At 57.5% G+C, this 230,686-nt stretch carries 216 protein-coding genes, 8 tRNA genes and 1 pseudogene (1 of these 225 cut by a window edge); 112 read left to right on the forward strand and 113 right to left on the reverse strand.

Translation table 11 applies throughout. The features are described from left to right. The 4 genes from OHL20_RS11710 to thiL all read right to left on the reverse strand — a co-directional run. Positions 1–1,342: the 5' portion of a M28 family peptidase gene (locus OHL20_RS11710; RefSeq protein ID WP_263383365.1), read on the reverse strand. Its footprint begins 284 nt before the window's first position; only the first 1,342 of its 1,626 coding nucleotides appear in the window; the start codon lies at positions 1,340–1,342; the stop codon falls past the left edge of the window. A gap of 67 nt (positions 1,343–1,409) precedes the next feature. Further along, positions 1,410–1,973 carry a hypothetical protein gene (locus OHL20_RS11715; RefSeq protein WP_263383366.1) on the reverse strand — a complete coding sequence of 188 codons (564 nt, stop codon included), beginning with the start codon at positions 1,971–1,973 and terminating at the stop codon, positions 1,410–1,412. Further along, on the reverse strand, positions 1,973–3,088 hold the full coding sequence (locus tag OHL20_RS11720; protein ID WP_263383367.1) for a cystathionine gamma-lyase: 1,116 nt from the start codon (positions 3,086–3,088) through the stop codon (positions 1,973–1,975). The genes OHL20_RS11715 and OHL20_RS11720 overlap by 1 nt, the downstream gene beginning before the upstream one ends. 23 nt (positions 3,089–3,111) lie before the next feature. Further along, complete coding sequence (thiL, locus tag OHL20_RS11725) at positions 3,112–4,110, reverse strand: thiamine-phosphate kinase (protein ID WP_263383368.1); 999 nt, start codon at positions 4,108–4,110, stop codon at positions 3,112–3,114. A 198-nt stretch (positions 4,111–4,308) separates the two neighbouring features. Here thiL and OHL20_RS11730 point away from each other — a divergent pair, with 198 nt between their 5' ends. Continuing rightward, positions 4,309–5,319 carry a M23 family metallopeptidase gene (locus OHL20_RS11730; protein WP_263383369.1) on the forward strand — a complete coding sequence of 337 codons (1,011 nt, stop codon included), beginning with the start codon at positions 4,309–4,311 and terminating at the stop codon, positions 5,317–5,319. Positions 5,320–5,384: 65 nt separating this feature from the next. On the opposite strand, the gene OHL20_RS11735 is transcribed toward OHL20_RS11730, so the two are convergent. The 3 genes from OHL20_RS11735 to OHL20_RS11745 form a co-directional block, all read right to left on the reverse strand. Continuing rightward, positions 5,385–6,743 carry a PQQ-dependent sugar dehydrogenase gene (locus tag OHL20_RS11735; RefSeq protein WP_263383370.1) on the reverse strand — a complete coding sequence of 453 codons (1,359 nt, stop codon included), beginning with the start codon at positions 6,741–6,743 and terminating at the stop codon, positions 5,385–5,387. A gap of 23 nt (positions 6,744–6,766) precedes the next feature. Then, complete coding sequence (locus OHL20_RS11740; protein ID WP_263383371.1) at positions 6,767–7,786, reverse strand: hypothetical protein; 1,020 nt, start codon at positions 7,784–7,786, stop codon at positions 6,767–6,769. A 109-nt stretch (positions 7,787–7,895) separates the two neighbouring features. Next, entirely contained in the window at positions 7,896–9,437 is a 1,542-nt protein-coding gene (locus OHL20_RS11745) for a two-component system sensor histidine kinase NtrB (RefSeq protein WP_263383372.1), read from the reverse strand. A 302-nt stretch (positions 9,438–9,739) separates the two neighbouring features. Here OHL20_RS11745 and OHL20_RS11750 point away from each other — a divergent pair. The 11 genes from OHL20_RS11750 to rplK all read left to right on the forward strand — a co-directional run bounded on the left by OHL20_RS11750 (position 9,740) and on the right by rplK (position 14,072). Next, positions 9,740–9,815: transfer RNA gene (locus tag OHL20_RS11750), tRNA-Thr, on the forward strand. A gap of 178 nt (positions 9,816–9,993) precedes the next feature. Next, positions 9,994–10,080: transfer RNA gene (locus tag OHL20_RS11755), tRNA-Tyr, on the forward strand. A gap of 283 nt (positions 10,081–10,363) precedes the next feature. Beyond that, a tRNA-Thr gene (locus tag OHL20_RS11760) sits at positions 10,364–10,438 on the forward strand. Positions 10,439–10,456: 18 nt separating this feature from the next. Continuing rightward, positions 10,457–10,531: transfer RNA gene (locus tag OHL20_RS11765), tRNA-Gly, on the forward strand. Positions 10,532–10,585: 54 nt separating this feature from the next. Beyond that, positions 10,586–10,894, forward strand: a complete 309-nt coding sequence (locus tag OHL20_RS11770; RefSeq protein ID WP_263385001.1) for a hypothetical protein — start codon at positions 10,586–10,588, stop codon at positions 10,892–10,894. Between the two features lie 69 nt (positions 10,895–10,963). Continuing rightward, positions 10,964–12,151: an elongation factor Tu gene (tuf, locus tag OHL20_RS11775; RefSeq protein ID WP_263383289.1), complete on the forward strand. Its 1,188-nt coding sequence runs from the start codon at positions 10,964–10,966 to the stop codon at positions 12,149–12,151. Between the two features lie 111 nt (positions 12,152–12,262). Then, complete coding sequence (gene rpmG, locus OHL20_RS11780; protein WP_013579310.1) at positions 12,263–12,412, forward strand: 50S ribosomal protein L33; 150 nt, start codon at positions 12,263–12,265, stop codon at positions 12,410–12,412. A gap of 59 nt (positions 12,413–12,471) precedes the next feature. Further along, positions 12,472–12,547: transfer RNA gene (locus tag OHL20_RS11785), tRNA-Trp, on the forward strand. 78 nt (positions 12,548–12,625) lie between these two features. Beyond that, positions 12,626–12,886: a preprotein translocase subunit SecE gene (gene secE, locus OHL20_RS11790; RefSeq protein ID WP_263383373.1), complete on the forward strand. Its 261-nt coding sequence runs from the start codon at positions 12,626–12,628 to the stop codon at positions 12,884–12,886. A 50-nt stretch (positions 12,887–12,936) separates the two neighbouring features. Next, complete coding sequence (nusG, locus tag OHL20_RS11795; RefSeq protein ID WP_396272558.1) at positions 12,937–13,554, forward strand: transcription termination/antitermination protein NusG; 618 nt, start codon at positions 12,937–12,939, stop codon at positions 13,552–13,554. Positions 13,555–13,637: 83 nt separating this feature from the next. After that, entirely contained in the window at positions 13,638–14,072 is a 435-nt protein-coding gene (gene rplK, locus OHL20_RS11800) for a 50S ribosomal protein L11 (RefSeq protein ID WP_263383375.1), read from the forward strand. 94 nt (positions 14,073–14,166) lie between these two features. Here the strand turns inward: rplK and OHL20_RS11805 are convergent, their stop codons facing one another. Beyond that, positions 14,167–15,240, reverse strand: a complete 1,074-nt coding sequence (locus tag OHL20_RS11805; protein WP_263383376.1) for an SPL family radical SAM protein — start codon at positions 15,238–15,240, stop codon at positions 14,167–14,169. Between the two features lie 80 nt (positions 15,241–15,320). Between OHL20_RS11805 and OHL20_RS11810 the strand changes: the two genes are divergently transcribed. The 6 genes from OHL20_RS11810 (at position 15,321) to rpoC (ending at position 27,604) form a co-directional block, all read left to right on the forward strand. Further along, on the forward strand, positions 15,321–15,917 hold the full coding sequence (locus OHL20_RS11810) for a Uma2 family endonuclease (protein WP_263383377.1): 597 nt from the start codon (positions 15,321–15,323) through the stop codon (positions 15,915–15,917). A gap of 132 nt (positions 15,918–16,049) precedes the next feature. After that, positions 16,050–16,760, forward strand: a complete 711-nt coding sequence (gene rplA, locus OHL20_RS11815; RefSeq protein WP_263383378.1) for a 50S ribosomal protein L1 — start codon at positions 16,050–16,052, stop codon at positions 16,758–16,760. 88 nt (positions 16,761–16,848) lie between these two features. Further along, positions 16,849–17,598, forward strand: coding sequence for a 50S ribosomal protein L10 (gene rplJ, locus OHL20_RS11820; protein WP_263383379.1), 750 nt, complete (start codon positions 16,849–16,851; stop codon positions 17,596–17,598). Between the two features lie 134 nt (positions 17,599–17,732). Beyond that, positions 17,733–18,107: a 50S ribosomal protein L7/L12 gene (rplL, locus tag OHL20_RS11825; RefSeq protein ID WP_263383380.1), complete on the forward strand. Its 375-nt coding sequence runs from the start codon at positions 17,733–17,735 to the stop codon at positions 18,105–18,107. 599 nt (positions 18,108–18,706) lie between these two features. Then, on the forward strand, positions 18,707–23,182 hold the full coding sequence (rpoB, locus tag OHL20_RS11830) for a DNA-directed RNA polymerase subunit beta (protein WP_263383381.1): 4,476 nt from the start codon (positions 18,707–18,709) through the stop codon (positions 23,180–23,182). A gap of 231 nt (positions 23,183–23,413) precedes the next feature. Further along, positions 23,414–27,604 (forward strand): DNA-directed RNA polymerase subunit beta', encoded by a 4,191-nt coding sequence (rpoC, locus tag OHL20_RS11835; protein WP_263383382.1) that lies wholly within the window; start codon positions 23,414–23,416, stop codon positions 27,602–27,604. Between the two features lie 102 nt (positions 27,605–27,706). On the opposite strand, the gene OHL20_RS11840 is transcribed toward rpoC, so the two are convergent. Next, entirely contained in the window at positions 27,707–28,780 is a 1,074-nt protein-coding gene (locus tag OHL20_RS11840; RefSeq protein WP_263383383.1) for a toll/interleukin-1 receptor domain-containing protein, read from the reverse strand. A gap of 375 nt (positions 28,781–29,155) precedes the next feature. On the opposite strand from OHL20_RS11840, the gene OHL20_RS11845 reads away from it, so the two are divergent. The 3 genes from OHL20_RS11845 (at position 29,156) to OHL20_RS11855 (ending at position 30,127) form a co-directional block, all read left to right on the forward strand. Continuing rightward, positions 29,156–29,494 carry a hypothetical protein gene (locus OHL20_RS11845; RefSeq protein WP_263383384.1) on the forward strand — a complete coding sequence of 113 codons (339 nt, stop codon included), beginning with the start codon at positions 29,156–29,158 and terminating at the stop codon, positions 29,492–29,494. A 105-nt stretch (positions 29,495–29,599) separates the two neighbouring features. Further along, entirely contained in the window at positions 29,600–29,800 is a 201-nt protein-coding gene (locus OHL20_RS11850) for a hypothetical protein (RefSeq protein WP_263383385.1), read from the forward strand. A gap of 96 nt (positions 29,801–29,896) precedes the next feature. Next, the gene (locus OHL20_RS11855; protein ID WP_263383386.1) at positions 29,897–30,127 is read left to right on the forward strand and encodes a DUF2171 domain-containing protein; all 231 of its coding nucleotides are present in this window, start codon (positions 29,897–29,899) and stop codon (positions 30,125–30,127) included. 66 nt (positions 30,128–30,193) lie between these two features. Here OHL20_RS11855 and OHL20_RS11860 read toward each other — a convergent pair whose 3' ends face one another. Further along, on the reverse strand, positions 30,194–30,949 hold the full coding sequence (locus tag OHL20_RS11860; protein WP_263383387.1) for an endonuclease/exonuclease/phosphatase family protein: 756 nt from the start codon (positions 30,947–30,949) through the stop codon (positions 30,194–30,196). Between the two features lie 198 nt (positions 30,950–31,147). On the opposite strand from OHL20_RS11860, the gene OHL20_RS11865 reads away from it, so the two are divergent. Continuing rightward, positions 31,148–31,405, forward strand: coding sequence for a GlsB/YeaQ/YmgE family stress response membrane protein (locus OHL20_RS11865; protein ID WP_263383388.1), 258 nt, complete (start codon positions 31,148–31,150; stop codon positions 31,403–31,405). Between the two features lie 59 nt (positions 31,406–31,464). Here the strand turns inward: OHL20_RS11865 and OHL20_RS11870 are convergent, their stop codons facing one another. The 11 genes from OHL20_RS11870 to OHL20_RS11920 all read right to left on the reverse strand — a co-directional run bounded on the left by OHL20_RS11870 (position 31,465) and on the right by OHL20_RS11920 (position 41,887). Next, positions 31,465–32,745: an aminopeptidase gene (locus tag OHL20_RS11870; protein ID WP_263383389.1), complete on the reverse strand. Its 1,281-nt coding sequence runs from the start codon at positions 32,743–32,745 to the stop codon at positions 31,465–31,467. Between the two features lie 45 nt (positions 32,746–32,790). Next, positions 32,791–33,486: a 4-hydroxy-tetrahydrodipicolinate reductase gene (locus OHL20_RS11875; protein WP_263383390.1), complete on the reverse strand. Its 696-nt coding sequence runs from the start codon at positions 33,484–33,486 to the stop codon at positions 32,791–32,793. A gap of 10 nt (positions 33,487–33,496) precedes the next feature. Then, a complete protein-coding gene (gene lysC, locus OHL20_RS11880) occupies positions 33,497–34,930 on the reverse strand; it encodes a lysine-sensitive aspartokinase 3 (RefSeq protein WP_263383391.1) in 1,434 nt (477 codons plus the stop codon). Continuing rightward, complete coding sequence (gene asd / locus OHL20_RS11885) at positions 34,927–36,009, reverse strand: aspartate-semialdehyde dehydrogenase (RefSeq protein ID WP_263383392.1); 1,083 nt, start codon at positions 36,007–36,009, stop codon at positions 34,927–34,929. The genes lysC and asd overlap by 4 nt, the downstream gene beginning before the upstream one ends. Before the next feature lie 110 nt (positions 36,010–36,119). Then, entirely contained in the window at positions 36,120–36,407 is a 288-nt protein-coding gene (locus OHL20_RS11890; RefSeq protein WP_263383393.1) for a hypothetical protein, read from the reverse strand. 37 nt (positions 36,408–36,444) lie between these two features. After that, on the reverse strand, positions 36,445–37,215 hold the full coding sequence (locus OHL20_RS11895; protein WP_263383394.1) for a hypothetical protein: 771 nt from the start codon (positions 37,213–37,215) through the stop codon (positions 36,445–36,447). A gap of 23 nt (positions 37,216–37,238) precedes the next feature. Continuing rightward, the gene (locus tag OHL20_RS11900; RefSeq protein ID WP_263383395.1) at positions 37,239–38,267 is read right to left on the reverse strand and encodes an isocitrate/isopropylmalate dehydrogenase family protein; all 1,029 of its coding nucleotides are present in this window, start codon (positions 38,265–38,267) and stop codon (positions 37,239–37,241) included. A gap of 11 nt (positions 38,268–38,278) precedes the next feature. Continuing rightward, positions 38,279–38,776: a transcriptional regulator NrdR gene (gene nrdR / locus OHL20_RS11905; RefSeq protein ID WP_263383396.1), complete on the reverse strand. Its 498-nt coding sequence runs from the start codon at positions 38,774–38,776 to the stop codon at positions 38,279–38,281. Between the two features lie 55 nt (positions 38,777–38,831). Then, on the reverse strand, positions 38,832–39,872 hold the full coding sequence (locus OHL20_RS11910; protein ID WP_263383397.1) for a lysylphosphatidylglycerol synthase transmembrane domain-containing protein: 1,041 nt from the start codon (positions 39,870–39,872) through the stop codon (positions 38,832–38,834). Positions 39,873–39,931: 59 nt separating this feature from the next. Next, entirely contained in the window at positions 39,932–40,648 is a 717-nt protein-coding gene (locus OHL20_RS11915) for a lytic transglycosylase domain-containing protein (RefSeq protein WP_317890957.1), read from the reverse strand. Between the two features lie 255 nt (positions 40,649–40,903). Then, entirely contained in the window at positions 40,904–41,887 is a 984-nt protein-coding gene (locus OHL20_RS11920) for an HAD-IIB family hydrolase (RefSeq protein ID WP_263383398.1), read from the reverse strand. Positions 41,888–41,998: 111 nt separating this feature from the next. Between OHL20_RS11920 and OHL20_RS11925 the strand changes: the two genes are divergently transcribed. From OHL20_RS11925 to OHL20_RS11935, 3 genes are all read left to right on the forward strand, one after another. Continuing rightward, on the forward strand, positions 41,999–42,382 hold the full coding sequence (locus OHL20_RS11925; RefSeq protein ID WP_263383399.1) for a hypothetical protein: 384 nt from the start codon (positions 41,999–42,001) through the stop codon (positions 42,380–42,382). Between the two features lie 242 nt (positions 42,383–42,624). Continuing rightward, positions 42,625–43,926, forward strand: coding sequence for a nicotinate phosphoribosyltransferase (gene pncB, locus OHL20_RS11930; protein WP_263383400.1), 1,302 nt, complete (start codon positions 42,625–42,627; stop codon positions 43,924–43,926). A 3-nt stretch (positions 43,927–43,929) separates the two neighbouring features. Then, positions 43,930–44,898 carry a phospholipase C/P1 nuclease family protein gene (locus OHL20_RS11935; RefSeq protein ID WP_263383401.1) on the forward strand — a complete coding sequence of 323 codons (969 nt, stop codon included), beginning with the start codon at positions 43,930–43,932 and terminating at the stop codon, positions 44,896–44,898. On the opposite strand, the gene OHL20_RS11940 is transcribed toward OHL20_RS11935, so the two are convergent. Then, positions 44,895–45,413, reverse strand: a complete 519-nt coding sequence (locus OHL20_RS11940; protein WP_263383402.1) for a DUF2062 domain-containing protein — start codon at positions 45,411–45,413, stop codon at positions 44,895–44,897. The two genes, OHL20_RS11935 and OHL20_RS11940, sit on opposite strands and share 4 nt — an antisense overlap. A gap of 162 nt (positions 45,414–45,575) precedes the next feature. Between OHL20_RS11940 and OHL20_RS11945 the strand changes: the two genes are divergently transcribed. From OHL20_RS11945 to OHL20_RS11955, 3 genes are all read left to right on the forward strand, one after another. Next, positions 45,576–46,289, forward strand: a complete 714-nt coding sequence (locus OHL20_RS11945) for a lysophospholipid acyltransferase family protein (protein ID WP_263383403.1) — start codon at positions 45,576–45,578, stop codon at positions 46,287–46,289. A gap of 137 nt (positions 46,290–46,426) precedes the next feature. After that, a complete protein-coding gene (locus tag OHL20_RS11950; protein ID WP_263383404.1) occupies positions 46,427–47,263 on the forward strand; it encodes a GNAT family N-acetyltransferase in 837 nt (278 codons plus the stop codon). A gap of 21 nt (positions 47,264–47,284) precedes the next feature. After that, positions 47,285–48,136 (forward strand): lysophospholipid acyltransferase family protein, encoded by an 852-nt coding sequence (locus tag OHL20_RS11955; protein WP_263383405.1) that lies wholly within the window; start codon positions 47,285–47,287, stop codon positions 48,134–48,136. 117 nt (positions 48,137–48,253) lie between these two features. On the opposite strand, the gene udk is transcribed toward OHL20_RS11955, so the two are convergent. From udk to cdd, 5 genes are all read right to left on the reverse strand, one after another. Next, a complete protein-coding gene (udk, locus tag OHL20_RS11960; protein ID WP_263383406.1) occupies positions 48,254–48,895 on the reverse strand; it encodes a uridine kinase in 642 nt (213 codons plus the stop codon). 2 nt (positions 48,896–48,897) lie between these two features. Further along, a complete protein-coding gene (locus OHL20_RS11965; RefSeq protein WP_263383407.1) occupies positions 48,898–49,755 on the reverse strand; it encodes a purine-nucleoside phosphorylase in 858 nt (285 codons plus the stop codon). A gap of 12 nt (positions 49,756–49,767) precedes the next feature. Next, positions 49,768–51,006: a NupC/NupG family nucleoside CNT transporter gene (locus OHL20_RS11970; protein ID WP_263383408.1), complete on the reverse strand. Its 1,239-nt coding sequence runs from the start codon at positions 51,004–51,006 to the stop codon at positions 49,768–49,770. A gap of 83 nt (positions 51,007–51,089) precedes the next feature. Further along, a complete protein-coding gene (locus tag OHL20_RS11975; RefSeq protein ID WP_263383409.1) occupies positions 51,090–52,448 on the reverse strand; it encodes a thymidine phosphorylase in 1,359 nt (452 codons plus the stop codon). Positions 52,449–52,452: 4 nt separating this feature from the next. Then, a complete protein-coding gene (gene cdd / locus OHL20_RS11980) occupies positions 52,453–52,887 on the reverse strand; it encodes a cytidine deaminase (RefSeq protein ID WP_263383410.1) in 435 nt (144 codons plus the stop codon). A 125-nt stretch (positions 52,888–53,012) separates the two neighbouring features. On the opposite strand from cdd, the gene OHL20_RS11985 reads away from it, so the two are divergent. Further along, the gene (locus tag OHL20_RS11985) at positions 53,013–57,872 is read left to right on the forward strand and encodes an Lhr family helicase (protein WP_263383411.1); all 4,860 of its coding nucleotides are present in this window, start codon (positions 53,013–53,015) and stop codon (positions 57,870–57,872) included. Then, positions 57,865–58,818, forward strand: a complete 954-nt coding sequence (locus tag OHL20_RS11990; RefSeq protein WP_263383412.1) for an Fpg/Nei family DNA glycosylase — start codon at positions 57,865–57,867, stop codon at positions 58,816–58,818. The genes OHL20_RS11985 and OHL20_RS11990 overlap by 8 nt, the downstream gene beginning before the upstream one ends. 3 nt (positions 58,819–58,821) lie before the next feature. On the opposite strand, the gene OHL20_RS11995 is transcribed toward OHL20_RS11990, so the two are convergent. After that, complete coding sequence (locus OHL20_RS11995) at positions 58,822–61,437, reverse strand: PBP1A family penicillin-binding protein (protein WP_263383413.1); 2,616 nt, start codon at positions 61,435–61,437, stop codon at positions 58,822–58,824. 45 nt (positions 61,438–61,482) lie between these two features. Continuing rightward, on the reverse strand, positions 61,483–63,246 hold the full coding sequence (locus tag OHL20_RS12000) for a proline--tRNA ligase (RefSeq protein WP_263383414.1): 1,764 nt from the start codon (positions 63,244–63,246) through the stop codon (positions 61,483–61,485). 372 nt (positions 63,247–63,618) lie between these two features. On the opposite strand from OHL20_RS12000, the gene OHL20_RS12005 reads away from it, so the two are divergent. From OHL20_RS12005 to alaC, 4 genes are all read left to right on the forward strand, one after another. Beyond that, positions 63,619–64,347 (forward strand): Crp/Fnr family transcriptional regulator, encoded by a 729-nt coding sequence (locus tag OHL20_RS12005; RefSeq protein WP_263383415.1) that lies wholly within the window; start codon positions 63,619–63,621, stop codon positions 64,345–64,347. A gap of 81 nt (positions 64,348–64,428) precedes the next feature. After that, positions 64,429–65,070, forward strand: coding sequence for a redoxin domain-containing protein (locus OHL20_RS12010; protein ID WP_263383416.1), 642 nt, complete (start codon positions 64,429–64,431; stop codon positions 65,068–65,070). Next, positions 65,070–65,543 (forward strand): protein-disulfide reductase DsbD N-terminal domain-containing protein, encoded by a 474-nt coding sequence (locus OHL20_RS12015; RefSeq protein ID WP_263383417.1) that lies wholly within the window; start codon positions 65,070–65,072, stop codon positions 65,541–65,543. The genes OHL20_RS12010 and OHL20_RS12015 overlap by 1 nt, the downstream gene beginning before the upstream one ends. Positions 65,544–65,573: 30 nt before the next feature. Beyond that, positions 65,574–66,764 carry an alanine transaminase gene (gene alaC, locus OHL20_RS12020; RefSeq protein WP_263383418.1) on the forward strand — a complete coding sequence of 397 codons (1,191 nt, stop codon included), beginning with the start codon at positions 65,574–65,576 and terminating at the stop codon, positions 66,762–66,764. Between the two features lie 27 nt (positions 66,765–66,791). On the opposite strand, the gene OHL20_RS12025 is transcribed toward alaC, so the two are convergent. Further along, positions 66,792–68,384, reverse strand: coding sequence for a DHA2 family efflux MFS transporter permease subunit (locus tag OHL20_RS12025; protein ID WP_263383419.1), 1,593 nt, complete (start codon positions 68,382–68,384; stop codon positions 66,792–66,794). Between the two features lie 33 nt (positions 68,385–68,417). On the opposite strand from OHL20_RS12025, the gene OHL20_RS12030 reads away from it, so the two are divergent. Further along, complete coding sequence (locus tag OHL20_RS12030; RefSeq protein WP_263383420.1) at positions 68,418–68,873, forward strand: MarR family winged helix-turn-helix transcriptional regulator; 456 nt, start codon at positions 68,418–68,420, stop codon at positions 68,871–68,873. Positions 68,874–68,880: 7 nt separating this feature from the next. Here OHL20_RS12030 and gltX read toward each other — a convergent pair whose 3' ends face one another. Beyond that, a complete protein-coding gene (gltX, locus tag OHL20_RS12035) occupies positions 68,881–70,383 on the reverse strand; it encodes a glutamate--tRNA ligase (RefSeq protein ID WP_263383421.1) in 1,503 nt (500 codons plus the stop codon). 117 nt (positions 70,384–70,500) lie between these two features. Between gltX and OHL20_RS12040 the strand changes: the two genes are divergently transcribed. Beyond that, a complete protein-coding gene (locus OHL20_RS12040; protein WP_263383422.1) occupies positions 70,501–71,385 on the forward strand; it encodes a Nif3-like dinuclear metal center hexameric protein in 885 nt (294 codons plus the stop codon). Here OHL20_RS12040 and OHL20_RS12045 read toward each other — a convergent pair. From OHL20_RS12045 to OHL20_RS12085, 9 genes are all read right to left on the reverse strand, one after another. Next, positions 71,382–72,434, reverse strand: a complete 1,053-nt coding sequence (locus tag OHL20_RS12045; RefSeq protein ID WP_263383423.1) for an AI-2E family transporter — start codon at positions 72,432–72,434, stop codon at positions 71,382–71,384. The two genes, OHL20_RS12040 and OHL20_RS12045, sit on opposite strands and share 4 nt — an antisense overlap. A 124-nt stretch (positions 72,435–72,558) precedes the next feature. Continuing rightward, positions 72,559–72,786, reverse strand: a complete 228-nt coding sequence (locus tag OHL20_RS12050) for a hypothetical protein (RefSeq protein ID WP_263383424.1) — start codon at positions 72,784–72,786, stop codon at positions 72,559–72,561. Further along, positions 72,787–73,407: a 30S ribosomal protein S4 gene (rpsD, locus tag OHL20_RS12055; protein WP_263383425.1), complete on the reverse strand. Its 621-nt coding sequence runs from the start codon at positions 73,405–73,407 to the stop codon at positions 72,787–72,789. Between the two features lie 204 nt (positions 73,408–73,611). Next, entirely contained in the window at positions 73,612–74,787 is a 1,176-nt protein-coding gene (gene holA, locus OHL20_RS12060) for a DNA polymerase III subunit delta (protein WP_263383426.1), read from the reverse strand. Then, a complete protein-coding gene (lptE, locus tag OHL20_RS12065) occupies positions 74,788–75,294 on the reverse strand; it encodes an LPS assembly lipoprotein LptE (RefSeq protein WP_263383427.1) in 507 nt (168 codons plus the stop codon). 139 nt (positions 75,295–75,433) lie between these two features. Further along, positions 75,434–77,350 (reverse strand): ATP-dependent zinc metalloprotease FtsH, encoded by a 1,917-nt coding sequence (gene ftsH / locus OHL20_RS12070; RefSeq protein ID WP_263385003.1) that lies wholly within the window; start codon positions 77,348–77,350, stop codon positions 75,434–75,436. 267 nt (positions 77,351–77,617) lie between these two features. After that, the gene (tilS, locus tag OHL20_RS12075; RefSeq protein WP_263383428.1) at positions 77,618–78,649 is read right to left on the reverse strand and encodes a tRNA lysidine(34) synthetase TilS; all 1,032 of its coding nucleotides are present in this window, start codon (positions 78,647–78,649) and stop codon (positions 77,618–77,620) included. Between the two features lie 104 nt (positions 78,650–78,753). Next, the gene (locus OHL20_RS12080) at positions 78,754–79,305 is read right to left on the reverse strand and encodes a GNAT family N-acetyltransferase (protein WP_263383429.1); all 552 of its coding nucleotides are present in this window, start codon (positions 79,303–79,305) and stop codon (positions 78,754–78,756) included. Positions 79,306–79,475: 170 nt separating this feature from the next. Beyond that, on the reverse strand, positions 79,476–79,637 hold the full coding sequence (locus OHL20_RS12085) for a hypothetical protein (protein ID WP_263383430.1): 162 nt from the start codon (positions 79,635–79,637) through the stop codon (positions 79,476–79,478). Positions 79,638–79,763: 126 nt separating this feature from the next. Between OHL20_RS12085 and ispD the strand changes: the two genes are divergently transcribed. The 5 genes from ispD (at position 79,764) to OHL20_RS12110 (ending at position 85,617) form a co-directional block, all read left to right on the forward strand. Further along, a complete protein-coding gene (ispD, locus tag OHL20_RS12090) occupies positions 79,764–80,483 on the forward strand; it encodes a 2-C-methyl-D-erythritol 4-phosphate cytidylyltransferase (RefSeq protein ID WP_263385004.1) in 720 nt (239 codons plus the stop codon). Further along, the gene (locus OHL20_RS12095; RefSeq protein WP_263383431.1) at positions 80,480–81,010 is read left to right on the forward strand and encodes a GxxExxY protein; all 531 of its coding nucleotides are present in this window, start codon (positions 80,480–80,482) and stop codon (positions 81,008–81,010) included. The genes ispD and OHL20_RS12095 overlap by 4 nt, the downstream gene beginning before the upstream one ends. Next, complete coding sequence (gene ispF, locus OHL20_RS12100) at positions 81,007–81,636, forward strand: 2-C-methyl-D-erythritol 2,4-cyclodiphosphate synthase (RefSeq protein WP_263383432.1); 630 nt, start codon at positions 81,007–81,009, stop codon at positions 81,634–81,636. Before OHL20_RS12095 ends, ispF begins: the two co-directional genes overlap by 4 nt. A 99-nt stretch (positions 81,637–81,735) precedes the next feature. Beyond that, positions 81,736–83,613, forward strand: coding sequence for a M14 family metallopeptidase (locus OHL20_RS12105; protein ID WP_263383433.1), 1,878 nt, complete (start codon positions 81,736–81,738; stop codon positions 83,611–83,613). A 72-nt stretch (positions 83,614–83,685) separates the two neighbouring features. Then, positions 83,686–85,617: a CocE/NonD family hydrolase gene (locus OHL20_RS12110; protein ID WP_263383434.1), complete on the forward strand. Its 1,932-nt coding sequence runs from the start codon at positions 83,686–83,688 to the stop codon at positions 85,615–85,617. A gap of 54 nt (positions 85,618–85,671) precedes the next feature. Here the strand turns inward: OHL20_RS12110 and OHL20_RS12115 are convergent, their stop codons facing one another. The 7 genes from OHL20_RS12115 to OHL20_RS12145 all read right to left on the reverse strand — a co-directional run bounded on the left by OHL20_RS12115 (position 85,672) and on the right by OHL20_RS12145 (position 93,047). Next, positions 85,672–86,364, reverse strand: coding sequence for a hypothetical protein (locus OHL20_RS12115; RefSeq protein ID WP_263383435.1), 693 nt, complete (start codon positions 86,362–86,364; stop codon positions 85,672–85,674). A 592-nt stretch (positions 86,365–86,956) separates the two neighbouring features. Further along, positions 86,957–87,319 (reverse strand): hypothetical protein, encoded by a 363-nt coding sequence (locus OHL20_RS12120; RefSeq protein ID WP_263383436.1) that lies wholly within the window; start codon positions 87,317–87,319, stop codon positions 86,957–86,959. A gap of 934 nt (positions 87,320–88,253) precedes the next feature. After that, the gene (locus OHL20_RS12125) at positions 88,254–88,940 is read right to left on the reverse strand and encodes a carboxypeptidase-like regulatory domain-containing protein (protein ID WP_263383437.1); all 687 of its coding nucleotides are present in this window, start codon (positions 88,938–88,940) and stop codon (positions 88,254–88,256) included. Between the two features lie 314 nt (positions 88,941–89,254). Beyond that, positions 89,255–89,779: a hypothetical protein gene (locus OHL20_RS12130; protein WP_263383438.1), complete on the reverse strand. Its 525-nt coding sequence runs from the start codon at positions 89,777–89,779 to the stop codon at positions 89,255–89,257. A 505-nt stretch (positions 89,780–90,284) separates the two neighbouring features. Beyond that, positions 90,285–91,823 carry a glycoside hydrolase family 1 protein gene (locus OHL20_RS12135; RefSeq protein ID WP_263383439.1) on the reverse strand — a complete coding sequence of 513 codons (1,539 nt, stop codon included), beginning with the start codon at positions 91,821–91,823 and terminating at the stop codon, positions 90,285–90,287. Between the two features lie 348 nt (positions 91,824–92,171). Continuing rightward, complete coding sequence (locus tag OHL20_RS12140; RefSeq protein ID WP_263383440.1) at positions 92,172–92,573, reverse strand: DoxX family protein; 402 nt, start codon at positions 92,571–92,573, stop codon at positions 92,172–92,174. Between the two features lie 87 nt (positions 92,574–92,660). Further along, a complete protein-coding gene (locus OHL20_RS12145) occupies positions 92,661–93,047 on the reverse strand; it encodes a DoxX family protein (protein WP_263383441.1) in 387 nt (128 codons plus the stop codon). Positions 93,048–93,197: 150 nt separating this feature from the next. Between OHL20_RS12145 and OHL20_RS12150 the strand changes: the two genes are divergently transcribed. Further along, a complete protein-coding gene (locus OHL20_RS12150; protein WP_263383442.1) occupies positions 93,198–93,764 on the forward strand; it encodes a TetR/AcrR family transcriptional regulator in 567 nt (188 codons plus the stop codon). 40 nt (positions 93,765–93,804) lie between these two features. Further along, positions 93,805–94,839 (forward strand): SDR family oxidoreductase, encoded by a 1,035-nt coding sequence (locus tag OHL20_RS12155; protein ID WP_263383443.1) that lies wholly within the window; start codon positions 93,805–93,807, stop codon positions 94,837–94,839. Between the two features lie 107 nt (positions 94,840–94,946). On the opposite strand, the gene OHL20_RS12160 is transcribed toward OHL20_RS12155, so the two are convergent. Beyond that, positions 94,947–95,510, reverse strand: coding sequence for a TetR/AcrR family transcriptional regulator (locus tag OHL20_RS12160; protein ID WP_263383444.1), 564 nt, complete (start codon positions 95,508–95,510; stop codon positions 94,947–94,949). Positions 95,511–95,729: 219 nt separating this feature from the next. Between OHL20_RS12160 and OHL20_RS12165 the strand changes: the two genes are divergently transcribed. Beyond that, positions 95,730–96,104, forward strand: a complete 375-nt coding sequence (locus tag OHL20_RS12165; RefSeq protein WP_263383445.1) for a tautomerase family protein — start codon at positions 95,730–95,732, stop codon at positions 96,102–96,104. A gap of 148 nt (positions 96,105–96,252) precedes the next feature. Here OHL20_RS12165 and OHL20_RS12170 read toward each other — a convergent pair whose 3' ends face one another. Beyond that, positions 96,253–97,554 carry a M24 family metallopeptidase gene (locus OHL20_RS12170; RefSeq protein WP_263383446.1) on the reverse strand — a complete coding sequence of 434 codons (1,302 nt, stop codon included), beginning with the start codon at positions 97,552–97,554 and terminating at the stop codon, positions 96,253–96,255. A gap of 127 nt (positions 97,555–97,681) precedes the next feature. Between OHL20_RS12170 and fbp the strand changes: the two genes are divergently transcribed. From fbp to OHL20_RS12185, 3 genes are all read left to right on the forward strand, one after another. Further along, the gene (fbp, locus tag OHL20_RS12175) at positions 97,682–98,656 is read left to right on the forward strand and encodes a class 1 fructose-bisphosphatase (RefSeq protein ID WP_263383447.1); all 975 of its coding nucleotides are present in this window, start codon (positions 97,682–97,684) and stop codon (positions 98,654–98,656) included. Then, entirely contained in the window at positions 98,656–98,943 is a 288-nt protein-coding gene (locus OHL20_RS12180; protein ID WP_263385005.1) for a hypothetical protein, read from the forward strand. The genes fbp and OHL20_RS12180 overlap by 1 nt, the downstream gene beginning before the upstream one ends. A gap of 114 nt (positions 98,944–99,057) precedes the next feature. Then, a tRNA-Ala gene (locus OHL20_RS12185) sits at positions 99,058–99,133 on the forward strand. A 414-nt stretch (positions 99,134–99,547) separates the two neighbouring features. On the opposite strand, the gene OHL20_RS12190 is transcribed toward OHL20_RS12185, so the two are convergent. The 6 genes from OHL20_RS12190 to OHL20_RS12215 form a co-directional block, all read right to left on the reverse strand. Next, positions 99,548–102,124: a SpoIIE family protein phosphatase gene (locus tag OHL20_RS12190; protein WP_263383448.1), complete on the reverse strand. Its 2,577-nt coding sequence runs from the start codon at positions 102,122–102,124 to the stop codon at positions 99,548–99,550. A 154-nt stretch (positions 102,125–102,278) separates the two neighbouring features. Next, positions 102,279–103,250 carry a zinc-dependent alcohol dehydrogenase family protein gene (locus OHL20_RS12195; protein ID WP_263383449.1) on the reverse strand — a complete coding sequence of 324 codons (972 nt, stop codon included), beginning with the start codon at positions 103,248–103,250 and terminating at the stop codon, positions 102,279–102,281. Positions 103,251–103,307: 57 nt separating this feature from the next. Then, positions 103,308–104,081, reverse strand: a complete 774-nt coding sequence (locus OHL20_RS12200; protein ID WP_263383450.1) for a haloacid dehalogenase type II — start codon at positions 104,079–104,081, stop codon at positions 103,308–103,310. A 50-nt stretch (positions 104,082–104,131) separates the two neighbouring features. Further along, positions 104,132–105,556 (reverse strand): FAD-dependent oxidoreductase, encoded by a 1,425-nt coding sequence (locus tag OHL20_RS12205; RefSeq protein ID WP_263383451.1) that lies wholly within the window; start codon positions 105,554–105,556, stop codon positions 104,132–104,134. Between the two features lie 14 nt (positions 105,557–105,570). Beyond that, entirely contained in the window at positions 105,571–106,182 is a 612-nt protein-coding gene (locus OHL20_RS12210) for a protoglobin domain-containing protein (RefSeq protein ID WP_263383452.1), read from the reverse strand. 8 nt (positions 106,183–106,190) lie between these two features. Beyond that, positions 106,191–106,373 carry a hypothetical protein gene (locus OHL20_RS12215; RefSeq protein WP_263383453.1) on the reverse strand — a complete coding sequence of 61 codons (183 nt, stop codon included), beginning with the start codon at positions 106,371–106,373 and terminating at the stop codon, positions 106,191–106,193. Between the two features lie 439 nt (positions 106,374–106,812). Between OHL20_RS12215 and OHL20_RS12220 the strand changes: the two genes are divergently transcribed. Beyond that, entirely contained in the window at positions 106,813–108,129 is a 1,317-nt protein-coding gene (locus OHL20_RS12220) for an alpha-L-fucosidase (protein ID WP_263383454.1), read from the forward strand. Positions 108,130–108,424: 295 nt separating this feature from the next. Here the strand turns inward: OHL20_RS12220 and OHL20_RS12225 are convergent, their stop codons facing one another. Together OHL20_RS12225 and OHL20_RS12230 are read right to left on the reverse strand one after the other, a co-directional pair. Next, entirely contained in the window at positions 108,425–109,348 is a 924-nt protein-coding gene (locus tag OHL20_RS12225; protein ID WP_263383455.1) for an N-acetylglucosamine kinase, read from the reverse strand. Positions 109,349–109,354: 6 nt separating this feature from the next. Then, positions 109,355–110,491 (reverse strand): SIS domain-containing protein, encoded by a 1,137-nt coding sequence (locus OHL20_RS12230; RefSeq protein WP_263383456.1) that lies wholly within the window; start codon positions 110,489–110,491, stop codon positions 109,355–109,357. A 76-nt stretch (positions 110,492–110,567) separates the two neighbouring features. Between OHL20_RS12230 and OHL20_RS12235 the strand changes: the two genes are divergently transcribed. The 4 genes from OHL20_RS12235 to OHL20_RS12250 all read left to right on the forward strand — a co-directional run bounded on the left by OHL20_RS12235 (position 110,568) and on the right by OHL20_RS12250 (position 113,040). Continuing rightward, positions 110,568–110,642, forward strand: a tRNA-Gly gene (locus OHL20_RS12235). 579 nt (positions 110,643–111,221) lie between these two features. Further along, a complete protein-coding gene (locus OHL20_RS12240) occupies positions 111,222–111,953 on the forward strand; it encodes an SDR family oxidoreductase (RefSeq protein ID WP_263383457.1) in 732 nt (243 codons plus the stop codon). A gap of 437 nt (positions 111,954–112,390) precedes the next feature. After that, positions 112,391–112,816, forward strand: coding sequence for a hypothetical protein (locus OHL20_RS12245; protein WP_263383458.1), 426 nt, complete (start codon positions 112,391–112,393; stop codon positions 112,814–112,816). Then, the gene (locus tag OHL20_RS12250) at positions 112,816–113,040 is read left to right on the forward strand and encodes a helix-turn-helix transcriptional regulator (protein ID WP_263383459.1); all 225 of its coding nucleotides are present in this window, start codon (positions 112,816–112,818) and stop codon (positions 113,038–113,040) included. Before OHL20_RS12245 ends, OHL20_RS12250 begins: the two co-directional genes overlap by 1 nt. Before the next feature lie 27 nt (positions 113,041–113,067). Here the strand turns inward: OHL20_RS12250 and OHL20_RS12255 are convergent, their stop codons facing one another. Continuing rightward, positions 113,068–114,375 (reverse strand): S41 family peptidase, encoded by a 1,308-nt coding sequence (locus tag OHL20_RS12255; RefSeq protein WP_263383460.1) that lies wholly within the window; start codon positions 114,373–114,375, stop codon positions 113,068–113,070. Between the two features lie 240 nt (positions 114,376–114,615). Between OHL20_RS12255 and OHL20_RS12260 the strand changes: the two genes are divergently transcribed. From OHL20_RS12260 to OHL20_RS12285, 6 genes are read left to right on the forward strand one after another with little or no spacing between them, the layout of a single operon-like run. Then, on the forward strand, positions 114,616–117,057 hold the full coding sequence (locus OHL20_RS12260; RefSeq protein WP_263383461.1) for a glycoside hydrolase family 78 protein: 2,442 nt from the start codon (positions 114,616–114,618) through the stop codon (positions 117,055–117,057). Between the two features lie 40 nt (positions 117,058–117,097). Further along, positions 117,098–118,414 (forward strand): ABC transporter substrate-binding protein, encoded by a 1,317-nt coding sequence (locus OHL20_RS12265; RefSeq protein WP_263383462.1) that lies wholly within the window; start codon positions 117,098–117,100, stop codon positions 118,412–118,414. 23 nt (positions 118,415–118,437) lie between these two features. Further along, positions 118,438–119,307, forward strand: coding sequence for a carbohydrate ABC transporter permease (locus OHL20_RS12270; RefSeq protein WP_263383463.1), 870 nt, complete (start codon positions 118,438–118,440; stop codon positions 119,305–119,307). A gap of 2 nt (positions 119,308–119,309) precedes the next feature. Beyond that, positions 119,310–120,134, forward strand: coding sequence for a carbohydrate ABC transporter permease (locus OHL20_RS12275; protein WP_263383464.1), 825 nt, complete (start codon positions 119,310–119,312; stop codon positions 120,132–120,134). A gap of 11 nt (positions 120,135–120,145) precedes the next feature. Next, complete coding sequence (locus OHL20_RS12280) at positions 120,146–121,213, forward strand: ABC transporter ATP-binding protein (RefSeq protein WP_263383465.1); 1,068 nt, start codon at positions 120,146–120,148, stop codon at positions 121,211–121,213. A gap of 26 nt (positions 121,214–121,239) precedes the next feature. Then, a complete protein-coding gene (locus OHL20_RS12285) occupies positions 121,240–122,727 on the forward strand; it encodes a mannitol dehydrogenase family protein (protein WP_263383466.1) in 1,488 nt (495 codons plus the stop codon). Positions 122,728–122,808: 81 nt separating this feature from the next. Here the strand turns inward: OHL20_RS12285 and OHL20_RS12290 are convergent, their stop codons facing one another. Beyond that, a complete protein-coding gene (locus OHL20_RS12290; protein WP_263383467.1) occupies positions 122,809–124,410 on the reverse strand; it encodes a S41 family peptidase in 1,602 nt (533 codons plus the stop codon). A gap of 556 nt (positions 124,411–124,966) precedes the next feature. Between OHL20_RS12290 and OHL20_RS12295 the strand changes: the two genes are divergently transcribed. The 7 genes from OHL20_RS12295 (at position 124,967) to OHL20_RS12325 (ending at position 132,796) form a co-directional block, all read left to right on the forward strand. Continuing rightward, complete coding sequence (locus tag OHL20_RS12295; RefSeq protein ID WP_263383468.1) at positions 124,967–127,036, forward strand: peptidylprolyl isomerase; 2,070 nt, start codon at positions 124,967–124,969, stop codon at positions 127,034–127,036. Positions 127,037–127,127: 91 nt separating this feature from the next. Continuing rightward, a complete protein-coding gene (locus OHL20_RS12300; protein WP_263383469.1) occupies positions 127,128–128,108 on the forward strand; it encodes a 3'-5' exoribonuclease YhaM family protein in 981 nt (326 codons plus the stop codon). A gap of 8 nt (positions 128,109–128,116) precedes the next feature. Continuing rightward, a complete protein-coding gene (locus tag OHL20_RS12305; RefSeq protein WP_263383470.1) occupies positions 128,117–128,755 on the forward strand; it encodes an FMN-binding negative transcriptional regulator in 639 nt (212 codons plus the stop codon). Between the two features lie 80 nt (positions 128,756–128,835). Next, the gene (gene aroC / locus OHL20_RS12310) at positions 128,836–130,008 is read left to right on the forward strand and encodes a chorismate synthase (protein WP_263383471.1); all 1,173 of its coding nucleotides are present in this window, start codon (positions 128,836–128,838) and stop codon (positions 130,006–130,008) included. After that, positions 130,009–130,542, forward strand: a complete 534-nt coding sequence (gene def / locus OHL20_RS12315) for a peptide deformylase (RefSeq protein ID WP_263383472.1) — start codon at positions 130,009–130,011, stop codon at positions 130,540–130,542. Positions 130,543–130,544: 2 nt separating this feature from the next. Then, positions 130,545–131,480, forward strand: coding sequence for a methionyl-tRNA formyltransferase (gene fmt, locus OHL20_RS12320; RefSeq protein WP_263383473.1), 936 nt, complete (start codon positions 130,545–130,547; stop codon positions 131,478–131,480). Next, positions 131,477–132,796 carry a transcription antitermination factor NusB gene (locus OHL20_RS12325; RefSeq protein ID WP_263383474.1) on the forward strand — a complete coding sequence of 440 codons (1,320 nt, stop codon included), beginning with the start codon at positions 131,477–131,479 and terminating at the stop codon, positions 132,794–132,796. The genes fmt and OHL20_RS12325 overlap by 4 nt, the downstream gene beginning before the upstream one ends. Positions 132,797–132,832: 36 nt before the next feature. Here the strand turns inward: OHL20_RS12325 and OHL20_RS12330 are convergent, their stop codons facing one another. Genes OHL20_RS12330 through aroB form a run of 4 tightly spaced genes read right to left on the reverse strand, consistent with a single transcriptional unit; the run spans position 132,833 to position 136,969 of the window. Beyond that, on the reverse strand, positions 132,833–133,615 hold the full coding sequence (locus OHL20_RS12330; protein ID WP_263383475.1) for a PASTA domain-containing protein: 783 nt from the start codon (positions 133,613–133,615) through the stop codon (positions 132,833–132,835). After that, positions 133,612–135,057, reverse strand: a complete 1,446-nt coding sequence (locus OHL20_RS12335; protein ID WP_263383476.1) for a cation-efflux pump — start codon at positions 135,055–135,057, stop codon at positions 133,612–133,614. The genes OHL20_RS12330 and OHL20_RS12335 overlap by 4 nt, the downstream gene beginning before the upstream one ends. 44 nt (positions 135,058–135,101) lie before the next feature. Next, the gene (locus OHL20_RS12340) at positions 135,102–135,872 is read right to left on the reverse strand and encodes a ubiquinone/menaquinone biosynthesis methyltransferase (protein ID WP_263383477.1); all 771 of its coding nucleotides are present in this window, start codon (positions 135,870–135,872) and stop codon (positions 135,102–135,104) included. Further along, on the reverse strand, positions 135,869–136,969 hold the full coding sequence (gene aroB, locus OHL20_RS12345) for a 3-dehydroquinate synthase (RefSeq protein ID WP_263383478.1): 1,101 nt from the start codon (positions 136,967–136,969) through the stop codon (positions 135,869–135,871). Before aroB ends, OHL20_RS12340 begins: the two co-directional genes overlap by 4 nt. Before the next feature lie 56 nt (positions 136,970–137,025). Here aroB and nadB point away from each other — a divergent pair, with 56 nt between their 5' ends. After that, positions 137,026–138,600: an L-aspartate oxidase gene (gene nadB / locus OHL20_RS12350; RefSeq protein WP_263383479.1), complete on the forward strand. Its 1,575-nt coding sequence runs from the start codon at positions 137,026–137,028 to the stop codon at positions 138,598–138,600. Here the strand turns inward: nadB and OHL20_RS12355 are convergent, their stop codons facing one another. Beyond that, positions 138,601–139,137 carry a PepSY domain-containing protein gene (locus OHL20_RS12355; protein WP_263383480.1) on the reverse strand — a complete coding sequence of 179 codons (537 nt, stop codon included), beginning with the start codon at positions 139,135–139,137 and terminating at the stop codon, positions 138,601–138,603. A gap of 36 nt (positions 139,138–139,173) precedes the next feature. Next, complete coding sequence (locus OHL20_RS12360; RefSeq protein WP_263383481.1) at positions 139,174–140,100, reverse strand: TerC/Alx family metal homeostasis membrane protein; 927 nt, start codon at positions 140,098–140,100, stop codon at positions 139,174–139,176. A 139-nt stretch (positions 140,101–140,239) separates the two neighbouring features. Here OHL20_RS12360 and OHL20_RS12365 point away from each other — a divergent pair, with 139 nt between their 5' ends. Beyond that, entirely contained in the window at positions 140,240–140,656 is a 417-nt protein-coding gene (locus tag OHL20_RS12365; RefSeq protein ID WP_263383482.1) for a hypothetical protein, read from the forward strand. A gap of 277 nt (positions 140,657–140,933) precedes the next feature. Here OHL20_RS12365 and OHL20_RS12370 read toward each other — a convergent pair whose 3' ends face one another. The 3 genes from OHL20_RS12370 to OHL20_RS12380 are packed head-to-tail and all read right to left on the reverse strand — an operon-like array spanning position 140,934 to position 143,258. Then, positions 140,934–141,917, reverse strand: a complete 984-nt coding sequence (locus OHL20_RS12370) for a M28 family peptidase (RefSeq protein WP_263383483.1) — start codon at positions 141,915–141,917, stop codon at positions 140,934–140,936. Beyond that, complete coding sequence (tatC, locus tag OHL20_RS12375) at positions 141,914–142,705, reverse strand: twin-arginine translocase subunit TatC (protein WP_263383484.1); 792 nt, start codon at positions 142,703–142,705, stop codon at positions 141,914–141,916. The genes OHL20_RS12370 and tatC overlap by 4 nt, the downstream gene beginning before the upstream one ends. Next, complete coding sequence (locus tag OHL20_RS12380; protein WP_263383485.1) at positions 142,698–143,258, reverse strand: Sec-independent protein translocase subunit TatA/TatB; 561 nt, start codon at positions 143,256–143,258, stop codon at positions 142,698–142,700. The genes tatC and OHL20_RS12380 overlap by 8 nt, the downstream gene beginning before the upstream one ends. A gap of 342 nt (positions 143,259–143,600) precedes the next feature. On the opposite strand from OHL20_RS12380, the gene nadA reads away from it, so the two are divergent. Further along, complete coding sequence (gene nadA, locus OHL20_RS12385) at positions 143,601–144,761, forward strand: quinolinate synthase NadA (protein WP_263383486.1); 1,161 nt, start codon at positions 143,601–143,603, stop codon at positions 144,759–144,761. Beyond that, positions 144,758–145,207 (forward strand): DUF2203 domain-containing protein, encoded by a 450-nt coding sequence (locus OHL20_RS12390; RefSeq protein ID WP_263383487.1) that lies wholly within the window; start codon positions 144,758–144,760, stop codon positions 145,205–145,207. The genes nadA and OHL20_RS12390 overlap by 4 nt, the downstream gene beginning before the upstream one ends. Positions 145,208–145,276: 69 nt before the next feature. On the opposite strand, the gene OHL20_RS12395 is transcribed toward OHL20_RS12390, so the two are convergent. Continuing rightward, a complete protein-coding gene (locus OHL20_RS12395) occupies positions 145,277–147,223 on the reverse strand; it encodes an alpha-L-arabinofuranosidase C-terminal domain-containing protein (protein ID WP_263383488.1) in 1,947 nt (648 codons plus the stop codon). 277 nt (positions 147,224–147,500) lie between these two features. On the opposite strand from OHL20_RS12395, the gene OHL20_RS12400 reads away from it, so the two are divergent. Both OHL20_RS12400 and OHL20_RS12405 read left to right on the forward strand, forming a co-directional pair. After that, positions 147,501–147,920 carry a Fur family transcriptional regulator gene (locus OHL20_RS12400; protein ID WP_263383489.1) on the forward strand — a complete coding sequence of 140 codons (420 nt, stop codon included), beginning with the start codon at positions 147,501–147,503 and terminating at the stop codon, positions 147,918–147,920. Between the two features lie 29 nt (positions 147,921–147,949). After that, the gene (locus OHL20_RS12405; RefSeq protein WP_317890958.1) at positions 147,950–149,473 is read left to right on the forward strand and encodes a catalase; all 1,524 of its coding nucleotides are present in this window, start codon (positions 147,950–147,952) and stop codon (positions 149,471–149,473) included. 56 nt (positions 149,474–149,529) lie between these two features. Here OHL20_RS12405 and OHL20_RS12410 read toward each other — a convergent pair whose 3' ends face one another. Continuing rightward, the gene (locus OHL20_RS12410; RefSeq protein WP_263383490.1) at positions 149,530–150,627 is read right to left on the reverse strand and encodes a M20/M25/M40 family metallo-hydrolase; all 1,098 of its coding nucleotides are present in this window, start codon (positions 150,625–150,627) and stop codon (positions 149,530–149,532) included. Positions 150,628–150,714: 87 nt separating this feature from the next. Between OHL20_RS12410 and OHL20_RS12415 the strand changes: the two genes are divergently transcribed. Both OHL20_RS12415 and OHL20_RS12420 read left to right on the forward strand, forming a co-directional pair. Beyond that, positions 150,715–151,902 carry a lactonase family protein gene (locus OHL20_RS12415; protein WP_263383491.1) on the forward strand — a complete coding sequence of 396 codons (1,188 nt, stop codon included), beginning with the start codon at positions 150,715–150,717 and terminating at the stop codon, positions 151,900–151,902. 265 nt (positions 151,903–152,167) lie between these two features. Continuing rightward, entirely contained in the window at positions 152,168–153,214 is a 1,047-nt protein-coding gene (locus OHL20_RS12420; RefSeq protein WP_263383492.1) for an SH3 domain-containing protein, read from the forward strand. On the opposite strand, the gene OHL20_RS12425 is transcribed toward OHL20_RS12420, so the two are convergent. Together OHL20_RS12425 and OHL20_RS12430 are read right to left on the reverse strand one after the other, a co-directional pair. Continuing rightward, positions 153,215–153,823 (reverse strand): hypothetical protein, encoded by a 609-nt coding sequence (locus OHL20_RS12425; protein WP_263383493.1) that lies wholly within the window; start codon positions 153,821–153,823, stop codon positions 153,215–153,217. A 70-nt stretch (positions 153,824–153,893) separates the two neighbouring features. After that, positions 153,894–155,096, reverse strand: a complete 1,203-nt coding sequence (locus OHL20_RS12430) for a DegT/DnrJ/EryC1/StrS family aminotransferase (protein ID WP_317890959.1) — start codon at positions 155,094–155,096, stop codon at positions 153,894–153,896. A 277-nt stretch (positions 155,097–155,373) separates the two neighbouring features. Here OHL20_RS12430 and hfq point away from each other — a divergent pair, with 277 nt between their 5' ends. The 8 genes from hfq (at position 155,374) to atpC (ending at position 162,468) form a co-directional block, all read left to right on the forward strand. Further along, entirely contained in the window at positions 155,374–155,715 is a 342-nt protein-coding gene (gene hfq / locus OHL20_RS12435; protein WP_263383494.1) for an RNA chaperone Hfq, read from the forward strand. 423 nt (positions 155,716–156,138) lie between these two features. Then, a complete protein-coding gene (locus OHL20_RS12440; RefSeq protein WP_263383495.1) occupies positions 156,139–156,552 on the forward strand; it encodes an ATP synthase F0 subunit B in 414 nt (137 codons plus the stop codon). After that, positions 156,549–157,274: a F0F1 ATP synthase subunit B family protein gene (locus OHL20_RS12445; RefSeq protein WP_263383496.1), complete on the forward strand. Its 726-nt coding sequence runs from the start codon at positions 156,549–156,551 to the stop codon at positions 157,272–157,274. The genes OHL20_RS12440 and OHL20_RS12445 overlap by 4 nt, the downstream gene beginning before the upstream one ends. Continuing rightward, entirely contained in the window at positions 157,274–157,813 is a 540-nt protein-coding gene (atpH, locus tag OHL20_RS12450; protein ID WP_263383497.1) for an ATP synthase F1 subunit delta, read from the forward strand. Before OHL20_RS12445 ends, atpH begins: the two co-directional genes overlap by 1 nt. Before the next feature lie 53 nt (positions 157,814–157,866). Further along, positions 157,867–159,462: a F0F1 ATP synthase subunit alpha gene (gene atpA / locus OHL20_RS12455; RefSeq protein ID WP_263383498.1), complete on the forward strand. Its 1,596-nt coding sequence runs from the start codon at positions 157,867–157,869 to the stop codon at positions 159,460–159,462. A 3-nt stretch (positions 159,463–159,465) separates the two neighbouring features. Continuing rightward, on the forward strand, positions 159,466–160,557 hold the full coding sequence (locus OHL20_RS12460; RefSeq protein ID WP_263383499.1) for a F0F1 ATP synthase subunit gamma: 1,092 nt from the start codon (positions 159,466–159,468) through the stop codon (positions 160,555–160,557). A gap of 26 nt (positions 160,558–160,583) precedes the next feature. After that, entirely contained in the window at positions 160,584–162,029 is a 1,446-nt protein-coding gene (gene atpD, locus OHL20_RS12465; protein ID WP_263383500.1) for a F0F1 ATP synthase subunit beta, read from the forward strand. A gap of 4 nt (positions 162,030–162,033) precedes the next feature. Continuing rightward, a complete protein-coding gene (gene atpC, locus OHL20_RS12470; RefSeq protein ID WP_263383501.1) occupies positions 162,034–162,468 on the forward strand; it encodes an ATP synthase F1 subunit epsilon in 435 nt (144 codons plus the stop codon). A 60-nt stretch (positions 162,469–162,528) separates the two neighbouring features. On the opposite strand, the gene aroE is transcribed toward atpC, so the two are convergent. Then, the gene (gene aroE / locus OHL20_RS12475) at positions 162,529–164,121 is read right to left on the reverse strand and encodes a shikimate dehydrogenase (protein ID WP_263383503.1); all 1,593 of its coding nucleotides are present in this window, start codon (positions 164,119–164,121) and stop codon (positions 162,529–162,531) included. A gap of 255 nt (positions 164,122–164,376) precedes the next feature. Between aroE and pgeF the strand changes: the two genes are divergently transcribed. After that, positions 164,377–165,168, forward strand: a complete 792-nt coding sequence (gene pgeF, locus OHL20_RS12480) for a peptidoglycan editing factor PgeF (protein ID WP_263383504.1) — start codon at positions 164,377–164,379, stop codon at positions 165,166–165,168. Positions 165,169–165,170: 2 nt separating this feature from the next. Here the strand turns inward: pgeF and OHL20_RS12485 are convergent, their stop codons facing one another. From OHL20_RS12485 to sppA, 5 genes are all read right to left on the reverse strand, one after another. Further along, entirely contained in the window at positions 165,171–166,805 is a 1,635-nt protein-coding gene (locus OHL20_RS12485) for an amidase (protein ID WP_263383505.1), read from the reverse strand. A gap of 58 nt (positions 166,806–166,863) precedes the next feature. Beyond that, positions 166,864–167,205: an HU family DNA-binding protein gene (locus tag OHL20_RS12490; RefSeq protein ID WP_263383506.1), complete on the reverse strand. Its 342-nt coding sequence runs from the start codon at positions 167,203–167,205 to the stop codon at positions 166,864–166,866. A gap of 162 nt (positions 167,206–167,367) precedes the next feature. After that, complete coding sequence (locus tag OHL20_RS12495) at positions 167,368–169,323, reverse strand: NHL repeat-containing protein (protein ID WP_263383507.1); 1,956 nt, start codon at positions 169,321–169,323, stop codon at positions 167,368–167,370. 156 nt (positions 169,324–169,479) lie between these two features. Continuing rightward, complete coding sequence (locus OHL20_RS12500) at positions 169,480–171,498, reverse strand: NHL repeat-containing protein (RefSeq protein WP_263383508.1); 2,019 nt, start codon at positions 171,496–171,498, stop codon at positions 169,480–169,482. Positions 171,499–171,663: 165 nt separating this feature from the next. After that, the gene (gene sppA / locus OHL20_RS12505) at positions 171,664–172,644 is read right to left on the reverse strand and encodes a signal peptide peptidase SppA (RefSeq protein ID WP_263383509.1); all 981 of its coding nucleotides are present in this window, start codon (positions 172,642–172,644) and stop codon (positions 171,664–171,666) included. 185 nt (positions 172,645–172,829) lie between these two features. Here sppA and OHL20_RS12510 point away from each other — a divergent pair, with 185 nt between their 5' ends. Both OHL20_RS12510 and OHL20_RS12515 read left to right on the forward strand, forming a co-directional pair. Next, complete coding sequence (locus OHL20_RS12510; protein WP_263383510.1) at positions 172,830–173,672, forward strand: dolichyl-phosphate beta-glucosyltransferase; 843 nt, start codon at positions 172,830–172,832, stop codon at positions 173,670–173,672. A 269-nt stretch (positions 173,673–173,941) separates the two neighbouring features. Then, entirely contained in the window at positions 173,942–174,820 is an 879-nt protein-coding gene (locus tag OHL20_RS12515) for a proline dehydrogenase family protein (protein ID WP_263383511.1), read from the forward strand. A 243-nt stretch (positions 174,821–175,063) separates the two neighbouring features. Here the strand turns inward: OHL20_RS12515 and OHL20_RS12520 are convergent, their stop codons facing one another. Then, complete coding sequence (locus OHL20_RS12520; RefSeq protein WP_263383512.1) at positions 175,064–176,311, reverse strand: peroxiredoxin family protein; 1,248 nt, start codon at positions 176,309–176,311, stop codon at positions 175,064–175,066. Between the two features lie 428 nt (positions 176,312–176,739). Between OHL20_RS12520 and OHL20_RS12525 the strand changes: the two genes are divergently transcribed. Next, on the forward strand, positions 176,740–178,341 hold the full coding sequence (locus tag OHL20_RS12525) for a B12-binding domain-containing radical SAM protein (RefSeq protein ID WP_263383513.1): 1,602 nt from the start codon (positions 176,740–176,742) through the stop codon (positions 178,339–178,341). A 35-nt stretch (positions 178,342–178,376) separates the two neighbouring features. Here OHL20_RS12525 and OHL20_RS12530 read toward each other — a convergent pair whose 3' ends face one another. From OHL20_RS12530 to OHL20_RS12540, 3 genes are all read right to left on the reverse strand, one after another. Further along, complete coding sequence (locus OHL20_RS12530) at positions 178,377–179,009, reverse strand: DUF3106 domain-containing protein (protein WP_263383514.1); 633 nt, start codon at positions 179,007–179,009, stop codon at positions 178,377–178,379. Between the two features lie 126 nt (positions 179,010–179,135). Beyond that, positions 179,136–179,612: a hypothetical protein gene (locus tag OHL20_RS12535; RefSeq protein WP_263383515.1), complete on the reverse strand. Its 477-nt coding sequence runs from the start codon at positions 179,610–179,612 to the stop codon at positions 179,136–179,138. Between the two features lie 89 nt (positions 179,613–179,701). Continuing rightward, the gene (locus OHL20_RS12540) at positions 179,702–180,484 is read right to left on the reverse strand and encodes an RNA polymerase sigma factor (protein WP_263383516.1); all 783 of its coding nucleotides are present in this window, start codon (positions 180,482–180,484) and stop codon (positions 179,702–179,704) included. Between the two features lie 131 nt (positions 180,485–180,615). On the opposite strand from OHL20_RS12540, the gene OHL20_RS12545 reads away from it, so the two are divergent. Beyond that, a tRNA-Val gene (locus OHL20_RS12545) sits at positions 180,616–180,690 on the forward strand. A 159-nt stretch (positions 180,691–180,849) separates the two neighbouring features. Here the strand turns inward: OHL20_RS12545 and OHL20_RS12550 are convergent. Both OHL20_RS12550 and OHL20_RS25210 read right to left on the reverse strand, forming a co-directional pair. Then, positions 180,850–181,593 carry a tyrosine-type recombinase/integrase gene (locus OHL20_RS12550; protein WP_263383517.1) on the reverse strand — a complete coding sequence of 248 codons (744 nt, stop codon included), beginning with the start codon at positions 181,591–181,593 and terminating at the stop codon, positions 180,850–180,852. 446 nt (positions 181,594–182,039) lie between these two features. Beyond that, positions 182,040–182,390, reverse strand: coding sequence for a helix-turn-helix domain-containing protein (locus OHL20_RS25210; RefSeq protein WP_396272047.1), 351 nt, complete (start codon positions 182,388–182,390; stop codon positions 182,040–182,042). Between the two features lie 1,320 nt (positions 182,391–183,710). Between OHL20_RS25210 and OHL20_RS12555 the strand changes: the two genes are divergently transcribed. Both OHL20_RS12555 and OHL20_RS12560 read left to right on the forward strand, forming a co-directional pair. Continuing rightward, on the forward strand, positions 183,711–183,974 hold the full coding sequence (locus OHL20_RS12555) for a phospholipase D-like domain-containing protein (RefSeq protein ID WP_263383518.1): 264 nt from the start codon (positions 183,711–183,713) through the stop codon (positions 183,972–183,974). A 317-nt stretch (positions 183,975–184,291) separates the two neighbouring features. After that, complete coding sequence (locus tag OHL20_RS12560) at positions 184,292–185,467, forward strand: alpha/beta fold hydrolase (protein WP_263383519.1); 1,176 nt, start codon at positions 184,292–184,294, stop codon at positions 185,465–185,467. 259 nt (positions 185,468–185,726) lie between these two features. On the opposite strand, the gene OHL20_RS12565 is transcribed toward OHL20_RS12560, so the two are convergent. Next, entirely contained in the window at positions 185,727–187,070 is a 1,344-nt protein-coding gene (locus OHL20_RS12565) for a hypothetical protein (RefSeq protein ID WP_263383520.1), read from the reverse strand. An 82-nt stretch (positions 187,071–187,152) separates the two neighbouring features. Here OHL20_RS12565 and OHL20_RS12570 point away from each other — a divergent pair, with 82 nt between their 5' ends. Continuing rightward, positions 187,153–187,296: a hypothetical protein gene (locus tag OHL20_RS12570; protein ID WP_263383521.1), complete on the forward strand. Its 144-nt coding sequence runs from the start codon at positions 187,153–187,155 to the stop codon at positions 187,294–187,296. 1,262 nt (positions 187,297–188,558) lie between these two features. Further along, positions 188,559–189,500: a hypothetical protein gene (locus OHL20_RS12575; protein ID WP_263383522.1), complete on the forward strand. Its 942-nt coding sequence runs from the start codon at positions 188,559–188,561 to the stop codon at positions 189,498–189,500. Positions 189,501–189,668: 168 nt separating this feature from the next. Here the strand turns inward: OHL20_RS12575 and OHL20_RS25215 are convergent. Together OHL20_RS25215 and OHL20_RS12580 are read right to left on the reverse strand one after the other, a co-directional pair. Next, a pseudogene (locus tag OHL20_RS25215) lies at positions 189,669–190,426 on the reverse strand (SOS response-associated peptidase). An 18-nt stretch (positions 190,427–190,444) separates the two neighbouring features. Further along, entirely contained in the window at positions 190,445–190,696 is a 252-nt protein-coding gene (locus OHL20_RS12580; protein WP_263383523.1) for a hypothetical protein, read from the reverse strand. Between the two features lie 88 nt (positions 190,697–190,784). Between OHL20_RS12580 and OHL20_RS12585 the strand changes: the two genes are divergently transcribed. The 3 genes from OHL20_RS12585 to OHL20_RS12595 all read left to right on the forward strand — a co-directional run bounded on the left by OHL20_RS12585 (position 190,785) and on the right by OHL20_RS12595 (position 193,634). After that, entirely contained in the window at positions 190,785–191,210 is a 426-nt protein-coding gene (locus OHL20_RS12585) for a LexA family protein (RefSeq protein WP_263383524.1), read from the forward strand. A gap of 4 nt (positions 191,211–191,214) precedes the next feature. Then, positions 191,215–192,486, forward strand: a complete 1,272-nt coding sequence (locus OHL20_RS12590; RefSeq protein WP_263383525.1) for a Y-family DNA polymerase — start codon at positions 191,215–191,217, stop codon at positions 192,484–192,486. Positions 192,487–192,848: 362 nt separating this feature from the next. Further along, positions 192,849–193,634 (forward strand): Crp/Fnr family transcriptional regulator, encoded by a 786-nt coding sequence (locus OHL20_RS12595; RefSeq protein ID WP_263383526.1) that lies wholly within the window; start codon positions 192,849–192,851, stop codon positions 193,632–193,634. A gap of 22 nt (positions 193,635–193,656) precedes the next feature. On the opposite strand, the gene OHL20_RS12600 is transcribed toward OHL20_RS12595, so the two are convergent. Together OHL20_RS12600 and OHL20_RS12605 are read right to left on the reverse strand one after the other, a co-directional pair. After that, on the reverse strand, positions 193,657–194,502 hold the full coding sequence (locus OHL20_RS12600; protein ID WP_263383527.1) for a response regulator: 846 nt from the start codon (positions 194,500–194,502) through the stop codon (positions 193,657–193,659). Between the two features lie 175 nt (positions 194,503–194,677). Then, positions 194,678–195,196 carry a Crp/Fnr family transcriptional regulator gene (locus OHL20_RS12605; protein ID WP_263383528.1) on the reverse strand — a complete coding sequence of 173 codons (519 nt, stop codon included), beginning with the start codon at positions 195,194–195,196 and terminating at the stop codon, positions 194,678–194,680. A gap of 286 nt (positions 195,197–195,482) precedes the next feature. Here OHL20_RS12605 and OHL20_RS12610 point away from each other — a divergent pair, with 286 nt between their 5' ends. Next, entirely contained in the window at positions 195,483–196,082 is a 600-nt protein-coding gene (locus tag OHL20_RS12610; protein WP_263383529.1) for a YciE/YciF ferroxidase family protein, read from the forward strand. A gap of 56 nt (positions 196,083–196,138) precedes the next feature. Here the strand turns inward: OHL20_RS12610 and OHL20_RS12615 are convergent, their stop codons facing one another. Continuing rightward, entirely contained in the window at positions 196,139–196,906 is a 768-nt protein-coding gene (locus OHL20_RS12615; protein ID WP_263383530.1) for a hypothetical protein, read from the reverse strand. A 277-nt stretch (positions 196,907–197,183) separates the two neighbouring features. Here OHL20_RS12615 and OHL20_RS12620 point away from each other — a divergent pair, with 277 nt between their 5' ends. After that, the gene (locus OHL20_RS12620) at positions 197,184–197,954 is read left to right on the forward strand and encodes a BON domain-containing protein (RefSeq protein ID WP_263383531.1); all 771 of its coding nucleotides are present in this window, start codon (positions 197,184–197,186) and stop codon (positions 197,952–197,954) included. A 95-nt stretch (positions 197,955–198,049) separates the two neighbouring features. Here OHL20_RS12620 and OHL20_RS12625 read toward each other — a convergent pair whose 3' ends face one another. Continuing rightward, positions 198,050–198,562 (reverse strand): YciE/YciF ferroxidase family protein, encoded by a 513-nt coding sequence (locus tag OHL20_RS12625; RefSeq protein WP_263383532.1) that lies wholly within the window; start codon positions 198,560–198,562, stop codon positions 198,050–198,052. A 180-nt stretch (positions 198,563–198,742) separates the two neighbouring features. Here OHL20_RS12625 and OHL20_RS12630 point away from each other — a divergent pair, with 180 nt between their 5' ends. From OHL20_RS12630 to OHL20_RS12640, 3 genes are all read left to right on the forward strand, one after another. Next, complete coding sequence (locus OHL20_RS12630; RefSeq protein ID WP_263383533.1) at positions 198,743–198,961, forward strand: hypothetical protein; 219 nt, start codon at positions 198,743–198,745, stop codon at positions 198,959–198,961. A gap of 329 nt (positions 198,962–199,290) precedes the next feature. Then, on the forward strand, positions 199,291–199,491 hold the full coding sequence (locus OHL20_RS12635) for a cold-shock protein (protein ID WP_263383534.1): 201 nt from the start codon (positions 199,291–199,293) through the stop codon (positions 199,489–199,491). Positions 199,492–200,290: 799 nt separating this feature from the next. After that, positions 200,291–201,319, forward strand: coding sequence for a PIN domain-containing protein (locus tag OHL20_RS12640; RefSeq protein WP_263383535.1), 1,029 nt, complete (start codon positions 200,291–200,293; stop codon positions 201,317–201,319). Positions 201,320–201,403: 84 nt separating this feature from the next. Here OHL20_RS12640 and OHL20_RS12645 read toward each other — a convergent pair whose 3' ends face one another. Genes OHL20_RS12645 through OHL20_RS12655 form a run of 3 tightly spaced genes read right to left on the reverse strand, consistent with a single transcriptional unit; the run spans position 201,404 to position 203,230 of the window. Further along, positions 201,404–201,886, reverse strand: a complete 483-nt coding sequence (locus tag OHL20_RS12645) for a hypothetical protein (RefSeq protein ID WP_263383536.1) — start codon at positions 201,884–201,886, stop codon at positions 201,404–201,406. Then, positions 201,886–202,269, reverse strand: coding sequence for a hypothetical protein (locus OHL20_RS12650; protein WP_263383537.1), 384 nt, complete (start codon positions 202,267–202,269; stop codon positions 201,886–201,888). The genes OHL20_RS12645 and OHL20_RS12650 overlap by 1 nt, the downstream gene beginning before the upstream one ends. Continuing rightward, positions 202,241–203,230 carry a hypothetical protein gene (locus tag OHL20_RS12655; RefSeq protein WP_263383538.1) on the reverse strand — a complete coding sequence of 330 codons (990 nt, stop codon included), beginning with the start codon at positions 203,228–203,230 and terminating at the stop codon, positions 202,241–202,243. Before OHL20_RS12655 ends, OHL20_RS12650 begins: the two co-directional genes overlap by 29 nt. A 260-nt stretch (positions 203,231–203,490) precedes the next feature. Here OHL20_RS12655 and OHL20_RS12660 point away from each other — a divergent pair, with 260 nt between their 5' ends. Next, positions 203,491–204,171, forward strand: coding sequence for a recombinase family protein (locus tag OHL20_RS12660; protein ID WP_263383539.1), 681 nt, complete (start codon positions 203,491–203,493; stop codon positions 204,169–204,171). Positions 204,172–204,242: 71 nt separating this feature from the next. Here OHL20_RS12660 and OHL20_RS12665 read toward each other — a convergent pair whose 3' ends face one another. Then, complete coding sequence (locus OHL20_RS12665) at positions 204,243–204,554, reverse strand: hypothetical protein (protein WP_263383540.1); 312 nt, start codon at positions 204,552–204,554, stop codon at positions 204,243–204,245. A 170-nt stretch (positions 204,555–204,724) separates the two neighbouring features. Here OHL20_RS12665 and OHL20_RS12670 point away from each other — a divergent pair, with 170 nt between their 5' ends. From OHL20_RS12670 to OHL20_RS12680, 3 genes are all read left to right on the forward strand, one after another. After that, entirely contained in the window at positions 204,725–204,946 is a 222-nt protein-coding gene (locus OHL20_RS12670) for a hypothetical protein (RefSeq protein WP_263383541.1), read from the forward strand. 138 nt (positions 204,947–205,084) lie between these two features. After that, positions 205,085–206,245, forward strand: coding sequence for a DUF3500 domain-containing protein (locus tag OHL20_RS12675; RefSeq protein ID WP_263383542.1), 1,161 nt, complete (start codon positions 205,085–205,087; stop codon positions 206,243–206,245). Positions 206,246–206,376: 131 nt separating this feature from the next. Continuing rightward, on the forward strand, positions 206,377–207,612 hold the full coding sequence (locus tag OHL20_RS12680; protein WP_263383543.1) for a HupE/UreJ family protein: 1,236 nt from the start codon (positions 206,377–206,379) through the stop codon (positions 207,610–207,612). Positions 207,613–207,988: 376 nt separating this feature from the next. On the opposite strand, the gene OHL20_RS12685 is transcribed toward OHL20_RS12680, so the two are convergent. Together OHL20_RS12685 and OHL20_RS12690 are read right to left on the reverse strand one after the other, a co-directional pair. Then, positions 207,989–208,336: a YidB family protein gene (locus tag OHL20_RS12685; RefSeq protein ID WP_263383544.1), complete on the reverse strand. Its 348-nt coding sequence runs from the start codon at positions 208,334–208,336 to the stop codon at positions 207,989–207,991. Between the two features lie 74 nt (positions 208,337–208,410). Further along, the gene (locus OHL20_RS12690; RefSeq protein ID WP_263383545.1) at positions 208,411–208,896 is read right to left on the reverse strand and encodes a hypothetical protein; all 486 of its coding nucleotides are present in this window, start codon (positions 208,894–208,896) and stop codon (positions 208,411–208,413) included. Between the two features lie 79 nt (positions 208,897–208,975). Here OHL20_RS12690 and OHL20_RS12695 point away from each other — a divergent pair, with 79 nt between their 5' ends. Next, the gene (locus tag OHL20_RS12695; RefSeq protein WP_263383546.1) at positions 208,976–209,101 is read left to right on the forward strand and encodes a hypothetical protein; all 126 of its coding nucleotides are present in this window, start codon (positions 208,976–208,978) and stop codon (positions 209,099–209,101) included. Positions 209,102–209,316: 215 nt separating this feature from the next. Here the strand turns inward: OHL20_RS12695 and OHL20_RS12700 are convergent, their stop codons facing one another. Next, entirely contained in the window at positions 209,317–209,739 is a 423-nt protein-coding gene (locus tag OHL20_RS12700) for a response regulator (RefSeq protein WP_263383547.1), read from the reverse strand. 183 nt (positions 209,740–209,922) lie between these two features. Continuing rightward, positions 209,923–210,639, reverse strand: coding sequence for a Crp/Fnr family transcriptional regulator (locus OHL20_RS12705; protein ID WP_263383548.1), 717 nt, complete (start codon positions 210,637–210,639; stop codon positions 209,923–209,925). Positions 210,640–210,848: 209 nt separating this feature from the next. Between OHL20_RS12705 and OHL20_RS12710 the strand changes: the two genes are divergently transcribed. After that, complete coding sequence (locus OHL20_RS12710) at positions 210,849–211,064, forward strand: cold shock domain-containing protein (protein WP_263383549.1); 216 nt, start codon at positions 210,849–210,851, stop codon at positions 211,062–211,064. Between the two features lie 76 nt (positions 211,065–211,140). Here the strand turns inward: OHL20_RS12710 and OHL20_RS12715 are convergent, their stop codons facing one another. Next, on the reverse strand, positions 211,141–212,907 hold the full coding sequence (locus tag OHL20_RS12715; RefSeq protein ID WP_263383550.1) for a putative bifunctional diguanylate cyclase/phosphodiesterase: 1,767 nt from the start codon (positions 212,905–212,907) through the stop codon (positions 211,141–211,143). A gap of 382 nt (positions 212,908–213,289) precedes the next feature. Next, entirely contained in the window at positions 213,290–213,619 is a 330-nt protein-coding gene (locus tag OHL20_RS12720; RefSeq protein ID WP_396272561.1) for an HPF/RaiA family ribosome-associated protein, read from the reverse strand. 179 nt (positions 213,620–213,798) lie between these two features. Between OHL20_RS12720 and OHL20_RS12725 the strand changes: the two genes are divergently transcribed. Further along, positions 213,799–214,116, forward strand: a complete 318-nt coding sequence (locus OHL20_RS12725) for a hypothetical protein (RefSeq protein ID WP_263383552.1) — start codon at positions 213,799–213,801, stop codon at positions 214,114–214,116. A gap of 12 nt (positions 214,117–214,128) precedes the next feature. Here OHL20_RS12725 and OHL20_RS12730 read toward each other — a convergent pair whose 3' ends face one another. The 4 genes from OHL20_RS12730 to OHL20_RS12745 form a co-directional block, all read right to left on the reverse strand. Continuing rightward, positions 214,129–214,914: a sensor histidine kinase gene (locus OHL20_RS12730; RefSeq protein ID WP_263383553.1), complete on the reverse strand. Its 786-nt coding sequence runs from the start codon at positions 214,912–214,914 to the stop codon at positions 214,129–214,131. Positions 214,915–214,971: 57 nt separating this feature from the next. After that, entirely contained in the window at positions 214,972–215,403 is a 432-nt protein-coding gene (locus OHL20_RS12735) for a hypothetical protein (protein WP_263383554.1), read from the reverse strand. Between the two features lie 6 nt (positions 215,404–215,409). Continuing rightward, positions 215,410–215,583, reverse strand: coding sequence for a hypothetical protein (locus tag OHL20_RS12740; protein WP_263383555.1), 174 nt, complete (start codon positions 215,581–215,583; stop codon positions 215,410–215,412). Between the two features lie 66 nt (positions 215,584–215,649). Beyond that, on the reverse strand, positions 215,650–216,057 hold the full coding sequence (locus tag OHL20_RS12745; protein WP_263383556.1) for a response regulator: 408 nt from the start codon (positions 216,055–216,057) through the stop codon (positions 215,650–215,652). Between the two features lie 1,277 nt (positions 216,058–217,334). Here OHL20_RS12745 and OHL20_RS12750 point away from each other — a divergent pair. Further along, positions 217,335–218,228 (forward strand): ferritin-like domain-containing protein, encoded by an 894-nt coding sequence (locus OHL20_RS12750; protein WP_263383557.1) that lies wholly within the window; start codon positions 217,335–217,337, stop codon positions 218,226–218,228. An 89-nt stretch (positions 218,229–218,317) separates the two neighbouring features. After that, positions 218,318–219,250 carry a ferritin-like domain-containing protein gene (locus OHL20_RS12755; protein WP_263383558.1) on the forward strand — a complete coding sequence of 311 codons (933 nt, stop codon included), beginning with the start codon at positions 218,318–218,320 and terminating at the stop codon, positions 219,248–219,250. A 179-nt stretch (positions 219,251–219,429) separates the two neighbouring features. Here the strand turns inward: OHL20_RS12755 and OHL20_RS12760 are convergent, their stop codons facing one another. Genes OHL20_RS12760 through OHL20_RS12775 form a run of 4 tightly spaced genes read right to left on the reverse strand, consistent with a single transcriptional unit; the run spans position 219,430 to position 222,495 of the window. Continuing rightward, positions 219,430–220,671, reverse strand: coding sequence for a zinc-dependent alcohol dehydrogenase (locus OHL20_RS12760; RefSeq protein ID WP_263383559.1), 1,242 nt, complete (start codon positions 220,669–220,671; stop codon positions 219,430–219,432). 39 nt (positions 220,672–220,710) lie between these two features. Then, positions 220,711–221,373: an SRPBCC family protein gene (locus OHL20_RS12765; RefSeq protein ID WP_263383560.1), complete on the reverse strand. Its 663-nt coding sequence runs from the start codon at positions 221,371–221,373 to the stop codon at positions 220,711–220,713. Between the two features lie 34 nt (positions 221,374–221,407). Next, positions 221,408–221,671: an SDR family oxidoreductase gene (locus tag OHL20_RS12770; protein ID WP_263383561.1), complete on the reverse strand. Its 264-nt coding sequence runs from the start codon at positions 221,669–221,671 to the stop codon at positions 221,408–221,410. Beyond that, positions 221,668–222,495, reverse strand: a complete 828-nt coding sequence (locus tag OHL20_RS12775; RefSeq protein ID WP_263383562.1) for an SDR family NAD(P)-dependent oxidoreductase — start codon at positions 222,493–222,495, stop codon at positions 221,668–221,670. The genes OHL20_RS12770 and OHL20_RS12775 overlap by 4 nt, the downstream gene beginning before the upstream one ends. Before the next feature lie 292 nt (positions 222,496–222,787). Between OHL20_RS12775 and OHL20_RS12780 the strand changes: the two genes are divergently transcribed. The 4 genes from OHL20_RS12780 to OHL20_RS12795 all read left to right on the forward strand — a co-directional run bounded on the left by OHL20_RS12780 (position 222,788) and on the right by OHL20_RS12795 (position 225,686). Continuing rightward, complete coding sequence (locus tag OHL20_RS12780; RefSeq protein ID WP_263383563.1) at positions 222,788–223,231, forward strand: DUF421 domain-containing protein; 444 nt, start codon at positions 222,788–222,790, stop codon at positions 223,229–223,231. Beyond that, positions 223,228–223,761: a hypothetical protein gene (locus OHL20_RS12785; RefSeq protein WP_263383564.1), complete on the forward strand. Its 534-nt coding sequence runs from the start codon at positions 223,228–223,230 to the stop codon at positions 223,759–223,761. The genes OHL20_RS12780 and OHL20_RS12785 overlap by 4 nt, the downstream gene beginning before the upstream one ends. Before the next feature lie 120 nt (positions 223,762–223,881). Then, positions 223,882–224,250, forward strand: a complete 369-nt coding sequence (locus OHL20_RS12790; protein WP_263383565.1) for a DUF421 domain-containing protein — start codon at positions 223,882–223,884, stop codon at positions 224,248–224,250. After that, a complete protein-coding gene (locus OHL20_RS12795; protein WP_263383566.1) occupies positions 224,247–225,686 on the forward strand; it encodes an MFS transporter in 1,440 nt (479 codons plus the stop codon). The genes OHL20_RS12790 and OHL20_RS12795 overlap by 4 nt, the downstream gene beginning before the upstream one ends. Before the next feature lie 114 nt (positions 225,687–225,800). On the opposite strand, the gene OHL20_RS12800 is transcribed toward OHL20_RS12795, so the two are convergent. From OHL20_RS12800 to OHL20_RS12810, 3 genes are all read right to left on the reverse strand, one after another. Further along, on the reverse strand, positions 225,801–226,118 hold the full coding sequence (locus OHL20_RS12800; RefSeq protein WP_263383567.1) for an HAD family hydrolase: 318 nt from the start codon (positions 226,116–226,118) through the stop codon (positions 225,801–225,803). A gap of 163 nt (positions 226,119–226,281) precedes the next feature. Beyond that, positions 226,282–228,450, reverse strand: coding sequence for a catalase (locus tag OHL20_RS12805; RefSeq protein ID WP_263383568.1), 2,169 nt, complete (start codon positions 228,448–228,450; stop codon positions 226,282–226,284). 101 nt (positions 228,451–228,551) lie between these two features. Continuing rightward, positions 228,552–228,995: a ferritin-like domain-containing protein gene (locus OHL20_RS12810; protein ID WP_263383569.1), complete on the reverse strand. Its 444-nt coding sequence runs from the start codon at positions 228,993–228,995 to the stop codon at positions 228,552–228,554. A gap of 161 nt (positions 228,996–229,156) precedes the next feature. Between OHL20_RS12810 and OHL20_RS12815 the strand changes: the two genes are divergently transcribed. Then, positions 229,157–229,435 carry a hypothetical protein gene (locus OHL20_RS12815; protein ID WP_263383570.1) on the forward strand — a complete coding sequence of 93 codons (279 nt, stop codon included), beginning with the start codon at positions 229,157–229,159 and terminating at the stop codon, positions 229,433–229,435. A 165-nt stretch (positions 229,436–229,600) separates the two neighbouring features. Here OHL20_RS12815 and OHL20_RS12820 read toward each other — a convergent pair whose 3' ends face one another. Next, on the reverse strand, positions 229,601–230,044 hold the full coding sequence (locus OHL20_RS12820) for an Hcp family type VI secretion system effector (RefSeq protein ID WP_263383571.1): 444 nt from the start codon (positions 230,042–230,044) through the stop codon (positions 229,601–229,603). Positions 230,045–230,686: the final 642 nt, after the last annotated feature.

The raw sequence follows: 230,686 nt of genomic DNA on the forward strand, positions 1-230,686 counted from the left end.
GCTGCTTTTCAAACTGCACCTCAACATCATTCAATTGACCCACAGCTCGCGCATCGTTGCCCAGCGTCGACTCGCCAAGCCCCTGCACCTCAAGGTAGCGCAGCGGAAATAGGGGCAAAAACATATCCATGTTCAGGTCGGCGACAACATGCGCCTTATCGACCGTCGGCTTGGTCGCGAAGTAGGCCGAACCAAGCTCGCCCATCTCCTCGCCCGTAAGCGCGATGAAGAGAATCGATCGCTTCGGACGCGGCCCGGCAGCAATCAGCTTCGCCGTCTCGATCACCGACGCAACGCCAGAGGCGTTGTCCATCGCCCCGTTGTAGATTGCATCGCCCTTCACCGGCCGCCCCACGCCAAGATGATCAAGGTGCGCGCTGATGACGATGTACTCATGCTTGAGCTTCGAGTCCGAACCCTCAAGCTCACCGACCACGTTATGGGTATCAATCGCAGGATTCTGCTCGGTAGCCGTCATCGCATGGATCGTCGCATTCATTGCAAAGGTCGGCAGCGGCTTGCCCGCATCGATCAGCGGCTGCAGCTCCGCCATAGTGTGGCCGGAAACGCTCAGCAGCTTGTCCGCATCCTTCGGCAGCATCGTCGCATTCAGGCGCATGCCCTCAAGCGTGTCCATCGACGAGTCCGCAAACAGAATCGTCGGACGAGCCGCTGGGCGAGGAGTTGCTGGAGCAGCCGCCGGAGTCGCACCGGGAACCGGAGCCGGTCCAGGCAGCGGTCGTGGCGGATTGATTGCAATCATCCCGATCACGCCCGCAGCCTTCAGGGCCTTCCATCGCTGTCCCGGCATCCGGGAGTAAGCCCGCAGCGGCCCTTGCAGCCGTGCAGGCGCACCGTTGTAGAGCACGACGACCTTACCGCGCAGATCAAGTCCGGGATAGTCGTCCATGCGCTTGTTCGGAAGCCGCAAGCCATAGCCGATAAACACCAGCGGAGCGTCCACCGCGGCTGTGCCTGAAACATGAGCACTCAAGTTGATCTCTTCGCCGATAGCCAGCTTCATCTTCTTGCCTGCCGCCTCTATCTCGACGCTCGACTTTGCCGTATCGATCTTCTCAGACAGGAATTTTATCGGCTGCAGATAACCGTCACCGCCAGCGGGCTTCAGCCCAATCGCCTTGAACTGCGCGACAACATATTGCGTCGCGAGCTCGAACCCGGGCGTTCCCGGCAGCCTGCCCTTCAGATCATCGCTGGCAAGATATTGCACATGCGCCCACCACTTCGCGCCTGCGGCATCCCAATCCGTCTGGGCTGGCGTCTGGGCAACAAGAGGGAGCGAGAGCAGCAGGGCGGTGGCGAACGGACGCTTCAACGTCATGAAAGTCTCCAGGCAAAGTTTTGATTGAAAACCGATCATACCTCTTCACCGCAGCCCCTCCGCACAACTACGGATACCCGCCGCCAACGTGCTTTCCGGTCTGCAGGTCAACCGTAAACCCAACATCTTTGTCTGTCATCAGGTTCCAGCCGGAACCATGCAGCAATCCGTTCTCGATCGCCCCAAGCTGAAGCCCTTCCCAACTTAGCCGGTCCGTCTGCCACGCCAAACCATTCTCGCCCCAAGCGATAAGCGCGTGGAAACCGACAAACAGCAGTAGCCCCTCAGCCTCAAGCACTCGCACCTCGGTCACTGGCTTCAACGAAAGATGCGTACAGCCCGCGGGAGCAAGTGTGTCGACAACATAGGCATAGCCGCCAGCGACCGCGCACATCTCGTCAGGCTTTGGACACGCGAACACGCCGGTAGGCATTGAAGCGCTAGTGAAACCCAGCGCGCAAGTCGCCAGAAACGTTTCACCAACCGCAGGTTTGACCATCAGCAACAGCGCCCCGCGCGCGAGTGCATCTTCTTCTCCAGCTACCTGCAGCGGATACGTAAATTGCCGAGCCGGAGCAATCATCGGCGGCTGCGCGAGCATCTCGGCGCTCCAGGTTGACGCAAACGCCATCAGTCAATCGCCTCGAGCGCCTGCTCCAGATCTTCGAGCAGATCCTCAATCGCCTCACATCCGGCGCTCATGCGGATAAACCCTCCAGGAACATCGTCCGAACCCCATCGTGCCCGCCGCTCTGCCGTCGTCGTTACGCCGCCAAAGCTTGTCGCCTCCGTTACCAGCTTCGCCCGCGTCAGAAAGGTCTCTGCTGCCGCCTTATCGCGCAGCGTAAAGCAAAGCACCGGCCCAAAGTACCGCATTTGCCCAGCCGCAATCGCATGTCCCGGATGGGTCTTCAGCCCCGGATACAAGACACTCTCCACCTCGCGCCGTGCATCCAGAAACGTGGCCAGCGCCAGCGCATTGGCCGCCGACCGCTCCAGCCGCAGCGGCAGTGTTGCCAGCGACCGCAGCGCCAGCCACGCTTCCATCGGTCCAACGATACCGCCTGTCATCGTTCGCCACCGGTCGATCTTCGCCAGCAGCCCTGCATCCTTCACCGCTACATGACCAAGCAGCAGGTCGCTGTGCCCGGACATCGACTTCGCATCGGACGCCACCGAAAAATCCGCACCGAAGCTCAGCGGCTTCTGCGCCAGCGGCGTTGCCGTCGTGTTGTCGACCGCAACCAGGACGCCAGCCTCGTGCGCTGCCTCGCAGAGCGCCGCAATATCGCAGATCTCCATCGTTGGGTTGCTCGGCGTCTCAAGCCACAATAGCCGCGCACCCTCCATTAATTCAGCCTGAGCCGCTCCCGCGGGAGCCATCCGGAGCGTCACGCCCATCGCGACAAAGTAGTCCTGCACCAGTACCCGCGCCATAAAGTACGCATTCGACGGAAGCACCACCACGTCGCCCGGCCGCAGCACGGCGCCGAACACTGCCGCACAAGCCGCCATTCCCGAGCCAAATACCCGCACTTGCGCCTCATGTCCGGGCCCGGACTCAAGCAGTGCAATCGCAGCCTCGAGCGCCGTCCACGTCGGATTGTGCGACCGTGCATAGCTGTACGTATCGGTAGGGTCGCCCGGCGCATGGAACGGTCCCGCAAACACCGGTCCGGCGTGAAGCGGTTCGCCGGCCTTCACCGGCGTCAAAGTCGCCCGAAGTATCTTCGTCTCATCGCGCATACCCTTATCTTCGCAGGTCGCCGCTAACTCTTGAAGTGCTCCCAGCCGCCAGGTCGCAGCGGCTTTCTGGTCCCATCATCGCCAGTCAAAGTCAAACCCTTTCGCCTGCTGACAATTCGTCCGACAGCAGTGATCGCCACTCCGGCAATCCGACGCGGCATCTTCATCGTTGCCGGAGCCGTGAATAGCAACTCGTAATCCTCGCCGCCATCGAGCGCAAGTCGCAAAGCCTCCTCGTTCGGGAGACCTGCCGCCAGGCCATGAATCGGCAGTCTCGCCGCGTCGACCTCCGCACCGACGCCGGATGCCAGGCAAAGATGAGCCAGATCGGTCGATAGTCCGTCGCTCAAATCAATACAAGCTGTCGCCAGCCCCTTCCTCAGCAGAGACTGCCCCGCAGCAAGCCGAGGCTCCGGAAACATCTGCGGATGTTGCTTCGAAGATCCCGTCCGAATCAGGCGAACCTTACCAGTTCGCATCCGTTCCAATTCCGCAGCCGCCCCGCCTAGCGCTCCGCTCACATAAAGCAGATCGCCTGCCCGCGCCCCACTCCGCCGCAGTGCTCGTCCAGCAGGAGCAGCCCCGACCAGCACGATGTCCGCAACAACCATCTCCGCTGGAGACTGAGCCGTATCTCCGCCTGCCAATGGGACAGCATGAACGTCGGCCAGCGCACGGAAGCCGTGCAGAAATCGCCGAGTCCAGGTGCCCCGCAATTCCAGAGGCAGCGCAAGCGACAGAAATGCAGCCATCGGGGTCGCCCCCATCGCAGCCAGATCGCTCAGGCCCCTCGCGAGGCAGCGATGCCCGATTGACTCTGGCGAATGCCAGTCCCTCCGAAAGTGCCGTCCCTCAAGACTAAAGTCGGTTGTGATCAGGATCTCGCAGCCCGCAGGTGGTCTCAGAATGGCGCAATCGTCTCCGATCCCGAGCCGCACCACGGAGCTACGTCGTCCGGCAAACTCCCGCCGAATGCTTTCGATCAGTGCAAGTTCCCCGACCTGTCGCGTCTGTTTCTTCATCCTCGATGGAGCATACAGGCAGACTTCATCTGCAAGCGCTACAGTTTGCAAGGCTCTAAGCCCTTTGATAGCATAAGGAGGTTGCACCCAAGGGATTCGTGCATCTCGAATGACGATTGCTAATCCTCATTCATCCGAGAGCAACACAAGTCCTCGTGCCGCCGATACTCGCGGTCAAATCCGGGCTAAGGTCTCCATTTGAGTCTCAAGAAGCGCCATTACATTCTCTTCGTCACGCGCGATTCTGACGGCAGCCTCCGTAAGGTTCCAGTCCCGCTCTACTACGCCTACGTGTTTGTGGCGGTCGCTGGCATTGGTCTTTTCAGCATTGCCGGCCTGGCTGGCTCGTACTCGCGCATGCTCATCAAGACTTCGCATTTCAACGACTTACGCCGTGATCACGACTCGCTCCGCAAGGATTACGCTTCGCTCCAGAAGCAGGAGCACGAGATGACCGTTCAGGCCGCCTCGCTCGGTTCGCTCGCCAGCGAAGTCTCCGCCCTCTACGGCCTCACAACCAGCAAGCTCGCGATCCCGATGGGCAAGCTGACTTCGCGTCAGAAGAGCGCCAAGGTGGAGGCAGCGGTGACGGCTCCTCTTGCCGGCACGACCGGGAGCTTCAACGATGAGAGCTACTTCAAGTCGCTGGACTCCTTCTACGCTCTGCGCACCTCCGCGATGAGCGGCATTGCAGCACGCGGCTTCTCAAATGCTATCGGCGTCCCGAACAGCCTCGGCGGTATCTCAGGCTTCAACGATCTGGATGCGGGCTCAGAAGGTCCATCCATCTGGCCGGTCATCGGGCCGATCACGAGCAGCTTTGGCCAGCGTGAAGACCCCGTTCTCGGTAACGGCGAAGGTGAGTTCCACCCCGGTATCGACATCGGCGCTCCAAACGGCACACCCATTATCGCCACAGCAGACGGCGTAGTTCGCTCCGCTGAGATGGCGAACGGCTACGGTCGCGAGGTCATCATCGACCACGGCCATGGCATAGCAACCCTCTTCGGACACATGTCCGCCTTTGCGGTAATGGCGGGTCAGAACGTTACCCGCGGTCAGGTCATCGGCTACGTTGGTCACAGCGGCCGCACGACGGGTGCGCATCTTCACTACGAAGTGCGTATCCGCAATACGCCGATCAATCCGCACAAGTATCTTCGGATGACCCTCGCAGAGGCTAGCAGCAACGTGCACACCGGCTCCTAGTCACTTCAGTAGACGAAGAAACGCCCGCAAGTGAGTCTCGCTTGCGGGCGTTTTCTTGCTCGTACTTATTCACCCTTAGCTGAAGTGGGTCCGCCGCCTACGTAGCTCACGTGCCAGATGATCTTCGAGCCATCATCCGATACGAACAGCGAGCCATCCCTGGCGACCGTCACGCCCACGGGTCGACCCCAGACGCCGCCATCTGCTGTTACAAAGCCGGTCAGAAAGTCCTCATACTCACCCGTCGCGTGGCCGTTTTTCATCGGAACGCGAATGACCTCATAGCCTCCGCGACGTGCGCGATTCCAGCTGCCATGCTCCGCCGCAAAACCATCCCCCATGTAGCTGGACGGGAACTGCTTGCCCTCGTAGAACGCCAGTTCGAGCGATGCCATGTGCGGCTGCACCAGCACGTCCGGCGTGATCACCTTCGACTTCAACTCAGGATGCTTGCCAGCCAGCCGCGGATCCTGGTGCTGTCCCATGTAATACCAAGGCCATCCGTAAAACCCATCTTCCTTTACGCTTGTAATGTAGTCCGGAACCAGGTTGTTGCCGAGTCGATCGCGCTCATTGGTCGAGCACCAAAGCTGACCAGTGGTCGGGTTGATCGCTTCACCGACACAGTTCCGGATGCCACTCGCATACACCTTGACGAATTTGCCTTCGGGCGTAAATTCCAACACGTCGGCTCGATGGAACTCGTTCGGATGCGTGTCGGGGTCGTCGGCGTTTGAGCCAGATCCGACCGAAACCAGCATCTTCTTCTGGTCAGGCGAGAAGACGATATCGCGCGTCCAATGGCCGCCGCCGCGTAGCTGCGCAAAGCCCGGCAACTGTGCCACAACCTTTTCCGCCGCACCCGTAGCTGCCAGATCGCCGGACTTATAGGGGAAGCGGACGACAGAGTCCGTGTTGCCGACATAAACCCACTTCGGATTTGGGCCAGCAGGATAGAAAGCGATGCCGAACGGCAGGCTCAATCCAGTAGCAAAGGTTGAGACCTTCTCCGCCTTACCGTCAGCACCGACGCCGCGTAACACCCAGATCTTGTCGCCGTGCGAGTCTGCCAGAAAGATGTCGCCGTTGGGTGCCGTTCGCATCAGGCGAGGTTCCTTAAAACCATCGGCGTACATCTCCACCTTGAAGCCTGCGGGAGCAACTGGCATCGCGCCATCGGGCCGAGGAACGAGGCTCGGGCCGTTATCGACCGACTCATCCTCTTGTGGCTCCGGCAGATCGGCCACAGTGATCTTGCGTCGAACTCCTGGCTTCTGCTGGGTGTAGTCCGCAAACGCCGCCTGACCTGTGATTGTCTGAGCGGTCGAAGCCGTCTGAGCTTGAACAACAGGCGCAGCAAACACCAAGAGGGGAAGCACTGTGAGCAAAGTGGGAACGGGCAGTCTTCGAGAGTGGAATGTCATAAAAATCTTCTCCGTTAAAGCTCTTATTTGGATGCGGGCCGAGAATCAAGTAATGCCTGCGGTTCAGGCGTTGCAAGCTCACGCAGCAAGTCGACGGGAATGTTTGCCGTCACGATGGTTCGTTCGTGACTCTGATCGACCTTGATGGAGTCGACCATCTGTCGCATCGACGCGTCGGTTGCCATGCCACTGCCCTGGAACTGTTGTATCGACCTGAAAAGATTGAGAACAGCGGACAAGGCCTGTGCAGACTGCGTCGCTTCGACCTTACTAGGCGAAAGCTCCTCGATCCGCAGCTTGACGACTCCAAGGTAACGAAGGCTCGCCACCAGCGTCGTATCTTCATGCAGCGGCAGGCGTAGGCCGAAGAGCGTGATATAGCCTCCCTCAGAGAAGGGCAGGCCGATATGCCCGATTGCCCACGCGCTTGAAAGCACCGGCACGTCTCCATACCGTTCCGAGAGCAGGGAAGAACCTGCAAACGGTGACGCCGCCGCGCGATGCCGGTCGAGTACCGCATGGATCTGCTCCGTTGTCGGCATATTGCTTGCGGCAATCGTGTCGTAGCCAAGCTGGGTCACGCGCAACTGTCTGGTGCGCGAACCTTTGATCTCGCCCACGGGAATCATAAAGATCTCGTGTCCTGCGTAACTTTCCTTTGAAGTAGCAATGCTCGCCAGGTAGCGCGCCAGCCGGTCTCCATCAAAGCGCCCCTCGAACACCTCGGAGTACGCCACAGGCCCGTTAGGACCATTGGGATCGTCCATCCGGTGCAGGGCGAAGGCGACCGCATCAAGGTCGCGCTCAGGCACGATGCCCGTTGCATCGATGAACTGCTGGAAATCAGGGCTGCGCGTCACGACTGTTTTGTCGAAGTGCGTCGCCGTTCGCAGAGGCTTCAGATTCGCGTAGACGATCGCATCGCACTCGGGCAGTAATCGCGCTACTTCAGGTGGCGCCTTGGCACGCAACAGCAGCGCTCCGGCAAGCGCAGCTACCAGCGCCAGCGCCAGCAGCAAGGAGTAGCGCGTTGATTTACGCACAGCGCACCCACTCATCAAGAGCTACGAAAATGGTTAGCAGAGCCTTGCACCTTGCACATTCAACATAGCCCACCCAGCATAGCCGATTCGCGCCAACCTCGCGTGACGACTACGGCGTCAAGCCCTGGTATGGAAGGAATAACTGAAATACCGTCCAGCTATTGCCCTTCTCCTGGCTACTCCGCACCCGCAACCGCCCGCCGTGTCGGACGATGATCTCGGTACTTACCCACAACCCCAGGCCGGTTCCGTTGATGCCTTTTGTAGTGAAGAACGCCTTGCCTAGCTGCTTCATCGTGTCCCGACTGATTCCGCTGCCAGTATCGGCAATCGTTATCAGAACGCCGCATAGTCCGGAACGCGTGTTCGTAGCTTCTCGCGTCCTGATGCGGAGCTTGCCACCTGTACCGTACATGGCGTCAATGGCATTTCTAATGAGATTGCTCAGGACCTGCCTGATCTCGCTCTCAAGGCACATAATGGACTGCGTTCTCCGTTCCCGCCATTCGACCGTTACGTGGGCACTGTCCAGCTTGCTTTGGTACAGATCAACGACTGAGTGAAGTAGTTCACTGGCGCGTATCGCCTGCGGATTTGTCGATTGCTTGTAGAAGCGCAGCGACTGCGACGTGATCAGCGCGACCCGCTGCAATTCCTTGTCTGCCTGGCCAAGAAACGATCGCGTCTCGTCAATGCCGTTCGAGTGCTCTGCTAGATAGAGCAAATTCATTACCGATTCAAGGGGGTTGTTGATTTCATGCGCAATGGAGGCTGCGAGACGTCCAACTGCCGCAAGCTTCTCACTCTCGCGCAGTGCCGCTTCAAACTCCACCCGAGCCGTAACGTCCATCTGGATGCCGACAAAGTGAGTCAACTCGCCATCGCGATTACGGATTGGCGAGATGGACAACTCGTTCCAGAACGGGCTGCCATCCTTGCGAAAATTTTTTATGACTGCAACAACCTCTCGTTGCTCCTTCATCGCCTCGCGGATAAGCGATAAGCCAGGTTGCTGCGTCTCGCCACCTTGGAGGAAGCGGCAATTCTTTCCTTGAACGTCCTCCAGGCTGTAGCCCGTCATCACCTCAAAGGCAGGATTGACGTAAGTTAGTGGGACATCTGGAAGCGTGGCATCTGCGACTGTGATCCCATTCGTCACAGACCGGAAGATTCTCCGGTTCAGATGCAACTCATCAAGTGCCGACTGGTAGCGACGAGCAAAGGCGCGATGCGCGTAGAGAAAAAGGCTGAGTTGCGCCAGTGCTGCAGCCGGATCCTGCGGAAGAATCAAAACTCCGTCGTGCTGTTCTCCGTCGCCTGCCCGCCCACGGTCAGAAGACTCAGTGCTTCTCGATCGAACAACGATGATCGCAGGATTTAGTCCGTCGGCCTGCGCCTCCTCTGTCCGCAAAGCAGATCGGATCTGCTTTGCGAACTTTTCGTCCGTGATGATCATTTCAAAACTTTGAAAGTTAGTCGCTCCCGGGGAGACTAAATTGAGCAGGCTTGGAACCAGGTCAAGCTGTAAGGATAGGCTCTCGATGAGCCTCTGATTCGTGGAATCCTCTACCAGAATGCCTAGTCCTGTCCCAAAGCCCGCCTGGTCGGCGGTCGGCTCATTGGTGGCTTTTATGCCAATCTCTTGAGTCATATCTTTCATCCCTGGGAGTACCCTTCTTCAAATGTGCAATCAGCGATGAGCCGTACGCAGCTCTCAACGCTGAGACGCTGTAGCAAAATTTAGGTAGAAAGAGCTCTGCCCACCTTGTAAAGATGGATGCACAGTTTGCCCGAGTAATTGCCCGTCCACACCATCAACCGCTTGATCTCATAACTGCAATTGCAGCCGCGGGCTGGCTATGCTAAAGTTTGATCTTGCGGCGCACTCTGCGCGGACACGGTGGCACGCTTCAAGTCCGGCTTGGCAGAGGGCAAAGTAAAGACTGTTTTCGGGCTGGCGTAGCTCAGCTGGTAGAGCTCCTGATTTGTAATCAGGCGGTCGGGGGTTCAAGTCCCTTCGCCAGCTCCAGTTCTATCCAGTTGCAGTACAAGGCACGACGGATTTGGTTGTACTGCGGCCGTTCTGGCACGCAGGCCTGCTGCCACTCCATCAAGAGTATTGCCACCCGCACGATCCGCGGTACAGGGATCGTCTGCGGAGCTTGACGGAACGTACAGACTTGCACAAAGGAACGTCACAGGAACGTGCACAGGTGGCCGAGTGGTTAATGGCAGCAGACTGTAAATCTGCCACTCTTCGAGTTACGGAGGTTCGAATCCTCCCCTGTGCACCATTTATTTGTAGTTGCTTTAGATGAGATCGCAGCAAGCAAGACTGGAGAACACGTGGACTTCAGCCCTGCCAGTACCGGACGCATGGTTGTCGCGTTCGCTGTTCTGGGAGCCTTGGCAGCAAGCGCCTGGTTCACGATGGAGCCCGGAAAGTACCGTGCACTCTGCTTCGTCTTGCTAGGGTTTTTTGCTTTTCGGGTTTTTCTCGGGCGAATGCGTTCCCGGTAAATGGCCGTAGGCGTTTACAGGAAGTTTTTGGTAGGCTTGTAAGGTTGGTTGTAACGCGCTGGCGTAGCTCAGTGGTAGAGCACTCCCTTGGTAAGGGAGAGGTCGAGAGTTCAAGCCTCTCCGTCAGCTCCAGATTTTAGAGGTCGTAACGCGGGAGTAACTCAGTGGTAGAGTCACAGCCTTCCAAGCTGTTGGTCGCGGGTCCGATTCCCGTCTCCCGCTCCATCATGTTGCAGGCAGGTTCCAGGGCGGTTCCGCAGGAGATTGGTGTTGAGCACGATGTATGAGCAGGCAGTTCTTTCGGTAGAGGATCCTCAACGCTTCGGTGCGGTCCATGCAGCCATCGAGTCATCCTTCTCATCGAGTCGGGTCGCCGGTTTCATGAAGTCCTTGCAGCGTCACAGCCTGCGTATTCGTGACTTCGAGACTGTTCTTCGCAGGAAAATGCTCGGCGAACCTGCTATTGCTGAGTATGAGCAGCTCGGCAACTCCGATCAGGGCCAGATTCGCGAATTCTATCTCGCCAGCCTGGAGCAGGTTGATCCTGAACTGCGGCAGAAGTTTTTCAAACTGTACGCGTACTACTGAATCCTCCAAATCTTCTGTTTCTTTCTTTATCCCGGTTATGTGCCGGCCAACACTTAGGAGACGAGCATCATGGGCAAGGAAAAGTTTGACCGGTCGAAGCCGCACGTAAACATTGGGACGATTGGTCACATTGATCATGGCAAGACGACGCTGACGGCGGCGATCACGAAGGTGTTGTCGAAGCATAATCCGAAGAACACGTTCCGTTCGTTTGACACGATTGACAACGCACCGGAAGAGCGCGAGCGCGGTATTACGATTGCGACGTCGCACGTGGAGTATGAGACGCCGAACCGGCACTACGCGCACGTGGATTGCCCGGGTCACGCGGATTACATCAAGAACATGATCACGGGCGCAGCGCAGATGGACGGCGCGATCCTGGTGGTTGCAGCGACCGACGGCCCGATGCCCCAGACCAAGGAGCATGTGCTCCTGGCCCGCCAGGTGGGCGTCCCGTTCATCGTGGTGTTCCTGAACAAGTGCGATGCGGTTGAGGACGAAGAGCTGATCGAGCTGGTCGAGATGGAGGTCCGTGAGCTCCTGTCGAAGTACGACTACCCGGGCGACGACACCCCGATCATCCGCGGCTCCGCCCTGGGCGCGCTGAATGGCGAAGCCCAGTGGGAGCTCAAGGTGGACGAGTTGATGGCGGCTGTCGATGCGTTCATCCCGCAGCCGGAGCGCGCTGTGGATCTTCCGTTCCTGATGCCGATCGAGGATATCTTCTCGATCTCGGGTCGTGGCACGGTGGTGACGGGCCGTATCGAGCGTGGCAAGATCAAGGTGGGCGAGCCCTGCGAGATCGTCGGCTTCCGCGAGACGCGTGCAACGGTCTGTACGGGCGTGGAGATGTTCAAGAAGCAGCTGGATGAGGGTCTGGCCGGCGACAATGCCGGTCTCCTGCTCCGCGGCATCGCAAAGGAAGATGTGGAGCGCGGCATGGTGCTGGCGAAGATCGGTTCGATCAAGCCGCACACGCAGTTCAAGGGCGAGATCTACGTCCTGAGCAAGGAAGAGGGCGGCCGTCACACGCCGTTCTTCAACGGCTACCGCCCACAGTTCTACTTCCGCACCACGGACGTGACCGGATCGGCGAAGCTGCCGGAGGGCACCGAGATGGTGATGCCGGGCGATAACACGCAACTCGAGATCACGCTGCACACCCCCGTCGCGATGGAAAAGGGACTTCGGTTCGCCATCCGCGAAGGCGGACGCACCGTCGGAGCCGGTACCATCTCCGAAATCATCAAGTAACTGCTCTGCAAGCCGGAATAGGGCGACCTGTTCCGGCGGCTTTACAATAGAATTAGGATCATGGTTTTTGCGGAGGTGTAAGGATTCCGCGAAATCGGTTAGGATAAAGAGATGCGCGAAATTATTACATTGCAGTGCCCCGAGTGCAAAAACAGGAACTACTCGACGACGAAGAACAAGAAGACCACCACTGGCCGCCTTGAGTTCTCGAAGTTTTGCAACACCTGCCGCAAGCACACGGATCACAAGGAAACGAAGTAACAGGGGCTCGGGCTTAAGGATCGGTGCAATCCGGTTGACGAGCCCACCTCCTGTAATCCGGGGGAATAAGCTCAACGGTTAAACTGTCGGTCTCCAAAACCGAACTTCTCGGTTCGAATCCGAGTTCCCCCGCCAGTTCCACTCCGCTGAGACATCGAGACCGGAATCGGTCGCAGTAGAACCATCAGCTCAGAAGAGTTTTGAGGCAGCATTATGGCGAAGGCGATAGCAGTAGCGGACGAGCAGAATACCGGAATGCAGCGCTTCAAAGCGCAGCCAGAAAAGCTGGTCTCCTTTCTCAAGGATGTCCGCAGCGAGATGCGCAAGGTGGTCTCCCCGACACGCGCCGAAGTCCAGTCGACGACCATCATCGTTCTCGTCACGGTCTTCCTCTTTGCTGCATACTTCTGGCTCGTGGATAACATCATCGGACGCGGTATCGAAGCGCTCCTCCACAAGCTCAGCACCCACTAGGTTTTGATGTGCAGGATTTGAAGCAGATGAAGCACGAAGAAGGCATAACGATGGCGGCAGAAGAGCAGAATCCGGAAGAGCTGAATCCCGAAGGCGCAGAGCCCACCGAGACGCTTGCCCCACCGGTTAACGAGAATTTCAAGTGGTACATCATCCATGCCTACTCCGGCTTTGAGCGTAAAGTCCGTGAGTCGCTTGAGAGCCGCATTCAGGCCTTTGGTCTGCAGAACCGCATCGGCCGCATCATGATTCCGACCGAGCCGGTAACCGAGCTTCGCAACGGGAAGAAGTACACCATTGAGCGTGTCTTCCTCCCTGGCTATGTCCTTGTCGAGATGGAACTCGACAACGATCTCTGGCATGTCATTAAGAACACGCCCCGCGTCACTGGGTTCCTAGGAACCGGCGACAATCCGGTCGCGCTGTCCGAGCAGGAAGTAAGCTCCATCCTCTTCCGTTCTGACGTCTCGAAGGACAAACCTTCGATGAAGGTCAAGTTTTCCAAGGGAGAGCAGGTCCGCATCAACGAGGGTGCTTTCGCCAACTTCAACGGTGCCGTCGACGATGTCAACGAAGACAAGCAAACCCTCAAGGTTATGGTCAGTATCTTCGGTCGTCCTACGCCCGTCGAACTCACCTTCTCCGAGGTCGAGAAGCTCGAAGAGTAGTCCCTGCGCCGCAGGAAGATTTAGAAACATCATTAAGTAGCGGGCCAAGCCTGCCGCTGGAAGCATAAAGAGGATTTACCGCAATGGCACCGAAGAAAATCACTGGATACGTCAAGCTTCAGATCATGGCCGGCAAGGCCACTCCTGCTCCCCCGGTCGGCCCCGCGCTCGGCCAGGCTCAGGTCAACATCATGGAGTTCTGCAAGCAGTTCAACGAGCGCACCAAGGCTCCTGACATGGCCGGACTCACCATCCCCGTCGTCATCACTGTCTATGCAGATCGCACCTTCTCCTTCATCACCAAGACGCCTCCTGCGGCTGTCCTCCTGCTCAAGGCAGCCGGCATCCCCAAGGGCTCCGGCACTCCCAACAAGGAGAAGCTCGGCAAGGTAACGGAGAAGCAGATCATCGAGATCGCGACCCAGAAGATGCCCGACCTGAATTCGACCACCGTCGAAGCTGCAGCGAAGAGCATCCGCGGCACCGCCCGCTCCATGGGTATCGAAGTAGTAGCCTAGTCGATCAACTTTACCCAGACATCAGCCGCGAAGGGCATGCCAGAGCATCGGCAAGCTCATCGCGGTATTTTCGCGTCGAGAGTGGCACCGATGGTTAAGCAAACAGTCTTTGTTGTGCATCAGGACGAACACTCGCTGGCGTTCTCCGGCCACAATCCCTTGTCAGAAGTGCGTCGCTTGACCGCTCCTGCAAACCGTGGCGCTTGCACACGTCTTCTACCAGCGTAGCCAGTCGTCGCCGGTAAGGCCCGGCCGCAAAGTCCGCGGTAGCGAATCTCTCTCGATATTCGGGTAAGAGTGCAGGGAAGTGCTCCTCAACAAATTTGAGATACGTTGGTCGCGAGCATGACTTCAGAAAGAGTGGTTGCGCAGCAAAGAAGCTGGCGCCTACTGCTGCAGCACGCCGTGCCATCCCATCGAGAGCCTCCGAATGATCTGTAATGCCCGGCAAAAGAGGAGAACACAGCACGCCCGTTGTGATGCCAGCCGCTCGCAGTCGCCGCACAGCCTCAAATCGCAGATCCGGCCGAGGAGCGCGAGGCTCCAGTAGGCGGGCAAGCTCTACATCCGCCGTCGTAATCGTCAGGTGAACCACAAGCGTATTACGCCTTCCGATCTGTGCCAGTAGATCGATGTCCCGTTCGATCAGCCGCGACTTGGTCACAATTCCCAATCGGTAGCCTGACTTACGCGCGAAGACCTCCAGCAAGCTCCGCGTCACCCGGGCTCGCCGTTCAATCGGCTGGTATGGGTCGGTAGCCGTACCCAGAGCAATCTCCTCTGCTGGATCGATCTTCCTCAATTCCTGCTCCAAAAGCCAGGCTGCATTTTCCTTGATGAAGATCAGCCGCTCAAAGATTTCCGGATCGTGAAAGTCAACCTGGGTCTTGTTCTCGCTGGGCACTGCAGCACCCGTTTTCGGAGCGAGGAACTCATGCGTGTACCGCGCATAGCAGTACCTGCAACCGAATTCACACCCCCGGTACGGGTTAATGCTATATGCGAGCGAAAGCTGTCGCTTCGACACGGACTTGTTCAAGATACTGCGAACTTCCATTCTTTTGAACTCGACCAGATGCCCGCCATCCGCATGTTCCGCCTCCGCTGCCAGGCGGGCGACGCCGGTAGCTCGAGGCTGAAGTATTGGAAAAAGGGTCGTTTTAGTCATATTCGCTTTTTATTCGCCTCAGGTGTTACTCTAGGCCCCATCGGAAGATCCGTCAAGAGATCATTCAGTACAATTCACCCATGAACCTCTCCCTCGTGGGTGTGCCGCTCCCGCTACGTCTCAAGCCCGAGACGCCGATGAGCGATGAGCAACTCATGACCTTCTGCGCCGCAAACGAGATCCTGCGCGTGGAGCGAGATGCAAACGGAGAAGTGATCGTGATGACCCCGACGGGAGCTGCCAGCGGCGGCAGAAATATGGATATCAGCACGGATCTCAATATCTGGGCCCGACTCAACGGCACAGGCAAGGCCTTTGATTCGAGCACCGGTTTCACCCTTCCGGACGGCTCCATGCGGTCGGCAGACGTCGCATGGCTCCTGCTATCCCGCTGGTCGGCCCTGTCGAAAGAGCAGCAGCGCGGGTTCGCCCCACTCTGCCCCGACTTCGTAATCGAGTTGCGATCCTCGACGGATAGCTTGGCAGACCTAAGAACCAAGATGAAGCTGTGGATTGCCAACGGTGTTCAACTCGCCTGGCTCATCGACCCAGATCATCAAGCCGTGACCATCTACCGCCCCAACCACGAGCCCGAACTTCTACATCATCCCACTTCTGTGCAGGGCGACGGCGTCATGACAGGCTTCGAACTGCCGATGGCACGGATCTGGTGCTGATTTTTACGAGAAAGTTTGCGAAAACTGCGGTCATGGGGCATACTTCTAAGAGTGCCTGAACTCCAGTTGAGGCAGTCGAACCACGCCGGTGCAGATTAGAGCGTCGCGGGTGGCAGATAAGGAAAGAAACTCATGGCACAAAAAGTATCCAAGAATTTGACGAAGGCCCGCGCTCTCGTAGAGCCGCGCCCTTACGCCCTGGCAGATGCAGTTCCCCTTCTTCAGAAGGCCAAGTATGCGAAGTTTGACGAGACCGTCGATCTGACCCTTCGCCTTGGTGTCGACCCCAAACACGCAGATCAGATGGTTCGCGGCACGGTCGTTCTTCCGCACGGCCTGGGTAAGTCCAAGATCGTCGCGGTTATCGCGTCGGGCGACAAGATCAAGGATGCAGAGGCTGCCGGCGCTGAGTTTTTCGGCGGCGAAGAGCTCGTAGAGAAGATTCAGAAAGAAGGCTGGACCGCTTTCGACGCCCTGATCGCCACGCCCGACATGATGAAGTCCGTCGGCCGTCTCGGTAAGGTCCTCGGACCTCGTGGCCTCATGCCAAACCCTAAGACCGGCACCGTCACGACGGACGTTGTCTCCGCTATTCGCGAGATCAAGGCTGGTAAGGTTGAGTTCCGCACAGACAAGACGGCGTTGGTTCACGTTCCCGTGGGCAAGCTCTCCTTCGATCCGCAAAAGCTAGTCGAGAATGCCATCACGGTGATCTCGAGCGTTGTCAAGGCCAAGCCTTCGGCTGCCAAGGGTAAGTACATCAAGGGCATCACGCTTAGCTCCACGATGGGCCCCGGCATCCAGTTGGATAATGCCGTTGCCGAAGCCGCAGGCCGTGCCTAAGCCTGAACGTTCGCAGGATGTTTCGCAGTAAAGCCCCTCTGGCCGCGAGAAGCGAGGAGGGTGTGATGAAAGTCAAGAGGATTCAGTTATGGCATTGAGCAGAGCATCAAAGGTCACGAAAGTCGAGAAGCTGACAGGGGAGCTCGAGCACTCGACCTCCGCCATCGTCGGCACATTTTCCGGCCTTACCGCGTCGAAGGACTTCGAACTCCGCAAGGCAGTTCGTAACGCCGGCGGCAGCTATCACGTCGTCAAGAACAAGCTCGTTGCTCGCGCCTCCAAGGGCTCGCAGATTGAAGCTGCACTCCAGGGTCTCAAAGGCGTCTCGTCCGTGGCGTACACCTCGGGGGACCCGGTAGCCCTCGCCAAGGCGCTCTCTGCCTGGGTCAAGGACAACTCGGAGTTCACCTTTAAGCTCGGCATCGTCGAAGGCAAGGTCATCACCGTTGAGGAGATCACCGCACTCGCCACCATGCCGGGCAAGGAAGAGCTCTTCTCGAAGCTCCTCTTCCTCATCCAGTCTCCCGCGCAGCGTCTCGCAACGGTCATCAATGCGACCGGCCGCGATCTCGCTGTCGTCATCAACCAGGGCGTCGAGAAGGGCAAGTTTGCCGGTCCCGCTGCCGCACCTGCAGCCGAGGACAGCGCGCCTGAGGCCGAGGCTGCTGCGACGACCGAAGTTCCTGCCGCTGAAGCAGCTTCCGCAGAAAACGCAGAGCTTGTAGCCGAAGCGCACATTGCTGAGGCTCCCGCATTGGAGGCTGACGCCGTCCAGCCCGAGAACGGCACCGCCTCCCAGGCTGGCGAAGCTGCCACCACGGAGCCGGTCGAAGGCTAATCCACTTTCGCCTTGTTCTTCGGGTGCGCTGGTCTGGGCGCAACGGAAACCCGAAGGGCGATGGCAGCCGAAGCGCTGTAAGGCTTCGTAGACGTACTTAGTAGCTAAGTTCAGATTCGAATTGGAGAAATAACATGGCAGACATCCAGCAGTTAGAAGATCAGATCGTTAGCCTCAGCCTCTTGGAAGCATCGGCTCTGGTAAAGAAGCTCGAAGAGCGTCTCGGCGTTTCAGCAGCAGCAGCAGCAGCGGCTCCCGCAGCAGGCGGCGGCGCAGCAGCGGCAGCGGTCGTTGAAGAGAAGACCGAGTTCACCGTCATCCTCAAGGATGCCGGCGCGAACAAGATCAGCACCATCAAGGCTGTACGCGAAGTCACGGCTCTCGGCTTGAAAGAAGCTAAGGATCTCGTAGACGGCGCTCCCAAGCCCTTGAAGGAGAACGTTTCGAAGGAAGATGCCGCAGCCATCGCCAAGAAGTTTGATGGTATCGCGACCGTCGAAATCAAGTAGCTTACACCTCGCACTTGCACGAAGAGGCAGAACGCGTTATCCTCGGATATTGAGGAGATGCGTTCTGCCTCTGCGTCACGTTCGGCGAACGATCTCGCTCACCACATTTCAGCGGTACCCCGGTTCATCCTGCATGTCAGGCTAAGGAGCCGGCCACCATACGTCTCGGGCGGCGGATACGTACGGTGCAATTGGCTATAGCGAGCGGCAGCAAACCTTGGGGCAAGGCGAGCCTCAAAGGGCGGCAGGTATTTACTTTATCCAGTCTGAACTAGTGCACAAGTCGACTTTTGCGCTCACGGGATGTGCTGTCCCTGTGGGTGCTTTTCTGCGTTTCCCGCAATAAAGCATACGCGGTGTTTATAGCAGGTAATCGCCGCTGTTGTAGATCAAAATTTGAGTCAGAAGCGGGAGAGTTTCCCGATACGACATTTTCTGCGTAGGAATCGACCACACCGAGGGTGGACGTCTTCCGGCCTTTATACGCGCTAAGTACCAACCCGGAGGGCTAACCCAGCCCTCCACCTCTCAAGGCTGATCCTGTCTACGATGCAGACGGGAAGTGGCGAGAGGCCTCGAAGAAGTTTCCAGGAGAGAGCATGCCCAGCGAAATGCGCGCGATCCGCAGCCGTCTAGATTTTTCCAAGATCCCAACATCCATCCAGATTCCGAACCTCATCGAGGTTCAGCGCCGTAGCTACGAGCGCTTCCTGCAGATGGACAAGCTTCCCCAGGAGCGCGAAGACAACGGCCTCCAGTCGGTCTTCACCTCTGTTTTCCCCATTACCGACTTCCGCAACGTCTCTGAACTCGAGTTCGTCGACTTCTCCATCGGCAACTGGGAGTGCAAGTGCGGTTACCTCAAAGGTCTAAACCACCTGCGCACGGCCTGTACCCATTGCGGTCACATGGTTATCACCGACCCGTTCCATCCGGGCGACGTTCTTTGTAACTTCTGCGGAACCTACAACAAGAACACCCCCGACTTCTGCACCAAGTGCGGCGATCCCGTCGGCTTGCAGCTGAAGTACGATCAGGCTGAGTGCGAAGAGCGTGGCATGACCTACTCCGCACCGCTCAAGGTCACGATCCGCCTGAAGATCTACGACAAGGACCCTGAGACCGGCGTTAAGAGCCTCCGCGATATGAAGGAGCAGGAAGTCTTCTTCGGCGACATTCCGCTCATGTCGCAGAACGGCACCTTCATCGTGAACGGTACCGAGCGCGTTATCGTGTCGCAGCTTCATCGTTCGCCCGGCGTCTTTTTTGAGACTGCTGCGAACCGGACCTACTTCCTCGGCAAGATCATCCCGTACCGTGGCAGCTGGGTTGAGTTCGAGTACGACCAGAAGAACACCCTCTACGTCCGCATCGACCGCAAGCGCAAGTTCCTCGGCACCATCTTCCTGCGCGCCCTCGGCCTCCGCACGGATGAGGAGATCCTCAAGACCTTCTACACCGTCGACACCATCAAGGTCGTCGAAGGCAAGCTGAACTGGACCGTCGCTGCCGAAGGCAAGCCGACCAACCTCCAGGGCACGCGTCCGGCTGTGGCAGTAAACGCCAAGGGCGAGGAAGTCGCCGTAGCTACCCGCAAGATCTCCGCCAACACGCTCAAGGGTCTCCGCGCGAACAACGTCGAGACCGTTGAAGTCGAGACCAGCGAGTTCGATGGCGCGATGACCGCCTCGGACGTTGTCGATCTCTCCACCGGCGAGCTGCTCTATGAAGCGAATCAGGAGCTCACCGCCGACAAGCTGCACAAGATCATCCAGTCGGGCGTTGCGACCTTCGAGGTTTTCTTCCCAGAGCGCGACGACGTGGGCAACATCATCACCAATACACTCCGCCGCGACTCCGTGCGCAAGCCCGAGGAAGCTCTGATCGAGATCTACCGTAAGCTGCGTCCAGGCGACCCACCGACCCTCGACACTGCGACCGCGCTCTTCGAGGGCATGTTCTTCGATCCGCGCAAGTACGACTTCTCCCGCGTAGGCCGCTTGAAGTTCAACATCAAGCTCTACGAGGATCAGGATCCGTCCGGTCTCGACAAGCGCACCCTCACCCCTGAGGACTTCTACGGAACCATCCGTTACCTCCTCAAGCTGCGCAAGAACATCGGTAGCGTCGACGATATCGATCACCTTGGCAACCGCCGCGTCCGCGCCGTTGGCGAGTTGATGGAGAACCAGTTCCGCATCGGCCTCGTCCGTATGGAGCGCGCCATCAAGGAGAAGATGTCGGTCTACCAGGAGATGTCGACCGCGATGCCGCACGACCTCATCAACGCCAAGCCAGTTATGGCCGCGATTCGTGAGTTCTTCGGCTCCTCGCAGCTCTCGCAGTTCATGGACCAGACCAACCCCCTGTCGGAGATCACGCATAAGCGTCGCCTCTCCGCCCTTGGACCCGGTGGTCTCTCGCGCGAGCGCGCCGGCTTCGAAGTCCGCGACGTACATCCAACCCACTACGGCCGCATCTGCCCGATCGAAACGCCGGAAGGTCCAAACATCGGCCTGATCAGCTCGCTCTCGTGCTTCGCGCGCATCAATGAGTACGGCTTCATTGAGTCGCCATACCGTCGCGTCAAGGACGGCCGTGCCCTTGACTACGTAGCCGTCACCAACGCCGGCGAGTCCGGTCTCCGCCAGGGCGACTACCTCGAGATCGATGACGCCCATGCTCAGAACGAGCAGCTCAAGAAGGACGGCAAGCGCACCATGGATCTTGAGCCGTTCTCCTTCTATCTCTCCGCATGGGAAGAGGATCGCCACACGATCGCACAGGCCAACGTCGAGCTCGACGAGAAGCTCAACATCGTGCAGGACATCGTCGATGCCCGTCGTCAGGGCAACTTCGTCCTCGTCAACAAGGCCGATGTAGATTACGTAGACGTCTCACCGAAGCAGCTTGTTTCGGTAGCCGCCTCGCTCGTTCCGTTCCTTGAGCATGACGACGCAAACCGCGCTCTCATGGGCGCCAACATGCAGCGTCAGTCTGTGCCGCTCCTCGTTGCCGAAGCCCCCTTCGTCGGCACCGGTATGGAAGGTGTTACCGCCCGCGACTCGGGCGCCGTCATTCTCGCCAAGCGCAATGGCATCATCGATTCGGTCGACTCTGAACGTATTATCGTCCGCGTAGAAGGAGAGCATCACCCCACGCAACTCTCGCGTGAGGTCGGCTCGGACATCTATCAGCTCACGAAGTTCAAGCGCTCGAACCAGAACACCTGCATCAACCAGAAGCCGATCGTTCGCAAGGGCGATCGCGTGATCAAGGGTCAGGTTATTGCTGATGGTCCATGCACGGAGCAGGGCGAGCTCGGCCTCGGCCGCAACGTCCTGGTTGCCTTCATGCCATGGCGCGGTTACAACTTCGAGGACGCCATTCTCATCTCCGAGAAGCTCGTTCGCGACGATTACTACACCTCGATTCACATCGAGGAGTTCGAGATCGAAGCGCGCGATACCAAGCTCGGACCAGAAGAGATCACCCGCGATATCCCCAACGTCTCCGAGCACGCCCTGCGCGATCTCGACGACTCGGGCATCATTCGCATCGGCGCCAAGATCGGCCATAATGACATCCTCGTTGGCAAGGTAACTCCCAAGGGCGAAACGCAGTTGACCCCTGAAGAGAAGCTCCTTCGCGCCATCTTCGGCGAAAAGGCCGGTGATGTTCGTGACGCCTCGCTGACGTGCCCTCCGGGTATCGAAGGCACCGTCGTTGACGTCCGCATCTTCTCCCGCAAGGGTCAGGAAAAGGATGAGCGCGCCAAGCAGATCGAGCAGGAGATGGTTGAGAAGCTCGAGCGTAACCTCGCCGATGAGATTCGTATTCTCACCGACGAACGTCTCAAGCGCCTCGAAGCCATTCTCGGCACCAAGGAAGTCCTGGCCGACCTCCACGACGAGCGCACCAACAAGAAGCTGCTCAACAAGGGCGATATCCTCGACCGCGACACCATCGAGCTCATCTCCACCCGTAACCTCAAGCGCATCCGCTACGCCGACAAGGACCCCCGCGTCAACGAGCAGATCGATGAGATCGAAGAGATGACCTCGCGTCAGATCGATGTTCTCCGCAAGATCACCAACGAGAAGATCGGCAAGATGCAGAAGGGCGACGAGCTTTCGCCCGGCGTCATCAAGATGGTCAAGGTCTACATCGCCATGAAGCGCAAGCTTTCGGTCGGTGACAAGATGGCTGGACGCCACGGCAACAAGGGTGTCATCGCCCGCATTCTGCCGGAAGAGGATATGCCGTACCTCCCCGACGGAACGCCGGTCGAGATCGTCCTCAACCCGCTTGGTGTGCCTTCCCGTATGAACGTTGGACAGATCCTCGAAACGCACCTCGGTTGGGCCGCTCATACCCTGGGCGCACAGATCGCCGAAGCTGCCTCGAAGATGGAGTCGGCCAACGAAGTCCGCGAGCTCTTCAAGGCGCGCTTCGCCGGTACCGCCGCTCTCAACCAGCTTCTTGACCTCGACGACGAGCAGACCATGCGCGTTGCCGCCGGCATGAAGCGTGGCATCTGGTTCGGCACGGCTGTCTTCGACGGCGCACGCGAGACGGAGATCAAGGCGCTCCTCAAGGCCGCTGGTCTCCCCAGCTCGGGCAAGACGCAGCTCTACGATGGCATGCTCGGCGATCCATTCGAGCAGCCCGCCACCGTCGGCTACATCTACATGCTCAAGCTGTCGCACCTTGTCGACGACAAGATCCATGCACGCTCGATCGGACCATACTCCCTCATCACCCAGCAGCCGCTTGGTGGTAAGGCTCAGTTCGGCGGACAGCGCTTCGGTGAGATGGAGGTCTGGGCCCTTGAAGCATACGGCGCAGCCTACATCCTGCAGGAGCTCCTCACCGCCAAGTCCGACGACGTCTTCGGCCGTACTAAGATCTACGAGGCCATCGTCAAGGGTGAGGCTGCTATTGAGCCTGGTGTTCCCGAGTCGTTCAACGTGCTCATCCGCGAGCTGCAGTCGCTCTGCCTTGACGTCGAACTCATCAAGCAGGCCGACCAGAAGAAGGCAGTAGCCTTGCCCTCGATCGCCGCAGCCGACTAAGTGAAGTGCAGTTTGTTGTAAGTAGTCTTTAGTACCGCCGGACTTTGGCACGGCTTCCCTGAGCAAGGCAAACGCTCAATGCTCACGGAAGCCGGCCGCAAAGATCCCGGCACCGAATAGAAGCAGGTGATGGCCTACCCTCCATCGCCCGGCAGAATGCAAGCAGTGCAACCAGCAGCTGAGCTGATAGCAAACCGCTAAAGGCAAGAGCTGCACCGGAGACGCAAACATATGTTCCGCTCCAGCCCCTTTGAACTCACCGGCCCCATCGCCGACTTCGACGCCATCAAGATCCAGCTCGCCTCCCCCGAGAAGATCCGCAGCTGGTCGCATGGCGAAGTCACCAAGCCCGAGACCATCAACTACCGCACCTTCAAGCCCGAACGCGACGGCCTCTTCTGCGCCCGCATCTTTGGACCCATCACAGACTGGGAGTGCCTCTGCGGCAAGTACAAGCGCATGAAGCACCGCGGCGTTATCTGCGACAAATGCGGCGTCGAAGTCACCCTCTCGAAGGTCCGTCGCGAACGCCTCGGCCACATCGAGCTCGCCTCCCCTTGCTCGCACGTCTGGTTTTTCAAGGGCCTCCCGTCGCGCATCGGCCACCTGCTCGACATCTCTCTCCGTGAGCTCGAAGCGGTCCTCTACTTCGAGTCCTACGTAGTCGTCGATCCAGGCGACGCGCCCGTCAAGGAGCGCGAGGTTATTAAGGACGAGACCCGCTTCCGCGAGCTCGATGCTCAGTACCGTCCCGGCGGCTTCAAGGCCATGATGGGCGCCGAGGCCATCAAGGAGCTTCTCAAGCGCGTTGAAATTCCGGAGCTCGCCATTGAACTTCGCGAGCGCATGAAGACCGAGACCTCGCTCCAGAAGAAGCTTAAATACTCTAAGCGCCTCAAGATCGTCGAGGCCTTCCGGAAGTCGGACAATCTTCCTCAGTGGATGATTCTCGACGTGATCCCTGTGATCCCGCCGGAACTCCGCCCCCTCGTCCCGCTTGATGGCGGCCGCTTCGCCACGTCCGATCTCAACGACCTCTACCGTCGCGTGATCAACCGCAACAACCGCCTCAAGAAGCTCATGGATCTCCATGCGCCCGAGGTCATCGTCCGCAACGAGAAGCGCATGCTCCAGGAGGCCGTCGACGCTTTGTTCGACAACGGTCGCCGTGGCCGCGTTCTTCGTGGCGCGAACAACCGCCCCCTCAAGTCGCTCTCCGACACCCTCAAGGGCAAGCAGGGCCGCTTCCGTCAGAATCTCCTCGGCAAGCGCGTCGACTACTCTGGCCGTTCGGTCATCGTCGTCGGTCCCGAGCTGAAGCTGCACCAGTGCGGTCTCCCCAAGAAGATGGCGCTTGAGCTCTTCAAGCCGTTCATCTACCACCGCCTCGAGCAGACCGGTCACTGCACCACCATCAAGCAAGCCAAAGAGATGGTCGAGATGCAGGAGCCCATCGTCTGGGACATCCTCGAAGAGGTCATCAAGGATCACCCGGTCCTGCTCAACCGCGCTCCGACTCTTCACCGTCTCGGCATCCAGGCCTTCGAGCCCGTGCTCGTAGAAGGTAAGGCGATCAAGATCCATCCGCTCGTCTGCACCGCCTTCAACGCGGACTTCGACGGCGACCAGATGGCCGTCCACATCCCGCTCTCGCCCGAGGCCCAGATCGAAGCCAGCGTACTCATGCTTGCTTCGCACAACATCCTCTCGCCCGCCAGCGGCCAGCCGATCACGGTCCCGACGCAGGATCTCGTGCTGGGTCTTTACTACCTCACGAAGGCCAAGGTCAACGCCATCGGCGAAGGCCGCGTCTTCGCGAACATTGAAGAGATCTACATGGCCATCGAGGCCAAGCAGGTTGAGACCCTTACCCCGATTCGTCTGCGCTACACCGGCATGGTGCTCGACATGACCACTGCTTACGACGATCAGGACCTCAACCACACCGAGCCGGTCGAGTACAACAAGCAGTTCATCTCGACCACCGTCGGTCGCGCCATCCTCAACGATGCGCTCCCCGAGGGCATGCCGTTCGTCAATGGCCTTCTCAAGAAGAAGGGCATCGGCCAGCTCATCAACTACTGCTACCTGAACCTGGGCCTCGAAGTCACCGTCAAGACCCTCGATCGCGTCAAGGATCTCGGCTTCACCTATGCGACCCGCTCCGGCCTCTCGGTCGGACTGGACGACATGGTCATCCCGGACTCCAAGTACACCCTCGTTGGCGATGCCGAGAAGACCGTCCTCGCGATGCAGCAGCAGTATCTTGATGGTGCCATCACCAACGGTGAGCGCTCCAACAAGGTCATCCAGATGTGGTCGGGTGTTACCGAGCGCGTTGCCGATGAGATGTTCAACAACATGAAGCGGGCTGATAAAGAAGGGGCGATGAACCCCATCTACATCATGGCCGACTCCGGTGCTCGTGGATCGAAGCAGCAGATTCGTCAGCTGTCTGGTATGCGTGGATTGATGGCCAAGCCTTCTGGCGAAATCATCGAGACCCCCATCACGGCGAACTTCCGCGAAGGCCTCACGGTTCTGCAGTACTTCATCTCGACCCACGGAGCCCGTAAGGGTCTCGCGGATACGGCGTTGAAGACGGCTGACTCAGGTTACCTCACGCGTCGTCTCGTCGACGTTGCGCAGGATGTCATCATCTCGCACAACGATTGCGGCACGGTCGAAGGCATCTACGTCACCCCGATCATCGAAGCCGGTGAGACCATCGAGCCCCTTCGCGACCGCATCATTGGCCGCGTCTCGCTCGAAAAGCTCAAGGACTTCGAGGGCAAGACCATCGTCGAGATCAACCAGGAGATCGACGAAGACCTCGCCTCCGCAGTGCAAGCTGCTGGTATCGAGCGCGTCAAGATTCGCTCCGTTCTCACCTGCGAATCCAAGCGCGGTGTCTGCATCCTCTGCTACGGCCGTAACCTCGGCTCCGGCAAGATGGTGGAGATGGGCGAAGCCGTCGGCGTCATCGCGGCACAGTCCATCGGCGAGCCCGGCACCCAGCTCACCATGCGTACCTTCCACATCGGCGGAACCGCTTCGCGCGTCTCGGATGCCTCGCACCTCGAGGCCAAGAACGCCGGTACGGTTCGCTTCATCAACCTCGTTACCGTCCGCGCCAAGGAGGGTGGTCTCGTTGCCTTCAACCGCAACGGTTCACTCGCCATCGTCGACGATAAGGGTCGTGAGAAGGAGCGTTACGCTGTCGTCTACGGCGCCAAGCTGAAGATCGAAGATGGTGCTACCGTCGCGCAGGGCGACCGTCTCGGCGAGTGGGATCCCTACACCTTCTCGCTCCTCACCGAGATCGCCGGAACCGTCCAGTTCAAGGACCTGCAGGAAGGCGTCACCCTCAACGAAGAAGTCGACGAAGTCACTGGGCTCTCCCGCCTCGTGGTTGCCGACTCCTCCGACGAGAAGCGTCAGCCTGCCATCCTCATCAAGTCGGCGCAGGGTAACAAGCGGTACCTCATGCCATCGCGCGCCCACCTCATGGTCGCCGATGGAGATGAGATCTTCCCCGGAGACATCCTCGCGAAGATCCCTCGTGAAACCACCCGTACCAAGGACATCACCGGCGGTCTGCCGCGTGTCGTCGAGCTCTTCGAGGCCCGCAAGCCCCGTGACCCGGCGATCATCTCGAAGATCGATGGCGTCGTCCGGTTCGGCGAAGTCTCCAAGGGTCAGCGCAAGGTCTACGTCACCGCCGATAACGGCCAGGAAGAGGAGTACAGCGTTCCCCGCGGTACTTACGTCAACGTGCAGGAAGGCGAACGCCTTCGTGCCGGTGATGCCCTCATCGATGGTCCCCGCAACCCGCACGACATCCTCGAGGTCCTCGGAGAGCGCGCTCTCCAGCAGTACCTCGTCAACGAAATCCAGGAAGTCTATCGCCTGCAGGGCGTGACCATCTCCGATAAGCACATCGAAACCATCGTTCGCCAGATGCTTCGCTGGGTCAAGATCGAAGAGGTTGGCGACACCACGTTCCTCGTGGACCAGCAGACCGACCGCTTCCGCTTCAACGCTGAAAACCAGCGCGTCCTCATGACCGGCGGACGCCCGGCAATCGGCCGTTCGCTCCTCCTCGGCATCACCAAGGCGTCGCTCTCGACCGACAGCTTCATCTCGGCCGCCAGCTTCCAGGAGACCACCCGCGTCCTCACCGAAGCCAGCATCAACGGCTCGATCGACACGCTCCGTGGCCTCAAGGAAAACGTCATCGTCGGCCGCCTCATCCCCGCCGGAACCGGCATGGAGTACTACCGCAACGTCCAACTCTCCCCTGAGTTAGAGGAAGCGGCAGCCCAGGTCCAGCAGGAAGTAGCCTCAGCCATCGAAGCCGAAGAGCGCGAACTAGAGCAGATGCGCATGGAAGGCGAACAAGAAGAACTAGCCGCCGAGTAGGTACTTCGTACCGCGCTAGACGCTTCGCGTGAAACCTTAAACTACCGCAACAAACAAGGGCGGACTCGAAAGAGTCCGCCCTTGTTTGCGTGTTTGATCGATCTATCGGTTCATAGCTGCAAGGAGCTGCGTGACTACTTCTGGAATGCCTTTGACACTTGAAACGCCAAGCCTATCTGCAAGAGTCGGAGAGAACGCCAATACATCTCTTTGGTCGACTCCATGCCAAACGGGTAGTATTACTTTAACTCCGTTTATCTCTCTTGCCGCTAAACCATCAAGCTCTCTTTGTGGCCACTCTTTTTCAAAAAAAGCCTTACTGAGAATTACCACGCCGAATTTAGATCTTGAGAGTCCTTCATCTATTCTTCTGCGCAAGCTGTCTCCTACTGTTAGAGTGTATTCGTCATACCAGACATCTAAGCCCCTTAGCTTCAATTCTTCGGCCAATGGCTTCGCGAAAGCCTCTTTATCTTCACTTGCGTGAGAGATGAACACATGCCACTGGGACGCAGCCTTTGCAGCAACCTCTTTGGAAGTATCTAGTTGGTTATCAGCTTTGCCCTGTTTACGCTCGGGGAAGCTGAACGAAGATAGTAAGGTTTCTCGTTCACTAAACTTGCTCTTTCTGGTTTGCCACTCTGCAGTTGCTAGTTGCTTTAGTTCTATTTTCAACTGCTCTGCGGAAGGTCGGAGACTATTCAAATAGTTCTTAACCTTCGAGAGTTCACTTTCCATTGTTGCCTTTACCCCTGTAGCGCGCTCGTAAGTGGCTTCATAAACAAATTGAAGTTCTTGACCTACTACTTTTCCGCGTGGAGGATTCAGAGTGAAACTCGCTGGCTGAACTTCAAAAAGACCGCCATCGCCGATAAAAGGTATATGAAAGATGAACTTCAGCCCCTTTATATAATGAGGTCTCGATCGATTTGAAATAAATCGCATTGGGTCATGGCTGACGTCTACATCCACCTCTGTTTGACTCATCTCTATGTGAGCTTCTTGGAGCTGAGGCACCTCTATCTCGAACTCCGTGACTAAACGGTTAACGATCACAGCGTCATCTTCGCTAGCCCAAGATTCCGGCGCCTTGCGCGCATTCAATCGTAATGAGTTTTTCTGATTTTCTAGAACACTGTAGATGTCATGCCGGCTGAAGAGAAGATCGGAAGTCATAGGAAGCTTATAGCAGAATAGACAGGTTGGTACTACGTGCCATTCGCACGCAGGTTCTTGCCCGGGGTAATGTAGCGCGAAACCGTTCACTTCGCTTGATCAAGCATCCAGGATCGGGTGCCTTATCCTCTGCACCTTCATAAAGCCTAGGTGTTGCCAACAATAACGAACATCGCACCGCCCGAACGCGAGAAAGACGAACCATTCTCACTGATCGTTCGCTCGACTGCCATGCCACACAAGCCAGCCTCCGCCCCAACACCCCAAAAAATAAATAGTTGCCCAAAACTCCCACCAACCCATTGTGTCTCTACCTAACGTAAGCCAATCGCGAGAGTCTAAAGCCTCCGCGAAAAGACAGTTAGGAGACACACCATGAACTTCAAACACATCGCCCTCCTCGCCGCCCTCTCTCTCGCCCCGGCAGCCCTACTCGCCCAGACCCCGACCCCCGGCCGCAACGACTACAACGTCAACCAGCGCCGCGCCGACCAGCAGGGACGCATCGCCCAGGGTGACCGCAGTGGCCAGCTCACCCCCGGCGAGACCACGCATCTCGAGAACCAGGAGCACGGCATTCACCAGGAAGAAAAAGGCATGCGCGCCCAGGACAACGGCCACCTCACCCATCAGGACCGCACCACGCTCCACCACCAGCAGAACCAGCAGTCCCGCCGCATCTACCGCGACAAGCACAACGGCAGAGTCAACTAGCGCAGCCCGACCCATCCTTTCGCAACCTCCCCTCGAAAGGATGGGACCCCTAGCCACCCGTACCTCAAACGGCGTAGAATTCCTTCAATTTGCGGGGATATTCCTATGGCACTCGAACTTCAACACGCACACAGCACCGGGCCCTTCCGCTGGAAGCTCTTCCTTCTCATCATCACCATCATGGGCTCGATCACCGCCGGCGCTATCATCCTCACCCTCATGGCCCATCCTTCAAAAGGCGGCGTCCACGCCCCGGCCCCCGAACCTGTCTCCCGCACAATCTCAGCGAACATAACGACAGCATAAACATCGCCGTCCACCGACACAGACAGGCACAACAGCAGCTTCCTACGTGACATCTCAACCTCCTGAACCACCAATTCAACTGAGTTCAGGAGCATCATGGTAGACACAACACAGATCAGCGAGCACATGGAAGTCGTCGGCTCCGACGGCCAGCACGTCGGCTCCGTCGACAATCTCGGCATCAAGCTCACCAAGAAGGACCCGCTCGCCAACGGCCAGCATCACTACATCAAACTCGAACTCGTCGCCTCAATCGACGGTGGCAAGGTAGTCCTCAACGTCCCCGCCTCCGAAGCAATCAGCATGGAAAAAGAAGTCGAGAACTAGTCCCACATCCAAGTAGCACAACCGAGGGAGTGGCCAAAGCCGCTCCCTCGGTGCATTCAACCTCTGCTAAAAAGTAAACGTAGCACCCATCGCAAAGTGGTCCTGCGTCTTTGTGCATAAACTATCGAGCAGCCCCTTATGTGGCCCGTTGGATAGGTCCGCACAACTAGTCGCCTGATCTCCAAGAATGTAATCAAACTTGTGCTGGATACCCTGCTGGAAGTCCGCAAAGTAGTTCGTCAGATTGTCATTATTGAAGTCCCCAGCCAGGATCGTCAGATGATTCTTCAGCACTGCCTGGTCCAGCACGAACGAATCGTCAAAGTGGTCCAGCGCTGCTCGATGCGCAGCATCCACCCGTGTCGGAGCATGCCAGGTAAACAAACCAACGGACTCTCCCGTAGCAGTCATCGTGAACCTGCAGTAAGCCGGTGGCCTCGCGGCAAAACCCTGTCCACGCGCCTCCTGCACGCTTCTTGGAGCAGTGATATTCGCGTCGTTCAGAAAGTTCACCAGCCCGAGCTTCTTACTGAGTTGCAGCACGCTCTGCTTATACAGCACGAAGATCTGCTTCATAGACCCCTGTGCGTCAAGGTATTGGCGCCCAATAATTGGTGGCGGGTTCGGATACTCCCGAACTGGTCCCGTGTATGCGTAGTCCCCCGAACTCTTCAGTCCATGGCTCAGCTCCGCATAGAAGGAACTTGTTGCGGGTACCTCCTGCAACGCAACAATATCTGGTTTGATCGTCAGTATCGCCGCTGCAATCTGACTCGCTGGAACTCCCTGCATGTTGAGAGACAGCACGGTGAGGTTTGGCATACCCATCTCCTCGCTAAAGTGATTGGGTGAAAGTGTAAGCGAAACTCCTCGCGAAGTGGTAAATGCGAAATAAACATCAGTCTCTTAATAAAGAATCTCACCGCTTTGCATCAAAACGTAGGACTTATCGATTCCCACCGTCAGTCTCAGCACCACATCTCAGCGTCTGCCTTGAAGGCACACAAGAAAGCGGTTCCCATGTTTCATCTTCTCTGGGTCGTCCTGATCGGCCTCATCGTAGGCGTCATCGCCAAGTTCATCCTCCCCGGCGACAACCCCGGCGGCTTCATCGCCACCGTCCTCATCGGCATTGTCGGCTCATTCCTTGGCACCTTCATCGGTCGATCCATCGGCCACTATGGCCCGGATCAGTCAGCAGGCTTCCTCATGTCCCTGCTGGGCGCACTCATTCTCCTCGCCATCTACCATCTCCTGACCCGACAAAAGATTCGCTGACGAAAAGAAGAAAGCCACTGCAATAAGCAGTGGCTTTCTCCATCCAGACAGCCGGACGTCTAGACCCACTCCCCAAGCCGCATAAGCGGTTCAGAAGATCCATCCGCAGCGACCCCATCCACATTCATCTCGCCCGAACCGATCATCCAGTCCACATGAATCAAGCTCGAATTAGCACCCAGTCCGGCCAGCGTAGCCTCATCCATATGCTCTCCGCCCTTGAGGCACGTCGCATAAGCCTGGCCAAGCGCAATATGGCTGGCTGCATTCTCGTCGAACAACGTGCTCCAGAACAGAATCCCACTCTGCGCAATCGGCGACGAGTGGGGAACCAGCGCCACCTCCCCCAGCCGTCGAGCACCATCATCTGTGGCGATCAGGCGATTCAGCGCATCCTCACCAGCCGTGGCCGTAGCCTTCACAATCTTCCCGCCCTCAAACGTGCAGGTAATATTCTCAATCAGCGTCCCCTGGTGCGATAGCGGTTTGGACGCCTTCACAAAGCCATCCACCCTGTCCTTATGCGGAGTCGTGAAGCACTCTTCCGTCGGGATATTCGCATTGCAGAACACTCCATTACCGGCCTCGCCGCCGCCGCCCGCCCAGAGATGATCGTCCGCCAGCCCAACCGTAAGGTCCGTCGTCCCACTCTCATTGTGGAATCGAAGCGAGTAGAAGCGCTTCTCATTGAGGTACGCGACGCGACCATGAAGATGCCGGCTATGTGCCTTCCAGGCCGCAACCGGGTCGTCAGACGTCGCCCGCGAAGCCGTAAAGATCGCATCCCAGAGCTTCGAAACTGCCTCGTCCTCACTCACGCCTGGAAACACCAGTTTGGCCCACGCCGGGGTAGCCGCAGCCACAATCGACCAGTTGATCGCATGGCGCGTAATCAACTCCATCGCCGGCTTATTCGCCTTCGATCCTGCAATATTTGCCCGCGAAACCTTCGCTGGGTCCTGTCCCGCCAGCAGCGCAGGATTCGCTCCGGCAATCGCCAGGCGCGCCGCCCCGCCACCAAACGCGGCCGCAATTCCGTCTGCCATCCACTGGGCGGCATGGTCAAACGAGCCATCCTGCGCATACTTGTAGCGCGCAAGCACCGTCTCGTCATCCCCATAAAAAGTGGTCACAAGCAGCGCGCCAGCCTTATAGGCATGCTCCGTAATGCGTCGCACCAGCGGCAGCATCTCAATCGACGCAGAGATCAGCAGTTCCTGTCCCGCCTGCAAATTCAGCCCAACATGGACAGCAACCTTGGCAAATCGATCGAGCTTCTCTTCAAAGGGGAGTGAGGCGAAGTCGAATGTGGGGGACACGGGAGCGACGGCAGTTGACATCTCTCTAGCCTAGAAGTTGCGGCACCTAAATAGCAAGCGCCGCCACTAGCTGGTCAACTTTGTGTAGACGTCCCGAAAGTCATAGCAGCCTGTCTTCTGCAGAATCAGCCACTCGGCTGCCCGCACCGCCCCCTCGGCAAACCCGCGCCGCGAGAACGATTCATGCGTCAGAATCAGCCGGTCCGAACCACTCTTAGCCTCGAGCACGTGCAGCCCCATCACATCGCCCTCACGCACCGCCTCAATCGGCACCTCGGGAATGCCAGCCGCCGCCTGCACCATCTCACCCAGGCTGATCGCCGTGCCCGAGGGCGAGTCCAGCTTGCTCAGGTGGTGCGTCTCCGCGATCCGAAAGTCATACCCCGCACCCTTCAAGGCCGCGCCCATCGTCGTCGCGATCTGCAGCATTACCTGCACCCCAATCGAAAAATTCGTACCGTACAGCAGGCTGCCGCCGCGTCGTTCTGCCAGTCCGCGCATGTCGGAAAGCTTCTCGTACCAGCCCGTCGTGCCGACAACCATCTTCGCGCCGGTAGCCAGGCACGCCCGCATGTTTTGGACCACGGCCTCAGGCGCTGTAAAGTCGATCACCGCATCGAACCCAGCCACAAACGGAGCCGTTAATGCCGCGGCCTCTTTGTTCTCCTTCGCGTCCAGCACATGGACACCGTGCCCTCGTTCCGAAGCAACATCTGCGACCAACTTGCCAGTCTTGCCATGCCCCAACACCAATATCCGCATTGTTTCCTCTCTAAACCTCAGCGCCCGTCATCACGCGTGCAGCCACATCAAACACTGTCTCATCCGGTTGCGCGAAGAAGACCTTGTGCAGGCTGCGAATCGCCTCCTCCACATCATCCTCTTCGATCATGAAGCTCATGTTGATCTCGCTCGCACCCTGCGAGATCATTCGCACATTCACATGCCCAATCGCCGAAAAGACGCGACCAGCGATCCCGTTATGCCCGCGAATATCCTCACCGACCAGGCACACCAGCGCCTTCCGGCCCTCATACTTCACATCGGCAATCTTGCTCAACTCCGCGCAGATCTCAGGCAACCGCTGGTTCGAGTCCACCGTCAGCGAGATGCTCACCTCGCTCGTCGACACCATATCAATCGCGCACTCATACTTGTCAAACACATCGAACACAGCCTTCAGATAGCCATGCGACATCAGCATGCGGCTCGCCACCACATCGATGATCGTCAGCCGCTTCTTCGCCGCAATGCTCTTAAAGGGGCTGGCACACGGAGGCGCAAGCGCTGTAATCTTCGTGCCCTCGTTCTCCGCATTCCGCGAGTTCAGTACCCACACCGGAATACTCTTCTGCACCGCAGGCAGAATCGTCGCCGGGTGCAGCACCTTTGCGCCGAAGTACGCCAACTCCGCCGCCTCTTCAAAGCTGATCGTCTTCACCCGCAGCGCATCCGGGCAGATCCGCGGATCGGTCGTCATAATCCCGTTCACGTCTGTCCAGATCTCAATCGCCCCGGCATGCAGCCCGCCGCCAACCAGCGCCGCCGTGTAGTCGCTCCCACCGCGTCCAAGCGTCGTCGTAATGCCCGCCGCGTTCGACCCAATAAAGCCGCCCATCACAGGAGTGCTTCCCGCCTCAAGCAGCGGCAGCACATACTCAACCAGCTTCTGCTCAATCGCAGCCTCTTGCGGAACTGCCTTGCCATAATGATCGTCCGTAATGATGCAGGTCCGCGCATCGACATGCACGCCGCTCAGCCCACGCTGATCGAGCGCCGCAGCCACCATCCGGCTCGACAGCCGCTCGCCAAAGCTCACCACAAGATCGTTGGTACGTGGTGTCAACTCACCCACGGCGGAGATGCCGCGCAGCAGGTCATCCAGCGCGTCGAATTCATGGCTCAGCAGGTTCTGAATACCGGCGAATCGCTCTCCATCCAGCAACTCCGCCGCCGTATCGATGTGCCGATGCCGCAGCCGGGCACACAGCGCCAAAGCTCCAGCCTTGTCACCGCGGCCCGCGGCGTCGGAGGCAGCGAGCAACATATCCGTCACCTTCGCCATGGCCGAAACCACGACGATAGCCTGCAGACCGCGCCGCTTTCGACCCTCGACAATAGCCGCGGTCCGCAGCATCGCCTTGGCATCTTCAACCGAGGTCCCGCCAAACTTCATCACGACAAGCTGTCCCCGCGGTGTGCTCATGCGACCGCCAGCTTCTTCAGCGGATCGAGCTTGCCCATCAGCGCCAGCACCTCTGCATTCAATACCGCCGCACCAGCAGCCCCACGGATCGTATTGTGCGAGAGCACGACAAACTTCCAATCCAGCAGTGGGCATTCACGCAACCGGCCAACGACGGCAGCCATTCCACCACCGCGCATCCGGTCAAGCCGAGGCTGCGGCCGATCCACACCAGCGTCGTACTCCACAGGCTGGTCAGGCGCAGTGGGGAGGTGCGCGCTATCGAGCGGCGCAAATTCGCTCCACGCCGCAAGAATCTCCTCACGAGTCGCCTTCTTCTGGAACTTGATGCTCACACACTCCGTATGACCATCTTCGACCGCGACGCGATTGCAGTGCGCACTCACCTTCGCATCCAGCATCTCCACATGGCTGCCGTTCAACGTGCCGAGGAGCTTCTGAACCTCCTCCTGCATCTTCTCTTCTTCGTTCTTGATGTACGGGACCACATTGCCCAGAATGTCGAGCGAAGCCACGCCCGGATAGCCCGCCCCGCTGATCGCCTGCATCGTGCTCACAAACATGCTCTCGATCCCGAAGCGCTCCTGAAGCGGCTTCAACGCCAGCACCAGCCCAATCGCCGAGCAGTTAGGGTTCGTGACGATATAGCCGCCACTCTCCTTGCGCCAGCTTTGTGCCTCGATCATCGCCAGGTGATCGACGTTCACCTCGGGGATCACCAGCGGCACATCCGCCGTCATCCGGAACGCGCTCGAGTTAGAAATCACCGCGCAACCGGCAGCCGCAAACTTCGGCTCCAACTCGCGTGCGATATCCGTATCCAGCGCCGCGAAGATGATGTGCGGCAACTCGCCAACAGCACCCTCGGGAATGTTCGGCTGCATCGTCATCGCCGCAATCTTAGCGGGCAACGGCGTATCGAGCTTCCACCGGCAGGCTTCGCCGTAGGTCTTACCGGCACTACGATCGCTGGCCGCAAGCCAGGTGATCTCAAACCACGGATGGTGGCTCAGTAACTGAATGAATCGCTGCCCGACCATGCCGGTCGCGCCGAGAATACCAACCTTACGCCGTTCCATATCTTCTTAGAATAACGCGGTGAAGCCTGCGCTGGCACGAATTCCGCAGAAGGTACATGGCCTGGCTATAACGCACACAAAAGGGGCCGCTCTGGCCCCTTTTGAATTCACTAATAATCGTCTCGCCGCCGCCGTCGATTGACCTGATGACTACCACCACCCCAGACCATCAGCAACGCAATCGCATGGATCAAAAACCAGATACTGAACCCTTGATCCTGATAGATCAGGAACAGGATCAGAAGGCGTGGCACCAGCAGCGCCAGCAGCGGAGGAATCCATCCCGTACCCAGGTGAAAGTGGACCAGGTCGCGGTCGAACCACGCCACAACAAGAGCAATACGTGGGAGAAAGAGAGAGAAGATCAGGAACCACAGCGGAAGCCAATGAACGATCATCTACACCTAACCTCGTGAAAATATAGGATGCTGCATCCTACTTCATCGCGAAGCTAAAGTCTCCCTTTGCCGCTCCTTTGGCCGGAACCGTCACCGTCAGCGTCTGCTCGCCCAGCTTCTCATGCACGGCGCCAAGCACATACTGCCCCGCCGGTAGCCCCTTCAGATCGAAGTGTCCCGCCGCATCCGTCACCGCGAAAAATGGCGTAGCCGACACGTTGATAAATGCATTCATCCACGGATGGTTGTTGCACCGCACCGGCATCATCGCCTCCGCCTTGTCGAACCGCTTCAACACCGGTGCACCCTTCGGTCCCTGCGACACATCGATCGCTTCGTTCCCCACCACCGCAGGCATCGTGTGGATGTTGTGCATCGTCGCATCCGAGTTGCGGAACTCAACCGACCCACCCTGCATCACCGCGATCACGTGCGGCGTATACCGGCAGCCCTTCTGGTCGAGCACCGCAGCCGGTCCGTTGCTCATCGCTGCCACGACCATAGCCGGACCGCTCTTCACATACACATACACATTCGCCAGCTTGCCATCCTTCACCACGTACTGCTCCGCGGTAAAGTCCGCACTACCCGACATCGCACACGCCGGGTCCATGCTCGTGTCGATCTTCACCGCCACCGGCACCTTGCCCGTGAAGTGAACCGTCCCACTCACATCCCCCAGCGTAGTCGGATCAAGTGGAGCGACCTGCTTCTGAGCCTCGATCTTTGCCGCCGGAGTAACTTCCTTGGACTTGCAACCCTGAACCAGGCAAGCCGCAACCACCACCAACACAACATAGCGCTTCATCGACAACTCCAAATACCCCAAACCTAAGCCGCCGACTCCATCGCCGCAATCACCGCATCCGCAAACGCCTTCGTCCCGCTCGTGCCGCCGACATCTTTCGTCAGAGTCGTCCCAGCCGTATACACAGCCTCAATCCCCGCCTGCACCCGCTCCGCTGTAGCCGCCTCATCCAAATGATGCAGCATCAGCACCGCACTCTGCAGCAGCGCCGTCGGGTTCGCCATATCCTTCCCCGCAATATCCGGAGCCGACCCATGCACCGCCTCAAAGATCGCGCACTCGTGCCCAAGGTTCGCTCCCGGAACCAGCCCCAACCCGCCCACAAACGCCGAGCAGAGGTCGCTCAAAATATCCCCATACAAATTCTCAGTCAGCAAAATATCGTACTGGTACGGATTCATCACCAGCTGCATACAGGTGTTGTCGACGATGTGTTCCTTGTACTCCACCTCAGGAAACCCGGCCGCCACCTTCCGCGCACAATCCAGAAACAGCCCATCCGTCAGCTTCATGATGTTGGCCTTATGGATCGAGTGAATCTTCTTCCGCCCATGCTTCCGCGCATAGTCGAACGCCGCCTTCGAGATCCGTGTCGAGCCCTTCTCCGTAATGATCTTCAGCGACTGCGCCACACCCGGCACAATCATTAACTCCAGTCCAGCGTACAAATCCTCCGTATTCTCGCGGAAGATAATCAGATCCACGCCCGGATAGTTCGTCTTCAATCCAGGCAGATTCTTGATCGGCCGAAAGTTCGCAAACAGGTCGAACTTCTTCCGCAGCGTCACGTTGATCGATGAGAATCCACCGCCAATCGGCGTCGTCACCGGTCCCTTCAGCGCCACCCGATTCTGCTCGATCGACTCATACAGCGCCTTCGGAATGTACTCGCCCGTCTTCGCAAACGCATCCGCGCCCGCGTCAAACGTGTGCCAGTCGAAGCTCACGCCGGTAGCTCCACCAGCGGACTCCAGAATCTTCACCACCGCAGCCGTTACCTCAGGACCAATCCCATCGCCCGGAACCAGCGTCACCTTATGCGTCGTAGCCATCGTCTCTCCTTTTAGTCCTTCGCCCGCGCCCGGGAATCTTTCCCGTCGCCAATCTTCCTGCTGCTGAGCAATTCTTCCAGCTCAGCCTTGAACTCGCTCACATCCTTGAAGTCTCGATACACGCTCGCGAACCGGATATACGCCACCGTATCGATCGCCTTCAACCGCGTCATGATCAGCTCGCCAACCTCGCTCGTCGACCGCTCCCGCTCCGAAGAATCCACCACGAACGCCTCTGTCTCGTCCACGATCTGCTCCAGCAGTAGGGACCCGACCGGCCGCTTCAGGCACGCGTGCATCAGCCCGTCCAGCACCTTGTGCCGGTCGAACTTCTCCCGTCGCCCATCCTTCTTCACTACCATGTAGGGTATCTCGTCAATGCGTTCATAGGTCGTGAAGCGCTTGTTGCAGCGCTCACACTCCCGCCGCCGGCGAATCGAATCCGCCTCTTTACTCTCGCGCGAATCCACAACGCGATCTTCCGCAAACCCACAGTAAGGACACTTCATTGCAATCTCAAGATTCTAGCAGCGAAGCCGCCGACGTCGTCCCCTGGCGACCACGTCACTCCGCCGCGTCCACACCCGCAATCGCCTCATGCTCGATCGCCGCCGGCTTCAAACTCACCTGCTCAATCTGCGCGAAGATCAGCCCCACCGGCACAATCGACAGCATTGTCACCACCAGTAGCAACGCACCGCATGCCGTGGCCGCTTCGATCGGCGCTCCGTAGAACGCCTGCATCGCCGCCGCCATAGCCGCAATCTGTGTAAACCAGCCGATGATCGGCAGCGTCAGCAGACCGCCGCCAATGCTCGCCGCCATCAGCAGCATCGTGCGCGAAAAGGTCAGTCCCGCCAGCTCCGGCGTCCGCACAAACGCATGTGCCGTCTCATAGTATGCCCCGCCGATCATCCCCCACATCGTCAGCGAGATCGCCAGTACCAGCAGAAAATCCTGGAACGAAGCCAGCGTATTCAGCCCATCCCGAAACCCAAGCACCTTCGTCGCAAAGCTCTCACCCGCAGGTTTTGAGAGTCGCCCAATCGTAGTCCGCGCAAACGCCGCGACAGCACCACCCGCAATCCGGACCGAGACCGCAAACACCGCAATCGCCACAGTCACCACAAGGCTGCCCAAGCCAACGCGCACGAAAAGATCGTGATGCGGCAGACCTTTCGGCGTCACCGCCATCGCCGTCGAGAAGATGATCGCCGCCGCCGCCAGGTCGAACATTCGCTCGATCGTATACACCGCCACCTGCGAACTCAGCGAAAGATCCACCCGCTTCGCCAGCAGATAAGGGCGCGTCAGATCCGCAAGCCGCCCAAACAGCGCGACCGCCGTAAACCCAATAAACTGCGACCCCACCAGCCGGGTAAATGGCACCTTCTTCGTAGGCGAGATAAAGATCGACCAGCGCCACGCCCGCAGCCAGAACGTCCCCCAGATCAACGCAATACCCGCAGCCAGATGGCCCAGGCTCACCGTCCGCAACTGCAGCATAAACGCGCTCCAGTCGAAGTGAATTCTGCCGCGATTCAGAAAGACGGTCACCGCTAACGCGATCAGGATGACGAGGAAGATGGCATTGCGTTTCTTCATGGCTGGCTTTGCTCTATTCAGGGAGAGGATTTGCTACGGATTGGCAAAGCTTGCTGCTCTTACGGTGCACTGGCGGTCAGCGCTAACATCTTACGGCGGTTGAACTCCCGAATCACGCGCGCCACATACGCCTGCGTCTCGCGATACGGCGGGATACCATGCCATCGGTCTACCGCACCAGGTCCGGCGTTATACGCTGCCAGCGCAAAAGCCACATTATCGTGATAACGCGTCATCAACTGGTCGAAGTATGCCGTTCCGCCAGCAATATTCTGGTCCGCCTGAAACGAATCCTTCACCCCAAGCTGTGTAGCCGTTCCCGGCATCAACTGCATCAAGCCCCTGGCGCCAGTCCGCGAGACAGCCCGAACATGACCACCGCTCTCGGCCTTGATCACACTCGCCAGCATGTCCGCATCAATATGGTGCTGCTCCCCGGCCCGGGCAAGCATTACCGTCATCTCTGCCGTCGTAGGAGCTACTGCCGTTTGAACTATCGCCGCCGCTTTCACAATCGCCGGAGCGGGGATCTCATCAGGAAGCGCCTCAACCTTCACAATCGCCGAAGCCGCAACCTCAAAGTAATTGGATACATCATTGCTCTTCCCGCCAAGCAGGTAGAGCCGAACCCGTTCCCCGTCCGCCTCACGCCGCACACAGTCAAACTCAAAGCCATTCTTCAGCGTCACGTGCTCCGCCGCCCGCGCCAGCGGGCAAACAGCCGCGATCACTGCAAGCAAACGGATACCGTGCCGAATGTAACGCCGAACCATCATGCCTCTCAAGGCTACCACCGCCCCAACCTTTCCAAACATCCTCCACCCCGAAAACAAACGTCATCTCGACCGGAGAACCCGGGGTGGAGAGACCCCGTATTGCTCGTTCTCCAATTCCTGAAACTCCAGAGGAAGTAGACGTCTGCCCGACCCACAAACTGTCAACCTGGGCGAAAACGAAGGAGCTACATCGTTTGCCTTTCTAGCTGTTATTCCCGAAGGGACCCTTGCGTCCGTCTGTTGGACGCACAACCGCTAAGCCAGGACCACTTCCTGCTCACTCAAAACCGCCTCAATCGCCTCAGCCACTCCATCGGCATCATGATGTCCACCGATCGCCCAGCCTCGTTCCAGGGCAACCACCTTCAGATCCTCCGGAGCGTTCTTCATCAGCACCGCCCGCCCCGCGATCTCCAGCATCGAAACATCGTTCCAGTTATCCCCAATCGCCATCAACTCCTCCGGCTGAATTCCCCAGCCCTCGGCGAGCCGCAGCAGCGCCACGCCCTTGCTGCACCCGGCAGGAAGAATATCGACGATACTCAGGTCCCGCGCCGGATACTCCGTCCGACTCAGCGCAATCGTAGCCCCCGGTCTCGCCTCGCTCGCCGCCACACCCGCTGCCGTCACCTGCGGATGCTCCAGCAGGTGCGCCTCCGCCCGCCGCATCCGCTCCACCGTGCCGCAAAGCATCATCTGGATTGGCGGATTAGGCGCCTCCTGCCCATCCCTCGCCAGCAGCGCCCGCTCGATCGGCACCACGCACTCTATATAGGGTGCATTCGCCGCAACCCACCGGTCCACATTCGAGGTCAGGTTCTCCAGATTCTCAACCACCAGCGACCCAAAGCTGTCCTCACCATCCGCACCCACCCGGTCGAACGTGATCACCAGCGCATCGCGGAACTCCGCAACGTACTCACAAAGCCACAGCGAGATCTCCGTCGAGAGGAAACTTCGGTTCAGCAGCCGCGCTCCGTGCCCAAGGTACCGCGTCACGGTACCGTTCGAGCTCACCAGCACGCTCTCCTCGCCCAGCCCAAGCCCCCGCAACTGCCGCATCGCGTAGCAATGCCGACGTCCCGTAGCAATCACCACCCGGATTCCAGCCGCCTCAGCCGCTTCAATCGCAGCAAGATTTCGAGGGCTCACCCGCGCATCCAGCCCAAGAAGTGTCCCATCCATATCCAGGGCAATCATCCGCACCATCGGTAAGTCTCCCTGCTTCCATTCTCGCATTCCAGCAGGCTGCTAGCTGTAAGTGACTATTTTTGTGCTATTTACCGGAAATTAACGCCGTCGTGGTCCGCTCTCAGGCGATACTTGGGCAGGCACCACAAAGGTCTGTTTATGTTTCACAAAAATGTACGAAGCTCCTCCGGGAGTGGTTCTACCGCATCAACCTTTCTTCTCAAGCACCTTTCGCAACAAAACACTCAACAGTCTCTGCGTCCAATCCTCGTCTCCCCGATCTCTTCGGGCGACGATGGCACCCCGTTCCTTCCCGCCTCCTCACGGCTGGTCGATCTGGTCGCAATCTCGGCACATCGTTGCGCGTCCTTCTTCGCGGAAGCCGCCGTCCTCGTTCTTGTGCTCGCACTCCTCGACCGTTTCATGGCGAAGGGAAGCATGAGCAGCGGTTGGATTCTCACCACCATCACGCTCAGCCTCACCCTCCTCGCCGCCAGCGTAGCCACAGACTTCACCGCCCGTCGCTGGCTCAAAGCTCATTAGTGACTCCCCCGCGCCAGCCTCCTGCGCCCGTCAGGCGTAAGAGACCGTGCGCCTGAATTAAGTCGAACAACTTGACAAACATGAGCCCCGCAGACCCCCTCAGGGCCGCGCCGGTACCCTCCCTGCGTCGTTTCGACCTCTGACTAGTCCAGACTTAAACTCTTTGTTTTGACGACTTTGGACTTTAGAGGAAAAACATTTAAGGTACCCTAACGACAGAAGACCAAGGGGGAGAGCCAAAAGTGCAGGTCAACTTCGCAGAGCGAGCCGACAATCACAACTGGAAGCTCGACCCCATCGTGCGCTCCCTCCTCGACACCGACTTCTACAAGCTACTCATGCTCCAGTTCATCTGGAAGAACTTCTCAGACGTCCACGTGACCTCCGAGATCGTCAACCGCACCACCACCGTCGAACTCGCCGATCAGGTCTCCACAACTCTTCTCATCGAGCAGATGGAGCACGTCCGCAGCCTAAGGTTCGGCCGCTCCGAACTCGTCTGGCTCGCCGGAAACACCTTCTACGGAACCCGCAGCATCTTCCAGCCCGACTTCCTCGACTGGCTCGAACACGGATTCAAGCTCTCCGACTACGAGGTCACCGAGCACGACGGCAAGCTCTCCATCCGCTTCTCCGGCCTCTGGCGCGAAGTCACCATGTGGGAGGTCTACGCCCTTTCGCTCGTCAACGAGATGCGCACCCGCAGCGCTCTTTCCCAGCTCACCGAACTCGAACTCGACGTCCTCTACGCCCGAGCCAAGACCAAGCTCTGGGACAAGATCGAGCGCCTCCGCACCGTCCCCGGAGTCCGCGTCTCCGACTTCGGAACCCGCCGCAGACACAGCTTTCTCTGGCAGGAGTACGCCGTCAAAGCCATGCGCGTCAGCCTGGGCGCCAGCTTCAGCGGAACCTCCAACACCTTCCTTGCCTACAAGCACGACCTCGAAGCCATCGGGACCAACGCCCACGAACTCCCCATGGCCCTCGCCGCCCTCGCCAACACCGAGGCCGAACTCCGCCAGGCTCAGTACCGCGTCCTCGATCTCTGGCAGCAGAGCTACGGAGGCTCGCTCCTCATCCTCCTCCCCGACACCTTCGGCACGACCCAGTTCCTCGCCGGGGCACCTGAGTGGGTCGCCGATTGGACGGGTCAGCGCATCGACAGCAAAGACCCGATCCTCGCCGGAGACGAGTACATCGCCTGGCTCGAAGCCCGCGGCCGCGACCCCAGAAAGAAGCTCCTCATCGCCTCCGACGGCCTCGACGTCGAAGAGATCCTCCGTCTCCACACCTACTTCAACGGCCGCATCCGCTTCAGTTCAGGCTGGGGAACGCTGCTCACAAATGACTTCCGCGACTGCCATCCGCGCGGCGAAACCGTGCTCGACCCAATCAGCCTCGTCTGCAAGCTAATGACCGTCAACGGACGATCTGCCGTCAAGCTGTCCGACAATCCCCGCAAAGCGACCGGCCCAACCGAAGAGATCGCCCGCTACAGACAAGTCTTCGGTAGCGAGACCGCCGAGCGCGTCGTTGTCGTCTGAGAGATGAAGCCTCTATATACTTTGCCCATGGGCAGACTCCTCTCCGCACTTCGCTTCTCAGCAGCAGTTGTTCTGCTCCCGATCGTCACCGCACAGCCATCGTTTGCATGGGGTTCTGACGGCCACAAGCTGATCAATCGCCTGGCAGGCACCGCGTTGCCCGCAGACGTTCCAGCCTTCCTGCGCTCGCCCGCAGCCATCGACGCGCTGGGTTACTACGGTCCTGAGCCCGATCGCTGGCGCTCGCCCGCAGAGCCTGAACTGAACGCCGCACAAGCGCCCGAGCACTTCATCGACCTCGAATACGCAGACCTGGTTGGAACGTTGCCGCGCCGACGCTACGACTTCATTCGCGCTCTAGCCGCCGCCCAAGCAGCACATCCAGACATTCCGCTGACCCCCGAAAAGGTAGGTCTGCAGCCGTACGTCACTATCGAGATCTACGAGCGGCTCAAGAGCTCCATGCGCGACTACCGAACGCTTCTCGCCGCCAAGCAGGACACCAAACCAGTCGAGTGTGAGATCACCTTTCTCGCTGGCTGGCTAGGCCACTACGTAGCGGACGGCTCCATGCCCCTCCACACAACCATGCAATACAACGGATGGACGGGGCCAAATCCGAATGGCTACACGACAGAGCATCACATCCACGCACAGTTCGAGAGTGACTTCGTTGCCGCGAACGTGAAGCCAGCCGATGTAGCTCCGTTGATCGCAGCCAAGCCAGTCGTCCTGAACGACGTCTTCGCCGAATACGTAATCTATCTTCGACACTCACATACGCTGGTCGAAAAGGTCTACGAGCTGGAGAAGACGGGAGCATTCAAAGGAGCAGGAACGCCGGACGGCAAGACCATGGTCGATCAGCAACTAGCTGCAGGAGCAACAGAGTTGCGCGACATCATCTACACCGCATGGATCAAGTCCGCCGATCCAGTGCCTGAGTATCGACCAGCAAAGGCAGGAAGCTAGAGCGAAGAGTCTGACGGCAGAATGGGATATTGATGCCGATCGATGCGGATCAGAAGGCGTCTCAAAATCGGAGTGAGAGCAAGGGCAAGTGGAGGTGCAGCAACGATGGCCAACACAAGCCACACCAGCAAAGCGTGACCTTCCCAAAGCCAGAGTTGACGCGTAAGAGCGATGGGATTGACACGAGCCGCTTTGAGCAGAGAACCCGGAGAGAGCGGCAACGGTGCTGTATGAAAGAGACGACTCCCAACGCGGATAAACGGAACGACCAGCAGTATCTCAAGCGGGTAGACGACATGATTCGCAAGCTGCGAGGCAGCAACATTGAGACGGAAGACAAATGCAATCGCAAGGCAAAGGATCGTCGTGCTGCCGAGTAACGGGTTGATGCCAATCATCAACCCGATCGCGATGCTCCAGGCAAGCTTCTCCGGGCTCGCTCCCATCCGCAGCAAGGCAAGGACGGGTAGGATGAAACGGCGGTAGAGCCAGCCGTGATGGATGGGTTCGTTCACGTATCAACAGGATAGAGTGCGCGGTGCATGACAAAGTTGCGTAACAACGCTTCGATGACAAGGAAATGACGTCAAATTGGGACGCACAGCAGCAGCGTACGCCGAAGAAACGAGAGAGTCTTGAACGTAGGGAGAGGTACGAGATCGATCTTCAGAAGCCTGATGCTGGCTGGAATGTTCGTAGAAGCAGGAACTGAACTGATCCTCAAGCGACCCTCAACCAGGGAGAAACGCGCAGACTGGCTTCATCGCTTCTGTGCTCGCTCGATGCGGCGCATGGGCATAACCGTTACCGTTCACGGGCGCTTTCCAGAGCGAGGCTCGCTCATCACCAATCACCAGACGTACCTCGACATCGTGATGCTTGCGTCGCTTCATCCATGCGTCTTTGTCTCCAAGGCTGAACTCGTCAGCGTGCCTGTTCTCGGATGGATGACGACGATGTCAGGCACAGTCTTCGTAGAGCGTGGTCGAGGTGGATCCGCGTTGCGCGCGAGCGCTGGCATGAAGGCCGTTTCGAAAGCTGGTCTGCCGGTGGTCTTCTTTCCCGAAGGAACGACGACAAGTGGAAGGGAAATGTTGCCGTTTCGCTCTGGTCTCCTCTCGCAGGCGATGGCTTCTGGAGAGCCAATCACCGCTGGTTACATCAAGTACACGATGGGTGCGAACAATGGGTCCGATGTCTCGGTTGAGGAGAACGTGAGTTGGGGCAATCTCCCGATGTTCACGCACATCTTCACCTTCCTCGGATTGCGCGGCGTCCATGTTGACGTCCACTTCGGTGATGCGCCGATCAGGTTTTCAAGTGACTTGATGCATAGAAAGGCAGCAGCAATCGAGGCGCACGCGGCTGTCCTTCTACTGAAGCCACTCTGATTCTGTAAACGAAATGCAATCAATGATTCAACCAATGTTCACCCAATAGAGACGACCTGTTACAGAAGCGCCCGCAAGATGGTATCGAAAGCTCCTGGCTGCACAACGTTCTAGCCACAACGTTCCAAGGAGAGTCGATGCTTATTGCTGCAGGTCAGTCCGCTCCTGTCTTCGTCTCCACTTCGATTCCAGCCCTGCTTCCTGATGTCTCGACCGTAGATCAGCTTCCATCCAAGAAGGACATTCGGCTTGAGACAGGAGCATACGTGGCTCGTCTTGCGCTTACGGATCGAGAGCGCATTGCTGCATTTCGCCTTCGCTTCCTGGTATTCAACCTGGAGATGCAGGAAGGTCTTGAATCGGCTTACGTTGATGGCTATGACGTCGATCGCTACGACCAGGTCTGCGACCATCTGATCGTCGAGGAGAAGTCGACCGGCGAGATCGTTGGAACCTATCGGATCCAGATGGGCGATGTTGCTGGCCGATACTTCGGCTATTACAGCGAGCAGGAGTTTGACTTTGCTCCGTTCGCTGGCATGAGAGAGCAGATCGTGGAACTCGGTAGAGCCTGCATTCAGCGCGACCATCGCTCGACCGAGGTGCTGCATCTTCTGTGGCGCGGCATCGCTCGGTACGCACTCGCGAATGGTGGAAGATACATGATGGGCTGCTGCAGCCTGACCTCGCAGGATCCTGAAATGGGTCATGCGGTGTACGAGTCGCTGCGGGGGTTTATGGTGGAGCCAAATCTGCTCACGGTTCCTACAACTGCGTTCAAGCTTCCTGCCAGCAGTAAGCCGATGCTTGGTATGCGAGCGCCGAAGCTGTTGCGTGCCTATCTTACGATCGGGGCCAAGATCTGCGGTGCTCCTGCGATTGATCGGGAGTTCAAGACGATTGACTTCCTTACCTTGCTTGACCTGCAGACGCTTCATCCGCGCATGGCAACACGCTTTCTCGAGGGCTGCTAAGTCGATGCGGTGGCTTCGCGTATGAGCAAGCTCTGCCGTTCGCTGTATCGAAGCGCTTATCTTCTTATCCTGCTGATTGCGGCGAGTATCGACGGTCGTATTCGCAGGCCGAAGGTCGGTGCGGAAGGTGCGATCTGGATTCATAACTGGTGTCATCGCATCGTGAATGCGCTGCGCATCGAATGTACGATTAAGGGTTCGCTTCCGACCAGCGGAGCCGTTGTCTCAAACCATCTCAGCTATCTCGATATTCTGCTCTACAGCGCAACAACTCCTTTTGTGATGGTGGCTAAGAAGGAGCTTCGGAGTTGGCCGCTTTTAGGTTGGCTGACTGCGCAGGCTGGAACCGTTTATGTGCAGAGGTCAGAGGATCGTAGACCGGGCGAGCTTCGGCAGGAGCATTCCGAGGTGAATGGGATGATGGCCGAAGCGTACGCGAGCGGTCTTCCAGTGCTCTTCTTTCCGGAGGGAACGACGACGGATGGAGAGCAGGTTCTCCCATTTCGGCGAGGACTTTTTCACTCGGTGCTGAACGGTGGGATTCCGCTTCGAACGGCTGCGTTGCAGTTTCAGGTAGGCGAGAGAGATCGAACTGCGATTGTTGGACGCGATGTCTGCTTTGTGGGCGATGCTCTCTTTGGACCGCACATCTTTCAATGTCTCGGGCTGCACGAGCTTAAAGCGCAGATCAAGTTCGGTGGCGAAGTCTTGCAGCGAGAGGATCGTTTTGTGTTGTCCCAGAGTGCTCATGCTGCGGTGTCCGAGCTTCATGGCAGTCTTGCAGATCGGCCAAAATATGCGTCGGAGATTGAGCGTCGCTATGAGAAGAGTCATTGGCCCGAAGGTCTGGCGAACGCCCCAGAACGGCCATGACCCCCCTCCCCCTACCTAAGTACGAAAGTCTTCAAAACAGGTGGGTTAGGTATGTCCTGGTGCACACTCTGCGACTCTTTCTGAGTGTTGGAGAACCTGCTCTGAGGGTGGGGTTTGTCAAGTAATTGCCCGGCGAAGTCGTTGGAGTATCTGTTCTACCGACCAGTCGAGTGCGTCTGTTCCTTCAACCGTTACCGTAGCGTGTGCTGCGGACGGGAGTACAAACATATCGGCCATGGGTCGCGCCGTGGCCTCGTATTGATCACGGACGGAGGCCTCTGAGCGACCGCGCTCGCGGACGTCCCGGTGGATTCGTCGCGTGAGGCAGAGTGAGTGTGGAGCGTTGACGTAGATGCTGAAGTCGTACAGCTTGCGCAACGACTCGTAGTGCAGCGCGAGAATGCCTTCGACGATGAGCACCTTGGCCGTCTGCACGCTTTCTGTCACGCCCGCGACACGGCTATGAGTTGCAAAATCGTAGACGGGGCGATCGATCGCACGGCCATCTGCGAGCGTGGCGACGTGGTGCGCGAGGAGATCCGATTCGAGCGAGTCAGGGTGGTCGAAGTTCTGTTGCGCGCGCTCGTCAGGCGGCAGGTGGCTGAGGTCGTGATAGTAGAAGTCCAGCGGAAGCAGCGTGGCGTTGAGTTGGGAGGTTAGCTCACGGGCAAGCGTCGTCTTGCCGGAGCCGGAGCAGCCGCCGATGCCAAGGATGAAAGGACGCTGGTGGTAGAGCGGAAGTTGTTCGCCGGCACTCACGCTTAGGTCGCGCTCTCGGAAACAATTTGTGGAACGAGCGCCGTGAGCAGGCTGGTGAACCGCTTCTCGACGCTTCGACCAATCTCCATCACCTCTTCGTGATCGATCTGCTCATCCACGATCCCTGCAGCCATGTTGGTGACGAGTGACAGCCCAAGCACCTCGATTCCCATGTGGCGGGCGACGATGACCTCGTGAACGGTCGACATGCCAACCATGTCTGCTCCGAGGGTGCGGAAGGCACGTATCTCGGCGGGCGTTTCAAAGCTGGGGCCGAGGACAGCGAGGTAGACGCCCTCGGTGAGGGTGAAGCCCTGGCGTATGGCTTCATCGATGGCCATGCGGCGGAAGCCTAAGGCGTAGGCCGTGCTCATGTCGAAGAAGCGTTGGCCTGAACCTTCTGCGAGGCCGAAGCGCGGTTCGTTGGGTCCAAGCGCGGCGTTCGTTCCGGTGAGATTGATGTGGTCTGCGATGGCGACTAGTTCGCCCGGCTTGAGCGAGGCGCGTATGCCTCCGGCAGCGTTGGTGATGATGGCCGAGCGCACGCCAAGGAGTCCAAGCACACGCATCGGGAAGGTGACCTCATCCATCAGGTAGCCTTCATACGCGTGAACACGGCCCTGCATGACGGCGACAGCAACACCTGCGATGGTCCCAATTACTAGCTGCCCGGAGTGTCCTTTTACGGTCGACTGCGGGAAGTGCGGAATGTCGGCGTATGGAATCGCTACAGCATTGTCGACATGATCTGCGAAGCCGCCAAGGCCGGAGCCGAGGATGATGCCTAACGTCGGAGCGAGCGAAATTTGCGTCTGTATGTAGGAGACTGCTGCGGTCGCATTGCTGAAGATATCGGTCATGGAATCTCTACTTTATTTGATGAGCATCGAGACGATGCTTGCGGACATCAGGTTGGCCATGGTGCCAGCGAGCATGGCGCGTAGGCCAAGCTGGGCGAGGTCGTTGCGGCGATTGGGGACGAGAGCGCCGATGCCACCGATCTGCATGCCAATGCTGCCGACGTTGGCGAAGCCGCAGAGGGCGAAGGTGGCGATGGAGAAGGTGGTCGGGGCCAGCGTGGCTTTCATCGCGCCGAGCTGGGTGAAGGCTACGAACTCATTGATCATGGTGCGGGTGCCAAGCAGGTTGCCGATGGTGCGGGCGTCGTGCCAGGGGATGCCGATGAGCCACGCGACGGGAGCGCCGACTACGCCGAGGATCGCGTTGAGCGAGTGAGGGAAGGGAATATTTCCATGGGCCCAGGCGAAGTTCGAGATGCCGAGCATCATGGCGTTGAACAGGCCGACAAGGGCGACGAAGCTGATGAGCATGATGGCGACGTTGAAAGCGAGCTGACCGCCATCGATGGTGCCGCGCGCGATGGCGGCGATGAAGTTCTCGTTCTTGTGCTCCTCATTTGGTGGCATGTGGACGGTGCCTGCGGTGGCGGGAACTTCGGTCTCGGGGACGAGCATCTTGGCGATGAGAATGGTGCCGGGCGCGGTCATGATGACGGCGGAGAGCAGGTCCTGCGCGTTGATGCCGAAGCTGATGTAGGCCGCCATGATGCCGCCTGAGACGTGCGCCATGCCGGAGGTCATGATGACCATAAGCTCACTGCGGGTCGCGCCCGCGAGGAAGGGACGGATGGTGAGCGGGGCTTCGGTCTGGCCCATGAAGATGCTGGCGGCAACGTTGGTACTCTCGGCACCCGAGGTGCCCATCGTTCGCTGCATGATCCAAGCGACGACACGGATGATCTGCTGCATCAGGCCAATGTGATAAAGGATCGCAAAGAAGGCCGAGATGAAGATGATGGTCGGCAGCACGGCGAAGGCAAGCACTGCAAGCGAATCACCGGGGGTGCCGAGGCGGCCGAAGACGAGCGAGGAGCCATCGACTGAGTGGGCGAGCAGCGAGGTGATGACGGCGGAGACCCGATGCAGGATCACCTGGCCGGCGTTCCACTTGATAACCATGAAGGCGAAGACGATCTGCAGGCCGAGTCCCCAGATAACCGTTCTCCAGCGAATGGCACGGCGATCGGTCGAGAAGGCGTAGGCAAGGCCGAGAAACGTGATGAGTCCAAGCAGACCGGTAAATCGTGCCAAGAGGTGCTCCCTGTGTGTAGTCGCTGGCTGAGAACGGTGTCGCTAGTGTAACGAATCCGTCACAAAGGGATGTGCTGTGGCAGTTAGCGGAGCGTTTCCGCCGTGATGATGCTGCGAACTATGGGCTGGCGGACGGGGGACTGATCGGCGATCTGGAGGGTTCGGCGGAGCATGGTGAAGGGTTCGTCGATGAGGCTGGCGTCGTCGCTGAAGAGGGTGCAGAGGGGCTGACCGGCTTCAATCCAGGTGCCGAGCTTGGCGTGCATCTCGATGCCGGCAGCAGCGGATACGGGCTCCCCGGGTGTGGTGCGACCGGCCCCGAGGCGCTGGACGCACCAGCCTACTTCGGTGCAATCCATGGCCGCGAGATAGCCGCTGCGTTCGGCGGAGAGGATGCGTGTGGCGGTCGGTTTGTGGAGCGCAGCTGGATCGTCGAAGGCAGCAACGTCTCCACCTTGCAGGGCGACCATGGCGAGCCAGGCTTTGTAGGCCGAGCCGTTTTGCAGGGCTTCATCGGCGAGGGCTGTACCGGCTTCGGGTGTGGCTGCGAGGCCTCCTAGATAGAGCATCCATCCGGCGAGGATATTCGATAGCTCGATAAGGTCCGCGCTCATGGGATGGCGTATGCCTTTGAGGATGTCGATGCATTCGCGGACCTCAACCCAGTTGCCGGAGAAGCGTCCTAGGGGTTCGTCCATGGAGGTCAGGAGGGCGGCGGTGCGCGTGCCTGCGGCTTCGCCGGTCGCGACCATGAGGCGGGCGAGGTGTTTGGAGTCTTCGTAGCGGCTCATGAAGGCACCGCTGCCAGTTTTTACGTCGAGGACTAGGCCGTTGAGACCGGCGGCCAGCTTCTTGCTCATGATGCTGGCGCAGATGAGGTTGGGAGATTCGACGGTGCCTGTGTGGTCACGCATGGCGTAAAGGATGCGGTCCGCGGGGACGAGGCTTGGCGTCTGGCCGACGATGCTGGCTCCGCATTGGGAGATGACCTCGGCGAACTCCTTGAGGGAGAGCTGCGTGCGAAAGCCGGGGATGGTTTCGAGCTTATCCAGCGTGCCGCCGGTGTGGCCGAGGGAGCGACCGCTGATCATAGGGACGGCAAGGCGTGGTGAGGAGGCGAAACCTACTGCGGCGACGATGGGCGCGATGAGGAGGGAGGTCTTGTCGCCGACGCCGCCGGTGGAGTGCTTGTCGACTGTGAAGGCGTGGAGCGGTGCGGAGTCGAAGACCTCGCCGGAGAAGCGCATGGTCTGCGTGAGGGTAGCGAGCTCGCGGGCGTCTAGACCACGCAGCCAGACGGCCATGAGGAAGGCACCGATCTGGGCGTCGGACGTGGTGTGGTCGACGACACCTCGGATGAAAGATTGGATCTCGGCGTCGGAGAGGCTGAGGCCATCCCGTTTGTGGCGAAGGATGTCGATGGGGTAGATGGGCTCTGTCATAAGGTTAGTGAGCCAAATGGAAGCCGGCGGGGAGCATCTCGCTCATCGAGGTGACGGCGATGGTGCCGTCTTCGGCCGGGTAGAAGATCCAGGTCTCCGGCGTGCTGAACTCGAGGATGGTCTGGCGGCAGGCACCGCAGGGCTGGCTGGCTGTTCCATTGAGGTTGGCAACGGCGACGGCGCGAAGCTTGATGGTGGGGCCGTACTGGCTGACGGCGGTGGCGATGGCCGATTGCTCGGCGCAGGTGGTGAGCCGGTAGGAGGCGTTCTCGACGTTGCAGCCGATGACGATCTCGCCGGTCGCGAGCAGGAGGGCTGCGCCTACACGGAAGTTGCTGTAGGGCGCGTAGGCTTGCCCGGCCACGGCGACGGCTTGCTTGTGAAGCTCGGCGATCGTTTCGGTGCTCAGACCGCTGCGGTCTTCGGGGGTTGTCGACATGATGTCTGAGGCTATCGGCTGTAGCGTGTCGTGGCAAGTGACATGGTCTGTTCACAGGATGGACAGGGTGCGGTTGTTCTGCATCGAACTCAGGAATGCAGCGAGTATTCTGCTGAAAGCTATTGATGCCACGGACTCCCTCCATTCCGAAGAAAGCCGCTGCAAAGAAGACTGCAAGTCCAGCTCCCGTCGCGGTGAGTTTGGAGGCGGCTGCGGACGCTGCGCTGGCGTTGTTCCATCCGATGACGGCGGCATGGTTTCGCGCGGTCTTTGACGGCCCCACGGCACCCCAGGTGGAGGGTTGGCCTGCGATTGCTCGCGGTGAGTCGACGTTGATCCTTGCGCCTACGGGCACGGGCAAGACGCTGACGGCGTTCCTGTGGTGTCTCGACAAGCTGATGCTGCGGACCGCTCCGGATGCAGTTAAGGGATGTCGAGTCCTGTATCTGTCGCCCCTCAAAGCGCTTGCAGCTGACGTGGAACGGAATCTTCGCTCCCCGTTGGCAGGTATCGCGAATATGGCGAAGCGGGAGGGTGTCGCGGTGCGCATGCCGGAGATCAGCGTGCGGACCGGCGATACATCGCCTAAGGAGCGAGCGCGTTTTGTGCGGCATCCCGGGGACATTTTGATCACGACGCCGGAGTCCCTGTACCTGCTGCTGACGTCGCAGGCGGGAGAGTCGCTTCGCTCGGTTGAGACGGTGATTATCGATGAGATTCATGCGCTGGTGCCGAGCAAGCGAGGAGCGCATATGGCGCTGTCGCTTGAACGACTAGAGGCGCTGACGGGCCGCCGGCTGCAGCGTATTGGCTTATCGGCGACACAGCGGCCGCTGGAGGAGGTGGCGCGCTTTCTCGGTGGTGCAGACACGAGCGGCGAGGTTGTTGCCGAGGCTGCGACGGCACTCCCGCAGGCTGCGGAGATCGATGCTGAGGTCTCGAGTGTGTTGATGGAAGTGGCTGGCGATGAGGGGGATCGCAAGGCGGATGCGGGGGTTCATGCGCCTCGGTATCGTCCGGTCACGATTGTCAACGCGGGAGCGCGGAAGGTTCTTGAGCTGAAGGTCGAGGTTCCGGTTGAGGACATGGCGAAGCTCGGCGAGATCCAGGATCAGCCGAGTGGACCGGCGTCACAGGGGCCGAAGCGGACGTCGATCTGGCAGTCTATTCATCCGCGGTTGCTGGAGATTATTCGTTCGCGCACGTCGACGCTGATCTTTGTGAATGCGCGCCGCGTGGCCGAACGGCTTGCCGGTGCGTTGAATGAATTGGCAGGGGAGCAGATTGCTCGGGCCCATCATGGGTCACTGGCGGCGGCGCAGCGGAGTGAGATTGAAGAGCTGTTGAAGGCGGGAAAGATTCGCGCGCTGGTCGCGACCTCATCGCTTGAGTTGGGGATCGATATGGGTGCGGTCGACCTGGTAATCCAGATTGAAGCACCGCCGTCGGTCGCGAGTGGGATGCAGCGGATCGGGCGCGCTGGTCACCAGGTTGGTGCGCCTTCGACGGGCATTATTTTTCCGAAGTACCGGGCTGATTTGATCGCGTGCGCAGCCGTGACGCGGGCGATGCACGAAGGGCATGTAGAGTCGACGCGCTTCATGCGGAATCCTCTCGATGTGCTGGCGCAGCAGATGGTCGCGGTGATTGCGCATCCTCCGTTGAACGAGGCGGATGCGGAGCGGCGCACGAAGCACAAGTCCGAAGAGGAGGAGAGTCCGGGAATCAGCTATGCCGGTTTGCTGGCGCTGATCCGCAGTGCTGCACCGTATGCTGCGCTGGCGCAAGGTGTCTTCGACGGCGTTCTCGATATGCTCGCCGGTCGCTATCCTTCGGACGAGTTCGCCGAGTTGCGGCCACGCATCACGTGGGACCGCACGCGGAACTGGCTGACGCCTCGTAGCGGTGTGAAGCGCATTGCGATTCTGAACGGCGGCACGATTCCCGATCGCGGATCGTACGGTGTCTTTCTTGCGGGGTCGCCTGCGAAGCCGATCCGGGTGGGCGAGTTGGATGAAGAGATGGTTTTCGAATCGCGTACCGGGGACACCTTCATCCTCGGCGCGTCGACCTGGCGGATCGAAGAGATCACCCATGATCGGGTTCTGGTTTCGCCTGCGCCGGGTGATCCGGGCAAGATGCCGTTCTGGCATGGCGATCGTGCAGGTAGACCGATTGAGTTTGGCCGGCGCATCGGTGCGTTGATTCGCGAGTTGCGCGATATGCCTCGCAGTGTGGCCATCACGCGCCTTACGCAGGAGCATGACCTTGAGCCGGGTGCTGCTGAGAATGTACTGCGCTATCTAGCCGATCAGGAGCTTGCCACCACCGTTGTTCCAGACGATCGCAACATCGTGATTGAACGCGTTCGCGACGAGCTTGGGGACTGGCGGATGTGTGTACTTACGCCGTTTGGCAGTCGCATCCACGCGCCGTGGGCCATGGCGGTCGCAGCGAAGATCCGCGCAAACGGCGGTGCTGAAGTCGAAACGATGTGGAATGAAGATGGCTTTGTTCTGCGCTTCCCCGAGACGGACGAGGCACCCAACGTCGAGCAGGTTCTGCCCGAGCCGGAGGAGGCTGCGGAGCTGGTTCTGCGTCAGCTTGGATCGACCGCACTCTTCGCTGCGAAGTTTCGTGAGAGCGCAGCGCGTGCGCTGCTGCTGCCGCGTCGGCGCGCCGACGGACGCACTCCACTCTGGCAACAGCGTAAGCGATCCTACGACCTGCTGAGCGTCGCCTCGCGTTATGCGTCCTTTCCAATTTTGCTCGAAGCGTACCGTGAGTGCCTGCGCGATGTCTTCGATATGCCAGCGTTGATGGAGACGCTGCGCAGCATCGGCAATCGTAGTCTGCGCGTGCATACGGTTGATTCGCGCACACCTTCACCATTTGCATCCGCGCTGCTCTTCAGCTACGTGGCGAACTACATTTACGATGGCGATGCGCCGCTGGCCGAACGCCGTGCCCAGGCGCTCTCGATCGATCAGGATCAGCTCCGCGAGTTGATGGGCGACGCGGATCTGCGCGAACTGCTCGACCTGAACGCCATCGAGGAGACTGAAGAGCAACTGCAGTGCACGGCAGAGACCTACAGGGCGCGCACGATGGACGGCGTCCATGATCTGCTGCTTCGCCTCGGCGATTTGAACCGTGTGGAACTCCGTGCACGGAGTGTCTCGGAGGAGGTTGCGGAGAGCGTGACGCGACTGATGCGTGCGCGGCGTGTCCTCGAAGTCACGGTAGCCGGTGAGAAGCGCCTGATCGCTGTGGAGGACGCAGCGCGCTATCGCGATGCGCTTGGTGTGCCGCTGCCGCCCGGTCTCCCCACAGCCTTCTTGAATGTCGTGCCGGATGCTCTGCTCGATCTTCTTCGTCGCTTCGCGCGAACGAATGGACCATTCACGATTGAGAATGTAGCGCACCGTTTTTCGCTCCCGGTTGTCAGTGTGGAAGCTACCTTGAACCGGCTTGTCGAGACCGGACGCATCATCGAAGGCGGCTTTCGACCTGGTGGTATTCATCGCGAGTGGTGCGACAACGAGGTGCTGCGATCCATCCGGCGCAAGTCGCTTGCGCGGCTTCGCAAGGAGGTGGAGCCAGTCGAGCAGAAGACCCTGGCTCGGCTGTTTACACGGTGGCAGGGAGTCGTCCAACCGAGACGCGGACTCGATGCGTTGCTGGATGTGATTGAGAATCTGCAAGGAGCACCGCTGCCTGCATCGATCCTCGAAACGGAGATCCTGCCGTCGCGCATCCTGAACTACAAGCCTGCCGATCTAGACACGTTGATCGCTGCGGGTGAGGTCGTGTGGTGCGGGCTCGATCCGATTGGCGAGCGGGATGGACGCATCGGGCTTTACCTCGCTGAAAGGCTGTCACAGCTCTGGCCGGTGATGCCGCCCGCTGCTCCGGAGCGTCCAATGCGCGATGCGGATGGCGTGATCCTTCCTGTCGTTGAAGCTGTGGCGACACGCGAGGAGGAGATCATCGCCTACCTGCGGCGCAATGGTGCTTCGTTCTTCGGGGATCTGCACGAAGGGCTTGGCGGCGGATACCCGGGTGAGACGCTTGACGCTTTGTGGTCGCTCGTGTGGAAGGGACTGCTTCGCAACGATGGCCTTGCAGCGCTGCGTGCCTACTGCGATAAGCCTGCGGCGAGTAGCGGTCGCAATGCCAAGCCGAACCGGCGTGTCCATCAGCAGACAGGCTTCCGAAGCCGCCGCACCACGCCACCTACGGCGCAGGGTCGCTGGTCGTTGCAGGCCGTCGCGTTCGAGACAGATCGATCGGCTACGGCCTGGTCGCATGCGATTGCGCAGCAGCTGCTCACGCGCTATGGTGTGGTCTTTCGCGAGACCGCGCATGTGGAAAATCTACCTGGCGGCTTCTCGGCGATCTATGACGTGATGAAGGCGCTCGAAGAGAGTGGCAAGATTCGACGTGGATACTTTGCCGCAGACCTTGGCGCTACACAGTTTGCGATGCCTGCGGCGGTCGATCTGCTGCGTAGCCTGCGGATAGCGAATCAGGATGATCGCGCCGAAATGCTGCAGCTTGCGGCGACGGATCCGGCGAATCCGTATGGCGCTTTGCTGCGGTGGCCCACGGCTCCCGATGCTGGCTCCTCGTTGACGCGCAGCGTTGGGGCCAGGGTGATCCTCGCGGATGGCGCGTTGGTGGGCTACCTGCGGCGCGGCAATCCAAACCTCCAGATCTTTCTGCCGGAGGAAGATCCGCAGCGTTCGCAGGTGGCGCGCAGCCTCGCGGAGTTTCTGGTGCATCGCGTGCAGGAGCAGGGAGGTGATCCGAGTGCGCGCGTTGGAATGTTGATTACCAGCATCAACGGCGTTGCGGTTGCCGAGCATCCGTTCGCACGCTTCCTGCTCGATGCAGGCTTCCATGCCGCACCGCTTGGCTTCAATGTACGCAGGAATCTGCCGCCGCTGCCGGGCTCTCCAAGAGAGGCGGTCGCGAATGCCTGAGGGCGACACCATCTATCGCTCAGCCCGCGCGATCCAGAAGGCAATCGGCGGTAAGGTCGTCACGGGTTTCGACACCGGCCTCGCGAAGATTGCGAGGGTGAACGATGACACGCCCATCGTCGGCCGAACCGTCGAGAAGGTGACGTCACATGGCAAGTGGCTGTTGATCTACTTCTCGGGCGATCTGATTCTCGTCACGCACATGCTGATGAGCGGCACATGGCATCTCTATCGAACTGGCGAGAAGTGGTGGATGGGGCGGGAGCGGATGCGCGTCGTGATCACGACGGCGGACTGGCAGGCCATCGCCTTCAACGTTCCGATCGTCGAGTTCTATACGGCGCGGACGCTTGAGCGCAACAGTCAGATTCCCAAGCTTGGGCCGGATATTCTTTCGTCTGATTTTACGGTGGAGAGCGGTGTGGAGCGGCTGCGGCAGTATGGCCTGGCAAACCCCGACGCGGAGATTGGCGTCGTGCTGCTGAACCAGCGTGTACTTGCCGGGCTGGGCAATGTTTATAAAAGCGAGGTTCCGTTCACCGCTGGTGTGAATCCGTTCCGAGCCATGAAGACGTTGACGCCCAAAGAACTGGATGTCATGGCCGAGGTTTCGCAGCGATACATGAAGGCCAATGTGCTCGATGGCTCAGGCGACGGGATCATTACCTACTCGGGCAATCGGCGCACAACCCACGCGAACAATCGTGAGGAGCGCCTCTGGGTCTATGGACGGCAGGGCCAGGAGTGCCGGCGATGCGGCGCAAAGGTCATGATGCGCAAGCAGGGAGAGCAGGCACGATCAACCTACTGGTGCCCGGAGTGCCAACCATGGGTCGCGATCAACACAGGGGAAGTTGCGGCTGGCTCCGAGACCCCGGTAGGCACCCAGAACACCGCACCGGTCGGGCGAACCATGTCGCCTCGTCGCCGCAAGGTCGGTTGCTAACGTCTACTGCGGCGGCTGTGGAGGTGGCGTCTGCTGCTGCTTATCGCCGGAGCCACCGAACAGCTTCTTGAAGAAGTTCTTCTTCTTGGGCTGTGCAGGATCGGCCGAGGGCGTAACGTTTGGATCGACCGGCACCGCAGGGCGATAGGGCTTCTGCGTTGCAGGCGAGTTTGGTGAAGGCGCATTGCCCGGGTATACCGATGCTGCCGGAGGTTGGTCCGCGTTGGTGCCACCGCCGAAGAGTCTCTGAATGAGACTCTGCGGATTTTCGGTCATCTGGCTGCAGGTCCCCTGGGGAGCCGTACCGTCGAGGAAAGCGGCCGTGTAGTTGTTCGTGCACGAAGCATCCGCGAGCAGGTTGGTGACCTTATCGAGGCGCACCGTGGTGACCCCGCTCGGAGCCGTGAAGGTCTTCATGTCGGAGTACTGCGGAAGCTTGATGGCGCGGTTCATAAACTGCGCCCAGATGGGAGCGGCGGTATCCGCACCCTGAACCGGTTTTGCCAGGCCATTCGAGATATCGGTGTAGTCGTCGTTGCCAACCCAGACGATGCAGAGGAGATTGGACGAGTATCCGGCGAACCAGACATCGTGTGAGGTTCCCGTCTTGCCAGCTGCGGGAGCGGTGAAGCCGAGTCGTCGGACGGCAGATCCGGTGCCGCGCGCCATCACGCCTTCGAGCAGAGATTGGGTGAGATAGGCGGAGCGAGGGTCCATAACCTGGCGGGCTTCGGGAGCGAAGTCGGAGACGATGTCGCCCGCCGTGTTGCGGACGCTTGCGAGCAGCCACGGGGTAAGGTGGACGCCGCCATTGGCAAAGGTTGTGTACGCGCCGGCCATGTCGAGCGGAGATGCGCTATAGGTTCCAAGAGCGACCGACGGTGTAGCACGGGCAGCGGTGATGCCAGCAGAACGTGCGAGGGCAGCTACGTTCTCATAACCGACCAGTTGCGCAAGGGCAATGGTGGCGATGTTCAGTGAGTGCTCAATGGCAGTGGCGGCGGTGACCATGCCAGGGTACTCGCCCCGGACAAAGTTGCCAGGCGTATAGGACTGCCCTCCGGTGCTGAAGTCCTGGGGATCGTCGTTGAGTTTGGTGACGGCAGTGAAGACTCCACCCTCGCCGAGTGATTGACTATTGAGAGAGGAGTTATAGGCCGTGGCGTAAACGAACGGTTTGAAGATCGATCCGGTAGGCCGCTTGGACACTGCGTGGTTCAACTGACTCAGCCCGTAGTTCCGCCCGCCAACCAGCGCGAGCACCTGACCTGTGTGGGGATTGAGGGCAATGAGGGAGACCTGTGGATAGGTGATCGGGGCGGACGGACCACCTTTTGAGGTCTTGTGCAATTTGCGGATCAGTTCGTCGACATTCTTCATGCCAACATCAACTGCCTCTGAGGCGGCCCGCTGCAACTCGGGGTCAAGCGAGGTGTAGATGCGCAGGCTCGCATGGCTCATATCCTGATCGCTCATGCGCTGTGAAAGCTGCTCATGGACGAGGTCGACAAAGTACGGCGCCTCGCTGGCCTCGACATTTTGCGATGCAAGATGGATGGGCTCGGCCTTGGCGCGGCTGGCCTCCGCTTCCGTGATTGCACCCGTCTGCACCATGGAGTCGAGCACAAGGTTGCGTCGCTCCATGGCACGATCGGGGTGGCGATACGGATTGCGGCGGCTGGGGTTCTGAATCAGCCCGGCGACCATCGCGCACTCCGCGAGATCGAGTTGGCCAAGGTCTTTGCCGAAGAAGGCCTGTGCCGCTTCGCCGACTCCGTTGACCGCGTAGGATCCGCGCTGGCCGAGGTTGATCTGGTTGGCGTACATCTCGAAGATCTGCTGTTTGCTGAAGTGAGATTCAAGCTGGAAGGTGATCATCACCTCGGCGATCTTGCGGGAGATCTTCTTATCCTGCGAGAGGAAGAAGCCGCGCGCAAGCTGCTGCGTCAGCGTCGATCCTCCGCAGTTCATGCGTTGCGCCAGGACGTCCTGCACCGCGCACTTCGCGATGCGGACGTAGTTGATGCCGCCATGCTCGAAGAAGCGACGATCTTCAATCGCGGTGACAGCCTGAACGAGGCGGGGCGGAATGTTCTTATAGGTCACAAGCCGCCGCTTCGTACGGTTCTTGTCCTCTGAGAGTGCCGTGATGAGTTGTGGCTCAAGCTCGTAGGCGCGCAGTGCCGCACCATTCTCTGCGGTGATGCTCTGGACGACACCGTTCGCTGTGCTGATCGTCGCGCCGTCGGTCGAGTGGTAGCTCTCTGCACCCGGCTTGATGAGGATGTTGTCACCATTGACTTCGAATGATCCAAGCTGCGGGTTGCTGTTGTAGCCGGCCCGGCGCAGGTCCTGCCCGATCAGGGCGACCGTCATCTTCTGCCCGGTGCGGACCTCGCGCGGCGCGGCGTAGATCTGTGCCACGCTGGCGAACATCGGCCCTGCGGCGAGCCGATCGTCGACCACGTTCTCATAGTGGTGATACAGGTAGCCGAAGATGCACGCGCCGATCAGCACAACGGCCAGGATCGCCACAAGAAAGACACGCGCCACGCGCCAGCGAAAGCTGGTCGACTGCGGAGAACGAGAGGGATTGCCAAGCTTGAGTTTGACGGCCAAGGGCTTCTTTCTGTCAGACGAACTGGGTGAACATATCGTTTGCCGTTAGGCTGAAAGCGTTTTGCGAAGCTCTGCGACTACCTGGTCAAGAGCGATGTCCTTGTTGGTCGAGGTGAGACGATCGATAAATTCGACCTTACCCTCAGCAACACCTCTCCCTATGTTGATGCGGTAGGGAATGCCGACGAGGTCCGCGTCTTTGAATTTCACGCCCGCTCGTTCGTCGCGATCATCAAGCAGAACGTCGAATCCGGCGGTATCAAGGTCCTCAGCAATCGTCTCGCCTGCTGCGAGCAGGGCAGCGTCTCCAATGTTCGTAATCGTCACGACCACTTGAAACGGCGCAATGGCAGCAGGCAATGCAAAGCTTGCGCCACCGTTCTCGGCTGCCGCGGTCTCGATTGCGGAGGTCAGGATGCGCTCGATACCGATGCCGTAGCTGCCCATGATCGGCGTGGTTTCCTTGCCATCGCGGTTCAGCACGGAGGCACCCATGGATTTTGAGTATTTATAGCCAAGCTTGAAGATATGGCCAATCTCGACCGCCTTGCCAAGCCGCAGCGGGCTGCCATCGATGGGGCAGCCCTCGCCCTCAAGGATGTTGCGTACATCGGCAGTCACGGTCGGCTTGAAGTCGCGGCCGGGAGTCACATTGCGCAGGTGGTATTCCGCCTGGTTCGCACCGGCGATCAGGTTCGTCCGGTCAGCGAGCGCGGCGTCCAGGATTACCAGCGTACCGGGCTTCTTCGGGTGCGGTGCGGCTGGGATGCCGATCGGTCCGAGGTAGCCGGCAGGCGCGTTGAAGACCGTGGCGATCTCTTCGGGCGTCATGGGGCGAAGCTCTGCGGCGCCTGCTATGGCCAGCAGCTTTGCCTCATTTACCGTATGGTCGCCGCGCAGGAACACGACGACGGACCGCTCGGCACCGATTTTGCTGTCGGACGGCATGATGGCGGTGAAAGCCATCGTCTTGATCTGGTGCTGGGGAGCGCTTTGGAGGAAAGCACTGACCTCGTCGATGGTGCGGAAGCCGGGCGTATGGACCAGTTCGGGCGTCCCGTCCCCGGACGGCGCTAGATCTTCGATAACGAAGGGTCGCGAGGTAGCCTTCTCCAGATTTGCCGCATATCCCGAGGTCGAACTGGCGATCAGGTCCTCGCCTGCCTCGGTGTAGACCATGAACTCCTGCGATTGCGAGCCGCCCATCGCGCCGGAGTCTGCCTCGACCGCGACGAACTTCAGACCGCAGCGCGTGAAAATTTTGCGGTAGGCTTCGTCGTGCTTCTGGTAGGAGAGGTCCAGTCCAGCCTCGTCGATATCGAATGAGTAGGCGTCCTTCATGATGAACTGGCGCACGCGCAGCAGGCCCGATTTGGGACGGGGTTCGTCGCGAAACTTGGTCTGGATCTGGTACCAGATCTGCGGAAGCTGCTTATAGCTCCGCAACTCCTTGCGGGCAATGTCGGTCACCACCTCTTCGTGGGTCATGGCGAGGCAGAGCTCGGCGCCCTTACGATCCTTGAGCCGGAACATGTTGTCGCCCATGCCATCCCACCGGCCGCTGGCCTCCCAGACCTCCTTTGGATTTAAGGCAGGCAGCAGAAACTCCTGGCCGATTCGGTCCATCTCCTGGCGAACGATGGCGACGATCTTGTTGACGGACCGGTTCCCAAGGAAGAGGTAGCTGTAGATGCCGGCTCCGAGCTGGCGAACGTATCCGGCGCGCAGAAGCAGTTTGTGGCTTGCGACCTCCGCGTCGGCCGGGGCCTCGCGTAGGGTGGGAATAAAAAGCTGTGACCAGCGATGCATAGACTTGAACAACCTTCCATGACGGCGGGATGAGCCATCGAAGCCCTATTTTACCGTTCGTTCCCCGGGTGAACGAGCCGATAAGGCTTGAATGGGGTGCTAAGGTTCTCCTGCCACGGCCCGGCAGGGTTGCTCCGTCATCCCTGCCAATGCGGAACTCCTTCATTCTTAGGGACAAATCCTTAGGCTTATGTTTGCTGTAAGACAGACTAAGGCGAATGTCCAGCGTATGTTCAAGGCTACTGCAACTGACCTTGAGATCGAAATGGGGCAGGTTTTGTGTCTGGGGAAGTTTTGTCGAAAGATAATCTGAGGGGTAATGAGGTATCGGGATCGCGCGGTTCGTCGTCTCCGCAAACGACGGACTCGCAAGTGACTCTACCCTCAACTGGTAATGGTCTGGCGAGGCCGCGTAACTACATCCTCGCGCAGATGCCCGAAGCCCAGTTCCACTACCTGTCGAAGTTCCTCGTTCCGCTGGACCTTCCCTTAGGCTTCCATCTCTCGCAGCCACACCAGGATATTGAGAACCTTTACTTCCCGACCAGCGGCCTGATTTCGACAGACGCCCTGACTGAGAGCGGTGATTCGGTTGAGGTTGGCGTGACTGGGCGCGAAGGTTTCGCCGGTGTCGTCGGTCTGCTGGGCTATCCGCAGATGGCGCACTCCGTCATCATGCAAGGGTCAGGTGCAGGCTATCGTATCCGCATGTCTGTCTTTCGTGAGGAGTTTCTCAAGGGTGGACAACTCGCCCAATTAGTCCACTCGTTCCTCTACATGCAGATGACCCAGATGACGCAGTCTGTGCTCTGCAATCGGCTGCACCCGGTTGAGGCGCGCCTGGCGCGATGGTTGCTGACCTCTGCCGATCGCATGGAATCGAATATGTTGCAGCTTACACAGGAGTTTCTGGCGCAGATGCTTGGCTCCCGCCGCTCGACCGTTACGGTGGCTGCCGGAAGCCTGCAGCGTGCCGGGTGGATCGACTACACGCGTGGCCGCATCCAGATCGTCAACCGTGTAGGCCTCGAAAGTGCCGCCTGCGAATGCTACCGGATTGTGCGAACCACGTACGATCGTATGCTTCCTGCAAACTTCTAACGGCCCACGCCTCCCGCTTTGCGACTAAACTTGAGATAGGCAACAGGTTGATATGGAACACCTGTGCCGAGAGGAATCGCAATGAAGCGAAGTGCGCTGGTCATCGTTGTCTTTGTCGTCGGGATCTCCCTCATGCTGTGGGCTGGATGGCATAACCTCCGTGAGCGGCGTCTGGCGCTCCAGAAGGCGCAGGAGAACCGTATCGTTCTGGCTCCGGCCACGCCCGGTAAGGATGGATCACCGACTGCTGATGGAGATGCGCCTCCGCAACTGCGTGGCAAGGCTGCACCGGGCTTCACGCTGGTCACGCTCGATGGCAAGAAAATCTCGCTGGCGGATTACAAGGGCCGGCCGGTGCTGGTCAACTTCTGGGCGACCTGGTGCGCGCCTTGCAAGCTCGAGATGCCGTGGTTTGAGGAGTTTCGTGCCAAGTACCAAGGGCAGGGCTTCGAGGTGCTGGGCATCGCCGAGGATGACGCGGGCAAGGATGAGATCGCCAAGTCGGCCAAAAAACTCGGAGCGACCTACCCGATTCTCCTGACCGACGGCAAGATTGCGGACTCCTACGGCGGTATCGACTACCTTCCCATGTCCTTCTACGTCGATGGCAAGGGCATCGTGCAGGAGCAGACGGCTGGACTGGGCTCCAGAGACGAGATCGAGGCGAACATCAAGAAATTGATCGCCGGGAACGGCGCCGTCCCTGTGGCAGGTGGTCAGTGATGCAGCTTCGGAGCATCATCACGGTTGCGGTTGTGTCGACCGCTTTCCTGCCCATGATCGCGCAGGATGCCGTCAAGCCAAAGAACACCGTCGTCTATGTGGCGGAGCAGCAGAGCGTGGCAGCAGGGAAGAAGTCGACGGTTGACCTGCATTTCCGGGTTGTCGATGGATACCATGTCAACTCCCACACGCCAAAGTCAGAGTTTCTGATCCCGACGGCTCTTAAGACTGAACCGCTCGGCGGCGTGACGCAGGGAACGCCTATCTACTCGACGGGGCAGGAGTTCAGCTTCAGCTTCTCACCAACCGAAAAGCTGGACGTCTACTCGGGTGAGTTCACGATCAAGCTTCCTGTGACTGCCGACGCCGGTGAGCACACGGTCGCGGCTACGCTGCACTATCAGGCGTGCGACCATGCGGCGTGCTACCCACCGAAGTCACTCCCGCTGCAGGTCCTGTTTACGGCAAAATAGAGTTTAGGATTCAGGAGTCCTCCCGGCACAATGGAAGAGTTTAGAAGGCTGACGCGCCTCCCCGCATATGTTTTTAACATCACAGGCGAACTGAAAGCCGCGGCCCGCAAGCGTGGCGAAGACATCATCGACTTCGGCATGGGCAATCCCGATGGCGCGACACCCAAGGCAATCGTCGACAAGTTGATTGAAGCGGCACAGCGGACGGCGACGCATCGCTATTCGCTTTCGCGCGGCGTCCCCCGTCTGCGCAAGGCGATCTGCAACTGGTACAAGACCCGCTATAACGTTGATCTTGATCACGAGCAGGAGGCCATCGTCACAATCGGCTCAAAGGAAGGCATCGCCCACCTTTGCCTCGCCGTGCTCGACGACGAGGACACGGTTGCAGTCCCGAATCCAAGCTATCCGATTCATATCTTCGGACCGGTGATCGCAGGATCAAAGATCCAAAGCATCGCCATCGACGAAACTCCTGATCAGGATTCAAACGCACTGATCGAGCAGCTTGAGCATGATCTTCCGCGCATGTCGCCACGCCCGAAGCTGTTGATCCTGAACTTCCCGGCTAATCCGACGACACAGTGTGTCGACCTGCCGTTCTTCGAGCGCATCGTCGCGCTCTGCACAGAGCTTGGCATCTACATCATTCACGATCTTGCCTACGCAGACATTGTCTTTGACGGCTATCGCGCGCCTTCGATCATGGAGGTCCCCGGCGCGAAGGAGATTGCAGTCGAGTTCTTTACGCTCTCGAAGAGCTACAACATGCCGGGTTGGCGCGTCGGCTTCATGGTTGGCAATCGCAAGCTTGTTGCGGCCCTCGGGCGGATCAAGAGCTACTTCGACTATGGAACCTTTACGCCCATTCAAGTCGCAGCGATCTCGGCCCTCGAAGGCAATCAGGATTGCGTCGCCGACATCGTCGATAACTACAAATGCCGCCGCGATTGCCTTGTTCCCGGGCTGAACAAACTCGGCTGGAACGTCGCTCTGCCGAAGGCTACCATGTTCGTCTGGGCGCGAATCCCGGAGCAGTATGCAGCCCTCGGCTCCATCGAGTTTTCGAAGAAGCTTCTGCTGGATGCAAAGGTTGCGGTGAGTCCAGGGGTTGGTTTTGGCGACCACGGCGACACCCACGTTCGCTTCTCGCTCATCGAAAACGAAGAGCGAACGCGTCAAGCGTTGCGGGGCATCAAGCAGATGTTCAAGGCTGGCTGAGCGTCGCTCTAGTGCCCGCCCGCCGCCTCAGGACGGCTTCTCGCGCTTCTTCGGGAGGCGCATCAGAAACGGCAGCGGCACGAGTATGAACAGCAAAGCCGACAGCACAACAAAGGCATTCTGATAGCTCAGCATCGTCGCCTGCGACTGCATCTGGCGATAGGCTGTGCCGATGGCAGTCTGGCTGGCCTGTGCGGCAGACATGCCTCCGGCCGTGAGTAGTTCGGTCATGCGGGCCATATAGATGCGATAGGAAACACTGCCGCGGATTACATTTGAGCCGAGGACCTGTTGGTGCGTCTGTGACGTGCGGGCAATGAACGTGGTGAGGAGCGCGGTGCCGGCGCTCCCACCAATATTGCGGGCGAAGTTCGAGAGGCTTGAGATCTGGTTCGACTTGTCCGCTGGAACCCCGACGTAGTTAAGCGTGCTGATCGGGATGAAGATAAATGGCAGCGCCATCATCTGCAGGATGCGCCACTCAGTAGCGGCTCCGAAGGAAGTCGTCAGGTCCAGTCGCGTCAGGTTGTAGACGCCCACAGCCGTGAAGAAATAACCTGCGGCGGCCATGGCGCGGGGGTCCACCTTGCCGACGGTTCTGCCCGCAATCAGCATCATGACCATTAGGACGAAGCCTGCGGGTGACAGGACCATCCCGGCCCGTTCGGCCGTGTAGCCGAGCAGCGTCTGTAGATACTGCGGAATCAGCACGGTCGAGCCGAAGAGCACCATCCCGAGAATCAACTGCAGGAAGACGGCGGTGCCGAAGTTACGGTTCTTCAGCAGCTTGATATCGACGATCGGGTCGGGATGAAACCACTCCCAATAGACAAACCACACCAGCAGGATGATCGCGGTAAAGAATGTAAAGCGGATCATCGGGTCGGAAAACCAGTCTTTCTCCTGCCCCTTATCGAGGGTGAACTCGAGGAGGCCAACGCCGAGCGCGACCAGACCGAGGCCCATAAAGTCGACTTTGAGGTGCTTTGAGGCCTCTTTGCGTGCGATCAAGTGCGGCGGATCTTCAACCATACGGTTCGAGAGGTAAAGCGAGAGCAGTCCGACGGGCAGATTGATGAAGAAGATCCAATGCCAGTTGAAGTTGTCGGTGATCCAGCCGCCAAGCGTTGGGCCAATCGCCGGGGCGAAGACGACCGCCATCCCGTAGACTGCGAAGGCTTGTCCGCGCTTCTCGATCGGGAAGGTATCGGCCAGGATGGCCTGCTCGCTCGGTGCGAGACCGCCGCCGCCGAGGCCTTGCAGAATTCGAGCGAGGATGAGGAAGGGCAGCGTCGGCGCAATGCCGCAGAGCAGCGAGCAGAGCGTGAAAACGGTGACGCAGGTCATGTAGACGCGCTTGCGGCCGAAGCGATTCGAAAGCCAGCCGGAGATTGGCAGGATGACAGCCGACGCCACGAGATAGCTTGTCAGAACCCAGGTTGCTTCGTCCTGGCTTGCACCGAGCGAACCGGCGATGTGCGGCAGCGCAACGTTTGCGATCGAGGTATCGAGAACCTCCATGAAAGTCGCAAGCGTGACGGTCAGGGCGATCGCCCACGGATTATGCTTTGGCTTCCACTGGGGGAGCGTGAGCGGCCGAACTTGGGCGAGCGTTGCCATATCAGTCTCCTGATATTATCTCAGGAGACTGATATGTGCGAATTAACTGAGAAGACCGAACTGGAAGCAAGCCGTCGCCAGATAGCACGGCTGATGAAACGGTTGATGCTTCATTTCCGCACGGAGATTGACGAGCAGCTTCGCCCGTTCGGTGCGACGAAGGCGCAGATCCAACTGCTCTGGGCCATTCGCAGTGCGCCGGGTAGTTCGGGAGCGCATCTTGCCCGCGCCTGCGAGGTGACGCCGCAAACGATGCAGGCGCTCATCCAGAAGACGGAGGAGAGCGGCTGGATTGTGCGCGGCAAGGACAGCGTGAATGATCGCATTGTCACGGCATCGCTGACGGCTGCCGGTGAGGAGTTGCTGGTGACCGCCGATCGTGTGATCAAAGGCATTGAAGCGCAGCTTTGGCAGGGCGTTTCACCAGAGGCTATCGAGACATTGAGCAGTGTTTTGGAGCAATGTCTCGCAAACGTGACCGCGACGTAGCGCTTTGCTACTTGCGGGGATTTGTGGCCAGCTTCTTCTGGGTGTCGAGAAAACGACGGAGCCGGTCGATGCTGCGAGCCTTGCCGAAGATGACCAGCGATTCGAGCAGCGGCGGCGACATCGTGCTTCCCGTGAGGATGGCGCGGAGAAGCATGAAGTTCTCCTTGACAGACCAGGAGTTCGTTTCGCCTAACGCTTTCAGCGCGGGCTCGATTGCTTCCGTCGTCCAGTCGGTCGCTTCGAGGGTCAGGAGTTGTTCGGCGGCGAAGACAAGTGTCTCTTCGAGGGTGCGCTTCTTCGGGAGAAAGACATCCTGCGGCGGCATGATGTTGTCAGCGAAAAAGAAGTTGGTGATGTCGCCGAACTGGCCAAGCGTCTCGATGCGGGTCTGCATAATCGCAGAGATCTGGCGGAGGTAGTCGTCGCTGAAGACCAGGGCGCGGACGGCCTCGTAGAACGCATCTGGCGGCAGGGCGCGCAGGTACTCTCCGTTGAGCCACTTGAGCTTGGTGAGATCGAAGACGGGGCCGCCAAGGCGAATCTTCGGAACCTCAAAGCGCTCAATCATCTCGTCAAGCGAGAAGATCTCCGTCTCCTTCGCTCCGTTGACGACCTCGACCGGCGTTGGTGTCGGCATCCCGCCACCCATCAGGCCAAGAAAATTAACCATGGCCTCGGGCAGAAATCCAGCCTGACGATAGTAGACAAGCGAGACAGGATTCTTCCGCTTGGAGATCTTGCTCTTATCCAGATTGCGCAGGAGCGGCATGTGCCAGAAGCGCGGCTGCTCCCAACCAAAGGCCTGGTAGAGGAGGACGTGTTTCGGCGTGGAGGAGATCCATTCCTCGGCGCGGATGACGTCGGTGATGCGCATCAGGTGATCGTCGACGACGTTCGCAAGATGGTAGGTCGGAAAGCCGTCGGACTTCATAAGGACCTGATCGTCGACGTTCGAATGCTCGAAGGTGATAGTGCCGCGCAGCTCATCGCGGAAGGTTGTCGAACCTTCGGGGACCTTTATGCGAATCACATACGCGCGGCCCTCCGCCAAGTAGGCGTCGATCTGCTCCTGCGATAGCTCGCGGTGGCCACCATCGTAACGAGGCGGAAGCTTGGCAGCGGTTTGGCGCTGCCTCAGCGCCTCAAGCTCTTCGGGTGTTTCAAACGCACGGTAGGCGGTGCCGTTTGCGAGAAGTATTTCTACGTGCTCGCGGTAGATGTCGCTGCGCTCGGATTGGCGATATGGTCCGAATGGGCCGCCGACGTCGGGGCCTTCGTCCCAGGTGATCCCGAGCCAGCGAAGTGCATCGAAGATCATCTGCTCGGAGGTGGCGACGAAGCGGGCGCGGTCCGTGTCCTCAATGCGAAGGACGAACTTACCGCCGCGCTGGCGGGCATATAAAAAGTTGATCAGGCCGATGTAGGCGGTGCCGACGTGCGGGTCTCCGGTAGGCGAAGGGGCGATGCGGACACGAATGGGAGGCTGGTTTTCTGGGATGCTTTGCGTCATGGGAGTCGGTCAACTCCCATGGTAGCAGGGCCAACCCCTTCTCCTGCCGTGCCTGGACAAGCAGTGGCCAGGACAATCTGCAGCGCCTTGCGTAGTCTGGTGGCGAGGGATTTGACCATGAGTGTGTCTCGTCGAATGTTTCTCGCTGCGGGTGCAGTCGGAACGGGTTGGATGCTGGTCCCGGAGTTGCTGGGTAGCGTCGTTGCCGCGCCGGTAACGGTGGGAGTCGTGATCGACCGCATCAAGGAGCACGTAGGCGTGCCATGGCGTGCGCAGACAGTCGACAATCTGCTGGCTGGCGATCCGGGGATCGTGGTGACGGGCATTGCGACGACGATGATGGCGACGTTCGAGGTGTGCAAGCGGGCGCAGGCGCTCGGTTGTAACTTCATCATCACGCATGAGACCCCGTTCTATCTCCATCAGGACAAGACGGACGATATCAAGGACAACGGCGTGCTGTTGGCGAAACAGAAATTCCTTGCGGATCACGAGATGGCGATCCTCCACTTTCACGATCACCTGCACGCGATGCATCCCGATGGCGTAGCAAAGGGTATGGTCGAGCAGCTTGGCTGGCAGGCCAACGTGGATACGGGCGGCGATCTGAAGCGGCTGCACTTCGACGGTATGAGGCTCCAGACGCTGGTGCAGGGCATTGCAACGAAACTCGGGGCGAAGACGATCCGGGTGGTAGGAAATCGAGAGTTGCCCGTTCACCGTGTGGCGACGAGCTGGGGCTATTGCGGTCGGGAGGGTGGCATCGCGCTTCTCGCCGACCCGCAGGTTGAGGTGTTGATCTGCGGCGAGACCCGCGAGTGGGAGTTGGTGGAGTACGCCCAGGATGCAATTACGGCTGGACAGGCAAAGGCGCTCGTGGTCGTAGGCCATGTGCTTTCAGAGCAAGCCGGCATGGAGTTCGCCACCTCCTGGTTGAAAACCTTTGTCACGGAGGTGCCCGTAAAGTTTGTACCTGCGCCCGAACCGTTCTGGCTGGGCTAAAGCTGAGGGCTGTTGCGTGCCTGATACATGTCGAGCAGGGCGCCGGCAGTGGTGAAGATCACAGGCCCGAGAATAATGCCCGGGATGCCGAAGAGCGCAACGCCGCCGATGATAGCGAGCAGGATCGCAACCGGGTGGGTACGGAGGCGCGACCCGACGAACATCGGGTAGAGAATGTTGTCGATCGTGCTGACGATCACGCCTCCCCACACCGCGAGCAGCGCGGCTTTGCCCCAATGGCCGCTGAGACCGAGGTAGACAGCGATGGGTCCCCAGACCAAAATCGCGCCGACCCCGGGGATCATGGCGAAGGCACAGGTAGTAAACGACCACAGGATCACGCCGGGAACCCCAAATAACCAGTAGGCGAGACCGGCAAGAATACCTTGGAGCGCGGCGATGCCGGCGCGGCCAAGGGCGGTCGCCTTAATCGTGTCGTCAACGCGGGCGAGAAGGACGCTGGTCTCGTCTTCACGGAAGGGCAGCGTCTTGCAAAGAAAATTGAGGAAGACACTGCGGTCGCGAAAGAGGAAAAACAGGATAAACAGCATGAACACGATCTGCGTGATGATCAGGATCGAGTGACCAAGGAGCCAGAAGAGGCGGCGTCCCAGGAAGGTGGCCGAGGCCTTGATGGTCTCATCGACGTCGAAGGAATCCGTGACGGTCTGGATGCGGGCGGTGAGCGTAGGGTGACGAGCGAGCAGCGCGGCAAACTCCCGATGGCTGGCCTCATGGCGCATGACGCTTACCGCCGCGATAGCTTGCTGTACGATCTCCTGCGCGAGAAAGAAGCACGGAATAATGATGGCCAGGATGACCGCGAACAGCGCGATAGCGGCGCAGAGGTTGCGATTCTTTACCTTGGTGCCGAGCCAATCGTAGGGGTGCTGCGTGATGACGGCGAGCACGACAGCTCCGGCGATTGCAGAGAAGAGCGGCCGAAGGATGAGGGCACAGAGAATGAGCGCCGCCGTGGTGAGCAGGTAAAGTGTGATCTGGTTGTGAGGCTTTGAGAGAGACTGCGGGGTTGGTGTCTGGTCGGGCAACTCGGCGTCCTCCGTCTCTATATAGATGCATCGGATTTTACGGCGAGGCTGAGGTGCGAGATCTGCGGGTGGCGGGATGCCACATGTCCGAGGATCGGCATGGGGCATCCCGCACATCTGGGCGTTAGTGGAGGGTCGGGGCGGCCTCTTGCAGCCGCGCGCTTGCGAGGTTCAAGGCACGGGTGTGCAGCTCTTGCGAGGCCTCCCGCATCATCGTTTCAAGCTGCGAGAAGCCGGAGACCTCCATCCGCAGGCTAACCCCACCGAGGTGCAGCGTCACCACGCCGCAACCACACATCGTGATGCTGCCAAGACCCTCATGGATTGCTAGGACTGTTGTCGTATCGGCCACCTAAACACCCCTCTTTGCGTAGTACTCCGCTACCTGGCGCGGGTTGAACTCGAAGGGAACGTGCTCAGGACCGGGCTGCATCCGGATGACTCCGTGGTCGTTTGAGCCTTCCATTGCGAACTGCAGGTACGAGGGCAGCGGCAGGCGCGGAGCCATTCTGGAGGCTTCGGTCATCGCTCCCGCAGCGTACTCCGTCAGGCGGACGAAGCTACCGGAGCGGAGAACGGCGCTCCCAATGGTAAGAATTCTTCCATTCACCATGACATGCCCGTGATTGACCAACTGGCGAGCGGAGGCGATGCTGCGGGCAAAGCCGAGCCTGAAGACGATGTTATCCAACCGAAGTTCCAGGAGGCCAATCAGGCTCTCAATCCAATTAGAGGCGTTCATGCTGCGGGCGTTGCGCACGAAACGACGAAGCTGCTCTTCGCGGAGACCGTAGTGAAAGAGAAGCTTCTGTTTCTCTCGCAGCTGCGTTCCGTATTGGGTCAGCTTCTTTTTCGTTCCCTGACCGTGCTGACCGGGTGGGTAGTTCCGCTTTTCCAGGGCGCCGGGCTTGCCCAATCCAGGTAGCTCCATGCCGAGCGCCCGCTGCATCTTCCATTTGGTTCGTTCACTCAAGACACACCTCGTCTGTTTGTGGTCGTCTGCGAGCTCCGGAAAGAACGCATCGACCGGCCAATCACAGCTCTCATGCAGGCGCTTCGGCCAAAGACTACCTGCGAGAGCTGGTCGGCTTGAACTCAGACTACTTTGGTCCTATATGAATTGCAAGCTGCTTCTATCGGGGCGCAAACATTCCACTGACGGGAGGCTGCTGGGAGACTAAAGCTCCATGGCGAACTGGCTGGTCGGCGCGGCATGTTCGGGGCGGGGCTCGGCGGCAAGATCGAGGATGAGGCGTTCGAGGACAAGAAGTTTGTTGGCGGGAGAGCTGCGAAGTTCAAGATCCGCGCGGGCTACGAGGCGGATGGCGCGGGTAAGCTGGCGGCGCGACTTGTAGCGGCGGGCCTGCTTGATCAGCTCATCGGCAGCAAAAGGCGGCATGCGGAAGCCCTGCCAGAGAACCTGCCAGATGGCTCTCGAGTCCCGGACGTTTTTCTCAGAGATGATGAGCATCTGGCGAAAGGTGCGGGCGAGCATGTAAAGATGACCGATTGCGGCGTCCTCACCACCGTCGGAGGCATTGAGCAGGCCGTGGAGCAGGAGCAGGGCACGCGGGCGGTCATGCGCCGAAATCGCGTCGGTCAGCTCGTAAAGGCTCCGCTGTTTCGCGGCGAGCACCATGGTCTCCACATCGCCCAGGGTGATGCGGTTCTTTGCGAGTGGAGCGGTGTCCGCGTTCTGGGGAATAGGGGCGGTCACGTAGAGCAGAAGTTTTTCGAGTTCGCTCGAGATCAGCATCATGTCCGCCCCGAGAGCGTCGGCGAGTTCGCGTGCCGCGTCGGGCTCGAAAACAACGGAGCGAGCGGTGGCGGCTTCAGTCGCCCAGCGGACGGCATCGGCCTCGTCGACCCGGGCCAGCTCAATAATGCCGCAGTGGTCGCCAAGGGTTTCGCGGATGCGCTCAAAGCGGTCCTTGTCCTGCAAATCCATGCGGCGGAGGTCGGTAGGGATGCGGAGGTGGTCGGCCACGAAGAGGAGCAGGGATTGCGGGTTAGGCGAGCGGAAGTACGTATCGATCGCCGCGAACTCCTCTTTCTTGCTACCCCGGCCGTACAAATTCTTCAGGCCGCGGATGAAGAAGACCTGGAACGGAGCCATGAGGGAGGGTGTCTGGGCGCGGTCGAGGATGTCGAAGATGGAGGTGTCAGCGAGGTCGACATCGTTGAGGCAGAAGTCGCGGAGGTCGGGGGGCACCAAGGCCGCGAGGACACCCTTGCGGCATCGCTCATAAAGAAAAATCTCGTCGCCCGCAAGCACGTAGCCGGGACGAGGCGTAGGGCCGGCGATCTCGGCAAGGAAGCGGTCGGTACCGGCGAAAGACTTCAAGGAGGCCATCTAAAAGGACTCCAGCATATCGGCGACTACGGCCTTGGCGAAGTCGGTGGCGACCCGCCGGATCGCGGGAGAGTCTTCCTGGATGAAGCCGCTGAGATCCTGCGTCGACTGGTACTGCTCGCGGTAGGCGAGTGCATCGTTCTGGTAGAGGATATGGCCGTCACGGGCGGTAAGGATGACCTTTGCGGTGATGGTCACGAGATAGCTCGAGGTCTGGCTGGTCGAGGAATCGTAGGTGAGCGGCGCGATGGACTGGCTGAGGATGGTGCCAGTGAGGACCGCATCGTCATCCTTATCGGTGTTGGTGATGGTGTACTTTGTGCGGATGTTGAGTTCGCGAATGACGGCTTGCGTATAGACCATCTCGGTGTGGTAGGCCTGAACGCGCGTGGTGAAGATCGGGACGGCGAGGGTACGCACGTTCACGGGCAGATGCGTGGCGGAGCCAGCCTGGTGATAACCGCAGCCTGTAAGCGCGAGGAGGAGGGTGAGGGAAAGGAGTCGCATCCGCTCTCTCATTGTCGCATTTCGAGGTGTGTGGATAGACGCAGGCTACGTGTGGAATCACATAACGATAAGCGGGGAGAATTTGAGCAAAGAAAAAAGGCGACCCGAAGGCCGCCTTTTCTATTTGGTTGACATCGGGTTATGCAGGTGAAGGCTGGCCTTCGCCGAAGCCGGGCTTGCGTCCGGACTCTGGCTTGAGGATCTTCTGCGTCTCGCCGCCGTTGGAGTCAGAGTCGACACCAGAAAGGGGCGAGCGGGCAGCGGGAAGGTCCTTGCCTTCGATGATCAGCTTGATATCCGCGGCGTCCAGCGTCTCACGCTCCAGCAGGGCGTTCGCCATGCGGTGCATAATGTCCTGGTTAGCTTCGAGGATCGTGTAGGCCGACTTGTAGCCGGCGTTCACGAAGCTGCGAACCTCGGCGTCGATCTGGCGGGCGGTGTCGTCGGAGAAGTCGCGGGACTGGCCGATCTCGCGGCCGAGGAACACTTCCTGTTCCTTCTTGCCGTAAGTCATGGGTCCCATGCCGCTCATGCCGTACTCGCAGACCATCTTGCGGGCGAGCTCAGTTGCCCGTTCGATGTCGTTGCCGGCACCGGTGGTCATCTGCTTGAGGAAGATCTCCTCGGCGCAGCGACCGCCCATCATCATGGCGAGGCGCGTCTCGAGATAGTCCTTGGTGACGGTGTGCTGGTCTTCCTCGGGGAGGTAGACCGTTACACCGAGAGCCATGCCACGCGGGATGATCGTAACCTTATGAAGCGGGTCCGAGTGCTCGCGGAGCGCGGAGACGAGGGTATGACCGGCCTCGTGATAGGCGGTTACTTTCTTCTCTTCGTCCGTGAGGAGCATGGACTTGCGCTCCGCACCCATCATGACCTTGTCCTTGGCTACTTCAAAGTCATACATGTGAACCGACTTGCGATTGAAGCGGGCAGCGGTGAGGGCGGCTTCGTTGACCATGTTGGCCAGATCGGCTCCTGAGAAGCCCGGTGTACCACGCGCAAGAATGTTCAGGTTGACGTCTTCCGCCATCGGAACCTTCTTCGAGTGGACCTTGAGAACTTCTTCGCGGCCGCGGATATCGGGGCGATCAACGATGACACGGCGATCGAAGCGACCTGGACGGAGAAGCGCGGGATCAAGTACGTCGGGGCGGTTGGTGGCTGCGATCAGGATGACGCCGTCATTGGCCTCAAAACCGTCCATCTCGACGAGAAGCTGGTTCAGGGTTTGCTCACGCTCATCGTGACCACCGCCGAGACCGGCTCCGCGATGGCGGCCGACTGCGTCGATTTCGTCGATGAAGATGATGCAGGGGGCGTTCTTCTTACCTTGCTCGAAGAGGTCGCGAACGCGGCTTGCACCGACGCCGACAAACATTTCAACGAAGTCCGAACCGGAGATCGAGAAGAACGGAACGTTTGCTTCACCAGCAACAGCGCGAGCAAGAAGCGTTTTGCCGGTTCCCGGAGGTCCGACGAGCAGGACGCCCTTGGGAATACGGCCGCCAAGCTTCTGGAACTTCTGCGACTCGCGGAGGAACTCAATGATCTCCTTGAGCTCTTCCTTGGCCTCATCGACGCCGGCAACATCCTTAAAAGTGATCTTCTTCTGCTGCATGGAGAGCAGGCGCGCCTTGCTCTTGCCAAAGCTCATCGCCTTGTTGCCGCCGGACTGCATCTGGCGAAGGAGGAAGAACCAGAGGCCAAGCAGCAGGACAAACGGCGCGAACTGGATGAGGATACCGAGCCAGGCGTTGCCGTTCTGATCCTTGATGTTGATGTTCACACCGTGATCGCGGAGGGTCTTGTACATGTCCGGATAGTTGGCGGGAATGGTCGTATGGAAGAGGGTCTTGTCGGTGTAGTGCCCGGTCACTTCAGCGCTGTTCACAGTGACGTCGGCGATCTTGCCCTGATCGGCTGAGTCAAGTAGCTGCGACAGGCTGATCTGCTTGTCGGGTCCTGATGATGTGCCCTTAACGAACTGCCAGAGGCAGACCAGGCAGGTAATCATGAAGACCCAGATCAATATTTGTTTCACGGTCGAATTCAATTGCATCTCCCTTGTCTCCGGTCCGGCGCTAGCGCCACTTCTTTCTCAAACCGGATTGGTGCGGCTACGCACCACGGCTTACCTTATTTAGACGATGCTACCCATGAGTTGGAGCCATGAAGGTCGAGAGAGACAAGCTCGATTCCGGTCGCGGTCTTCCTCTTGTTAAATTATTTAGATTCTACGCCTCGCCCGAAGATTCAGCCCACCATTCTATGGGGTTTTCGGCAACTTTGACGCAACGCAGGAAATCCGGCTCAAAATGAGTCACTTGGGCGGTGCCTCCTGGCGGAAAAGGCGGAGTTCCCGGGCGGACCGCTGCGCCCGAAGGCCGCTTTGGAGGTGGAGCGCAGCCGGACCCGGCGGAACGGCGACCATCGCCATCAGCCGGGCAGTCTCGTCGAAGCAGAGCCGGGTGCCCGGTTTCGTATCCAGTTGGCGGACGGCAGCACGCAGGACCCGGCGGCGAGTAGCAGGGTCGAGCGCACGAAGCCGCTCAAGCTCTATGGCAACCTCGGCCTGCCCGACAGCCGTGCTGACGGCGCGCCCGCCGCCCCGGACGGGCCTGCCCGGAAGCACGATCTGGGGGAGAAGCTGGCCGAGGCTGCGCTGCCAGTGCGCCTCATCGTCCAAGGCAAGTTCGGCTACATGGGCCAGCGCCTGATCGACGCCAGGATTGAGCTCGCGGAGAAGCGGCATCAGCTGGTGGCGAACGCGATTGCGGGTATAAATGGTCTCCGCGTTCGTGGCGTCCTCACGCCAGGCCTGGTTGGCTTCATTGAGAAAAGCTTCGATCTCGGCACGGCGAACGGTGAGGAAGGGGCGCAGGATCTTTCCTGTTCTTAGCGCGACTACAGGATGAATGGCGCTGAGACCTTCGGTCCATGCTCCGCGAATTAGCTTCAGGAGGACGGTCTCGGCCTGGTCGTCGAGAGTGTGGGCGGTGAGGACAGTCTGTTCGCCGCCGCTGAGCAGGGTCTCGAAGAAGGCGTAGCGGAGATTGCGGGCGGCTTCTTCAATGGACTCGCCGGTCTGCTTGACGCGCTCCGGGACGCTGGCGTGATGGACATGAAGAGGTACGTCGAGGCGAGTGCAGAGATCGCGGACGAAGTCGAGGTCGCCATCCGCGTCGGCACCCCGTAGACCATGGTGGACATGGGCAGCGGAGAGGCCGATGCCTAAGTCAGCCTTCAGATGATGAAGCGTAAGAAGAAGTGCAGTCGAATCGGCTCCGCCAGAGATGGCCGTGCAGATACGGTCGCCGGGGCGGAGATGTTCGCGGTCGAGGGGAAGGGTCATGCTGCCTTCATCTTACGGGGAACTTGGGCGTCGTCAGGAAGGTCTGACCCCAATCGGTTTGGTAGCAGCCCATTCAGCTTTCGCCGAACCGGGCTGCCTGTTTCCTATTTGTTCAGGTGGAGGCGGTAGCGGATGGTATTGGCCTCCTCGCCCGGGCCTTCAAAGGTCAGGCCGCATTTTTCGAGGATGCGGATGGAGGCAAGCAGGTGCGGGAGCGTGTGGGCCATGATGGAGGTGAGCGGTGGTTGGATCTGCTGGTCGTTGCGGATGACGTCGATGAGAGCACGCACCGCTTCGGTAGCGAAGCCCCGACCCTCCCATGGTGGCAGGATGGTGTAGCCGATCTCACACTCGGCAGGGGCGGTGTCTCGCCAGAAGGCCCCAACCATACCGATCAGGGTGCTGGTTCCGTTGACGTCGGGAAGGGTGATGTAGCGGTGCCAGGAGGATTGATGGGGGTGTCGTTCAAACTGAGCGAGCAGGATGTCGAGGACGTGTGGCTCCCAGTCGACTGGTGGCCAGTTCAGCGGGAGAGTGCAATTAAGGATTGCAGCAAGGCTGCCGTCATTGGCTTGTTCGGCGTGCAGCATCTCGGGCGTGATGGCGATCAGGGTGAGCCGAGGCGTGTGAATTTCGTCGCGGGGTGCGAAGGACATGATGGTCTCCTGAAGATTTTTTTGAGGCACAGGTAGGTGCGTCTGCTCAAAGGCAGAGGGCGCAACGACGGGGCGACAGTCTTCAGGCAGTCATAGGCAGGTGATGATGCTATCACCGGGGAGGTGCAGGTCCATCGGCAATTAACCGGCCGATGGCTCTGCGGGTCGGATCAGTCCTGCTCCGGCTCTGCTTCGACTTCGAGGGCCTGGCCGAACATCGCATACAACAGAGTTGCTGAGTAGACTGCGCCCTTACCATCGGCAAAGATGATCATGACGCCGCCATTCAGCCTCTCCGCAGAGACGACACGGGGTGCTGTAGGGCTATTCATGGGACGATACTGCTCTGAAACGAGCGGCGTGTCAGTCGTGCACCGTACGTATCCGAAGAAGTTGATGTTCGTCCGATAGAGGTGCTTCGGATCGGTCCGGCGGCCATCTTGTATACTCCGATGGCTATGCGTGTTTTTGTGATACTTCCGGCTGCAGGTATTGGAACGAGGATGGCCGCGAGCGGTGCGGCTCCTAAGCAATTTCTCTCGATTGATGGCGTCCCTGTGTTGATTCGCTCGCTCCGCACGTTTCTGGCGGTGCCACGGGTCGAGGCGATCCTGGTTGCGGTGCGCGGTGCGGAACGGTCGCGGGTAGAGGCGCAGGTAGCCGAGTACGGGCTGGGCGCAAAGGTGAGCGTAGTCGAAGGCGGCGAGGATCGGCAGCACTCAGTCGGCAACGCGCTTGCTGCTCTGGCCTGTGCAGACGACGACATCGTGCTGGTCCACGATGCGGTGCGGCCGCTGATCGATGTAGCGACGATCGATCGAACCATCGATGCCATCGTGAAGCATGGCGCGGCCATCGTCGGACTTCCGGCAGTCGATACGATCAAACAGGTCGAGCGGACGGCAGACGGCGCCATCATCACCTCAACGATCCCTCGCGAGCGCGTGGTCCAGGCGCAGACGCCGCAGGGCGCCCGGTTCGGCTTTATGCAGAAGGCGTTCGCCGAAGCCGCCGCAGACGAGTTCCCGGGAACCGATGAGGCCAGCCTGCTGGAGCGAGCCGGCGTACAGGTAGCCGTAGTCGCCGGCTCAGCCCGCAACTTCAAAATCACCCAGCCAGGCGACATAGAACTGGCCGAGTTCTACCTGCGCAAGACTACCGCGGACCTTCGCGGATGAACGCGGATAAAGAATTACAGGCGGGACCAGCACGAAGCGCAGAGCCGAAGCCAGGACAAGACGAAGTGCTTATGGCTGTAGCGCGGCCGGCTTTTTCTGGCTTGCATTCTATTGTGACGGATCGTGTACTAGCTGTATATTTCGATGTTTACAACGAGTTGGGTGGGGGGTTTCTGGAGAGCGTATACCAGCAGGCTTTGCGAATTGCGCTTGTTCAGGCAGGTCTGCGCGTTGCTGCAGGGGTATCTGTGCCAGTCTATTTCCGGGGTGAGTCAGTAGGCATATTTCGAGCTGACTTAATCGTGAACGCTTGTGTTCTTCTAGAGTTGAAGGCTGTTGCGACACTGGATAAAGAGCATGAAGGTCAAATCGTTCATTACCTGCGCGCCACTGATCACGAAGTAGGACTACTTCTGAATTTTGGACCAAGGCCTCAGTTCAAGCGGTTCATACTTGAAAATACCAAGAAGAAAATCCGCGTTTCTCCGCGTATATCCGCGGTCGCTTTGTTAGGGAGTCGCACATGAGTATGAGGATTGGATACGGATTTGACTCACACGCCTTCAAGACCGGCGTACCGCTCATCATCGGCGGTCTGCCGATTGAGCATCCCGAGGGTCTGGCGGGTCACTCCGATGGCGATGTGCTCCTCCATGCCATCACGGATGCACTGCTGGGGGCGGTTTCGGCTGGAGACATTGGCACGTTCTTTCCGCCAAGCGATCCGCGATGGAAGGGCGCAGCGTCGAGCGTTTTCCTGCAGACGGCGCTGGAGGAGGTGGCGACGGCGGGGTACAAGATCGTCAACATCGATACAGTGCTGGTAATGGCGAAACCGAAGATTGTGCCGATTGCGAATGAGTTGCGCGAGAGTGTATCGCGGCTGCTGGGCGTCAAACCGGGCGAGGTCGGCATCAAGGCAAAGACGCCCGAAGGCTTGAACCAGGACCACGTTGCAGTGGCCCATGCTACGGTGCTCCTGGAAAGCCTGGAGGTGCCGGAGCCGGTATCGCTGCGAACGCTGGAGGCCGAAGCCGATGAGGACCGTGACATCGAGATGAACGTGGTCGTGCGTGGGCTGGTCGGGGACTCGCGCGACGTCTCGGCGCTGGGGCGGAAGATCCCTGCGTTTGATACGGATGACCTGACTTAGAGCGAAGCTGCCGCGAAGAACACGGGAACGTTTCGACCGGGCGTGTGCTTTATGGCATCGTTGCGCCTCGCCCGGTGTTACGTTTTGAGGATGAGCTCTTTGCGTCTTCTTCAGCTTGCGCTTTTTGGTGGGATCGTCGGTTGTGTAGCGCCGTTGATGGCCCAGGTCGATCCGCTGCTCGCTGGCACTCCGCGGCCTGTGTCCTGCGCGGATGTCCCGCCGAACCCTACGCCTGCAGAAGCTACCTGTTACCGAACCACGCCTACTTACGACGAGACGATGGCCTATCTGCGGAAGGTGGCTGCCGGCGCTCCAAAGCAGGTGAAGATCGAGGGCTTCGGAAAGACCGGTGAAGGACGCGAGTTGGACGTGGTGGTTGTGTCGAAGGACGGTGTCTTCGACCCGGACGCGTTGCATCGGGCGAAGCGGCCGATCGTGCTGGTCCAGAATTCAATCCACGCAGGCGAGATGGACGGCAAGGATGCTTGCCTTGCGCTGCTTCGCGATATGGTCGTGACGAAGTCGAAGGCCGGATTGCTTGACCGGGCGGTGTTCGTCTTCATCCCGATCTACAACGCCGATGGACACGAGCGGCGGAGCGCCTATAACCGCATCAACCAGGTAGGACCGGAGGAGATGGGCTGGCGCGGCAACGGGACGAACCTCAACTTGAACCGCGACTACCTCAAGGCGGACACACCGGAGGCCCGGGCGTTCCTCGCAATGTTTCACCACTGGCTGCCGGACTTCTTCGTCGACGACCACGTAACGGACGGCGCGGACTTCCAATATGACGTCACGTTCAACATGGATGACGGACCGAACGTTCCAGTGGCCACAGCAGCATGGGTAGATAAGGTGGCGACGCCCGCGCTTGAGCAGTATGTCAACGCGCATGGTCATCTTGTTGCGCCGACCTATATCAACTTCCTGAACGATACCAATCCTGCCGAGGGGCTGGCCTGTAACGAGGACCCGCCGCGCTTTTCGACAGGCTACATGATCCTCGAAAACCGGCCTGGCATGTTGGTTGAGCTGCACATGCTGAAGGACTACCGAACCCGCGTGACAGGGAACTACGAGATTCTTGCGGGGCTGATGGAGTTGGTTAATAAGGACGCGGACAAGCTGATCGCGCTGAATGCAGCGGCGGACACTGAAGCGACGCAGCTTGGTGCACTAAAGGGCGCCTACCCATTGGAGCTGCGATGCAGTGGGCAGACGACGCCCTTTCTATTCCACGGATATAAGTACAAGCGCAGCTTGAGCGAGGTCTCCGGCGGCATACGGGTGAACTACTCGCATGAGCCTGTGGACATGACGCTGCCATTGCAGATGGGCTACAAGATTACCGCCGAAGCTACACTCCCTGTGGCATACATCATTCCAGCGCAGTGGGTGAAGGTGATCGACGTGCTGACGGCACATCAGGTAGCGATCGAGCGAACGACTGCGCCATGGACCGCTGAGCTTGAGAGCTACCAGTGCAGCGGGATGACGTGGCAGGACCCGCCCTTCGAGGGTCGTCATCCGACCTTCAACGGCGAGGCATGGCGAGGGCCCGGAAAGTTTGGAACGTGTGCTCTGGTGAAGGAGACGCGGACCTATCCTGCGGGGTCGGCAGTGGTGCGACTGAATCAGCGCTTGTCGAAGGTAGCGGTGGCGTGGCTTGAGCCGTCGGCTCCCGATTCGGCAATGCAATGGGGCTTCTTCGATTCGATCTTCGAGCAGAAGGAGTATGGTGAGGCGTATGTAGTGGAACGGCTTGCGCGGGAGATGATGGCGAAGGACCCGCAGTTACAGGCAGAGTTCGAGAAGCGAATTGCGACCGATCCAGTGTTTGCGGCCAATCCTGCGTCCCGGCTGGAGTTCTTCTACGAGCGGTCGCCATGGTACAAGGCAAACCGGGTAGGGCAGTATCCGGTGGGCCGCGTTGGAACGGCGGATTGGCTGCCGCTGTCGCACCTGGCGCGCTGAAACCTCGCACTGTGAGACCGGTTCAGTAATAGACTCCTTACAAGCTACATACTTCTTCTTTTGAGAGACTCCATGAAGATCAGGATTGCTTTGGCCGCTGTGTGTCTGCTGTTCTCTGCTGCGCGAGTGTTGCCTGCGCAGACTTCTGCTCCATTCAACACGGAGGAGTTTGTTCGTGCGCACTATGCGAAGTATGAGTACCGCATCCCGATGCGCGATGGTGTCAAGCTGTTCACCTCGGTCTATGTGCCGCAGTCCGGGACCTTCAAGGATGAGGGCCCCTACCCGTTCCTGATGACACGCACGCCCTACAGCTGCGCCCCCTACGGAGAGGACAAGATGCCGACCCGATTGGGGGTGAGTCAGGAGCTGCTGGAATCCGGCTACATCTTCGTCTGCGCCGACGTACGCGGACGCAGTGGCAGCGAGGGCGTCTTTCAGGAGATGAGCCCGCACATCGATGACAAGAAGTCATCGAAGGATGTAGACGAGTCAAGCGACACCTACGACACCGTAGAGTTCCTGCTGAAGCATGTTGCCAACAACAACGGCAAGGTCGGCATCACCGGGATCAGCTATCCGGGGTTCTATACGTCGGCGAGCATTATCGATTCGCATCCAGCGATCAAAGCCGCCAGCCCGCAGGCTCCCATGACGGACCTCTTCTTTGGAGACGACGCCTACCACGGTGGCGCCTTCATGCTCGGTGCGAACTACGGCTTCTACAAGTTCTTCTTTCCGCAGAAGAACCCGATCGACCTGCACAACACCCCGGCTCGGCCTGCTGGCGAGAGCGATCCTGATACGTATCGGAGCCTGCTGGCGGCTGGGCCCACGGGGAATCTTGATACGGGCAAGCCGTATCTCGATGGCAAAAACTGGCTCTTCCACGATCAGTTGATCCACACGACCTATGACGACTACTGGAAGAAGCGTGACCTGTCGCGGCACATGACGGGCGTGCATGCGGCGGTGATGACGGTTGGTGGCTGGTTCGATGCGGAGGATCTCTCGGGACCCTTCAAGACCTTCCACGCCATCGACAAGCTAAGCCCCGGTACGGTGAACACGCTCGTCGTGGGACCGTGGGTACACGGCGGCTGGTCGAACGGCGATGGTGATCGGCTGGGCGATGCGACCTTCAACTCGAAGACCGGCGTCTTCTTCCGCGCTCACATTCAGTACCCCTTCTTCGAGTTCTATCTCAAGGGCCGCAACGGCGCTCCGCTGCCGAAGGCATATGTATTCGAGACCGGCACAAATGTCTGGAAGCAGTATGCTGCGTGGCCTCCGCAGTCGGCTGCGGCGAAGACGCTGTACTTTCAGGCGAACGGTGGGCTGAGCTTCACGGCTCCCACGGCGAAGGCTGGTGTGGATGAGTATGTGAGTGACCCGGCGCATCCAGTGCCGTTCGTGGGGTACACGACGGACACGGTGCCGCAGCGGTACATGTCTGACGACCAGCGGTTTGCATCGCGTCGGCCGGATGTGCTGACCTATGAGACCGAGCCGCTGACCGAGGATGTCACCTTCTCGGGGCCGGTGAAGCCGAAGCTGAAGATCGCTTCGACGGGGACCGATGCAGACTTCGTGGTGAAGCTGATCGACGTCTACCCGGACGACTACCCGGAGCCACCAGCCGACGCTGCAGGCAAGCGCATCCTTGGACCGCCGCCGATCATCCTCGGTGGATACCAGCAGCTTGTGCGCGGGGAGCCGATGCGGGCGAAGTTCCGCGATTCGTGGGAGAAGCCTGCGCCGCTTGTGCCGGGCAAGATGGTCGAGGTCAACGCCGACATGCCGGACATCAATCACACCTTCCGCACCGGCCATCGCATCATGGTGCAGGTGCAGAGTTCGTGGTTCCCGCTGGTCGATCGCAACCCGCAGACGTTCGTCGAGAACATTCCGCTGGCGAAGCCGGAGCAGTTTGTGAAGGCAACGGAGAGCGTGTACCGGAACGCCGGGGCGGCCAGTGGAGTTGAGGTAATGGTGGTTCCGTAGCCGTAGTTCGAACTGCAGGTGCCTCCGCTTCCGCGGGTACCCGCATTTGCTGGCCTAGGCGGTGGCTAGTTCTTTTGGCGTTTCGTGGACTGTGATGCTGGCCGGGTTTATTTTTTTCTGAAGTCCAAAGTCTTGATTCGAGATGGGATAGGTCTGGACTTGTTCGGACTTGCCTGCGGCTTTGCGGGCTGCGGCGTGGGCGGCGAGCTGCTTTTGGGCTGCGTCCCATTGGGCGTTGGCCAGGGCGATAGATTCCGGGGTGGTGGTGTATTCGACGGTGGGGCGTGGAGTCTGTACGGGGGTGTAGTCGGGGATGGGGTCTTCGATGGAGGCTTCAGGTTCTGGACCGGGGGCGAGGACGCCGAGGAGGGGGTCCTGGATGAATTCCTGGACGAGTTCGGTGGCGGCGGGCATGGATTTGGCGTGACGGGCGGCGCGGGCGAGGTTGGCGCTGCAAACCGAGAGTCCCTTGATGAGGGCGGTGGCGTGGCGGTCGTCGATGCCGTTCGAGGCGAGGAGGCGGAGGACCTCCGACAGGCCGCGCTGGATGGCGTGGAAGTCGTCGGGTGCGGGCAGGGCGATGAAGGTGATGCCGTGGACGGTCTTGTGGGCTGCTGGCTGGCGGTTGGCGTGGTGGTAGAAGCAGAGCTTCTGGGTGCGGAGGGCAGGACTGCCGCACTGGTGGCCGTCGGTGAAGATGTGGCGGCACTGGTACGGCTTTTTGGCTTCGGACGTCGATTCGGACATGATGATCTCCCGTGGGTGCTCTGGTTGGGGTGCTGGGTTAAACGCAACAAGCCCGGCTGGGTAGCCGAGCTTGTGATATTTCCTACTAACCTAAGCGTATCACAAATGGGCTAACTCGTAGGCCAATGTGCGAAAACAACGGCAAATGCAAGGAGAGGCTTAACACGGATCAGTGCGGATGACACGGATTGGGGTGTGGGCTCAGGTTTGCTTCGGGCAGGGTGGAGAGGACAGAACAAACAAAAGCAACGGCGCAATGCGGGGGTCTCCACTTCGCGTTGCTTCGGTCGAGATGACGGGTGTTGTGGGTGGGGCCAGGTACGCAGGTGCAGGTTTTTTGAGAATAGCGGAAAGGGCGGCGCAAACAACGGGCACGGCAGATGCAAGGGCAACCGCAGATCCTTCGACTTCGCTCAGGATGCCAGGTTTTTGGGGTGTGGAGGGACCAGTTGGAGACGTACCTTAGCGTCTCAAACCGGGTTGTGAGATGGAGCTTTTGGCACGGTTGAAGCTTTGTCCTTGGCGGGGCGGCTTGTGGCAAGGCTGAAGCTTTGCCCTGAGGGCTGCGGGGGCAAAGATTGTTGAGTGGGGGCTATAAGGGTTTCAGCGCGCGGTCTACCAGGATTTGAATGTCTATTGAATGATCAAACTCCAGCACTTTTGCGTCTGGAGCTTCTTGCGTTACGACATCCATGACTTGCCGCTTGAATGCGGACAGCTGCGGATCGGCGGCCACGCCACCTCCAATGACGATTGCGTCGTACGGCACTTCCCGTAGTCGTGCGCGAAACTCGTTCAATCCGATGTCTGGCGACGCATGCATCACTGCGTATCGATATCCTGCGGTTTCCATCCGCTGTGCGATGTCCGTCAATCGAGCCGCGATCTTCAGGCTCTCTTCCGCGGTAAGCCATGGGGGAGCTAGCGGCAGACCGATATGCAACACTGAAGCCATTTCATTCCTCACCAGTCTTTCCGCTTGCATTAGTAACGCAAAACGGGTTTTTGGGAAATAGCAAACCGTAGTTGCCGAAAACACCGACTTTGCGGCAGCTAGAATCTACGAGATAGCAGGAAACCAAAAGATTATGACGAGAACAACCCAAATGAGAAGATGGCGGAAAGTTCTAGGTGCAATGCTTATCTACTTGCCGGTTCTCATGCTCGTTGGAATTCTCGTCGTAACCATCTTGGCAATGGGAGCCTTAGGTCTGGACATTCATTGGGTGTCCAAGACGAGGTTCTACCTAGCAATGGCTATCGCAACTCTCTTGTTTTCGACTTCTATCGTGGCAGGAATTCGCCTCAGAAAAAGCGCCAAGGAACTGCTTCCCTGAACCAGGGTTATGGTCAACTTCGGCCCGCTCGGACGGCCGGAAACATCTAAGTTGCCGAAAACACCGACTTTCGGGGAACAACGATCTTGTGGGTCGTCTACGGGTGGGAAAGCATGGCTGACGTGGCGACCATATCAAATCTCAGCGGTCTGATCAGCATTGCGGGTCTTAGCGTTTTTGGGGTCGGCGTCTTGGCTAGCCGGAAGATTCGCCTTGCCACGGGTGATTATCGCTGGATGAGTGCTCTAAACAAATATCAGAACTTGCCCGGCGTTGCTCGCTGGCCGCTTTACTGTGTGTATATCTGTCTTCCACTAGGCAAACTGATCGCTTTCGGATCTGTGTTTGTGAGTTGATTCAACTCATTCAGGTCGCTCACACAGTGGCCCAGATTGACCTAGCAAGCAAGTTAGCCGAGCGTTCCTTCTCGCAAAACGGCGTTTGCGGCAATAACGCCTAAAGTTGCCGAAAACTGTGACTTTGCAGGAATGGTTTGACCATAGCAATTCAGCTCACCAACCCCTCTGCTACTGAACGCCACCAGCATCCTCCTCAACGATCTACGGCTGGTGATGTATCTGTCAGCTCAAGAGATGTGCCTCCACAGCTTCCGCCGCCACCGTCTCTTCGGATCAGGTCAATCGAGTCTCTGTTTGCAGACGGACTGAGTCGGACCAGCAAGTCTGATTCATCATAGCCTCTGCCACTGCCACCTCCTTCGATATGGAGCGCGTAGGTTCCGGCTGGCACTTCTTCAAACCCGAAAGCCCCGTCCTCGTCTGACACAGTGCTGTAGATTTGTCGGGTTATTGGGTTTACAAGTTTCAGTTTCGCTTCCGTTATTGGAACATTCACCCTGTGTGTGACATTCCAAATCGGACTTCCGCCGGTACCGCTCTGGAAGTCGATTAGCTTGCCGGCGATGTGGCGAGTTGCGGGCGCAAGATCCCCCCACTCATAACGAATTCGCCGTTTTGCGTGTCGTGTTGGCCGCGCTGCAACGTGGAAGCATTGATAAGCTGCCCCTATCCCGAGGAAATCGGCATTGAGCCAATAGTCACCCGGTGGTAGGCTCACAACCAAATGAGAACCAGTTGCAGGGGTTATGCTTGAGAACCGGAGCTTGGCAGCCGCGTCCGTCACTTTGACAGTGACGCCCTGTAGGATTTTTCCGTCATGTGCAACTACAACTTCAAAGCTCTGGTTCAACTCGATGCCGTGGTCGATGCAAGCAGCCAAGGAGCATGCTCTGGCCGGTAAAGCAGATGACAAGAGCAGGAGCGCAAGAATCTGGAGTTTCGTTCTCGATCGGCACATTGGGTTCAATCGCATGGTGAGCCATTAGATCAGACGATGCCCAGACAAAACACGTCACTTCGATTCTCTGGAGTACGTTCACAAAACAGGACAGCGAAAATCAGCTTTTTTGGTCAGGGAGACAGAGGTACAAATGCCTGCTCGTCCCTGAAACGGTGTTTCGTCAGTAACGAAATTGAAGTTGCCGAAAACACCGACTTTCCGGGAGTTGGGGCGTGATGTTCACGAACTGCTCGTCAGCGTGGCCAGGGGACCGAACTGTCCAAGCTTTCTACGTGGTCGATCCTCAAGATGCGTACGCGATACGTGAATGCGTTCATGTGTCCATAACGAGAGTTCGTGCCTCTCATGAGGCTCGCTAAGCCCGGCTGGGTACCAGGTGGAACTACTACCTTCTTGGGGCCATCGAACTCAAGCAGTGCCAAGACTCCGGCGCGGCCGTCTCTAGCCAAGAGAGTGTCCAGTTCACTCAGCACTGCTGGCGCGGTCTTGTCGTGCAACGCCTTAGAAAAGTCTGCCCATGAAACCTTAGAACGGTCGAGGCAGGCTTGACCGTAAAAGCTTTCGATCTCGCCACCTCGCCTGTAGATGCCCCGCACAAGCAGCACCTTTTGATCGTTGGCTCTAACATGCTGGACCACATCGCAATAGTCTTTTGGTGAGCGTCCTGAAGCCATGAGCGATGGTGCAACCGCTGTCGTGCCCGCCAGAATAATCAGCCCAACGAGAAGCTTGGTGAAGGGCCAACGAAATTTAGTCATCTTCATGACTCCGAAGATACAGACATCTTACAATCCTCGGAAACGGCGTTTTGACCAACTTGGACCCGACTGGACGGCTGAAACTGTTGTTCTTGCCGAAAACACCGACTTTCCGTGAGCTACGCTAGACTGATTTCCATGGGAGTCGCGCTCATTCTCTTCGGCTGCATAGCGTTCGCGGTCGCCGTCCGTGGCGGTCAATTCTATGCCGGTGATGCAGATGCTATATCGTCCTTCGATCAGAAGATCTCGCAGCGGAAAGGGCGAACGATATGCGTGATCGTTGGCGTGCTACTCATCGCAGGCGGAATCAAAGTCATATTTTGGGGCTGATTCTTATGTTCACGCTTATCGGCAGCCCACACATCGTTCACGTAAAACGGTGTTTTCGGCAACTTCGCTCTGATCAAATGGCTGGAACGTCAAGATTGCCAATGACGGAACATTCATCCGGGTGGTGGGTATCGCCCTCTTTGCAGGACGTGCGAAGCCGACGCAACTACGATCAGACGTTCAATCGATTGGACGCAGCGACTCGCCCATACCAAAGACCGGAGTCCTTGACCGTCCGTTTCTGGCTACGGAAGTCGGTGTAGATCAAGCCATACCGCTCGGTGTAGCCCTCGGCCCACTGAAAGTTATCCAGTAGAGTCCACGCATGGTAGGCACGTACCCTGGCTCCGTCTGCAATGGCGCGGGACAGCTCCGCCAGCACGTCGCGGTACCACTGGATACGACGGGCATCTGGCACTCGGTCATGCTCATCCGGGCTATCGAGGTAACCACAACCGCTCTCCGTGATTTCGATGATCGGATGGTTGTACTCTTTTGAAATCTGCATAACCAAGTCATAGATGCCACGCGGCCAGACTTCCAGACCAGCGTCCGTGAGCGGTCCCTCCGTAGGCATCGCGGCACGAAAGCGCGTGTACGGATCGCGTCCTCCCGGCGAGTTGCTTTCGATCTCCGTGCCGCTGAAGATTCCGCCCCCGAGAAACTGCTCTTTGCTCGCATCGGACACAACGCGGCGGGTGTAGTAATGAAAGCCGATCCAATCCAGCGGCGCATAGAGAAGCTTTTCGTCTCCCGGCCTGAAGCCCATCTGCTCCAACGGCGGTTCTCCCACAAAAGCCCTGGGATAGCGACCCTTCATCGCAGCCTCAAGAAAGAAGACGTTATTCATGGCGTGATAGCGAGCAGCAGCCGCGCGATCGTCGTCTGAGTCGGTCCTGGGATAGGCAGGTGCCATCTCATAGGCACTCCCCACGGTAGCCTTCGAAGAGGCTGCTTTGACGGCGCGATGTGCTTGCCCTTGAGCCAGGCCAAGCGTGTGCGCTGCTTTCAGAAAGTCGCCGAAGCTGGTGCGGCACGGAGGAGCAGCGCCCGCAGCATAGCCCATAAAGGCAATAGCCCAGGGCATGTTGAACGGTGCCCAGACGGTGATGCGGTCGCCCAGATGTTTGGCAAGAATGCCGGCGTAGTCCGCAAAGTAGTTGGCGAGATCGCGATTGGGCCAGCCGCCGCGATCTTCGAGTGCCTGCGGTAGATCCCAGTGGTACATCGTGCACCAGGGCCTTATGCCCGATGCCAACAAGGTATCGACGAAGCGGCTGTAATGATCCAGCCCTTTCATATTCGGCGCACCGACGCCGGTTGGCTGAATGCGTGGCCATGAGATGGAAAAGCGCTGGCTCCTCTGGTTGAGCCGCTTCGCCATCGCAATGTCCTGGGCATACAGATGGTACTGATCGCAGGCAACATCGCCCGTCACGGCGCCTCTGACTTTGCCCGGCGTATGCACGAATCGATCCCATATCGACTCCCCCTTGCCGTCTTCCTTCCATGCGCCTTCATTCTGGTACGAGGCCGTAGCGGTGCCCCACAGAAAACCGTCGGGAAACCGTGCCGCGCTTGTCAAAGACTCGGATTGTGCCCCAGGAACCTGCATGGCGGAGCCGGGGCCAGCGGAGTACGCAGGACGAGGGAAGAGCGCGGCACCCGCTGCAGCGGCAACCGAACGGGTTGCAAATTCTCGACGGTTCAAAGCTCTCCTCCGAGCACCAGGTTGGCGCGTCGCTAAGCTGCGGATGCGCATGATTGTCTCACCATAAGCGCTGAACTTGCATTCGAGCCGGCGTCCGTATGACCTCATGACGGCTCAAGTGCCTACGATGATGCCTATGAATTCACTCGGCGGAGTTCAGCATTCTCAACTGAGGAGAACAGTCCAATGCACGTTTCGATCTCAGTGGATGTAACGCACCGAAAACGGGGTGATCGACAACTTCGGACTGCTCGGACGGCCGAAACGTTATGGTTGCCGAAAACAACGACTCTGCGGGAGTACGGCGTGGCGTGAAGCTTAATAGTCAGAAGGGCGTTTCCGAGTACTTCACAGTGCGGACACCGGTGAGCGCTGCGGGTGTTCCGAGCGTCTCCACAGCCCATACGAACCTATCCCAAGCAAAAGAGTGATCACTGAGGGCGCAAACGCCACATGCTGGTCACGAATGGAGGCGTGTGCGATCAGAGCCGATACAAGGTTGAATGCAAAACCAGCGTAGGCCCACTCTTTCAGGCGAGTGGGTATCGCTGGAATCAGCAGCGAGAAAACGCCCAGCATCTTTGCCACGGAAAGTTCCACACGGAATGACGCCGCTGGAAAGCCAAGACGCGCAAATGCCTGCGCCGCCTGCGGAGTGAACCACTCCCAATACGCAGTGAAGATCATCTCCAAGCAGAACAGCGAGGTTACTACCCAGAAGGCAATTATTACTGTCTTTGATTTTGTCATTGGGCCTCTTCAACGAACAGAGTTCGATATCCGATGAACCCTGCCAACCATACTGCGCTCCCTCGTAAGCGGTCCCCCAGACTGGCGCTACGAGAGCACCGGCGCCGCAGCAAACAACCCACGGAAACTGATCCTGTATGCCCAGATCAGGAAAACTTCAAGCGCTGTGCAGATCAGTCCCGTGATAATACCCGGGACGCGAAAGAGGATGTGGAACAACAAAATATTGACCAGGATCGGGCCCAAGAGAACGAGGCCGATCGGGACGAAGCGGCCAACCAGCAGCAGCAATCCGCCGATCAACATGAGCAGGGCTATGAACACGGTGTAGTTGTGCTCCACCATCAAGGTCATGAAGTTTGTGGCGTCCGCCGGCATTCCGCCCATCTTGCCGAGCTTCAGAATGCTGACGATTCCCGAGGCAAAAAATACGAATCCTAGCAAAATGCGGGCAATTACTATAGCAATCTTCATAGCGCACCTCCCAAAATGCGGATGAGATGCGATGAGAATACTCGAAGTGTTGCACCTCTGGTAAGCAATTACCGCAGTGTCGCTCTGTGTGCTCCCTGCTTACCACTAAGCTTGATGTCTCTCTACGGCTTGCCGTGGAACAATAGACTCATGGCATCGAAAACGAAACCGAGCAAGCGCGACGCCATTCTTGACGCGATGTTGGACGTCGTTGTGGAACGCGGTTTCCATGAAGCTCCGATGTCGCTGATCGCTGAGCGTTCCGGCACCAGTGCTGGCCTGATCTATCACCATTTTGCCAGTAAGGAAGAGATCATCCAGGCACTGTACGAGCGGATTTATACGCTTAAGATAGCCAGCTTTCTCGATGGGTTCAGCCCTCAAATGGACCCACAGCAAGCCTTCGTCCAAGGATGCGAAAGGATGTACCTCTTCTATCGCAAGCACCAGAAGGAGATGCGCTTCCTGGAGCAATACAAGAACGCTGGGTTTGCATGCCAACCTGAACTCAATGCCTCCGACACCCGGATCACAGCATTTATGCAGCGTTACTCCAGCCACTCCAAAGGGGGCGTTTTAAACGAATGGCCCGCTGACGTGATGCAGGAAATTACCATCGGCCTTATCGAGCGCCTCGCCCGACTGCCCCGCAAGCTATCCTCCGCCGTCCTGCGGGAGATCGCTGAAAGTTTATGGACGCAGGTCAAAGCAATCTAAAACAGAGTGAACGTTCGGTCTGCTGTGTATACTCGTGACTATGAACGAAGATCTCGTACTCGTCACTGGCGGCTCCGGATTTGTGGGCGCCCACTGTATCGACCAACTACTTCGCGCAGGTTACCGTGTACGCACCACTATCCGTTCCTTAAAGCGTGAAGCCGATGTTCGGGGGATGCTGAACGTTGCCGGGTCCCCGCGTCAGGATGCTCTCTCCTTCGTTGCAGCGGATCTTTCCGGTGACGCTGGATGGACTGATGCCGTAGCCGGCTGCCGCTTCGTCCTCCACGTCGCCTCGCCTTTCCCGGCCAAGGCACCGAAGCACGAAGACGAGCTCATCATTCCTGCGCGCGAGGGTACTCTGCGCATTCTCCGCGCTGCACGCGACGCTGGTGTTGAGAGAGTTGTTCTCACGTCTTCCTTTGTCGCCATTGGTTACGGTCAGAAGCCGCGCACTGCACCCTTCGATGAGCGCGACTGGACCGATCTGAAAGGTTCTGGCCTTACGGCTTACGCCAAGTCGAAGACCATCGCTGAGCATGCGGCCTGGGACTTCATCGCAAGCGAAGGCAACGGCCTTGAACTCTCCGTCATTAACCCCGTCGGCATCTTCGGTCCGGCACTTGGCCCCGACTACGCGACTTCAGTCGAGATCGTGCAGCGTTTTCTCGATGGAGCCGTTCCCGTCTGTCCACGCATCTCGTTTGGCGGCGTAGACGTTCGTGACGTAGCCGACCTCCATATCCGGGCGATGACCAGCCCGGCCGCCAAGGGCGAACGCTTTCTTGCCGTGGCTGGAGATGTCATCAAGCTGATCGACGTGGCCATGATTCTGAAGAAACGCCTTGGCCCCATCGCCCGTCGCGTCCCGACCCGCGAGATGCCAGACTGGCTCGTACGTCTGCTGGCCAGATTCATGCCCGACCTGCGACTCATCGCACCCGAACTCGGTAACGTCCGCAACCTCACGAACGCCAAGGCAAAGCGTATCCTCAACTGGACACCACGCTCCAACGAAGACTGCATTGTGGCAACAGCGGAGAGTCTCCAGCGGCTTGGCCTTCTAAAGGCATAGTATGCAGTGCCGATGGCAAACGCGACGGTCACCCTTTGCGGCAGTGCCTGCAGAGGGCGGGGCATCGGGGATCGCCTGCGGCCCTTGAGTGTGAGGTAGGGAAGCATTTACTCCGGCAGAAGGCCTGCTGTGCGATAGCTCTTGATTACGGCGTCGAAGAGGGCTATGTCGGATCGACTTCTTGCCATAAGCTGAGCACCGGCCACGGCGGCGTAGATGGCGCGGGCGCGTGGCTCAATCTGCTTGCCGGTCACCACATTTGCTGCCGACAGAACTTTACTCAGCCAGGCGACGTTGACGTCAGCGAAGGTCTGGACCTCTTTCCTTACCTCTTCCGGCAGATCGTCATATTCGGCGGCCATGAAGCCGCTCAGGCACATCCGATTCTCATTCTCAAGCGCCCAACGAAACGTCTCAGGGTATCGCCGCAGGGCAAGAACTGGGGTCGAGGCTTTTGTAAGGAGAGCCTCCAGGGCGGCCGCGTGGTCCTCCCAATAGCGTTTGGCGACGGCCTCAGCGAGGACGGCCTTGCTGGGGAAGTGGTGATAGATGCTCGCGGCCCGGATGCCGACCAACTCTGCGAGGTCGCGAAAGTTCAGTCCGTTATAGCCATGTGCCTGCGCAACCAGTTTGGCGGCTGCCAGGATTTTCTCTCTTGAGTCCGTACTCACACTGTCGCCCCGCTGACCGATGTCCCACTAAGAGGTCTGAAGAAATATTATTCCAATTAAGTGAATCTACCAAGTGGCAGGTAGTATCTATTCAGCATACCTACCAAGTGGCAGGTAGTAAGTTTGCAAGGTGCCCTTAGTATTTGGCTGAGTCTGCTTTCTGGGTCCAGTCGTTCTCTTCAGACCTTCTCAACCATGCAGGATCCAAAGGAGATTTTTATGCCATTCGCCCGTATCGATCTGATTAAAGGAAAGACCGCTGAGTATCGTGCCACTGTTGCCGACATTGTTTACAAGGGCATCGTCGATGTGCTGAAGGCTCCGGATGGTGACCGCTTCATCGTCATCAACGAGCATTCCCCCGACAATCTGATTTACGATCCGAAGTTTCTCGGATGGGATCGGTCGCCAGATTTTCTCTTGATCCAGGTAACCAGTACTGTCGGGAACAATAAGGAATCCAAGCTTGCGTTCTTCCGGTACATCGCTGACGAGCTTAAGAGCAAGCTCTCCGTCCGCCCGGATGACGTGATGATCAACATGGTCTTCGTCGACCGCTCGGATTGGTCGTTCGGCAACGGAGAACCTTGGTAATCGATCGCCTCACTCGGCAGGTTCCACGTTATGCAGATTCAGTCGGTCGCCTCGTTAGCCGAGGCGATCGACTGGCAATGTCTGCTTTGAGGAAGCCTCAGCTTCCTTTCGGGAATGACAACTACAGAAGCAATGCAAAGGCAGGTGCCTAGGCGGCGGCGAAGGGGTCTTCGAGGGAAGGGCTTTGGGGGGTGAACATCTTGCCGCCGTCGGGGGTGACGTACCAGTCGTCTTCGAGACGGACGCCGAACTCGCCCTTGATGTAGAGGCCGGGCTCGTCGGAGAAGGTCATGCCGGCTTCGAGGGGTTGGGTGTTGCCGCGGACGAGGTAGGGCCACTCGTGCATGTCCATGCCGATGCCGTGGCCGACGCGGTGGGTGAAGTGGGCGTAGTCCGGCCCGAAGCCTGCGTCGGTGATGACCTTGCGGGCGGCTGCGTCGATGGCCTGGCACTGGACGCCGGGGCGGGCGGCGGCTAATGCGGCGGCCTGCGCTTTGTGGACGATGTCGAAGACTTTCTTCTGCTTGTCAGTGGCTTTGCCGAGGACGAAGGAGCGAGAGATGTCGGACTGGTAGCCCTCGACGAAGCAGCCGTCGTCGATGAGGATGATCTCTCCTTCTTTGATGGTTTGGGGTTGGACTGAACCGTGCGGCAGGGCGGAGTATTCGCCGATCTGGCAGCTTGCCTCGCCCTGGACGCCGACGCGCGCGTAGGCTGCGTTGATGAGGTCGACGAACTGGCGGTTGGTCATGCCGGGCTGGGCGGACTTGAAGGCAGCCTCGTAGACCGAGAGGGTGATGTTGTTGGCGATCTGCATGAGGGCCAATTCATGGGCGGTCTTGATGCTGCGGCAACCGGAGACGACGGGGATGGCACTGACGATTTTGAGCGCGGGGCAGGCCTCGCCGATGCGCTGGGCGAAGACGAACTGGACGCGCTCCTCGATGCCGAGGGAGCCGGTCGCGACGCCGGACTCGCGGAGGGCTTTGGCGGTGAGGGCGTAGGGATCTTCATCCTCGTTCCAGGTGTAGATCTTGGTGGTGGCGCCGTCGGGGACGTCGGTAAGGCGCTCGCGGACGCGGTCCTCCTCGAAGACGGGGCAGACGATGAACGGTGCGCCGGTGGCGGGGAGGATGAAGGCGAAGAGGCGCTCGGACTGACCCCAGCGGATGCCGGTGAAGTAGACGAGCGAGGTGCCCCCGGTGATGCAGATGGCGCCGGTCTTGTGTTCGTGCATGAGCTGGCGGGCGCGGTCGAAGCGCTGCTGGCGCTCGGCGAGGGTGATGGGCTGGCCTTCGCCGCGACGGCTTTTGAGGGCGGCGATGGCGGGCGGGAGTGGCGTGGCCGATGAAGAGGGTGTGGGGCGCTGGGCTTCAAGGGCGGCGGCGGGGATGGCGGCAACTGCGGCGGAGGCGAGAAGGAAGCGACGGCGGTCGAGCAGAGGAGTCATCGGGCTCTTTCGGATGTTGCTGGAGTGACGGGAATGTTGCAATTGTAGCGGCTGCTCTCCGTTATTGGAGTGGTGCTAGAGTTTTTGGAAGAGCTTACGCGGCATCACGGGACAAGAAAGAGGAATCATGATCACGACGGTTCAGCAGCATATCCAGCAGCAGCAGGCGGATATTACGGCGGCGAGTGGGACGTTCAGTCTCCTGCTTGGCGGTATTACGCTGGCGAGCAAGATGATCGAAGCGAAGATCCGCTCGGCTGGTCTGAGTGATGTGCTGGGTGCATTTGGGCAGACGAATGTGCAGGGTGAGGCGCAGCAGAAGCTGGATGTCTTCGCCAATGAGGCGCTGCTGCACTGCCTTGGCGTGCGCGATATGGTGGCCGCGCTGGTGAGCGAAGAGGACGAGGAGCCGGTGACGTTTGCCCGCAGCAGCGAGAACGGGAAGTACATCGTCGTGTTTGACCCGCTGGACGGGTCTTCGAATATCGATGTGAATGTGAATGTCGGGACGATCTTCAGCATCCTCAAGCGACAGCCGGAGGGTGACCTGGATGCGTCGATTCTGCAGCCGGGGTTCAAGCAGGTTGCGGCGGGGTATGTGGTCTATGGGCCGTCGACGGTGCTGGTCTATACGACGGGAAATGGTGTGCACAGCTTTACGCTCGATCCGACGATTGGCGCGTTTGTGCTGACGACGGAGCGGATGCAGATGCCGCAGCAGGGGCCGTACTACAGCACCAACGAGGCGAATGCGGCGCAGTGGCCTGCGGAGTATCGGAGCTACGTCGACTTGTTGCGAGGTGGGAGCGAGGGGGCTTACAGCTCGCGGTATATCGGGTCGCTTGTGGCGGATTTTCACCGGACGCTGCTCAAGGGTGGGATCTTCTTATATCCGCCTACGGCAAAGCAGCCGGGGGGTAAGCTGCGGTTGCTGTATGAGGCGAATCCGCTGGCGTTTATCGCGGAGCAGGCGGGTGGGAAGGCGAGCAGCGGGGCGGGGCGGATTCTCGACATCAAGCCGGAGGGGATTCACCAACGGACGCCATTTATGGTGGGCAGCGCGCGGGAGATGGAGCTTCTGGAACAGGTGCTGGCGCGGTGATGGAGTTTGCGGCAGAGGTGGTGGATATACGGCTGGAGTCGCGGGTGGGCGCACGGCATCGGTGGCAGATGCTGCTGAGCGTTACGTCTTTTTCGGAGACGGCGAGTACGGGGCGGCTTGATGCGGTGGCTCCGAGTGGAGCGCGACTTGAGGTGCCGGTGCTGGGGGTTGTGGTGGAAGATGGCGAGGTTTGGCATGTGGTCGAAAAACCACTGGCGGCAGGGACTTCGGTGACGGGGTGGATTGCGGATTTGGACGAGGAACACGCAGGTTCGCTTCGGGAATGACAGCGGCAGGGCGGTACGTTTGGTTGAGTGGGAGCGGTTTGTGCTGCTACACTCAGAGTGTTCATTTCCGTGGCGCTTCGTGGGCGAGATGGCTTCGCGGCGAGTGCATGGTGTGGGGCTGTAGCTCAGTTGGGAGAGCGCGTCGTTCGCAACGACGAGGTCAACGGTTCGATCCCGTTCAGCTCCACCAATCAGTCTGCTGTACTTAATATCTCCGTTTAATTTATCGGCCAGTTTGCCGCCTTGCGGGCTAAGTTCGGGCATTCGGGGACGCATTCCCTGAAAGACTTGCCAAATGCTCAACTACGCTACGTTTGCAAACTCAAGGCGGCGACCACATCCCAAAACCAAAACCGGTGTTCCTCGACAAACGATCGGTCGTACAGAACATGTCCCAGCCTACGTACCGCAAGGCGCAAACTCCCTCAACATTGGGAGAACGCACCCCCGACAGATTGTAGGAGCTGTACATGATGTCCATGATGGTCAAAGGAGTCGAACCGCTATCGTTGGTGAAGGATTGCGCATTTCCGGCGACATGATGCCATCGAGAGCAGATTCCTTCCTGTTTGGCGCCTGTTCATTCCTTATTCGTATCTGAATCCTACGAAATCGAGCAGACGAGCAGCGTCATATCGTCGTGTTGTGGTGCGCCGCCTGTGAACATATCTGCGGTCCTGAAGATGCAGTCGAGCAGCGAGGACGCAGGTTTTGATTTGCCTGGCCTGCAAAGAAATTGCTGAGCGCAGGACATCATCCGCTTCTCGCCCCATTCCTCTTCGTCATGGGTCATTGCTTCTGAAATGCCATCAGTGTACGCAAACAAAGTATCCCCGACGCAGAGTTGAATCGTAACTTGCTGGTACTCTGCATCGGGCATCAAACCAATGACCATGCCAGTCGGCTCGAGAGCTATCGTGACATCTCCTCGCAAGAGGATCGGCGGATTATGCCCTGCATTCACATACGTCAGCAAGCGGGTCGCGGGGTCATACTCTGCGTAGAAGAAGGTTGCGTAGCGGCTATCGGTGGAAGAATCAAAGACAAGTCGGTTGACGCTCCGCATCAGCATGGTCAGGTCAGCAGAATCGCTCTCCGCCTGCAATGCAGCTATGCTGCGCAAGCTTGCTCGCAGGCTTGCCATCAGCAGCGCCGCCGAGATTCCCTTCCCTGAAATATCGCCGATGGCAATTGCCAGCCGAGGTTGCGCTTGGACTCTCGGGGGCAGCAGGAAGAAGTCGTAGTAGTCACCACCGACGGCTTGAGCTGGCCTACAGTGGCCTGCAAGATCGATTCCGGCCACATGAGGATAGACCTGAGGAAAGAGACGCTGCTGTACCTCTCGCGCGATCTCGATTTCGCGAGAGATACGTTCCCGCTGTGAGATCTCCACGGTCAGGTTTTCGAGAAGCTCAGCATTCTCGAGTGCCAGCCCCGTCTGCGACGCTACAGTTTGCAGGAGCTGCCGGTCGGTCCGCGAGTAAGGCTCTTCCGAACTCTTCGGACCGAGCGCCATGACCCCGATGAGACGGTTTCGGCCAGGGAGTGGAACAAGTAGCTCCGTCGAAAGGTCCGCAAGCGCAGAGCGCTCCTCATCTGTGGCGTCCACCAGCCAACTTGAGGGATCATCACGATAGACAATGGCAGGGCTCTTACTACGAGCCAACGCCGAAATCGTTGCCGAATTCGCAGTGAGTGACAGTGTCTTGCCGGGCGGCCTCGCGCAGCCCGTGGCAAGAGCGAGTTCAAACGTGTCGCCGACGCGTAAGAACACTGCGATTCGTTCAATATGCAGTGTGCTGCCGATGCGCGAGGAGATGGTGTCAATCAGCGGTCCTACCTCGGTAAAGCTACGGGCTTCATCGGAAAGTTCCGATAACAATTGCTCCGTGGAATACGCTTCGCGAAAGAATCGCCGATCGATTCTCTGCTGGAGTCGCTTTGAGAGTACGAAGCGAAAGCCCAGGAAGACCCCTGCAAGTGCGGCGATTCGCATCTGGTCCGCGGCGCGGTGCTGACCCGGCGAAGTGAAGTACCGATTTATGAAATAGGACATCCATGTGGCTAACAAGATGCTTACGACTAGAACTGTGTTGCGCGCAAAAAAATACTTCGTACCCTGGCGAATAAGAATCCGCACGTCCATGGCACGCTGCACGATGACTACATAGGCAAGAGTCAGAGGGAAAAGTACAAATACTGCAAGTGCTCCGCCATAGAGCCAGCGTGGAAAGGTTTCATCGATCTGCGAACCGTGAACGAGGGCGTACAGCAGGAGCAGTCCGATCGGTGTGTTTGCAACGGCAGACCCGAAGTAAAGCACCCGCAAGCGTCGCCTTGCATCCGGGTTTGTATTGAGTCCAATTTTGCGTGCAACAGACGCGAAGAAGGTGCCAATGGCAATGAAGATCAGAGTGGTCTCAGCCCAGGTGATGAGTCCGATCCACGAAGCCAGCCACGAGATTGCATGGAAGCTGAAGACGAAGCCAACACTAAACAGGAGGTCCAGTGGAAACAGCAGAAGAAGTGGACCCAAAATCAGCCACTTAATCCATGGCGCGCGCTTGTCCCAATCCGCTCTTTCTGGAAAATAGATTCCGAACAGCATGATGCAAATCGGGCCGGCGATGCTGATCACATCCGCCCAGACAGGGTTGATGTAGAGCGCTATTCCCGGCCAATAGACAGGCGGAAAGAATAACGAGGGAAAGTAAGCGAAGATGCCGAACAGCAACCATGCATTGCCGTTGCGCGGCTTTGCGATGACGACCCAACACCCCAGTGTAAGAAAACAGATTGGAAAGAGAATGCGCAGTAGAAGATCCTGCGTCACGATGTGAAACCACGTCAATCGATTCCCTGTGTCGGCTGCAACAAGTGAAAGTAGTGCAGTTCGAGGCATTCCGTCTTGCGCAAGATACCCTACGGTAAGCTGGTCACCTGGATGCCTGTTGCGAAGTTCCTCGATCAGCACCCGCATCCCGGTGAACGAGCGTCCGTTGACCGAGACCACGGGCGATCCCAAGGTTAGACCGGCTGATTTTGCTTCAGGGCTGAGGGTGACAACGCGATTCAGTTGAAGCCCGAAGTTAGCCGGGAATTGAACTATCGTTGTGCCATGAAAAACCTGTTCCCATGTAGCAGTTACACCATGAAACGTGTAGATCAGTGAAAGGAGCATGACGATCGTCAGCAGTGCGTATTGGATCCACGCCGACCTCGCTGATCGATCTAACTTCTGGACCTTGAACATGGGCGTTGAGGAATGGTAGCAGAGGGCAAAAATCAGATATCTATCGGTTTACCATGAGTTGCGGCGTTCAAAGTGCCGGGTATTAGAGCTCAAGAACCACCTTTCCTTTGCTGCCTCTGCCAACTGCGTCGTAAGCAGCAGCTATATCTTTTCCGAACCGCTGTTCGGCCAGCAGCGGCTTGAGTTGACCCTGCTCTGCGAACTTAGCTGATTGTTGGAGAATGTGTCCGTGATTAGCGCGACCGGAGCCTGATAAGAGCGGCAGCAGCGTGAATACGCCAGAGTATGTTGCTGCGCGAAACGACAGTGGTGCGAGCGCATGCGTTCCCCAGCCGAGACAACTGACGACGTGGCCGGTGTAACGTTTGACTGCGAGGAATGATGCATCGAGCACCGGACCACCGAGCGTGTCATATACGATGTCGAAACCTTCGCCACTCGTGTGCTCAGCAACATAGTCGTTTACCGATGCATTTCTGTCGATTGCGATTGCACCGAGCGCTTCAATAATGGAACGTTTGTCGTCGGACACAGTGGTAAATACTTTTGCTCCTCGCGCAAGAGCGATCTGCACTGCGGCGTAGCCTACGCCACCTGCGCCAGCATGGATGAGAACGTTTTGCCCGGCGTGAACGTTCGCGCGATCGATAAGACCTTCCCATGCGGTGATGGTGACAAGCGGCATGGCCGCCGATTGCTGCATAGTGAGTGTTTTCGGTTTAAGAGCAAGCGACATGGCATCAGCGACGACGAACTCCGCGAGTGTTCCTTGCAAACCTCCAACACCACCAACCATGCCGAAGACTTCGTCGCCGGGCTGAAAACCAGTAACGGCGTCACCGACTTCGGCCACCACGCCAGCCATATCGAGACCGAGCACGGCTGGAAGTGGCTGCCTGGCATGGCCGCCTTCGCCGGCGCGAATCTTTATATCGAGCGGGTTGACGCCGCTTGCGAGAATCTTCACCAGCACCTGACCGCTAGACGGCTGCGGCGTTGGGACCTTTACTTCGCGAAAGGCGCTGTTCGGGCTCTCTACAACATATGTCTTCATGTCTTCCTCTGTGTCGGCTCTTGCAAGGTCGCAGTCTCTGGCCTGCGTTTAGTTTCTTTATAAAGAATCGATGAAGTCCGGCAGAGGCAATAGATCATGACCGGTCGAATCGGCTACAGCGCCGAGTTGTTCGGGTGGCGTATCGAGTCTGTTGACCCAGTACGTCGGATAGCCGAACGCTTTTGCGCCTGCAGCGTCCCAGCCGCCGAACGCGACGAAAGCAATCTGATGCTTCTGCAAGTGAAAGGCCTGTATGGCCATATTGTATGTGTTGGGCTCAGGCTTAAATGCCTGTACCCGATCGGTGCTGAGTTGAAACTCAAACACCTTTTCGAGACTGGAACCTCTGACGCAGGATTGCATCATTGAAACCGTCATATTCGAAAGGAGCGCCAGACGAAGGCCGCGCTTCTGAAGCATTACGATCGCATCAGCCACGTCGGGCCATGGCTTCAATTGCAGGAAAGCAGACATCAGTTGCTTGTTCTGTTCGTAATCCATACTTACCTTAGTTTGTTTCGACGCATAGTTGAGCGAGTCCTGCGTGACTTGCCAAAAGTTCACATACCGATGCATGGAGTTGCGCAGCCACGTGTATTCAAATTGTCGTGTGCGCCAATTGTTGCTTAGCTCCGACCCGCGGCCTGGGAAGAGTTGCTCTGCGAGCTGGAATACAGAACGGGAATCGAAGATTGCGAATGCATCGAATGCGACTGCCTTGATTGCCGAACGGTTCTGCGCCCGCAGGAAGCCAGGCGCGATTGCTGAGGTCGCCACCATTGCTGCAATGCTGAGGAACTGACGCCTGTTTGTCGCCGTTCGTGGGCCCATAGTATTGTTTCTCCTCTCTCACGTCTTTCCTCAGCGTTCATCCTGACAGGCTATTTGGCAGCAACGGTCGTCGGCATAGAAGAAAACAAGACGATCAGGCCTTCCATCAATGTGGGGTGCGTGAGAATGGCATCGCGCAAGGCCGTGTATGGCAGGTGGCCGATCATTGCGATCTGAACGGCAGACATGATCTCGCCTCCATCAACTCCAAAGACGGTAAAGCCGAGTATGCCGTCGTCCTCGGCTACCAGAGCCTTCATGAATCCGCGGGTTTCCGACAGGGTGCGTGTGCGAAGATCTGCGGCCATCGGGATTTTGAACAGGCGATAGGCGATGTTCTTTTTCTTTGCTTCTGTCTCACTCAGTCCGATGTGCGCCACTTCTGGATCGGTGAACAAGGCGAAGGGAACCTGTCTGCCGGTGGTGACGCGGTTACCACCGGCAAAGTTATCGCGGAGAATGCGGAAGTCGTCAAAGGCAATGTGGGTGAACTGCGGGCTGCCGGCGACTTCGCCATTCGCCCATACTCCCGGAGCTGTGGTTTCAAGCTTCTCGTTTACCTTGATGTGCCCGCTGGCAGTGAGTTCGACTCCTGCAAGCTCCAAGCCAATGCCATCGGTATTCGGAGTACGCCCTGTAGCGACGAGAATGTGGGTTGCTTCGATGGCTTTTGTTTGTCCGTCCTGCTTGTACGTGATGGTGACGGATTGACCCGATACACCAGAGACGCCTTCAACGGTCGCATTGAGCACAAGATCGACGCCTTCCTCACGAAAGAGCGTTTCAAGTCCGGCACTGACGTCCGGGTCTTCACGATGCAGCAGGTTTGCGTTTCGTTCGAGTATGGAGACTTTACTACCAAGGCGGCGCATGGCCTGTGCGAATTCAAGGCCGATGTACCCGCCGCCCAAAATAAGCAGATGCTGAGGGAGCGTATCGAGCTCGAGTGCTTCAACGTGCGTGAGAGGGTTGGCTGTAGCAAGGCCGGGAATATCTTCTACGGATGCTCGCGTGCCAGTACCAATGACGACCTTCTTGCCGTGCAACTGACGCCTGGTACCGTCCGGCAAGTCTACCTGCAGCAGTTGTGGGCCGATGAAGTAGCCTTGGCCAAGAATCAGCTCGACACCGGTAGTTTCGTAAACGCGAACGTGAATGTCGACGAGTTCTTTGACCATTTTGCGCTTGCGACCTGTAACGGCTGCCATGTCGATGGTGTAGCCCTTGCTTGCAATGCCGAATTCGGCGGCTCGCGCGAAGTACGACGCAACCTTGGCGCTATGGATAATGTTCTTGCTGGGAAGACAGGCGATGTTGGGGCAGGAACCGCCAATCCACTTGCGTTCGACCATGGCCACGCGTTGACCCTGCCTGGCAAGTGTCCAGGCGAGGAACTTCGATCCTTCGCCGCTGCCGATGACCACGAGGTCGTACTCTTCCGGAGTGACGTTCGATCCTGTGACTGTAGGTGTCATGCTTCCTCCTGTAATTACCATTCGTTGCTTGTCTTCGCGAGATCCATGTAGGGTTTGGTCCAGAGAGCGATTTGCATTTGGAGCGACCGCGTCCAGGCGAGGTGCATGCCCGCAACATCGTCATCGCTGTGACCTTTGCTGGCGAGGTAGGGCTTGATGGTGTCGATGAGGACAGCGGTGAACGCCACGACATCTCGGAACGGAACATGTGGGGTTGATGCTACCCCGTCTGATTGATTCTTCTTGACGCTCGTGTGCCGCAGCGCGATTTCCTGCTGATAGTTCAGCCAATCCCGATCGTAGGGTCGAAGGCACGTGTCCAGGATCCATTGCTCGAAGCGAAGGTTGCTTTTGGTAAGGTACTCGGGGTTGGGTTCGCCTTCCGGCGTGCGCGAGTGGCGCGCAAGATTCGGAATGCTGGCGATAATACCGCTGCGCCAGTGAGCGACAATTTGCTTTGTTTGTCCATCGAGGACTTCGCCGGCGAGGCGAAGGTAACGCTCGTCCTCGTCGGTAAAACCTACGGAGACCTTTAGAGCCTGCAACTCATCGAGTGACACGGGAGAGGTTTCTACAACAGGCGTTCCGTAGGTGTACGCGGGAATCTGATCGGCAACCTTCTTCATGGCAGCTCCTAAACAAAATCCTGGACGTGTTCTTTATACTCGAAGTTACTCAAATGATCGGAAAGCTGCTTCGTCGTACCGATCTTGAGTTCGATATGAATAAGCGATCTCTTTTTTCTCGCTTCTCCTAGATCTTCCATAACCGCGGCGTCATATGCATATGCCAACATTTTGCTTTTGGTCTTGGCCATAGATGTATGCTACTAACGACCTCGACTCACCTTGAGAGCTGCAGCCAGGTAGGCGCCGCTCAATAGAGTTGAATGTCGTCGCCTGCAGACACCTCAATTAGCCGCGACGAAGCCACCGAGAACAGATCTCCTTCTGTTCGGCTCCTGTTCATTTCCTGTTCGCATATCTCATTAGTTAAGCCGTAAACTCAGCGATCTGAACAACTTCAGTGCCGCGAGCTTTGCGATTCAACTTAGAATTGCTTGAAATCTCTATAAACATCCCTGTTAGCAGGTGATTCGGCCAGAGACGAGTTCGCTCCAGACTGCATCCACCACCAGAACCTCCAAAAAAACTTCGGCAGTGTAATTTGTTCCGATGCCGCCTACCGCGTACAACTGGAGAATCTGCAATTTCCAGGGAGTGTGTGTGAGATCAGGTTCGATATGCCGTTTAGCGATGGTGCTGTCTTTGATTGCCGGGGCATCGCTCTGCCAGGGGCAGAACTTTTCAGAGGTGAAGCCGTCACCGCAGACGTCCGAGTGGCAGGACCTTGAGTTCGGGGTCATCATCCACTTTGGGACGAACACGTTTCTCGATCGGGAGTGGGGCGATGGGACCGCTGATCCGAAGGTCTTCAACCCGACACAGGCCGACCCGGAGCAGTGGGTAAAGGCGGCGAAGGCGGCTGGTGCAAAGTACGTGGTCATGGTCGCCAAGCACCATGACGGATTTGCTCTTTGGCCGACGGGGCAGACGGATTACAGCATCAAGAACAGCCCGTGGAAGGGCGGCAAGGGCGACCTGATCCGCGAAACGTCGGACGCCGCAAAGAAGTATGGCCTGGGCTTTGGCGTGTACCTCTCGCCGTGGGATCGGCACGATCCGCGTTATAGCGATGCGGCTGCGTACGACAAGTATTACCTGGCGCTCCTGGATGAGCTTTCTTCCAACTACGGCAACCTGACGGAGTTCTGGCTGGATGGCGCGGGAAGCGGCGGCCACGTCTATGACTTCAAAAAGATTATCGAAGAGCTGCGGGTGAGCCAGCCGAATGTGCAGGTGTTCGCAGATACGGCGCTCTTTGAGTACGGCGATATCCGGTGGGTAGGGAATGAGGCGGGCACGATCCCGTTCCAGAATTGGAATGTGATCGATCGGCACGGCTATCTGCGATGGCGGCCGGTGGAGGTGGACACGCCGCTGCACAAGCTGCATTGGTTCTGGCATCCGAATGACGAGGCTACGCTGAAGAGCGTCGATGAGTTGGTGAAGACGTATGAGGAGTCGGTCGGGCGCGGCGGTCAGTTGATGCTGGGACTTGCGCCAGATAGCCGCGGACTGCTGCCGGACGCGGATGTGCGTCGGCTGGCTGAGTTCGGTGATGCGGTGCGCAAGATGCATGCGAACGATCTGGCGAAGCAACATTTGACGCTCGATGCGAATGCGAAGAATGCGTTTGACGACGATCCGGATACCTTCTGGTCGGCGCCCGCGGGGTCCCATGCGTCGACGCTTGAGGTGGCGTTTGCGAAGCCGGTGACGTTCGATCGTGCGGAGACGATGGAGTGGCTGAACGATGGTCAGCATGTGCAGGAGTATGCCATTGACGCCATGGAAGGCGGGACGTGGAAGACCGTTGCGCGGAGCTATGCGATAGGTCACAAGAAGGTTGATTCGTTTCCAGCGGTGACGGCTACGAAGGTGCGGCTCCGGATCATTGCCAGTTCGAGTGAGGCGCATATTCGAGAGTTGCGGTTGTACCGGACGCCTTAGCCGTGAGCTTTGTGGTTGTGGAGAGGAAGGCTTAACACGGATCAGTGCGGATGAACGGATAAGGACGGATGATGCAGTTCCTTTTGGGAAGGAGAACTAGAACGCAAGGGCAACCGCAGGTCCTTCGACTTCACTCAGGATGACAGTGTTTTGGGGTGGGGAAGGAGGGCCTGACACGGATCAGTGCGGATGAGGCCGATTAGTGCAGACGCAGGTTCCCTTCGGGAATGACAATTAGAAAACAAGAGCAGAAACAAGAACAAAAGATCGAGCTAGAGGGTGCGGGCTTGTCTGATTAAGGCGTTTGGCGGTGGGTGCGGGCGCGCCATAGGGCACCGGCGATGGGGTCGACTACGCCTGGCAGGGCGATGAGTGTGGGGAACTCCTGGTGGAGGGCGTCGACAAGGGCTTCCCGGACCGGTGCTACCTTTTCGAGGATGCTTCCGGCGAAGGCTACCGATGGTACCCAGTCCTTATCGTGCGAGGCGCTTTGGAGGCGCTTCGCGATCAGGCCGGCCAGGTAAGCGAGGTCGACGCCCTCCTTGCGCAGTACGGCCAGCGCGATTGGGTCGCCCTGCTCTGCGCAGGCAAGGACAATCTCTGCGAGGCGGGAGAAGTCGGGTGCGGGGATGCTGTTTGCGTACTCGATGAGAAGTTCGAGCGAGCCGATCTGCCAGAAGTCCATGATGGCGGTTCGGAGCAGGGTAGGACGACCTTCGTCCATGGCGAGAAAGGCAGCGCGAACACCCTCGTGGCCGATCCGATGGCCGGAGCCTTGATCGGCGATGGCCGGACCCCAGCCCCCGGCGGTGGTGAGTCGGCCATCCTGATAACGGCCGGCGACGTTTGAGCCTGTGCCAGCGAGGACGAGAACGCCGGGTCCGCCCTGGAAGGCGGCATCGAGCGCGATTTCGACGTCGCCGAGGAGCAGGAGCTCGCCGGAAATCTTCGCTTTGAAGGCTGAGTTAAGCCAGTCGGTGACGAGCGGTACGCTTTCGCCTGCTGTGCCGATGCAGGTGCGGGTGATGGCATCCATCGACACGCCGGAGAGCAAGGTGAGGCTGTCGAGCGCGTTATCGAGGTTGCGCTGGACGGTGGCTGCGTCGGCGCGCATCCGCTTGATGGTGCCGGTGCGTACGCGGGCGAGTTCGGTGGTCTCGTCGGCCAGCAGGAAGTCAGCCTTGGTGCCGCCGGCGTCGACGGCTAGAAAAAATGCCATGCTCGGCTACTCCTGGACGACGGCCTTGACGAGGTTGCGGGGATGGTCGACGTCGATGCCGTTGTTGATGGCCATGAAGTAGGCAAACATCTGGAGCGGAACGATTTCGCTGATGACGAGCACGGCCTCGGGCGCGGGGAGGACCGGGATGGTATGGGTGGCGAGTGAGGCAACGGTTTCGTCTCCATCATTGGCGACGGCGAGGATGTTTGCGCCCTGCTCGCGCATATCGCGCATGAGCTGGACGATCTTCTCGTAGCGCTGCACGGAGTCGGGGTCGTTGTGGTCGACCGTGGCGATCATGACGAGGGGTGTGCCTTCACCGACGAGCGCATTGGGGCCGTGCTTCAGCTCGCCGCTGGGATAGCCCTCGGCGTGGAGGTAGGCGGATTCCTTGAGCTTCAACGCGCCTTCCCGGGCGATGGGGTAGTGGACGCCGCGGCCCAGAAAGAGGAAGCTTTGGGCGTCGCCATATGCGGCGGCGATGTCGCGGACGGTCGTCTCCCAAGCGGCGAGCTGCGCCGCGATGGTGTCGGGTACTGTCGCAAGCTCCTGCAGTCGCAGGGCGATCGCTTCAGGCTCGAGTGAATCCTGCGACTCCGCGGCCATGAGGGCGAGCAGGTTCAATACGAGGAGCTGCGCGGTAAAGCTCTTGGTTGCCGGGATAGCCCGCTCGCGTCCAGCCTCCGTAGGGAAGGATGCGGTGGCCTCGCGTGCCATGGTGGAGGCGGCGACGTTGGTGACGGCGAGGGTTGCGTGACCGGCGGCGTTCGCCTTGCGGAGTGCGGCAAGGGTGTCGGCGGTCTCGCCGGATTGCGAGACGACGAGGATGGCCGCGTTTTTAAGCGCCTTCTCGTTGCGGTAGCAGTACTCGCTGGCGTACTCAACGTCGACGGCGATCCCGCTGAGATCCTCGATCAACAGCTCGGCGACCATGCCAGCGTGGCGGCTGGAGCCGCTGGCCGTGATGACAATCTCGCCCCTGGTTGCAGCGAGCCAGGTCTGGATGGGAGCGCAGATTTCGGGGTGAAAGCGGCCACCGGCGACGAAGCGGTCGAAGGTAGCGGCGAGGGTGGCGGGCTGCTCGTGGATCTCGCGAAGCATCCAGTGCGCGAAGGGGCTTGGTGTCGGGGTCTCTGGCATATCGTTCAACCATGATGATACCGTCTGTTTGGTCTTGTCAGGGCTGGTCTAAGCTTTGATACACTACGGGAGTCGCGCGGGAGTAGTTCAGTGGCAGAACGCCACCTTCCCAAGGTGGATGTCGCCGGTTCGATCCCGGTCTCCCGCTCCAAAGAATCAAGTGTTTGGTGGCTTTTGAGCAAGATTCGAGGGCACTTAGAAGGCAAACCAACGACAGTACCAGATTGAAGGGCACTATAGAGAAGAGGCACCTACCCTGTGTGCTTCTTCTTCGCCTATATGGCAATGCAAATTGCTACAGGGCGCGCACTCCTGAACAACTCTGTGAAATGAGTGAGTGGCTGATGCTTTGCAGGCCTGGCTCCTTGATGCCAGATGTCGACAGTGAGTCTGGAGTCAGAGCGCCTCGGCAATTCCTGCGCTACTTTTTAGTGATTCATGCTTCTCTGTCAAGAGGCTAGACGTACGAAACGATGCTTATTCTGCACTCTGCTACAACCAAAGCACACTGAGAATTCGATAGCTGGACCGCTCGCATTTCGATGTCCTACTGTGCACAAGGTGGGCGCTTGCTGAGGTATTGAGAGGTAGAGATGGAACACCTCTATCTCGTCCATGAATGGATCAGCGCGCCTTCTTTATGGACAACTCTCTGGTTTCTTTCGAGACTCAGAATCCTCCTCTTCCCGCCTGCGTCTAAATCCTGAGAATCAAGATGAAGGAGTTACACATGGCGAAGGTTGTTCTGATCACAGGTGCAAATAAAGGCATTGGTTTTGAAGTAGCCCGTCAACTTGGACGCTCCGGATTTATCGTTCTACTTGGCGCACGCGACGCCTCACGTGGCGAAGCAGCCGCGGCAAAGCTTCGTGCTGAGGGCTCTGACGTTCGCCCTGTGATTGCAGACCTTGATCGTGCGGGTGAGACAGCTACTGCACTGGCGGGGCAGATCCAGAAGGAGTTCGGTCACCTTGACGTTCTTATCAACAACGCGGGTGCTTTCGATCTCACTGGCGGCGACGGCCCGGCAAGCACCGTGTCCATCGACGCGTTGAAGCGCACCTTCGCCACCAACTTCTTTGGCACCGTCGAGTTTACGCAGCCTCTTCTGATGTTGCTTCGCGCCGCCGAAAGCGCACGCATCGTTAACGTCTCCAGCGGCCTCGGTTCCGTCGGGCTCAACAGCGATGCGACTTCACCCTTCTACGCCGTCAAACCTCTCGGCTATAACGCGTCTAAAGCCGCGCTGAATATGTTCACCGCAAACCTCGCATGGGAGTTGCGTGACACGAAGATAAAAGTCAACTCCATCTGCCCCGGCTTTACCGCAACAGACCTCAACGGCAACACCGGCACCCAGACCATCGAAGAGGGCGCGATCGCCATCGTTCGCTTTGCGCAACAGCCCGACGACAGCCCGACTGGCGGCTTTTTCCATAAAGATGGCACCTACCCGTGGTAGCGCGGCTTGACGGTATGTCCACCCGAGGGGACAGGCGCGGCAGCATCGAATATGAGTTGAATAATTGGCACAGCAGTCTAGCGGCGGCTTGGGAATGTTTCTCGATTCGACTCGTGGCATGATCGAGCGGGCAATGTAGCCACTCAAGCTACGGTTCCCGCGGAGTTTGCTTTGAGGCAAGCTCGAGGGTTGATCTGCTTTAGCAAAAAATCCCCACACCTCCGTATTAAAGAACCTGGGGAGTGAGCGAGGTAGAAAGGATACTTTCCTGGAGGTTAGGAGAGGGGGACCAGGTCTGTATCCCTATGCCAGACGGAAGGTCGATGAGGCCGTGGCGATCCGCGTGACAAATGCTCGTTTTGTCAAATATATTTGACATCAGTTCGAGAAACATCTACATTTCTTCATGTCAAAAATTTCTTACATGGAGTTGAGCGATGTCAACACTTTCGTATCAAGAAAAACTGCTCTACGGCACACTCGCCGCAGATCTGCTCGTCTACATTCCGTACCTTATCTATGTGATGCACCACGCGACAACGCTCACGCATATCGTGGGAACGATCATCCTGCTGGTCGTTGCGCAGATCGTCCTGCAATCCGTGATCGCCATTGCTTCACGCAGCCGCATTACAGACGAGCGTGATCGGCAGATTGCAGGGCTTGGCTATCGCAATGCGTACTTCGCGCTTGTGAGTATGATTCTCGTCGGAATGGGTATGCTCTGGGTCCATACCGTGAAGGGCCTGATCAGCCCGAACCACATGGGGCTGCATTTCTTGAACGTGTTTCTGGGAATGGTCGTGATCTCTGAACTCATCAAGATCGTGACGCAGCTTGTGGGCTATCGGAGGTTGATCTAGTGGGGGGCATTCGGAATAAGGTTCGCGAACTCCGTGGCGCATGTGAGATGACGCAGCAGCAACTCGCGGACCGGATCGACCTGACGCGGCAGACCGTCATTGCTATTGAGGGCGACAAGTACTCGCCCTCCCTGGAGACAGCGTTTCGCATCGCTGGTGTATTTGGAGTGCCGCTGGAGCAGGTCTTCCAATACCAGGATGACAGCAAGAAGTCCCGCAAGTGATTGCGGCCGCTGTCTTACGCACTTCGATCAAAGCGTGGGCCACTCGAAGAGAAAGAGCTTGCCGGCTTCGGCGGAATCAAGTTTGAGTTCATTGAGTTCGGCGGCTCGGGCGAGGACGGGATCCCTGGCAGAGGCGAGATCTGCTGCGGTGGGGAGAAGGATCTGATCGGGTGTGACGCCGCTGTTTTCAAGGCTCCGACCGTCCGACATGAGGATGTTGGCCGATGTAATGGAGAAGCCGTAGTAGGTGCGGTAGTCGCCACCGACGGATTCGTTGAACGTGCGAGCCTCCATGACGGCGCCGGCAGAACGATCCCCAAGTACCTTGCCTCGTTTCTCAAGCTGCATGACACGTGCAAACAGTTCGGCAGCAGAGGCAGAATTGCGATCAACCAGGACAGTTACGTTGCCGTTGTAAAACGGTGCGTGAGGCTTGACGACCTCGGCCTTGCTTTCCTTGCGCGAGACAATGTCGCCAAGCTTGATTTCGTGGTCAAAGAAATGACTGAGCATCTCTTTCAGCGTATCGACGTAGCCACCGGAGTTGCCGCGTAGATCGATAATCAGGTTCTTATGTTTCTGAGCCTTGCTGAAGATCCGGTTCAGATCAGTCGGGTCAACTTCGAAGCTGGGCATGCGCCAGACGAGCGTGTCGCCGGATTCGAGATACCGGGAACGACTGAGATGGTCATCCTCTTCGCCCTGGCGTACTAACTTCCAATACTCGCCGCCGTCCTGCAGATCTGTAATCAATTTTCCGGTGCGGAGTGTGGCGGCCACAGTCTCCTTGCGCAGGTCGCCGTTGGGGCTGAGAAGGTCGAGAGTTTCACTGGGGGCAGGGGAGAGCACCTGGATGAAGTACTCCATATCGTGGAAGTCTGACGGGGTGACTTTGAAGTTGTTGAGGGCGAGGACCTGATCCCCGACGTGGAGTTTTGTGGCGGCATCGGTGCCGGGACGTATGCGGGTGACGAAGCACTTCTCGCCGATGATCTCCAGGGAAAATCCAGGCGTGGATCGATTGGCTCGGAGCGGTGGGCTGAAGAACGTGTGTGAGTCGTGGAGGTTAAGCAAGAAGGCGGCGATGACGCGGAAGGTTTCATTGACAGACTGCGATGCGTTTAGTCGAGTGTCGAAGGCCTGGTAGGTCTTCTCCAGATCCACTGCGTGGAAGGTGGTGTCATAGTAGTTCTTCCGTACTTCGTCATTGGCTTGCCGGAGGATGAGATGAGCGCGCTGGAGGTCAAAGGAGTCGAGCTTCTTGGGTGGAGCCGACTGCTGGGCAGAGAGGGGTGCCAGCAACATAATTGCCAGGCAGAATCGCATCAAGTACATCAGGAAGCCTCATTTGGGATCTTTTTCGGATTGCCCGCAAGTATACCTCAGGCCTGGGGGCCGAATTTCGAAGAGCCTACGCTTGTTCGAAGTGAATGCAAGACGATTCTGGGGGGAGGCAGCTATAACCCATCCACGGATGGATCGCAGATACAGCTTCCAAGCGAGCTGGCAGCCCGCGTTCGGGCGCATCGGAATGTTCTTGTTGTTCTCAGTCAGATCTCTTGAAAGGTCACATATTTGACAACGATCCTTGTGCCTACTGTAATGCTCCACATGCGCCAGGCCCTCACTCTGCTTCTTAGCGCAATTGCAGCTTGTTCGATAGCCGCTCAAGGGCAGACTACGTCTCCGCACAGCTTTACAGCGCAGTGGATTACCGCTGACGGGGCTCCTGCGCACGATCCCGCTGTTCTGCGTTTGCGCAAGGAACTAGTTCTCACCCAGGTTCCTGCTCACTTTATCGTCCACGTCTCGGCCGACAATCAGTTCCTGCTTTTCGTTAATGGCAAGCGAATCGGCACGGGGCCATCGATCGGCGACGTCCAACACTGGCGCTATGAGACCTACGATCTCGCACCTGTACTGCACGTCGGCAGCAATCTTCTAGCCGCTACAGTCTGGAATCTCGGTGATCTCGCACCCATTCGCCAGATCAGTTCACAGCTTGGCTTCGTGCTCGACCCTGACTCGCCTGCTGAGGCCGCCGCTGCTACCAATACCTCATGGCTGGCCCTTCGCGATCCTGGCTTCACCTTCCTGCCCAACCACTATGATCTTGGCAAAGCCTACTACGTCGCCTCTGCTGCAGAGAGGCTTGACGCGCATGCCCTGGACTGGAGTTGGAGCGATCCCGCGATACCTGCTTCTGCATCGTCGTGGCGACCCGCCGTCTCGCTTAGGCGAGCAGCCCTTCGAGGTGTCGACATCGGAGATAACTATTGGCTGCTCATCTCCGATCAACTTCCCACGATGGAGTATGCCCCTGACTCCGCCGGTCGCCTTGTCCGCTCCTCAGGCACGTTGGGCTCATCACAGTTTCCCGCAGCGCCCATCGAGATCGCCGCCAACACTCATGCCACCCTGCTGCTTGATCACGAAACACTGACCACGGCGTTTCCGTCGCTGACTGTGTCGGGCGGCAACGGTTCGCACGTCAGGATGAGGTATGCCGAGGCTCTGGTTGATGACAAGGGCGAGAAGGGCAATAGGAATCAGATTGAAGGGAAGCACCTAATCGGCATCTCTGACGAACTGTTGCCGGATGGGGCATCTGGAAGAACCTTTACTCCGCTCGACTGGCGCACCTGGCGCTATCTTGAAATTGACGTTCAGACAGCGGACCAACCGCTGCATCTCGACAGTTTCACGGCGGCCTTCACCGCATTCCCCTTCGAGCACCGGGCAACATTCGCGAGCGATGATCCTAGCCTTACGGATATCTGGGACGTCGGTTGGCGTACTGCCCGCCTCTGCGCCCATGACGCCTACATGGACACTCCCTATTGGGAACGTCTCCAGTATGTCGGGGATACAAGGATCCAGGCTCTCATCTCCTACACCAATGCTGGAGACGACCGGCTCGCACGGCAGGCTATCGAAGCCTTTCACGACTCTCTTCTGCCCGAAGGCATCACGCAGAGCCGCTATCCTTCGCGACACCTCCAGGTAATCCAGAACTTCTCTCTCCTGTGGATCGGTATGGTTCACGACTTCTGGTACTACCGTAATGATCCAGCCTTCGTTCGTAAGCAGATCCCTGCCATCCGAAGCGAGCTGAGTTATTTCCGCCAACGCCTCAGTCCGGATGGTCTGCCAGCGCTCAAAGACTGGTGGCTCTTTGTCGACTGGGCGACCGGCTTTCGCGGCGGCGACTCTCCTTCGACCGCTGACGGTGTAAGCGCCGCCGGCAGCCTCTTCTACCTTGAGGCGCTGCGCAACGCGGCGGACCTGGAACGGACGCTGGGGGACGCCGCTTTAGGGCAGGAGGACGCCGCGGAAGCTGGCCGCGTCCAGAAGACCATCTACGATCGCTTCTGGTCGCCGACCGAGCAGCTCATTGCCGACACGTCCGAGAAGCAGCACTTCAGCCAACAGGCAAATGCGCTGGCTGTCTGGCTCGATGTCGTTCCCCGTCCTCAACAAGCGGATGTCATTACGAGAATCTACTCGGCGACGGACCCGGCCTTCCATGCCAGTCGTCCGCTCCCGAAGGAGATGTCTCCTGCCTCAAGCTACTTTCGTTTCTACCTGACCCGCGCGCTGGTGCACGCCGGACTTGGCAATCGCTATCTGGAGACTGTAGGTCCCTGGCGAACCATGCTGAGCAACGGACTGACGACCTGGGCCGAGCAGCCCGAACCCACACGGTCCGATTCGCATGCGTGGAGCGCTCACCCCAATATCGATCTCCTCACAACGGTCGCCGGGATTACGCCGGCAACACCCGATTTTGCATCGGTCGACATTACGCCGGGGCTTGGCCCGCTGCACCATCTGGAGGTCGCCTATCCCTCGCCGCGCGGAGAGATCTCAGCCGTGTACACGGTAACCGCAGGCAGGGTCACAGCGGAGATAAAGCTTCCTGCAGGGCTTACAGGGGCATTGCACTGGAACGGGCAGACGCTCACTCTCAAGCCGGGTAGCAACCATTTTGATCTGCCCATTCAGCACGCATCCTAGTAGGTACCAGCAGAACACTAATGGCAGTTCCGGAAAGTCTGTGGTTCTAGAAAAATTGATCACCGCGTTCACTTTGATTCTTCTGGCCGGGTCTCAACTTTGTGCCCAGACGACCATCACGATCGCCACCGTTAATAACGGCGACATGATCGTCATGCAGCGGCTTGCAAAGCAGTTTGAGCAGCAGCATCCCGATATCCATCTTGACTGGGTCATCCTCGAAGAGAAGATCCTTCGCGAGAAAACGACGACCGATGCCGCTGCCCATGGAGGCCAGTTCGATGTTGTCACGATCGGTCCCCTGGAGGCACCGATCTGGGGCAGGCGCGGCTGGCTTCTACCGCTCGAAGGTAAGCTGTCGCCGGGCTATGATCTCAACGATCTTCTCAAGCCTATCCGCGACGGCGCATCCGACTCAGGCCACCTTTATGCGCTTCCGTTTTACGCTGAGAGTTCTCTGACCTATTACCGCAAAGATCTTTTTCGTCGGGCCGGTCTGACGATGCCTGCCCAACCCACTTACGAGGATATCGCCCGATTCGCGCGCACTCTCAACGACCCTGTCCACGATCTTTCCGGCATCTGTCTCCGCGGTAAGCCGGGCTGGGGTGAGAATATGGCCTACATCTCTACCGTCGCCAACACCTTCGGTGGACGTTGGTTCGACGAGGCGTGGCGGCCGCAGTTTGACTCGCCCGAGTGGCACACCGCCGTCTCGTTCTACATTAATCTTCTGCAGAAATACGGGCCGCCCGGCAGCAGTTCCAACGGCTTCAACGAGTCCCTTACCCTGTTTGAGAACGGTCGATGCGCCATGTGGATCGACGCCACCGTAGCGGCGGGTACGCTCTCCGATGCAAGACAATCAAAGGTCGCCTCTACCGTGGGATTTGCGCCCGCACCGATCGGTGTCACTCCGCACGGCTCGCAGTGGCTCTGGTTCTGGGCGCTGGGTGTACCCTCGTCTTCGAAGCACTCCGAAGCCGCTCTCAAGTTCATCGAGTGGGCTACCTCCAAGGAGTACATTCAGCTCGTCGCGCAGACGAACGGATGGGCAGCCATTCCGCCGGGCACCCGCGAATCGACCTATCAGCTGCCGCAGTATCTCGCGAGTGCGCCATTCGCCGAACTAACGTATCACTCCATTATGGCTGCCGATCCACTTCACCCGACCGAGAAGCCGGTGCCGTATACCGGGATCCAATGCATCGTGATTCCTTCGTTCCCGACGATTGGCAATCAGGTCGGACAACTGATAGCGGCCGCCCTGGTCGGCAGTATGTCCGTCGATGAGGCTCTCCACAAAGCACAGCTTGCCACGGAGCGAGTTGAACGCCATACCGGACTTCTTCACTAATGATCACCACACGTGAACGTACGATGTCCCGCCGAGAGACACTTTCAAGATCAGCGCTGAAGCTGCCCGCCATCGTCTCGCTCTTCATCTGGTCGGTGATTCCGCTCCTGATGACGCTGTGGTTTTCGTTCCGACGTTACAACCTGATGGAGCCGGATCGTACCGGCTTCGATGGCTTTGGCAACTATCGCTATCTCCTCAGCGATCCGAGCCTGGCGATGGCCATCGGTAATACCGTGCTGCTTGTCGCCTCGGTTCTCGTCATCACCGTCGGCCTCGGTACCCTGCTTGCCGTGCTCTACGATCAGGTGTTCTTTGGTCGGGGTATCGCTCGCGTTCTCGTTCTTGCTCCCTTCTTTATCATGCCGACGGTGAGCGCACTTATCTGGAAGAACATGATGATGCATCCTGACTACGGCTTTATCGCCTTCCTGATGCGGTCTGTGGGTCTGAAGCCGATTGACTGGTTTGCCGTTGCGCCGCTCACCTCTATCATCATCATCGTCTCCTGGCAGTGGCTTCCGTTTGCTGTGCTTACGCTCCTTACGTCGGTACAGTCGCTCGATTCCGAACGCAAGGAGGCCGCGCGTATGGATGGCGCTGGACCTGTCGCCATCTTCCGTTACATCCTTCTTCCTCATCTTGGCCGAGCCATCTCCGCGACTGTCATGATCGAGACTATTTTTCTGCTTGGTATCTTTGCTGAGATTTACGTCACGACTTCGGGAGGTCCGGGCTTCGCGTCAACGAATCTCTCGTTCCTGATCTATCGCTATGCACTACTCGAATACGATGTGGGCGGCGCCTCTGTTGCTGGTCTTGTTGCCATCGTCCTTGCCAATATTCTCGCGTTCTTCCTCATGCGCTCGTTCGCAAGAAATCTGGATCTTTAGCCATGCTCTCAAAGAAATTACGATGGAAGCTCCTGATGACTGCGCTTGGCTGGGCGGTGGCTCTCGTTATCGCCTTCCCTGTCTGCTGGCTCGTCCTCACCAGCTTCAAGAGCGAGACCGAGGCTATTTCGCGGATCCCCCATCTTTTCTTTCATGCAACGCTCGAAAGCTACATCGTCGTCCAGGAGCGCACCACCTATTTTCACTTTGCCTGGAACAGCGTTGTTGTTGCCATCGGTTCAACGATACTCGCGCTGGCCGCAGCGATCCCCTGCTCCTACGCGATGGCCTTCATGCCGACGAAACGCACCCGCGACACCCTGCTCTGGATGCTTTCCACCAAGATGATGCCCTCTGTTGGAGTGCTCGTCCCCATCTATCTCATCTACCGCGAGACTGACCTGCTCGACACCCGGACTGGTCTGCTTCTTATTAACGCGCTTCTGAACCTGCCGATTGTGGTCTGGATGCTTTACACGTTCTTCAAGGAAGTCCCGCGGGAGGTACTCGAGGCCGCACGCATGGACGGCGCAAGTCCTCTGCGAGAGCTATATGATCTGCTGCTTCCTCTTGCCATGCCGGGCATCGTCTCTACGAGCCTTCTGGCCATCATCCTCGCGTGGAACGAAGCCTTCTGGAGCCTCACTCTTACTGCCGCCAAGGCGGCCCCGCTTACCGCGTTTATCGCTTCATTCTCAAGCCCGGAAGGTCTCTTCTACTCAAAACTTTCGGCGGCCTCTACCATGGCGATTGCTCCTATCGTTATTCTTGGGTGGCTGAGTCAAAAGCAGCTGGTCCGTGGTCTTACTTTCGGTGCGGTTAAATAGGAGCGACTCAAGTGGCGACCGTACAGCTGAACCAGATTCGGAAGGTCTTCGACTCGACAGAGATCATCAAGGGCATCGATCTCACGATCCATGATCGCGAGTTGACCGTTTTCGTCGGCCCGTCAGGCTGCGGAAAATCTACGCTTCTGCGCCTCATCGCGGGCCTCGAGGAGATTACCTCCGGCGAACTCCTCATTGATGGTCAGCGCGTCAATGACGTGCCCGCTGCGCGTCGTGGTCTCGCCCTGGTCTTCCAAAGCTACGCACTCTACCCGCACATGAGCGTTGAAGAGAATATGTCGTTCTCGCTCAAGCTTGGGGGCGTTTCCAAGGTAGAGCGTAAGAGAAAGGTGCTTGAAGCGGCGCGCATCCTCAATCTTGAAACCTATCTCGATCGTAAGCCGAAGGAACTGTCCGGCGGACAGCGGCAGCGCGTCGCCATTGGCCGCGCGATCGTTCGCAACCCACGTGTCTTTCTTTTCGACGAACCGCTCTCCAACCTGGACGCCGCGCTCCGCGTTCGCATGCGCCTCGAGCTTACCAAGCTCCACCATCAACTTGGTGCCACCATGATCTACGTCACCCACGATCAGGTCGAAGCGATGACCATGGCCGACCGGATCGTGGTCCTTCGCGCCGGCATCATTGAGCAGGTAGGCACACCGATGGACCTGTATCACTACCCGCGCAACCTTTTTGTCGCTGGCTTCATCGGCTCGCCTCGTATGAATTTTCTGGAAGCGACCGTTCAGGCCGATTCCAAGCTCCTGCTCTCCGACAACGTGAGCCTTCCCATTTCACAACTCCTTCAACCCGACGCCAAGGTGACTATCGGTATCCGCCCCGAGCACCTCATCTTAACCACCTTCTCGGAGTCAAGCATTCCCGCGAAGGTCCAGATCGTTGAACACCTTGGCAGTGAGAGCTACGTCCATCTCCAAACTACGGGAGGCGAGCTACTCGTCCTTCGTGTCAACGGCGAGACTGCCGTCCGGCCCGACGACCAGGTCCATCTCAACCTCGATCCCAAGTTCGTCCATCTCTTCGACAGCGCCGGTAACACAATGCTGTCCAACTAAGGCAACACGTACACCCCGAGAACACCATGCCTGAACTATCTATCAAACTTACTACCGCAAACCTTTCACGCCTGAGTGCAGAGGTTCAAACTCCTGCCTACGACCGCCGCGAACTCATTCCGCACACCATCCACATCGGTGTAGGTGGCTTTCATCGGGCTCACCAGGCACTCTATCTCGACGATCTGCTCGCCATGAAGGACACCGAGCGCTGGGGCGAATGCGGGCTCGGCGTCCTGAAGAGTGACGACCGCATGCGCGATGTGCTCGCCTCACAGGACCATCTCTATACCCTCGTCGAACGCAGCGCCGACACACAGTCCGCCCGCGTGATCGGCTCCCTCGTCGACTACATCTACGCCCCGGAAGCTCGCGAAGCCGCTATAGAAAAGATGTCCGCAGTCGAGACCCGCATCGTCTCGCTCACGATTACTGAAGGCGGCTACTTTATCGATGAGGGCACGGGAGGCTTCCTTGTTAACCATCCCGCGATCCAGCATGATCTGCAGAATCCCACTGAGCCTAAGTCCTCGATCGGCCTTATCGCCGAGGCGCTTGACCGGCGCCGCGTGCGAGGTCTTGCGCCCTTCACGGTCATGTCCTGTGACAACCTTCAGGGTAATGGTCATGTGATCAGCAAGGTCCTAAGCGCTTACGCCAGTCTGAGCAATCCAGCACTCGAAGCCTGGATTACTGCTAACGTAGCTTTCCCGAACAGCATGGTCGACCGCATAACGCCTGCGACCACTCCGGCTGATATTGAATGGGTCGGCAGTCGCTTCGGTATCGATGATGCGTGGCCGGTCGTCACCGAGCCCTTCCTCCAGTGGGTCATTGAAGACACCTTCTCAAACGGTCGCCCACAGTGGGAGCGCGTTGGTGCCCAGTTCACCACCGACGTCGCTTCCTACGAGATCATGAAGATGCGTCTTCTCAACGGCAGCCATCTTGCCATGGCTTATCTCGGTGCGCTCGCCGGCTACACCTACGTGCAGGACATCATGGCCGATCCGCTCTTCGTGACCTTTATTGAGCGCTTTATGGAAGAGGTTACGCCCGTCGTCCCGATCATTCCGAACACCTCGATTTCTGGTTACAAGAAGTCTCTTATCGAACGCTTCTCGAATCCTACGATCAACGATCAGGTCACGCGCATCTGCTCCGAGGGCTCTGCGAAGATACCCAAATGGCTTCTTCCGTCGATACAGGAGTTGCTTGATCGCGACCTGAGTGTCGATCTACTTAGCCTCGTCGTCGCGAGTTGGATCTTCTACTTTGGCGAGGGCGTCGATCAATCCGGAAAGCCGCTGGACATCGTCGATGTACGGGCAGATGAACTGACCCGCATCGCTCAACCTGCTGGAACAAATCCATTACCGATGCTGGCTGTTCAATCCATCTTCGGGGAACGGCTGTTTGCAAACGAGACGTTCCGGCAAAAGACTGCTGAGGCTTTGAGGATGCTTTCGAACGAAGGTGTGACCGCTACGATCAAAAGGTACCTGGCTCCGTAGGCGTTACCGCCGGTTAAATGGATGAGGCCGGCAAGAGCACAGATTGCTCTTGCCGGCCTCTGTTCTGATGAGCGCAACGACTTATTTCAAGCTTGCGGTTTTGATGTTGCTCTTGGAGGAATGGTCCTCGAGGGCCTGGGCTTCGGGAATGTAGGTGACGGCCTTGCTAATCTCAGGATCCCAATCGGCGCGAACCTTGAGTCCTTCGAGCTGGCCGAATTGTGAGGTGAACAGGTCGCTTTTGATGCTGGTCTTGATCCAGTCCGAGACGCCGGCTACATCTGCGTCGGTGAACTCTACGTCCTTCGACTTCACAAAGTCCTTGAACTGCGAGAGGACTGCGTCGTCGACCTGGAAGTCTCGGGTGACGGTGTGGTTGGCCAGGTAGTGCTTGCTGAAGTTGAAGAAGATGTAGTGTTGGAGCAGTTCGTCCTGAAAGTGATTGGACTTCGGGGTGTCGATCTTCTCGTCGGGGGTGATGCCGCCGCCGCCGTACACTGTGCGACCTGAGTCGGTAAGCTTGACCTCGCGGTTGGCACCCTTCTCGACACCCTCGCGGACATAGTAGTAGTCGTACAGGGAGATATTGCTGTAGTTGCGCTGGATAAGACGGCCTGACGGCGTGTAGTAGTGATAGGTGGTCAGGGCGAGGCCGGTGTTCTCGGAGACCTGGAAGACGGTCTGGACGAGCCCTTTGCCGAAGGTCGTCTCACCGACGATCAAGGCGCGGTCATGATCCTGCAGAGCGCCGGAGACGATCTCGGCTGCAGAGGCGGTGTTGCGGTTTACCAGGACGACGATCGGGTACTTCGTGTCAGAGCCATGGGAGGCGCGGTAGACCTGGTCGGGGAAGGCACGGCCCTTCTGCGAGACGACAATCTGACCCTTTTGGAGGAACTTGTCCGACATGTTGACGGCTTCATTCAGCAGACCGCCGGGGTTGCCGCGCAGGTCGATCACAAGGCCCTTGATGTCGCCGAACTTGTCGAGCGCATCGCCAACTTCGCGGCTGGTGGTCTCCATGAAGTTGGTGACGTGGATGTAGCCGATACCCGGGCGGACCATGAAGGCGAGGTCGACGGAGTAGCGCGGAATTTCATCGCGTAGCAGGTCGAAGACCAGGGGCTTGGACGAGCCTTCACGCTCTACGGCGACGGCAACGTGTGTTCCCTTGGGTCCCTTTAGCATGGTGGCGACGGCCAGAGAATCGAGGTTGTCCGTAGTCTTGCCGTCGACCGAAAGAATGATGTCGCCCGGCTTGATGCCTGCCTTGTAAGAGGGCGTTCCTTCGAACGGGGCAACGACAACGATCCGCAGGACGCTGCCGATATTCTGCGGCTGGATCTGCATGCCGACGCCGTAATATTTGCCGTGTTGATCCTCGCGCATCTGGGCGAAGGCCTTTGGATCGTAGAAGTTAGAGTGCGGATCGAGGACATGGAGCATGCCGGGGATGGCCCCGTCGTAGATGGCTTTGTCGGTCTTGTCGCCGTTCAGCTTCTCGGCGTAATTTTGCTCGACGATCGAATAGACGCCCGTAAAGGAGTGCAGAGAGTCGCGGAGCGTCGACTCGTCCGAGGCGGACTGTGCGGCGACCTTCTGGCTGATGACCGAGCCGAGAATGGCGCACGTTGCGAGAAAGACGGTGGCGGAAAAGAGTGCGCGGCGTGTGCGTGGAGCCATCGGCTTAGGGACCTCGGAGTAAAAAGACAGCGCGTGCGGACGCGTCCTGCTTTGGACGGAGTATACACCGGCAGGTGAGCATGCATGCGAGTTTGGCGGTAGAAATGAGGGTGGAACCCTGCTCCATCGACCTGCTGGTGCAGGCTCTTTGTGCCCTCTCAGCGCAGTCAACAGCGTTATAGTTGGTTTTAGGCTTGTAGAGGTGCTGTTTCTGCCAAATGCGCATGGGGAGCAGCGCGCGAGGGTATCAAGATGTCGACCGTACAAAAGCTAGCTGCAATGCAGGCGTTCACGGACTCGGTGACGCTGCCTCTTTTGTGTGTTGTGCTTGCGGTTGTTGTCTTTTGCTTTTACCGCATTATGAAGAACTAGCGACGACCGGGTTGGTGACGCAAGGTTCGAATGCGGTCTGACTCGTCGCGATTCGCCTGTTACAGGGTGTGGCAGTTAGAATGACGTATCGGACTATCGGTAGGATTTGCAACGAGTCCAAAGGACACGCATTAGCCGGTGGCTGGCAGTTCCACCGTGGATGTTGATAGAGATACGAGCGACGATGACCCTAAGAATTTCGCAGTACGCGGTAGTGTGCGGGCTCAGCCTGCTGGCACTGCCGGGAGTAGTGACCGCACAGACTCCGCGGTACCAGAGCCCCATCACCGCACCATCTGCTCCGGCTAAGGCTAATCTGCCGACGGCGACCGCGATTACGCCTAATGGTGAGGTCGTTGAGAACGTGGCCGTTCGTGTCAACGATCAGATCATCAGCCGCAGCGATGTGGAGCGAAGCGAACAGCAACTCGCCCAGGAGTTGCAGCAGAGCAACGCCAGCCCGGCTGAAACGGCCGAGCGCGAGAAGAACATGCTGCGCGACATGATCGACCAGCAACTGCTGCTCTCGCGCGGTAAAGAGCTTGGTATCAACGCCGATACGGAGGTCATCCGCCGGCTCGACGAGATTCGTAAGCAGAACAAGCTCGACACCATGGAAGACCTCGAGAAGGCGGCGCGGTCCCAGGGCGTCTCTTTTGAAGATTTCAAGGCAAATATCCGCAACAGCGTCATCACCCAGCAGGTCGTCCGCGATGAGGTTGGCCGCCGCTTGCAGTCCTCTCCTTCAGCGGAGCAGGCCTACTACGAGGCGCACAAGCAGGAGATGGTACAGCCCGAGCAGGTTCGGCTGAGCGAGATCCTGATCCCCACCGCAGCCGACGCGAACGAGGCAGCGGTAGCACAGGCTCAAACCAAGGCGAACGGTGTCGAAGACAAGCTCAAGGGCGGCGCGAAGTTCGATGATGTGGCGAAGTCGACCTCGGGTGGTCCGACTGCCTCGCAGGGTGGCGATCTTGGGCAGTTCAAACGCGGTGCGCTTGCGAAGGTGCTGGAAGACCAGACGTTCAGCCTGAAGGCTGGCGAGTTTACGGCGCCGATCCGCACGCGCCAGGGATTTGTCATTCTCAAGGTGACCGAGCACGTTGAATCGGGCGTTCCCTCGCTTAAGGATGTTGAACCGCAGATCCAGGAAGCGATGTACATGGAGCAGATGCAGCCGGCGCTTCGTGCCTATCTGACGAAGCTCCGTGAGGATGCATTTATCGATCCAGCTCCGGGCTATGTGGATTCGGGTGCAAGTTCAAAGCAGACGAAGCCGGTATTTACGGCCTACACGGCTCCTGTGCTCAAGAAGAAGAGGGTCGTTCAGAAGCAACGCTTTGATCGCGGTGGCCGGTTCTCGACAGCCACGAAGGATCAGCCGGCATTTACTGCGGGTCCTCCAGCAGCAACAGGTGCAGCGGCAGCCACAACTGGTGCGACAGCCGCAGCTACAGGCGCGACAGCCGCAACTTTAGGGTCAACCGCTACAGGAGCAGCGACAGGCGCAAACCCAGCAGTAGCTACGCCGACAGCCACTCCGGTTACGACGACCGGTGGCCAGATGGCGAAGATCACTCGCCGCAAGAAGGTCAAGCGCGAGAAGGTTCGCTACGGCCAGGCTCCGCGAAACTCGCTGCCTGGAAACGATCAGGCCGGTATGGCTGCGGATAATGGTCTTGGTGCGGATCATGAAGGACCGATCAAGACGGCGGAAGTTGCGCCAGGAACTGCGATTGCTCCGGTGATTCCAACGGAGAGCACCTCCGATGTCAATCCGCTTACACCCACCGCGCCCGTCTTGAAGAAGACGCGCTATGCCGACCGCGCGCAGGCTGTAAAGGTCGAGAAAGTCGCGAAGAAGACTGCGAAGACGAAGGAGAAGGCGATTCAGACTGCTGCCCCGCTCACTGCTGATGAGAAGGCTGCAGCACAGACCCAGGCTGCACCGCTCGGTCTGAGCGGTGACACGGCCAAAAAGGTGAAGAAGGTGAAGGTGAAGGGTGCTCCGAAGGAGCGCCTGCAGGATCAGGCTCCGAAGCCGCCGCCGCCGCCTCCGATCGAGACGCCTTCGAAGGGTTCTGATCGTGGGACAGTGTATGAAGGTACCGCCGGACCGGCGAAGCCAGCAGCCCCAAGCTCGGACCAGACAACACTGCCGGCTGTCAGCGCACCCTCCTCCGCGACTCCCCCACAGGGAACGACGCAGCCTGCCACTCCGGGTGTGCCGATCGGCGGACCTCCCCAACAGTAAGGCTGTAAACGATGGATGACGCGAGAGCCTCGACTCTCGCGTCATCTTTTTGCAGGGACGCTTTTGGAGCACAGGGTATGCTGAGGGGCACATGAAAGACTTCTTTGTTGCGGATGCGGTGAAGTTCGAAAACGAGATGGTGACCGGCTACTTCGCACTGTCTTCACTCTCGGTTCGCGACCGTAAACAAGGCGGACGATACCTTGCCCTCACTCTCAGTGACAAGACGGGATCCTTCGATGCGCGCATGTGGGAGGAATTCGCCGACGTGGTCTCTACTTGCTCCGAGGGCTGCTACGTCAAGGTTCAGGGGCAGATCAGCAAATATCAAGGCAAGTTCCAGATCACGCTGCAGAAGCTCCGCAGTGCAGCCGAGTCCGAGGTTGATCCCGCTGATTTCCTTCCGGCGACTCGGTACGATGTGGAGGCGATGTGGTCGGAGCTGCGGGGCTACGTCTCTGCATTTGCGAATGGCGACCTGCAGCGCCTTGTCTTCGCATTTCTCGACGATGAGATAATCGGTCCCGCATTTCAGGCTGCACCGGCTGCGAAGGTCCTTCATCATGCCTGGCTCGGTGGGCTGCTCGAGCATGTCGTGACGCTTGTACGCGTTTGTCTTGCGACTGCTCCGTTCTACCCTGAGGTTGATCCGGACCTGCTGGTGACGGGGGCAATTCTGCACGATATCGGCAAGGTGCGGGAGCTGCATTGGAAGAGTTCGTTCGGGTATACGCTGGAGGGCCAGATGATCGGCCACATCAGTATTGCCCAAGGCATGCTGCGCGAGAAGCTTGAGGCTCTTGCCCCATTTCCAGACAAACTGCGGGTGCTGGTCGAGCATATGATCCTCAGTCATCACGGTAAGTACGAGTTCGGATCTCCAAAGCTTCCCATGACGCCCGAGGCGATCCTGCTGAGCGCACTGGATGATCTTGAGGCAAAGATGCAGACCGTTCGCAGTGAGTTCGGCAAGGCGGCGCTCAACGGCAAGGGCGCGGACCAGATGACGGACTGGGTGCGCAGTATGGAGCGTCCGCTGTTGAATTCGCAGGCTTTCCTCAAGGAAGATTAGGAGGGCGCATGTACATTCCGCGGGCAAATGAAGAGCGCCGGGTTCCGGTGATGCACGCCCTGATGGTGGCGCATCCGCTTGCTGCTCTGGTGACGATGGGGGAGTCCGGCCTTATCGCATCGCATATCCCGATGGTGATTGAGAGTGATGGGTCGGAGCTGGGTGTGCTGAAGGGCCATGTATCGCGAGCGAACACGCAGTGGAAGGACTTTATACCTTCCGTCGATGCGCTTGCGATCTTTGCCGGTCCGCACCATTACATCTCGGCGTCATGGTATCCGGGCAAGCACGAGGACGGCGAGGAGGTGCCCACCTGGAACTACGCGGTTGTCCATGCCTCCGGCACACTGCAGTTGCGTGAAGAGCCGGAGTGGCTGATGGCACATCTTGAGAGTCTTACGGAGGAGCATGAGGCTAAATCGGCGGTGCCGTGGAAGGTCAGCGACGCTCCGGAAGCCTTCATCGCGACGCTTCTAAAGGGAATTATTGGATTTGAACTACCGATTCGCAAGCTGGAAGGCAAGTGGAAGGTCAGTCAGAATCGCAGTGAGCGGGATCGCAATGCTGTGGTTGGTGGCTTAGATAGTCTCAACACTCCGGAGAGCCTTGCTATGTCGAGGCTGGTGGAGCAGGCGAAAGTGATCTGAAACAAGCCAGCCTGCGGGATGGAATTGTTACAATCGTAGTCTGACCTTATAGAAGATTGAAGTAGAGAAAGTATTCAGGAATGTTGCGTTTTTCGACAGCGGGAGAGAGTCACGGCGAGAGCCTGATCGCGATGGTAAGCGGTATGCCTGCCGGTGTGCCGGTCGTGCAGGAGTTCATCGACCACGAACTCTGGCGACGGCAGCAGGGTTATGGTCGCGGTGGTCGGATGCGCATTGAGCGTGATGCAGCGCATATCCTGAGCGGGGTGCGCCATGGCAAGACTATCGGCTCGCCTATCGCGATGTCGCTTGCGAATAACGACTGGAAGAACTGGACCGAGATTCTGCCTGTAGAGGCTGGTGATCCGGAGAAGCACAAGGCGGTGGCCTCCCCGCGCCCCGGCCATGCAGACCTGGCAGGCAGCCTCAAGTACGACTTTCGCGACGCGCGTTACGTTCTTGAACGCGCCTCCGCCCGCGAGAGTGCGGCCCGCGTAGCCTCGGGGGCAATTGCGAAGTTGTTGCTGCGTGCCCTTGGTGTTGAGGTTGCGAGTCATGTTGTTCGAGTAGGCAAGGCCGAGCTGGATCGTCCTGCAACCTGGGTGGAGATCGCTGCTCTGCAGGCCAAGGAAAGCGTACTGCTGAACTGTGTTGACGAGGCCAGCGAAGCGCGCATGAAGGCTGAAGTCGATGCAGTTCTCAGAACCGGCGATACCATAGGAGGCGTCTTTGAGGTTGTTGTCCATGGCTTGCCGCCGGGCGTTGGTACCCATGCTAACTGGGATGAGCGCCTCGACGGACTGCTAGCCCAGGCGGTGATGAGTCTCCAGGCGGTCAAAGCGGTCGAACTTGGTCGCGGGGTTACAGCGGCGGAGTCTCTGGGCTCGACGGTTCATGATGCTATTGGCTACGAGCGGACGGACGGTCATACAAAGTTCTCTCGTGAGCAAAATAATGCCGGTGGGATCGAAGGCGGCATCTCAAACGGCGAGGACCTTATCGTGCGTGGATATCTGAAACCAATCTCAACTTTGCGCCGTCCCCTCGGCTCGGTCAGCTTTGCGACGCGGGAGCCGGTGAAGGCGGCGTATGAACGAAGCGACGTCTGCGTTGTTCCAGCAGCTGGTGTGGCGGCTGAGGCGATGGTTGCGCTAACCGTGGCGCGCCTTGTGGTGGAGAAGTTCGGCGGCGATTCGCTGCGCGAGATGCAGCGCAATTACGATGGCTACTGCGAACAGATTCGAGCGTATTGAGTGACTACCAAGAAGAAATCCTCAAAGATCCACGAAGTCATCAAGTACCCGAACCCGGTTCTGGCGAAGCGCGGCGAGCCTGTCACTGTCTTTGACGCGGAGCTGAAGCAGCTTGTCGACGAGATGTTCGACAGCATGTACGCCGCGCAGGGCATCGGCTTGGCCGCCCCACAGATCAGCATCTCGAAGCGCATTGCGATCGTCGACGTCAGCTTCCAGAAGAATCCCAAGGACAAGATCGTCCTCATCAATCCCGAGATCGTGAACCGAGAGGGGCGACAGGTAGAGGAAGAAGGGTGCCTAAGCTTGCCGGAGATTCGCGAGAAGGTTGCTCGCGCCGAGCGTGTCACCGTGAAGGCTCAGGATGCGACCGGCAAGTGGATTGAGGTTGAGGGAGACGAGTTGCTCGCCCGCGCTCTCCAGCATGAGATCGACCATCTTGACGGTATCCTTTTCATCGACCACCTCAGCCGCCTCAAGCGCGACCTCGTTCTTCGCAAGATCAAGAAGCTGCAGAAGAATGGTGAGTGGTAACGGTGAAGCTTGTCTTTTGCGGAACGCCTGAGTTCGCCGTTCCCACCTTGAAAGCTGTCGTAGCCGCCGGTCATGAGGTAGCACTCGTCACTACCCAGCCTGACCGCGCCGCAGGGCGTGGCATGACGATGCATGCCCCGGCGGTGAAGACTGCAGCCCTCGAACTTGGACTGCCGATGGTGCAGCCGGAGAAGATCAAGAACAATCTCGAACTCCGCGCCCAACTTGAGGGCATCGCGCCCGACGCGATTCTCATCGTTGCTTACGGTCGCATCGTGCCGCAGTGGATGCTCGATCTTCCCCCGCTCGGCAACGTCAATCTGCATGGTTCTTTGCTCCCAAAGTACCGCGGCGCTGCACCGATTCAATGGGCGGTCGCCGAGGGCGAGACGGTCACCGGGGTCACTACGATGCGTATCGATGCCGGTCTCGATACGGGCGACCTGCTCCTCGCGAAGGCTGTTCCACTCGCACCGGAAGAGACCTCAATTGATCTCTACGAATCGCTTGCTGCTATCGGAGCTGAACTGATGGTTGAGACGCTCGCGGGCCTGGCCGACGGTTCCATCGTTCCGCGTGGACAGGACCACGCGTGTGCCACACTGGCGCCAGTCCTCCGGCGTGAAGACGGGGCAATCGACTTCGGCCGGGAGGCTCGGCGGATCTATGATCGTTGGCGTGGTTTTCAGCCCTGGCCCGGTGCGTACACGACGCTGCGCGGCAAGAAGTTTCTCGTACAGCGCATGCGCCTCACCGAGGAGCGGGCGTCGGAAGAACCCGGCACATTAGTGATCCGGGATGCGCAACTCCTCGTTGCCTGCGGAGGCGGTTCCGTGCTCGCGCTTGATGAGGTTCAGCTCGAAGGCAAACGCCGCATGGATGCAAGTGAGTTCCTGCGCGGCTACCAGATTAAGACTGGCGAACGGCTAGGTTTATGAAAATTCCAGCAGCAAAAAGCATCAGGGCGACGGACATTCCAAAAGGTTCGGGTACGCCAAAGGTCTCGCCTGCTCGTAAGGCAGCTTTTGAGATTCTCATGCTCGTCGGCGAAAAAAAGGGCCACAGCGACGAACTGCTTCACTCCGCCCGGACCGAGGCGCTTTCCCCTGAAGATCGCAATCTTGCGACTGCTCTCGTGATGGGTGTTCTACGCTGGCAGATTGCGCTCGATGCGCGGGTTCACCGGCACCTTCAGCGGCCTGACCAGCGGCTCGCTGAACCTGTCGCTCTGGCACTGCGCATGGGTGCATTTCAGCTTCTGCACATGGATCGAATCCCGCCGCACGCTGCGCTGAGTGAGAGCGTCGAGATCTGCAAGCTGGCCAACGAACCGCACGCGGCTGGCATGGTCAACGCGATTCTTCGAAAGATTGCCGCTGCGCAGAAGGCTGGCGTACGGCTCTATGAGTCCGTACCGGCATTTGCGGAGCGCCTTGGTCACCCGATCTGGCTGGTGGAGCGGTGGGCTGCACAGTACGGTCGCGATGCCGCACTCGCTATCTGCGAGGCCGATCAGCGGGAACCGGGCGATGGGGCGATGTTCGTCGAGACTGGCGGCGATCTTCCTCATATGGATGACGGCTCCCGGCTCGTCGCAGAGTTGGCGGCTGCAGCTATGCCCGTCCGCGACAACCCAACGATATGGGACTGCTGTGCCGCACCTGGCGGCAAGACGCTCATGCTCGCTCTACGCTCCGGCGGTGCGGACATTACCGCGACCGACGTAAGTGCCAAGCGCCTCACCCACACCGAGGCTCGTCTCCGCCGCTATGCCTATGCGGAGAAGATCAAGTTCGCCATAGCTGACGCAACGCTCCCCGCAGAGGCTGATGCGGGGACCTATGATCTTATCCTCTGCGACGTGCCTTGCAGCGGCACCGGCACACTCTCGCGCAACCCGGAGATTCGTCATATTCTGCGCGCCGAAGAACTGACTCGTCAGGCCACTCGGCAGGCTGCCATCCTTCAGGGAGCCTTTCAGCGGCTTGCGCCGGGCGGCCGCCTCGTCTACTCCACCTGCTCACTCGAAACGGAAGAGAATGAGCGCGTTGTCGAGACACTTACAAGAGCACGACGCGTTCCAATTGAAGAGTTCATTACGAAGCTAGCAGGGCAGGGAATCGTCACCCAGGAGGTGGCTGAGGACCTCCAAAAGACAGCAGTCCGCGACGGTGCTCTTAGAACCATCCCCGGAGTCCACGATTGCGACGGTTTCTATGCTGTTGTCCTCGAACGAGCAGCGATGACGAACTAGAGATTGCCAGGCTGCCGCAATTTCCAAGCGCTACTTCTAGCTGCCACCAAAGGTCAGCTTCACGCCCTCGCCGCGCACTACCCTATGTCCTGCGGCCGGGCTTTGTGACGTAACGGGACCTCCCGGATCCCCTACAACCATGGCATCCCCACTTGGCGTCGTTCCAGGCGTGGCGGCATCCGGCGAAGGCGCAACGATCATGTAGAGTCCAAGCGCAGCCAGGCGGGTTGAAGCAGTCTCCCGCGTCAACCCGGTGACCGCAGGCATCACGAAGGCGGTTGAGTGTCCATCATCCTTCTGGCTTAATAACAGGCTTACTCGCGGGCTGTCGATTCCACCAGCGTTCGGTGGCGGCGTCTGCGCAAGTACCGTACCGGGATCGCCAGGAGCGGGAAGATGCGCGACGGTCCCCAAGTCGAGCGAGAGCTTGCGGATCGCCATCGCTGCGGGTCGTTCCGTCATTCCGCTCACATCGGGAACCTCCACCTGTTGCGGGCCGAGGCTCTCAATCGCGCGAATCTCCCACTCGTGGCGAACGATGACACCGGGCGACGGTGTCTGCGAGATGATGTGGCCGGCCGGTACAGTCGTTGAATAAAAGCGGCTCGTCAGTACCAGGTTCAGGCCGCGGTTTCCGACCGTCTTCTGCGCGTCGCTGGCCGTCTGTCCTACGAGGTTAGGAACCTCGACCTGCCCACCGTGGATTGCGAGCCGCATCGTCGTAAAGGCGAAGACAAGTGCGATCGCAATCATCGCCGCCGCTCCAAAGATGATGTTGAAGAAGCGATTGACCTTCGTGATGGGGATGCGCACACTCATCGGCGATTATCCGTTGCTGGTTCCGGGTGGATCAGCAGCCGTGCGACTTCGGGTGCCTCCAGCCGGAAAGCTCCCTCAAGGGCGGTAATGACGTCGTGAACCTTCGCCATGGGCAGGTCGTCCGGCAGCGTGCAGTGGCAGTTTACCTGGATGCGGTCGCTTGTCTTCGTCACGAGGACTTCGTGAATGTCGAGGATCTCAGGAAATGTTCTTGCTACACGCCGCAGCCGCATCTCAAGCTGGCGGTCGCGGTCGAGCGAGGAAGGCTGTTCGATCGTCGCAGGCTCGCTCTCGATATGGGTGAGGATAGTCGTGATCCGGGGAACCTCTCGGCGGATCTCCGCTTCGAGTTGGGTCACCATAGCGTGCGCGCTTCGCAGTGGAAGAGTCTCATCTACCTCGAGGTGCTGCTCCACATGCAGTGCTCCATCGAACTGCTGCACACTGACGTCGTGGATGGCCAGGTTCGACTGAGCCGCAACTGCGCGGATACGATCATGGACGCTCTCCGCGATCGTTGCTGTTGGAACGGAGTGCACAACTACATCTGCTCCGGGCAGTTGTCTCTGGACCGACTCCGTAGCCGCTTTCGTGATCTGCTCCGAGCGTTGGAACGTCACATTGCGCGGCATTCCCAGTGTCAGGTCGGCGAAGTAGTTCGCGCCTGACCTCCTCGTGCGCACCCGGTCGACTGAGATCACGCCGTCGATCGCTTTAAGGTCGCGAATCAGGTCGCGACGCATCTGCGCCCGCGTCTCTGCAGGGGTCGCGTCGAGTAGTGTATCGATTGTTCGCCGGGCCAACTGCCAGCTTACCCGTAGGATGATCGCCGAGACGATGATCGCCGCGACAGGGTCCGCAAGCTCCAACTGCGGCAGATGCCAGTGCTGTCCTGCAAAGGTCGCGCAGAGACCAATCAAGACGGCGAAGGACGACCACATGTCCGTCCCGAAGTGGATTGCATCTGCCTCTAGAGCCTCGCTGCTGTGGGCGAGCGCGACCTTGTGCAAGTTGCGCGACCGGGTATAGTCGACAGCGATCGAAAGGAAGAGCACGAGAAACGGCCAGATCGACGGCTTCAGTACGAGATGATCGCGCGAGACGATACGCTTTATGGCCTCGGCGAGAATCCAGACGCATGATCCCAACATCAGCACCGTTTCGGCGAAGGCGGAGAGGCTTTCGATTTTGCCGTGGCCGTAGTTGTGGTCCTCATCGGCGGGCCGGTCGGAGACGTTGACCGAGAAGAGCGTGATCGCGGCGGCGATGAGGTCGATGCCCGAGTGGGCCGCCTCGGATAGCATCCCGAGTGAGCCGGTCAGGATTCCTGTCAGCAGCTTCAGCAATGTAATGACCAGTGCCGCTCCGACTGACGCGAGCGCAGCGGACCGCTTAGCGGTGTGCATCTGCTCGGCTGGCTCGTTCGTCACCACAGCACTCATAGGCAAATCCTACAGGCTGGAGCTTGTGGCTGGGTCAGGATATGTTATTTCGCCACAGGTTTTGTCGCACGGTAGAGGCCGGCGACGCCGAAGGTATAACTGGTCCAGGATGCCTCGATGAAGCCCGCGTCACCGATCAATTGGAGCATTCGAGGAGCCCGTGGAAACCGCTCTACCGAGTCTGGAAGATATTGATAAGCGCCGTTATCGCCTGAGATCATCCTGCCAAGCTTCGGTAGAACTTTCTTGAAATACAACGAATACAGTGCTCCGATGATGCCGTCTGGTTGATTGCAGTCGAGTATGCCGATCTGACCGCCTGGCTTGAGCACACGAAAGAGCTCCGCGAGACCCTCCCCGTAATTAGCCAGGTTGCGGAAGCCAAATGCCGAGGTGACAAGGTCGAGTGTGCCCGACGCGATTGGCAGGTGCAGCGCATCCGCTTCGATCGGGATGATGTTGTGCGGCGCAAATTTTACTGCGCCGCGCATCAGCATATTATGCGAAAAGTCGACTGCCAGGAGGGGTGCCTCGCCCACTCCCGCAGGTCGATGCTTCAGAAGCGCCATGGCCATGTCGCCGGTCCCGCAGCACAGGTCGAGTACAACGCTTTGCGGTTTTGCCAGTACCGCGCGAAAGTTGCGCGCCGCACGCCACCACCACCATCGATCGATCCCGGCAGACAGCACATGGTTGAGGAGGTCGTAACGCGGCGCGATCGTGTCGAACATCTGCTGCACAGACATTGCTGCGGCAGCTTCATCTTTCGCGCCGACAGGCCGTGCTCCGGTCGCGATCTCGTGCTCAGGCTTCACGTGCGGGTACTCTTGACACGCGTCAGCATGGCCTCGGCGGCGGTCAGCAACTCAGCGTCGGTAACGTCGTAGACCACGTCGGTCAGGCCGATCCCCGTCGCGAGCACGAACGCTCGACGACCACTACGTTTCTTCTTATCGCTGCCTGTCAAAGCCACCAGCGTCTCCGCCCTCGCGGTAAAACGCGGCAATGGACCGTAGAGCAGAATCAAAGCGACGATGCGATTGAATTGGGCCTGTGTAATCGTTCCGCGGGCAAGCGAAAGCTCGGCGGCCGCGATGCTCCCCCAGCCTACTGCCTGGCCATGCAACAGTTGCCTGTACTTCGTTGCGGACTCGATCGCGTGGCCCAGCGTGTGACCGAAGTTCAGGATCATCCGAAGCCCATTCTCAAGCTCGTCCTGCCCAACTACATCGGCCTTCACCCGTACGGAAGCTGTTACTACGCGTGTCAGCGCAGTTGCGTCGCCGGCCAGAATTGCATCCGCGTTTTGCTCCATATATCGAAATAATCTGGCGTCGCGGATTACCGCAGATTTTACGGACTCCTGCAGGCCTGAGCGTAACTCTGTGGCTGGCAAAGTTGCCAACAGGTCAGTGTCGGCCAGCACCGCGAGGGGGTGATGGAAGCTGCCGATGAGATTCTTTCCGGCTGCGAGGTTCACGCCGGTTTTGCCGCCAATCGACGAATCCACCTGCGCCAGAAGTGTCGTCGGAATCTGTACGAATGGAATGCCGCGCATATAGATTGCCGCGAGGAAGCCTGTGATGTCGCCAATCACGCCACCACCGAGCGCCAGCAGCAGGCTGTCCCGGTCCGCACCTGCAATCGCCAATTGCTCAGCTAGAAGCTCTACCGACACCAGGCGCTTCTTGGCTTCGCCACTCGGTAGAAAAAGCACCGTGGGCGGCTCGGAAAAGGATGCCAGCACCTGCTTTGACCAAAGGCCCCAGATCTCTGGTGATGTGACGATGAAGGGGCGGAATGGCTTCCCGCCCGTCAGCTTCCTGAGGCGCGAAGAAAGTGTGCGAAGGAGGCCTGCGCCGATGACGATGTCGTAGCTTGCGGACGGTGTTGTAAGGCGGATCGAAGGCACAGTAAGTTCATGGTACCGCAGCCACTTTTGTCGCGCTTGAGGCGTAGCATCGAAGTATGAAACGCGTAGACTTTCTCGTGATCGGCGGTGGCATCGCCGGTCTGAGCGCAGCGATTCGATTGGCTGCTGCAGGTTCAGTACTTTTGGTCTCGAAGGATGCGCTGGCAGAGTCGAACACCGCCTACGCGCAGGGTGGGATCGCCGTAGCGATGGGTGGGGATGAGGATGTAGCCCTTCATCTTGAAGACACGCTCGCCGCCGGCGACGGCCTTGTCAATCGGAGTGCTGCCGCGATCCTTGTAGAGCAGGGGCCGCAACGCGTCCAGGAGCTTCTCGCCTGGGGAACCGCCTTTGACCGTGAAGCGGGCAAACTGATGCTTACTCGCGAAGGGGCGCACAGCCTGCCCCGTATCCTGCATGCGAACGGAGATGCGACTGGCCGCGAGATCGCTCTCTCGCTTTTACGCCACGTTCGCGAAATTCCTACCATCGAGCTGCTTGAGTGGACCACCGGGGTTGAGCTGCTCACCATAGGTGACCGTGTCACGGGAGCCACTCTCCTTGACGGTGACGAAACTCTTCAGACCGTTCTTGCAGGCTCGACGCTGCTCGCCAGTGGAGGGGCAGGCCAGGTCTACAGCGACACGACGAACCCAGCCGTGGCGACTGGGGATGGCATTGCCATGGCCTATCGCGCCGGTGCCGAGGTGAGTGACATGGAGTTCTATCAATTCCATCCCACCGCTTTTGCGATGGACGGAGCGCCGCGCTTCCTCATGTCTGAAGCGCTACGAGGCGAAGGTGCCTTCCTTCTGAATGCAAAGGGCGAGCGCTTTATGCAGCATTATCATCCGCTGCTTGAACTGGCACCACGCGATGTTGTCGCGCGTGCCATCACTCGCGAAGGGCTCGACGGCACGGTCTATCTCGACATGCGTCACAGTACGAAGGACCTGAAGGCGCGCTTCCCCGGGATTTCCGCCTTTCTTTCTCGATATGACCTTGAGCTCGGCCGCGACCTGATCCCTGTACGTCCTGCAGCGCACTACCTTATGGGCGGCGTCCGCACGGATGTTCACGGTCGCACTTCACTTGCAGGTCTGTACGCTGCCGGGGAAGTCGCCTGTACCGGCGTCCATGGGGCCAATCGTCTCGCCAGCAACTCCCTGCTTGAGGGGCTGGTCTTTGGTGCGCTCGCTGCGGATGCCATGATCCACGAAAGAAGGGGTAGCCAGCAGAGATCGGCCCTGGAGCCGGAGAGCAGCCCCGAGGGGAAGATCGACGTTGGCGATGCTTATATTGCCGCCTGGATTACCGAACTGCGCAATCTGATGTGGCTCGATGCGGGGCTACTGCGTGACGCGGCCGGTCTACGCCGCGCCGGGGAGGGACTCGCGGCGTTAGCCCTGCGCATGCCTGAGGCCCTGACCCGCCCGGCGATCGAGGCGAGAAACCTGCACACGGTTGCCACGGTGATTGTGGTCTCAGCGCTTGCTCGCGAAGAGAGTCGTGGCGCCCACTATCGCAATGACTTCCCGCAACGAGACCTGATCGCGTATCACTCGGTTATGCAGCGCGGTCACCTTCGATCGATCGCGTTGGACAGCGATCTGACCCTGACCGCGATTTAGCTAAAAGAACGTTAGCAGCACTGGAATCAAAATCCCGGCCACCAGTACACCGGTGATCAGAAGTGTGTTTCGAATGTACTTGTAAGCCATGTAGAGGCCCGTGAGAGTAGACATCAGAAGCCCTACCGATACGAGCGCAAAGAAGATCTTCATCGGCCAGAGGTTCTTCGCCTTCGCCAGAGCGGAAGGAGGAGCATCCGCTGGCTTTACTGCCGGGGTGATGGCAGACGTCATTCCATCTCTGGGTTTGCCACCATCCGAGGATTTGCCCGCGCCATCCTGAACTTTACCGGCGTCTGGAGCGGCGGGGGGCTGGGGCCTCCGCACTGGCACAACCAGCGTCTGCTTCTTGTGCAACTGGCCGAGCTTTACCAGAATGGCGGGCGGTTTGTAGCTGCTACCGCGAGTTGTCTCATGAAGGCTGAATGTCTGCACAAAGCCAGTGAATGCGAAGAAGATGAGAGCGGGTGTGATGAAAACACCTAGGTAGAGATGGGTCGTTCGGGCAGCTTTTAAGAGACTTACACGGGAGGACATACCTCTGTTTTACGTGAAGAATGCAATTCGGACAACTTAGGTCCGAGATTCTTTCGCATGCCTGCTCTGGAGCGCTAGTGAGATCGTAATGGTTAGTCCCAGGAGCACTACGATTACGACAAGCGATGTCAGCGGCCCTACCTCGATCCATGATGCAGCCAGCATCTTGATCGCTGCGAAAGCCAGCACCGCCGCCAGCCCAAAGTGCAGGTATTGCAGTTTCTTCAGCAGGTGGGCCAGCAGGAAATACAGCGACCTGAGGCCCATGACGGCCATGATATTTGAGGTGTAGGCGATGAATGGATGCCTCGTGATCGAGAGGACCGCGGGGATGGAATCGAGCGCGAAGACCACGTCCGTGAACTCGATTGCCACCAGCGACAGGAAGAGCATCGTCATCATGCGCCGCCCATTCTCCTGGACGAAGAAGCTATCCTGTCGCAGACTGACGGGATGCAGCCTGGAGACCCACCCGATCCATGATGGCGTCGCTTCTTTCTCTTCTTCCTTCTCGGGAATAAGCAGGCGGACGGCTGCGAAGAGCAGGATGGCTGCGAAGATATAGCTGATCCAGTGGAACTTTGTGAGCAGTCCGATTCCGGCTGCGATGAATGCTCCGCGCATCACGATGGCGCCTGTGACGCCCCAGAACAGGACCTTCGGCTGATGATCCGCATCGATCTGGAAGAGCTTGAAGAGGAGCAGGAAGACGAAGAGGTTGTCGATCGAAAGCGCCTCTTCGATGGCATACCCTGCGAGGTATTGGATCGCTGACTCTGACCCTAAGCTCTTCAAGATGAAGAGTGAGAAGCCTAGTGCTGCAGCGACCCACATGACCGTCTCTACGACGGACTTGGTATGCCGACTGTGGCTTGAACGACGAGCGTACGCAAACTCAACCGCCAGCAGCAGGATGAGGCTTACATGGAACCCGATCCAGTGCGTGAGGGAGGTTGTGGACATCTGTGTTCGATGCTATCGCGGATGCAATCCGCCTTCGGCAAACAGACCTGAAGATAAATGTGCGTTGAGGCCGTAACGCTGCAGACTTTGCCCTCACTACTTCCTGTCTCGTCAACGAGAACTGAAAAGGAGAAATGAAATGAGCACCAAAGTCGCACAAGAATTCATGGCACCCTCGCACCTCGCACCTGAGGATTTCAAGGCGGCATCCGTCTCGGCAGCCGCTTTGATCGGCACCTGGAAGAACGTCAACAGCGCCACTCGTGACCTCGTAAAGATCGTCATCTCGGCGTCTGGAACTGGCATCCACGTTGATGCTTTTGGAGCCTGCTCGCCTACGCCCTGCAACTGGGGAACGGTCACTGGCCTGGCTTACGCGTCGAATGTGAGCGCAACGCCGGCAGTCGCGTTCAGCGCGCAGTACACGTTCAGCTTTTCGCACGTCATTTTGATCGGCCACCTGGTTGGCAAGGAGCTAGTCGTTGAGAGCTTCACGCAGTTTACCGACGGCAGTGGACGCTCGAACCTTTACACCGCTGACACGATGGTCAAGTAGCTGATTGCAGTCTTGGTTTATTGTTCTGCCTTGGTTCTCACCTGGGTCTGATCCTGCAACGGAGGGACATCTGCTTCGTCTCTCCTGCGGGATAGCAGACTGAGATCAATCGATTTTTCACTTTGCCGTCAAGTCCTAAAGCCTACATAACATTGCACTTACCTATGAAGTCGAATGCAAAGTATTCATTGCAGAGGAGTTAGAGGCAAAGTGTTCATTTGAGGGGCTTTAGTCCACTTATCTGCCGGACGAATTGAGCACTAAGCGGGTAAAGCGACTACTTCTGATCGACTAACCGGATCATTTCCATGAACAGGTCTCCTGAAACCTGGAGTGACCGCGCACTTACTTTGTCCAAGGTGTCGTCTGCCGTGTGGTGGTAACCCTCGGGCGCGGCGGTGGTGTGGGGGCCATAGTCGATGTCGATGATGTCCAGTACCGGTACTCCACGCTGCTTGAACGGCAGGTGATCGTCCTGGACTGTCGTCTCGTATTTGAAGATCGATGCGGTGTGCCCGGTGTTCTTCGCTGCGACCGCGAGCATGTCCAGAAGCCATGGTGTCGAGTTCGAATCCTTGTCGATGTTCAGATCCTTGTCGCCGCACATGTCGGCTAGTAAGAAGGCCTTGATCTTCGGCAGTGTGCCATCGTTTGCCCACTTTGCAGCGAGGTGGCGGGTGCCGTAGAGCGAATCAGAGTTGGACCAGCTTTCAACTGCCTCTTCACCATCATCAAAGACCAGCCATACGGAGTAGCCTTCGGGCGGATGGGTGCGGAGGATTCTGCCGATCTCGATGAGAAGGGCTGTGGTTGCCGCACCGTCGTTCGCGCCGTAGAAATTGATATCGCGCAGCGGGTAATTTGTCTCATAGTGGGTTGCAAGGACAATGATGCCGTCCTTCTTGCCGGGATATTTGACGATATAGTTCCGCAGGGACTGCTGGCCCGCTGGAGTTCTTGCGGAGAAGCTGTCGGTTTCGAAGTTTCCCTTGGCGTTCTCAGCGGCGAAGTGCTGCTTGAGGAACTCTTCAGCCTTGACGTGTCCGGGTGATCCGTTGAAGCGTTTTGGCGCTGCGGCCAGAAATTGCTCGGTGAGACTATAGGCTGCCTGTCCGCTGAAGTGGGGTTGCTGGGCTGGCAGGTGTAGAGGCAGGACGAGTACAAGTAGAAGCAAAAGCGTAATGCGGGGGTCTCTCCACTTCGCTGCGCTTCGGTCGAGGTGACGAGTTTCGTGAGAACTGGCGATGTGGCTCAGAATCATGCGGCGGTAGTCTCCTTTGCCTTGCGTCGCGCCGGGTGGACGAGGAAGGCGACGCCAACGCCGAGCATGTAGAGCACCAGCATTGGGCTCGCGAAGAGACACATGCCGATGGGATCAGGCGTCGGGCAGATCACCGCTGCGATGAGGAAGATGGCGAGAATGGCGTAGCGGATGTGCTTCAACAGGAACTTCGCATCGACGATGCCGAATAAGGCGAGGAAGAAGATGACTACCGGGAGTTCGAACGTAACGCCGAGACCGAGGATGACCGCGAGGAAGAAGCTGGTGTAGTCCTCGATGGTGATCATGTGGGTGAAGTTCTTGCCGAAGTCCTGGATGAGGATGACCATCGCACCAGGGAGCACATATCTGTAGCCGAACCATGCTCCTGCAAGGAAGAGGCCGACGGTTGCGCTCATGAATGGCCAGACGTATCGCTTTTCGTTGGCGTACATGCCGGGCGAGATGAACAGCCATACCTGGTAGAGAATGAACGGGCTTGCGAGGATTGCACCACATACGACCGAGGTCTTGAGGAAGAGGTTCAGAGCATCCGTTGGGTGCGTCATCGTCATGGTGAGACCGATGTTGACGAGCGGCTTCTGAATGAAGCTGACCAGACGCACGTGGAAGATGTACGCAACGATGAAGCCGACGGCGAGGTAGGCCACGGAGTGCAGGAGACGCTTTCGCAGTTCGCCGAGGTGGTCCATCAGGCTCATGCCGGGGAGTTCTACGCGATCGGTTACTGCTGCTCGTGCGCGGTCCATGATATCGAGATCAGCCATGCAGGGATGCCTCGTGCGAGTTCTGTTCGGCGAGAGGCTGTGCGGCCGTTTCAGGGTCCTGCGTGTGTGGAATTGAGTCGAGGACCGAGGACAGCGGCGATCGGCTCGTGGGTAGGCCTGTAGCCGGTGGCATCATCTCGAGTTCGCCTGCGGAGGCGATTGGAAGCGGCTCGGTGTGTCGGTCGGGCTTTGCAGCTTCGGCCGCGGCGTCTGTTGTGTGTTCAGAAACGGTTTCGACCGGCGCTGCAATAGAGTTTTCGGGGGCCACGTAGTTCTCTGCGGGCTGGTGTGGGTGGTCGATTACGATACTTTCATCCTGCAGCAGAGGCGGGGTGACGGGTGCAGCGGCTTCCATGGCGGCGATCTTCTTCTGCCGCTCCTCCTGCTCGGAGATGCGGAGTTCGTCCTCCATCTGCATGCGGAACTCGTTGGACGCGCGACGGAACTCGCCCATCAGCTTGCCCAACTGGCGGGCGAGTTCGGGCAGCTTCTTCGGACCGAAGAGCAGCAGGGCGAGGAGTGCAATGAGGGCGGTGTCGCCGAAGCTCGGCATAAGTGTTTCCTATGATACGGCTTGCGAGTACGGCAAACAAATACCTTGCGCTGCTTGCGGTCTCGAAGGCCGCGTTCGTACTGGTGTAAAGTTGAAGAGAGACGAGGGCAGTAATTCTGCATCCTTCAGATGCCGAATACGTCTAACGGTGTACGAGCGAAGTGATCCGCTCTGCACTACGAATTCGGGCTGCAACATCCCCGTGGATTGGGTACCGGCTGCACACACTGGCCGGCACAGCGAATCCTCTGCAGCCATTAGAAATGCTTTCAACATCCCCGTCGCGAGGGCAAACCGGCACAACCTGCCTGGAAGCTCGTCGAGACTGAAGGCGGAGTACGAGTGATTGGATTATTGGAAGAGGCCCCGGCAACGGTCGCGGCTCCTGATGCACCAGCGGTAGCGTTCAGTGATGCGGAGTCCTGCTCACTGGATCATTACCTGTCACAACCTGACCACACCATGGACGCGCGCATTGCGGCTGCGCGGGCGACACTCGGCACCGACGTTGTCCTGCTGGGCCACCATTATCAACGCGACGAGGTCATCCGCTTCGCCGATGTGACCGGCGACAGCTACAAGCTTTCCAAGATCGCGTCTGAGACTTCGGCCAAGTACATGCTGTTTTGCGGCGTGCATTTTATGGCGGAGACTGCGGATATTCTTTGCCAGCCGTGGCAGCAGGTGATTCTGCCAGACCTTAATGCTGGTTGTTCTATGGCTGATATGGCCGAGATCGGGCAGGTGGAAGACTGCTGGGACACGCTTGAGCGCGCTGGCCTGACTGCCGACCTTATACCGCTTACCTATATGAACTCGGCGGCAGCGATCAAGGCGTTCTGTGGGGAGCGCGGCGGGCTGGTCTGCACTTCGTCGAATGCTCGTGGAGCTTTTGAATGGGCGTTCGCTCGTGCCGGCAAGATTCTCTTTCTGCCGGACCAGCATCTCGGCCGCAATACCGCGTTTGCCATGGGTATCCCGCTGAGCGAGATGGTGGTGTTTGATCCATACCAGATCAACGGTGGGCTCTCGCCGGATCGCCTCAAAGCGGCGAAGGTGATTCTTTGGAAGGGCCATTGCTCGGTTCATCAGCGCTTTCTGCCAGAGCATGTTGACCGCGTTCGCCGCGAAGAGCCGGGAATGCAGGTTATTGTGCATCCAGAGTGCCGCTGGGAGGTGACCCAGAAGGCCGACGCAGTGGGTTCGACGGAGCGCATCATCCAGGTGATTGAGCATGCGCCGGAAGGAAGCAGCTTTGCCGTTGGTACCGAGATTCATCTCGTTAACCGGCTTGCGGCGCGTTTTGCTCCTCTTGGCAAACGCGTGATTACGCTGGACGATGCCGGATGCCTCTGCACCACGATGTACCGCATTTCTCCGCAGCATCTTGCGTGGTCGCTTGAGAATCTTGTCGCTGGCCGGGTTGTGAACCGCATCAAGGTTGATGATGACGTCAAACACTGGGCGAAAACCGCGCTGGACCGCATGCTGGAAGTAAAATGAGTGTAAGCGTGAACAAGACCTTTACTCTCAGCGAAGCCCAGACCTTACTCCCGGTACTCGAATCTCTCTTCCGGCGCGCTCGGGATTCAGCCCAGCGCGCTCACAATTTCGAGGCCGAGATGCAGGACCTGTCACAGCGGATCTATCTGGCGGGCGGTATGCACGTCGACGTGGTTGCCGCTGCGCGCCGCCGGGCTGAACGCGATAAAGCCGCCCAACTTGCGAAGGACACCCTGGTCGAGATCGATGAGATCGGCGTGACTGTTCAGGACTTTGAAGAGGGTCTGCTCGATTTTCCCTGCCAGATCGATGGGTCTACGGTCCTGCTCTGCTGGAGGGTGGGTGAGGTTGCTATAACCCACTGGCATACCGCTGACGAGGGATCGGAAGAGCGCAGACCGCTTGATGCGCGCTTTCATCGGACTGACCGGGAACGTCCTAACTGACGACCGTTGAACCCCTGGATTGAAAAAGCCCAGACCTCATCGCGAGGCCTGGGCTTTTCGCTTAGCGGACTACTTCGTCTTCAACACCAACACCTGCACGGAGTAGGCCGGAACGACGTGATCGAACTTCGGTCCGGCGACCTTCAAAGACGACTTCACCGGAGCGATTCGCTTCGGTGCTGTCAGGGTGTTGGTCTCTGCGAGGTTTGTGCCGGTCAGGGAGATGAGCGTACCCGTTTTGTCGATGCTTCCGGCTCCGCTCAGGTCGACTGAGACCGGCTGTGGGGTGGACGAGGCGTTTACCAGCTTCAGGTAGACCGTACCGGCATCCCTGGTGACTGAGTAGAAGAAGCGGCTGCCGCCGCCGGTTACGGTTGAGGTGGGGACTTCGGTACCGAGATACTCCGCGAACATGGCCTGGGCGTAGTAGCTTGGCGCGCCGTAGCTGGTCATGGCGTCGTAGCCGATGAGGTCGGACTCCCACTGCATGCCGCCGGGGTTAACGTTGACGAAGAGCGGCGCGTAGGAGGCCATGACGACGAGGTCGCTGTTGCGCTCCATGCCGGTCATCCATGCGGCGTCGCCGAGGGCTGCGCCCATGTTGGTGGTAGGGGAGCCTTCACGCGTGGCCCATTCGCCTACGAAGATCTTGGGGCCGTTGCGGTCGATGGTGTCGTAGTGTTTGACGTCGTCGAAGAACTCGTCTGCACGCTTGTAGTAGTGATCGTCCAGAACGTCTGGCTTCATGCGCTTCAGGGGAGCGGTTGCGATGAGTTCAAGCTGGGGATACCTGGCCTTGATAGCCTTGTAGAACTGCGCGTAGCGGCCCTCGTAGCTGCCTGACTTGTCGAACCAGTCTTCGTTGCCGATCTCGACGTACTTCACCGGGAAGGGAGCGGGGTGGCCGAGTTTGGCACGGACGGCTCCCCACTTGGTGGAGGTGTCGCCGGTGGTGAACTCGATCTCGTCGAGCGCGTCCTCAACATACGGTGTGAGGGCTGGACCGGGGTGGATGTGGTCGCCCTTGAGGGAGTAGCCCGCGTAGACGGCGAGGACCGTCTGGATCTTCAGGTCTTCCGTCCACTCCATAAACTCGAGCAGACCCATACCGTCGGAGGAGAGATAGTTCCAGGGGCTGCGATGGGCGGGGCGATCGACCATAGGGCCGATGGTGTTCTTCCAGTCGAAGCGCTCATCGATGAAGTCGCCTTCGAGGTAGTTGCCGCCGGGTAGCCGCAGGAACGTCGGGTGCATGCCCGCCATCATCTCCATCAGGTCGGTGCGGTTGCCATTCTCACGATTCTTGTAGGTGGGCGGGAACAGCGAGACCATGTTGAGGTAGAGCTTGCCAGCGTGGCCTACCGTGAGCAGCAGGTGGTTCTCGGCGGAGGCTTCGAGCTTTCCGGCTGTCAGGGTGAACTCGTACCGCTTCCACTCCGTCGAGACTGAAGGGACGGTGGCCATCGCGACGGACTTGCCGGAGTTGTCGCTGACCAGAGAGATGCTTACCGGGCCCATGTCTCCGGAGTCAGCCTTCGCGTAGAACGATCCCTTGTAGGTTGTGCCGGGTCGGACTGCCATTCCCCAGTAGCCTTCATTGCGAACGCCTGCCTGGTTTGTCGAGTCGGCCTGTTTGACGGTGATCTCGAGGCTCGTCGGCAGGGCGTCGCTCGGTCCCTGCGTCTGATCGATGGCCATGGTGGCTTCAGAGCTTCCAAAGTGTTCGATGTTCCAGTGCGCTACGCCGCCGAAGCCGTGGTCCTGGAAGGTCCGATTGCGCACCATCTCCGCGTACAGGCCGCCGTCGTAGGAGTAGTTGATCTCTTCCGTCATCAGGCCGTAGAGCGTGGGGCTGACGGCGTGGGCAGGTTTGTCCAGCTGGATACTAAGCTGTGCCGCCGGTGCTTGTGCCTGGCCTGTACCGGTCTGCGCTGCTAAGCACAGGGCTATTCCAGAAATCATCGTTCGCGCGGCTGATATGCCCGACCGCGGAATTTTCATGGCAGTACTCTTCATTGCTTCTCCGCCTTCATCCATTAAGAGGTCTAATTCGGGGTTTGATCCGGTTTGGATTGCTGTCAATCTTCAGACAGAGACCTTTGTGAATACGTTTACCGGATCGCACACGTTTATTGCAGTCCAGCATACCCGATTGGTCTGATACTTAACTCGCTGCAGTCAAAATGGAGTTTTGCAGAAGATTGTGGTGACTATCTGAGCATCGAGATTACTGTGGATAACTATAGCTACCAAACGATAACTATTATTGCCTGAGAAGGAATACACTAGCGTAGTGCAGACGACCAAGGCCAAGCCGTTCCGTGATTTGTGTTCTGAACACGGAATTACTGCAACTCATCAGCGTCAAGTGCTGTATGAGGTGATGCAGGGGATGGAAGGGCATCCCAGCCCGGAAGAGGTATATGCACGCGTTCGCGAGCAGATTCCCTCGATCTCTTTGGCGACTGTCTACAAAAACATCCATCTCTTCGTCGAGAGCGGAGTTCTGCGTGAGGTGAGCCTGCATCATGGCACCGTCCGCGTGGAGATGAACGAATGGGCACATCACCACCTGGTGTGCTCGAAGTGCAAGAGCATCTCCGACATTGGCGAACAGGAGTTGAATCTAGCGCCTGTGCGGAGCACGTTGAATGGCTTTCTGGTGGAGCGGTATGCGGTGGACGTCATCGGTATCTGCCCCAAATGTCAATGAGTCGCAATCGGTAGCAAAAGGAGAGAAAGATGGCAGAGATCAAACAAGATGGATCGAACGGCCCCGCGCACGGCGATGGATTTATGACCTCGGACGCAGGCCGTCCGGTTGGAGATAACCAAAACTCCATGACCGTCGGACCGCGTGGTCCGATCGTCGGTGACGACTTCCTGCTCTTTGAGAAGATGGCTCACTTCAACCGTGAGCGCATTCCGGAGCGTGTCGTCCATGCCAAGGGCTCAGGCGCTTTTGGTACCTTCACCTGCACCAACCCGGCTATGGGTAAGTACACGACGGCCAAGCTTTTTGAGGCAGTTGGCAAGAAGACGCCGCTGCTTATCCGCTTCTCCACCGTTGGCGGCGAGAAGGGTTCGGCTGATACCGAGCGCGACCCGCGGGGCTTCTCGATCAAGTTCTACACGGAAGAGGGCAATTGGGACATGGTCGGCAACAACACGCCGGTCTTCTTTGTTCGCGATCCGTTGAAGTTCGGCGATTTCATCCACACGCAGAAGCGTGATCCCCAGACCAACCTGAAGTCGCCGACGATGATGTGGGACTTCTGGTCGCTCTCTCCTGAGAGCCTGCACCAGGTCACGATCCTGATGTCCGACCGTGGTACCCCCAAGGGCTATCGGTTCATGAATGGTTATAGCTCGCACACCTTCTCGCTAATCAACGACAAGAACGAGCTTTTCTACGTCAAATGGCACTTCAAGACGAAGCAGGGAATCAAGAACTTCATGGCGGAGGAGGCAGACCAGATGCGTGCCACCGATATGGACTACTCGCAACGTGACCTGTTCGGTTCTATCGATAAGGGCGAGTTTCCCAAGTGGAGTGTGAAGGTCCAGGTGATGACCGAGGCTGAGTCGAAGACGTATCACATCAACCCCTTCGATCTCACCAAGGTGTGGCCGCATGCCGATTACCCGCTGATCGATGTCGGCGAGATGGAACTGAACCGCAACCCGAAGAACTACTTTGCCGAGATCGAGCAGGCTGCCTTTGAGCCGCGCAACGTGGTCCCGGGAATGGGTTTCTCGCCGGACAAGATGCTGCAGGCGCGCCTGATCAGCTACCCGGATGCACATCGCTATCGCCTTGGCGGTAACTACCAGTCGCTTCCGGTCAATGCTCCACAGTGCCCGTACGCAACGTATAACCGTGACGGCACGATGGCGCTTGGGGACAATGGTGGCAGCTCACCGAACTACGAGCCCAACAGCTTTGGCGGGCCGAAGCAGAATCCTCGCTACACAGAGCGTAAGGTCACCCTGGACTCGGCTACGGTCGGTCGCTGGGATCACCGTGAGCATGACGGGGATTACTACACGCAGGCGGGCAATCTGTTCCGCATGATGAAGCCCGACGAACAGCAGAGACTCTTCTCGAACATCTCTGGTTCGCTGAGCCAGGTCGAGAAGCGCATTCAGGACCTGCAGGTTGGTCACTTTTACAAGTGCGATCCACAGTATGGCGAGGGCGTGGCGAAGGCCATTGGCCGCGACATCAAGGAGATCGTTGCGGAGAAGGAACTGGTACCCGCATAGCCTGATGCAGTCTGTTGCGCGAGGAGGGCGGCCCGAGGGGTCGCCCTCCTTTTTGTCTATTGAGTGGGTTTGGGAGTCGTGGCTCGGGGCTGTCTGGCTTCGGGCCTTCCGCCTGGGGTCCATTGTGGCTTGAAGTTGGAATCTGCCAGCCAGCGGACTGGCTCCGCCATCGAGGCAATGGCGTTGATCATGTGGTTGAAGTCGATGGTCTTCAACTCGTCAGAGGGGTGATGGTAGTCCGTATGGAGTCCGAAGCTTGAAACGGTATGAGCGACGACGCCTTTGAGGGCCAGGGCGAAGTTATCGGAGCGCTGGAAGAACTCCTCCCTTGGGTGTGGATCGTTGACGAGATGCGCTCCGTGTTTTGCCAATTCAGAGCCGAGGTTGGAGCGGTCGAAACCTGTCAGCCAGAGGGTTCCGGTGGGAACGGCCGGATCGGGGCGGCCGATCATTTCGAACTCGAGATTAGCCACAATGCTTGTGAGTGGGACGGGTGGATGTTCGAGGAAGGCCCTGTTCCCGTAGCCGCCGATCTCCTCGGAGCCGAAGAGGACGAAGAGGATGGTACGAGCCGGGCGAGGTCCGTTGGCAAGCAGGTGCGCCAGGGTGAGGACAGCGGTCGTTCCTGAGGCATCGTCGTCGGCTCCGTTGTAGATCAGGTCGGCGGTTGGCTTTGCGGGATCCAGTCTGGCCATGCCGAGGTGATCGAGATGTGCGGTGAGCAGGATGACCTCTTCGGGCCTGGTCGTTCCGCGCAAGAGGCCGATGGCGTTCCAGGTCTCTTTGCGCGGGGTGTCTTCGAAGGTAGAGAGACGCTTCTGCAGGCGCTCTGAGATGGCTTCGGGAAGTACGTTTTTCTGGAGGAACGTGCCGTGATCACCACCGGGTTCCAGGCCCAGGGTCTGGAACTGCGATGCTGCAAAGAGAGCGGCAATGTGCTCGTCGCGTGTGGCTGATCCTCGACCGTGCATCTCGTCATCGGCAAGGAAGTCCATGTCGGCGTGGACGGCACGTTCCAATGCGGGGCGATCAGGTGAAGGTGCCTTTTGGCTTGAGAGCGAGTCGAAGGATTGTGACAGCAGCTTCGGTGCGACAAAGAACATGACTGTGACCGCAGCAAGGGCCGCGATGCGTCGGATACTGGAATAAGGCATTTGGCAGATTATAGATGCTCACTGGTGAGCATCGACGGATGTTTTGGGTGCCGAGTTGCTGCGAAGATAGTACGAGAGGATTTGGCAATGCCTGGACGAACGAGGTCGGAGTTGCAGTTGGCTGGAGCAGTCGTGGCGGCAGTGTTGGTGCTTTTGACTGGGTGCGGCGGCGGCTTCTTTCCTCCGCTGACGACGGGCACTGGCGGGACCGGAACTGGAACGGGCACGTCGACGGGCGACTTCGTTTATGTTGCGAACTCAACGACGGGTACGATTGCTGGTTATTCCGTCGCGACTACAACAGCAGGTGCCGGGACTTTGACCGCTGTCTCGGGTTCACCCTACAGCCTTGCACTGCCACCGACCGCGATGGCGATCACGCCGAGTAACAGCTTCTTGTATTTATCAGAGCTAGGCGGGATCTATGCATATTCGATTAATGCAACGACAGGGGTGCTGACCACTGTAAGCTCCGGCGGCGCATTGGCAACCACGAACTTTGGTTCAGTATCGCTGGACATCTCGCCGGATGGTCAATGGCTTTTTGCGCTGAGCCAGGACAGCGCGACCTTGCAGGAGTATCAGATCAACGCGACTACGGGAGCGCTGGCCGCGATAGCGACTCCTACGTATGTTGGTGTGGGTGGTACGCAGGCTGTGGCGAAGATGGTTAAGGTCGCTCCGAGCGGCGCCTATGTCTTTCTCGCTCTTGGAACCGGTGGGGATATTGTTTATCCGTTCAATACGACAACCGGTGCGCTGAACATTACGACATTTCAACAGCTTTCGACGGGATCGACCACGACGAGCGATAACGCGCTTGCGATCGACAGCAATACGACTTTCCTCTACCTTGCACGAAGCGGCGGAAGCACTGGCCTTGCGGTGTTCGCTATCGGGTCGAACGGGGGGCTTAGCTCCGTGGCCGGCTCGCCGTTTGCGGCTGGCGGTGGACCCTTCTCGGTGCTTCTGGATAGCACTGGGAAGTACGCTTATACCGGGAATCGCACTGACGGCACCATCTCCGGCTTCTCGATTGGGACTGGAGGCGTCCTGACGGCGCTGAGTGGTTCCCCATTTGCAACCGGCAGCACGGTGGCGTCTCTGGCACGCGACAAGAGCGCGAAGTACATTCTGGCTGCGGCCAGCGCTGGGAATCCCGACCTGACCATGTATAGCTTCGATGCCACGGTGTTGGGAAAGCTGGACTCTGCTGCTACGGTAGCGACCGGAACTGATCCCACGGGAGCAATTCAGGTTGTTGCCACTCATTGAACAGTGAGTTTGCAGGGCCGCCAGGAACGATGCGACGTACTATAGAGGCATGGATTGCAGTACGCAGAGCCGCATCGAAGAGTCTGTTTCAAGCAATTTTTGCCCTGAAATGTCGTTTGCAAAGGCTCGCAAGAGTCGTCGGCCCAGGCTATTCGGGTTAGCGATTTTTTGCTTGCTGTCTGTGGAAGGATGCGCGCGTTTTCGCACCAAACTCTCTGACAACTACGTGTATGTCACGGCGAAATCGACGTTTCTCCGCGATCGCGTGGCCGCTGTTTCTAACAGAACCGGCACAGTCAACAATGGCGACCGGCTGAAGGTGTTGGAGCATGGTCGCCGCTTTCTTCGTGTGCAAACCGAGAAGGGCGAACTTGGCTGGATTGATGAGAAGGTGGTCGCCACCCAGGATGTTTTCGACGGGTTCGCTGAGGTCAAGAAGGCTCATCAAGGCGATCCGGCGGTCGCTTCGGCAGTCGTACGGGATGAGGTGTACATGCACCTCAAACCAGGGCGAGATACGGATAAACTTTTTCGTCTGGCTGAAGGAGAGAAACTCCAGCTGCTCTCGCGGGCGACCTTGCAGAAGGCCAATAGTGGTCCCCCGATGCGGGCGCGCGCTACGGCCGCACCGGTTGCTACCACTCCTGCCAAGCCTGCGGCAGTCCTTGCGAAAGGCGCTACGGGAGCTAAGGCTGATGAGGCGCCACTGCCACCTCCGATGGAGGACTGGTGGCTGGTTCGCGACTCGCAGGGCCATACGGGCTGGCTCCTGAGCAGGATGATGGATGTGGATGCACCGGACTCCCTGACGCGCTATTCCGAAGGGCAGCGGATTGTGGGGGCCTACATCCTGAACAAGGTGAACGATCCCGACGCACCGCAGGATGACAAGAATATTCCGCAGTACGTGGCTGTGATGAGTCCGTACAAAGCAGGTCTACCGTATGACTTCGATCAGGTTCGGCTGTTTATATGGAATGTAAAGAAGCATCGGTATGAGACCGGATTTCGCGAGAAGAACGTCGAAGGCTATCTGCCGATTGAGATCGCCGAGATCAAGGATCCCACGGAGAAGGGGACGTTGGGGATGATGACGCTGCCCGCCTTCCGCTATCGCGTGCTAAGTGCCGATTCGGCGGCTGTTGTGCCGGATGCAGCTACCGGTGCGATCTCACCGGGAAAGACCTTTGTGAAGACGTACAGGCTGGAAGGGAACATCACGCACCGTGTGCTCGGCGCTGGGGAGATCCCCCCGGAAGAGGCTCATCCGGTGCCTCCCGATGAGAAGAAAAAAGGGAAGCACCGGCGGTAGCTATTTCGAAGGAAGGCGGAAGACGATGCCGGTCGCGAAGGTGATCATCCCCGAACTCGGCGGGAGCGGAGTTCCGCTGTTGACGGTACCGCTGCTGACCGTCTGGACCGACGAGTAGCCAACCTCAACGACTCGAAAGTCAACGAGGCGTCCCAGGGGGTAGTCGATGCCCACTTGTGCGCCGTACTGCGGCTTACTGACGTAGAGAGGATTGTGGGCAGCTTTGGTTCCGCCTACGCCTCCGTTTACCGCGAAATAAGGCTTGAACGGCAGGCTAACTGGTTTGAAGGCGACGCGAGCGCCGACTAGAAAACTGTTCATTTGAGCGCCGCCGCCACGCAGCAGGTTCGCGCGTGCATCCAGCCCAACGTCGAATCGACTTGCGTGCAGGAGGTCGTCATAAACGCCGACTCCAAAACCCTCGAAGAAGGCTGAGGTTGCATTCGGTCCTAGAAAGGCAAAAACCGAACTATCCGGCGTGGAGTTGCTGATGCGGGCTGCCATCGGCGTCAGATAGATGCCAATATCCTGTTTGGTTTGGGTTTGGGCCTGGGCCACACCGGCGGCCATGGCCAAGCCGGTACATACTGCGAGCAAACGCAATTTCATGAATAGGGTTCCTGACTCGTGCGCTCTGTTAGAAACAACAGTTTCACCAAGTCTACCGGAACTCACTCGCTTACTCCGACTTCGTCGTCACATCTGCGGGCCGCGCATAAAAGTTGGCGATGGCTTCCACGATCGTTCTCTGCTCGTCGTCGCGGAGTTCGGGGTACATGGGCAGCGCCAGAACCTCCTCCGCCGCCCGCTCTGTATGCGGGAAGTCTCCTTGTTTGTAGCCAAGGTACGCGAGACTTTCCTGAAGATGCAGGGGCAGGGGGTAGTAAATCTCTGTACCAATCTGCGCATTGGAGAGATGCAGCCGTAGTGCATCTCTGCGGGGAACGCGTATCACGTACTGGTGGAAGACGTGGGACGCCCGCCGGTCCGTAATGGGGAGAACGATACCATCGGTCACGCTGGGGGCCGCGAGACCGGCCTCCTGGAAGAGCTGGTCGTAGAGTGTGGCACGATCGCGGCGCTGTTGATTCCACTGCGGCAGATAGCGAAGCTTGACCTCGAGGACGGCAGCCTGAAGGGTGTCCAGCCGCGAATTACCGCCAATCTCGTCGTGGAAGTAGCGGCGGCGCATTCCATGAGCGCGGAGCATCGTGACCCGTTCGGCGAGTTCGTCGCTCGCCGTGGTGACCAGCCCTGCGTCGCCGAATGCGCTGAGATTCTTGGTGGGATAGAAGCTGAAGGCGGCTGCATCGCCGAGTGCGCCGGCAGGAATTCCGTTCCAGGTAGCACCAAAGGCCTGAGCCGCATCCTCAATGAGGAGCAGGCCATGCTGCTGCTGGAAGGCGGTAAAGGCGTCCCAGTCAGCGCACTGACCGTAGAGGTGGACCGGCATGATCGCCTTTACGTTGGCTCCGGCGGGGGAATCGAAGATCGCCGCCACGGAAGTCGGGGACAGGTTGAAGGTCTTCGGATCGATATCGGCAAAGATTGGCGTGGCACCACAACGAATGATCGAGCTTGCCGTAGCGAAGAAGCTGAAGGGGGTCGTGATTACCGCATCGCCGGGACCGATGCGGGCAGCGTCCATCGCCAGCCAGAGAGCGTCAGTGCCACTCGCGCAACCAAGGGCGTGTGGTGAATCGCAGGCGAGGGCGACGGCTCGTTCAAACCTGGCAACCTGCGGGCCGAGGATGAACCGTTGCGAGGCGCAAACCTCTTCGATGACTGCAAGAACCTCTTCCCGAATGATGGAGTACTGGCGGGAGAAGTCCAGCATGGCGATGGGCAGGGAAGGAGCGGATTGCAGTAAGTCAGCGGCCACACCCATATCGTATCGCGATCAGCAGCGTGCTGTACGAGTACCCTTTGGCCCCTTCATCCGTCCTAATTTATGGATATGCACGCAGATTGGGTTGTAAGTTTCGAAACATACTCGTATCGTTGGCAAACCTGAACTCGTGGGCGACATCTATCTGAAAAGATAGTTTCTCGTCAACGAATCTTTCCTTGGGACTATTTCGTCCCTGAACTGTTGACCTGTGTCAGCCCCCAGGGCGCACAGACTTTGTACATGCTGCGACAAGAAGGAGATCGGCACTATGGAACCAAAGCCGGCACAGAATATCCAGGACACATTTCTCAATACTGTCCGTAAAGATAAAAGCCCGATAACGATCTACCTGGTGAGTGGGGTAAAGCTGACAGGCAAGATTCGCTCTTTCGATAAATATTCCGTATTGCTTGAGAACAACAGCCAGGAGCAGTTGATCTTCAAACATGCCATTTCGACGGTAGTAAGCGGACGCGCTGGCGCACATATCGAGCTGAAATCTGAAATGCGCTCCGACCGTGGAGAGGCTCGCCCATCGAGCGGACCTTCGGTGGCGGGATCCGTGTCGCAAACTCATGAACCTGTGACTCGAGAGTCCAGCGGCACCTAGCTCATTCGAGATGAAAATCTTCGATTGAGCACGGAATGCTGAGGATTTGGCTAAGCATCTACAGGCCCGCCTGACGGGGAGCGGAGGTGGTGTCCCCGGTCACGCGGCCTGTATGACCTAGATCACAAGGTCATGGTGTACCTCTAATTCTAGGCTCACGTTTCGCAAAGTCAACCTCTTTCATCAGGACCTGTGGCAGGGACTGACGAATAATCGCGTCCCAGGTTTGACACTGGTAGTTGGCTTTGCTAGAAATAGGAGTACCGCAAACCCAGCCAGCTCTCAAAGCTGCACGATTCGCAAAGAGCTGTAACTCTACCTAAACAGTAGACCTGTAAAGACTTCGAGAAGGCTCCTGCCACCCCTTTCATGGATGAGATACTGAAAAAACTTAGTGAACTTGTGCTTGGCTCCGTGCCGACTATGGTTCTGTTTATTCTGCTGGTAGCCGCTTACGGTCTATTGGTTCGTCGTCCTCTGGATAAAATTCTGGCTGAGCGCCGTGCCCGTACCGTTGGAGCCGTTGAGCAGGCGCGTGGAGCAATCTCCGCAGCAGAGGCTGAGACCGCGGTGTACGAAGACAAGCTGCGGGCTGCCAAATCCGAGATATTCCAAGTTCGTGACCAGAAATTGAAGCAATGGAATGCGGAGCGTGACCAGGCGCTGGGCGAAGTGCGTGCCTCCATGCAGGCCCGTATCCGAACTGCACGGCAAGAGATCGAGACGAGCACAGCAGCAGCCCGCCAGCAGATCGAAGGATTGAGCGCCGAACTGAGTATGCAGATCCTGCGGGCTGTGCTGCCAGCGGGCGTTGCCTCTACGGAGGCGCCACAGTGACCAAGGACCTGTTCAAGAAGATTTTCGCCAGCTTTCTCTTTGTCGCGCTTGCCCTGGCGCAGCAGACTCATGCTCTCGCCCAGGAAGCCAAGCAACCTTCGGGGGTAAGTGCGAGCGGGAATGGAAGCACGCCATCGGCGCAGTCTCCTGATGCGGAAAAGGGTGAAGAGGACGAGAATGCTGCGTATCTGAAATCACCGTCAGTCCGCGCGTTAGGTGCCAAGCTCGGTATGAATCCGGATCAGGCCGCCACGGCCTTTCAGGTTGCCAACTTTATCGTGTTGGCTGCCCTGCTTGGCTGGTTCCTTGCCAAAGCGTTACCGAAGACGTTTCGAAGTCGGAATACAGCCATCCAGAAGCACCTGGTCGACGCCCGTACGGCTACCGAAGAGGCGAATGCGCGGTTAGGCTCTGTAGAGGCGCGACTTGGCAAGCTGGACGGTCAAATCGCCGAGTTGCGGGCGCAGGCCGACAAAGATTCGAGCCTCGACGAGCAGCGTATCAAGGCGTCCGTTGAGGAAGAGAAGCAAAAGATTCTGGCCGCCGCGGAGCAGGAGATTGCCGCAGCGACGCTGCATGCACATCGCCAACTGCAGCAGTACGCAGCGGAGCTTGCAATCGAGCAGGCTGGCCACAAATTGATTATCAACGCTGAGACCGATCGATTGCTGATTCAGAGCTTCACGCAACGCCTGAGTAACGACAAGGGAGGGCAGAACTGATGGCAGTCTTTGCTCCTCGATATGCGCACGCGTTAGCCCAGGTCATTGATGCCAAGAAGCTTGACATTGCTGCGGCTCAGCAGCAGATGCGCGACTTCGCTGGCACACTTTCCGGCAGCTCCGATCTTCGCGAGGTGCTGCTCAATCCGTCTATCCCCCAAGATCAAAAGCTTCGGCTGCTTGACGCGATCGCTGGCCGGATGGGTATGTTCCGCGAGATCAGAAATTTTATCGCAGTCATTATGGACCACCATCGGCTCGCAGCATTTGATGAAATCATTGCTGAGTATGATTTGGTGGCTGACGAGGACTCGGGTATTGCCGAGGCCGAGATTACGAGCGCGCACCCTCTGCACAGCGACGACCGCGCCGCTCTTGAGGAGCAGGTGGCAAAGCTGGCGGGCGGACGAGTTCGGGCCAGCTACAGGGAAGATAGCTCACTCCTTGGCGGGGCGATCGTGCGAATCGGCTCTACGGTCTATGACGGCTCAGTGCTTGCTCAGCTACAGCAATTGAAAACACAACTCATCAACGCGTAATACGTTGCGTATAAGTATTCAGCACGAGAGAGATTCAGGTAAGAGATAAAAACATGGCACAGATCAATGCAAACGAGATAACCGAGCTGCTTCGCCAGCAAATAGATAACTTCGAGCAGCGTATTCAGGTTGATGAGGTGGGAACCGTCATTTCGCTTGGCGACGGTATTGCTCGCGTCCACGGCCTGGATAAAGTTATGGCTGGAGAGCTCATCGAGTTCCCGCATGGTGTGGCGGGTCTCGCCATGAACCTTGATGAGGATCAGGTTGGAGCCGTTCTACTCGGTGACTACACCGAAATCAAAGAAGGTGATCAGGTCAAGCGGACCGGGAAGATTATGTCCGTTCCCGTTGGCGAGGCACTCATCGGTCGGGTCGTGAATGCGCTGGGCGAGCCAATCGACGACAAGGGACCAATCAATACAGATCAGACGCTGCCTATCGAGCGACTGGCTCCGGGTGTCATTGATCGCCAGTCGGTGCGCGAACCAATGGCGACCGGCATCAAGGCGATCGACACGATGATCCCGATTGGCCGCGGTCAGCGCGAACTTCTGATTGGCGACCGCCAGACCGGTAAGACTGCGATTGCGCTTGATACGATCATCAACTCTGCCAAGAACAACCTGATCTGCATCTACTGCGCAATCGGGCAGAAGCGGTCTTCGGTTGCCCAGGTTGTACAGACGCTGGAATCCTACGGCGCAATGGCGTACACGATTGTAGTTGCTGCGACTGCGTCTGAGCCCGCACCGATGCAATACCTGGCTCCCTTCGCCGCGACGGCGATGGGCGAGTACTTCCGCGATAGCGGGAAGCATGCCCTGATCATCTACGACGATCTTTCAAAGCATGCTGCAAGCTATCGCGAGATTTCGCTACTTCTCCGCCGCCCACCAGGTCGCGAGGCTTATCCGGGTGACGTTTTCTACCTGCATTCGCGTCTTCTTGAGCGTTCGTCCAAGGTCAATGACAAGCTCGGTGGCGGTTCGCTGACCGCGCTGCCAATCATCGAGACGCAGGCGGGCGATGTGTCCGCGTACATTCCGACCAACGTTATTTCGATTACGGATGGCCAGATCTTCCTCGAGACGGATCTCTTCAATTCGGGCGTACGTCCCGCCGTCAACGTTGGACTGTCGGTTTCGCGTGTAGGTTTCTCAGCTGCGACAAAGGCGACCAAGCAAGTCGGTTCAACGCTCAAGTTGGACCTTGCACAATATCGAGAACTCGCAGCCTTCTCGCAGTTCGGCTCCGATCTTGACAAGGTCACGCTCCAACAGTTGAACCGTGGACAGCGACTGACTGAGTTGCTCAAGCAGCCGCAATTTCAGCCTCTTTCCGCGGAGAAGCAGGTTGCCATTCTGTTCGCCGGTGTAAACGGTCTGCTCGACGACGTCGAGGTGAAGGATCTGCGGGCATTCGAAGATGGTTACTACAGCTATCTCGAGTCGGCACAGCCCGCGATCCTGACGGATATTGCTACCAAGAAGGCTTTGGACGACGATATCCGTGGTCGCCTCACTACAGCCATCAAGGACTTTAAGCAGAGTTTCTTGGCATCCTTGAAGGATAAGGCTGAGGCGGATAAGAAGGACTCCACTGCATCGCAGACTACCCCAGCAAACGCAACGGTGGGTAACAAGTAGCCTATGGCAAACGTTCTCGATCTACGGCGCCGCATTCGCAGTGTGAAGAACACGCGGCAGATTACGAAGGCGATGAAGATGGTCTCGGCGGCTAAATTGCGCCGGGCTCAAGAACGTGCCATGCAGGCTCGGCCTTACGCGCAGATGCTGTTGAATGTGCTGGAGTCTCTGGTGCGCCGCACCGATATCTACAATGAAGAGACGGGGGAGATCCTTCATCCCTTGCTGCTCGAGCGTGAAGAGAAGAGCGTTCTCGTCATCGTGATTGCTGGCGATAAAGGATTCGCCGGTGGTTTCAATTCGAACATCGGTAAGGCCGCGCAGAAGTTTATCAATACTCGCACCGGCGAGGGCGAGAACGTGGATCTGGAGCCGGTTGGTAAGAAGGCGATTGCGCTTTACAGGAAGAAGATTCCTGCGGCTAGCTACGAGAAGACTGAGCAGCACTACGATAACGATCTCTCGACTCACTACGATACGATTCGCCATCGTGCCGCCCAGGTTGAAGTGGTTGCAGAACACACTGATCTGCTGCTGAAGACAGACTTCGAGGCCGTCGGCAAGATGGCGCGATCGATCATTGAGCGCTACGAGCGCGCCGAGATCGATTCCGTCTACATCGTCTACAACGAGTTCAAGTCAGTTATTTCGCAGCGCGTTGTCGTGGAAAAACTTCTGCCGATTCGTAAGCTTGGATCACAGGAGATCGCCTCAGCAGAAGAGATGACTGAAGAGCAGCGCGATGCCGCAGCCCGGGCCGCGCAGTCTGAAGGCATCAGTGTGCATGAACCGGACAAGGTAGAGATGGAAGAGGAAGCAAAGAAGTTCGGTACGGCTGACGTTGATTACATCTTTGACCAGTCGCCCGAGGAGCTTTTCGCCCACCTTATGCCGCGGTATGTGACCACACAAATCTTTCATGCTCTGCTCGAGAGTGTGGCGTCAGAGCATGCAGCGCGCATGACGGCAACAGATGCAGCGACCAAGAACGCCGGGGACCTGATTGACTCCCTCAGCCTGACGATGAATCGTGTACGCCAGGCGGCGATTACCAAGGAGATCATCGAAATTGTAAGTGGTGCAGCCGCTCTCTAAGCGGTGTACCAGAGAGATAGAAGACTATGGCAGACGAGAATATTGGAAAAGTAATTTCGGTCAGCGGCCCGGCCGTCGACGTTCAATTTGAGGAAGCAAAGATGCCGCCGATCTTCCAGGCGCTTCGCATTGTCAGCGAGGGTTTCGTCGTGCCTCAGCCGCTTGACATCGTCGTTGAGGTGCAGCAGCATCTCGGCGAGGGTCGTGTGCGTTGCATCGCCATGGTGGCGACCGAGGGCATGGTCCGCGGCATGAAGGCGATCGACACTGGCAGCGGCATCACGGTGCCGGTCGGCCGGGAGACGCTGGGCCGGGTACTCAATGTTCTTGGCCAGCCAGTCGACGAACTCGGCCCAGTCAATGCCAAGGTGCATATGCCCATTCACCGGCAGGCGCCAGCGTTTGACGAGCAATCGACTTCTGAAGAGATGTTCGAGACCGGCATTAAGGTCATCGACCTTGTCCTGCCCTTTCTTAAGGGCGGCAAGATCGGCCTTTTCGGCGGAGCGGGAGTCGGGAAAACTGTCGTTATCCAAGAGTTGATCAACAACGTGGCTAGTCAACACGGCGGTTTTTCGGTGTTTGCGGGTGTTGGTGAGCGCACACGAGAAGGCAACGACCTCTGGCATGAATTTCAGGAGTCGGGCGTTATCGATGTCAATGACTTCAATAAGAGCAAAGCCGCACTGATTTATGGCCAGATGACCGAGCCCCCAGGGGCGCGTCTGCGGGTCGCTCTCACCGCTCTGACTGTTGCCGAGTATTTCCGGGACGAAGAGGGTGCGGACACGCTGTTGTTCATCGACAACATTTTCCGCTTCACGCAAGCGGGTTCAGAGGTTTCGACGCTGCTTGGCCGTATGCCGTCAGCCGTCGGATATCAGCCGAACCTTGCTACGGAGATGGGCGAACTGCAGGAGCGTATTACTTCTACCAAGAAGGGTTCCATCACGTCGGTTCAGGCTGTCTACGTTCCTGCGGATGACTTTACTGATCCCGCGCCAGCTACAACCTTTGCTCATCTCGATGCGACGATGTTGCTGTCGCGGCCCTTGTCAGAGCTCGGAATTTATCCGGCTGTGGATCCTTTGACCTCTACATCGCGCATCCTGTCGGCTCGCATTGTCGGCCAGGAGCATTACGATGTGGCTCAGGGTGTCAAGAAGATCCTTCAGCGCTACAAGGATCTTCAGGACATTATCGCGATTCTCGGCATTGATGAGCTTTCCGACGAGGATAAGACCACCGTCGCCCGTGCTCGCAAGGTTCAGCGCTTCTTGTCGCAGCCCTTCCATGTTGCTGAAATCTTTACGGGTATTCCTGGTGCCTACGTCAAGGTTGAGGATACGATTCGCAGCTTCAAGGAGATCATCGATGGCAAACACGATGCTATTCCTGAGCAGGCTTTCTACCTCAAGGGCGGGATTGAAGATGTACTCGCTGCAGCTGAGAAGATGAAGCAGACGGCATAATCACATGGCAGAAAATACAAACAGCTCGGGTACGCTGGCAGTTCGGTTGGTAACGCCTGACCGCGTCCTCATCGATACCACGGCGGACGCGGTAGAGTTGCCCTCAATGTCGGGTTACATGGAGGCGCTTTACGGACATGCGCCTTTGCTGGCGGAGTTGAGTGCAGGTGAGGTTAGGCTGCATGGGGGAGCTTCTGGTGAGCAGAAGTTTTTCGTCGCCTGGGGATTTGTCGAAGTGCTTCCCGAACGGGTTACCATCCTCGCTGAGACAGCGCTCAGGCCTGAAGAGATCGATCGCAATGAAGCTGAGCAGGAAGTCCAGCAAGCTGACAAGCTCTGGAGTGAAGCCGGCGATGACGGCCACAAGTACGATGATGCAAATGCGATGCGTCGAGAGGGTGAAGAGAAACTAGCTTCGGCTCAAGGCAAGAGCATTTAGGTGTCATAATCCCAAAGAGAAGACCCAGCCGAGGCTGGGTCTTCTCTTTGGGTGATCCACTTACTTCGCCTTTATCTTGAGCTTGACTGGTTTAGCAACAGACGCTTCCAGAGAAGTATCCGCCTGTTTGCGCAATGCGTGGAGGACGACACGCAGCATTTCTTCTTCCGGCGCGGGTTTGCCGGTCCATATCTCAAATTGGCGCGCACCCTGCTGAACGAACATTTCAACGCCGGTAATGATGGGAATATTTTGTTGCCGAGCCATCCGAAGAAGAGGCGTCTCGAGGGGGTTGTAGACGAGATCGAAGACCAGCTTGGTATTCAATTCTTTAGGCTCGAGTAAGGATGAGGCTTTCTGGCCAGCCATGCCGACGGAGGTCGCGTTAATGATGACGTCAAAGGTGGTTTTGGCAATCGCCTCCCGCTTGATCGTCTTTGCGCCGGATTGCTTCGCAACCTTCTGAGCGGTCTCCGGGGTGCGGTTCAGAATAAAGACATCGGCACCTTTGTCCCGCAGACCGAAGATAGCAGCGCGACCGACCCCTCCCGCTCCGAGAACAAGGACTTTTGCTCCTCTAAGGGATGAAATTCGCTTTTCAAGAGGGCGGATGACACCCGATACGTCGGTGTTGAAACCATAGAGTTTGCCGTCGGGTGCGCGAAGAATCGTGTTGCAAGCGCCAATTTTGGTTGATAGCGGATCCGTCTTCTCAAGAAAGGCCATGACCTCTTGCTTGAACGGCATGGTGACACTGATGCCCTGAATCGGTATCTCGTGAATCAGCTTCAGGAGATCTGGCAGTTTGGTGGCTTGTAGCGCCAAGTAAACGGCATTGACCGTCTCCCGACGAAATGCGCTGTTCAGCATGATGGGCGAAAGGGAGCTCTTGACTGGATTCCCGGCAACGCCGTAGATCTTCGTCGCTGCATCGATCTGATCGATTCGATAATGGTCGATCAGGCTGCGGGCATCGATCTGACCGGGGCCAGTCTCATCGCCTGAACTGGCTGAGGCAAAGGTGAATGCGCCGCCCGCCCGCAGGCCAAGCACGCGGGAGATGATTCCCGCGTCCCCCATGCAGATTCCAACTACATTTGCACTATCGCTTACTCGTTCAAGGAAGCGGATCAGGGTGACGTTATCGATAAGGGATTTGGCCGTTGGAACGATTTTGACGAAATCCGGCTCAAATACCTGGATTCGCGCAAAGACGCGGTCGAGATCTTTCGTCGAGTTGAAGTCGTGATGACTGATAAGAAGAGCCGCTCCGGCTTCACGCTGCTTCTGCAGCTCAGCTTTCTTCAATGCTTCTGCTGATTCGATTTCCAGATCGACAAGGTGAAAACCTGCTTCGGAGGCTTTGATCAGAACGTCGAGTTCGCCATTCAAGGTTCCGTCGAACTTGCCTCCGTTCGCGCTCCGGCGACAGGTCGCAATCGCGATTACCGCTGTGTTCTCGATAAAGAATTGCTTGAGCAGGGGTAGAGCGAGTAGCGGCTTATTGAGATAATCGAGTCGAAACTCCAGGAATGGAGTTTCTTTGATGACCGCCGTCGCTTTTTCGACCATTTCGGCGGGAGTTGTCCCCGTGATGGCAACACAAACCTTACTGATGCGCGAGCGCAGAAACTTGGCAGTTGTCGTGGTCATGTACTCTCTAAGGACGCAATCGCCGGATCACATCGACCGGTGCGTCAGGATGCAATTCTAGCTCAGATCGTGGAGAGTGAACGTCATACTCGCAATTGCGTTTACTGCAACATTGGCTAGGACGACTTGAGTAGCGAAACGTCACACCCGACGTCCTGGATCGGGATGCTGGAGTAATTTCTGCTCCACCCGAGTAGATGCGAGTTGATGGCGAAACGAACCTAACTTAGTAGGTATCAGAAGGTTGGAGAGTCAGTGGATCTTGTGCAGGTCGAAGGCTGGAAGAGGTTTCCGTGGCTCCGGCACGGTTTCAGTACACGTCTGGGTGGCGTCTCCACGATTTACGGAGAGGGTTCGCTGAACCTTGGCTGGACGAATGAGGATGATCCTCTTGCCGTTGCGGAGAATCGACGGCGGCTGGTGCACGCTGTGGCGGCGGAGGATTCGGCAAGCCCCCTCATTACCCTGCGCCAGACACATTCAGCAGTCAGTCATGTCGTTCGAACTCATTCCGAACCATTCGTAACAGAGCAGGGCCGCGCCTTGCTGGATGGTGATGGTTTGATAACGAAGCTGCCAGGGGTCCTGCTTGGCATCCAAACGGCCGATTGCGTGCCGGTTATGGTCGTTGATGTAGAGAAGCGTGTCGTGGCCGTCTTCCACGCCGGTTGGAGGGGAACGGTTCGGAACATCGTCGGCGAAGGCGTGCTCCGCATGATCAGCGAATTCGGTTCCGACCCGGGAGGGCTGGTCGCTGCAGTTGGACCATCGATCGGCGCCTGCTGTTATAAGGTCGGCGAAGAGGTACAACGCTCATTCCGGACCCACTTTTCAGGGTCAGAGCGACTCTTCAACGATGGCTATTTAGACCTTTGGGAGGCTAATCGCCTTCAACTGATGCGTTCCGGCCTTGCCTCCAGCAATGTCACTGTAATTGCGGAATGCACAGGGTGCGCACAGACCAAGACCGGAGCCCGAAAGTACTTTTCGCACCGCATCGACAAGGGAATTACGGGAAGGATGATGAGTATTGTAGGAGTTGTCTAGCCCTAGGGCGTTGTAAGCCTTGGCTGCCTCCTGTTGTGTGTTGCCTGCTCATAAGCGTAGCCGTAGCCGAGCAGATCCCCATCGTGCCATCGAGTGGTTGAGAGTTCCATGCCGAAGGGAATTCCATTCGCATAGAAACCTCCGGGCAAAACGAGCGCGGGGACACCGATTTTGTTTGCCCAGCCAGTGGCACTATGGGGGCCACGGCTTTGTGGTTCACCCGGCTTTGGTGTTTCGTCGTTTGGCGGCATCTGCAGTGCAGGATAGACGAAGCCATCAAGGTGAAAGCGAGCGAGCGTGGCGTCGTACTCGGCGAGGGCCTTCTGTTGGGGGCCGAACAATGTGGTGTCTCTGTCAGGATCAGATTCCAAGGTTCGCTGAGGCGTCGCGTTGGTTCCCAGGCCAAGGAGCATGGGTGGAAACTTCGCTCCCGCTACCGCTTCATACTGCTCCGGCGTTTTGTAGCTTGAAGGTCCAAAGTCGTGCAGGTACGCCATGGTTCCCTCGGCACGATAGGGCCGCGTGTTGATTGCGCGGATCAGCTGTGAGAACTCGGGTGTGAGGATGTGTCCATCGAGCACTATAGTCGCGCCAGCAGAGCGCATCTGGTCCAGCGCTTTGAGGAATGCCTCCCGGGTTTCAGGTGCGAGTTGGACGGCTCCGCGATCGGGTGCTGCACCAGCCGCAGGTACAGGATTGAGGATGAATGCCGGAACCCCAAACCGCTTACCCTTGAGGGCTCCTCGCTTCAAATAGCTGGTATATGGAAGCTTCTGCGCGTTGGCTGCCCTGTCAGCTGTCCGGAAATCCAGGGGATCCCGCCGCAGGTCACCTGCCATCACGTCCAGTGCGATGGCTGCATCCGTGACGTCGCGGGCCAGGGGACTGGTATTGTCGAGCAGCCAGTCCAGAGGAGCGATTCCTGCGATGCTGACCAGGCCGCGTGTTGGCAACAGGCCAACCAGGGAGTCGGCAGACGAAGGAATGCGGATCGAATTGGCCGTATCGGTACCCTGACCGAAGACGGCGAGGTTAGAAGCTAAGGCCGTCGCCGTTCCGCCGGAAGAGCCACCAGGTGAGAATCGCACATCATAGGCATTGCCGGTGCGCCCTCCCGCAGAGCTGAAGTTTGTATCGCTTGCGGCAAAGTCTGGCATATTCGTGTGGCCTAAGAGGATCGCCCCCGCTGCGCGCAGGTTTTTCACAATCGATGCATCAGTCGAGGGAATGAATTCTTTGCCGGCGATGTTAAAGCCCGACCATCCGTCGCTGGTGATCACTCCGGTGATACAGGTGTTGTCCTTGATGAGGATTGGTACGCCCCAGAGCGGACCATGCCGTCCCTTTTCCGCCTCCTCATGCGCTGCGGCGGCAAGCGCACCTATCGCATCAACGTGGATTACGGGTCGATAGACAGGGTTATAGCGCGCGATGCGGTCGAGGTACCACTGGGTCACCTGCGTAACGGTGTACTTATGATGGGCGTACAGGGCATGCAGGCGAGGAACATCGATCTCGAGCAGATCCCGATCCATCTGGCTGCTGGCGTCTGATCGCGACGAGGCGTGCTGGCTGTACAAGGCCGGTGAGACTAACAGGCTCATAGCCAAGGCGCAGGTAAAGCGTTTGCGGTGCACGGGGAACTCCTGAAGGTCCAGATAACCAGCGTGGACTCAGGATACCTTGAGGCGGAGCTTACATGGCAGGCGGATGGTGTGGATCGATGTGCTGCATATCCTTGAGAGACTTGGCTTTTACGCCACCCGGATTAACGGCGTCGCGCAGTTCCTTCGATGGCTTGAAGAAGGGAACTCGCTTGGCTGGTACGTCGACTTTATCGCCGGTCTTTGGGTTGCGCCCAGTCCGTGCCTTACGCTGGCGGGTGCGAAAGCTGCCGAAACCACGAATCTCGATCTTGTCGCCAGACTTCAGGGCGCCAATTACGGAGTCGAAGAGTGTCTCGACGATGATTTCGCCGTCCCTGCGTGTGAGGTCGCCGAGGGAGGTGACTTTATCGACGAGGTCTGCTTTGGTCATGGATCGTACTCCCTTGGATTCGCAGGACGTTCTCTAACCGCCCGTAAGTCTCTGAGGAGATTGTAAAGGGTGCAAGGCTGCGTAACGCAACTCGCTTGAAATGATGTCCCAGGAAAACAGGGGAAAGTCGTCAATTGAGTGCCTTGTGGCACTACATCGGCTTTACGGGTGCTGACCCAGGACGCCGTCACGAACAGCCACCGATAGCGGCGTCGCCACGGGCGTAGCTGCACCTACCAGTTCGGTTACCGGTGCGCCAGTGAAGATTGTCCAGGTATTCCCCGAGCTGTCTATGGCGATGCCCTCCGCCAGATAGTTTGGCCCGTTGTATCCCAACGGTACGGAGAGCATCGATCCAGTAGAGCTGAACTCGGACAGGCCACTCACGGAAGTGCTTCCCGGAGAGTTGAATACCCGGTAGTTAACAGGAGCCCAGATGTTGTTGGTCCCGTCGAGCACCATACTGAACGCTCCGAAATCTGGACAGGATATGGTGGGCGACTGCTGTCCAGCGAAACAGGTCCAGAAGGTCAGATTCGAATCCCCGTCCGGGGCGATCCTGGTCACACGGCCTGAAGAGCTCAGGACAAGAGCATTGCCGCTGGAATCGATCGTGATAGTGCCGGGAGGTCCGCCGTTACCTCCACTAAGAAACCCTGTAGTTCCCGACAAAACAGCTCCTTTGCTGCTTAGTTTTGTGACATTAAGATCATTATTGTTGGAGATCCAGGCTTCGCCGGCGCTGTCGATAGCAATCCAGCCGGGACTGTTCATGCCTCCGGCGGTGTAGCCCTTTTTACCTGAAAGGATTGTGCCATCTTTGCTCAGCTTGATCACGCTAGGCGGCACGATGTCCCCACCATTCAAGGTCACCCATACATCACCTTTTCCATCGATCGCGAGCTCGCCAGGGCCGTTGATGTTGGTGCCGTTGAAGCCTTCTGTACCGGAAAGTACGGTCCCATCGCTTGCTAATTTGACGATATTTCCATTCATGCCACCGCCGGCAAGGACCCAGGCAGCTCCGTCGAGGCCAATCGCAATCGAGCGCGGAAAGAGCAACCCGCCGCCAGTGAAGCCGCTTGTTCCTGAGAGAATAGCGCCGTTATTCTTCAATTTGAGTACGCTGGAAGTACTTGGGGACAGGCCGCTATCCGTGATCCAGATATCGCCCCTTCCATCAATTGCGATGCCAGCCGGATTGATAAGGGCGCTTGCGGTATAGGTGATGGGCATGGTCCAGTCGTTAGGAACCGCGGAGAGTGTAGGCGCATAGGCTGTACTTGAGGAAGATAGCGTGTACAAGGCCGCTATGTTTGAGCCGGGACTGTGCGCAATGTTGAGCATCGCCTGTACCGTATCCGTCGGGGCGATGCCACCGGGTGATTTTGCATTTGACGAGAGCCCCGAGCAAGCGGCACTGCTGAATCCTGCCGACTGGATACATGCGGCCAGCAGATTGCCTAAAGAGCCTATCTTCGCCTGGGGCACCGTACCGTTGCCCGCGGGAGTCATGGTGCGGACCACACCAGTATGGATGCCGACAAGACTATGAACCGTGGTAAACGCATTGGTAATGCCGATCAAGGCGCGCTCCGTGCCATTGTTTGTACCCACGGTTGCGTTGGCGCTGACGCTGCCAAGTGAGGACATGAAGCCGGACAACGCGTAGGTAGAAGCTACCGTAGTCGCCTCATTGATTACGATAGATGACGAAGCAGCGAGAGCTTTGCAGGAGCCAACCGCGGTCATCAGAGCAATAGAAGGATCATTGCCACCGCCAGCATCTCCCCCGGTAGCCACAAAATAGACGAGCGAATCTGGACTACAGGCGGGCACCGTGGAGAAGACATAGTTTCCGCTTTTGTTTGTAATCCCGGGATTTGACAGGAGTTCGGTCGAAGTTCCCGTATACGTGGTCAGGTCCGCCTCGTAGAGCTGAATGCTGGCTCCAACGACGGCGTGTTGGCCACTTCGCACCTTGATCTTCAAACCACTGACGGCTTGAAGGTCAGTGGTGCTGTCGCCATCGAAAGTGAGATGTGTTGCTGAACATGGAAGAACGCAGGACATGAGGGCGATCGAGATGCTGGTCCCGATGAAAGATACGTAAGACATGAGAGTTCTCCAGGTAGGACGTGAAGCAAGTAGCGGAAAAGCTCACTTTAGACGGCGATAAGCCGTAACGATAGCCTAACTACGTTACAAAGGTACAGACTTCTTTCGTTGATTACTCCGAAGAAGCGTCTCCTGTCCTGTTGGTCATTTAGGCCTTCACGGACGTTGTCCGACGGTGTCATCTCTAACGCCGACTGATAGAGGCGTCACCGGCGTTGCCGCACCGACGTATTCGGCGAGCGTTGGTGTGGCGCCATCTGAGATCCAAACGTTGCCGGAGATATCGACAGCTATGGCAGTTGCGGTGGAGAAACCAGCTTCAAACCCACCGATCTTTGGATTGAGAGAAAAGAACGGTGGTCCCGGGTCGGGGGAGTTCGGAGAGAAGGCAGTTCCTGCACTGGTGAATGCGGAAACGTTGGTGACACCGTTGTTCGCAATCCATTGGGTGCCTGCGCCGTCGACGATGATGGCATTCGGGAAGTCCAATCCTCCTGGAGAGTACGCAGCACCTGGAAATAGCGTCGTCCCGGTTGGCGTTAGATTGCTGAAGATGTCGAAGCTTTTGCCTGCAATCGAATAGAACTCACTACCGACCTGAAAGAGGTCTCCTGCGTGATCGAAGGCGGTACCTGTATAGGTAAGTGACGCTCCGTTGGAGAACCCGAAAGAAACGCTGCGCGTCAAATTGCCTGTTCCGTCGAAGAACGTGGCTGCTAGTTCGCTGATGAATACGCTGACAGTTCCTGAACCATTGATCGCGATCTGTCCGGAGGGTCGGAAGGAGTTGTAGGTAAGCGGGAACTTTCCTGATGCAAGCGTCCCATCGGGAGCGTATTTCACAATTCCTACTCCGCCTGGAGCGGTCGGATTCAGTGCATAAATGTCTCCCTGACCATCGCTCGCCATCGGATAGGGCGTCGAGTCGAACATGGTGCTGGAGATGAGCCCTGTTGAACCCTGTGGAATGCTCGTGATCGGTGACCCGCCGTTTCCGATCTTCACGAGGCTGTAGGTTACAGTCGCTGGCGCGGCTCCATAGGCCGGTTTGCAGGCTCCCGAGCAGTTCTGCACCCATACATTATTGGAAGGGTCGATCGCAATCGCAAGGGGTGAGGTGATGCCGGTCGAACCGCCACTATACGTATTCTCAACCTTGCCGCGAACGTTGAATTCAGTGAGGAGGCCTGCGTTTGTGTTGCTGCTGGCGGTCGTCCAAATGTGACCGTCGCTATCCGCAGCTATCGTCTGATAGTTGCCAGCGCCGGTTCCTTTGTAGAGGATGCTCAGTGTGAGGTCGTTCGGAACTGCCGTGGGGACGGGAGCAAACGGTCCAGCGGACGACAGGGCGTAGAGGGCGGCGACGTGTGCACCCGGATTATGAGCGATGTTGAGGGCAGCCTGCAGCGTGTCTGTTGGAGCAACTCCGGACAGGGATGGAGCGTTCGTTGTAAGACCGGTGCAGGCTGTGCTGCTTAGGCCAACTGACTCGATACAGGCGGCAAGCACGTTAGCCAACGAGTTGATCTTGGCTTGCGGAACGGTTCCGTTGCCTGCAGCAGTGACGGCAAGGCTTGCTCCGGTATGGATGTCGACGAGATTACGGACGAGATGGAAGGCGTTGGTGATACCGGTGAGAGCCAGTTTTGTGCCATTGTTCGTTCCAACTGTGGCATTGGCGCTGACGCTGGTGATGGAGTTCATGAAGCCGGAGAGGGCGTAGGCGGAAGCTACTGTGGTCGCTTCGTTGAGGACGATGGACGATGTTGCGAGATCGTCGCACGAGCCGACTGCGGTCATTAGAGCGGTGGCGGAACTATCGCCGCCTCCAGCATTCCCACCGGTTGCGACGAGATAGAAGAGTGATTTGGGATTGCAGATGAGGACAGTGGAGGCGACGTAGTTTCCGTCTTTGCCGGTGACTACCGGACTTGGGAGGCGCGCTGCGGATGTTCCCGTGTAGCTGGTCAGGTCTGCCTCATAGAGCTGAATGCTGGCGCCGACGACAGGTTTCTGCCCGCTTCGCACCTTGATCTTCAGATTATTGACGACGACCGGCACATCTGCGGAACTGCCGCTATCCAGCACAAGGCAACCGGTCAGGCAGGGAAGAGCGGTGACGAGAAGGGCAAGCGAGAGGCTGGTTTTGAGGAGAGAGACGTAAGGCAGTGACATGGGAGTTCTCCAAGTCGACGAGCGTCAGAGGGCGATTGGAAAACCGGCCGAGCATCGACGACGAATCGTGACTGGAGAACAGTACCAGAATTGCTAGATCGTTATCACGATCTTTCGTAACGTTCCACCAAAAAAGTCTTCTGGCGCACGTCGCTTCTTTCGTCCCTATTTCCAGAGGAAGTAGAAGCCTGGAGCGCGCTGGAGCAGTTTGCCGGGGTTCGGGAAGAGATCGTCACCGCCTGAGAGCAGCGTTGAGAGCAGGCTGGTCTCCTTCTTGGCAGACCGGACCAGCGAAGGCTCGCCCGCGATGCCAAGATCCTTTGCTGTATCCATGATGGCGATGCGAAGACCACCTTCCTTGTCGATCAGACCGAGGGGAATCGCTTGTTGCCCTGTCCAGACCTGTCCGGTTGCGAGCGGATGAATCTTGTCTTCGGTCGTGTGGCGACCGAAGGCGACGTCGTGGATGAACTGGCCATACATATTGTCGACCAGCGACTGGAAGTAAGCCTGCTCCTTCGGAGTGAGATCGCGCGACGGATCGCCTGCTGTCTTCAGTTCTCCGGCGCTGACTGTGACGTTCTTGAGTTTGGCCCAGCGAAGGAGGTCTCCGTAATTAGTCCATTCCATGACGACGCCGATGGAGCCGACGACTGAGGCCTGATTCGCGTAGATCCTGTCGCAGGCAGAAGCGATGTAGTATGCGCCGGAAGCGCCAACGGAATCGATGGAGGCGACGATCTTCTTGTGCTTCTCCTGCCGAAGTCGGAGGACCTCGTGATAGATCTCCTGCGAGGGCGAAGCTGCTCCTCCGGGCGAGTCGATGTGCAGGATGATGGCTTTGATGGAGTCATCGTCGGCGTAGGTGCGGAGTTGCGTGTCGATCTTGTCGGCGGAGAGAATCACGCCCGTGATGTCGATGATTGCAATCTGGTTCATGCTGAAGATGCTTCCGCCATCCGCAGTGCGCGTTGCGGCCCAGATGATTCCCGTCACGATGAGGATGACGAGCGCGAACGAGCCTCCGATAGAGGCGATATAAAACCAGGCTGATCTGCGCGGAGGAACGCCGAGCGGGGGAGCAGCATAGTAACGCGGATACGCTGGTGGTGGAGGAGGAGCTTGTGGTGCGACATCTTCCGGCATGGGCCGAGTTTATCAGGAGAGGAACTGCAGTTGAGCATGGTGCATGACGTCACCGAAACGGAACGGGAATCCTGATCGTGCAGGAGTTTGCATATAGATTTGCAACTCCGTTCCTAGCTGGTCGTCTAACTGTTAACATAGGGTAGGTCAGGGAATATCTACCGTGTTGAAAGTCTGAGACATTGATGGCGCATCCATATCTGAGCATCGTAATCCCGGCATATAACGAGAGTGCTCGCATCGAGTCGACGCTTGAGCGCGTGATGGAGTGTGTCGAGAGTGCGGATTGGGATGCGGAAGTTCTGGTCGTCGATGACGGTTCGACGGACGATACTCCGGCGATCATTCGGCGATGGATGGAGCGATATCCTCGGCTTCACCTGATCCATAATCCGGGCAATCGTGGCAAGGGTTATTCGGTCCGCAATGGGCTTTTGCAGGCTGCGGGCGAGATTGTGATGTTCACGGATGCTGATCTTTCTGCGCCGATGGAAGAGGCATCGCGGCTTCTCGATGCGCTTGATGCAGGCGCAGATGTTGCAATTGGCTCGCGCTGGATGGACCGAACGAGGCAGACGATCCATCAGCCGCTGTATCGCCAGTTCTTTGGCCGCTGCTTTAATTGGATTACACGCACTGTGATGGGACTGCCGTTCAAAGATACGCAATGCGGGTTTAAGGCGTTCAAGCGGCCTGCGGCTCAGGTGATTTTTCGCTTGCAGCGGATCGAGCGATGGGGATTTGACCCGGAAATTCTATTTATTGCGCGCAAGCTGAAGTACAGGATTGTCGAGGTTCCGGTGACCTGGGGACACGATGAGCGCAGCCGCATGAGCTATCTGAAAGATGGCATGAAGATGCTTGAGGAGATGGCGACGATCCGCGGGAACTCGATTGCGGGACGGTATGACGAGGATATCGCCGCGATGAAGGACACCAGCGGGATGGTGACTCCTCCTGTGGAGCATACGGTGAAGACGCCCGGTATCAAGCCGGCGCGGCAGGTACCCCCCACCCCCCTACCTTAAGTACGAAAGTATTCATAACGTTGAACTTAGGCATGTACCAGGTACGGAATAGTTAATAACTTTCTGGTACCGAAGTGTGCATTCAGGTGGGCTTCGGCGTCGTGAGTTTGTCAAACAGGGCACTTTCTTTTGTGAGCTGTCGAGTCAAAGTTTGTGGTGGTTTGGCGAGTGGGCGCTTGAGTCTCTACTCTATATAGATAGTAAGTGGTTTGATCAGGGGTTCCGATTTGTTGCGTTCAGCGTTTATTGCACTCTCTCGAAATAAGTCGATGCGGTCGTTCTCAGAGCGGTCTACGGTGGGGCGAAAGCTTTCCGGAAGGTTTGTAGCCGGGATGACGGTTGAGGACGCTTTGAGCGCCTGTGAGGCGGTGAATCGCGAGGGGATTGCGGTCTCGCTCGACTCGCTTGGAGAGAGCGTGGCGGTGGAGTCGCAGGCGCGGGCCTCGGCTGAGATCTACCATCGGCTGCTTGATGCGATTCAGGCTAAAGGTTTCAATGCCAATGTGAGCGCCAAGCTAACGCAGATGGGTATGGACTTTGATCCGGCTTTGGCAGAGCGAATCATGGGCGAGATTATGGCTCACGCAGCCGCCGCAAACAGCTTTGTGCGGGTGGATATGGAGGGCAGCGAGCTGACGGAACCAACGTTGGCCATGGTCGAGCGGCTTCATGCGCAGGCCGATATGCAGGGCCGGGTTGGGGCGGTCTTGCAATCGTATCTTTACCGGACTGAGGCAGACACGGAGCGATGTTTAGGACAGGGAATTCGCATCCGGCTGTGCAAGGGTGCGTATAAGGAAGGTCCGACGGTGGCGTTTCCGGAGAAAACTGACGTCGATGCGAACTATTTGAAGCTCGCAAAGCGAATGGTGGCTTCACCGGTGTTTTGTGGGATGGCTACGCACGATGAGGCGATCATTACGGAGATCTGCCGATTTGTTGGAGAGCAGGGGATCGCGAAGAGTGCGTTTGAGTTCCAGATGCTGTATGGGGTGAGGCGGGATCTGCAGAGGCGGCTTGCGGCGGAAGGTTTTGGGGTGAGGGTCTATATACCGTTTGGGACGGAGTGGTATCCGTACTTTATGCGGCGTCTGGCGGAGCGGCCGGCGAATGTGCTGTTTCTGGCGAAGAACTTCTTTCGGAACTAGATGGAGTTGGGGGAACGAAGGCTTAACTCCGATCAGTGCGGATGACACCGATTCAGGTCAACCACTGTCCCTTCGGGAAGGACAGAACGAAAAGCATGGCCGGTGGGGGGACTCTTACCTTCCACCTCCCAAGATGCGGGAGATGGGGCACCCGGTGCTCTGATGTGGAAAAAAGAAAGGCAGCAGCGATCAATTGCAATCGCTGCTGCCCTAATAGTAGTTGCAGAGGCGTGATGGTTTCGGTTAGCGGCTGGCGTTCTGGGTGGGGACGGCGTCGGAGAGTAGTTGCTCGACGAGGGCGGTTACGTTCTTCTGAAGCTCTTCGTGGGCCGGTGGATTGGCTGGACCGGCGAAGCCTGCGTGGACCTCTTTGACACGGCCATCGCGGCCGAGGAAGAAGGAGGTTGGCCAGCAGTTGAGACCCTTTGCCTGGGTAATCTTCTCGTTGAGCTGCTCTGGCTCACCGGCGACGAGGACGGTGTAGGTGAGACCGTAGCGCTGGATGAAGGCGTGAAGACGGGTGGGATCTTTGAGTTGGTCAGCTTCCTCGAAGGAGAGGTTGACGATTTCGAGACCGCGGGAGTGGTAGCGCTTGTAAAGGCTCTCGAGGAAGGGCGCTTCGTCGTGGCAATTGGGGCACCACGATCCGCCGATGGCGATGATGACGACCTTACCTTCGAACTGGGGATCGGTGTTCGAGACGAGTTTGCCATTGATGTCGGGAAAGCTGAAGCGGAAGGGAGCGGCTGGATCCTTGACGGTGGTCTGCTGGGTGGGATCGGTGGGCTCGGCGAGATTTTCCTTACGGGCTTCTGCGGGACGGTGGGCGACGAGATTGGTCTGGTCAGGATTGAGTAAGTTGCTGACGAGAAGTGTGCCATCCGGCTGCGATGCGAGGGTGTAGAGGGCTGGACCGGCGGCTGTGAAATGGGAGAATTGCCAGGTCTTCGCGTTGGGGTCTGCGGTGCCGAAGAGCGAGCCGGTATCACCGTCGATGCGCTGGATGACGGCGTGGGTCGGCTGACCTGAGGGCTGGTTGACACGGAGCTGCCAGGCTGACTCGCCCTTGGCGCTCTTGACGGCGATCTCCCAATCTCCGTTGATGGCGGCCTCATCGTCGTCAGAGGGCTTTGAGTCAGGGGCTGGTTTGAGGGTCAAGGGGAAGCGGGGTGAGCCTGGGGCGGCGAGGCCGAAGGTGCCGGTAAGTTGGCCGTTTTCCAAGGTGGCGTCGAGGGTGCGTGCGAAGTAGTTAAACGTGAGAACGAGGTGGTTGCCGGTGAGAGCGACTGTCGTTGCCGGACTGCTCTCAGGGCCGTTGCGCAAGGCAGCGTTCAGTTTGGCGGGTTTGCCGTCGATCTGGAGAGTGAGCGGGACCTGCTGACCTTTGACGGTCGCGGTACCTTTCCATGTTCCGTCAATTGACGTGGACTGGGCATAGATTGAAGCAGATGTGGCGAGGGAGAGCAGCAGAATGCTGGCGAGACTCTTCATGGAGTGACTCATCTTTCTAAATTGTGGGTAAGGGTGCGGCTTGGGGGAGCGCCGGGTCTAGCTGATGCGACGCGCTTCTGCGTTGGCCAATAGTGAGAGGCAGCAACAACAGAATTTGTGGACCGTCAACATGACTCAAGGGTAGGCTTTTCCGGAGGCTGGGTCAAGCGCTGGTGAAAGCAAAATTACGCCAGTTCGTTGGCCAACCTGTTGATATAGCTAAAGCGCTCTGGCTTGCCCGTCTGTCGGGTAAATAACATATGGAGGCGTCGGCACCAATGCTTTCTGAAAACTGTATGATTGCCAGTAATGTCCGGCGGGAACGTTCCTGGCCGGCGATCGATCCAGGACGCAGCCTGGTGCACGATTTCCTTCTGTAAAGATGCCCTGTGAACCACCTGTACTCGTACGAGGAAGGGTAGCGTTCGTTGAGCGTTCATCTTGTCAATCCAAGCGACAATTCTTTTGGAACTGCGGTCATCACGCCACGATGGCTGTTTGTACTGGCAGCAGCAACACCTCGCGAAGTCGGCGATCCGATCCTGATCGATGAGTCGATCGAGCAGATCGTACCGGAGAGCATTGCTCCCGGAGATATTGTTGGAATTAGTGTGCATACCGGTAATGCTCTGCGGGGCTACCATGTAGGCAGAATGGCGCGCGAGCGTGGGGCATGGGTGGTGTACGGCGGTATCCATGCGACCCTGTTTCCTGAAGAGGCCTTCGAGCGCGGTGAGGCTCATGCGGTTGTAAAGGGCGACGGCGATATTGCGTGGGGCAATGTTGTGCGGGATTGCCTTGCGGGAAATCCGGGCAAGATCTATGACGGCGGACGGATCGAAGGCAGCCAATTTCTGGCAGCGCGCTGGGACCTGATGCCGCCGGAGAAGTATATGTGGGCGTCGGTGCAGACGATTCGCGGATGCCCGAAGCATTGCTCCTTTTGCAGCGTCTGGCGGACGGATGGACAGCAGCCTCGTCAGCGGCAATACCAGAGCGTGATTGACGAGATTGTCGACCTGCGACGTATCGGTTTCCGGTTCATCGCGCTTGCAGATGACAACTTCTACCCGGTAACGCTGACGGACCTGCGGCTGGCGCGGGAGCAGGGCAATACGGCTAAGGTCGAAGAGCTGATGGCGATTCGGACGGAGCGCTTTCAGCTGATGGCAGAGCTTGCCAAGCTGCCGAAGGATATGGTGTTCTTCACGCAGATCACAATGGAGGCCGGTGAGGATGGCGAGTATCTCGACGCCATGCGGAAGGCCAACATTAAGGGCGCGCTGGTCGGTGTCGAGGCGGTGACACCTGAGGGGTTGAAGGCGGTGTTCAAGGACTTCAACTACTCCGGCGAGGCGCTGGCGAACCAGTTGCAGACGTTCAAAAAGCATGGAGTTCACGTGCTCGGCTCGTTCATCTTCGGACTGCCGACAGACAAGCCGGCTACGTTTGACGCCACTGTCGAGATGGCGCTGAAGGCGGGAGTGACCTTTGCGCAGTTCGTCATGATGACGCCATTCCCTGGCACGGTGGACTTTGCGCGCTGGGAGAAGGAGCAGGCGAAGGCCCCGGAGATGGTCGGCGATGTGCCGATTACGCGGTACTGGCTGATCCCGACGGAGACGCGGCCGAAGATGTTTACGCCGCATCCTTCGATGAGTTCGGATGAGATCCGGGATCGGACGCAGAAGGTCTGGGACCGGTTCTATGACTGGGGCGCGGTGTGGAAGCGGTCGGATTGCGTGCCGAATCTAAAGGCGCGGATCGCGTTCATCTTCCTCTCGAAGCTCTACCGGCAGATGTATGCGGGTACGGGCATTTCGACGGATAGCGCACGACGGAAGAAATCGAAGACGACGGCTCGATGGATGGCGGCGCAGTGCAAGAAGCTGTTCCAGGCGAAGCCGATGCCGGAGCTGCGGTCGCCGACCTGGGACGTGTCGTTCACACCGAGCGCAATGCGACCGGCGTTCATGAGAAATAATTTGCAGGAACAGACGAGTCCGTTTGTTGTGATTCCAAAGCGATAGGAGGTCGATCGCCAGTCAGAGTGCTGGCTGGCGATCTATCGAATGTCGGGCGGTTCGTTGGTATGCTGTGTCGGGAGATAGGGTTCGACGGCGAGCAGGTTGCCGAGGGTGCCTCGCTCCTGATCAGAGAACTGTGAGCGCAGGCGGTCGGAGTTCAGCACGACCTGGCGCTGCGGCACGGGCATCTCGCGGATATCGCGGAAGGCGCGGGCGACGAGGCGGCGGCGATCGACGGGCAAATTGCTGAGCTGCTGCATGGCTCCACGAACCTGCTGACGCTGTTGCGGGCTCAGCTGCTCCATCTCTTCGGTGCGTTCGAGCAGGCGGCGGCGACGATCCAGCGGCATGTTGTTGAGCTGGATGAGGCGATCGCGCATGCGTTGCTGTGTCTGCGGGGGAAGGTCGCGGAAGCCGGGCTCACTCTCAAGTGCCTGCTGCTGCTGATTGAGAGGCAGATTGCTGTGGCGATCCATCCACTGGGCGAGGTGTTCCTGCTGGGCCCGTGGCTGACGGCCGTTCATCGCTGGAGGACGCTGACCGAAGTTGGGTCGCGATTGGCCGGGAGGCTCGGCGTGCGAAGTTGTACCGAAGATGAGGGCGCAAGTCAGCACGAGCGCGATGTGTCGCGGCGCGGGGCGAGCAAACCGGTATGGGGGAAAGAATGCCATGGTTTGGTGCTGCGTTCGTTCAGGACCGGCTTTATGAATGGTGAATCGTTGCCAAACCTACCCAGCTTACTTTGAGTGAAATCCTTTCACTAGAGGTATTTTGACTACCGTCTTTCATTGCTTGTATCAGGACCGTGGAGGGGATGAATCGTCTGGAGAGTCGTCGTCCTGAAAGAGCTGGTCCATCTGTTGAAGGGCTTGATCGTTTTTGTCGAGGATCTGCAGGTCACCTACGGTTGCGGAGACTGTTCTTTCTTCGTGCGAAGGTAGGTTAGAGAGACCAGCAAAGGTGCCGCCACCGACGAGAAGAATAAGGGCCATCGATCCTACGAGGGCCGGACGGAACTGTCGGCCGGTGTTGAAGAGCAGCCGGGATTTCATGCGCTCGAACCAGTTCTCCGGGGGATTCGCCTGCTCTTCGCGGAGACGGACGGCGAGCTTCTGATCGAAGTACGGCGACGGCTCAGGCGCTTCCCACGTGTCGAGCAGAGCAAAGGTTGATTGCAGGGAGACGAACTCCTGGTGGCAAGCGGTGCAGGAGTTCAGGTGAGACCGGGCTTCGACGCTGAAGGACGAGGTGGGGTCGAGGAGTAGATCGGGCATTGCGGATTGGCATTTCTGGCAGTTCATTGGGGTCCCATACCTTTCTTTTAGAGCGAACGCGTCGTGTGCGTGCTGTGCGCGTTTTGGTGTTAGACGAAGTCCTTGAGCTTCTCGCGCAGGGTTTGATAGGCGCGGAAGAGGAGTGATTTTGTAGCGGATTCGCTGAGTTTCAGAACGTCACCGATCTGGTGGTAGTCCATACCTTCGTACTTGTGCATGAGGACGGCCATTCGCTGGCGCTCGGGAAGGGCGAGGACATGCTGACGGATGGCATTAAGGCGTTCGCGGCGGAGCAGGTTGGACTCGGCACCGGGGGTCTTATCGGCGACGTCGGGTGTGGTGCCGGTCTCGGAGTCGGCTTCGTCGAGGTAAACCGTTGAGGCTGAACGCTCGTGGCGAGTATCGCGGGCATGGTTGACGCCGAGATTGGTCGCGATGCGGTAGAGCCAGGTGCTAAAACGGGCCTCGGCGCGATAGGTTTCGCGGGATCGGTAGACGCGGAGGAAGACCTCCTGGGCGAGCTCCTCGGCGACGGCCTGATTGTGGACCATGCGGTACATGAAATGGATGATCGGCTTGCGGTATTTCGCGATCAGATGGTCGAAACCGGCCATGTCGCCGGCCCGGAGAGCCAGCATGATGTCGGAATCTTCCATGTGAGCGAAGTCTCCCGAAGTTCGATGGAGCCCGGAGGCCGGCACATTTTCGAGGATGTTTGGGTGGATCGCCAGCGTAGCCATATCTTCTGAAACACCATCTTCGTCGCCATGTTGCGGCGATTCGGGGATTTCCGGTGAGTTCGTATCGTCGCTTGGAGATTGCGAACGGTCGTCGTCACGGGAGACACGAGGGATGGGAAGTGGTTCAGGCATTGCGCCTCACGATTGTACTTCGTGACCACGGCGAGAGGACAGGGCAGCGAGGGAAGGGTGTTGATAGGGGTATGCCGGATGGTATGCTTAGTCATCCCTCGCCGGGCTGTAATTTGCCTGCTGCGATCGTAGGGCGCATAACTCAGCGGTAGAGTGCCACCTTCACACGGTGGAAGTCGTAGGTTCGAATCCTGCTGCGCCCACCATAGAAGCAACAACATACAGAGAAAAACGAGAACGAACGAGGGCACCGAAAGGGCACTCTATGAATCTAGCAGGTTCAGGCAAACAAGCAAGGGCACATAAAAGAGGGCTCCCGGCACTTAGGAGCCCTCTGCTACATCGATTCTCTACGTCACGATGCTTTAGTGCATGAAGATTCCCGCTGAGTGGTTGAGAGCAAGACGCTTTGCCTCAACGGCCCCTTGTTGATATACGTCGAGGGTCATGCGACTAGATGCGTGCCGCATCAGCTCTTGAACAACCTTCACATCCTCCCCTTTCGACCCCATCATGGACGCGAAAGATCGCCTGAAGGTGTTCCAACCTACTCGCTTTTGGATGCCCGCCTTTTTCACTGCGGGAAGGATGTGATGGCTCATTACTGATTCCCCCCAGTAGGCGCGGATCCCGTCGGTGTAGGGAGATGCGAAAACCCAATCGTCATCTTGGTTATAGGCGGTCTCGCGACGCCAAGATTCAAGCGCTTCGGCCAACTGCGGCATGATTGGAATGCCCTTTCTAGACGCTTCCGTCTTCATGTTTGTAGTATCCATGCGAACGACTCCCCGCTTGAGCGAAAGCCAGCATCTATCCGTGTCAACGTCCATCCATTTCAAACCTCGAACTTCGGATCTACGGAGAGCTGTAGTCGAGGCTACAAGCACCATGAGCCGAAACGGTCCCGGATCGATCAGCGAAAGGATGACGGCAATCTCGTCGATAGTAAGGAGGTCGGGCGTGCTTCTTCGTTTGGAACTCTGACGTACCAAGCTGATCGGGTTGACCCCATTGGTAGGGCGGTACAACTCCCATCGAGCAGCATGCGAGAAGATGCAGGAGAGCTGGTTGCGGTACTTCGCTTTTGTGGCAGGAGCTAAATGCTTCATGGAGGATAGCCACTCCTCGACTGCCACAGGTTTGATGTCTACTAGCGCTATCTGCCTCCATTTAGGGACGATGACACGCTTGAAGTTGTCAAGATAGACCGCAATGGTGCTAGGTGATCTTCCGCTTTCAGGATTTCTCAATTCCTCACGTTGAAAGTGACCCCGTGCACCTCCTAGAGTCACTGGGCGGGCACCCTGGTTGTTGATCTGAGGTGCGTTGGCCATGGAGCGCAAATTCTCCGAAGCTCGGCGGGCCTCGGAAGGATTCTTGAACTGAGATACAGACCCGATGGTTTTCTTACGTTGAACACGGCTACCAGCAGCGTTCAGCTCTCTCCAACGGTAGACCCAGACATCAGGCCCTTTGGCGCGTTTAACACGTTCGATGGTTCCTTCTTGGTAGCGTTGGCGGGTGGAAGCGATAGGCATTGAATTCTCCGTATCGCTCAAGCGGGCTGGCAAGCTGAGTTTAGCTTATTTGTGACGTAAGTGTTCAAGTCTGATGCGCGAAACCGCCAGTGCTTTCCAAGCCGAAGTCCAGGAACCTCCTGGCACCGTGCCATCTTCACGAGGCTCTTGGCATGGATACCGAGGAGTAGAGCTGCGTGAGCTGGCTTTAGAAGTGGCTCGAACTGAATTGAGGAGCCCATCACGTAGGCGGGCACGTGTCGCGATCTTTCACTGGTGGTAGCAACGGAGGATGAAACTTCTGTTGGACGCGGTGTTGGCGATGTTATTGGTGTGTCTCGGAGGATGCTCACAGAACTATTCTGACTACCTTCGTTCAGGGTGAACATCAGTGATAGCACTGAGATGAGTGGTTAGTTGACTCCCGCGTCTTCTTCATGGCGCACAAACCTGTCGCTGCCAACTTCTACATTGTTGTAGCGGCAGACCTGCAAGTATTTGCCTTCCAGTCAGAATCGGCTTTGTTCAGGGAGTCTACCGGCGGCCAAGAACGATCGGATCCGAGAGGGTTATAGCGCGGTCATGGAACCGCCGGCGCTGGTCGCATCGCGAACTCGAACGTCAGATCAAGAAGTCAGCATTTGGACGGACAATGCTGTCAGATCTGAAACTCGCAACAGTGTCGCGAGTTTTGCAACAAACCGCGGTCGGCGTCTTCAAGGATAGCTACATGCTGGACTTTCTCGATCTACCCGAAGCCCACAGTGAGGCGGACCTCAAACCGCCCTCCTCCTGAATCCGGTTGGGCCTGACTCTTCAGTGTCTTCGATCACGAGCGCCATGTACGGCTCGTGTTCGATCTTGAGGTAGAGGCTGGGAGTGGTTCCTCCGCTTTGAATGGCTGTGCTGTGTTTGCTCACAAACACGCCCTGGCCCTGGCCCACGCCAGCAGGGGCGGCAAGTGCAAGAGGTGGGGTGCCCCACCCTTGGAGAGGAGGCGTTAGCCGGAACGAAAACGGCGGAGCGAAGCGGAGGTCTGCACAAACGAAGTGCGGAAGATTGGGGTGCCTCTTGCGGGCGCCAGGGACGGAGTCCCTCAGGAAGGTTTGGCTACGTCTTTGCGCAGAGGCGCGGGAACTGCTCTCTGCTGTTGCGGTTGTCTGTTCTCGGGGTGTTGCGGGGTGTCCCCGCTGAGGTGGGTGCCGGAAGACGGCGGCTTCATGGCCGGCTGCAGGCAGGGAGGAGCTTTCCTCCCTCATGACTGCTTGGTATTTCTTGCGTCGTGTCGATTCAGGTAAAGGTCGTTAGGAAGGAATGCCCGATTTGGAATGTTGGAAATCGACTTGCTGTTCAGAATCTTCCAAGAAGCTTGCTTCGCTCCGTACACTTAGCCTTATGCTGTCTCGACCGTTTGCTTCGTGTGTGTGCTCCTTGTTGTTTGTACTCTATCCACTGTTGTCAGCGTCCGGTCAAAGTGCCTTCCCTACCTGCACGGAGTCATCGCTCGCTCGTATCCTCTACGCTCCGGAATCGAACCTTGAGCGCTGTGAGCTTGAGATATTGAGGATCGCAAAGGTTTCGGTCGACGTGGCCATGTACAGCTTCACGGATCGTGAGCTTGCGGAGGAATTAGTTAAGCTGGCGCAGTCAGGAGTGAAGGTAAGGTTTACCGAGATTCGCGTGAATTCAGCGAGGAGAATCAACGCGGTTTGTTGACGACAGCAATGCTGCTGGCGGACGGAGTGGTTGTTCGGGTCAAAAGCTCTCGCGATCTAATGCATTTCAAAAGCTATGTAATTGATGGAGCGCTTCTGCGTACAGGATCGGCCAACTGGTCACCGACTGGACTCAAGCGACAGGACAACGATGTGCACTATGAAGTCGACTCAGCCCTCGCAGCTCAGTTTGAGTTGAAGTTCGAATCCATGTGGAATCGAGCGTCGAATGCAACTCCAGCATCAGCCATGCCCTAGATTTCATATTAGCTAACAATCACAGAGTGCATACAAGAAGCTGTCCCCCAGCACGGTCAACCTCGTCCACACCTTCGCCAAACCTAAATGAGTGCATTGGCCTGATTATCACCAATTGAGCTTTCGCTTATCACTTATCGGTAAGCATAAGCCGGCCGATTATTACGACCGTCATTGTTAGCGAATGCCCAGCAGGATGAACATGGGCCCGGTACGATGACAGGAGGATAGCGTTTCAGGAACAACTTCTTGATTCTCTGTTCGACCAAAATCCAAGCCCGGGCAGATCCTTTCTGAAAAATCACTCCTCGATCCCGTTGTTCGTTCTTGTGTGCCTCGGTATTATTCCCGCTGCGGCCCACGCTCAGACCACGCAGCCTTCAGCCTCCGCACAAGTCCCTGTTCAGGCAGCGACGCCCCTGACTCGGGATATAGTCGCTGGCTACATCGCGGACAATCAGCGCATCACCGCACCGAACGGTATTGAGGAGAGTGTTCCTGTAAAAATAAACGGCATAACGCAATGGCTGTTGATCCGGGGCAGCGACAAGCGAAATCCCGTGTTGCTCTACCTCCATGGTGGTCCTGGGACCCCGTTCATGCCATTGGCTTGGACAGTAGAAAAGCCCTGGGAAGATTTCTTTACCGTCGTGCAGTGGGATCAGCGAGGCGCGGGAAAGACCTACGCGGCAGACGACCCAAACCTCGTCGCTCCAACGATGACCATCCCGCAGATGATGAGCGACACGGCAGAGGTCGTCCGCTACCTCCGCGAACACCTGCACAAGCGAAAGATCGTCGTCGTCGGTCACTCTTGGGGAAGTATTTTGGGCGTAGCACTCGCGCAGCATCACCCCGAGTGGTTGTACGCCTACGTGGGAGTCGGCCAGTATGTGAACTCGCAACGCAATGAGGAGGCGGGGTACAAGTTTGCCTTGGATCAGGCACGTCTCAGCAAGAACACCCAGGCCGAGCGGGAGCTCCTTGCTATTGCGCCTTACCCAGGTGATCTCGATCATCTCGGCTTCGACAAGATCGGCGTGCAGCGTAAATGGCTCACCTCCTTCGGAGGGATTGTGTACGGACGCCACAACCAGTCCTTTGAAGACGGTGTGAGCACGCTTTCGCCCGCCTATAGTCAGCATGACCTTGACGCAGCGGACGAGGGCACAATGTTCTCGGTCACGCATCTTCTTCGGCCTCTGCTGCACGTTGACTACATGTCAACGACGAATTTCAAATGCCCGGTGTTTGTCTTCGAAGGCCGCCACGACTACGCCACCTCTCATGATCTTGCGTACCAATGGTTCACGAACGTCATGGCTCCAAGCAAAGATTTCGTGTGGTTTGAGAACTCAGGGCATCTTGTTCCGGAGGAGGAGCCGGGGCGTTTTCTGTACCACTTGGTGCACGATGTAAGGCCACTGGCAATCAAGGAGGGGGACGCTCCACCTGATGATCTCAAACCGCTCACCCAGTCCGGTTCGAATTGATGAGCTTCCGCTTGTCATTGCCTCTTTCCGGAAAGGTTGGGGAGGACTCCTCGCAAGTCCTGACAAACGCGTCTATTGCCAGGATCGGTTCTGGATTCGTACCAAATCGCCAAAGTGCTCAGCGAGCGGGTTCTTACCTCGGAACGTGCATCGGCCTGTTCACACCAATCGAGACTTTACTCGACCGTGACGGCGATTTAGCGATTGCCTGACTTGGACTTTGCCGCGATTCAAGTTCTCGATGATCGCCGAGGAAACTTCACTTGCCCGTTACTACGGCATCATAAGCGCTCTTCAGACTTGGATCGCTCAGGCCGACTGCATTTAGCCGCCTCGTGATTCGGCTGCGCACGACTCCTGAGTCAGGGAAGGACTTATCCGTCCAGAAGCGCTGCGCAGAATCAAAGTAACCGGCATCCCTCAGGAACCACGCTCCGTACATCTGGGCGTCGCCGAACGTATCGTCTATCTCGCTTGTCTTAAACGATCCATCCTGCTGTAGCGATTGCGACAGGCTCCAATCGAGCATCTGCTGTATCTCGCCTCGAACGCTCGCGCGCGTCGCTCCATCGAGCAACGGCCACGCGTAGCGGAATACGATCACAAGATCCCAGTTGAGGTGATTTTCGTAATGGCCGCTTATGCGCGGTCCAGCCGGAAAGTCCAGCTTTTCAAGCTCTACGAGTCGCCGTGCGATCCGGTCGAGATGCTGCACCTGCCCGTGAAGATCACTGATGACATGGAAGGTGATCCCGGTATCGTCCATTTTCCAGACGCGGCCATTGCGGTCTATCACCCATTGTCCCCAGCACCCGGTCTCAGGATTCTGCCACTTATCGACAAACAGGCGCATGGCATCCTTCAGGCGTGGATCGAAGCTGTAGCCGGTTTGCTTATGGCCGTAGAGCAGTCGCATGATCGCTGACGCGGTTTCGTCGAGTTCTTCGCGCTTGAAGTCACCAGTTCGCGTGAAGTCATCGTAGAGAGCCGAATCAAGCTGCGCATTGAGCTTTTCAGTCGAGTTGATGCGATCCAGAATGCGCAGCGGGTACTTCGGAACTTTGTCGCTCGTGAGCCCGTCCTCAACCGTGTAGTAGAACCGCAGATACCAAACACTTGAGTCGATTCCCAGGCCCCAACTGCCGTCTTCTTGCTGCTGTTGCGCAGCCTGAGCCTGCAAGCCGGGCTGGCTCAAGCTTCGGCGCATATCGTCGATCCGCGAGAGGGTCGTGGGCACGTCCGACGTGAAGTTCATCCGCCATCGGATCTCTCTGTAAAGGTGCATGGAGTACTGCATGTTTTCACCGACAGCAAGGTGCCGGTCGAGTTCGTGAATCAGCGGACGAAGTTTTGGGTTTAGTTTCTTGAGTCGCTTTTCTCGAGCAATATGCAGAGCGGCAAAATCCCAGTAGAAGCGGGCAGCGCGCCATTGGGCCTTCCATTCCGATTTGGCCGTGTTAGCGGGCGGCGTGAGAATTCCCGCGTGGTAGATGCGGTACGCAATCATTCCTCGGTACGCGTCTTCTCGGCATTCCCAGAAGACAACTCCAAATGCGAGCAAAAGCGTGATTGAAATGAACCCGAGTCGTGCGAACCGGCTCATACGAAACTCCCAATCCACTCTACTCCAAAAGTTTTTGAGGAACCGGCTGCGACGGCGACTGCTCAATGCGCTTGAGAACCTGATGAGCGTGAAGCCCTTCTCAGAAACAATCACAATGAGTGACATTATGGAGTGGACCGTCAAAAGTAATAGCGGGCCGCGCCGCATGGTCCCCTTTGTTGAAGTAGGCGACCGACTTTATTCCACTTACGTCACCGCCATCTGAGCTTTACTGCGAAAGCAACTTTATAGAGAGCGTTCTTCTCAGCAGGGCACAGCAGACCACAGGTTCGTTTCCATCCCGGCATTTGATGGACAGTCCTCCACGGTTGTCCCACGCCGTCTGTTTAGTTCTACAGCTATTGTCAATGCCGCGCGACCCGCCCGAGATTCGACCTAGCACCCAGTTGAGGTAAGGATGCTCCTCAGGACTAATGCTCGAAGTATGTCGGTCTTTGCTCGATGAGTGCATCGGCCTGTTATCGCCATTCGATGGCCAGTCTTATTTCGCTCAAGAGGCGATTTCATTATTGTTTTGAGGCCGGTCGGCGCAAGGATCTGATAGCAGACGCGGTGCGCAAACTCACCGTCCCGACATATCGGCTTGATGAGAGCCGATCGCCCACTTGCGACATCCGTAGTGAACGTGAACGAGAGGTGCGGGACAGAGTGACCGCTTGGAACCCCGATGCCGCTGCACACAAACATGCGTTGCGAAAGTACGTTTCCACGAGACTATGTTTTTCATTGACGGAAGAGATCGATGATCGTAGTCTGTCCGCTTGACTAAATGTCAGACGGCCGGAACGTTTTCAATTCATAACGTTCCTGGACTCACCGTTCAAAACGGCCAGAGTTCCTCGGGAGGTGCTGCATCACAGGGGGTTTGGCCTAAATGAAGGGATGCGCGACGTTCTTCTTAGTAATTTTGGCCCTCGGATTGATAGTCAGTCTAGGACAGGCTACATGGCCCGTTTGCTTACCGGTTCTCGTTTCGGTCGTCGCTTGGATATTCACTTCAAATTCGGAAAATTTGGCGAGCAAGGCAGTCCATGATGTGCTCGGCCCAACCTCGGTGGGACTGCTTCTAGTCTGTGCTTTGCTTCTCTTCTTCAACAGCGCAACCCCGTCGCAGAACACGATAAGCAGCCTAGAACGGGCCCTTGTCTATGTTGACAATCACGTTCCGCCCGTAGTCAAGCTCACGACATTACGCTTCGTAGCGGCAGTCATATTCCTGACCGTAATGGCTTATCTTCGCCCAAGACAGAAACCAGTCTCGCACTTTTTCTTGGCCAAAAAGTGGGTAGGAAGAACTCTTTCCGTCCTGAGTGTCGCCACCACATTCACTTCTTCACCAACGTGGCGGTCGTCCAGCCTAGGGCTCCCGATATCTACAATAAAATCGAGGCGGTCTATCGCAGCTCGAGGAATAAGCAAGCGAAGAGCGTAGCCAACTACCTCGCTGCCAAGGCAGTCGAGCGCGCAATGTCGAATCTTCAGAACCCCCAATTGATCTATGTGAAAGATCTGATAAGTAACGTCGCAAATGTCTCTACCATGGACATAGCCGGGAAGAAGGTTCTGTCTCAATACACAGCCTTGCAACTACATCCAGGCGCTGGAGGAAAGGACATGCTGATTGCCGTCTCACCTCTCCCTCACCCCGATGCGCTTAGCCTCCTCGACCGTCAATTGGAAAATGAAAAAATAGCCGGGAGCTTTGCAGAAGAAGCGCTCAAAACTGCGAAGGAAAGTGTCAGTTTCGGCAATGGCATCTTGACAGAGTTGGGCTGGTCCTTCGTAGAAAGCCTCGTCAACGAACAAGGCGCCGAATTACTACGCTTGACCAAGCCTTTCATTGACAAAGTCCTCGACAAGTACATCGACAGCTATACCGAGCCGATTATCGAGCAGCAGGCCGAAAAAGTACAAAGCTTCTTCCGCCACCCTGAAGCTGAGTCAGCCGCACAGGACTTGGCGCGCCTGGATACCCGATCGGCATTAGCACGGATGAGCGCAGACGAGACGAAAAAGGCCCAGGCTGCAGCCCATCAGGCGCTCGAGTCCGCACAGAAGGCCAAGATAGAAATTAGCGCAGGCAGCGAGGATCAAGGCGTAGCAGATCTTATCAACGCAGAACAAGCATCCACAGATGCCCAAACATCGGCAAATTTCGCCAGAGACGCTTCTAGTTCCTTGAAGGATGCCGCAGAAGCATCCGGCTCAGTATCCCATCAGGTACAGATCGCAGCGTCCGTAGCTGGAGCTACGGACGCCGGGGCTTCCTTGCGAGCAGCGGCTCAGGTCGAAGAGGCCATTAAGACCACGAAGGCGGCAGCTGAAATTGTAGAGGATGCACGTGCAGCCAGAAATGCGGCAGAGGCCGCGGAGGCTGCAAAGGCGATCTTACGGGCGATTCCAAAATAGGCGGCGATCAGTACACGCCAATATAAAAATCTGGGTTCGCATGGACGAGTCGTCCTACCGCCCATATCTTAGCTAACCCAGCAATCACGAGCCGCTTGCATCCTCAGTTGACGCTAAATCGCAAATTCACTCATTGAGCGCATCGTCTTTCTTCGCGCTGCTGCGCCATCAACGCAACGATGCGTTACGGACTTTGTGGCAGCATTCCTTCGGAAGTAGAAGTAGGAGCCTCTTTCCTCTAACGCTCGATTCCCATGTTGTTAGAGGCTGTCGAAGGGAGTGGCCTCTTTTGCCGTGACTGCGGTTCCTGGATCGACACGTTGCGGACATGGCTTCAACGTTGAAAGGCCTTAGAAGATCGATTGGAACCCGGGCTCCGGTAAGCCATCGTGCGTACTCACTCGGTTTGAGGATTACGGGCATTCGATTGTGGTACTGCTCCAGCAGGGAATTTGGGTCGGTCGTGATGATGGTGAAGCTGTGCAGCTCGGTCTTGTCGATTGGGTTCGTCCAGCCGCTCCATAGACCGGCGAAGGCAAACGGAACGCCTCCTCCGACTAGAAACTCGTACTTGGGATTGCCCTTCTTGGCGATATGCTTCCACTCGAAAAACGAATCTGCAGGTATCAAGCAGCGTTTGGCCTCAAGAGAATGCCGCCACATGGGAGCTTTTTCGATGCCTTCGGCTCGTGCATTGAACGTGGTGGGCGGGAATTTATCCCTTTGTGAAAGAAAGGAACGAAGCCCCATCGAGCAAGTTCCATCAATGGAGCGCCTTCTTCGTCTGCTCGGATGATCGGTTGGAAGGTCGTAGGCCGGATGTCATCGTTTGGAGCAAGCATCAGCGAGTCGATGCTGGACCCGTTTACATGGAACGCTTCGGCAATCTGTTGCTTATCTGACTTGCGGCGGTAGCGACCACACATAGCGATCTCCTCCAATCTTTAGAGTTCGTTGCACGCATGGCACGAAAGGCAATGCTGGGCGAAAGCATCCCACTCCTCGATCCCAGCGAACGCATCGTTCTCATAATGCACGAAGTCCTCTGGACGAATGAACTCAAATGAATCGGGGTGAGCGTCAGCGAACGCTTTCAAGAGGATCATGCCTTGTGGACAAGCGGGCAAGGGGAAATCCTCAAGAGGGATGGGCTGCCACTGCGCCTCGAACTCTGCCTGCGTCACTTCGGCCTTCATCGCTCTCCCTCCTCCCCAAAGAAGCCACCCAATTATCTTACTTCGCTTTTCCTTCGCCTTCAATGCTATACCTGTGGTGAGGGTACGAATGAGCCTGGAACTGGTGGATTGGGCCGCAGATTGGCCGATGGTGCTGCCGTACTTCGATGGAACCGTGCCTGCGGGGTTCCCAAGCCCGGCAGAAGACTATCTGGGAACGCCGCTCGATCTTCACGACTTCCTGATTGAGAACAAAGCAGCTACGTTCCTCATGCGCGTCGATGGCGACTCGATGAAGGACGCTGGGATACTCGACGGTGATCTCCTGGTCGTGGATCGGGCGGCACATCCTGAGAACGGCTGCGTGGTCATCGTCGCCCTCATTGGGGAGTACACGGTGAAACGCTTGCGTTGTGGACGGGACTGCGTTTGGCTCGAACCGGCGAATCCTCTCTACAAAGCTGTCCGTGTTTCCCTGGGTGAGGATCTGCACGTCTTCGGCGTTGTCAAACACGCTATTCACACCCTGCGCTAACCCGATGGACGAAGTCTTCGGCCTCATTGACTGCAACAACTTCTATGTCTCCTGCGAGCGCGTTTTCCGGCCCGATCTCGAAGGCAACCCGGTCATTGTGCTCTCGAATAATGATGGAAATGCGAGCAGGCGCAGTAATGAAATAAAGCCGTGGATTGCGATGGGAGACCCGGCTTTCAAGATTCGGGACATCATCAAGCGCGAGAATGTTACCGTGTTTAGCTCAAATTATGCGCTTTACGGCAGTTTGTCGGCCAAAGTCTCGTCCGTTTTGCTCTCCATGGTGCCGACGATTGAGAACTATTCGATTGATGAAAGCTTCCTGAACCTGGGCGAGTTCCGCGAAAGGGAAGTGGAGCCTCTTGCGCGGGAGCTGCGCGAGCGCGTCCAACGCTGGGTTGGTATTCCAACCTGTGTCGGCATCGCTCCGACGAAGACGCTGGCGAAGGTGGCCAATTTCCTTGCGAAGAAACGTCCGCAGTATCGCGGCGTCTGCGATCTGCGTTCCAGTCAGGTGCGGGCTGATCTGCTTTCAACCGTGCCGGTCGCTGAGGTCTGGGGGATCGGCGCGGCGTCGGCGGCGAAGCTCGCCAAGATCGGAGTCCAGACGGCCGCCGATCTCGCCGCACTCGACCCGGACAATGCGCGGGCTTTGATGACGGTGACCGGGGGCCGCACGGTCTATGAGTTGCGCGGGATCTCCTGCCTGCCGCTGGAGCTGATGGAGCCGACCAGGAAGGGAATTGCCGTTACGCGCAGCTTCGGAGCTCCGGTCACGTCCTGGCCGCAGATGCGCGAGGCCATCGCAAGCTACGCGACACGGGCGGCGGAGAAGATGCGCCGGTACAAGGTCGCCGCTGAAAACATCTTCGTCTTCATGCACACCAACACCTTCAACAATGATCCGTTTTACTCGAATGGAGCTTCGGCACGATTGACCGAGACGACCAACGACACCGGGGAAGTGGTCGCCCTGGCCGTGCGCCTGGGTGAACGGCTCTGGCGCGACGGCTTCCGCTATTCGAAATGCGGCGTGATGATTACGGAACTGATGCCTGAAACCATCCGGCAACCGGCCCTCTGGTGCGAACTGGACCGCGAGAAGAGAGAGCGGGCCTGGAGAGCCATGGACAAGCTCAACGCGACCCTCGGGCGCGATACCGTCCGCATCCTCGGTGCCGGTCCCAAGAATGCGGCCTGGAGGCTCAGGGCGGAGCATCGCTCGCCTCGGTGGACGACCCGATGGGATGAACTGCCGAGAGTTCGGGCAAATTAATAAACGGATAAACGTATATCCATTTATCCGTATGGCCCGGTAAAGGGTTAGCTGGCTGGTCGCGGACAGAAGCAAAGTGGTTTTGGGCCTAACGCAGTCGTATGGACGAGCAAATATGCTTGTCTTCTTCCTTTTGAGGCCCTGATTCGATCAAGCTTGATGCAATTGTTGCGAGGCAGGATAGGCAAATCAGATCTTGTGAACCGTCTTGCTTGCGTCGGGTAAGAGGTTTCGCAGGCGCTAGAGTGGACATGGCTGAAGTCCTCCGGAGCGGAGTGTACTTCCTCCCTCACCCACTTACTGGTCCTTTCTATACACATTCAATGAGATTGAACAATGTAAGCTATGTGGATTAGACGACATTGCCCGCTTTCTTCGACCATCGAGGTGCCTGCATGAAACCTTCAGCAACGGTCGCCTTCGATCCGGCAGTCTTTTTAGCCACAGCAGGTCTTGGTCGGCGAATCGTAGAAATACCAACAGCAGGGGTCTTCTTCTCTCAGGGAGATTCTGCGAACCACGTTTTCTACATACAGACAGGCCGCGCGAAATTGACGGTGGTCTCTGGAGCTGGCAAAGAGGCCACCATCACGCTTCTATCTGCTGGCGACTTCGTTGGCGAAGAGTCTGTGGCCGCCATCATCGGGCGTCACATGGCAACCGCTAGCGCCGTGACCATGTGCAGCGTTCTCAAAATTAGCAGAGATGAGATGCTGCGCGTCATGCATGACGAGAATGCTTTTTCAGATATGTTCCTCTCCTTTCTGGTCTCCCGCAGTATGCGGATTCAAGCCGATTTAGTGGATCAGCTCTTCAATTCGAGCGAGAGGCGTTTAGCCCGGATCTTGCTGCTGATGGCGGAATTCGGACAACCTGGCGAACCCGAGAAGTTGATTCCGAGGATTTCGCAGGAGACGCTAGCCGACATGATCGGAACCACTCGATCACGCGTCAGTTTCTTCATGAACCGTTTTCGGAGCCTAGGCTTCATCGAGTACAACGGCAGAATCCACGTACACAAGTCTTTGCTGAACGTGGTTCTTCATGACCAGAAGTTCGAGCACAATGCAGCCCTCCTTAGCAATGACAACGAGAAGAGAATCAAGGGCAGGAAAGCGCCTAGAAAATCGACGGCGTCTGAAGCCTAGACGGAAGTCTCTAGGCAGTGATTCACGCTAGAACTGGCTCAGCGTCGATCTTTGATTCCGCAACGTAGCCTGTCATGGCCTGGGCGAGCTGGGAGTCGACTTCATCCGCGATAGCCATCACTGCCACCAGAACCAAGCTGAAATTCACGCGATGGAGATTATTCTGCAACGTTTGGAAGATGCTGACCTGCAACATGCGCGATTCTTCAACCATCATTGCGGCGGTATAGCCCTGTTCCCTCCGCAATAATCCATGCTCCGCAGCGGCAGGGGAGACCTGCGCGCGGCTGCCCAAAGCAAGGGGGTTTCGCAGTCGGAAGACCAAATCGGCGAAGAGTTGCGGCAAATGAGCTGTCCGTGTGGCTCTATCCAGGTCGATTGAAAGAACGTGCCGATCAGCGTCAACGCGGGTCAGCCAGTCCTCAATTGTTGATGGTGTCTCTTCTTCCAGAATCGTCGCGATGCTCGTCATGACGCGGGTGGAACCTGGCCCACTCTTCAATTTCTCCCGAATCAATGCCACGAGGTTACCTACCGCAGCAGGTTTTACAAGGATGTCGTCGGTTTGCGCCAAAATTGCCGCTGCGGCCGCCTTCATTTCGGGATGAGCGCTGAAAATGATGGTCACGGCCTTGGGATTTGCGTGGCGCATCGCACTGACCACCGTCAGACCATCACCATTGTTAGGCATGTGCAGATCACTGACCAGAACATCAAATGTTTCAGAGCCGATGAGCTTGATCGCCTCGTTGACATTCTCGGCGCATCGCACTTCGAAGTTGCCGTGCTCAAGAATCAGGCTGACTGTCTGACGCAACATGGGATCGTCGTCGACAAGGAGCAATCGTGTTTTAGCCTTCCCGGTCATCGCATCTCCTCTGAGGCACCTGTGCCAACCTCAAGCTTGTCAGAGTGAGATCAAGTATGTTGCCCAAAATTGCACACCTTGCGATCAGCGCAATCGGCCCCCTAAGAGCACCCCAAGACCTAAACGGTTTCTACCGGAGATCCGCTTGCGCCATCCCTGGGAGCGTATCGGCGAGCTATTGGAGATGATCGCGCACTGTTGCATAGCATTCACAGGAGATACGCTCCAATCCTGAGCGATCGAGAATCGTGATTTTGCTGCGGGCGTATTCAATCACTCCCAGACGCTTCAATTTGCCAGCAATAACGGTAACGGTCGAGCGCCGGGCTCCGATCATCTCGGCTAAATCATCGTGAGAGAAGGGCAGGATCCGGTCGACGTTTCGATCCGCACAAAGCAAAAGCCACCGGGAGAGGCGCTGCTGGGTTGAATGACGCGAATTGCAGCCTGCGGTTTGGGCTGCCTGAACAAACAGCGCTTGGTTGCAATGCAGTATGAGGTCCTGAAAAACACCGCAGCGCTTGAATTCCTCTTGAGCCATAGGTGTTTGAGTGGCGTAGCCGTAACCTGCAACGCGCATAAAGACGCGGTTGGGACTCTTCTTGAATCCCAGGAGAGCCGACGTTCCCAACACCGACTCGATTCCAGCTAAAGCGATTTCTACTCCCCCACCATCATGGAAGCACGTCGTCATTGAGGCGACGCCATCCTCAACGAAGACAAGCTCGTCTACGCGCCGCCCTGGAATCTCGATCTCGTGTTTCGCGGGCAACTCGACACGACGGAGCTCCAACCGAGCAATCGTTTTCGGATCAAATCTATGAAGTAAGCCGTTTCTGAATGGTCCGTTCATATCCTCGCCTTCTTGCCTTTGCTGATATCGGGCCGCCGATGTAGATGTGGCAGTACGTCGGAGACAACCCGTTACCTCTGGTTCAGCATATGATGAGAAGGCTTTTAGACATCATGGAGATTGAACAATGGCATTGAAGACAGTTTTGATCGACGAATTGCGCGATATGTACAGCGCTGAAAACCAACTGGTGAAGGCTCTCCCTAAGCTCGCGAAGGGCTCGAAGAACCCGAAGCTTAAGTCCATCTTCACCGCCCACCTCGCCGAGACCAAGGGCCAGGTCGAGCGTTTGAAAAAGGTGTTTGCCGAACTGGGCGAAAAGCCGACCGGCCAACACTGCAACGGGATGGAAGGAGTGATCGAAGAGGGCAAGGACGCCCTGGAGAAGGACGAAGAGGGCTCCTCTTTCGAAGCTGGGCTCATCGGAGCCGCGCTCCGCACCGAGCACTACGAGATCGCGGGTTATGAGGCCTGCATCTCGATGGCGACCGCCCTTGCAATGCCGAAGATCGTCAAACTCTTGAACTCCAACCTCAAAGAAGAGCTGGCCGCAGCCAAGAAGATCACCGCTGCTGGCGCTCCGATCATGAAGCTGAGCGCGAAAGAGCCTGAAACTCCGAAGGAACCGAAGTCAGGCAAAGAGAAGTATTCGGCCAAGAAGAGCAAGGAAGACGAGGCGAAAGCGGCACCCGATCTCGCCGGTGAACCTGAACCTGCGGCGGTGTAATCCCTTGGATGGTGTAGAGGCCCCGCTTTGGCGGGGCCTCTTGACGTTGTGGGCGGCTAGCGGAGCATCGGACTCAGTTGCTCCATCCTCCAAACGGGACCGCCCTCGTAGAGGGCTCCTTCCTCCCGAATGAACGCAGGCGGTTTGCCGTCCTGGAGCCAGATGTGGAAGTCGGGCGGCTGCTTCCCGATGATGGGTGCAACGACTCCAGTGATGCCGCCGAGTTCGACGTGGAGTGTGAAGTCTGTTGCCTTACGTCGAAGTGTTCCGACACTGAACGCCGCTGTGCCTGTGGGCTTAATCGAAACGTGGATCAGCCGCGGCTTCTTGCCAGCAACAATGTAAGAAACCTTCGTCTCTGGGATTGTTGGAGAAATGTTCACGAGCAGGTTTGGCGGGAGCCCGTTCGACACGTCATTTGGCAGATCCATACGCGTTTGAGTGCTGGTTCCGACCTCGTCACGCCAGATGAGCTCGCCATCCAAGGTGTTGATCAGGAGGTCGATCGGCTTCGGAAACGACGGGCCATGTTGGATGTGGTGATCGGAGATGAGGCGGAACACGCCTTTCTGAGAAAAGATCGTCTCATCGTCATCGATCGAGCCGTCGCGAAAGTGGAAGGTCAATCTTGACGTGACCTGAATGCCGCGCACCGTCTGCGTTGCCTCGCCGGTCGCGATGATCTTTCCGTCTAAAGTCCTTAGCGCCAGGAATCCGTGAGTTGAACCTTGCGGATACCGCACGCGGATGGTCTCTGCGCTCGCTGTAAAGGCAACCGTTGAAATGAGCAGGGTTGTTCCAAGCCAGATTCGGGAAAAACGCACGTAGGTCCTCGACTTCGCCGTAGCGGATGTATGGATTTTGTTCGTACAGGGTGCGGAGCGGGCTATCTGAATGCTAAAACCCAACTTATATCAGCTTTACTCGCGAACGTCGTCGATTTACGGTGCCGGTGCCAAGGAGGTCAGAGGTCGCGTTTTGTCCGAGCAATGGACGGCGAAATTTCAAGCCACCTGAACCGGTTGTCCTGCCCGAAACACAACTAAACTGCCCATTCCGTGTCTGATTTGATAGAGGAAAGAGGAGCCCAGGAGGGGCAAAATGCTGACGAAGACAACGGGTTGGAAGGTATCACTAGCAGCCATCGCTTTAGCAATATCTGCTGCACAGATTACGCCGCGCGCGTGGGCCGAAGGCACGCAGAGCGACAGCCGCATACAAGCTGAACTGACGAAATCTCTGAGCAACGCCAAGTTCAAAGGCGTTCAAGCGAGCGTTCAAAACGGCGTCGTGTCCTTGGCTGGAACTGTGGATGTCTACGGCGCCAAAGAAGACGCCCTAAAGCGGGTTCATAAAATCAAAGCGGTCACCGCAGTGAAGGATGACTTACAGGTCGGCGGACCCGTGATTCCTGATGAGGTTCTGCAGCGGAAGCTTCAATCGGACAGAATTGGCTACGGGACAACTGCCTTCAATGCCATTTCGCTCAATGTGGATCATGGAGTCGTGACGCTGGGCGGAACTGCCTATGGTCCTATGGACAAGGATTACGCGCTTGCAGATGCCAGCTACACGGCGGGAGTGAAGGGTGTCGTTGACAACATCCAGGTTGATCCGGTTTCCATGTTTGATGACAAGATCCGCCTGGCGACGGCGCGCTCAATCTACGGTTATCCCACGCTCAACAAGTACGCGATCGATCCCGCAAAGCCGATTCGCATCGTCGTTCAAAATGGGAACGTGACCCTCGTCGGCGTTGTCATCGACAAGGCTGACAAGGAGGTTGCTGGTCTTCGCGCGAACAGCGTGCCCGGCGTGTTCAAGGTCACCAACGACCTCCAGGTCGCTAACGAACGAATCCAGCAGGACTGAAGTCTTTTATAAACATCAAAGCCTCCCGCCCCGGACAGGGCGGGAGGCTCTATTTTTTGGAAGCACGCTGCGTCTTCGTTTGTCGCGGCTGTCGCCTAAACGGTAGCTGCGACTGCGTTCGCCCGTTGGGAAATCTCTGAAAGGAGATGGTCGGCGTGCTTCTCCTCTGCCAGGGTCTTCTCCAAGGTGGCCGCGTGGCTGGAAAGACCAAGCTGGATGGCCCAGTCGCGGGCGCTGCCGTACGAAGCTATCTCGTAGTGCTCGATTTTCTGAGCCGTGGCGATCAAACCGGCGTCGCGAACAGCACCGGGATCAGTTTCCTTCGTGATGTTTTCACCGGAACCGACGATGGCGGTGAGGATGGGGTCCTTCTTGTCATCCACATCGCCCTCGTTCACATCCCCGATGAGGTCTTCGAGCCGCGAAACGTGAACCTCTGATTCCTGAAGATGAGATTGAAATGCTTGCTTGAGCTGGAGATCATCAGCGTGTTCGATCATGTCAGGCAGACCTTTGACGATCTGCTTTTCGGTTGATAGAAGGTAACGGAGTTGGGCCGTATAAAGCTCGCGAAGGCTTTGAAAATCGTTCGGTGTAATGAGTCCCATTTTGTTTCACCTCATTCAGTTTTCGGCATGCTCGTGCTTGCTCTTGAGAAGTGACAAAACGGGGTCAGGTTGTCTAAAACGCCCTGATGCTTCGTGAAACCGTGGCCCGGCAGCGGCGAGGACACCTTCCTAAAGGTCCATTGCATCGAACTGCGAGGAATGTACAACCTGGAGGATTCTATGGCCAATGTGTTCGTGGAAGCGCGTCCCAAAGGGCGTCCAGAAGGATCGGCGATCGAAGGTTACGTCGTCGAGGATCACACCGAAAACGTGCTCGGCTCGTTCAATACGCAAGAGGAAGCTATCGCCTGGGCTAAAGCGCATCATCATTCTCCCGTAGTGGCTCGCGTGCGTTATCTGAACGACAAAAAGAAGCCGGATCACTGGCGATCGGCCTGAAACGGCTAACGCACTCAAACAGCCCTTCCCCGAGGTATTACCGAGCAGCTTTGCGAGTCAGACGGCTCCGCGCGGGTTGAATCGTACGATACAGCCAGGATCGCATTTGACCCGAAGGGACATCTGGACGATCTCAGAGGGAAGGGAAGTGATCAGGCTGGGTTCGGATGACGGCCCTCTTAGGCGCACAGACTGGCAAAATCGACTTCCGCTCGTTTGGCTCGATGCTATTCTTTCCTCACCGAAGCAGAGAACTGTTGGCCCTGTACTAAACCGTTCGGTCCGCGACTCGATCTCGCCGGTAATTTTGAACGACCAAAGGACAAGACATGGAGCAGGGAACAGTGAAGTGGTTCAACGATGCCAAGGGGTTTGGCTTTATCAGCCGTGAGAATGGCGAAGACGTATTCGCGCACTACTCAGCGATCGTCTCCAGCGGCTTCAAGAGCCTTCAAGAAGGACAGGCCGTACAGTTCAACGTGGTCAAGGGACCCAAGGGCTGGCAGGCTGCAGATATCCAGCCGCTCTAGCTGCGGTACGGAAAACATAGAAGTGGATGGCTCCGGCTGTTCGCTTCTCTCGTCCGCCGCCTATCATGATATCCGCTTATCCGTTTATGCGGATGGTCGAAGGCTGGTAGCAGGGAGGAGTGGGCCGGTTCTCCTCGCCGGCGCGCTATGGAAGCTCACTGCATGGCTGGCAAACGATCGGTTTCGCAATCGTGGAGCACGAGCGCCATCAAGGGTTTTCCGATCGCTTGCGGCGTTCTAGGGTCGAAAAAGGACTCGAAGTTGCACTCCGAACAGCAGAGGGCGTGCCGAGTCTCGTCGTACCCTTTTCGGAGAACGTCGTCGGGGAGCTTGTCATCGGTAACGTACATGATCGCCTCCAATCCTTGACGCACAAAATTATAGGCGTATTCTATTTATGACTTCCGGCGGGCTCCACCCCACCGGAAGGTGCTACATCTGCTTTACCTCATGAGGTAGAGCAGAGCTGCAATCCACCGCAAGGGCAAATGGATTGCAAGGTTGAAGCGCATGTTTATCGAGAACATGACTTCTACCTCCTTTCAACGGGAATGACGGCCCTGTCAGCGCAGGGCCGTGTTGCTTTTGGCAACCTCGGTCTTGCCCCTGCTCGAACCAATCGCACATTATGAAGCCCCGTTGAGAGCGCTCTCCTAGTCTAGTGCGGAGTGGCGCATGCATAACCGCGCGGGAACCCTCCTGGGTAAGAGTCAACCGCTGCCTAATGTATGGTCGATGTTTTCAGGTCTGGCTCAATTGGGCAGCCTTACATAATCCATTATCCTGATGCATGTTCAATATGCTGGTTGACACCTGCGTGTGGCTCGATGTCGCTAAAGATCGAAGTCAACTGCCGCTCCTGGATCTGATGGATGAAATGATTCGTCTTGACTTGCTGCGTTTGCTTGTCCCGACCACCGTCCTGGAAGAGTTTCAACGCAATCGGGATAGGGTAGCTCAAGAGAGCAGGAAGAGCCTGTCTGCCCACTTCCGATTGGTAAAAGATGCCGTCACCAAGGTCGGCGGCGAACAGAAGAAACTTCAAGATGTCATGTCCCATCTGGACGATGTTACTCACAAGATTCCGCTCATCGGCAGCGCGACTGATGACACTCTCCAACGCATAGAAGACTTGCTAAAAAGGGGTGTCCTCATCACTCCTTCTACGACAGCCATGTTGGAGGCTGCAAAACGAGCCGTCGCCAAGAAAGCTCCCTTTCATCACAACAAGAACTCAATGGCAGACGCGGTCATTATCGAGACGTATGCTGAGGCTGTAAAAGCGCGAAGGGCAAGGGGCAGTCGCTTCATCTTTGTTACGCACAACAAGAGTGATTTCAGTGCTGAGCAGGGCGATCAACGCTTACCTCACCCCGATCTCGCGTCTCTGTTCTCACCTCTCAAATCCCTCTTCTTTATCAACATGACAACAGCGCTGCGTCGGATTGACCCCAACCGGAGATTGGACTACATGCTGGAACTCTCCTGGAATGAGGAACCGAGAGGTAGGAGCGAGATCTCTGAGGCAGGACACCTCCTGTGGAATCAGGTTTGGTACAACCGTCATTGGAACCGTAGATCCGGTGTCGAAGATGGAACTATCAAAATTGTCAGTGTTGAGACCGCCCAAGACCGAAAGAGCCCTCAAGAGAGAACCGTTCAGGGGAATGTATGGGAGAGCGCTCTGCTAGCCGCAAGGAAGGTAGAGGAAGAGTTCGGACTCGAAAACCTTGGACCATGGACCGATTTCGAGTGGGGAATGATAAACGGAAAGCTTTCCGCTTTAAATTGGGTCATGGGCGACGAATGGGACATGCTCGATACCTAGACGCTAATCGGTGCGAGTGACTTCCTCGATGATCCTTTGGATTGCCTCGCAATAATCACTACGCGCGGTGATCTTGACGTGCCCTCAGGCGTCCCGTTTTCCGTCACTCGACGCAGAAGTTTCGCTGCTTGCTAACTGACCTTCTAATGAATTTGCTGGTTGGAGCTTAGTAGGTGCCATTCGTTTGAAAGCAGCTTGCAATAGTTTTACAAAATTGGTTTGCGAAAGATGGCCAGAGACAAGGGTATAGAGTGCTATGACAATCAAGAGACAAGATGAGACACAACCAATGATCTCCCACGCTACCTGCCGTGGATAGTGGAGGATCGCGAACCAGGACGCTGCTACAGCAAGCAGGACTGCACTCGTGCCGAAAATGACTACTTGCGTAGCCGACATTTTGGCACCCTGCTTCCGGTTGTGTTTATCTCGGTTCCTAGCGATCTCGATCGCAGCTTTTCGAATGTCTGGGTTCTGGCTTTTGTCGGCAAGGACGAGAAAGTCGAGAACCTGTTGATGCTCCTGAGCTTGGAGGCTTGTCGGCTTAGCTTGCGAAAGCTTTGCCATTAGGCAGCCTTGTCCAGGGCATCAAGATCCAGCGGAGCATAAGCTAGTTCGAGCCTCAGTTCATGCGCGGCGTGTGTTTGGTCGCAAAAATCGCAGTGAGGTACGTCATCTAAGGCTTTTGGGTCGTTGACGGTCGCGAGAAGCACCCCTGTATCTCGACAGTAAACGTTGTAGACCCTTTTGAGGATTCTTCCTTCAGAGAGAAGCTCCAGCAGAACAAACGCTTCCCCATCGTTCAATCCAAGCGCGGAAGCAGCCAGCTTTGGGATGATATAGGGCTGACCCGACAACGCCTGTCGCCGGATATATGAAGCTAGACCGTCCAACAATCCGGTAAGGCCTGGATGCTGCTGCTTAACGCGCCCGAATTTGGGAGACAACATAAATGACCTCCTCATCGCTACAGTCAGCATTGACTCTCACATAGCCATCTTCGGCATCGATGTGGGAGAAAAGTTCACGAGCCAACAGCTTACTTGAGGCTTTCGGTAGCCAGTAAAAAGACTGATTGTCCCAGGCCCATGTAGCACCATTCCGTTCATATGCAACTTGCCAGTCAGGATCATCCCTTACATCTCCTCCAGAGGTATTGACTCTCATTTTGCCGTTGATCTGGTTTGTGTGGTTGTCAATGTGAATACGGATAGCTCTGGGCTCCTCTTCAACCAGGGTCTTGACTACCGGCCTCAATTCGAGCGGTCTAAGCGTGCATCCAAGTACATCACGCGCCTTCTGAATGTAATCTTGGTAATAGGCGTCTGCCGTGATCCGGCCTCCTGCATCCTCATGTGCGTGTTTGTTCTCAGGAGGGTTAAGCCTAAGCTCCGCGGTCCTTGCATCGATGTCGGCTATCAGCACCGCCCGTTTGAATACCGGCTTACTGACGGGCAGGAACGTGGTTTCATCCAGCTTTGCCCGCTCTTGCTGCTCGCCCCATTTAACACGGAGCAACGAACCCTGAACTTGGCCATATATGGGGGACATCGGCTTTGTTTTGTCCCCGGCAAATTTCCTCTCTTGGGAGACAGGAATGCTAAGGGAGCTCAAGGACGCCGTGAGCCACTGCGCGGGGGGACCGGACGGCAGGTCCTCCAAGCTAAACAGGTAGACGCGCATGTCGCTAGCTTCTTCAAAACCAATGAGCGCCTGTTCGAGAGCGGGTTCAGAGAGTTGGCCTGCTGCTATCTGCTTCGCCACGAGCTCGGCTATGGTCGCCTTTGTGTACGCAGAGCTAGAAAGGCCGATCGTTTTGAGCCAGGACCTCAAGCCCACAACCGCTACCTTATCGAGAATCGGTGCAATTCTGTTTCTGATATCGTCTGTCGAATTGCCACCGTCAGTCATATCTTGTTTGTCTTCCAATCTCTATGGGTAGATGAGGTTTACAAGGAACCGAGTTTGCGACACCAGCATAGCCTGTCTTGCCATCCCCGCGCGAAAGAACAAAGGGCTAAACAAGATCGAAGTGTATCTCAGCTTCTGAATCAGACAGGTCTTGGATTGCGCGGCGAAAGGTGTTGCCATTGGGTATACCGTATCGCAGCGTTGCATTCATGCTCAAAACACGTTGCAATAGAGTTGCTTGCTGCTTTAAGATACATCTAATGCCCAAGGTAATAGGTTCTAAAGCGACACCCAGGACTCTGAAGCGCCCGAGCAAGGGGCAAAGGGTCGGCTACCTGCGCGTGAGCACCCTCGATCAGAACGAGCATCGGCAGCTCGAAGGAATCGAGTTGGACAAGACCTTTCTGGACAAGGCCTCTGGCAAAGATGTGAAACGTCCGCAGCTCACCGCCATGTTGGACTTCGTGAGGGAAGGGGATTCGGTATTCTGTCATTCGATGGATCGCCTGGGCCGGAACCTTGGAGACCTGCGTAAGCTGGTCGATCTGATGACGGAGCGTGGAATCTCGGTTCACTTCCTCAAAGAAGGTCTGACTTTTACCGGAGAAGATGCACCGATGGCGAACCTGATGCTCAGTGTCATGGGTGCGGTCGCTCAATTTGAACGCGACTTGATCCGGGAGCGTCAGAGGGAGGGAATTGAACTTGCAAAGAGAGCCGGGGCGTACAAGGGTCGAAAGCGGAAGTTCTCGCCGGAACGAGCGGCTGAACTAAGCAGCCGTCTGGCCGCTGGGGAAGAAAAGGCCAGTCTCGCTCGCGAACTAGGCGTAAATCGCGCGACGATCTACCGGTATGTGCGCTGGGCCGCGATGGAAGCTGCCACCCTAGCAAAGAAGCCGGTAGTGGCAAAGAGGGTCCGGTCCTCCTCGGGAGCGCGATGATGAAAGGGCCAGTTCAGCGCTCACTGCATTGCCCTTGCGGGAATCGGAAGATCCTCGCGATGGGACTTTGCTCAACCTGCTACACGCTCAAGCGGCAGGATGAGGAGCACTTTGGCGGTCTGCGTGAGGCTGTTTTGGAACGCGATGGGAAGCGCTGCCGGGTGTGTGACGCGTCGGGTCGGGATAAACGATCGATCATTGTCCACCATCGGGTTCCGGGTAGATCTGTTCTCAATCTGATGATCTCGCTTTGCCCTGGCTGTCATGCGAAGGTCCACCGTACCAGGGTTGTTATGTCGGCCATGCCTCCACTCCTGTTGAAACTTTGGAGAGAGCAGCACCCCAAAGGGCATGAGCAGACAAACCTTAACTTCAAGGTTCAAGGTCCCGCTGCCGCAGCGGTCCCATTGTTTGGAACCGAGAAGCCTGATCGGTGAAGTCAGCCTACCCTACCACGCCAGATGGCCGGTATTTCGTCGTCAAGGGGCGTCTTTGGCGCTGTACGAACCCCTCGCTGACTTCCGGAACAAAAAAGGATTTGGTCAATGAGCTGATGAATGCGCGCAGAGCCAAAGGCGAGGCTATGCGCAAAGGGGACACTGACGGTCGGGAGCAAGCGCGCCAGAGAGTGGATTTGGTGAAGCATCAGTTGGGTGAGCGGGGACCAGCCTGGTGGACTGACGGTGCGCCAGACTGGAACCGCCACATGGTGCTTAACACCCCTTATGCTGAGTGGTTTATCAGCTTGACTGGTGAGCAGGGTGCAGATGCGTGATAACAGGCACTGCGCAAGATCAATTGCAATGACCATCCTTAAACTGGGTGATCGAGAGATGTTGGGTAGTCATCAGGTCAGAAAGGAGCGTCTATGCCTTTTGATCGTCAAACCTTCGCTGGAAGTGAAAGAGGTCGCATGAGCTTATATCGGGAAGCATTGCAAAGATTTGCCATACTGGGGACTCTCTCGCTGATCGCTGTGTCTGCGGTCGCACAAAACCCAACGGATAAGATCGTGACCGCTGCCAACAACTTTCTATCTACCCTCGACCAGAAGCAGCGGCAAAGCGTGATGTACTCGTTCGACGACAACAAGCAACGTGCTCGCTGGTCGAACTTCCCCACCGGCTTTATCCCTCGGGGCGGCATCAATCTGCGTTCGATGACCCCAGCGCAACGTGCAGCGGCTATGAGCCTCCTTTCTGTAACTCTCAGCAAGCGCGGCTACGAGAAGGTACAGGAGATCATGGAAGGCGACGAAGTTAACAAGCTTGAGGAGGCAAAGAATGGCAACCGTGGCCCTGGGGGTGGTGGTCCTCGCGGAATCAATGGGCCGCCTCCTGGAGCAGGCGGCCCGCCAGATGGAGCAGGGAATCGGCCACCATTTGGCGGCCCTGGGGGGCCTCCCGGACTCAGTGCAGATCTGTTCGGAAAAGATCTTTACTACATCTCCTTCCTCGGTACACCCTCAGAAAAGAACCCCTGGATGATCCAATTCGGCGGCCACCACCTTGCGCTGAACATCACCATCGCCGGAGACAAAGGCGTTCTGACTCCTACGCTTACAGGTGCCCAGCCCGCACTTTACACAACACATGGCCGGACTATTCGACCACTCGGACAGGAGAGTGACAAAGCCCTGACGCTCCTCAAAGCACTTGACGAAGCCGAACGGAAGAAGGCCGTCCTGAGCTACAAACTCGCTGATCTCGTTCTTGGTCCAGGACAAGATGGTGTCATCATCCAGCCTGAAGGTCTCCAGGCGTCCCTCATGAACGATAAGCAGCGTGTCATGCTTCTCGATGTTATCTCTGAGTGGGCTGGCATCATCAACGATACCGCTGCCACTGCCCGCATGGCTCAACTCAAAGTGGACCTCAATGAAACGTGGTTCTCCTGGAGCGGTCCCACGGACGGAACCCTCGGAAAGAACATCAGTGCGTATTACCGCATTCAAGGTCCGCATCTCGTCATCGAATACGCTCCCCAGGCATTAGGCGGCGACGCATCGCTCCACGTCCACACCATGTACCGCGATCCTACGAATGACTACGGTAAAGGCATCGTCAAGAAATGAAGCGTGTCGTCTCAACCGTAGTTGCACTTCTTCTCTTCGTCGGGAACGGCAGAATTGCCTCTGCGCATCGCCTGGATGAATACTTGCAAGCCACTCTTCTTAGTGTTGCGAAGGATCGCATAGAAGTCTCCATGCGCCTTATTCCCGGAGTATCCGTTTCTTCGTCCGTGATCGACGGGATCGACCGCGACCACAACGGCGTTTTCTCGGAAGCTGAGCAGGAGGACTATACACAAAGAGTTTTAGATGACCTCACATTCACGGCAAATGGTCAGGTGCTCTTCCCGCACTTGGCCTCAGCGACCTATCCGCAGGTCGCGCAGATGCGCACCGGTCTAGGTGAGATCCATATCCAGTTCACCGTTCCGATGCCCCTGAACCAACCTCACTACAGCCTCATCGTTGAGAATCACCACCAAAACCCACACTCCGTCTATCTGGTCAACGCTACGGTTTCAACTGATCCCAGCATCCACATCCTCAGTCAGGAGCGCAACGAGCAGCAGTCCAGATATGAACTTGACTACGATCAGACGAGTGCTGTGGCACATCCGACACTCAGGTCGAGCCTGCTACTCATTGCCAATATCTCGACCTTCCGCTCACTCTTTCATCTCGGTATAGAGCACATCGCGGAAGGAACAGATCATCTCCTCTTCCTTCTCGCGCTTCTCCTCCCAGCACCTCTCCTTGCCGCAGGTTCCTCGTGGGCGACTTCGTCCAGGGTCAGCGACGGATTACTCCGCATCCTCAAGATCGTTACGGCATTTACACTTGGCCATTCGATTACTCTCGCCTTGGCAGCCCTGGGCTTCGTACACGTACCGAGTCGTCCAGTCGAAATCTTGATCGCTGTTTCTATCCTCGTTTCAGCCATTCACGCGGTTCGACCTATCTTTCCGGGCAGGGAAGCCGCCATCGCGGCCTTTTTCGGTCTGATCCATGGCTTGGCGTTCGCATCGACTCTCAATAGTCTCGGCCTGGGATGGAGCGAACGCCTTACCGGCATCTTGGCTTTCAATATCGGTATTGAGACCATGCAGTTAATCGTTGTGGCAGTTGTACTCCCGTCATTGCTTCTTCTAAGCCGAACACCTGCTTATTCCTATCTCAGGGTCCCTTCTGCTCTTTTCGCCGCGATTGCCGCACTCGGGTGGATCTGTCAGCGTTTGCTCAACATCAGTACACCGGTCGACCGGATCACGACCGTTGCGGCTAAGCATGCACCAGTGATGGCAGTTGTTCTCTTCTTGTTCAGTGTTGCATGCTGGCGGTATTACAGTTCAACGTCACGGGCACTCGAAAAGTTGTCATTCCGAGGCCGGAGGCCAAAACAAGCATCGACTATACATAAATTGCGCTATTAGTCTGGACGCTAGCACAGCAGCATTTACTTTGGCGTGGCTTGCTGCGAATTTGGCGTGCTTTGCTTGGCTTCGAAACCGATGGTCCTCTAAGCTGAAGTCTCTGGAGAAGGGAAGGCGGACGCATGAACAAAACCTTTCGAGTCGCGGGGATGCTTGCTACAAGGCTGAGAGTACAAGACCTTTGTGTTGCATGGAGAGATGGTTGTGTACGTCTGATCCTTTATAGAAATTCATGACTGCTCCAGAGGTGCCATCTGCTTGCTTGAAAGGGACTCGTCTGGAGCGGAAGCATTGAAGGCTGAAGGCGAGAAACGAAGATGCTCGCGAATCGAGCATGAAGAAACGTCACACTCGGAGCACCGACATTCGTAGGGACTTACATAACGCGATCAAGGGCAGAGGCGAGCATCATGTTGGGCTGCAGGACCGCACTCTCATATTGCAAATCGTTGTTCGTTGTCACAAAACCACTGAGAACAAAGTGATGCACCAGAATCGGGACCAGGATTGCGAGTTCACTCAACACAACTTCGGAGGATAGAGGAACGCGTCGGGCTATATTCCCGATCATCTGTGTGCCGCTGAAACCCTTCTCCATCTGAAGAATTGAGGCTGGTTGTGTCTCTCCGCTTGCCCACCGCTCGACGCTCAAAGTCAGACCATTATGTTTGAACGCATCGAATAACCAGCCGATGCCGTCTTGGTGTTGTTCCAATTCCTGCATCAGGCAACCGGTCACTTTATACCGAATGCTGTTCTTTCCATACTCATCGATGAAGGTTGCGATAGAAGTCTCCTTTAGAGTCCCTGTGCTGTTCTCAGAACATCGCCGGCAAGGGTGATGGCTGCGGGGGTGCTGTGAATGAGGATTAGATAAGGATCGACTGAAAGAGTTGGCTCATTCTGCTCAAGGTGGTGCAGAAATCCACCGTTCATGCTGAAACTCATGAAACTGACGCTGGCGAAGATACAAGCTCCCTGCACCATCGAGCCAATACAGGAGACAAGCGGGTCTACAGAAACGGCAGTTCCTCTCTTGCGTAGGAAGCGGTCTCCGTTCGTAAGGAACGCCCATACGCCTCCCCAGAGTGCCCCTGTGATCGTCCACATCTTCAGTTGCGAAGCAGCGGTGTCCAGCGCTGGTTGCTGGTAAGCAATTGGGGAAACCCTTTTCTCGATCGACATGCTGTTCTTCTGGATGCCGCTTCTCTCAAGCCGTTGCACCGCGTCTTCAGCGTCGCCGTTTGTGCCGAATGCCGCGACTACGGAATAAATCTCTGTCATTGCTTCTCCTAAATGGAAGATCGGTACAGAAAGCTCAATCCTCCGGCAGTTCAACAGGACGTGCGAAACGAAAGAAGCGATGGCCGCAGACGTTGCAGCGATAGGGCCAAAGTGCGACACGGCTCAGAAGATACTCGAGACCGCTTCGATGGGAGCGATGAACATCACCCTGCCCACACTGGGAGCACTGGTTCACAATCGCTGATCCGGACTCTGAGCTCATGGTGTGCCGTTCAGTTTCTCGCTTCCAGGAACCAAGGGGACCTCGCCGGGTCGTAGTTGTGAACCGGCCTTCGTAGGATCACTCTCCGCTGGCCTTCGGAGAGGGTGGAAGGTCGCTGCAGAGGCCGTCGGAATGGTCAGCGTAGTGTCTTTCAAAGGAGTAAACATTTGGATCTCCTTCATGCCTGAAGTCGGTTGTTATCCGAACATCATGGGGGAAGGGAGGAGATCCTCCCCTGGCCAGGGAGACTCCTGTTGTCGGAGCTTCCTGAGAAAATCATGAGGATGAACAGGCTTCAAGAGCAGATCGAAGGAATGCCCTTGACCGCGAGCTGACGTAAGCAACTCGGCCGTGTCGGTCTGCCCTGAGAAGAGCAGAATCTTGCACGCAGGACACAGCGCCCTCATGCGGATCGCAAGATCGATTCCGGAGAGTTGCGGCATCATGATGTCGGAGACGAGCAGATCGGGCGGCGCGGTTTGAGCGCTTTCGAGTGCATCGAGAGGATTGGTGAAGAACACGGCAGAGAAGCCGTTTTCGTTCAGAATGATGGTCAGGGTTTCAGCGATGACTCGTTCGTCATCGACTACCACGACGTAGGGCAGTGTCTGCTTTGGCATGGAATCCTCGTTCGCAGGCGACCGCCTAAAAGAGTCACACTGCAGGACACAAAGAGTGATCGTTCTTTCTTTGTTGCTGAAGCTACTTCTACGTTGGGTTATACAGCTTACAAAGCGTCTGGTGTGTGACCCAGAGCACATAAGCACTTCGTGAAGGCTTCAATGGCGGTATGTTCTTAGGTGCTAACTTTTGCCAAAGCCTTCATACGAATCGGCATAGTTGCTCAAATGGTCACGTACAACGGCATAGCACTCGCAGGAGAGTTTCTCGAGACCGGGCAGGTCGAGCAGGTTTATTTTGCCTCGCGAGTACGAGATGAGTTTCTGCTCCTGGAAGTGAATGGCGACGTTCGTCACCGTGGTTCGAGAGGCACCGAGCATGTCAGCCATGTATTCGTGAGATAGAGGAAGAATGCGCCCTCCGTTGCGGTCGGCACAGAGCAGAAGCCACCGTGCAAGTCTCTGCTCGATCGAATGTCGAGCATTGCACCCAGCCGTTTGAGAGGACTGAATGAACTGGGCCTGAAGATATCGAAGGGTCAGGTCCTGAAACTTCTCGCCGCGCTTGAACTCCAGAGTAGCTGCTTCGATCGCCGAGCTGAAGCCATGCCCACCAACCTGCATATAGACGCGATTGAGGCTGCGGCGCGTTCCCATCATGGACGATGCCGCGAGGACGGCCTCGAATCCGGCCAAAGCAATTTCGACCTGCACGCCGTCCTTAAACGTCGCCGTCATCGACGCGATGCCCTCCTCGATAAAGAACAGGTTATCGATGTGATTGCCAGGATATTCGATCTCGCGACCCACAGGGAGGTCGACCGGGTGAAGATGCAGCCGGTCGATGATCTCCGGATCGAAGCGCTGTAAGAGGGAGTTCTTGAACGGCGGGGTGCTCATCGATACTTCGTTCTGAACGGATGAGAGCGCTCAACTCTTCTTACGTGAGTTGCAAGACTGCGGATAATACTGCAAATACTACGCTTTCTAGGTGACCTGGACTACAAACAAGTCAGAAAGAAGCGACTACGTTCTTGTTGGGACAAGAGGCCGGCAACGTGATCTCTTGTTTGCGGTCTAGCTTCAGCCGAGAAATAGGAGGAACATCCATGTCTCAGCACAAAGGTTCAGTGAAGTGGTTCAACAATGTGAAAGGCTATGGTTTTCTTGGACGTGACGATGGTCCCGATGTGTTCGTTCATTTCAGCTCGATCCAGATCGAGGGCTATAAGTCGCTTAAAGAGGGCGAGATCGTGGAATACGACATCATCGAAGGAGCAAAAGGGCTTCAGGCGGACCTCGTCGTTCGTTCCAAGATGGCGTAGGAATGGCTCCACCCATCGTCGATCGATATTGTTGCGGAGCGACTCAGGTTGACCTTTCTAGCTGCTAAAACCGCAATCAAAATGTATTGCGTGACGAAATAATTTTGACTCGAAGCAGGTCTTCAGCTGGCCCTGGCCGGCCGAACAGGTAGCCTTGATAGGCGCAGCAGCCGTGAGCTTCGAGAAAGCTGCGCTGATCCTCTTTCTCCACTCCCTCGGCAAGGACTTCAAGGTTGAGCCCCTGTCCTAAAGCGATGATGGAACGGGCAATTGCGGCGTCCGCAGGATTGGTGACCACATCCCGAATAAACGTGCGATCGATTTTGAGTTGATCGAGTGGAAGGCTATGGAGTGAGGAGAGCGAAGAATATCCAATCCCGAAATCATCGAGAGAAAAGCTGATGCCGCGCTTCTTCAGCGCCGTCATTTTGAACAACGTCTCTTCCATCGATGCGAACATGACCCGCTCTGTAAATTCCATGATCAACTTGCTCGCATCGGCGCCGCTGCGGTCGATGACCGCAAGCATGCGGGGAACGAAGTCCGGATGACAGAATTCAAGGGCACTCACGTTCACGGCCAGCTTCAAAGCAGCCATGTGTGGAATCAGGGACCAGGCCTTGAGCTGCGTACACGCCGCTTCGAGCACCTGTTCTCCCAAAAGGCCAATCAGGCCCTTCTCCTCCGCGTAGGGAATAAAGTCGCTTGGAAGTAGCAGCCCCCGGTCTGGATGCTGCCAGCGTAAGAGAGCTTCAGCACTGGTCATCCATCCTCGATGATCGACCTGGGGTTGGTAGTGAAGGATGAAGCTCTTATCCTGCAACGCTCGTCGAATGTCGGCATCCAGAACGCCTCGTGCAGCGACTGTCCTTTGCATCTCCGGGTCGAAGAAGCGCATCTTGCCGGGCCTGACGCTCTTCGCCGCATAGAGAGCAAGATCGGCTTGTTGGAGGAGTGTTTCGATGGAAAGCGATGTATCTCGAAAGAGCGTGACCCCGATGCTTCCTGAAGTCTGGTAGGGACGGCCGCTGAGTAGGTACGACTGCTCTAAACAATCCAGGAGCTTCTCACCAAGTTTCTTTGCTGCCTTTGCTGCTGCTTCTACATTCTTGCCGAGGTTCTGGGCTACCACGACGAATTCGTCACCACCGAGACGCGCCACCGTGTCCAGAACGGGGGTGCAATCAATCAATCGACGCGCCACCTGCTGGAGCAACAGATCACCGACGGCATGGCCCTGGGTGTCGTTCAGGGTTTTGAAGTCATCGAGATCGAGATAGAAGATGGCACCGTACCGCAGGCCTGTGGCGGAGTGAGCCAGTACGTGCTGCAAGCGATCCAGCAAGAGGCGGCGATTGGGCAGAGCGGTGAGTGGATCGTGGAACGCCAGTTGCCGTATCTCGGTTTCTGCTCTCTTGCGTTCCCCGATGTCCACCAGGACTAAACCAATCGCGGGTCTCTCATTCACGACCATGCGGATGCAGTCACAGTGCGCCTCGAAGACCGAACCATCGCCGCGCTGCAGGACGAAGTCGAAGCTAATCCTCTTGGGAGTCCTTGACGCCTTCCGCGTATTGCGTTCAAAGCGAACACGGTCATCAGCAGTCACATACTGAAGGAAGTCACTCCCAAGGATCTGTTCCCTTGGGCCGCCGAGGACCGCGGCCCCCGTCAGATTGATCTTGCACACCATGAGTTCTTGGTTGAGCGTGACGTATCCCGCTGGGGAGCTCTCGTAGAGACCGAGAAGCAGATCATGAGCTTCTTCGAGGGTGACGAAGGTCTGCAGCAACTCCTCGACCTTCGAAGTGATTCGGATCTGGTGAGCCTGCAGTTCGTCCACTCTTTCAAGTGCACGTTCAAGAGCAGTGGCCTCGTTTCGAAGAGGGGTAGACCGTCTTTTGGCTGCCGTAACAAGCTGCGAACGCGTATGTTTCGACATGTCTGCCCCGCCTAAGATTTGAGAATGTCAGCGAAGCGCTGGGGGAACATTCCTCATTAGGAAGAGATCACAACCCTAGGGTGAGCGTAGAACAATTCCTCTGTCATGTAAACGACATTGCGCTTGCCACCGACTAAAGCGTGGCGACCGAATGCTGCTTTGGTGGGAAGAATCGACACCTTGAATTGAATCGAGTTTTTATTTCAAGGAAGAAATCAGTGCAAGTGCATGGAAGAAAACGGGGATGGGGGACGATCCACCGTCTCCTTACCTCTCCCCAGCTTTATTCCACGGCGAGAATGGGACGTCTTCCCTCAATCCGGCCGAAGGTTGAATCAAGAAGGCGCTGCATCTTGTGAGCAGCCCCAGTCACCGCAATCACCAAGTCGGGAGAGTCCGCTGTAACAGTAAGCGACTGGTGATCTTTGGGCCGCGCTTCGAGCAGACGCCGTTTCGTTCGTGGGCCGGCTTTGAAGGCGTGTTCATCGCTGAGATGGGCCTCTACACGGGTAGGGTTTGGATCGAACCGGTTAAGAATCCGGTTGACCTCTGTGTTGACGAAGTTCGAGAGTTTACGGTGAAGCAAGATATGTTTGTCGCTGTTGACCAGAATCTACATCGATCTCTTCTCCTTGATTGCGGTTGTCGGTCGTTAGGTCTCTCCTTGTTTCTGGCCCTATTAGACTCCTCTTTCCGTACACGTGAAGGCTCTTGAAGAAGCTCCAACATACGCGTAGTCTGCATCGAACGTTCCAATCACTGACTTGCTGCAAGCCGCAGAAGAGAGGAAGCATGTCCTTATCAGGACCCACCACCAACCACAACGAGATCCGCATCTGGGCTGAATCCCACCAGATTGTGCCGACAGAGCTTCTGCCCCATGTACTCGATCACGAGCCGGCAGAGCTGCGCATGATGCTCGCCGGACAGGCGAACGGACATCCCGATATCAAGGTACTTACGTGGGAGGAGTTCTTTCTCAAATTCGACAGCCTGGGATTGACCTTCGTATACGACGACGAGAGAGCTGGCTATAACGAGATCCTTCAGATCGAAGAGAAATCACCCTATCGACCTCCAAAGTATCGACCAGCTCATGTCAAACATTGAAGGATGAAGAAGTTAGGCGGGAAGCGAAACTCTAAAGGTGGTTCCACTCTTTCCTGCGCGGACACTGCTGCGGACTCGTATTCTGCCGCGGTGATGTTCGACGATCTTGCGTACGAGCGAAAGACCGATTCCAGTCCCGGTCTGGTCTTTGGTCGTAAAGAACGGTTCAAAGATCTGGGCCATGTCTGCTGCAGGAATACCCTGGCCGCTATCGGAAACGATGAGATGGACTTCGTTCTGCCGCTTTCGCAAGCGAAGACAAAGGCTGCCTTCCATGGGCAGCGCGTCCAGCGCATTCGCAAGGAGATTCGAGAGAACCTGGAGCAGTTCGGTGCGATAGACCTCAACATAAAGATCCTCGGGCAGATCCTTAACGAGTTGGATCTTCCTGCCGTCGATGGTCCTCTGGTGAATGCGCACAGCAGACTTCATCAGATCTGCTAAATCTGTCGACTTTGGAGATGGGGAGGATCGTGCAAATCCGAGTGTCTGGCTGGCGATATGGTTCAGCGTGGCGATCTGTTCTTCAGCGAGGCGCATAAACTGCCGCACTTTTGCAGGGCTTTCGGCCTCTTCATTCGCGAGAAAGACCAAGTTCCCCAATGCTTCCAAAGGATTTCTAATCTCATGCAGCACTTCCAGGGCGAGATGTTCAGCCGTCGCGTGACTTCCTGTCCGTTGCGACGACCGTTCCGGCGTCGCTGGCTGTGTCTGCGTGCTGAGGATATTGTCCAACATGCTGTTTAGTTCAACCTTTTCAAATAATGCTTCGGACGCTGGTTTCCACTCGTCAGTCACCCAGCTCCGTACGATGCCTAAATCATCTGCTTTGTCGTGTATGTGACAAAGGCAAGACTAGCCCTGTGAAACTGGTAGATCGAGTGTGGCTGCCGCGAGGAGCCGTTCGACCGCCGCAAGGAGCGTTCTTGGTCCCTCGAAAGCACTGACTACTTCTTCGCGGGAGCCAAGAGACCCTAAGGGGGTGTTGGCTGTGAGGACAAGGTTTTTCATCTGGGGTCTCAGGGCATGTGCTTTCAAAAGGGAAGCGTCGCTTTCTTCAGGAGAGAGCGTATGACAGAGGGCGAAGAGGACAATGGGCTCGGTAGCCAGGATCTGTTCTACATCTGAGAGCTCCGTCGTTGTACGGACCTTCAGTCCAGCGCGCTCCAGAACCCAACGGCGAGTTTCGAGTAAGCGATCATCACGACCGTATACCAGGATGGCGGCGGCCGACTCATCCTGTTCTCCTCCCGCGATTTGTAAATCCTGCACCGGATCATTCTGCACTTAGTCTCAAACCTCATCGCCTTCTTCGACAATCGCTACGTTGTTGTCCTGATCTCTCACGTCAAACAGAAACTGCCCATGGAAAAGTGTAGCTGTCTCGTTCGAGAAGTGGATCAGGAGCGCGCCGTCCTCCATTACATCTGCAGCAACGACATCGATGCGGTTCTTCTTTTCAGCCATGTCCACCTCATTGCAAGGCATTGTCGTAAAGGTTGGCGAGATTGAAGCTCGCCTAGTTAGTCGGCCCTACATAGTAGAAAGTTGGTTCGGATTGTCTATGGTCTGTTGTTCCCGTAAACGGCGGAGGAGATCTGTCGGGTGAACTGGCTTGGAGAGCAAGCTGAAGTTGTGTCCCTGGTCACGAGCTGCGCGCAGCAGGTCTGCCGTTTGAGCCTGTCCCGAAAAGAGCATTACCTTGCACTTTGGACAGAGGAGTTGAAGTCGAATCGCCAGGTCGATGCCTGAGAGTTGCGGCATCACGACATCGGATATCAGCAAGTCCGGGGCGTCTACGCCTGCGGCCACCAGTGCTTGCAGAGGATCGAAAAAGGCGGTTGCGGAATAGCCGCTTTTTTCGAGAATGGTCGCGAGAGTTCGAGCGATGATCTGCTCATCATCTACAACAAAAACACGAGGCCGCTTCAGTTCGGGCAATGGAGCGCTACTTTCGACAAGCGGAAGAAGGATTGAACCTGCGTGGGAAAAGCTTTCTCAAGTTCTTCTCTTTCGAGGAGGGAACCTTAGCCTATTACGTGGCATTAGGGCTGTCTGTCCTGTTGCCTACAAAGGAAGACGGATAGCTTCCCGACCCAAGTTCCTCCGGCACGCAGACATGCGTATGAACCAGAGGCTAGACCTTGATTTCTCCACGTCATGTCTTAGAAAACGGCAGCACCAAGCCTCGGAAAACTAATCGGCCAAGCCGGTTCTTCCCACCTCAATGATCCTTCGACGCAGCCCGGCTGTTACTCGCAAAACTGGGAGGCCGCAGTGCGTGAACTCTGCGCGGCCCGTTCGATTCTGACGTTGATCCGTCGCAGTGACCACTTGGAAAAAACTCAAAGATCGTCCTTGCAGATATCGCCTCTTAACGCGCTTGATGATCGGTGCTACGCGCAACGCGAAAGTGCTTGCGTCACGAAGCGCGTTGAAGAGCCCGCTCCGCTGGGTGGCTGGGCGCCGGTTTGGCAAACATGTATGCCTGCAGCTCACTACAGTTCCACGACCCGAGAAGCGGAGCCTATTCGCTTGTTTCGACTCCCTCCGCGACGGTTGTAAGCCCAAGTTCTTATCCAAAGCTGAAGAACGGAGCGGCATATCGCCGCGGCCATCGTAACCGCGGCGATATTGCGTGAATGTATGGTCGATCGTGATCGTGTCCATGAGAAAACGGGAGAGGTAATGGAGACCCGAATATCCTGTTACCGAAGTCGTCAATCGCGATACGAACACTAGGTTGCTTGAGAACTCCGAGGGATGTTTCGGCAAGCAGTCAATTGTCGATGAGCAATGATTCCGTTGTTGTCCCGGTAGATTCGAGCGGATGACGCCGCCGTATCGGTGAACCAGGTTTTAGATGATGATCAGGTCAAGGCTGCGGTGTGATCAACCGTCAGTCCGGACGCAGCGAGATTTGCAATGCGCTTCGCCGAACGAAAATCCTAAGAAGCAACTCTTCACCATGGCGTAAAGAAGGCTTGCCATCGTGCGATTGAATTGCGCTTTAGAGCTCATACATTTCATTTGCACCACGGTTTGTTGATTGCACGAATGCGCTGCGATTGATGGGCAACTTCATCCAAGACGGAACGCTCGTACCCAGGACGAACTTAAGTTGTTTAGCTTGTATTTCAAACCCACCAAGCTAAGTATTGATTAGAACGCGCCCGCTCTTGGCGCATCCCTCCCTAACCGCATTTGTGGAGTTTTCTGTGTCTCAATATAAATTCAAATCTCTCCTCTGCCCGACGGAATCCGTGACAGAGGAGCAACTGGCAACTGATCGGAAGTTGCTCGCCTTCGATCGTTCGATTGCTCATCTCAATCGTCGCAGTTTTCTCTCTGTCCTCGCCGCTGCAACGGCGATGACAGCGATCTCCGGCGGACGGCCGGCATATGCACAAACGACTACGCCGGGAATCACTGACGTGCTGAACTTCGCCTTAAATCTCGAATATCTCGAAGCGAACTTCTACTTATATGCGTCGTCAGGAACCGGTCTCTCGGCGACCGATATGGGGACTGGCGGAGTTGCGGTGACGGGTGCTCCTGCCAAGCTGACGCTCGATGCGCCCACGATGGCTGTGGCGCAGGCCCTCGCGCAGGACGAGAAGAATCATGTCGAACTTCTCCGTGGCGCCATCACGACCCTCGGTGGAACTCCGATTGCGCAGCCAGCCATCAATCTCGCAGCGATGGGGGCGATCACGACTCAGGCACAGTTTCTGGCGGCAGCGAGACAATTCACAGCCCTTGGCGGCTCGGCGTACATCGGCTCGGCACAGCTGCTCGTAAGCAATACTTCTGTTTTGACCACAGCTTCCCAGATTCTTGGCGCCGAGGGCCAACATGCGGGTGCATTGAACTATCTGTGTGCCGTTCAGGGCGTGACAAGTCCGGCAATCGACGCGCAGGATGTGCCACCATCGCAGACTAACTATTTCACAGTTGATTTTGTGAACGCACTCTCACCGTCTCGCAACACGTCTCAGGTGTTGGGTGTCGTCTATGCCGTCTCAAAACCGACAACGACCAATCCGGCGACCGGCGTGACGATGGGCGGCTTCTTTCCCAATGGTGTCAACGGAACGGTGAAATCCACCTAGTTGACCTTAGCGATGCCCCACTTGGTATACATCAGCACCCACTTCTCTCTCGATCCACCACACGATCTATTGCCCTGGAGGCAACTTACATGTCTCAGCTACTGAATGAACTGGATTCACTTACAGAAACCCAAGAACACGTCACTGCCTCCAAGGCAGAACGCGTCGTCGAGGGACGCGCTGTCTCGCTGATGAGCCGTCGCAACTTCTTCAACTCGATCAGTGCGGTTGGGTCACTCGCAGCCGGGGGCGTCTTGATTGGCTGCAGCGACAGTCCCAGCCCGGTAACGACGCCTCCCACAACGACCCCAACACCAACAACCACTCCGACGCCGACTGCAGCTCCTCCATCTGTCTTCGACGTCCTAAATTTTGCCTTGAACCTTGAGTACCTTGAGGCCACTTTCTATCTCTACGTGACGACTGGTAGCGGCTTATCGACAGCGGACATGGGCTCCAACCCAGGAACCGTGACAGGCGGTGCGAAGGTAACCTTCACCAACTCCGTGGTTTCGAGCGCTGCGGCGCAAATTGCCATACACGAGCGCGAGCATGTCGAGTTCCTACGGGCCACGATTCTGGCAGCTGGTGGAACACCGGTGAGCATGCCGAATCTGAATCTTACCGCCATGGGCGCTGTCACATCGGACGCTACGTTCCTTGCACTCGCGCGTCAGTTCGAGGGTGTGGGCATTAGCGCTTACGCGGGCGGTGCGCAGTACCTCACTTCAAACACGGCCGCTCTGACCTATGCTGCACAGATCCTGCATACAGAGTCACAGCATGAAAGCTTCCTGCGGCAACTCTGCATCAGCCTTGGAGTAACCTCGCCTGCGGCTGATTCACAGGACATCCCACCCACAGCGACTGCCGTCTTCAACACAAGCGCCACAACCGGACTTTATCCAGTCAGAACAACTTCACAGGTGCTTCAAATCGTGTACGGGGCTGCGGGCAAGACAGGCGTCACCTTGGGCGGGTTTTTCCCGAATGGGCTGAACGGAAACATCAAGTCGACCTAACAATTGTTGCAGCCGAACCGAAAAGAGCCGACCTAATCATGGTCGGCTCTTTCGTTGCTAACTTGCCAGAATTGAGATTGAGATCGGCGCGCTCGGGAGCTACTGAAGCATTAGGGGATATGAACACTTGAACCGCCGCTACCGGAGCCTCCTATGGGCGACTCCGGTCCCATGAGTTCTCAAGGAACCAGAGTCCTGGTGGTTGTTGGAAAGATGCGTCCGTCTGTCGTCGGATTGATGGTGGACTGCCACGGATCGATCACGATCTTGGTGACACCATCTTCCTTCTTCTGCCACTTCGCGTACATGTCCGGTGCCTGATCGATACCCACGATGTGTGAGATCAGGAAGCTTGGATCGATGTCCCCTGCCTCGACATGGGCGAGCAGCGGCTTGAGGAGTTTGTGCATGTGGGTCTGCCCCATCGCCATGTGGATGCCCTTGCCGAAAGCTGCTCCGAAGTTCACCTTGTCAAGGACACCGCCGTAGACACCGGGAATAGACAGGGTTCCCCCTTTGCGGATCGCTTGGATTGCCTGGCGCAGAACGAACGGCCGATCCGTTTCAAGTTTAAGCGTCTGCTTGACCTTGTCATAGAGGCCGGCTGCGGAGTGAGAATGGGCTTCGATGCCCACGCAGTCGATGCAGCTGTCGGGCCCCACGCCACCGCTTAGATCGCGAAGCGCTTCAATGATGGAAACATCATCCTTGCTGTAATCAATGGTGATAGCACCGACCTTGCGGGCGAGCGCGAGCCGTTCGGGAAAGCGATCGATGGCAATGACCTTGCCTGCACCGAGCATGTAGGCGCTGGCTATGGCAAAGAGCCCCACCGGCCCGCAGCCCCAGACGGAAACGGTGTCACCCGGCTTGATGTTCGCGTTGACGGCACCCTGGTAGCCAGTCGGGAAGATGTCAGAAAGAAAGAGGACCTTGTCATCGGGAAGATCATTCTCAATCTTAAGGGGACCGACATCGGCGAAAGGAACGCGGACATATTGAGCTTGTCCCCCCGCATATCCGCCGTAGATGTGCGAGTAGCCAAAGAGGGCAGACCCGGAGTAGCCGTACATGGTCTCAGCGATATGGGCGTTCGGATTGGTGTTATCACAGAGACTCCAGAGGTCGCCTTTGCAAAAGAGACAGTTGCCGCAGGCGATCGTGAAAGGGATGACAACCCGGTCGCCGCGCTTCAGGTTCTTGACGCCTCTGCCGACCTCCTCGACGATACCCATGAACTCATGGCCGAGGATGTCTCCGGATTCCATCGTTGGAATCAGCCCACCATAGAGATGAAGATCGCTGCCGCAGATAGCGGTACGTGTGACCTTGATGATTGCGTCCCGGGGATTGATGATCTGAGGATCGGCAACGTCATGGACTTCGATTGATTCTTTTCCCATCCAACAAACAGCTTTCATACTTCCTCCATGTGCTTCAATGTGGACCGTGCCTGCGATTTACTCCTGCTCGCTGGTGCCCGGGGGCGTAGGATTTGTCTCACCGTACATCCACTCCTTGACGCCGCCGCTGACTCCGCGCGGGCCATGAGACTGCCCTCTGACCGAAGGAATCTCCCCGGCTTCAACAATCTGTTTGAAGTGGCGCAAATCTTCAATCACGATCTGCTTCGGACTACGCTTGGCGATACCTGCAAGAGCATTTCCAAGAGACCCGAGAGGAACTTTGACGGCCTGGGTCAGGGTCACGAGCGTGCCGCGATTTGCGAGTGTTGGGACGAAGGTTACCGTGCCGGACTGGTGAACGTCGCCTCCGGTGGAACGCCAGGAGATCTTCTCGCCGGAGATATCTTCAGTGATCTCGGAGTCGAACTCGACGCGCTTGCCGTCCTGGTCCTCGGGGTCACCCATGATCCAGTGGCTGGTCGTGGGTCCGGTGCGGGAAACTGAAACGACACCTTCCTGCCATCGTGGGAAGAGGGTCACGTCGCTCCAGAGTTCGTACAGTTCGGCAGGCTTGCCTTGGATGGTCTGGGCGGCGGAGGCGGTAACCACGCCATCTTCCTTACTATTGGGCAACGCGACGTACTCGCTGCCACTTTGAGGAACGGGATAGGTATCCGGTTCCGGGGTGATTTCTCGGCTAAGAATCGAGGTGATCATGGGGTCTCCTGTTGGACAGCGAGGTTTGGGTGATTTACTCGCCAAGGGGCTTTGACATCTTTTCGTGCATGGAGGATTTCAGGGCGTCTGGAACAAGGTTGGCCACAGCACCTTCAATCTTGGTCATCAGGCTTGCGGCGTAGACGTGCTTCTCGCCTTTGATGAGGGCGTCATAGCCCTGCTTGGCAACGTTATACGGCTCGCTTTCCTTCTTGCCCTCCTGGCCAACCTGGGTGTTGTCCATACCGGCTCGATGAAAGAAGTCGGTATCGACCGGGCCCGGTTGCAGCGCGGTCACGGAGACGCCTGTTCCTTCAAGCTCATCGCGAAGGCTCTTGGCGAACGAGAGATCGAATGCCTTCGACGCGGCATAGACGGCCTCGCGCGGCCCACCATCTCTGAGGCAATCGAAGCGGTGAAGAGAATTCTGCCGGAGCCTTTGGCGACCATGTGCTGCACCACATGCTTGGCAATGTGCACCGTACCTTCGACGTTGAGACGGACAAGATTGATCTCCGTGTCGAGGGCGGTCTCGGCGAAAAGGCCGCCCACACCGACTCCAGCGTTGATTGCTATGGCATCGATGGGCCGATCGTAGGCTTCGACCTGTTTCCAGAAGTCGTCGACACCTTCGTAACTGGCAAAATCTGCGTGAATGGCAAGAACCTGTACGCCCAACTCTTTGAAGTCTGTTTCCGCCTTTTCGAGGCGGTCGCCATGTGAGGCGATGATGAGATCGAAGCCATTCTCTGCGAAGACCTTTGCGAGGTTGTACCCGATGCCGCTTGAGGCCCCGGTCACTACTGCGAGCTGTCCCATTCGTGTCTCCAATTTCTTGACGTTGACCATTTCCGACATAAAGATATCGGTGTGATGCCGGATACGATGGAAGTGGGATGGCCCGTTCAGCTTCTCCGCTCTTTTTGCGTTATGAGTGTGGCGTGTGCAGACCTCTTTCGATAGGACACACAACGTCTTCGCCCGAGCATGCGCCTCTTTACGCACGCTATGATCCTCGAATGTCTGCGCCCTGACGATCACCCTTGTTTCGACGGACAGCGCGGACTCCTCGTTCGCACCTTGCCCCGTATACAAACCATTTGCGGAAATCGGCTTGATCATTGATCGATCGAAGTCCATCAACCCATGAAAATGCAACCGTGACGCTCTGCTCGGTCTCTCAAAAAGTTCTTAGCGTTCGTTCGGGTCGAGACCGCTAAGATCTCGAAAAGCAATCACCGCATTGCGGAGTCGTTCCTCATCAGATAGGCGACCCTTACCATCGCAGCGAATTGATTCCATCATCAACAATCGGCGACGCCGTCGCGGACAATCGGCTTAAGAACAAACTTATGCAGTGTTCTTTGCCTCTCATAGTACGGCGGTATAGACCGTTAGTGCGCCGGAGGTCAACTTGCAAGCATCGGTTCGTGCGATTTTGTTTTACGTCTTTCTGGTTCTGGTGGTTCGCATCGTGGGACGTCGGCCTGGCAAACAAATCACACCCTTTGAATTCGTCCTCGTCTTTTTCATGGGAGGGCTTGCCCTCACCGCCATGGTGGGCGACGATGCGTCTCTTACTAATGCGTTCATTCAAGTCTTGACCGTCGCCCTGGCCCACTTCCTCATTGCGATTGCTCGTACCAAATCGAGTTGGCTTGCCCGCCTGCTGGACGGAACCCCACTGATTCTTCTCGAGAATGGGATGTGGCGCTCGAACACCCTCAGCAAAATGCGCATCCAGGATGATGACGTGATGGCCCAGGCTCGGGATCAGGGGATCTCTACGTTGGACAAAATTGAAATCGCCATTCTGGAACGTAACGGGCAAATCAGCATCATCGAGGGGGTAAAGTGAGCGAAGTCGCATTTGAAGATCCTGTAGAAGATTCCGTCCCGAAGATTAATGATGAGGTCGCCGTCGGCGAGGATCTCGCATTTCAGCGAAAGTGGTGGAAGTTTGAGGGGGTTATGTGGTGGCTCATCGCGTTGCTGCTGCTATTGAATTTTGCAGGGGTGCTGGGACGAGGTCCTGCCGCTCACGCCAAAATGAGCAATGAAGCCATGCTGGTCAAGTACGAACGTGTCGAGCGAACCGGAACCCCGTCGATTCTGGAGATTCAGTTTCAGCCTGGGACGATGGGCAAGGGCCAAGTCAAACTGCATGTCAGCCAAAGTGTCGTGGATGAACTCGGAGCGCAACGCGTCATTCCGTCTCCTAAAGACACAGCCGTAGGACGGGGCGGCCTGACTTATACGTTTTCCGCCGAGGAAGCCCCTGGCACTATTCAGTTTGCCTTGCAGCCCTCGAAACCAGGGGTTTTTCACTTTACTTTGCAGGTCCCCGGAACCCCGCCGCTATCAGCCCGTGTCGTTGTTATGCCTTAATCGAAGACGCCCGACGTACAGTTTCCAAGGAGATGCATGTTCACAATTCTCTATGCCATTGCAGGCTATTTTTTCCTGATGCTGACTGTCAGACTGCTCACTCGGAGACCCGGAGCGCAAATGACAATGTTCGAATTCGTGATTGTCTTCCTGGTTGGAGGAGTTGTGATCCTCGCTACTACGGGCGGCGACCGGTCAATCACGAATTGCGGTATGGCCATCCTCACAGTGGGCCTGCTGCATAACATGGTGTCTTGGGTAAAAGCTCGTTCCCCTAAGTTCGGTGCGCTCGTGGATGGAACGCCGCTCGTGCTCCTGAAGGATGGTGCCTGGGTCGAGGAGGTCATGCAGGGCATGAAGATGGCCCCTGAGGACATCATGGCTGCGGCCAGGGCTAAAGGGATCAGCTCTATCTTCGACGTTAAATACGCCATCCTGGAACGGAATGGCACCATCAGCATCATCAAGGCAAAGAAGGATGAAGCATGAGCGACACAGCCCAGCAGCGAGAGATCGAAACGGATATCCCGGAACGTATGGACCGGCTTCCGTGGTCGAGGTGGCATGTTCGCATCATCACCGCTCTTGGGACCTCCTGGTTGCTGGACGGCTTAGAAGTCACCCTTGTAGGTTCTTTATCCGGAGTCCTGGAGAGTAAACATGGACTCTCGCTGACTGATCCTCAGGTGACGGCGGCAGCGACGGTTTATCTCGCCGGAGCCGTATGTGGAGCGCTTTTCTTTGGACACTTGACCGATCGACTCGGGCGAAAGAAGCTCTTTCTGGTCACACTCGCTACGTACTCGGTCGCAACTATCTGCACTGCATTCTCGATGAACTTCCTCTTCTTTGCCGTTTGCCGGTTCTTTACAGGTCTTGGCATCGGTGGAGAATATGCAGCGATCAATTCCGCGGTGGACGAACTGATTCCAGGCAAGGTGCGTGGGACTGTCGATCTGTTCGTGAATGCGACCTTCTGGATCGGTGCGACCGTCGGTTCGATCGCGGCCTTCATTCTGTTGGGAGGCCATGGCCTGCCGCTTGATACGAGTTGGCGCTATGCTTTTGGCATCGGCGGTGCGCTCGGGCTAGGCGTTCTGCTGCTTCGCCTGAAGGTCCCCGAGAGCCCTCGCTGGCTGATGTTGCGTGGCAAGGAAGTCGATGCAGATCGGGTTGTTGATTGCATCGAGACGGAGGTTAAGAAAAGCGGTAAACAGATCACGGCGCCGACCGCCGATAAGTTGAAGCTCACAACCAGAGATCACACTCCTCTTCGGGAAATATTCTCGAATATGCTGGGCGAGAACAGGGCCCGCTCTTTCCTCGGACTATCCCTGATGGTGGGTCAGTCGTTCTTCTTCAATGCAGTCTTCTTCACCTACGCGCTTATCGGGAAAAAATTCTATCACCTGAGTGATGAGAAGCTTCCCTTGCAACTTCTGCCATTTGCGGTAGCCAGCTTCCTTGGGCCATTGCTCCTGGGCAGGCTCTTTGACACGATTGGTCGCAAGCCCATGATCACCGCAACCTACGGCATCGCGGGAATCATGTTAGCTGGTGTGTGCTATCCGTTTGCTCACGGGATGATTGGCCTGAAGGGGCTTGGGATCTGCTTCACCATCATCTTCTTCGTTGCATCGTCCGCGGCGAGCGCCGCCTACCTGACCGTAAGCGAAATCTTCCCACTCGAGATGAGGGCCTTTGCCATCGCTGTCTTCTATGCGATCGGCACACTGATCGGTGGTGTAGGTGCGCCCCTGCTCTTCGGCGAGCTTATCGCAACAGCATCAAAGACTCATGTCGCCGAAGGATGGGCTTTGGGAGCTGCCTTGATGCTATCTGCAGCTGCGATGGAGATTTGGATAGGAGTGGAGGCAGCAGGCAAGTCCTTGGAGTCCGTTTCGAAGCCACTTCAAAGTCGATGACGCAAGAGCAACGAGAATGCAGGGCAGGCAATCAAGTGCGCTCCTCCATGGGCGTATGCACAAGTTTTGCGGTGCGTAAAGCCTATCGCATAAAGGCGCTTGTATCGAAGTTCGTCAGAAGGTCGGCGACATCCTTGTACACTTCGATGCAGCCGGCCTGGAGGAGTTCCTACTTACTCCATCCGCCGTAATCACCCCCACGGTCCAGATCTCGGCCTTGCCCGCCGTCTCAGCGTCATACGGCGTATCTCCCAGGGCGAGGACCTTTGAACAAGGGTGCCCCAGCTTCTTGAGTGTGGCTTGAAAAATATCTGGGTGAGGCTTCGAACGCTTCGCATCGTCTGCCGTGCTGTCACCAATGTCTGCAATCTTCTTGTAGACCATCAGCCGATCCCGATTCGTGGACGGACACCCTGATTCCAGCTTTTTCATTCTGATCAGGAGTCGCGTACATGAGGGAAGTAAAGAGGGAGCTTGACCTGGGGGATGGCAACCGCTAGTAGAATACCTGGAATGGTAACGCCATGAACTCGAACCTATCTATCTTGATGTGGACCAAGCCCCACGCGACATCATGGGGCTTGATCCTATTCCTCTAATACGTGGTGCGCACCTTAGGTTCTCTCGGGTATATCCTTCCGTTAGCTGCTGCAGCGAGATAAGGCGAGGGGCTCTTCCCCACGATCACACCGGCATCAGGAACGACCCCAGCCGCCGTCAGCAACGTTTGGGCGGTCGAGGAAGCACCGATGACCTTCAAGTGAGAGAAGGCATCATGGACCCAGGCAACTGCTGCGGCTTCCGTTGAGAGCAACTTCGCGCCTGCTTCCGACAACGCGACATAGACCGTATCGAACAGCACGGAAGGACCGCCTGCGAGTTGGAAGTCGGCTTCAATTACCTTCCCATCGGCTGCTGTGGCGCCTCCAATCTTTGGGGCGATGATCTTCACGTGTGCTCCCAATTTGTGTGCTGCCGTCTCGAGAGCTAGTACCTCCGCTGCGTCCGTGCCGTCGGCAACCAGGCATCCAATCACCTTCGTGACTAAGCCCGGCTTCATCTTTTTCACGATGCTGAGAGCATCGGACGGTGCGAGATCGGTACGCGCTGACACCTTGGTGAAAGCGGGCGTGATTGGATCCTTCATTCCCAGGCCGTCAGCAACACGCTGCGCGATGCTGATGTCGACGTTGGCGAGTTGACTCAACATGCGAGTCCGCACAGCCTTGGTGTCCACCTTGCTTAGTTCGAAGATGAAGGCGGAGATGATGTGGTTCTGCTCCGCATCGGTCTGCGACTGAAAGAACATCAACGCCTGGGAGAAGTGGTCGCCGAACGACTCAGCGCGAACCCGCAGCTTGTCACCTTCTTCGTGAGCTTTGAAGGAAGTAAAACCGGCGCGAGGATCCTGGCGCGGTGTGTCCTGCTCAAGAGAGCTTGGGCTGTACGATACCCGGCCCTTCTGAGGACGCAGCGTCATATGGCCGTCGCGTTGCATATTCATAACCGGGCAACGTGGAGCGTTGACGGGGATCTGCTCGTAGTTCGGTCCGCCAAGACGGGTTATCTGTGTATCGATATAGGAAAGGTTCCGTCCCTGAAGCAGGGGGTCGTTGCTGAAGTCGATCCCGGGAACGACGTCCGTGGTCGCGAATGCAACCTGCTCGGTTTCTGCGAAGTAGTTATCGACGTTTCGTGTGAGGACCATCTTGCCGATGATTCGTAGCGGCAGGACTTCTTCAGGGATGAGTTTGGTTGCGTCAAGTACATCGAAGTCGAAGTTGTTGGCAAACTCTTCGTCAAAGAGTTGGACCCCAAGCTCCCATTCTGGCAAGTTCCCCGATTCGATCGCGTTCCACAAGTCGCGGCGATGGAAGTCAGGATCGGCACCAGAGATCTTGAGCGCCTCGTCCCAGATCACAGAGGCCATGCCCAGCTTGGGACGCCAATGAAACTTGACGTAGGTCGATTCGCCTTCGTCGTTCACAAGCCGAAACGTATGCACGCCGAAGCCTTCCATCATGCGGAAAGAACGGGGGATCGCTCGATCCGACATGAGCCACATCAGCATATGTGTCGCTTCCGGGGTGAGAGAAGCCCAATCCCAGAACGTGTCGTGGGCTGTCTGTGCCTGCGGAAATCCACGGTCCGGCTCCTGCTTGGCAGCATGGATGAGATCGGTAAACTTGATGGCATCCTGAATGAAAAATACTGGAATATTGTTGCCGACGATGTCCCAGTTGCCTTCCGGCGTGTACATCTTCACCGCGAATCCACGAACGTCACGCGCAGTATCAGCTGAGCCCATATTGCCAGCAACCGTGGAAAACCGGGTAAACACAGGCGTCTTCTGACCCAAGGTCGTCAAGACCTTCGCTTTGGTAATGCCTGCGAGTGAGTCCGTCAGTTCGAAGTATCCATGTGCGCCGTAGCCGCGAGCGTGAACTACCCGCTCCGGGATGCGCTCGTGATCGAAGTGCTGCGTTTTCTCGACGAGGAAGAAATCTTCAATCAAGCCGGGCCCGCGTTCGTTTGCTTTCAATGAGTTCTCATCGTCAGCGATGACCGTCCCGCGCTGGTTGGTCATCTGTGGGTGAGTGCCACCTGCTACCTGGTGGATCTCACCCCCATTGCCGACTTCCTGACCTTCAGGAGTAACTGCAACGGGTGCACCGGCAATCATCACCTGGTTCTCAGCTGGAATAACGCTGCTCGCTGCCTTCGTCGCCTTCGGTTTGCTGATTTTTGCGCTCTTCGTCGTCATCGTCTCTCCAATACCTTTTAGGACATCTCAATTGAACTCTGCCACTGCACAGAAAAGGCCACGCATCGCACGTGGCCCTCATCCTGCTTCTTCATACGCTTCTAGGATGCCGTGCTGTCACGGAATGCTTTCACTTTGTCGTGGGAAGCTTGAATGTGAGTCTGCTGCTTAGTCAGGATAGTTCTAACGACTAAAGAAGGGATATCACCTTCAAGGGCCTCCCTGTAAGCCTTCTTCGCCGCATCCTCGCCTTGTTCGGCGGTCTCAAGCAGTGTGTGATCGCCGCCTCCGAGGCTAGCCTTTAGGTCGCCCCAAGTGCGATGAATGGCTCCTGTTGCAGTTCCACCGAGATCCTTGGTATCACCGGCTGCAAGGGCCAACTCAGCCTCGAGATCAGTCGCGAACTTTCCGCGATGCCGCGACTCCTCGAGGAAGAACGCTTTCACTTCAGGATTCTGAAGGTGCTCTCCGATATCCTCGAATCCCTTTTCTCCGTCGCGGAGAACCTGAACTACACTCTTGACCAACGAGAATTCTGCATCCATGTTCTCTTACCTCGGGCTGTAAGAGTCTCCAAACTGCTCGCCGGGTTGGATGGCTCCTCGGCGACGAATGCCTCATCATTTGGAGAGTCTCTTCGGGGCGAATAGGCCTCACCAGCAAAATCAACAGCGCGGTTTCCGAAAACACGACTTTACGGAGCGGTGTGGAGCTTGATGCGTCATACCTGCGCCATGATCGTAATCAACGACAAGATCGGGCTAAAGAGATCAGTACCGCTCTTACTGAAGCCTTTGACAGCATCGGACGTTCCCTAGTGCTCGCACGGGCGGCTTGTGATGAATCTCAGCTCAAGGACTACAACCAACACGTAGGTGATCTCTTCTACACGATCACCTTCAAACTGTTAAAACCTATCTATCAGCCGCACCCTGAACTTCGCCCTGATGATTGGGACGACAAACCGTCCATGGACCCCGACTGAGATCCACGTCATGCGGTCCCCACGACCGTTCTCCAAAACGGCGTTTTCAGAAACAACGACCGGAGTGGACGATAGATGACTTCAGGAATCGAGAGACCGATCTGATGCCTACGGGGCTGGGATCTTGTTCTCGATGAGACTCCAGCCGCCACTTACGTTGCCGCCTTAGCTCCCTTCAGGTTGTAGCGGGTCAATATACGTCCACTTGATGACGCCGTAGTCGAACGACACAGACTCTGTCGGGCGACTCTCACCTATCATCCCTTCGTGGGCCACCTTCGAGATGACGACCTGATCCATTTCAATCACCATGTACTTGACCGGAGCGTCACCTGAAGCTCGCATGAGATCGATGGTCACCTTGGAGATGTGCTTGCCGGACGAACACATCTCGTACAGCTTCGGCGACGATACGTCCAGGTATTTGGTGATGACAAAGGGTTCATGGTTACTACGGCCTGTTGTCCCTCCGCCCGGAGAGTTCGCTGTTGCCGATGTGGACTGAGAGATGGAATGTGAGAAGGAGTTGATCTCAATCCAATCCTTATGCCCGGCGTCCGTGCTCTCGCCTTTAACCCCATCGATCTGCATGTACTCTACGCTCGCCATATTGCTAACTCCTTTTCCGTTTGACGCCTCGTCCTGCGATCTGTACGTCCCTTCGCGGCCCTCCACTCGGAAACTTGCTCCAGGTGCAGCCTTCCTCAACTTGTCAGGCTGGAATTCTAACGCCTATGAAGAGGATTTCCTCCTTGATCCAGCAAAAAAGTTAATTGCCGAAAACACCGACTTTCGAGCAATCTGAGCGGGCGTGACGCTAGGTGTGGTGATTGAGCAGAGAACGAATGATTGGAACGAGCATTCTAAGACTGATCAGCACGACCAATAGAGAGCCGAGTCTCCATTCCCAAAATCTCGATCCGTTGGTGATTTGCCTCTCAAGTGATCTCCTGAAGGGGGACTCAGGTGGGTAAGTGAACCGAATTGAGCGAACCGGTGACACGATCGCGAACAATGCCGCGATATCGACGATCCCAATCAATAGCAGTGCGGTCCAAATTAGCATGGTTCCCATATGCCACCGTGACGATGACCAATTCTAGCGGCTGCTGGCGCTTGCAACGCCGCACCTAAGCTCGTGCTGAGTCCGCTTCGCGGAAAACGGCGTTTTCGGAAACAACGATGAGAAAGGGAAGCGCCGGACCTCCCGGCGGATGGTTTAGGCATTACGATGATTGGCGAGTAGATTGC

This window comes from Granulicella arctica (genome assembly GCF_025685605.1).
In the GTDB taxonomy this organism is placed as follows: Bacteria; Acidobacteriota; Terriglobia; order Terriglobales; family Acidobacteriaceae; genus Edaphobacter; species Edaphobacter arcticus.

Coding starts and splice junctions, on each gene's coding strand:
- OHL20_RS11715 (WP_263383366.1), bottom strand. CDS start 1,973: ATGGCGTTTGCGTCAACCTGGAGCGCCGAGATGCTCGCGCAGCCGCCG.
- OHL20_RS11720 (WP_263383367.1), bottom strand. CDS start 3,088: ATGCGCGATGAGACGAAGATACTTCGGGCGACTTTGACGCCGGTGAAG.
- thiL (WP_263383368.1), bottom strand. CDS start 4,110: ATGAAGAAACAGACGCGACAGGTCGGGGAACTTGCACTGATCGAAAGC.
- OHL20_RS11735 (WP_263383370.1), bottom strand. CDS start 6,743: ATGACATTCCACTCTCGAAGACTGCCCGTTCCCACTTTGCTCACAGTG.
- OHL20_RS11745 (WP_263383372.1), bottom strand. CDS start 9,437: ATGACTCAAGAGATTGGCATAAAAGCCACCAATGAGCCGACCGCCGAC.
- OHL20_RS11770 (WP_263385001.1), top strand. CDS start 10,586: ATGTATGAGCAGGCAGTTCTTTCGGTAGAGGATCCTCAACGCTTCGGT.
- tuf (WP_263383289.1), top strand. CDS start 10,964: ATGGGCAAGGAAAAGTTTGACCGGTCGAAGCCGCACGTAAACATTGGG.
- rpmG (WP_013579310.1), top strand. CDS start 12,263: ATGCGCGAAATTATTACATTGCAGTGCCCCGAGTGCAAAAACAGGAAC.
- secE (WP_263383373.1), top strand. CDS start 12,626: ATGGCGAAGGCGATAGCAGTAGCGGACGAGCAGAATACCGGAATGCAG.
- nusG (WP_396272558.1), top strand. CDS start 12,937: ATGGCGGCAGAAGAGCAGAATCCGGAAGAGCTGAATCCCGAAGGCGCA.
- rplK (WP_263383375.1), top strand. CDS start 13,638: ATGGCACCGAAGAAAATCACTGGATACGTCAAGCTTCAGATCATGGCC.
- OHL20_RS11805 (WP_263383376.1), bottom strand. CDS start 15,240: ATGACTAAAACGACCCTTTTTCCAATACTTCAGCCTCGAGCTACCGGC.
- OHL20_RS11810 (WP_263383377.1), top strand. CDS start 15,321: ATGAACCTCTCCCTCGTGGGTGTGCCGCTCCCGCTACGTCTCAAGCCC.
- rplA (WP_263383378.1), top strand. CDS start 16,050: ATGGCACAAAAAGTATCCAAGAATTTGACGAAGGCCCGCGCTCTCGTA.
- rplJ (WP_263383379.1), top strand. CDS start 16,849: ATGGCATTGAGCAGAGCATCAAAGGTCACGAAAGTCGAGAAGCTGACA.
- rplL (WP_263383380.1), top strand. CDS start 17,733: ATGGCAGACATCCAGCAGTTAGAAGATCAGATCGTTAGCCTCAGCCTC.
- rpoB (WP_263383381.1), top strand. CDS start 18,707: ATGCCCAGCGAAATGCGCGCGATCCGCAGCCGTCTAGATTTTTCCAAG.
- rpoC (WP_263383382.1), top strand. CDS start 23,414: ATGTTCCGCTCCAGCCCCTTTGAACTCACCGGCCCCATCGCCGACTTC.
- OHL20_RS11840 (WP_263383383.1), bottom strand. CDS start 28,780: ATGACTTCCGATCTTCTCTTCAGCCGGCATGACATCTACAGTGTTCTA.
- OHL20_RS11845 (WP_263383384.1), top strand. CDS start 29,156: ATGAACTTCAAACACATCGCCCTCCTCGCCGCCCTCTCTCTCGCCCCG.
- OHL20_RS11850 (WP_263383385.1), top strand. CDS start 29,600: ATGGCACTCGAACTTCAACACGCACACAGCACCGGGCCCTTCCGCTGG.
- OHL20_RS11855 (WP_263383386.1), top strand. CDS start 29,897: ATGGTAGACACAACACAGATCAGCGAGCACATGGAAGTCGTCGGCTCC.
- OHL20_RS11860 (WP_263383387.1), bottom strand. CDS start 30,949: ATGCCAAACCTCACCGTGCTGTCTCTCAACATGCAGGGAGTTCCAGCG.
- OHL20_RS11865 (WP_263383388.1), top strand. CDS start 31,148: ATGTTTCATCTTCTCTGGGTCGTCCTGATCGGCCTCATCGTAGGCGTC.
- OHL20_RS11870 (WP_263383389.1), bottom strand. CDS start 32,745: ATGTCAACTGCCGTCGCTCCCGTGTCCCCCACATTCGACTTCGCCTCA.
- OHL20_RS11875 (WP_263383390.1), bottom strand. CDS start 33,486: ATGCGGATATTGGTGTTGGGGCATGGCAAGACTGGCAAGTTGGTCGCA.
- lysC (WP_263383391.1), bottom strand. CDS start 34,930: ATGAGCACACCGCGGGGACAGCTTGTCGTGATGAAGTTTGGCGGGACC.
- asd (WP_263383392.1), bottom strand. CDS start 36,009: ATGGAACGGCGTAAGGTTGGTATTCTCGGCGCGACCGGCATGGTCGGG.
- OHL20_RS11890 (WP_263383393.1), bottom strand. CDS start 36,407: ATGATCGTTCATTGGCTTCCGCTGTGGTTCCTGATCTTCTCTCTCTTT.
- OHL20_RS11895 (WP_263383394.1), bottom strand. CDS start 37,215: ATGAAGCGCTATGTTGTGTTGGTGGTGGTTGCGGCTTGCCTGGTTCAG.
- OHL20_RS11900 (WP_263383395.1), bottom strand. CDS start 38,267: ATGGCTACGACGCATAAGGTGACGCTGGTTCCGGGCGATGGGATTGGT.
- nrdR (WP_263383396.1), bottom strand. CDS start 38,776: ATGAAGTGTCCTTACTGTGGGTTTGCGGAAGATCGCGTTGTGGATTCG.
- OHL20_RS11910 (WP_263383397.1), bottom strand. CDS start 39,872: ATGAAGAAACGCAATGCCATCTTCCTCGTCATCCTGATCGCGTTAGCG.
- OHL20_RS11915 (WP_317890957.1), bottom strand. CDS start 40,648: ATGATGGTTCGGCGTTACATTCGGCACGGTATCCGTTTGCTTGCAGTG.
- OHL20_RS11920 (WP_263383398.1), bottom strand. CDS start 41,887: ATGCGAGAATGGAAGCAGGGAGACTTACCGATGGTGCGGATGATTGCC.
- OHL20_RS11925 (WP_263383399.1), top strand. CDS start 41,999: ATGTTTCACAAAAATGTACGAAGCTCCTCCGGGAGTGGTTCTACCGCA.
- OHL20_RS11935 (WP_263383401.1), top strand. CDS start 43,930: ATGAAGCCTCTATATACTTTGCCCATGGGCAGACTCCTCTCCGCACTT.
- OHL20_RS11945 (WP_263383403.1), top strand. CDS start 45,576: ATGCTGGCTGGAATGTTCGTAGAAGCAGGAACTGAACTGATCCTCAAG.
- OHL20_RS11950 (WP_263383404.1), top strand. CDS start 46,427: ATGCTTATTGCTGCAGGTCAGTCCGCTCCTGTCTTCGTCTCCACTTCG.
- OHL20_RS11955 (WP_263383405.1), top strand. CDS start 47,285: ATGAGCAAGCTCTGCCGTTCGCTGTATCGAAGCGCTTATCTTCTTATC.
- OHL20_RS11965 (WP_263383407.1), bottom strand. CDS start 49,755: ATGACCGATATCTTCAGCAATGCGACCGCAGCAGTCTCCTACATACAG.
- OHL20_RS11975 (WP_263383409.1), bottom strand. CDS start 52,448: ATGACAGAGCCCATCTACCCCATCGACATCCTTCGCCACAAACGGGAT.
- cdd (WP_263383410.1), bottom strand. CDS start 52,887: ATGTCGACAACCCCCGAAGACCGCAGCGGTCTGAGCACCGAAACGATC.
- OHL20_RS11985 (WP_263383411.1), top strand. CDS start 53,013: ATGCCACGGACTCCCTCCATTCCGAAGAAAGCCGCTGCAAAGAAGACT.
- OHL20_RS11990 (WP_263383412.1), top strand. CDS start 57,865: ATGCCTGAGGGCGACACCATCTATCGCTCAGCCCGCGCGATCCAGAAG.
- OHL20_RS12000 (WP_263383414.1), bottom strand. CDS start 63,246: ATGCATCGCTGGTCACAGCTTTTTATTCCCACCCTACGCGAGGCCCCG.
- OHL20_RS12010 (WP_263383416.1), top strand. CDS start 64,429: ATGAAGCGAAGTGCGCTGGTCATCGTTGTCTTTGTCGTCGGGATCTCC.
- OHL20_RS12015 (WP_263383417.1), top strand. CDS start 65,070: ATGCAGCTTCGGAGCATCATCACGGTTGCGGTTGTGTCGACCGCTTTC.
- alaC (WP_263383418.1), top strand. CDS start 65,574: ATGGAAGAGTTTAGAAGGCTGACGCGCCTCCCCGCATATGTTTTTAAC.
- OHL20_RS12025 (WP_263383419.1), bottom strand. CDS start 68,384: ATGGCAACGCTCGCCCAAGTTCGGCCGCTCACGCTCCCCCAGTGGAAG.
- OHL20_RS12030 (WP_263383420.1), top strand. CDS start 68,418: ATGTGCGAATTAACTGAGAAGACCGAACTGGAAGCAAGCCGTCGCCAG.
- gltX (WP_263383421.1), bottom strand. CDS start 70,383: ATGACGCAAAGCATCCCAGAAAACCAGCCTCCCATTCGTGTCCGCATC.
- OHL20_RS12040 (WP_263383422.1), top strand. CDS start 70,501: ATGAGTGTGTCTCGTCGAATGTTTCTCGCTGCGGGTGCAGTCGGAACG.
- holA (WP_263383426.1), bottom strand. CDS start 74,787: ATGGCCTCCTTGAAGTCTTTCGCCGGTACCGACCGCTTCCTTGCCGAG.
- lptE (WP_263383427.1), bottom strand. CDS start 75,294: ATGCGACTCCTTTCCCTCACCCTCCTCCTCGCGCTTACAGGCTGCGGT.
- tilS (WP_263383428.1), bottom strand. CDS start 78,649: ATGACCCTTCCCCTCGACCGCGAACATCTCCGCCCCGGCGACCGTATC.
- OHL20_RS12080 (WP_263383429.1), bottom strand. CDS start 79,305: ATGTCCTTCGCACCCCGCGACGAAATTCACACGCCTCGGCTCACCCTG.
- OHL20_RS12085 (WP_263383430.1), bottom strand. CDS start 79,637: ATGAATAGCCCTACAGCACCCCGTGTCGTCTCTGCGGAGAGGCTGAAT.
- ispD (WP_263385004.1), top strand. CDS start 79,764: ATGCGTGTTTTTGTGATACTTCCGGCTGCAGGTATTGGAACGAGGATG.
- OHL20_RS12095 (WP_263383431.1), top strand. CDS start 80,480: ATGAACGCGGATAAAGAATTACAGGCGGGACCAGCACGAAGCGCAGAG.
- ispF (WP_263383432.1), top strand. CDS start 81,007: ATGAGTATGAGGATTGGATACGGATTTGACTCACACGCCTTCAAGACC.
- OHL20_RS12110 (WP_263383434.1), top strand. CDS start 83,686: ATGAAGATCAGGATTGCTTTGGCCGCTGTGTGTCTGCTGTTCTCTGCT.
- OHL20_RS12115 (WP_263383435.1), bottom strand. CDS start 86,364: ATGTCCGAATCGACGTCCGAAGCCAAAAAGCCGTACCAGTGCCGCCAC.
- OHL20_RS12120 (WP_263383436.1), bottom strand. CDS start 87,319: ATGGCTTCAGTGTTGCATATCGGTCTGCCGCTAGCTCCCCCATGGCTT.
- OHL20_RS12130 (WP_263383438.1), bottom strand. CDS start 89,779: ATGACTAAATTTCGTTGGCCCTTCACCAAGCTTCTCGTTGGGCTGATT.
- OHL20_RS12140 (WP_263383440.1), bottom strand. CDS start 92,573: ATGACAAAATCAAAGACAGTAATAATTGCCTTCTGGGTAGTAACCTCG.
- OHL20_RS12145 (WP_263383441.1), bottom strand. CDS start 93,047: ATGAAGATTGCTATAGTAATTGCCCGCATTTTGCTAGGATTCGTATTT.
- OHL20_RS12150 (WP_263383442.1), top strand. CDS start 93,198: ATGGCATCGAAAACGAAACCGAGCAAGCGCGACGCCATTCTTGACGCG.
- OHL20_RS12155 (WP_263383443.1), top strand. CDS start 93,805: ATGAACGAAGATCTCGTACTCGTCACTGGCGGCTCCGGATTTGTGGGC.
- OHL20_RS12165 (WP_263383445.1), top strand. CDS start 95,730: ATGCCATTCGCCCGTATCGATCTGATTAAAGGAAAGACCGCTGAGTAT.
- OHL20_RS12170 (WP_263383446.1), bottom strand. CDS start 97,554: ATGACTCCTCTGCTCGACCGCCGTCGCTTCCTTCTCGCCTCCGCCGCA.
- fbp (WP_263383447.1), top strand. CDS start 97,682: ATGATCACGACGGTTCAGCAGCATATCCAGCAGCAGCAGGCGGATATT.
- OHL20_RS12180 (WP_263385005.1), top strand. CDS start 98,656: ATGGAGTTTGCGGCAGAGGTGGTGGATATACGGCTGGAGTCGCGGGTG.
- OHL20_RS12190 (WP_263383448.1), bottom strand. CDS start 102,124: ATGCTCCTTTCACTGATCTACACGTTTCATGGTGTAACTGCTACATGG.
- OHL20_RS12195 (WP_263383449.1), bottom strand. CDS start 103,250: ATGAAGACATATGTTGTAGAGAGCCCGAACAGCGCCTTTCGCGAAGTA.
- OHL20_RS12200 (WP_263383450.1), bottom strand. CDS start 104,081: ATGGGCCCACGAACGGCGACAAACAGGCGTCAGTTCCTCAGCATTGCA.
- OHL20_RS12205 (WP_263383451.1), bottom strand. CDS start 105,556: ATGACACCTACAGTCACAGGATCGAACGTCACTCCGGAAGAGTACGAC.
- OHL20_RS12210 (WP_263383452.1), bottom strand. CDS start 106,182: ATGAAGAAGGTTGCCGATCAGATTCCCGCGTACACCTACGGAACGCCT.
- OHL20_RS12215 (WP_263383453.1), bottom strand. CDS start 106,373: ATGGCCAAGACCAAAAGCAAAATGTTGGCATATGCATATGACGCCGCG.
- OHL20_RS12220 (WP_263383454.1), top strand. CDS start 106,813: ATGGTGCTGTCTTTGATTGCCGGGGCATCGCTCTGCCAGGGGCAGAAC.
- OHL20_RS12225 (WP_263383455.1), bottom strand. CDS start 109,348: ATGGCATTTTTTCTAGCCGTCGACGCCGGCGGCACCAAGGCTGACTTC.
- OHL20_RS12230 (WP_263383456.1), bottom strand. CDS start 110,491: ATGCCAGAGACCCCGACACCAAGCCCCTTCGCGCACTGGATGCTTCGC.
- OHL20_RS12240 (WP_263383457.1), top strand. CDS start 111,222: ATGGCGAAGGTTGTTCTGATCACAGGTGCAAATAAAGGCATTGGTTTT.
- OHL20_RS12245 (WP_263383458.1), top strand. CDS start 112,391: ATGTCAACACTTTCGTATCAAGAAAAACTGCTCTACGGCACACTCGCC.
- OHL20_RS12255 (WP_263383460.1), bottom strand. CDS start 114,375: ATGTACTTGATGCGATTCTGCCTGGCAATTATGTTGCTGGCACCCCTC.
- OHL20_RS12270 (WP_263383463.1), top strand. CDS start 118,438: ATGTCCCGCCGAGAGACACTTTCAAGATCAGCGCTGAAGCTGCCCGCC.
- OHL20_RS12275 (WP_263383464.1), top strand. CDS start 119,310: ATGCTCTCAAAGAAATTACGATGGAAGCTCCTGATGACTGCGCTTGGC.
- OHL20_RS12285 (WP_263383466.1), top strand. CDS start 121,240: ATGCCTGAACTATCTATCAAACTTACTACCGCAAACCTTTCACGCCTG.
- OHL20_RS12290 (WP_263383467.1), bottom strand. CDS start 124,410: ATGGCTCCACGCACACGCCGCGCACTCTTTTCCGCCACCGTCTTTCTC.
- OHL20_RS12295 (WP_263383468.1), top strand. CDS start 124,967: ATGACCCTAAGAATTTCGCAGTACGCGGTAGTGTGCGGGCTCAGCCTG.
- OHL20_RS12300 (WP_263383469.1), top strand. CDS start 127,128: ATGAAAGACTTCTTTGTTGCGGATGCGGTGAAGTTCGAAAACGAGATG.
- OHL20_RS12305 (WP_263383470.1), top strand. CDS start 128,117: ATGTACATTCCGCGGGCAAATGAAGAGCGCCGGGTTCCGGTGATGCAC.
- aroC (WP_263383471.1), top strand. CDS start 128,836: ATGTTGCGTTTTTCGACAGCGGGAGAGAGTCACGGCGAGAGCCTGATC.
- OHL20_RS12325 (WP_263383474.1), top strand. CDS start 131,477: ATGAAAATTCCAGCAGCAAAAAGCATCAGGGCGACGGACATTCCAAAA.
- OHL20_RS12330 (WP_263383475.1), bottom strand. CDS start 133,615: ATGAGTGTGCGCATCCCCATCACGAAGGTCAATCGCTTCTTCAACATC.
- OHL20_RS12335 (WP_263383476.1), bottom strand. CDS start 135,057: ATGAGTGCTGTGGTGACGAACGAGCCAGCCGAGCAGATGCACACCGCT.
- nadB (WP_263383479.1), top strand. CDS start 137,026: ATGAAACGCGTAGACTTTCTCGTGATCGGCGGTGGCATCGCCGGTCTG.
- OHL20_RS12355 (WP_263383480.1), bottom strand. CDS start 139,137: ATGTCCTCCCGTGTAAGTCTCTTAAAAGCTGCCCGAACGACCCATCTC.
- OHL20_RS12360 (WP_263383481.1), bottom strand. CDS start 140,100: ATGTCCACAACCTCCCTCACGCACTGGATCGGGTTCCATGTAAGCCTC.
- OHL20_RS12365 (WP_263383482.1), top strand. CDS start 140,240: ATGAGCACCAAAGTCGCACAAGAATTCATGGCACCCTCGCACCTCGCA.
- OHL20_RS12370 (WP_263383483.1), bottom strand. CDS start 141,917: ATGATTCTGAGCCACATCGCCAGTTCTCACGAAACTCGTCACCTCGAC.
- tatC (WP_263383484.1), bottom strand. CDS start 142,705: ATGGCTGATCTCGATATCATGGACCGCGCACGAGCAGCAGTAACCGAT.
- OHL20_RS12380 (WP_263383485.1), bottom strand. CDS start 143,258: ATGCCGAGCTTCGGCGACACCGCCCTCATTGCACTCCTCGCCCTGCTG.
- OHL20_RS12390 (WP_263383487.1), top strand. CDS start 144,758: ATGAGTGTAAGCGTGAACAAGACCTTTACTCTCAGCGAAGCCCAGACC.
- OHL20_RS12395 (WP_263383488.1), bottom strand. CDS start 147,223: ATGAAGAGTACTGCCATGAAAATTCCGCGGTCGGGCATATCAGCCGCG.
- OHL20_RS12405 (WP_317890958.1), top strand. CDS start 147,950: ATGGCAGAGATCAAACAAGATGGATCGAACGGCCCCGCGCACGGCGAT.
- OHL20_RS12410 (WP_263383490.1), bottom strand. CDS start 150,627: ATGCCTTATTCCAGTATCCGACGCATCGCGGCCCTTGCTGCGGTCACA.
- OHL20_RS12415 (WP_263383491.1), top strand. CDS start 150,715: ATGCCTGGACGAACGAGGTCGGAGTTGCAGTTGGCTGGAGCAGTCGTG.
- OHL20_RS12425 (WP_263383493.1), bottom strand. CDS start 153,823: ATGAAATTGCGTTTGCTCGCAGTATGTACCGGCTTGGCCATGGCCGCC.
- hfq (WP_263383494.1), top strand. CDS start 155,374: ATGGAACCAAAGCCGGCACAGAATATCCAGGACACATTTCTCAATACT.
- OHL20_RS12440 (WP_263383495.1), top strand. CDS start 156,139: ATGGTTCTGTTTATTCTGCTGGTAGCCGCTTACGGTCTATTGGTTCGT.
- atpH (WP_263383497.1), top strand. CDS start 157,274: ATGGCAGTCTTTGCTCCTCGATATGCGCACGCGTTAGCCCAGGTCATT.
- atpA (WP_263383498.1), top strand. CDS start 157,867: ATGGCACAGATCAATGCAAACGAGATAACCGAGCTGCTTCGCCAGCAA.
- OHL20_RS12460 (WP_263383499.1), top strand. CDS start 159,466: ATGGCAAACGTTCTCGATCTACGGCGCCGCATTCGCAGTGTGAAGAAC.
- atpD (WP_263383500.1), top strand. CDS start 160,584: ATGGCAGACGAGAATATTGGAAAAGTAATTTCGGTCAGCGGCCCGGCC.
- atpC (WP_263383501.1), top strand. CDS start 162,034: ATGGCAGAAAATACAAACAGCTCGGGTACGCTGGCAGTTCGGTTGGTA.
- aroE (WP_263383503.1), bottom strand. CDS start 164,121: ATGACCACGACAACTGCCAAGTTTCTGCGCTCGCGCATCAGTAAGGTT.
- OHL20_RS12490 (WP_263383506.1), bottom strand. CDS start 167,205: ATGACCAAAGCAGACCTCGTCGATAAAGTCACCTCCCTCGGCGACCTC.
- OHL20_RS12495 (WP_263383507.1), bottom strand. CDS start 169,323: ATGTCTTACGTATCTTTCATCGGGACCAGCATCTCGATCGCCCTCATG.
- OHL20_RS12500 (WP_263383508.1), bottom strand. CDS start 171,498: ATGTCACTGCCTTACGTCTCTCTCCTCAAAACCAGCCTCTCGCTTGCC.
- sppA (WP_263383509.1), bottom strand. CDS start 172,644: ATGCCGGAAGATGTCGCACCACAAGCTCCTCCTCCACCACCAGCGTAT.
- OHL20_RS12510 (WP_263383510.1), top strand. CDS start 172,830: ATGGCGCATCCATATCTGAGCATCGTAATCCCGGCATATAACGAGAGT.
- OHL20_RS12515 (WP_263383511.1), top strand. CDS start 173,942: ATGCGGTCGTTCTCAGAGCGGTCTACGGTGGGGCGAAAGCTTTCCGGA.
- OHL20_RS12520 (WP_263383512.1), bottom strand. CDS start 176,311: ATGAAGAGTCTCGCCAGCATTCTGCTGCTCTCCCTCGCCACATCTGCT.
- OHL20_RS12530 (WP_263383514.1), bottom strand. CDS start 179,009: ATGGCATTCTTTCCCCCATACCGGTTTGCTCGCCCCGCGCCGCGACAC.
- OHL20_RS12535 (WP_263383515.1), bottom strand. CDS start 179,612: ATGCCCGATCTACTCCTCGACCCCACCTCGTCCTTCAGCGTCGAAGCC.
- OHL20_RS12540 (WP_263383516.1), bottom strand. CDS start 180,484: ATGCCTGAACCACTTCCCATCCCTCGTGTCTCCCGTGACGACGACCGT.
- OHL20_RS12550 (WP_263383517.1), bottom strand. CDS start 181,593: ATGAAGCATTTAGCTCCTGCCACAAAAGCGAAGTACCGCAACCAGCTC.
- OHL20_RS25210 (WP_396272047.1), bottom strand. CDS start 182,390: ATGTTCACCCTGAACGAAGGTAGTCAGAATAGTTCTGTGAGCATCCTC.
- OHL20_RS12565 (WP_263383520.1), bottom strand. CDS start 187,070: ATGAGCCGGTTCGCACGACTCGGGTTCATTTCAATCACGCTTTTGCTC.
- OHL20_RS12570 (WP_263383521.1), top strand. CDS start 187,153: ATGAGCGTGAAGCCCTTCTCAGAAACAATCACAATGAGTGACATTATG.
- OHL20_RS12575 (WP_263383522.1), top strand. CDS start 188,559: ATGTCGAATCTTCAGAACCCCCAATTGATCTATGTGAAAGATCTGATA.
- OHL20_RS12580 (WP_263383523.1), bottom strand. CDS start 190,696: ATGAAGGCCGAAGTGACGCAGGCAGAGTTCGAGGCGCAGTGGCAGCCC.
- OHL20_RS12585 (WP_263383524.1), top strand. CDS start 190,785: ATGAGCCTGGAACTGGTGGATTGGGCCGCAGATTGGCCGATGGTGCTG.
- OHL20_RS12590 (WP_263383525.1), top strand. CDS start 191,215: ATGGACGAAGTCTTCGGCCTCATTGACTGCAACAACTTCTATGTCTCC.
- OHL20_RS12600 (WP_263383527.1), bottom strand. CDS start 194,502: ATGACCGGGAAGGCTAAAACACGATTGCTCCTTGTCGACGACGATCCC.
- OHL20_RS12605 (WP_263383528.1), bottom strand. CDS start 195,196: ATGACGACGTGCTTCCATGATGGTGGGGGAGTAGAAATCGCTTTAGCT.
- OHL20_RS12610 (WP_263383529.1), top strand. CDS start 195,483: ATGGCATTGAAGACAGTTTTGATCGACGAATTGCGCGATATGTACAGC.
- OHL20_RS12620 (WP_263383531.1), top strand. CDS start 197,184: ATGCTGACGAAGACAACGGGTTGGAAGGTATCACTAGCAGCCATCGCT.
- OHL20_RS12625 (WP_263383532.1), bottom strand. CDS start 198,562: ATGGGACTCATTACACCGAACGATTTTCAAAGCCTTCGCGAGCTTTAT.
- OHL20_RS12630 (WP_263383533.1), top strand. CDS start 198,743: ATGGCCAATGTGTTCGTGGAAGCGCGTCCCAAAGGGCGTCCAGAAGGA.
- OHL20_RS12635 (WP_263383534.1), top strand. CDS start 199,291: ATGGAGCAGGGAACAGTGAAGTGGTTCAACGATGCCAAGGGGTTTGGC.
- OHL20_RS12640 (WP_263383535.1), top strand. CDS start 200,291: ATGCTGGTTGACACCTGCGTGTGGCTCGATGTCGCTAAAGATCGAAGT.
- OHL20_RS12645 (WP_263383536.1), bottom strand. CDS start 201,886: ATGGCAAAGCTTTCGCAAGCTAAGCCGACAAGCCTCCAAGCTCAGGAG.
- OHL20_RS12650 (WP_263383537.1), bottom strand. CDS start 202,269: ATGTTGTCTCCCAAATTCGGGCGCGTTAAGCAGCAGCATCCAGGCCTT.
- OHL20_RS12655 (WP_263383538.1), bottom strand. CDS start 203,230: ATGACTGACGGTGGCAATTCGACAGACGATATCAGAAACAGAATTGCA.
- OHL20_RS12660 (WP_263383539.1), top strand. CDS start 203,491: ATGCCCAAGGTAATAGGTTCTAAAGCGACACCCAGGACTCTGAAGCGC.
- OHL20_RS12670 (WP_263383541.1), top strand. CDS start 204,725: ATGAATGCGCGCAGAGCCAAAGGCGAGGCTATGCGCAAAGGGGACACT.
- OHL20_RS12675 (WP_263383542.1), top strand. CDS start 205,085: ATGAGCTTATATCGGGAAGCATTGCAAAGATTTGCCATACTGGGGACT.
- OHL20_RS12680 (WP_263383543.1), top strand. CDS start 206,377: ATGCGCCTTATTCCCGGAGTATCCGTTTCTTCGTCCGTGATCGACGGG.
- OHL20_RS12685 (WP_263383544.1), bottom strand. CDS start 208,336: ATGCAGGAATTGGAACAACACCAAGACGGCATCGGCTGGTTATTCGAT.
- OHL20_RS12690 (WP_263383545.1), bottom strand. CDS start 208,896: ATGACAGAGATTTATTCCGTAGTCGCGGCATTCGGCACAAACGGCGAC.
- OHL20_RS12695 (WP_263383546.1), top strand. CDS start 208,976: ATGGCCGCAGACGTTGCAGCGATAGGGCCAAAGTGCGACACGGCTCAG.
- OHL20_RS12700 (WP_263383547.1), bottom strand. CDS start 209,739: ATGCCAAAGCAGACACTGCCCTACGTCGTGGTAGTCGATGACGAACGA.
- OHL20_RS12705 (WP_263383548.1), bottom strand. CDS start 210,639: ATGAGCACCCCGCCGTTCAAGAACTCCCTCTTACAGCGCTTCGATCCG.
- OHL20_RS12710 (WP_263383549.1), top strand. CDS start 210,849: ATGTCTCAGCACAAAGGTTCAGTGAAGTGGTTCAACAATGTGAAAGGC.
- OHL20_RS12725 (WP_263383552.1), top strand. CDS start 213,799: ATGTCCTTATCAGGACCCACCACCAACCACAACGAGATCCGCATCTGG.
- OHL20_RS12740 (WP_263383555.1), bottom strand. CDS start 215,583: ATGGCTGAAAAGAAGAACCGCATCGATGTCGTTGCTGCAGATGTAATG.
- OHL20_RS12755 (WP_263383558.1), top strand. CDS start 218,318: ATGTCTCAGCTACTGAATGAACTGGATTCACTTACAGAAACCCAAGAA.
- OHL20_RS12760 (WP_263383559.1), bottom strand. CDS start 220,671: ATGAAAGCTGTTTGTTGGATGGGAAAAGAATCAATCGAAGTCCATGAC.
- OHL20_RS12765 (WP_263383560.1), bottom strand. CDS start 221,373: ATGATCACCTCGATTCTTAGCCGAGAAATCACCCCGGAACCGGATACC.
- OHL20_RS12775 (WP_263383562.1), bottom strand. CDS start 222,495: ATGATCAAGCCGATTTCCGCAAATGGTTTGTATACGGGGCAAGGTGCG.
- OHL20_RS12790 (WP_263383565.1), top strand. CDS start 223,882: ATGACAATGTTCGAATTCGTGATTGTCTTCCTGGTTGGAGGAGTTGTG.
- OHL20_RS12795 (WP_263383566.1), top strand. CDS start 224,247: ATGAGCGACACAGCCCAGCAGCGAGAGATCGAAACGGATATCCCGGAA.
- OHL20_RS12800 (WP_263383567.1), bottom strand. CDS start 226,118: ATGAAAAAGCTGGAATCAGGGTGTCCGTCCACGAATCGGGATCGGCTG.
- OHL20_RS12805 (WP_263383568.1), bottom strand. CDS start 228,450: ATGACGACGAAGAGCGCAAAAATCAGCAAACCGAAGGCGACGAAGGCA.
- OHL20_RS12810 (WP_263383569.1), bottom strand. CDS start 228,995: ATGGATGCAGAATTCTCGTTGGTCAAGAGTGTAGTTCAGGTTCTCCGC.
- OHL20_RS12820 (WP_263383571.1), bottom strand. CDS start 230,044: ATGGCGAGCGTAGAGTACATGCAGATCGATGGGGTTAAAGGCGAGAGC.